Source organism: Streptomyces sp. AM 2-1-1 (assembly GCF_029167645.1).
In the GTDB taxonomy this organism is placed as follows: Bacteria; Actinomycetota; Actinomycetes; order Streptomycetales; family Streptomycetaceae; genus Streptomyces.
The window spans coordinates 4,948,993-5,176,755 of sequence record NZ_CP119147.1; the positions used below are offsets into that span (position 1 = coordinate 4,948,993).

Consider the following 227,763-nt stretch of genomic DNA (forward strand, 5'->3'; position numbering starts at 1 on the left):
TCCTCTTCGACCCGGGCGAGGGCACCCAGCGCCAGATGCTGCGGGCCGGTGTCGCCGCGCACGACATCGACCGGATCTGCGTCACCCACTTCCACGGCGACCACTCGCTTGGGCTGGCCGGAGTGATCCAGCGGATCAACCTCGACCGGGTACCGCACCCCGTCACCGCCCACTACCCGGCGAGCGGGCAGCACTTCTTCGACCGGCTCCGGTACGCCACCGCCTACCGCGAGACCGTCGAGCTGAACGAGGTCCCGGTCGCCGCCGACGGGGTGCTCGCCACCACCGACGCGTACACCCTCGACTCCCGCCGGCTGTCGCACCCCGTCGAGTCCTACGGCTACCGCCTCACCGAGCCAGACTCCCGCCGCATGGTCCCGGCACTCCTCGCCGCCCACGGCATCGCCGGGCCGGACATCGGCCGCATCCAGCGCGAGGGCGTCCTCGGCGGTGTCCCGCTCGACGCCGTCTCCGAGCACCGGGCGGGCCAGCGGTTCGCGTTCGTCATGGACACCCGGCTGTGCGACGGTGTGTACGGGCTCGCCGAGGGATGCGACCTGCTCGTCATCGAGTCGACCTTCCTCGACGAAGACATCGCCCTGGCCACCGACCACGGCCACCTGACCGCCGGCCAGGTGGGCCGGGTGGCCGCCGAAGCGGGCGTACGCCACCTCGTACTCACCCACTTCTCCCAGCGGTACGACGACCCGGAACCCTTCGGGATCCAGGCCCGTGCCGCCGGGTTCGAGGGCGGACTGACCGTCGCCCAGGACCTGACCCGCGTACCGGTGCCGACCCGGCACCACTGACGTACCGGTGCCGGCCCGGCACCGCCGAACCACCTCACCACCCCCACCGTGAGCGAGACACCGTGCACCTCCCCAAGGCAGAGCTCCACCTCCACATCGAAGGCACCCTCGAACCCGAGCTGGCCTTCGAACTGGCCCGGCGCAACGGGGTGACCCTGCCCCACGCCACCACCGAGGAGCTGCGCACCGCGTACCTCTTCGACGACCTGCAGAGCTTCCTCGACCTGTACTACGCGCTGATGGCGGTGCTGCGGACCGAGGAGGACTTCGCCGAACTCGCCGACGCCTACCTCACCCGCGCCGCCGCCCAGGGCGTACGGCACGCGGAGATCTTCTTCGACCCGCAGGCGCACACCGCCCGGGGCGTACCCATCGGCACGGTCATCGAGGGACTCGGCCGCGCGCTCGACCGCAGCGAGGAGAAGCACGGCATCTCCACCCGGCTCATCCTGTGTTTCCTGCGCGACCAGTCGGCCGAGTCGGCCCTGGAGACGCTGGAGGCCGCGACGCCGTACCTGCACCGCATCACCGCCGTCGGCCTCGACTCCGCCGAGGTCGGCCACCCGCCGGCGAAGTTCCGCGAGGTCTACGAGAAGGCCGGCGAGCTCGGCCTGCGCAAGGTCGCCCACGCCGGCGAGGAGGGCCCGCCGGAGTACATCCGCGAGGCCCTGGACATCCTCGGCGTCGAACGGATCGACCACGGGCTGCGCTGCATGGAGGACCCCGAACTGGTCGCCCGGCTCGTCGCCGACCGGATCCCGCTCACCCTCTGCCCGCTCTCCAACGTCCGGCTGCGCGCCATCGACACCCTGGAGGAGCACCCGCTGCCCGCCATGCTGGCGGCCGGGCTCCACTGCACGGTGAACTCCGACGACCCGGCCTACTTCGGCGGTTACGTCGGAGACACCTTCCACGCTGTCCACGAGGCGCTCGCCCTCGACCACGAACAGCTGCGCACCCTGGCCCGCAACTCCTTCGAGGCGGCCTTCCTCGACCACGACGAGGAGCGCAGGGCCCGCTACCTGTCCGAGGTCGAGGCGTACGCGTTCGACTGACCCGGCCCGCCCGCCGGACCGGCCGTCCGGAACGCGCTCCGCCCCAGCCGCCTGCGGCGCAGGGCGGGCACCGCGATCTCCGTGACGGCCTGTTCCGGCGCTCCCAGCTTCGGTACGGCCCCCGGCAGGCCGCCGCCCGTCGTGGCGGCCAGCAGCGCGGCCGGCGCCCCACCGCGGCGCCGCACCGAACCCGGCACCAGCGGCCGCCCGCCGGCCTGCAGCGCCACCGCCGTCATCGGAGCCGCCACCAGCAGGGTCACCGCCCCGAGGACCAGGCCCATCGCGGGGAACCCGGCCCCCTCGGAGAGCACGCTCCCCAGCACTGGCCCGCAGGCCACCCCGACCGACGAGGCGGAACCGGCGAGGACCGCCCAGCGGCCCCGCACGTCGAGCGAGGCGGCCAGCCCGATCAGGTAGGAGAGGACCACCGGGTAGACGGTGTTCCAGAGCACCTCACCGGTCGCGAACGAACCGAGGCCGCGCGCCGAGGCACTGAGCACGATGCTCCCCGCGATGACGACCGTGCCGAGGCCGATCGGGACCGCGCGGCCGAGCCGGGCCCCCAGCGCCCCCGCGCCCACGACCCCGAGCAGCCCGGCGCCCAGCGCGGCGGCGAACACGGCGCCGACGGTGACCTCGGAGAGCCCCACCTGGTCGACGCCGATCCGGCTGCTGACGCCCCAGAGCGCGTTCTGCGCCATCGACCAGACGAGCATGCCGCCCGCCAGCAGGAGACCCGAACGCCGGTGCGGCAGACGGCCGGTGGCGGGGGTCCCGGTGGTGGCGACCGGATCCGGCGGGGTGAGCCGCGAGGTGGCCGGCCAGACCAGCAGGGCGACCAGGGCGATGGCGGCGAAGGGCAGCCGGTGGCCGCCGCCGAGGTGCGGGATCGTCAGGTAGAGGGCGCCGGCGGTCGCGGAGACGCTGAGCAGCCCGAGCGAGGAGGTGCGGTGCGGGTCGCTCCGCGCGGCGATCCCGGAGGCGGCCACCGCGGTGGCCGTGCCGGAGCCGAAACCGCCGACCGCCGCGCCCAGCACCACCAGCGGCACCGAGGTGGTCAGGGCGGCGCAGCCGTACCCGGTGACCGCGAGGACCAGCCCGAGCCGGGCGGGGCCGCGTGAGCCGAACCGCTCGACGCGGCCCGCCAGCGAGAAGCCCGCGGAGGCCGAACTGAGCAGCAGGGCGCTGCCGACGAGGCCCGCCTGAGCGGTCGTCAGGCCCAGATGGGCGCTGAGACGCCCGACGACGGTGGGGAGCAGATAGGCGGCGAGGTAACCGGCGGTGAACACGGCGACCAAGGGCCACGCGGCGTGCGGGCGCGGGGACATGGGCGTTCCTGAAGACATGCCGGAGTACGGCAGGGAGGAGGGGGGAGGGCGGTGCTGGGGTGGAGGAGAGGGTGGGGGAGAACCAGGATGAAGCGAGAAATGGGGGGAGAAAGGCGATTCCCCGGTCTTCGTACCCGATCGTGTCCGCCGGGCAATTTGTATCAAGCACGCACAGCGGATCGAAAGGCAGGATTATGTGATCTGGGGCACATGTGTGTTTGCTCCCGCGAGTCCGGGGTAGCGAGCGATGTTCGCCCAGGTCAGCCACGGCGCCACGAGAGGGCGAGGAGGCTGCGGGGACGTGTGCGGATCGTGCAGACTGGCCGGATTCCGCAAGCCGCTCACCGGCGGTCGACCACCACCGGTCGCGGCATCCGCGGACCACGTCCACCCACCACGTCGGCAGCACGGCACCCCGGGGAGCGCATGGTGAGCAACGACAATCCGGTCATCGACCCGTTGGTGGGGCTGCGGGTCCCCGAGGACCCCGCCTGCGACGTCTTCCTGACGGGCACGGTCTTCCTCGACATCGTCTTCACCGGGCTGGACAGCGCCCCCGTGCGCGGCACCGAGTCCTGGGCCAGGGGCATGGGATCCAGCCCCGGCGGGGTCGCCAACATGGCCACCGCCCTCGCCCGGCTCGGCCTGCGCACCTCGCTCGCCGCCGCCTTCGGCGACGACCACTACGGCGAGTACTGCTGGGACGCGCTCGAACAGGGCGAGGGCATCGACCTCTCCATGTCGCACACCGTCCCCGGCTGGCACTCGCCCGTCACCGTCTCCATGGCGTACGAGGGCGAGCGCACGATGGTCTCGCACGGCCACGAGGCCCCGCCCCCGGCCGCCGCCCCGGGTGCGGAGGGGCGGGCCTTCCCGCACTGCCCGCCGCGCGCCCGTGCGGCCGTCGCCTCGCTCACCCCCGGCCGCAGCGAGCCCTGGGTGGCGACGGCCGCCAAGAACGGCGCCCAGATCTTCGCCGACGTCGGCTGGGACGAGACGGGCCGCTGGGACCTGGACGCCCTGCCCGACCTCGCGCACTGCGCGGCTTTCCTCCCCAACGCCGAGGAGGCCATGCGCTACACCCGCCGGGACACCCCCCGCGCCGCCGCCCACGCGCTCGCCGAACGCGTCCCGCTCGCCGTGGTGACCCTCGGCGCGGACGGCGCCTACGCGGTGGACGCGGCGACCGGCACCACCGCAGAGGTCCCCGCCATCGACGTGGCCGCCCTCGACCCCACCGGAGCGGGAGACGTGTTCGTCGCCGGGTTCGTCACCGGCACCCTCGCCGACTGGCCGCTCGCCGACCGGCTCGCCTTCGCCGGTCTTACCGCCGCACTCTCGGTCCAGGAGTTCGGCGGCTCACTCTCCGCGCCCGGCTGGGCCGAGATCGCCGCCTGGTGGCAGCAGGTGCGCACCTTCGAGGCCCAGGACCCGGTCGCCCTGGAGCGGTACGCGTTCCTGGAACGCCTGCTGCCCGCGGCCCACCGCCCCTGGCCGCTGCGCCGGGCCGTTCCCACCATCGGCTTCCGGGCGCCCTGAGGACGGTCCCGCGCGTTCCCGGCCGGTGCCCGGGAAGGGAGCGCAAAACCTCTCGGCGTTGTCGGCGCGGAGTCGTAGGCTTGAGGCAGAGGTTGTCGATCGGCGACAACCCCTCAACGGGAGGTATGCGCAGGCCCGAGGGCCGGCCCATGACTCAGTCACCCACACGGCCACAGGCGCGTGCCCGCATCAGGATTCCGGCCGCTCACCCCATGGTGATGCTCCTGGGGTCGGGCGACTCCCTGCTGCGCGTGATCGAAACGGCGTTCCCGGCAGCCGATATCCATGTACGGGGCAACGAGATAAGCGCTACGGGCGACCCCGCCGACGTCGCCCTCATCCAGCGCTTGTTCGACGAGATGGTGCTGGTGCTCCGCACCGGGCAGCCGATGACGGAGGACGCAGTGGAACGCTCGATCGCCATGCTCAGGGCGAGCGGCAACGGTGAGGGCGACCCCCAGGGTGAGACCCCCGCCGAGGTGCTCACCCAGAACATCCTCTCCAACCGCGGGCGCACGATCCGCCCCAAGACGCTCAACCAGAAGCGGTACGTCGACGCCATCGACAAGCACACGATCGTCTTCGGCATCGGCCCCGCGGGCACCGGCAAGACCTACCTCGCCATGGCGAAGGCGGTCCAGGCCCTCCAGTCGAAGCAGGTCAGCCGGATCATCCTGACCCGGCCCGCCGTCGAGGCGGGGGAGCGGCTCGGCTTCCTGCCCGGCACGCTCTTCGACAAGATCGACCCGTACCTGCGCCCGCTCTACGACGCGCTGCACGACATGCTCGACCCCGACTCGATCCCGCGCCTGATGGCGGCGGGCACGATCGAGGTGGCGCCGCTGGCCTACATGCGGGGCCGCACCTTGAACGATGCTTTCATCATTTTGGACGAGGCCCAGAACACCAGCGCCGAGCAGATGAAGATGTTCCTGACCCGCCTCGGCTTCGACTCGAAGATCGTCATCACCGGTGACGTCACCCAGGTCGACCTGCCGAACGGCACCAAGAGCGGTCTGCGACAGGTCCAGGAGATCCTGGACGGGGTCGAGGACGTGCACTTCTCCCGGCTCACGTCCCAGGATGTCGTCCGGCACAAGCTCGTCGGCCGTATCGTCGACGCGTACGAGAAGTACGACGACCGAGCCGGTACCAACGGGAAGTAGTTTCAGCGCACCATGTCGATCGACGTCAACAACGAGTCCGGAACCGAGGTCGACGAGCAGGCGATCCTCGACATCGCCCGCTACGCCCTCGCCCGGATGCGGATCCACCCGCTGTCCGAACTCTCGGTGATCGTCGTGGACACCGACGCCATGGAGCAACTGCACATCCAGTGGATGGACCTGCCGGGCCCGACCGATGTCATGTCCTTCCCGATGGACGAACTCCGTCCGCCGTCGAAGGACGAGGAGGAACCCCCGCAGGGACTCCTCGGTGACATCGTGCTCTGCCCGGAGGTCGCGAAGCGGCAGGGCGAAGAGGCCGACACGCGGCACTCCATGGACGAGGAGCTACAACTGCTCACCGTCCACGGGGTGCTGCACCTCCTCGGGTACGACCACGAGGAGCCGGAGGAGAAAGCCGAGATGTTCGGCCTCCAGGCCGCCATCGTCGACGGCTGGCGGGGCGAGCACGGGCTGACCGGTCCCTCTCCGGCTCCCACGGTCTCGTGAGCCTTCCGCTCGTCGCCGGGGCCGTCCTGCTGGTGATCGTCGGGTGGCTCGCCGCCTGTGCCGAGACCGCCATCGCGCGCATGTCCAGCTTCCGGGCCGCCGAGGCGGTCCGGGCCGGACGGCGCGGCAGCGCGAAGCTCGCGCAGGTCGCCTCCGACCCGACCCGCTACCTCAACGTCGCCCTGCTGGTGCGGGTCGCCTGCGAGATGGCGGCCGGCGTCCTCGTCACGTACGCCTGCCTCCAGGAGCTCGACGAGACCTGGGAGGCGCTGGCCGTCGCGATGGGCGTCATGGTCCTCGTCAGCTACGTCGCCATCGGCGTCTCCCCGCGCACCATCGGCCGCCAGCACCCCCTGAACACCGCCACCGCCGCCGCGTACGTGCTGCTGCCGCTGGCCAGGATCATGGGCCCGATCCCGCAACTGCTGATCCTCATCGGCAACGCCCTCACCCCCGGCAAGGGGTTCCGCAAGGGCCCGTTCGCCAGCGAGGCGGAGCTGCGCGCGATGGTCGACCTCGCGGAGGCGGAATCGCTGATCGAGGACGACGAACGCCGCATGGTGCACTCCGTCTTCGAGCTCGGCGACACCCTCGTCCGCGAGGTGATGGTGCCCCGCACCGACCTGGTGGCCATCGAGCGGTACAAGACGATCCGCCAGGCGCTCACCCTCGCCCTGCGCTCCGGTTTCTCCCGGATACCGGTCACCGGCGAGAACGAGGACGACATCGTCGGGATCGTCTACCTCAAGGACCTGGTCCGCAAGACCCACATCAACCGCGACTCCGAGGCCGACCTCGTCTCCACCGCGATGCGGCCCGCCGTGTTCGTCCCCGACACGAAGAACGCCGGCGACCTGCTGCGCGAGATGCAGCAGGACCGCAACCACGTCGCCGTCGTCATCGACGAGTACGGCGGCACGGCCGGCATCGTCACGATCGAGGACATCCTGGAGGAGATCGTCGGTGAGATCACCGACGAGTACGACCGTGAACTGCCGCCCGTCCAGGAGCTGGAGAACGGCTGCTACCGGGTCACCGCACGTTTGGACATCGGCGATCTCGGGGAGCTCTTCGGTTTCGACGAATACGACGACGAGGACGTCGAAACCGTGGGTGGCCTCCTCGCCAAGGCGCTCGGCCGGGTCCCCATCGCCGGCGCCACCGCCGTGGTCGGCCTCCCGGACGGCCGCGAACTACGCCTGACCGCCGAGTCCCCGGCCGGTCGCCGCAACAAGATCGTCACCGTGCTCGTGGAGCCGGAGGAGAAGGAGTCGGAGTGAACGGCGCACAGTTACGGGCCTTCTGCCTGGACTTCAACGAGAGCGTGGAGGAGTTCCCCTTCTCGCCGGAGACCTCGGTCTTCAAAGTGCTGGGCAAGGTGTTCGCGCTCAGCGCCCTGGACGCCCGCCCGCTCACCGTGAACCTCAAGTGCGACCCGGACGAGGCGGTGCGGCTGCGCGAGGAGCACGCCGCGATCGTGCCGGGCTGGCACATGAACAAGCGACACTGGAACACCGTCACCGTCGGCGAACTGCCCGCCAAGATGGTCCGCGAGCTGATCGAGGACTCGTACGACCTGGTGGTGGCGGGCCTGCCCAAGGACGACCGGCTCCGGCTCGACCGTTCGTGAGCGGGTCCCGGGCCCTGAGCCCGGGACGGCCCCCTGCGCCCCCGGTGTCGTACCGGGGGCGCCGCGTCTTCCTGCCGGGCGGACCTCAGCCCAGCGACTTCTCGATGGCCTCGAAGACATCGGCGTCGGTCTCCCGCTGCCAGGCCGGGAGGTCCGGCCAGTCGGCCACGTAGCCGGGCTTGGGCTCCTCGAAGTGGTGGAACATCTGAGCCGTCCAGCACAACGCGACGAAGCGGCTCTTCTGCTCGCGGGAGAGCCGTGCCGTCGAGCCGCCGCTGATCTCCACGAAGTGACGGACCTGCTCGTGGACGGAGCTCGCGGCCTCGCGCTCCCATTGCGGGGTCTCGTCCCACGGCGTGACGTAACCGGCCTTCGGCTCGCCGGGGAAGTGCCGCCGGACTCCCGCGATCCAGGCTTCCCGGAACAATCGTGCGCCCTCGGTCTGCGACATGCCTATTCCTTTCGTCACGGCGTGCTCAGAGCGCCGATCCCGGCCCCCAGCTCCGCTACGCGGGGATCACGGCTCAGAGGGCCGAACTCGTCGTACAGGGCCCGGAGTCTACGGGCGACGTACCCGGAGGCGGAGGCTCGGGCCAGTGAGATGGCTTCCCCGCCGTACGCCACCACCTGCTCGACATCGCGCCGCTTGGCGCCGATGGCGGCCAAGTCGGCGAGGACCGCTCCGCGTCGCCGGTACGACTGCCCGGAGGCCAGTGCTGACTGCTCCAGAGCGTCTCTCAAGACGTGCTCCGCCAAGTCGAGACGGCCGAGCCGTACGTACCGCGATCCGCGTTCCTCGGCCAGTCGCGCACCGTCGAACCGGAGCCATCCACCGTGGTCGCCGGGCACGTCGAGATCGCGAACGTCCTCAGCCAGATCCATCGCGCGCTCGCACGCCATGAGGTCGCCGAGACCCGCGTATGCCTCGGCCTGGACGGAGGCGACCCAATGACGAGTGGCGAGGGCGCTGTCTCCTCGGCCGGCCAGTCGTTCGGCCGCTGCGAGCATCTGAGCCGCCTGGTGAAAGCGCTGCTCGGCCATGTCCACGTAGGCGTGACGGACGAGTGCGCACGCCCACAGGTCGTACGCCCCGGCATCCCTGCTGATCGATGCCGCGAGCGAGTACGACCCCACGGCGTCGGAGTACCGGTTCCCGTCGAACGCCACCTCGCCGGCCAATTGGAAGAGTTCGGAGGCCGCGTGCAGCAGAGGCTGCGGGCTTCCGCGGTGGTTCGCCAGCGCCTCGTTCAACGTCGTCAGTTGGTCACGGATGACGGGATACACGGAGCCCTTGGAGCGGGCCAGTCGGTAGACCTGCCAGAGGTGGCTGTTCATGCGGGCGAAGTCGGCGGGTGCCCCTCGGAGAACGCCCTCGGTGAGGGCCTCGGCCTCCAAGGCCGGCAGGGCGGTCAGAGCTCCGCTGACAGTCAGAATGCGGAGAAATTCGCGGCGAATCATTTCGTCGGGGTCTCCCGCGCTCGGAGGTGCGATGGAGTGACTGCGTCCAGCGGTTTCCTCGACTGTGGCTCGCGAGGGTGGTGCGAGGAGGACGTCCAACTCTTGGAAGCCCGCTTCGAGGACGGTGGCCAACGCCCTTCGCTGCAGCGGTTGAGGAGTGACTTTGCCGCTTTCCCAACGTCCGACAGTGGTGCGGTCGACGCCGAGTAACTCGGCCAGCTTCTCCTGACTGTAGCCCAGGGATCTGCGCCGCTCCGCGAGTCCCATGCCACCCCCTTTCCTGCGGCTCAGCCCCTGCGGTACCCGTGCACGGACGTGCCTCAAGACTGCCGCATGAACGCCGTGGAGACCTCCGACTCATGCCGCTTCCATGGAAGTTGCCCCGGACGAGCAACGGGATTCACAAAGGAGTTCGGTCATGACGACGAAAGACGAAGCCGAGGCACGCGTGCCGGACACGCCGGCACAGCACCGGAGCGTGGAGATGGCGCAGCGAATCCTCATGACCCTCAGAGTCTCCCGCGACTCCGGCCGAACCTGGGGCCGGGTGACGGAGGTGCGGGAAGTCGAGGAGCCGGTGTTCCTCGACAACCCTGGACTCTTTCCGGCGTGCATGTGCCCGCGCTGCACGAATCGTTCCCCGCGTTTCGGAGTCTCCTCGCGGGCGGGGTCGTGATGCGGTGCTCCTACTGGCGCCGGCTGCCCCCGGATCTGAGGCGGGAAGCGCAGGAGAGGTCGGCCGACGTCTGCGTCGACAGCGTCGTGCAGTGCCAGTTGTCCGCACACGAGGACGGGGAGCACTACGGCCTCGTCGGCGATCCGGGTGCGTACGGCACCGCGTTGTGGGTCCGCTGGAAGGTGATGACCGCCGTGGACCTGGTCGCCCTGCGGGACTGCCCGGCAACCGCCCCGGGGCCGGACGGTGACGGCTGCTGCCTGTTCGCCGGTCATGGTGAGCAGCACACCTGGGAGGGCGCGTCGGAGAAGGCTCCCCGTAGCGGTTGACACACGATCCGGCGGGACGGGCGCCCCGGGGCCGGCCGATGCCGGTGACCGGTGCCCCGAACCCGCGGCAGCAGGGGCGTCCCGTCCCGGGGTGCCCCTGCTGCCGCGGAAACCGGTGGTCAGGACCGTTCCGCCGCCCCGTGCCGCCGCAGCCCCACCGCCACCACCACCGCGCCGACGAGGAGGAGCGCCGCGTCCAGGGCGACCACGGTGCGGACGCCCATGAACAGTTCGCCCCGCGTGGTCGCCAGTACGCCCAGCAGCGGGATGCCGAGGGTCAGGCCGACCTGTTGCGTGGTGGTGACCAGGCCGGTCGCCAGACCCTGTTCGTCGTCGGGGACCCCCGAGGTCACCGTCAGGCCGTAACTCACGATCGCGCCCAGGTGGCACATGCTCGCCAGCGAGACGCCGACCGTCGCGACCAGTACACCGGTGTGCTCGCCCAGTGCCAGCAGCAGCGCGACGAAGGCCCCCTGACCGAGGAGCGAGCCCACCAGGGTCCGGCGGGCGCCGAAGCGGCCGATCACCCGGGGGGCGTACGTACCGGCCACCGCCGACAGGAGGCCCTGGACCCCGAAGACCAGCCCCGTGGCGAACGCCGACAGGTCCAGTACGTCCTGGAGGTACAGCGTCAGTACGAAGACGACGGTGGACATCAGCGCGAAGGTCAGCAGACCGCCGAGGTTGCCGAAGGCCACCGTCCGGCGCCGCAGCATCGGCAGTGAGACCAGTGGCTCGGCGGCCCGGGCCTCCACCACCGCGAAGGTCACCAGCAGCGTCACCCCGAGGGCGAGGGAGACCAGGACGTCCACGTGGGCGAAGCCGCGCTGGGCGGCGGTCGACAGCGCGTGGATCAGGGCGAGCAGCCCGCCGGTGACGCTGACCGCACCCGGCACGTCCAGCCGGGGCCGCCGCGGGGTCCGGGACTCCGTCAGCACCCCCGGGGCCAGAGCGAGGACACCCACCGAGGCGAGCGCCAGCAGTCCCATGGTGGAGCGCCAGCCCAGCGTGTCGGTGAGCACCCCACCCGCCACCATGCCCACGGTGAAGCCGAGCGAGAGCAGTGTGCCGCTGATCCCCAGCGCCCGGTCGCGCTCCGGGCCCTCCCGGAACGTGGTGGTCAGCAGCGACATCCCGGTGGGCACGATCGCGGCCGCACCGAGCCCCTGCAGGGCGCGCCCCGCGAGGAAGGGCACCGGGCCCCAGGCGAAGGTCGCCAGCAGCGAGGCCGCGCCGAACACGAGAAGACCCGCGAGGAAGAGCCGGCGCCGCCCGTAGAGGTCGCCGATCCGCCCGAAGAGCAAAAGGAATCCGCCGGAGGGCAGCGCGAACGCGGTGATCGCCCACTGGAGCTGGGAGGTGCTCAGCCCGAGGTCGGCTCCGAGCACCGGCAGGGCCACGTTGAGTACGGAGAAGTCCAGCGCCACCATGAACTGGGCGGCGCAGAGCACGAGGAGGACCAGCCGGGAGCGGCCGGAGAGCCGGACGGGACGGGGCGCTCCGGGAGCCGCCGGCCTTACGGGTGCGGCGGCGCCGGGGATGCCGGGGGCCGCGGGAGGGGTTTCTGTCGCCATGGCCCCACCTTCGGCGGCACGGAACAACGGTGGGGAGACGCTCCTTATCCTGTTGGTGGCACCACCAGTTGGCGGAGGAGCGACGGGAAGGGCGGGCCCGACAGGGCTGTGGGGACCGCCGGGGCCGCCGGAAGCGACGTCCGGCACCATGTGCGCGAACCAGGGGGAGTGAGACGACGTGGCGACACCGGCCCGTTCGACGATCGGCAGTGCCAAGGCCCACCGGCTCGGCGAACTGCGCGAGTTCCTGATGAGCCGCCGGGCCCGGGTCACCCCGGCCCAGGCCGGGCTCCCGGACGGCGGCGCGCGCCGCCGTACCCCGGGGTTGCGCCGTGAGGAGGTCGCCGTCCTCGCGGGCGTCGGGGTCTCCTGGTACCAGTGGCTGGAGCAGGGACGCGACATCACCGTCTCCCCGCAGGTGCTGGACGCGGTGGGCCGGGTCCTGCGGCTGACCAGCGCGGAGCGCCGTCATCTGTACGTGCTCGCCGGGCTCAACCCGCCCGCCCCCGAAACCGATCCGGCCGACGCCGGCATGGACGCCGGGCTGCGCCGGCTCATCGACGCGTGGATGCCGTTCCCGGCGCACATCATGGACCGCTACTGGAACGTCGTGCGCTACAACGACGCCGCGTCCACGGTCCTCGGGCTGCGCCCCGGCATCGTGCAGAATTGCCTGATCTCCTTCTTCACCGACGACGTCTACCGGTCCCGGGCGACGACCTGGGACCTGATCGCGCCGCGGGTCGTCGCCCAGTTCCGCGCCGGCTGCTCGGAGGACCCGGAGGACGAGGGGTTCCAGGCCGTCGTCGCCGAGGCGAAGGAGGCCAGCCCTGCGTTCGCCGCCCTCTGGGAGCAGCGCGACGTCGCGCCCGGTGGCCTGATGCGCAAGGAGCTGGAGCACCCCGTGGCGGGAACCCTGCGGGTGGAGTCCACCCAACTGCGGGTGCCCGCCCGCCCGGACCTGGCTATCGTGCTGCACACCCCGCTGCCGGGGACCGGTACCGAGGAGCGGCTCGTCTGGCTGGCGTCCCCGGCGGGACGGCGCGGCGCGATGTACCCGGTACCGGGATGAGGCGCCCCGCCGCACGGTTCGTATGCTCGGCACATGACTGAGAGCACCGACCTCGGGGCCGAGGACCGCAAGATCGTCACGCTCGCGCGCAGCGCCCGCGCCCGCAACGGGGTTCCGGAGGGCGCGGCCGTCCGGGACGAGACGGGACGCACGTACGTGGCGGGGACGGTGGCGCTGGAGTCGCTGCGGCTCACCGCCCTCCAGACGGCCGTCGCGATGGCCGTGGCCAGTGGGGCGACCTCGCTCGAAGCGGCGGCCGTCGTCTCGGACGCCGAGGCGCCCGCCGACGAGGACCGGGCGGCGGTGCGCGACCTGGGTGGGGCGGACACCCCGGTGTTCCTGGCGGGCCCCGACGGGACCGTACGGGTGCGGGTCACCGCGGGGTGACGTCGCCCACGTGGGCGGGCGGCCCCGGGGCGGCCCGCCCGGCGGTCGGGGCAGCCGGTCACTCCCCCCGGGGCGCGTACATGATGACCGCCATGCCGGCGAGGCAGACCAGCGCGCCGGCGATGTCGTACCGGTCCGGGCGGTAGCCGTCGGCGACCATGCCCCAGGCGATCGAGCCGGCGACGAAGACCCCGCCGTAGGCGGCGAGGATGCGTCCGAAGTCGTCGTCGCTCTGCAGGGTCGCGACCGCCCCGTACACACCGAGGGCGATCACTCCCGCGCCGATCCAGGCCCATCCCCGGTGCTCGCGGATGCCCTGCCAGACGAGCCAGGCACCTCCGATCTCGAAGAGGGCGGCGACGACGAAGAGGGCGGCGGAGCGGGCGACGAACATGGGGGCACGCTATCCCCAGCAGGCTGTCTTCCCCGCGTCCGACCTGCGTCCGACCTGCGTCCGACCTGCGTCCGACCTGCGTCCGGACCGGGGCCCGCCCGCCCCGCGCGGGGGGTTCGCGGACCACTGTTGTGCACCGGGCCGCCGGGATCGGGGACAATGGGCGCCATGAGCGCTCGACCGAACCCCGAAGCCGCCCCGCGGCAGGCCACGGACACCGACCCCCACCGGGCCGGCTTCGCCTGCTTCGTGGGCCGCCCCAACGCGGGCAAGTCCACCCTCACGAACGCTCTGGTCGGGCAGAAGGTGGCGATCACGTCCAACCGCCCCCAGACCACCCGGCACACCGTGCGCGGCATCGTGCACCGTGACGACGCGCAGCTGATCCTGGTCGACACCCCGGGACTCCACAAGCCGCGCACCCTCCTCGGCGAGCGGCTGAACGACGTCGTGCGGACCACCTGGGCCGAGGTCGACGTCATCGGTTTCTGCCTGCCCGCCGACCAGAAGCTCGGCCCCGGCGACAAGTTCATCATCAAGGAACTCGCCGCCATCAGGAAGACCCCGAAGATCGCGGTCATCACCAAGACCGACCTGGTGGACTCCCGGGCCCTCGCCGAACAGCTGCTGGCCGTCTCGCAGCTGAGCCAGGAGCTCGGCTTCGAGTGGGCGGAGATCGTGCCGGTCTCGGCGGTCAAGGACGACCAGGTCGGGCTGCTGGCCGACCTGATCGCCCCGCTGCTTCCGGTCAGCCCGCCCCTCTACCCGGAGGGCGACCTCACCGACGAGCCCGAGATGGTCATGGTCGCGGAGCTGATCCGTGAGGCCGCGCTCGAAGGCGTGCGCGACGAACTGCCGCACTCCATCGCCGTCGTCGTCGAGGAGATGCTGCCGCGCGAGGACCGCCCGGCGGACAAGCCGCTGCTCGACATCCACGCCAACGTCTACATCGAGCGTCCCAGCCAGAAGGGCATCATCATCGGCCCGAAGGGCCAGCGGCTGAAGGACGTCGGCACCAAGTCCCGCAAGCACATCGAGGCACTGCTCGGCACGCCGGTCTTCCTCGACCTGCACGTCAAGGTCGCCAAGGACTGGCAGCGCGACCCCAAGCAGCTCCGCAAGCTCGGTTTCTGAGCCGGCCGGCCGGCGGCCCGCACGCCGCCGCCGGCCTCATGCCCGGTCCTACGCACCCTCGCCGAGGACGCGCGAGACCAGCGTGCGCTGGTCGTCGGTGAGGTGCGGATCCGCGCAGTGCACGGTCCGCCCGTCGACGGTGATGGTGTAGCGGAAGCCGTCCGGCACACCGGCCGGTGGTTCCCCGGCCCCCTCCGCGAGCGCGGAACGGGCCAGGGACTCCCAGGCGGCGGCGTCCGCCCGCCCGGCCGTGTCGATCTCGCCCCGGCGGGAAAGGCCGGCGAATCCGCCGGTCCGCTTCACGTGAATGCGCATGGGATCCATAGTGGCCCGCTCACTCGGTCGGTACGCCCACTTCGGACCACCCCTTGATCACGGCCTCGCGCTCGTCGCCCTCGCCGAAGCGGTCCCGGGCCGCCGCCACGGTGAGCCGGGCGAAGTCCGCGAAGTCCGCCGTCGCCGTCAGTTCACCGCCGGTCAGCACGTCGAACCAGATCTGGCCGGCCCGCTCCCAGGCGTTCCCGCCGAGGGCGGACGCGGCGAGGTAGAACGCGCGGTTGGGGATGCCGGAGTTGAGGTGGACGCCGCCGTTGTCCTCGTCGGTCTCGATGTAGTCCTCCATCGAGGCCGGCTGCGGGTCCTTGCCGAGTACGTCGTCGTCGTACGCGGTGCCCGGCGCCTTCATCGAGCGCAGCGCCTCCCCGGTGACCCGGGGGGCGAGCAGGCCCGCGCCGATCAGCCAGTCCGCCTGTTCGGCGCTCTGCCCCAGGGAGTACTGCTTGACCAGGGAGCCGAAGACGTCCGAGACGGATTCGTTGAGCGCGCCGGCCTGGCCCTCGTAGACGAGGTTGGCGGTGTGCTGGGTGAGGCCGTGCGCCAGTTCGTGGGCGATGACGTCGATGGAGAGGGTGAAGTCGAGGAAGATCTCGCCGTCACCGTCGCCGAAGACCATCTGCTGGCCGTCGAAGAAGGCGTTGTTGTAGTCCCGGTCGTAGTGGACCGAGCCGATGAGCCGCATCCCCTTGCCGTCGAGCGAGCTGCGGCCGTACGCGGAGAGCAGCAGGTCGAAGGTGGCGCCGAAGCCGGCGTACGCGCGGTTGACGCTGGCGTCGCCGGTGGGGTCGTCGCCCTCGCCCCGGACCTTGCGCCCCGGCAGCGCGGTGTGGTGACGGCAGTCGTAGATCGAGCGCCGGGGCTTGCTGGGCACGGCGCCCGCCGTGGCCGGAGCAGGCGCGGTGGCGGCCAGCGACGCCGCTCTGCGCAGGGTGCGGCGCATGCCGTCCGCGTCGAGCGTGCGGCGGGCCGGACCGGCGACCGCCGGGTCGTCGGACTGCGCCAGCTGGTCGAGGAGGTGCGGCGGCACGATGGTGCAGAAGACGGGGTGGAGACCGGAACCGTCATGGGGTCGAGAGATCATGATGACGACTGTGGCACTCCGTCATCACTCTGTCACTGGTTGCGACGGCAATTGACGAAATAGAGTGATGGATCACTGTTTACTCGCCATGTGCGCACAGTCCCGCATACTGATACGGACCGGCGTCCCTCGCACCTCTCGGTTACTCTCGTCGCATCATGCGTTTCGGGCTGCTTCTCCTTAGCTGCCGCGGTGAGGGCCTGTAGTCGTAGGCCGACCCCCTCCCCGCGGAGTCTGGTGCTGCAGCGACACAGTCGGCCGTCCCCCAGCTGGACCCCGAGGAGCCCTACGCCATGACCACCGTGAACCCTTCCGGTAATTCCGTCGGCCGTCCCACGCCGATCACCAACGCGACGCGGCTCCAGAAGAACTCCGGAATGCCGGTCCACAAGTACGGCCGGTACGAAGCGGTGGAGATCCCCGACCGGACCTGGCCCGACCGCCGGATCACGGCGGCGCCGCGCTGGCTCTCCACCGACCTGCGCGACGGCAACCAGGCCCTGATCGACCCCATGTCCCCGGCCCGCAAGCGCGAGATGTTCGACCTGCTCGTGAAGATGGGCTACAAGGAGATCGAGGTCGGCTTCCCGTCCTCCGGCGAGACCGACTTCGCCTTCGTGCGCTCCATCATCGAAGAGGGCGCGATCCCCGAGGACGTGACGATCTCCGTCCTGACCCAGTCCCGCGAGGAGCTGATCGAGCGGACCGTCGAGTCGCTGGTCGGCGCCCACCGGGCCACCGTCCACCTGTACAACGCCACCGCCCCCACCTTCCGCCGCGTGGTCTTCCGCGGTTCGAAGGAGCAGGTCAAGCAGATCGCGGTGGACGGCACCCGGCTGGTCATGGAGTACGCCGAGAAGATCCTGGGCGACGACACGATCTTCGGTTACCAGTACAGCCCCGAGATCTTCACCGACACCGAACTGGACTTCGCCCTGGAGGTCTGCGAGGCCGTCTGCGACGTGTGGCAGCCCGAGGAGGGCCGCGAGATCATCCTCAACCTGCCCGCCACCGTGGAGCGTTCGACGCCGTCCACGCACGCGGACCGGTTCGAGTGGATGTCGCGCCACCTGTCCCGCCGCGAGTTCGTCTGCCTGTCGGTCCACCCGCACAACGACCGCGGCACGGCCGTCGCCGCCGCGGAACTGGCCCTCATGGCCGGCGCCGACCGCATCGAGGGCTGCCTGTTCGGCCAGGGCGAGCGCACCGGCAACGTGGACCTGGTCACCCTGGGCATGAACCTCTTCTCCCAGGGCGTCGACCCGCAGATCGACTTCTCGCAGATCGACGAGATCCGCCGCACCAGCGAGTACTGCAACCAGATGGAGATCCACCCGCGCCACCCCTATGCGGGCGACCTCGTCTACACCTCCTTCTCCGGCTCCCACCAGGACGCCATCAAGAAGGGCTTCGACGCCATGGAGGCCGACGCGGCCGCCCAGGGCAAGAGCGTCGACGCTCTCGAGTGGGCCGTACCGTACCTGCCGATCGACCCGAAGGACGTCGGCCGCAGCTACGAGGCCGTGATCCGGGTCAACTCGCAGTCCGGCAAGGGCGGTATCGCGTACGTCCTGAAGAACGACCACAAGCTGGACCTGCCGCGCCGGATGCAGATCGAGTTCTCCCGGATCATCCAGGCCAAGACGGACGCCGAGGGCGGCGAGGTCACCCCCGCGCAGATCTGGTCGGCCTTCCGGGACGAGTACCTGCCCAACGCCGACGACGTGGCGGCCCGTTGGGGACGGGTCCAGATCCGTTCCGGCCAGACCACCACCGAGCAGGACGGCCGGGACACGCTGACCGTCGAGGCGACCGTGGACGGCGTCGACACCGTGCTGACCGGGACAGGCAACGGCCCGATCTCGGCCTTCTTCGAGGCACTGGCCGGCATCGGCATCGACGCCCGGCTGCTGGACTACACCGAGCACACGATGAGCGAGGGGGCCAGCTCGCAGGCGGCCGCCTACATCGAGTGCGCGATCGACGGCAAGGTCCTGTGGGGCATCGGCATCGACGCCAACACCACCCGGGCCTCGCTCAAGGCGGTCGTCTCCGCGGTCAACCGCGCCGGCCGCTGACACCGGGCCGGAGGCCGCCGCGCGCCCGCCCCGGAGCCCTGCCGGTCCCCTCCCGCACCGTTCGCCGATCCCCGTCCACCCCTTCCGGGTGGGCGGGGATCGGCCATTTCCAGGTCTTGTGACAGTCGAGGTGCTGACGCCGCCTCGTGCATGTGGCTAACATCACGTGCAACCCACGGCAATGTTGCCGGAGCGTTACGGAGGTGTGCGACGTGCGGTCAGCCAAAGGACAACGCGCCCTGAGAACGGGCTTGTACGGCCTCCGCACCGCCTGGGACGTCGTGGGCGACGGCGAGTTCTTCTGCCAGGACTGCGGCGGCGACCGCAACTACCGCCGCCTCACCGGCCGGCACCGCTTCACCGTGCTCGGGGTGCCGCTGGTGCGGCGCGGCGGCACGGCCCCGGTCGTCGAGTGCGCCGACTGCCGTGCCCGCTTCGGCACCGAGGCCCTGGAACACCCCACCACCACCCGGTTCTCCGCGATGCTCCGGGAGGCCGTGCACACGGTCGCGCTGGCCGTCCTCGCCTCGGGGGGCACCCCCCGCACCGCCCTGGAGACCGCGGCGGCCACCATCCGCGAGGCCGGGCTCGACGACTGCTCGCAGGAGCGGCTCCTCACCGTCGTGGAGGTGCTGACCGCAGACATCGGCCAGGAGGACGGCACCGGGGCCGCCGGGGCGTGCGGCGCCGCCCTCGCCATCGAGCTGCACGAGGTGCTCACTCCGCTCGCGGACCACCTGGTCCCGGCGGGCCGCGAGTCGGTCCTGCTCCAGGGTGCCCGGATCGCACTGGCCGACGGCCCGTACGGCGCGGCGGAGCGCGAGGTGCTCACCACCGTGGGCCACGCGCTGCGGATCCGCCCCGAGGACACCGCGCGACTGCTCACCGAGGCCGCCCGCACGCCGTCCTGAGCCCTTCGGACGACCCCGGCGCCCCCGACTGCCCGCGGAGCCCTCCGAGGGCGCGTACCGGGGGCTCCGGGGGCGCCGGACACCGCCCCGTCCGGTGCGCGACAATGGGGCCATGAGCTTGTTCCGGGACGACGGCGTCGTACTGCGTACGCAGAAACTGGGCGAGGCCGACCGGATCATCACCCTGCTGACCCGCGGCCACGGCCGGGTGCGCGCGGTCGCCCGCGGGGTGCGCCGCACCAAGTCGAAGTTCGGCGCCCGCCTCGAACCCTTCTCCCACGTGGACGTGCAGTTCTTCGCGCGGGGCAGTGAGCTGGTCGGCCGGGGGCTGCCGCTCTGCACGCAGAGCGAGACCATCGCCCCGTACGGCGGCCGGATCGTCACCGACTACGCCCGTTACACGGCCGGCACCGCCATGCTGGAGACCGCCGAACGCTTCACCGACCACGAGGGCGAACCTGCCGTCCAGCAGTACCTGCTCCTCGTCGGCGGGCTGCGCACCCTCGCGCGGGGCGAGCACGCGCCCCACCTGATCCTCGACGCGTTCCTGTTGCGCTCCCTCGCCGTGAACGGCTACGCCCCGAGCTTCGAGGACTGCGCCCGGTGCGGAATGCCCGGTCCGAACCGTTTCTTCTCCATCGCCGCGGGTGGAGTGATCTGCGCCGACTGCCGGGTCCCCGGGAGCGTCGTACCCTCCTCGGAGGCCCTCGGCCTGCTGAGCGCGCTGCTCAGTGGTGACTGGGCGACGGCGGACGCGTGCGAGGCGCGTCATGCCAGGGAGGGGAGCGGGCTGGTGTCCGCCTACCTGCACTGGCATCTGGAGCGCGGTCTGCGCTCGCTGCGGTACGTGGAACAGTGATCCTCGCAGCCGTCCGCGGAGAAGCGACACAGGGAGACAGAGAAGCTCATGGCAGTACGCGGGATCCTCGGCGGCCGTAACCGGCGCACGTACAAGACCCCCGAGACGCACCCGTCCGGTGCGACGCCCCCGAAGATCCCCGCCGAGCTGGTGCCCCGGCACGTGGCCGTCGTGATGGACGGCAACGGCCGCTGGGCCAAGGAGCGCGGTCTCCCGCGCACCGAGGGCCACAAGGTCGGCGAGGCCGTCGTCATGGACGTCCTCAAGGGCTGCATCGAGATGGGCGTCAAGAACCTCTCGCTCTACGCCTTCTCCACGGAGAACTGGAAGCGTTCGCCGGACGAGGTGAAGTTCCTGATGAACTTCAACCGCGACGTCATCCGCCGCCGCCGTGACGAGATGGACGAGCTCGGCATCCGCATCCGCTGGGTCGGCCGGATGCCCAAGCTGTGGAAGTCCGTCGTCCAGGAGCTCCAGATCGCCCAGGAGCAGACCAAGGACAACGACAGGATGACGCTGTACTTCTGCGTCAACTACGGCGGCCGGGCGGAGATCGCCGACGCGGCGCAGCGCATCGCGCAGGACGTCGCGGCGGGCAGGCTCGACCCGTCGAAGGTCAACGAGAAGACGTTCGCGAAGTACATCTACTACCCGGACATGCCGGACGTGGACCTCTTCGTGCGCCCCAGCGGCGAGCAGCGCACCTCCAACTACCTGATCTGGCAGAGCGCGTACGCCGAGATGGTCTTCCAGGACGTGCTGTGGCCCGACTTCGACCGCCGCGACCTGTGGCGCGCCTGCCTGGAGTACGCCCAGCGCGACCGCCGCTTCGGCGGGGCGCAGGAGATCGCACCGGCCGCCGGGACCGCGCCGGAGGCGTGACGCCGGGAGAGCGGAACGGCGGAGGGGGAGGACCGGCCACCGGTCCTCCCCCTCCGCCGTTCCGGCTCCACCGCTACCGCGCGCACTCCGCGCAGGTCCCGAAGATCTCCACCGTGTGCGCCACGTTGACGTAGCCGTGCTGGGAGGCGATCGTCTCGGCCCACTGCTCCACGGCCGGGCCCTCCACCTCGACCGCCTTGCCGCAGACCCGGCAGACCAGGTGGTGGTGGTGCTCCCCGGTCGAGCAGCGGCGGTACACGGACTCGCCGTCGGTGGTGCGCAGGACGTCCACCTCGCCCGCGTCGGCGAGGGACTGGAGGGTGCGGTAGACGGTGGTCAGACCCACCGAGTCACCGCGGTGCTTGAGGACGTCGTGCAGGTCCTGCGCACTGCGGAACTCGTCGACCTCGTCGAGGGCGGCCGCGACCGCCGCCCGCTGACGGGTGGAGCGCCCCCGTACCGGAGCCGCGTTCGTGCCACTGATCGGCGCCGCCACAGCTGCCTCCTCGTGTCGCCCGTACGGATGTCGGGCCATTGTGCCAGCCCCACCGGGCGAAACCCTCATACGCGCACGTCGTCCGGGGCGGTGCGGCCGGCCGGTACTTCCAGGGTGCACTCCTGGGGGTCGCTCGCGCGTCCCCGGGCCCTGCGGCGGGCCAGCGGGGCGGCCAGCGCGGTCAGTGCGACGAAGGCGGCGATGGCCAGCAGCACGATCGTGGCGCCCGGCGGGACGTCCTGGTAGTACGAGGTGACGGTGCCCGCCAGCGTGACGGCGGTACCGATCACCACGGAGAGCACGAAGGTCAGCCGGAAGGACTTCGACACCTGCTGGGCGGCCGCGACCGGCACCACCATCAGCGCGCTGACCAGCAGCAGGCCGACGACCCGCATGGCCACGGTGACCGTCACGGCGGCCGTCACCGCGATCAGCAGGTTCAGCAGCCGCACCGGCAGTCCGGTGACCCGGGCGAACTCCTCGTCCTGGCTGACCGCGAAGAGCTGGCGGCGCAGCCCCACGGTCACCAGCACGACGAACGCGGCGAGCAGCGTGATCGCCCACACGTCCTCGGAGGAGACGGTGGAGAGCGAACCGAAGAGGTACGAGGTGAGGTTGGCGTTCGACCCGGTGTCGGAGATGTTGATCAGCATCACCCCGCCCGCCATGCCGCCGTAGAAGAGCATGGCCAGCGCGATGTCGCCGCGGGTGTGCCCGAACCAGCGGATCAGCTCCATGACGACGGCGCCGGCGACCGCGACGGCGGTGGCCATCCAGACGGGACTGGTGGAGAGCAGGAAGCCGAGGCCGACGCCGGTCATCGCGATGTGGCCGATGCCGTCGCCCATGAGGGCCTGGCGGCGCTGGACGAGGTAGATGCCGAGGGCGGGGGCGGTGATGCCGACCAGGACGGCGGCGATCAGCGCGCGCTGCATGAAGGCGGGTTCGAGGAATTCCATCAGGTCAGCAGTCCCGTTCGGACGGGCTCGGAAGCCGCGTGGGGGTGGACGTGGTCGTGGCCGGGGAGCGCGTGCTGCCCGACCGAGCGCGGCGGCGGCCCGTCGTGGGTCACGCAGCCGTCGCGCAGCACGACCGCGCGGTCGATCAGTGGCTCCAGCGGGCCCAGCTCGTGCAGGACCAGCAGCACGGTGGTGCCGGCGGCGACCTGCTCGCGCAGGGTGGTGGCGAGGATCTCCTGGCTGGCGAGGTCGACACCGGCCATCGGCTCGTCCATGATCAGCAGCTCGGGCTCGGACGCCAGCGCGCGGGCGATCAGGACCCGCTGGTGCTGTCCGCCGGAGAGCGCGCTCACCGAGTCCCCGGCGCGGTCGAAGAGGCCGACGAGCGTGATGGCCCGGTCGACGGCGGCACGGTCCGCCCGGCCCGGGATGCGCAGTCCGGTGCGCGAGAGCCGGCCGGAGGAGACGACCTCGCGGACGGTCGCCGGGACCCCCGCGGAGGCGGTGGTGCGCTGCGGTACGTACCCGACGCGGGCCCACTGCCGGAAGCGGCGGAGCGGGGTGCCGAAGAGCTCGGCGGTTCCGCCGCTGAGGGGCACCTGCCCGATGAGGGAGCGTACGGCGGTGGACTTGCCGGAGCCGTTGGCGCCGAGCAGGGCGACCACCTCGCCCGCGTGGACGGTGAGGTCGACCCCGCGCAGCACCGGGCGCGAGCCGAGGGTCGCCGTGGCACCGGTGAGCCGGAGCACGGCGTCACCCGCGGGGGCCGGGGCGCCGGCCGGGGCGCCGGGGGAGGGGGTACGGGGCTCGTCCATGCGCTTCTCCGGTCCGGTCGTCGTCTTCTCGTGCGGTCGCGGCGCCGCTCCGCCGGGGGCGGCTCCGGGTGCGTCGGCGGTCACTTGGCGCCGAGCGCCTTCTGGAGCGCGCCGAGGTTCGACTCCATGACCTGGAGGTAGTCGTCGCCCTTCGACGAGTCGGTGATGCCCTCCAGCGGGTCCAGGACGTCGGTGCGCAGACCGGTGTCCTTCGCGAGGGTCTTCGCCGTCTTGTCGCTGGCGAGCGTCTCGAAGAAGACGGTGGTGGCCCCGTTCTCCTCGGCGATGTGCTGGAGGTCCTTGATGCGGGCCGGGCTCGGCTCCGCCTCGGGGTCGACTCCGGCGATGCCCTCCTGGGTGAGGCCGTAGCGCTCGGCGAGGTAGCCGAAGGCGGAGTGCGTGGTGAGGAAGGTCTTGGTGGTGGTGGACTTCAGCCCGGTCTCGTACGCCGTGTTCAGGGTGTTCAACTTCTCGACCAGCCGGTCGGTGTTCGCCCGGTAGTCGGCCGCGTGGGCGGGGTCGGCCTTCGCCAGGGACGTGCCGACGCCCTCGGCGACCTCGGCGTACTTCACCGGGTCCAGCCAGATGTGCGGGTCCAGCCCGGCTCCGTCGTGCTCCTCGTGCTCCTCGTGCTCCTCGTGCTCGTCGGAGGAGGCGTGGTCGGGGCTGTCGACCTCGGCGCCGTGCGCTTCGAGCGAGGTGAGCTCCGCCGCGTCCACGGTGTTCTTCGCCCCGGACTGGGCGATGGCGTCGTCCACGGCGGGCTGGATGCCCTTGAGGTACAGGATGTAGTCGGCGTCGCCGAGCGAGCCGATCTGGCGGGGGCTGAGCTCCAGGTCGTGCGGCTCGACGCCCGGCTTCGTCAGGGTGGTGACGGAGACGTGCGTCCCGCCTATCTCCTCGGCCAGGAACTCCATCGGGTAGAAGGACGCGACCACGTCCAGTTCGCCGCCGCCCGACCCGTCGGCCGCGTCGGAGCCGGAGCAGCCGGTGAGGGCGGTGAGACCGAGGGCGACCGCGCCGAGGGCGGCGGTGGCGGGTATGAGGCGGCGTACGTTCATGAAACCCATTTTCAACAAAACTGGAAACGATTGTCAACAAGGCTGATGAACCGACTGGTGGGGCCGGCGGCCTGAAGCGCACTCCGGCCCCCGATTTGATCCGGGGGGTGCGCCCGCCGGTAATCTGGGGCATTCGCTCGCCCGTCTCCTGAGCACCACGTTCCAGCGAGGCGCTCAGCGCCGCTTCTGTCCCGTTTCGCCGTCGTAATGAAGAGAGCACCGTGGCCGCCGACAAGATCGACTCCATCGTCAGCCTGAGCAAGCGCCGTGGCTTCGTCTACCCCTGCAGTGAGATCTACGGTGGTCAGAAGGCCGCCTGGGACTACGGCCCGCTCGGCGTGGAGATGAAGGAGAACCTCAAGCGTCAGTGGTGGCGCTACATGGTCACCTCGCGCGAGGACGTGGTCGGTCTCGACTCGTCGGTCATCCTGGCCCCCGAGGTCTGGGTCGCCTCCGGCCACGTCGCCACCTTCAGCGACCCGCTGACCGAGTGCACCTCCTGCCACAAGCGTTACCGCGCCGACCACCTGGAGGAGGCGTACGAGGCGAAGCACGGCAAGCCCCCGGTGGGCGGCCTCGCCGACCTCAACTGCCCCAACTGCGGTAACAAGGGCACCTTCACCGAGCCCAAGCAGTTCTCGGGTCTCCTCTCCACCCACCTCGGCCCGACCCAGGACTCCGGCTCGGTCGCCTACCTGCGCCCCGAGACCGCCCAGGGCATCTTCACCAACTTCGGCCAGGTGCTGCAGACTTCCCGCAAGAAGCCGCCGTTCGGCATCGCGCAGATGGGCAAGTCCTTCCGGAACGAGATCACTCCGGGCAACTTCATCTTCCGCACCCGTGAGTTCGAGCAGATGGAGATGGAGTTCTTCGTCAAGCCGGGTGAGGACGAGGAGTGGCAGGAGTACTGGATGGACCAGCGCTGGAACTGGTACACCGACCTCGGCATGCGCGAGGAGAACATGCGCTGGTTCGAGCACCCGCAGGAGAAGCTCTCCCACTACTCCAAGCGCACCGCCGACATCGAGTACCGCTTCCGCTTCGGCGGCAGCGAGTGGGGCGAGCTGGAGGGCGTCGCCAACCGCACCGACTACGACCTCAAGGCGCACTCCAAGGCGTCCGGCACCGACCTGGTCTACTTCGACCAGGAGGCCAACGAGCGCTGGACCCCGTACGTCATCGAGCCGGCGGCCGGTGTCGGCCGCGCGATGCTCGCCTTCCTCCTGGACGCCTTCGTCGAGGACGAGGCGCCCAACGCCAAGGGCGTCATGGAGAAGCGCACCGTGCTGCGCCTCGACCCGCGCCTCGCGCCGGTCAAGGTCGCGGTCCTGCCGCTCTCCCGCAACGCGCAGCTCTCCCCGAAGGCCAAGGGCCTCGCCACCGACCTGCGCAAGAACTGGAACATCGAGTTCGACGACGCCGGCGCCATCGGCCGCCGCTACCGCCGCCAGGACGAGATCGGTACGCCGTTCTGCGTCACCGTCGACTTCGACACCCTGGACGACAACGCGGTGACCGTCCGCGAGCGCGACACCATGAAGCAGGAGCGCGTCTCGCTGGACCAGATCCAGGCGTACCTCGGCGCCCGCCTGCTGGGCTGCTGACGCCTCACGGCCGCTGACGCCACACGGTCGCCGACAGCCGGGGCATCGCGGCTGCCGGCGACCGGCGCATCACGGTTTCGCTCCGAAGCCCCCGGACCCCGCACGGGTCCGGGGGCTTCGTCGCACACTGGGGCCACCCCTACCCCGGAGGCCGCCATGGTGCCCGCGACCCAGAGCAAGGTCAGCCGCCGGGACCAGCACGGCCGCGAACACGTCGTCCAGGTACGGAAGTCGGGGGTGGCGCGGCTCCTGACCTGCGAGAGCTGCGACTGGCGCAGGAGCGCGCAGTTCCTGCCCTGGCTGAAGGCGCAGGAGCACCTGGCCGAGGCCCACCGGGCGACGGTCGACCCGGGCGCCTGAGCGACGCCGGCCGCACCTCGGCACCGGCGGCCGCCGGAAAAGGCGGTGCGGGGCGCTCCGCGAGCGGGGTACGGTTTTGGCTATGCCGTTCTTCCAGATCTACGAGTGAGCGCGCGGCGGGGACGAGCGGCACCGCCCCTCGAGCCCGCCGCCCCACGGATCGATCCGTGACCACCACGGACCACCCCCTTCTCACCCCACATGGGAGAACACCATGGCCAAGAGCCGCAACAACCTCCTCGGCGTCGGCGGACAGCGCAAGAAGCTGTCCCGGGCCGACCAGCAGGGCGCGGGCACCGTCCGCGACGCCGACCGCAAGGTGGCGGAGGACAAGAAGCAGGAACTGGTGCGCAAGATGCGCGAGCGCGCCACCGGCACCGCCCCGGAGACCGACGCCGCCGCGACGGACGCTTCCGTGACCGGCGCGGACGCCGCCGAGGACCGGAGCTGACGCCCCACCCTCACCGCCCCGCGGGGCCCGTACCGTCCTTCCGGCGGTACGGGCCCCGCGGCCGTCTCCCGGCGGTTCAGCCGACCGCTGCCGCCAGTACCCCCGCCGCTTTCGCGACCAGCGGGTGGTCACCGACCGCCGTCGCCTCCGGTTTGGTGGTCAGCACGGTCACCACCACCGGTTCGCCCGACGCGGTCCAGGCGATCCCCGTGTCGTTGCAGGTGCCGTAGGAGCCACCGCCGGTCTTGTCGGCGATCGTCCACCCGGCGGGCAGCCCGGTGCGGAAACGGGTGCCGCTGGTCCGGCAGTTCAGCAGCCAGCCGGTCAGCCGCTCCCGGTCGTGCGGCGCGAGGACGTCACCGAGGACCAGCCCGGCGTACGTACGGGAGAGCGCGTACGGGGTGGTGGTGTCCCGGCGCAGCCAGGGCTCCGCCGAGTTCAGCTCCGGCTCCCACCGGTCCAGCCGGGTCCGGTGGTCGCCGACCGACCGGCAGAAGCGGGTGACCGCCGCCGGACCGCCCAGCTCCCGCAGCAGCAGGTTGCCCGCGGTGTTGTCGCTGTCGCAGATGGCGGCCTCGCAGAGTTCCGCCACCGTCATCCCGGTGGCCAGATGGGCCCGCGTGACGTCGGAGGCCGTGACCAGGTCCGCCTCCGTATAGCGGATCAGCCGCCCCAGCACCTCGCCGTCGCGGTCCAGGTCGCGCAGGACGGCCGCCGCCGCGAGCGTCTTGAAGGTGGAGCAGAGCGGGAAGCGCTCCCCGGCCCGGTGCGCCACCGTGCGGCCGGTGGCGAGGTTGCGGGCGTACGCGCCGACCCGGGCGCCGTGCTCCCGCTCGAGGGCCGTCAGCGCGGCCCCCGCCGCGTCGGGGGCCCTTCCCGGGAGCGCGGTCGCGCCGGCGGCGTGGGCGGGCCGGGCGGTGAGGAGCGTACCGGCGGTCGCCGCTCCGGCGAGACCCAGCAGGCCCCGGCGGGAGAGGGACGGGGTGGACGGGCGCTGCGGCACGAGGAGGGCCTTTCGTCGTTCCGTACGTAAGGTCATGCCGCCCGACGCTAGCCAGCCGCCGCCGGAACGCCGCGTTCCGCCGGGGCGGGCGTGGCGGGTGTGAGAGGTACGGCGTACGGGGCGCGTGGGGCGCGCGGACCGCCCCGGCGGAGGAGTTGCCGGCGTGCGGGACAATGGGGGGATGACCACGCTCGCCCCCGCGCCCCAGCAGCTCCGTATCGGCCCGCACACCGTGCAGCCGCCGGTGGTCCTCGCGCCCATGGCCGGGATCACCAACGCGCCGTTCCGCACCCTGTGCCGCGAGTTCTCCGGCGGCCACGGGCTGTTCGTCAGCGAGATGATCACGACGCGGGCCCTGGTCGAGCGCAACGAGAAGACCATGCAGCTCATCCACTTCGACGCGAGCGAGACCCCCCGGTCGATCCAGCTCTACGGTGTGGACCCGGTCACGGTCGGCAAGGCCGTCCGGATGATCGTCGACGAGGACCTCGCCGACCACATCGACCTGAACTTCGGCTGCCCGGTCCCCAAGGTCACCCGCAAGGGCGGCGGCTCGGCGCTCCCGTACAAGCGGCCGCTGCTCCGCGCGATCCTGCGCGAGGCCGTCGCGAACGCCGGGGAGCTGCCGGTCACCATCAAGATGCGCAAGGGAATCGACGACGACCACCTCACCTACCTCGACGCCGGCCGGATCGCCGTCGAGGAGGGGGTGGCCGCCGTCGCCCTGCACGGCAGGACCACTGCCCAGCACTACGGCGGCACCGCCGACTGGGAGGCCATCGCCCGCCTCAAGGAGCACGTGCCGGAGATCCCGGTCCTCGGCAACGGCGACATCTGGTCCGCCGGGGACGCCCGCCGGATGATGGCCGAGACCGGCTGCGACGGCGTGGTCGTCGGCCGCGGCTGCCTCGGCCGCCCCTGGCTCTTCGGCGACCTGGTCGGCGCCTTCGACGGGACGGACACCAAGCGCGAGCCCGCCCTGCGCGAGGTCGCCGAGGTGATGGTCCGGCACGCGACCCTGCTCGGCGAGTGGATCGGCGACGAGGCGCGCGGCGTGATCGACTTCCGCAAGCACGTGGCCTGGTACCTCAAGGGCTTCGCGGTGGGCTCGGAGATGCGCCGGAACCTCGCGGTCACCTCGTCCCTGGAGGAGCTGGCCGGCCAGCTGAACGAGCTGGACCTCGACCAGCCCTGGCCGGACGGCGCGGACGGCCCGCGCGGACGCACCTCGGGCAACAACCGGGTCGTCCTCCCGGACGGCTGGCTGAAGGACCCGTACGACTGCTCCGGAGTGAGCGCCGACGCGGAGCTGGACACCTCCGGCGGCTGATCCGGCCGGCCCGGCGGATCCGGGTCCGGCCGACGCCGTGCGAGGAACGCCGGCGGACCGGCGGAGATACGCGAGACGTATCCGGGGAAAACGTCGGAGATGACGACGACACTCGCTGCCTTTGTCCTCGACACCCCGGATCCGCCGGCCCTCGCCGACTTCTACCGTGCCCTGCTGGCTTGGGAGGAGGTCGAGCGGGACAGTGAATGGGTCCGGCTCAGGGACCCGGAACGCGAACGGCCCGGCCTCAGCTTCCAGCGGGAAGCGATCCACGTCACTCCCGTCTGGCCGCCCGAGCCGGGGACCCAGCAGATGCAGGCGCACCTCGATCTCCAGGTCGACGACCTCGACGGGGAGACCGCCCGCGCCTGCGCCCTCGGAGCGACGCTGGAGGAGTACCAGCCGCAGGAGGACGTGCGCGTCCTCCGGGATCCGCACGGCCACCTCTTCTGCCTCTTCCTGCCGGGCGCCTGAGCCGCTGGGACCGCACCGGGAAAGGCACCCAGTGCCCTTCTCCGGTGCGGCTCAGATGAGCGAGGGAAATGCACCTTTTCGTCCCTCAGTACGGCGTCGAGGGCCGGTCCGCGCCGTGCGGGGTCGGCAGGTGTTCTCGACAGGGGTCCCGTCCGGAGGTCGGACGGGACCCCTGTCGAGGACGATGCGTCCGCCGCGTGTCCGCATGGTGGTATCCGAGGGCTCCGGAGGACGTGATCCTTGCCACGCCTGAGGCATGTTTGGCTCAAATGAGCGCTCGACTGATGTCGCAACTTCTCAAATGATGGCACTGCGTGCCAGATGTGCGGACTTTGATCGATCGACGCCATGCTCACCCCCTGTGGCGATCCGGCGCCGGTCCATGAGCGGAGCGTCACCCCGCGTTCGGGAGGTGAACGCATTCGCCGGTGGGGTGGTGAGGCCCCGTCACTTTCGATCTGCTGGCAGACGGGTGGTTGCGGTCGCACGATGGAGAAGTGGACGTCACCGGATGCCTTCGATCTGGGTATGTTCCTGGCCGTCAGGGCAGCCACCGTCGGGGGCACCCACCGCGTCCGCAAGGAGTCGAGACCCGTGTCCGTACACAACGGTCCTCAGAAGTTCGTCTACGACTTCACCGAGGGCAACAAGGATCTGAAGGACCTGCTCGGCGGGAAGGGTGCCAACCTCGCCGAGATGACCAACCTCGGCCTGCCGGTCCCTCCCGGCTTCACCATCACCACCGAGGCGTGCAAGGTCTTCCTCGACAGCGGTGTGGAGCCCGACGAGCTCCGCGACGAGGTGAGCGCCCATCTGGCCGCCCTGGAGGCGCGGATGGGCAAGACCCTCGGCCAGCACGACGACCCGCTCCTGGTCTCCGTACGCTCCGGCGCCAAGTTCTCGATGCCCGGCATGATGGACACCGTCCTCAACATCGGCCTCTCCGACGCCTCCGTCGTCGGTCTCGCCGCGCAGGCGGGGGACGAGCGCTTCGCCTGGGACTCGTACCGCCGCCTCATCCAGATGTTCGGCAAGACCGTGCTCGGCGTCGGCGGCGACCTCTTCGAAGAGGCGCTGGAGGCGGCCAAGCGGGCCAAGAAGGTCAGCGTCGACACGGACCTCGGCGCCGAGGACCTCAAGAAGCTCGTCAAGCAGTTCAAGCGGATCGTGAAGACCGAGGCGGGACGCGACTTCCCGCAGGACCCCCGGGAGCAGATGGACCTGGCCATACACGCGGTCTTCCAGTCGTGGAACACCGACCGGGCCAAGCTCTACCGCCGTCAGGAGCGCATCCCCGGCGACCTCGGCACCGCCGTCAACATCTGCTCCATGGTCTTCGGCAACCTCGGACCCGACTCGGGTACGGGCGTCGCCTTCACCCGCGACCCGGCCAGCGGCCACCAGGGCGTCTACGGCGACTACCTGCAGAACGCGCAGGGCGAGGACGTCGTCGCGGGCATCCGCAACACCGTGCCGCTCGCCGAGCTCGCGACCATCGACCGCACGTCCTACGACCGGCTGATGCGGATCATGGAGACGCTGGAGACCCACTACCGCGACCTCTGCGACATCGAGTTCACCATCGAACGCGGCCAGTTGTGGATGCTCCAGACCCGCGTCGGCAAGCGGACGGCGGGGGCCGCCTTCCGGATCGCCACCCAACTCGTCGACCAGGGGCTCATCGACGAGGCGGAGGCGCTCCAGCGGGTCAACGGCGCCCAGCTCGCCCAGCTGATGTTCCCGCGCTTCGACGACACCACGACGACCCGGCTGCTCGGGCGGGGCATCGCCGCCTCCCCGGGCGCCGCCGTCGGCAAGGCCGTCTTCGACTCGTACACCGCGGTCAAGTGGTCGCGCTCCGGCGAGAAGGTCATCCTGATCCGCCGCGAGACCAACCCCGACGACCTGGACGGCATGATCGCCGCCGAGGGCATCCTCACCTCGCGCGGCGGAAAGACCTCGCACGCCGCCGTCGTGGCGCGCGGCATGGGCAAGACGTGCGTCTGCGGCGCCGAGGAGATCGAGGTCGACACCAAGCGCCGCCGGCTCACCGTCGGCGACACCGTCGTGGAGGAGGGCGACCTCGTCTCGGTCGACGGCTCCACCGGGAAGGTCTACCTCGGCGAGGTCCCCGTCGTACCGTCCCCGGTCGTCGAGTACTTCGAGGGCCGGATGCACGCGGGCGCCGACGACGCCGACGAGCTCGTCGCCGCCGTGCACCGGATCATGGCCTACGCGGACCGGATGCGCCGACTGCGGGTACGGGCCAACGCCGACAACGCCGAGGACGCCCTGCGCGCCCGCCGCTTCGGCGCCCAGGGCATCGGCCTCTGCCGCACCGAGCACATGTTCCTCGGCGAACGCCGCGTCCTCGTGGAGCAGTTGGTCCTCGCCGACACCGACGCCGAGCGGGAAGCCGCCCTCGCCGAGCTGCTGCCGCTCCAGAAGGCCGACTTCATCGAGCTGTTCGAGTCGATGGACGGACTGCCCGTCACCGTACGGCTGCTCGACCCGCCGCTCCACGAGTTCCTGCCCGACATCACCGAACTCTCGGTGCGCGTCGCGCTCGCCGAGTCCCGCAAGGACGCCAACGAGAACGACCTGCGCCTCCTCCAGGCCGTACACCGGCTGCACGAGCAGAACCCGATGCTGGGGCTGCGCGGGGTCCGCCTCGGCCTGGTCATCCCCGGCCTCTTCGCCATGCAGGTCCGCGCCATCGCCGAGGCCGCCGCGCACCGGAAGAACGCCAAGGGGGACCCCCGCCCCGAGATCATGATCCCGCTCGTCGGCACGGTCCAGGAGCTGGAGATCGTCCGCGAGGAGGCCGACCGGGTCATCGCCGAGGTCCAGGCCGCCACCGGTACCGACCTCAAGCTCACCATCGGCACCATGATCGAGCTGCCCCGCGCCGCGCTGACCGCCGGTCAGATCGCCGAGGCCGCGCAGTTCTTCTCCTTCGGCACCAACGACCTCACCCAGACGGTGTGGGGCTTCTCCCGCGACGACGTGGAGGCCTCCTTCTTCACCGCCTACCTGGAGAAGGGCATCTTCGGGGTCTCCCCGTTCGAGACCATCGACCAGGACGGGGTCGGCTCGCTGGTGCGCAGCGCGGTGGAGGCCGGCCGGGCCACCCGCCCCGATCTCAAGCTCGGAGTCTGCGGTGAACACGGCGGTGACCCGGAGTCGGTGCACTTCTTCCACGAGGTGGGCCTCGACTACGTGTCCTGCTCGCCGTTCCGCATCCCCGTCGCCCGGCTGGAGGCCGGACGGGCCGCCGCCGGGCCGAGGGGCGGCGACACCCGCTGACCCCCGTCCGGCCCCTGTTCTCCGGAGCCGCCGCCCGTGCCGCGTCCCACCCCTCGCCCAGGCCCGGCAGCGCCTCCGGAACCGGAGCGGCGGCACCCTGTGCGGGGGTGCCGCCGCTCCACCCCGTCCGGGGGATGTCCCCGGCGGGGTCAGACGGCGGTGAAGAGCAGGGCGGCGTTCTGGCCGCCGAAACCGAAGGAGTTGGAGACGGCGGCAGCCAGAGCGGTGGGGCGGGGCGCGCCGGTGACCACGTCCAGCTCCAGGCCCGGCTCCTGACGGGTGAGGCCTGCGGTCGGCGGGACGAGCTGCTCCTCGAGGGTGAGGACCGTCAGGGCCGCCTCGATGGCACCGGCCGCGCCCAGCGCGTGACCGAGGACGCCCTTGGCGGCGGTCACCGGCGGCGGGGCGCCGTCGAAGAGCCGCAGCAGCGCCCTGGCTTCGGCGGCATCACCCGCGGGGGTGGACGTGCCGTGCGCGTTGACGTGACCGATCTCTCCGGGAGCGCAGCCCGCGTCGGCGAGTGCGGCCCGCAGGGCGTACTCGGCGCCCCGGCCCTCCGGGTGCGGGGCGACGGGGTGGTGGGCGTCGGCGGTCGCACCGAACCCGCGCAGCAGTGCCCGGGTGCGTACGCCCCGGCTCCGCGCGTGGTCCGGGTGTTCGAGGACGAGGACGGCGGCCCCCTCGGAGAGGACGAATCCGTCGCGGTCCGCGTCGAACGGGCGGGACGCCCGCTCCGGCGCACCCCGTGAGAGGGCCCGCATCTGCGTGAAGCAGGTCGCCGTCATCCGGGACCGCGCCGACTCGGCCCCGCCGGCCAGTACCAGGTCACAGGTGCCGGCGGCGATCAGGTCACGGGCGACACCGAGCGCGGTGGCGCCCGAGGCGCAGGCGCTGGCGACGGTGAAGTTGGGACCGCGCAGGCCGAGGTCGAGGGCGATCTCGGCGGCGGCCATGCTGGGCACGCTGCGGGGCAGCGCCAGCGGGGACACCAGATGGGGCTCGTCCCGGCCGAGCCGGGGGAACTCCCGGCCGTACGTCTCCAGGCTGTTGCTGCCGACACCGAGGACGACGCCGATCCGGTCGGCGTTCCAGGTGGCCGGGTCCAGTCCGGCGTCCGCCACGGCCTGGCGGGCGGCCACCAGGGCGAGCTGGCAGAAACGGTCCAGCCGACGGGCCAGACGGCGGCCGTGGACGGCCTCCGGATCGAAGTCGGCCCGGCAGGAGATGTCGACGGGGAGCCCCGCCAGTTCGGGATCGGTCCGGGCGAGACTCCTCCCCGCGCACACCGAGGTCCAGGTCGCGGCGGTGTCCGGACCCGCGGGGGTGATCATGCCGAGGCCGGTGACGGCGGCTTCACCCGGCACGGTGGGCCCCTTCGGCGGTGACGGCCGCCCCGGTGGCCGCGGTCCCCCCGTCGGCGAGGGCGGCGGCGACGGCCGCGGTCCCGGGGTCGAGCGCGGCCATCCGCCGGTACAGGCGGCGGGAGCGCTCGGCCGCCCGCTCCAGGTGTTCCAGATGGGCGCCGATACGGTCCTGCGCCTGCCGCCCGAGAGGTCCGAGGCCGCTCCGGGTGAGGGCGGCGAAGTGGCGCAGCAGCGGATGCAGCACGTGCTCGCGGTGGACGTCGAGGTCGTAGATGCCCGCGGCGGCGATGCGCAGGGCCCGGGTGCGGAAGCCGGGCAGCGTGGTCCCGGGCATCCGGAACCCGCACACCACGTCGGCGAGGGCGTGCAGGGCGGCGTCCGGGGCCTGGGCGAGCGCCTCGCCGAACAGGTCGCGGTAGAAGAGCATGTGGAGGTTCTCGTCGGCGGCGATCCGTGCCATCAGCCGCTCGCCCAGCGGGTCGCCGCAGGCCCGGCCCGCGTTGCGGTGGGCCTGGCGGGTGGCGAGCTCCTGGACGGTGACGTACGCCAGCGCGTGCAGCGAGGTGGGCTGGTCGCTGCGGTAACCGGTACCGACCTGGACCATCCGCCGCTCCTCGAGGTCCACCGGGTCCACGGCGCGGCGGGCGTGCAGATAGGCGCGCAGTACGTCGGCGTGACGCCCCTCCTCCGCCGTCCAGCGGTGCACCCAGGTCCCCCAGGCGCCGTCGCGGCCGAAGCGGGTGGCGATCTCGAAGTGGTAGCTCGGCAGGTTGTCCTCGGTCAGGAGGTTGACGACGAGGGCGTCCCGCACGGCGCGGGGCAGCGCGCACTGGTCCGGGTCCCAGGGGGCGCCGTCGAGCGGCCCGTCGAAGTCGCGGGCCGCGCTCCAGGGGACGTACCGGTGGGGCATCCAGTCGCGGGCGGTGGAGAGGTGACGGTCGAGCAGCCCGGCGACGGCCGGTTCGAGGTCGTGCAGGAGGTGTCCCACGGCGGTGGGACCGAGGCCCGGCGGGGTGGCGGGGGTGAGGGTCATCGGAAGGCTCTCGGGGAGGTGGTGGTGAGGAGGCGGACGTGGCGCGGGAGGGCGATCCCGGTCATCGGCGCCGGGTTCTCGGCCGGGCGGAACAGCGGGTCGCCCGGAGCCGGGTCGTCGGCGAGGCGCAGCGAGGGGAAGCGGCTGAGCAGGGCGGGCAGGAACTCGCCCAGCTGGAGCCGGGCCAGGGCCGCGCCGAGGCAGTAGTGCAGGCCGACGCCGAAGGTCAGATGGGCGGTGGCGGCGGCCCGCGGGTCGCGGTTGGCGGCCGGCACCACGACCATCAGCCGCTGCTGGGCGGCGACGGGCACCCCGGCCAGCCGTCCGGCACGGGTCGCGACCCGGCCCACGACCGCCGCGGCCGGACGCTGCCGCAGCACCTCCTCCACGGCCGCACCCATGTCCCCGGGGCGCCGGCGCAGCGCGGCGGTCAGCTCGGGGCTGGCCAGGACGGCGTGCGCCGCGCTGGTCAGCGAGGACTGGACGGTCATGAAGCCGGTGACGAACAACTGGGCGGTGTGCACCACGATGTCGTCGGTCGCCACACCGTCCGCCCGGGCGGCGGTGACCCAGGCGGAGAGGAAGTCCGACCCCGGGCACCGTTCGCGCTCCTGGACGACCCGCAGGAAGTAGCCGACCAGCGCGGCGTCGGCCTCGTCCGCGTCCTTGAGCTCCGCCTCGGTGGGGAAGAGCTCGGCGGCGGCGCTCCAGCGGTTGGTCCACTCCACGAGCATCGGGGCGTCCTCGTCGGGCAGCGACAGGACCTGGCACATGACGCGGGAGGGCAGCGGCCGGCTGACGTGCTCGGCCAGGTCGGCGACGCCCCCGCGGGCCAGCGCGGCGCCCAGGCCGTTGAGGCCGCTGTGGATCAGACCGGTCACCACCGGCCGCAGCGCGGCGAGCGCGGTGCGGTGGAAGCCCTGGGCCAGGTGGGCCCGGACGACGGTGTGGCGGGGCGCGTTGGTGTTCGGCAGCGAGGTGGCGTTGCTCACGATGCTGCGGTGGTGGCGCCACCCGTCGGTGTGCGCGTCGCGCCAGGCGACGTCCGGAAGGATGTACGCCGGGTCGCGCAGCACGTGGCGGCACTCGTCGTAGCCGGTCACGACGAGCGCGTTCAGCGCCGGTACCGGAACGACCGGGCCGAGCCGGCGCAGTTGGTCGAAGACCGGGTACGGGTCCGCCTCGGTGCGCAGCCGGCGCAGCAGACGCATCACCTGCGTCTGCGGCCCGGGTGGCTCGGAGGCGGTGGCCGGCGACACGGTGGAGGGGGCGGCGGGGGGCGTCTGGGCGGACGGCAGGAGTGTGCTCATCGGATTCGGTGCCTCCAGTGGTTCACGGGGAGCGGCGGGTGCGCGCTCGGTGCTGTCACGGAGTACGGCGGGGGCGCCGTTCCGTGCGGTCCGGGGGGTACGCGGCGGGGACGGGCCGTCCGGAGTGCGGGTGGCCCCGGGGTGGCCGGCGGGGAGCGTCCTGGTGACGGGGCCGCGCGGGTCGCGGGCGGGGCGGTTCGGGGTCAGGAGGCCAGCAGGGCCAGCGCACTGTTCTGGCCGCCCAGCGCGGTGGAGACGCACAGCGCGGTGCGCCGCCCGCCGGCCCGGGGGGCCCGGGTGACGAGGTCGATCCCTCCGGCGAGGGTGGTGTCCGGTTCGGTGTGGTTCGCGGTCGGCGGGATGGTCCGGCGGGAGAGGGTGAGCACGCTCAGGGCGGCTTCGATGCCCCCCGAACCGGCCCCGGCGTGACCGAGGGTGGCCTTGGTGGCGGTGACCGGCGGGCGGTGCGGCAGCACCCGGGCCAGCCAGGACGCCTCGGCCGCGTCGTTGGCCCGCGTCGCCGCGCCGTGCGCGTTCACGTGCTCCACGTCCTCGGGCCGCCAGCGGGCATCGGCGAGCGCGGCGCGCACCGCCCGCTCGGCGCCTCGCCCTTCGGGGTGGACGGCGGCGACGTGGTGGGCGTCGCTCCCCGCCCCGTAACCCGCCGCGTGCGCCAGGACCGGGGCGCGGCGGGCCCGGGCGTACGCGGCGCGCTCCAGCACCAGGATTCCGGCCCCCTCGGCGACCACGAAGCCGTCCCGGTCCCGGCCGAAGGGGCGGGCCGCCTCGCACGGGTCGCCGGGCCGGGTGGACAGGACGCCCAACTGCGCGAAAGCGGTCACGGTGAGGGGGTGGCAGAGCGACTCGGCGCCTCCGGCCACCACGATGTCCAGGGCGCCCGAGCGCAGCAGGTCGCGGGCGACCCCGATCGCGGTGAGCCCGGAGGCACACCCTGCCGAGGTCGCGAAGTTCGGTCCGGCCGCCCCGAGATCGAGGGCGACCTCGGTCGCGCCCGCGCTGGGCAGGCTGCGGGGCAGCGCCATCGGCGGCACACTCTCGGGCCGGCCGGCCGCGAGCCGGTCGCAGATGTCGAGGAGGCCGTCCACGCTGGAGCCGCCCGAACCCATCACGACCCCCACCCGGGCCGGGTCCCAGTCCCCGTCGGTGAGGCCCGCCATGGCGAACGCCTCGCGGGCGGCGACCACGCCGAGCTGCGTGCCCCGGTCCATCCGGCGGGCCAGACGCCGCCCGAGCAGCGCGTCGGCGTCGAACTCCGGCACCCGGCAGGAGATGTCCACCCGCAGTCCGGCCAGCCGCGGGTCCCGGGCGGCCGTGGACACCCCCGCGAGGGCGGCCCGCCAGCCGGCCTCCACACCGATGCCGCCGGGCGTGACCAAGCCCAGGCCCGTCACCACGACACCGGCTCTCACGACTGGGCAGGCGCGACGGACAGGGCCTGGTCGAGCGAGGGGGCGGGGGCCGCGGGCCGGGCGTCGCCGGACGACGGGGAGAGGGACGGTGGGAGGGCCGCGCGGCCTGCCGGGGCCGGGGGAAGGGCCCGGCCGAACGCCTCCGCCATCTGACCGAGCGTGCTGTCGGGGCTCACCTCCACGTCCTCCAGCCGCACCCCGGTGCCCTCGGTGATGATCACCGCCAACTCCGCCAGGGAGAGCGAGTCCAGCTCCAGTTGACGGGCCGTGGCATCGGGACGCACCTGGTCCTCGTCCAGTCCGAACTCCTCGACCAGCAACCTGGTCAGCATCTCGTACATCGCGCCGTCCTCCATGAAGTTGTTTCTTGCGCAAACACAGTCGCCAACGACGCCAGACGCTCCTGGTCACCCCGAAACGCCGATTCGCCAGGGTTGACACACGAGAGTCCCCGCATACGGCCGGGTGGCGGGGGGTGGCGCGACGGGAGGCGGGGTGGCGTGACGGGGAGTGTCCGGGCCGCCCGGGGATTTCCGCCGCTCCGGTACGGGGGCCGGGGGTGGGGCGAGGCCGGGGCGGGGTCCGGGCCGGTGAGTGGCGGGTGGTCCCCGCGTGCCGCCTCTCCGCCGGCCCCGTCCCGCCGCCTCCGCTCGCCCCGCTCCTCCGTCCCGCCTCCCCGCCGGCCCCTCCCGCCCCGTCCCGCACCGCTGCTTCCGGACTGCCGGGCCCGGGCGGATGTCCGGCGACCCCGCGCTCGCGGTCCTCGCGCCGCGCACGGCGGGGGATGTCAGTGGGCGCACGTATGTTCAGTCGTGTTCCGCCACCGCCTCCGTGCGGCGCGGACCCCCTTTCACGTGCGGAGACCCGTTCGGGTCCGTGAAACCCCTCGTAGGCAAAGGAGATGACGTGTCGTCAGCTGGGGAGAGGTCGAGCGTGGTGCGGGTCGTCCCGCCCGCCCGGCCGCGCAAGCTCGCCAAGGTCCCGTTCGTCGAACTGGCCGACGGGCGGCTGCAGGGCGTGGTGTCCAGCGGGTCGGACATCGAACGGGTCTACGTCTCCTCGGTCGAGACCAGGAGCTACGCCTACGCCTGCAGCACCAACAACAACCGCCCCTGCGGCGGCGCGCGGGGCGGCTTCTGCAACCACATCCGCGCCCTGGTCAACGAGTCCGTCCTCCAGTACGGCGCCGAGCGGGTGGCCAGGTACCTCAAGGCCGAGCCCACCGACGGCGAGCCGACCGCCCCGGGCATCACGGCCACCATGACGGCCGCCCGCCCCGGGCCGGCCGGTGGCACGGCCGCCGCACCCGTCTTCAGCAGGTTCCTGCACCACCTCGCCTACCTCGAACTCGCGCCGACCACCCGGCCGTTGCCGGAGATGCAGTGGTTCCCGCCGACCAGGGCGGCCGCGTGATGCGCGCCGACCGGCTCGCCGACGAGATCCCCGGACTCGACGAGGTGCTGACCGCCGTCGACGCTTTCGACCGGGCCCTGGAGACGGGTCTGCTCCGGCCGCGGGCCGCGGAGGCCTCGGCGCTCGCGGAGTTCGCCGCCGCGCTCACCGGCAGCCCGCTCGCCGCCCGGGTCGCCGAGGCGGCCGGCAGAGCGGCCTCCGGGGCGGCCGGCGAGGAGCACTTCACCGCTCTCGCCGCCGGCCGGGCCGCGTTGCTCGGCTCCGCGCACGACGCCCTGATGGCCCGCGTGGAGGAGGCGACCGGCCGCACCTCCGTCGCGGTGGACACGCCCGGTGCCGGGCCCGGGGAGCCGGTGAACCTGATGGTCGCCGCCCGCTCCTGGCTGTCCGACCTGGCGCGCTGCGGCTGGCGGGGCATCGACCACGACGTGGTCTCCGGGGCCGCGCGGATCGTCTCCGCGATGCTCGCCGACCCGGAACTGCGCCGGCTCGCCGCCCTCCTGGACGGTTTCGCCGCCGAACTCGCCGCGTCCTGCCCGGGCGCCGCTCTGGAGCACGTCCCGGTGCGGCGCTGGGCCGACCTCTGGGCGCGGGCGATGCTCCTCACCCTGCCCGGCGCCACCGTCTCCCCGGTGACCGCCCCGGCCACCGGCCGGCTGCTGCCGCTCGGCGTGGACCTGCAGGAGCACGCGACCGCCGTACAGGCGCAGGTGCACGCGGTGTTCGAGCCCGAGAACGGCTCCCCGCAGTTCCTGGTGCGGGCCTCCGTGTCGGCCCCCAAGCCGGACTCCGTCGTCGGCGCCGGCCTCTGGCAGCTGCTCCGCCCGCACCTCTCGCTGCTGGCGGCGGTGGGTGAAGGCCGCGCGATGGAGGTGAGGGGCATGCCCCTCACCCCGGAGGGCGACCTGATCTGGAGCGACGACCACGCCCGCCCGGGCGAACCCGCCGACGCCTTCGCCACCGCCCGGGTCGCCCTGCCCACCGCGACCGGCCGGGCCACCGCCCCGCTCGACCGCCATCCCGCGGCCGTCGCCGTCCCCGTCTTCGTCGACGGATACGCGGCCGCGGCCGACGAGGACGGGACCGTGGTCCTCTCCCTCGCCGGACACACCCTGGCCGTGGACACGGACCGCGTTCCGGCCGCCGGACCGCTGACCCCCGAGGGCGTCCTCGCCTCCGGAGCCTGCATAGGGCTGCTCCGCTGGGACGCCGGGGCGTTCCGGCTCCAGCCGCTCGCCGTCGAGACCACCGTGCGGAAGAAGGCGGTGGCGGTGCACGCCGGGGCGTGGGCCGGAGGCACGAGCGACAAGGCCGGGATCCGGGCCGAGAAGGCCGCCACCGACGCGGCGGCCGTACTGCGCGAACGCGCCGGAAGGCTGCTGCGGAAATGACCGGACGACCGGACGACCTCGAAGAGCGCGCGATCCCGGGGCGCGCCCCCACCGGAACCGCGGACCCCACCGCCGGGCCCGGGGCCCCCACCGGAAACCCGTACCACACCGCCGGGCCCGGGGCCCTCACCGGAAACCCGTACCCCGCGGTCGGGTCCGGGGCCCCCGCCGCACCCCCGCACCCCACCCCGGATCCCGCCGCGGACTCCCAGGACAACCGCCGGCAGGCCCTCTACTGGCGACTCCTCGCCCAGCTCTTCGACCCCGAGGAGCAGGCGTCGCTGGAATCGGCGAGCCTCGCCGTGGTCGAGGACATCGGCCTGCCGGCCGGGCTGCTGGACCGGCGGACCGCGGTCGACTCCCTCGTGCAGCGCCACCCGCACCTGGCCGCCGAGTTCGACGGACTGCTCACCGGCGACCCCGGCGCCGGCGCCGGCGGGGAGAGCGCGGGGGAGACGGAGGCGCGCGACCGGGAGGCCGAGGTGCGCCGCGCCGCCCTCGTGTCGAAGGTGCTGCTCAACGTCTTCGCCACGGGCACCGGCCCGGTCACCGCCGGGCAGCTGTCGCGCTGGCAGTCCGACGCGGGGTGGCTGGAGCGGGCGCTCGGCTGCGAGCCCGGCGCGCTGCGCGGCGGCCGCCGGAGCGGCGGCGCCGGGGTGAGCCCCACCGGATCGGGCGGCGGTACGACCCCCGACCTCGGCCGGCTGATCCCGGCGATCGGGCCCGAACTCGGCGCCCTCGAAGCCGATCTCGTCAGCCGGATGCGGCTGCGCGAGGTGCTCGCCGACCCGGCGCTCGCCGCGCGCCTCACCCCGAGCATGTCGCTGATCGAACAGTTGCTCCGCGACAAGAACAACCTGGACGGCGTCGCCCTGGCCAACGCCAAGGCGCTGATCCGGCGGTTCGTCGACGAGGTCGCCGAGGTGCTGCGCACCCAGGTGGAGAAGGCCACCGTCGGCCCCCTGGACCGCTCGGTGCCGCCCAAGCGGGTCTACCGCAACCTCGACATCGACCGCACGATCTGGAAGAACCTCACCAACTGGAGCCCCGAGGAGGAGCGGCTCTACGTCGACCGCCTCTACTACCGCCACACCGCGCGCAAGACGACGCCGCAGCGGCTGATCGTGGTGGTGGACCAGTCCGGATCGATGGTCGACTCGATGGTCAACTGCACCATCCTCGCCTCGATCTTCGCCGGTCTGCCCAAGGTCGACGTCCACCTCGTCGCGTACGACACCAAGGCCCTCGACCTCACGCCGTGGGTGCACGACCCCTTCGAGACCCTGCTCCGCACCCGGCTCGGCGGCGGCACCGACGGCACGGTCGCCATGGCGCTGGCCCGGCCGAAGATCGCGGAGCCGCGCAACACCGTCGTCGTGTGGATCTCCGACTTCTACGAGTGGCAGCACGAGCCGCTCTTCGCGAGCATGGCCGACCTCCACCGCTCGGGCGTCAAGTTCATCCCGGTCGGCTCGGTGACCAGTGCGGGACGCGGCAGCGTCAACCCGTGGTTCCGCGAGCGCTTCAAGGACCTGGGGACACCGGTCCTCTCCGGCCACATCCGCAAGCTCGTCCACGAGCTGAAGACCTTCCTCACCTGAGCACGCCCCCGCCCAGCACCCTCCCACCCGAGAAAGGCCCTGACATGTCCGACCTGCTGCGCGCCCCCGCCGAGATCAAGTACGCCGAGGAACTCGACTGGCTGGAGTCGGTCGACGACGGCCCCAAGCCGTTCTCCTGGCGCCTGTCGCCGAAGATGGTCCGCCTCTTCATCCTCGGCTCGGAGCGCGCGGACGGCCTCGACCGCGAGATCGGCCAGAAGTGGTTCGGCGACCGCACCTTTGTGGAGCGGTCCATCGTCACCCTCGCCTCCGACCGCGGCCTGCTGCTGATCGGCGACCCGGGCACCGGCAAGAGCTGGCTGGCCGAGCTGCTCTCCGCCGCCATCAGCCGCAACTCCACCCTGGTGGTGCAGGGCACCGCCGGCACCACCGAGGACCACATCAAGTACTCCTGGAACGTCTCCATGGTGATCGCCAAGGGCCAGTCCCGGGAGTCGATGATCCCCTCGCCGATCATGACCGCGATGGAGACCGGCACCATCGGCCGCTTCGAGGAGCTGACCCGCTCCACCAGCGACGTCCAGGACGCGCTGATCTCGATCCTCTCGGAGAAGTACGTCTCCGTCCCCGAGCTGGGCAGCGGGGAGGGCGACGACAACATCGTCTTCGCCCGGCCGGGCTTCTCCGTCATCGCCACGGCCAACAGCCGCGACCGGGGCGTCAACGACCTCTCCTCCGCGCTCAAGCGCCGCTTCAACTTCGTCCGCATCCCGGTGGTGACGAACAAGAAGAGCGAGGCGGAGATCGTCCGCTTCCGCACCGAGGAGCTGCTGCGCCGCCACCACATCGAACTGGACGTCCCGCCCACCCTGCTGGACGTACTCCTGCAGAGCTTCGCCGACCTGCGCGCCTCGGCCGCCGCGGCGGGCAGCGACGACGAGAAGCTGGAGTCCGCGCTCTCCAGCGCCGAGCAGATCGGGGTGCTGGAGGACGCGATCCTGCACAGCAACTTCTTCGGGGAGCGGGAGCTCACCGCCCGTACCCTCGCCTCCTCGCTCGTCGGTTCGCTGGTGCGGCGGGAACCCGAGGACCTGGCCATCCTCAACAAGTACCTGCACGGAGTGGTGGAACCCCGCGGCAAGGAGGAGGGCGGCGCCTGGCCCGAGTTCCTGGAGGGCGGCCGGGACGCGATCGCCACCCTGTCGTGAGCACGGTGCAGTACGGGAGCGGGGTGACCGGCGTGAACGGAGTGAGGGAGAGGAACAGCGTGCCTCGGACGGCGGCCGGACAAGGCGGGAAGACCGGTTTCGACGCACTGCGGGGGCAGCTGAAGGACGCGGCGGCGGCCTTCGCGGACGGGCCGGACGCGCTGGAGGGCCTCCTCCTCGGCCTCGTGGACGACGTGGACCGCGCGGTGCGCGAGCCGCTGGAGATCTTCCCGGTCTGCCACCACTCGCCGGCCTCGGCGACGGCGATGGCGCGACGGCTGCGGGAGAAGCAGCCGAAGGTCGTCTACCTGGAGCTGTGCGAGGACATGGCACCGCTCCTCACCGAACTGCGCAACTGCCGCCTCCCCGTGGCGCTGCAGGCGTTCGCGAGCGACGCCGAGGGGTTCCCCGCCGCGTGGGCCCCGCTCTCGGTCGTCGCGCCGATCACCGAGGCGTCGGCCGAGTACCAGGCCATCGCCTACGCCCTGGAGACCCCCGGAGTCGAGCTGGTCCTCGTCGACCGGTCCTCGGACCACGTCTTCCAGTGGCAGACCCGGGGGGAGGACGCTCGGGACGGGAACGACCGGGGCGAGGACCCCGGCACCCCCTCTCCCGCGGCGGCCGACGAGGAGGCCGCGCTCCACGGCGACGCGGTCGGCGTGGAGATCGGCGACCTGCGCCCGCGCTTCGCCGAGCTGGAGGAGCACCTGCTGCGCCACGGCCGGGTGCGTCACTGGTCGGAGTGGTGGCACCAGTACGTCGAACTGCCCCTCGGCGACAGCGACCACGACACCTACCGGCAGGTCATGCTGCTGATCGGCAGCCTGTTCCGGCGGCTGGCGCCCGACGACGTCCGGCGCACCCGCGTCGACGAGGACCGCGAGCGGTACATGTGGACCCGGATGCGCGAGCACCTGGCCGCGACCGGCACCGACCCCGCCGACTGCCTCTACGTCTGCGGCGCGTTCCACGCCGCCAGCCGGGTGGCCGAGTTCGGGGTGGCGGGCGCCGACGGCTTCGAGATCAGCCCGCCGAGCGGCACCGCCTGGAGCTACGGGCTGATCCCGTCGAGCCACACGGCCATCGAGGCGCAGTTCGGCCTCGCCGCCGGCTCGGTGTCGATCGCCGCGACCCAGTGGGCGAAGAACCTCCGGCGCACCCGGGTGAAGCCCTTCCGGCTGGCGGGGCAGGCACAGGCCGGGAAGAGCGCGCGGACGGCGGTGCGGGCGCCGGCACCCGCCGAGCCGTCCGCCACCGGGGCCGCCGCCCCCGACCGGCTCTCCGGCTTCCTGCGGCGCCCGCCCGTGCTGGACGACCTGGACGAGACCGAACTCCTGGGCTGGTCCGTGGAGATCGTCCGCGCCGCCCGGCGCAACGGCTACCTCGCCTCCACCGCGGACGCCATCGCGGTCTTCGAGACCTCGATCCTGCTGGCCGGGATGCGCGACCGCGCCCGCCCCACCCCGTACGACTTCCAGGACGCGGCCGTCACCTGCATCGAGAAGGACGCCGTGCCCGGCCGACGGGACGTGCGCCGACTCGTCGAGATCATGATGGGCGGCGACCGGAACGGCCGGGTCGGCTACGACGCGCTGCCACCGCTCGCCCGGGACGTCCACGACCGGCTCGCCCCGCTGGGCCTCGACCTCCAGCAGCGCGGAGTGCGCCGGGCGCTGCTCGACATGGCGTCCCACCCGGAGCTGGAGCGCAGCTCGGACGTCCTGTGGATGCTGCGGCGGCTGATGCCCGAGGGCACCGCCCGGCCGATCATGGGGGAGCGGCGCCTCGGCGAGCGCTCCCGCCAGGAGTCCTGGGACCTCGCCCTCGGCACCCACCAACGCGCCCTCATCGAGCTGGGGTACGAGGGCGTCAGCATCGAACAGGTCCTGGAACAGCGGTTGCGCCGGGCCGCGTACGATCCGCGGGCGACGGCCGCGACCGTGCTCGGGGCGGTCGAGGACGCCACGCTCCACCTGCGCGGCGGACGGCTCGCCGCCGAACTCGGCACCCGCGCCCTGGAGGTGCTGACGACCGAGCGCGGGATCGACGGAGCCCCCCAGGTGCTGCGCCGGATACGCCGGCTGCTGGCGTACTACCGCACCAGCGAGCCGGTGCTGCCGCCCTGGATCGAGTCCTTCGTCAAGGCCGGATACGCCCACTACTGCACGCTGCTGCCCACCGCCTTCCATGACGAGGACGCGAGCAGCCGCCAGGTCGCCGCCACGCTGGGCTTCCTCTTCTCCATGGAAGGGCTGGCGCTCTCGCTCGGCTGCGACCGCACCCAGCTGGAGCTGGCCCTCGCCCAGTCGCACCCCGAGGAGCCGTCCCGGGTCGCGCTGCTGTGGGCGGCCCGGACGCACCTCGGGCAGCTTTCCCGCGAAGAGCTGCGCGAGCGCTGCGACGGGCTGCTCGGCAACCCCCTGGTGGTGCCCGCCTATCCGCGCTACCTCAGCGGCTTCCTGCACGCCCTGGAGCCGGTGCCGCACCTCGCCGACTTCGTCGTCGAAGCCGTGTCGAACGCCTTCGCCCGCCTGCCCGACCGGGTGCTGCTGCCCTGGCTCCCGACGCTCATCACCACCCTGCGGGCCGAGGGTGCCGAACTTGCCCCGCTGCTGATCCGGGAGGCCGGGCGGATCTTCCCCGGCCGGCTCGACGCGCTGGACACCTTCGTACCGCCGTGGCGCGAGCAGCCCGCCCCGGTGACGACGGTGCGCCGGACCGGTACCGGAGCGCGTAGGGGCGCCGCACTGCTCGCCGCGCATCCGGCGGCCTGCGACGCGGTGGCCGCGCTGCTGGGCTGCGACGGCGGGTGGGAGACGGCCGGCCCCGCCCCGGCGGGCGCCGCGCTCCTCGCCCGGCATCCGGAGCCGGCCGAGGCACTGGAGGCGCTCCTGACCCGGCGCGGCTGACGGGCGGACCGGAAGGGCGGGGGAGAGGGGCGGGAGGGGCGTGGCCGGCCGGCGCCCGGGAGGCGGGACCGCGAGATCCCGCCCGGGCGACAGGGCCGGGCGGGAGGCGCTCACACGCGGCCGGACACCGGCCCTCCGGCCGCGCGGTGTCTCCTCGTGTCACCGCGTCCCGCCCGGTGTCCCGCTGACGGGCGCCGGCGTCCCCGCACGGGTGCGCCCCGCGCCGGTCCGGCGCCGGGCGACGGTCCCGTGCGCGCGGCCGCGGAACACCCCGGCACCTCAGAAGATCTGAATGGACGCGATGTTCGGTGGCTGGTTGGGGTAGGTCACGATGTTCCAGCGGCTGATCCTGACCGTGGCCCCGTTGGCGTCGTTCATCTGGATGTCGTTGTTCCCCGTGGAGATCTTGTCCACCCAGGCGCCGGATCCGAGTCCCATGGTCCCCGCGTTGGCGGCGCAGAATTCGAAGGGTCCGGAAGGGCCGTAGATCTGCGGACGACTGTAGTGGCCCCATATGTGCAGCAAGTCGCTGGTGGAGCACGATGTCTGGTTCATGGCATGGGCGGGAGCGGTCGGAGTGGCGACGCTGAAGCCCGCAGCCAGTAACGCTACGGCGAACAGGCTCCGGGTGGTCTTCCTGAGGGCGGGCACGATGTTCGTCTCCTTGAGGGTGGGGGCCATGCCGGGTGGGCCGGGGGTGCTTCCGGACGGTGGAGCGGCCGCCCCGTCGGGCGCGGCGTTCGGCCCTTCCGATACTGCTGCAGCGCTGAGCCGGCCAGGAACGGCACGGGCGGTTTGTTTCCCGTCCGTTACACGGCCCCCGTGCCCGCGCGTGCCGCACCGCTGTGGGCGGTGGAGCGGTCGCCCTCGCACACCCCCGGCGCGCAGTCCGTCGCCGAGAGCGCCGCGAGGCGGTCGCGGGTCCCGCCGCCGGGAGCGCGCGACCGAGCCTCCCCTTCCCCTGATCACCGACCGCCCCCGGCGGCCCCCGGATGTCCTGAACAAAGGGGTGTTCCGGACCAACGCCCGTGACATAGTTGTGTGTTCGGTGACCACCCCCCTTGCGGGGCGAGAGTGGCGGGACCTATGGGGTTCATGGGGGCAGGCATGACGGACGAGGCAGGAAAGGGCGCGCCGGAGGAAGGGAAGGACAAGGTCGAGTTACGGATCAGCCTCAGCGGGACGCACACCAGGCGCGACGACCTGGAGGCCCTGCGTACCTGGCTGAAGACCGCGCCGGTCCTCGAGGACGCGCTGGAACGCGGCGAACTCACCCTGCAGCGCAAGGACTCGCTCACACAGACCGAGGCGATGAGCGGGGAGCTGGTCCAGGACATCATCCTCCTCGTCACCGCCGAGGCGGTCCGCCCCGTGTTCGAGAACGCGTGGAGGTCCGTGGGCACCTGGCTGCGCAACCGGCGCCGGTTCGCCGCCCCCGAGGAGGCGCCCCGGGTCACCCTGGACGGCCCGCCTCAGGGGCCGGGTTCCGGTCTGAGCCGTGACACCGACACCTTCCCCGGCTCCGTCGGCACGGACACCGGGCGGACTTCCGGCCCGGACGACGGGCCCCCCGCGTCCGACGGTCGCGACCGGACGCGCGGCGACGAGGCCGGGGAGGTCTAGCAGTCGTGCCGCTGTACGACGCGCGCGGCGAGGAGAACAGGGGCAGACGGCACAGAGCCGTGCTCATCGGGGTGGAGCACTACCAGGGCAGCCGGAACGACCTTCCGGCCGTCGCGACCAACCTCCGCCTCATGCGCGAGGCCCTGACCGCCGAGGGCACCGGGATGCTTCGCCCGGAGGATCTCGTCGTGATCCCCGCAGTCGGCGGCTCGGCGGCCACCGTCGACCAGATCCGGGTGCGCGAGGCGCTGGCCGATGCCCGCAGGGACGTCACCGGGCTGCTGGTGGTCTACTTCGCCGGGCACGGCATCGTGCGCACCGACGGCAGCGACCTCAACCTCATGTTCACCGAGGCGCAGGTGACCCGGGACCGCCGCCACCCTTTCGCGGACACACTGTCCTGGCGCGACGACATCATGCCGGAACTGCGGAAGGCCCGCGCCGACTGGGTCGTCGTCATCCTCGACTGCTGTTTCGCCGGCAACGCGCTCGCGGACTTCAACCCCGTCTCCGGGCAGAACTTCGCCCTGCTCACCGCGGCGGAGCCAGGGGTGGAGATCCCGCCCGGTGATCCCCGTACCGGTACGGAGTTCACGGCAGCCTTCCACCGGCTGCTGACCACGGGGAAGGGCGGGCCGGTGACCTTCACCAGCGTCGTCACCGGCATACGCGAGGCGATGGCTCCGCTCAGGGCCGTCGACGGTCACCCGTGGGTCCCGGACGAGCTGCGGCACGGCGACGACGTGGTGCTCGCCCTCGCGGCGGACACGCCCCGGCCCATCCGGAAGCCCCGCTGGTGGAGGATGCGTCCGAGAGCCCTGAAGCGTACGACCGCACTCGTGGCGGCGGGACTTGTCGCCCTCGTCGGGCTCGGAACGGTGTACGTGCTGCATTCGATCGGTGATGAACCCTGCGCGCTGCCGCTGCAATTGCGGGTGCTCACCGACCCCGATCTGCGGGAGACCGTACAGAGTGCGGCCGACGCCTACTCCGAGCGGGGCGGCGACGGATGCCGGACCGTCGGCATCGACGTGTACGACGCCAAGTCCACCGACGCCGTCGAGGCGTTCCGGTCCTCCTCGCTCTGGCAGGAGCCACCCGCCACCTGCCCGGCCACGGGCGACTGCCTGCGGCCGCAGCGGGACATCGGCGCGCAACCGGACATCTGGATACCGGCCGCCGGCAGCGCGTGGCAGCGGGCGGCGGCCGACGGGGCCGGCGGCGCGTCCACCTCCCCCGCGTCCACCTCCGGCGTGTCGGCGGCAGCCAAGGCAAGGAACGTCGTGGAGCTCGACCGTCTCGGCTCCGTCGCGTACACACCGATGGTTCTGGGGGTGCCGGACACCGTCCCGCTGCCACTCTCCCTCCAGACCGGACAGCCGCTGGACACCCTCGTCTCCGGACTCAAGGGGATCGATGACGTCGAGATCCTGCGCCCCGACCCCGAAGCCACCGAGGGCGCCCTGCTGGCGACCGAAGCGCTCTACCGGGCCCCGCACTCCGGGGGCGCGGGCATGGTCGAACAGAAGATGGCGGAGGTGCTGCGGCCCATGCCCTCCAGCGCTCAGGATCTGATGTGCGCGCTGGCCAAAGAGACACGGGGCACCCTGGAGGACTACGCCGCGGTTTTCGTGCCGGAGCAGACCGTGGCCCGGTTCAACCTGTCGGCGAACGAGCCGGGCCGCCCCGGCTGCGCGACGGAGGCACTGAGGCGCCGGGTGGCTTACTACCCCTCCGACGTGCCGATGCTGGATCTTCCCTTCGTGCGGGTCACCTGGGCGGGAGCCGACCGGGATGCCCATGAGCGCGAAGCGGCGGTCCGGGCCTTCCACGCGTGGCTGACTACGGACCCGCGTGGCCAGGGGTACTTCACCAGGGACGGTTTCCGGGGCGTGGCGCAGGACGGTGCCCCGGCCACACCCGTCGAGGGATCGACCCTGCGGTATGGGGACAACGGGAGGTCCCTCCTGGCACATGTCCCCGAGACCGGTGAGTCCGCCGCCGCCGCGTCGTTGAACGGCGCTCTGCACGACTACCGTGACGCGCTCGGGCCCGGCAAGGTGCTCTATCTCCTCGACAATTCGAGTTCGACGGCGGACAAGCGGGTCTGGGACGGCACCGGAGGCCTCAAGGAACTGGTGGTCCGCTCGATGAGTGCGCTGGGCGCCAGGGATTCGCTCGGGGTCTGGATGGCCGCTGTGGACGATGGGGCGCCGCCCACCCAGCTCGTGAAGTTCGAGCCCGGCGGCGGAGCCCGCGCTCAGGGGGCCGTCGCCGGGGCGAAGACCGCCGATGTCAACGCCCGCATCGCGGACGGCTTGACCAGGGCACTCAAGACCCTGCGCCAGGACGCCGCCGACACGCAGGAGCCGCGTCTCCTCGTGGTGATGACCGACGGCGAGGACTTCGACGCGGTGACGGAGAAGGACCAGGAGGATCTGGTCTCGACGGCGGGCGGGGAGGTCCGCGTGAGGATCGTGACGGTCTCGCTGCGGAACGGCGCCTGCGCACCCGGCTCGCTCGGCGACCGGCTCGCCCGGGCGAGTGCCGGACGCTGCCTGGACCCCGCTGACGACATCGCGGCCGGACTGTCGGCGGAGGTCGCCAAGACCGGTACGGGGGACGCGGAATGAGCCGTGCGGAGAGGGCCGCCGTCCGCCACGGGACCAGGACGGCCGCTGCCCTCGGCTGTCTTCTCGCACTCGTCTCCGCCGCATGCACGGGTGGGCCCGAGGACCGGCAGCAGCCCGGACCGAAGGAGGCGGCGCACGGGCCTCTCGTCATCGCCAGCGGACTCGACGTCACCGGTTCCGGAAGCGTACGGCAGCAGCTCGTGGAGGAATGGAACCGCCGGCACGCCGGGTCCGAGTCCCAGCAGGCCAAGCTCGTCGAGCTGCCCGGGGGCGCGGACCAGCAGCGCAGCCAGCTCCTCGGCGCACTCCAGTCCGGCAGCGCCCACTACGACGTGGTGAACCTGGACATCACCTGGATCCCCGAATTCGCCGAAGCCGGACTCATCAGCCCCATGCCGGTCGCGAAGACCGGATCCCCCGACGACGCCGGCTTCATCGAGCAGGTCCATGCCACCACCGTCTGGAAGGGACGCTCCTACGCCCGGCCGTTCAACACCGACGTGGGGCTCCTCTACTACCGGCCCGGCTCCCTGAAGGGCATCGAACCCCAGAACCGGCCGACAGATGACTGGACGTGGGCGCAGCTCCTCTCGTCGATCGACACCATGGACCTGAACCCGGTGAAGCCGGGTGACCGGGCCGGCTGGACCACCCAGCTGAAGGAGTACGAAGGGCTGACGGTCAACACGATCGAGGCGTTCGCCGACGCCGAGGTCTACCTGACCGACAGCGAGGGGCACTACCTCTCCAACGCCGAGGAGTTGAAACGCGGTCTCGACACCCTCATCGACCGCGTCGGCGACCGCAGGGTGCAACCGGCCGCACTCGACTCCGACGAGACGGCGTCCCTCGCCGACTTCACCGAGGACCGCGCCGTCTTCCTGCGCCACTGGCCGTACGCGTACGGGGCCTTGGCGAGCCTGATGGAGCCGGGTGAGTACAGAGTGCGCAGGCTGCCGGGCAAGGCGGTGCTCGGCGGGCAGAACCTCGCCGTGGCCGCCGACTCGCCCCGCGCGGACGACGCCCGCGCGCTCATCGCCTTCCTGACTTCGCCGGAGAGTGAACGCTGTCTGTTCGACGCGGGCTTCGCCGCCACCCGGACTTCCGTGTACGACGGCGTCTCGAAGCCCTGCTGGCCCCGTGTCGATGCCGCGATCCGGCCTGCCGACGACGCCACGGGGGAGGGCGCACCGAAGAGGCAGTCGGCGCAGGAGCGCACCGTGTACACGGAGACTCTCCGCTCGGCTCTGACGGTGGCGGTGCAGCGCCCGCGCACCCCGTACTACGGCGCGTTCACCCAGGTCCTCCAGTCCCACGTGTACGCGCTGCTGAAGGCGGATCGGCGGCCCGACACCGATGAGGCCGAAGAGCTCGACGCGGCACTCCGGAAGGCATTCGCGGGCAGGCAGGAGGAGCCCGGCAAGCAGGGGGAGGAACCGGACAGGTAGACGGGCCCGGCTCTCTCCGGGCCCGGGCGCACGTCCCGTCCGTCGCCCGCCGTCCCGGCGCCTGACCCGGAGGAGCCACGGACCAGGGCCGGCTCCGGGAAGTCCGGAACCGGCCCTGACGCGTCGCGGGGTCACGGGGGACACCAGGGACCCGCCGCGGAGGAGGTCGTACGGGTCAGTGCACCGGCACGACCGGCGGCTGCTCGCCCTCCTCGGCGAGCCGCTCCAGACCGCTCTTGGTCTTGAGGGGCTTCTCCTTGATGAAGAGCACCGCGACGAGCGCGAAGAGCGCGAAGGGCGCGCCGACGAGGAAGACGGAGCCGGTGGCGACGCCGTACGCGTTCTGCACGATCTCGCGAGCCTGTTCCGGCAGGGTCGTCAGGTCGGGGATGGCCCCGTCGCCCCCGCCGGCCCCGGAGCTGCCGAAGCCCTTCTCCAGCTCGGAGGCGACCCGGTGGCTGAGTACCGCACCGAGCGCGCTCGTGCCCACGGCGCCGCCCAGGCTGCGGAAGAAGGAGAGCGTCGAGGTGGCCGAGCCCAGGTCGGCGGCGGCCACGTCGTTCTGGGCCGCGAGGACCAGGTTCTGCATCAGCATGCCGACGCCGATGCCGAGCACGGCCATGTAGGGCGCGATGACCCAGAACGACGTGCCGGCGCCGATCGTGGAGAGCAGGCACATACCGGCGGTCATGATGACGCCGCCGGCGACCAGGAACGACTTCCACTTGCCGCGCCTGCTGATGAGCTGACCGGCGACGGTCGTCGAGACCATCAGGCCGAGGATCATCGGAAGGCTCATCAGACCCGCCATGGTGGGGGACTTGCCCAGCGAGATCTGGAAGTACTGCGACAGGAAGACCGTGCCGCCGAACATGGCCACACCGACGAGGAAGCTCGCCACGGTGGTCAGCGAGACGGTCCGGTTGCGGAAGATGCTCAGCGGGATCATCGGTTCCTGGACCTTCGACTCGACCAGGACGGCGAGCGCGACCAGGGCGGCGCCGCCGAGGACGAGCGCGGCCGACGGACCGGACACCCAGTCGAACTCCGAGCCGCCGAGCGTGACCCAGAGCAGGAGGGCGCTGACCCCGGCCATGATGAGGAAGGCACCGAGGTAGTCGATCTTCGCCTCGCGGCGGACGACGGGCAGCTTGAGTGTCTTCTGCAGCAGGAAGATCGCGAGCAGGGCGAACGGTACGCCGATGAAGAAGCACCAGCGCCAGCCGAGCCACGAGGTGTCGACGAGCACGCCGCCAATCAGCGGGCCCGCGACGGTGCCGACTGCGAAGACGGCGCCGAAGATGCCGGAGAACTTGCCGAGTTCACGCGGCGGGATGATCGAGGCCATCACGACCTGGGCGAGCGCGGTGAGACCGCCGGCGCCGATGCCCTGGAGCACCCGGCTGATGATGAGCACGGTGACGCTGTGGGAGAAGCCCGCCACGAGCGAACCGACGACGAACATCGACAGGGAGAGCTGGAGCAGCAGCTTCTTGTCGTAGAGGTCGGAGAGCTTGCCCCAGACCGGCACGGTGGCCGTCATCGCCAGCAGCTCCGAGGTGACCACCCAGGTGTAGGAGGACTGGCTGCCGTGCAGGTCGGTGATGATGCGCGGAAGCGCGTTGGCGACGACCGTCGAGGCGAGGATGGCCACGAACATTCCGGCCATGAGCCCGGACATGGCCTGGATTATCTGGCGGTGGTTCATGGAGGAGGACTCCCGGGGTTCGGGCGTCACGGCAGCGGACATCGCTGGTTGTACCTCTTGTCTCTGCTGGTGCGGAAGGTGGAGCGGCGGCCCGGGGCGGGCTGGTGGAGCGGCGGCCCGGGGTGCGGGCCGGTGGGTCGGGCAGATGCTCGACGGGCGCCTCAGTCGCCGAGGCCGGCGGAGAGCTCGTCGAAGGCCTCGTCGTAGAGGGTCAGGAACGCGCGGGTGCGGCCGGTGGCGGTCCAGATCTCCACGGCCGCCCGTACGGCGGCGACGGCGGCGTGCACCAGCAACCGGGAGCGCAGACCCGACGTGGGGTCCTGGCCGAGCCGTTGCGCCACCGCCGAGATCAGCGCCTCCTCGTCGGCGCCGCGCGCGGCGAGGAAGCGGGGGAAGAGCGAGGGGGTGCGGCCCAGCACGGTGCACTGGAGCTCCCACCGTTCCGGCGCGTCCTCGATGTGGGCCATCTCCTCCCCGAGGACCCGGCGCAGGACGGCGAGCGGGCCGAGTTCCGCCGGGGCGGAGAGGACCGCCGCGCGGGTCCGCCCGGCGCTGTCCGGGTCCGGGACGAGAATGGCGTCGTCGAGGTGGGCGAAGTAGTTGAAGAAGGTCCGCACCGAGACGCCGACCGACTCGGTGACCGCCTCCACCGTCACCTGGTCGAGCCCGTGTTCGGCCGCCATGCGCAGGGCGGTGTCCGCCAGCGCTTCACGGGTGGCGCGCTTCTTGCGCTCGCGCAGGCCGGGCGCCGGGGAAGGGGGGGAGGTCACGAAGATGCATGCTATGCAAAAATGCACATCCTGCAAAGTTCATTCTTTTCGGGGCGATCTCCTGCTCCGGGCGATGAGTTCCCGGCGCGCCAGCCGTCTACCCCTTCGAAAGCGCGCGGGAGCGGCCCAGGATGGCCGCAGCGCCCATGCGCGGACCGCCACCGACTCCCGGCGGCGGCGACACGGAGGAGTGGGACCACCATGGACAAGATGATCTTCGTGAACCTCCCGGTGAAGGACCTGGACGTCAGCAAGGCCTTCTTCGAGAAGCTCGGCTACCACTGCAACCCCGGATTCACCGACGAGCACGCCGCCTGCGTGGTCATCAGCGACACGATCTACGTCATGCTGCTCACCGAACCGCGGTTCGGGGACTTCGCCACCAAGGAGATCGCGGACGCGGAGAAGACGACCGAGGTCATGCTCTGTCTGAGCGCGGAGAGCCGCGCCGAGGTGGACGAGACCGTCGACACGGCGCTCGCCGCCGGAGGCTTCCCGGCCGGCGCCACCCAGGACTACGGCACCATGTACGGCCGCTCCTTCCAGGACCCGGACCACCACGTCTGGGAGGTCATGTGGATGGACCCGGCCGCCGTCGCCGAACGCTCCTGACCGCCTCCGGGCGGCCGGCGGGCGCGTCCGCACACCCCCTCAGAGGCCCGGGTACACCACCTTGGTGAGCTGCTGGGACGCCGACCAGAGGCGCTCGCCCGTCACGTCGTCCAGGGTGCGGCGCGCCCGCCAGGAGCGGGCCGGCGCGCCGCGCACCCCGAGCCGTCCCGGGCCCGTGAACGAGTCGGGCCGGACGCCGGGCGCCGTCGCCGCGTGGAGCACGGGCAGCGCCCCCGCCGTGGCGGTCTGGGCGACCAGGCGGTTGCTGAGCGCCATCACCCGCTCGGTGGACCGGCGTCGCTCCAGCCGGGGACCCGCCGTCGTCAGGTTGGTGGAGGCGTACCCGGGGTGCGCGGCGGCGGCCACGACCGGCGAACCGGTCCGCGCCAGCAGCCGGGCGAGCTCGTGGACGAAGAGCAGGTTGGCGGTCTTCGACGCGCCGTAGGCGATCCAGCGACGGTACCTGCGCTCGCTGTTGAGGTCGCCCATGTCGATGTCGGCGAGTGCGTGCAGCATGCTCGACACCGTCACCACCCGCGCCTTCCCGGCCGCGCGCAGGGCGGGCAGCAGCAGCCCGGTGAGGGCGTAGTGCCCGAGGTGGTTGACGCCGAACTGCGTCTCGAAGCCGTCGGCCGTCCGCCCGTACGGCAGCGCCATCACCCCCGCGTTGTTGACCAGCAGGTCGATCCGGTCGGGGGCGTGCGAGGCCGCGAACTCCCGTACGGAGGAGAGGTCCGCCAGGTCCAGCGGGACGAACGCCACGTCCGCGCCGGGGACCGCCCGGCGGATGCGGTCCGCCGCGCCCTCCCCGCGCTCGTCGTCCCGGCAGGCGAGCAGCACCCTGGCCCCGCGGCGGGCCAACTCCCGGGCCGTGACGAGGCCGAGGCCGCTGTTGGCCCCGGTGACCACGGCCGTGCGGCCGCTCTGGTCGGGGATGTCGCGCGTGTTCCAGCCCTGGATCATGGGCACAGCGTACGGCCGGTGGCCACCGCGGTACGGTCCGGCTTCCGCGGGGCGGCAGGCCGGACCGTACGCCGGGCCGCGGGCCCGGCGGGTGACCGGGTCAGCCGCGGAACGGGCCCTTCACCTCGTAGGTGATGCCGCCGGACGAACTCCCGCTGGTGCCGCGCTGCGAGGAGAAGTACAGCCGGGTTCCGTCCGGGGAGAAGGCGGGGCCGGTGATCTCGGAGGAGGACTGGCCGCTGACCCGCAGGAACGGCGAGACGGTGTTCTGCGGGGTGATGAGGCAGATCTCCAGGTTGCCGCCGTCCTCCGCCACGTACAGGTCGCCGGAGGCGGACCGGGTGACGTTGTCCACGCCGGTCAGTGGGGCGGTGCCGGAGGTGACGAGGGAGTCGTCGTAGACCAGCGAGAGCGACGAGGCCGCCGCGTCGTAGGCCCACACCCGGTTGTCGCCCTTGGTGGTGAACCAGCAGGTGCCCGCCGCGTAGAAGCAGCCCTCGCCGCCGTTGAAGACCTTGGCGCCGGCGACCTGGTAGCGGGTCTGGGTGGGGGTGCCGTCGGGGTCGGGGACCGTCGTCCAGGTCACCGGGCCGGAGGTGGCACTGCCCGCGACCAGCACCTGGAGGGTGCCGCTCGCGAGGTTGCCCCAGGTGGTGGGGCGGAAGCGGTAGAAGCGGCCGTCCGTCTCGTCCTCGGTGAGGTAGACGTAACCGTGGTCGGGATCGGCCGCCGCGGCCTCGTGCTTGAAGCGGCCCATCGCCGGGCGCTGCACCGCCGCGTTCACGCCCCACGGGTCGGTCTCGTACACGGCGCCCCGGGTGACCTCCTCGCAGGAGAGCCAGGTGTTCCACGGAGTCCGCCCGCCCGCACAGTTGTTGTTGGTGCCGGACAGGATGCGGTACGCGCCCGTCACCGAACCCGAGGAGTCGAAGCGGACGGCACTCGCGCCCCCACCGCTGCCCGAGGCGACCTCGGAGTTCGACACGTAGATCCAGCCGCTGCCGTCGGCGAAGGTGGCGCCGCCGTCGGGCGCGCTGTGCCAGGCGTACGAGGAGCCGCTCACGGTCTTCCCCGACCGGGCGACGACCCGGCTGGTGAATCCGGCCGGCAGCAGGATGCCGTCGCCGTTGGCCGCTTGGAGGCCCCCGTAGGGACCGGTGGCCGGCTGGGCGGGGGCGGCGGAGGCGGCGCCCCGCCACAGGGTGCCGCCGAAGGCGGCGGCCGAGCTTCCGACCACCGCTGTGCGCAGGAAGTTCCGTCGTTCCACGATCACTCCACTGGTGACGTGCCATCCCGCCGGTCCGGTCGGCCCGGCGGGTCGCGCGTCAGCACAGTAGGAGGAGCCGGTTGACGCAGCGTCAACCCGACATGAACGCAGCGCGACCGCCGTACGGGGATCGCGCTGCGTGCCGGGAAGGGCCTACCGCTCCCGGAGCGTGAACGCCTCCACCGCCACCTCGTCGTCGTCCAGACAGGACCCCGTCGCCAGGTCGAACCGCTGCTTCAGCAGGGGGGAGGCCACGAAGGGCCGGCCGTCCGCCGATCCGATCAGGCCGCGGGAGAGGACGTACGCCCCGGTGAAGGGATCCCGGTTGTCGATCGCGTACACGCGTCCCGCCCGGTCCAGGAAGACCGCCACCTGCCGGCCGTCGGGGAGGAGCGCCGCCACCCCCCGGCCCGGGGTCAGCAGGGAACGCTCGCACAGGGTGAACCACTCGTCCCCGAGGGCCAGCTGCACCGTGGTCGTACCGTGCGCGAGGGGCGCGCGGGCCGTCGTCGTTGCCGTCATCAGGATGCGGTCCCTTCCAGCGTACGGATCGCGAGCACGGGGCCCGCGAGGATGTCCAGGTCGGGCTTGACCTGGTCGCGCTCCGGCACGAACCGCACCGAGGGGTCCGGCGCGTCGGGGGCGTTCACGAAGGTCACGAACCGGCGGAGCCGCTCCGGGTCGTTGAGGGTCTCGGCCCACTCGTCGCGGTAGCCCGCGACGTGGTCGGCCATCATGCGCTCCAGCTCGTCACAGAGCCCGAGGGAGTCGTGGACCACCACGTCCCGCACGTGGTCGAGGCCGCCCTCGATCCGGTCCAGCCAGGTCGAGGTGCGCTCCAGCCGGTCCGCCGTACGGATGTAGAACATCAGGAACCGGTCGATGAGCCGCACGAGTTCCGCGTCCGACAGGTCCTGCGCGAGCAGGTCCGCGTGACGCGGGGTGGCGCCGCCGTTGCCGCCGACGTAGAGGTTCCAGCCGCCGGCGGTGGCGATGATCCCGAAGTCCTTGCCCCGGGCCTCCGCGCACTCGCGGGCACACCCGGAGACCGCCGACTTGAACTTGTGCGGGGAGCGCAGGCCCCGGTAGCGCATCTCCAGATCGATCGCCATCTTCACCGAGTCCTGCACGCCGTACCGGCACCAGGTCTGCCCCACGCAGGACTTGATCGTCCGCAGGGACTTGCCGTAGGCGTGCCCGGACTCGAAACCGGCGTCCACCAACCTGGTCCAGATGAGCGGGAGCTGGTCGACGCGGGCGCCGAAGAGGTCGATCCGCTGTCCGCCGGTGATCTTCGTGTAGAGGCCGAAGTCGCGGGCCACCTCGCCGATGACGATCAGCTTCTCCGGGGTGATCTCGCCGCCCGGGATGCGCGGCACGATCGAGTAGGAGCCGTTCTTCTGGAGGTTGGCGAGGAAGTGGTCGTTGGTGTCCTGGAGGGCCGCCTGCTCGCCGTCGAGGACGTAACCGCTCGCGCCCACCGTGGGGGCGAGCGAGGCGATGATCGATCCGACCGTCGGCTTGCAGACCTCGCAGCCGTCACCGCCGCGCGCCGTCTCCCGGCCGTGCGAGTCGAGCAGCTCGGCGAAGGTGGTGACGCCCAGGGTACGGACGATCTCGTACAGCTCGCTGCGGGTGTGGGCGAAGCAGCCGCACAGGCCCTTGTCCTGGCTCTGCGGCAGCAGCTGTCCGATGACCTTGACGCAACTTCCGCAGCCGGTACCGGCCTTGGTGCACTTCTTCACCTCGGGCAGGGTGGTGTGCTCGCAGATCGCGCCCTTGGTGACGTTGTGGCAGGAGCAGATGACGGCCTCGTCCGGCAGCGAGGACGGACCCAGGGTGACCGGGCCGCCCGCGCCGGCCGGCAGCACCAGCTGCTCCGGCGGCACCGGCAGGACCGTGCCCGTCATCGGCCGCAGCGTGCCGTACTGCTCGGCGTCCCCGACGAGCACCCCGCCGAGCAGGGTGCCGTCCGCGCCGATGACCAGCTTCTTGTAGACCCCGGAGCGGGAGTCCGCGTACACCACGTCGAGGCAGCCCTCGGAGGTGCCGTGCGCGTCCCCGAAGGAGGCCACGTCCACCCCGAGGAGCTTCAGCTTCGTCGACAGGTCCGCGCCGGTGAACGAGGCCTCCTGGCCCGCGATCACCCCGGCGGCGGTCACCGCCATCTCGTACCCCGGTGCCACCAGCCCGTACACCCGGCCGTCCGAGGCGAGCGCGCACTCGCCGATCGCGAACACCGCCGGGTCCGAGGTGCGGCACTCCTCGTCGACGACGATGCCGCCGCGGGGGCCGACCTCCAGACCGCAGTCGCGGGCCAGCTGGTCGCGGGGCCGGATCCCGGCCGAGAAGACCACCAGGTCGGTGGCGAGGTGGGAACCGTCCGAGAGCGCCATCCCGTTCACGGTGCCGTCCGCACCGGTGGTGACCTCCTGGGTGCCGACGCCCGTGTGGACGCTCAGCCCCATGTTCTCGATGGTGCGCAGCAGCGCGGCGCCACCGCCCTCGTCCACCTGGACCGGCATCAGCCGGGGCGCGAACTCCACCACGTGGGTGGCGAGCCCGAGCCCCTTGAGGGCGCCGGCCGCCTCCAGCCCGAGCAGCCCGCCGCCGACCACCGCGCCGGTGGTCGCGTTCTTCGCGTACTCCTCGATGGCGAGCAGGTCCTCGATGGTGCGGTAGACGAAGCAGCCCTCCGCGTCCTTGCCGGGCACCGGCGGGACGAACGGGAAGGAACCGGTGGCCAGCACCAGCGTGTCGTAGCCGAAGGTGAGCCCGGACCGCGAGGTGACCGTGCGGCCCTCGCGGTCGACGCTCTCGGCGGGGTCGCCGACGAGCAGTTCGATGCCGTGGGTCTCCATGAAGCCGGCCTCGACCATGGAGAGCTCGTCCGGCGAGGTGCCGGAGAAGTACGAGGTCAGGTGGACCCGGTCGTAGGCGGGGCGGGGCTCCTCGCAGAGCACCACGACCCGCGGGCCGCCGGCCGCCGGGGTCAGGCCCCGGTCGGCGAGGGACTCAAGGAATCGCTGGCCGACCATGCCGTGGCCGACGACGACGATCGTGTGCGGGGCCGCGGAAGGTGTGGTGGGGATGGGGGACACCGGCATCTCAGAAGCCTCCGTCGTCGGTGAGCAGGTGGAGCAAGGACATGTCGGCGGGGAGCGGTTCGTCTTCCTGCCAGGTGCGGGCGAGCGTGCCGACCGCGGCGAGATCGCCGAGCAGCACCCCGCCCGCGAGCCGGTCGCCGCGCACGACGACCGTCCGGTACGCGCCCCGGGTGGCGTCGGCGAGGCGGACCACGTCGTCACCGGGCAGCGGCCGGGCCTCGCCGAACGCGGCCAGGTCCAGCCCCGGGTCCGCGGCTCCGGTGGAGCCGGGGGAGCGCAGGGTGAGCCGGGTCAGCGCCCGGGTGCCGCGGTAGCGGGCGGGCCGCCCCGCCAGCACCTCGGCGAGCACGTCGGCCTGCTCCAGCGCCGCCCCGGCCAGTCCGTAGACGACCGAGCGGTGCTCGGCGCAGTCGCCGACCGCGTGGATGTACGGGTCCGAGGTGCGCAGCTCGTCGTCGACGACGATCCCCCGCGCCACCTCCAGACCGGCCGCCTTCGCCAGTCCGGTACGCGGCCGCACCCCGCAGGCCAGCACCGTGAGGTCGGCCTCCAGCGCGTAGTGGTCGGCCATCTCGACGGCCCGCACCCGGCCGTCCGTGACCCGCAGCCCGCGCACCCGGCACTCGGTGTGCACCTCGACGCCGAGAGCCTCCAGGTGGTGGCGCAGGAGTGTGGCCGCCTCGGGGTCGAGCTGCCGCTCCATCAGGTGCTCGCCCTGCTGGGCCAGCACCACCTGGGCGCCCCGCTCGGCGAGCGCCCGGGCCGCCGAGACGCCCAGCAGCCCGCCGCCGATCACGACCGCCCGTACCCCGGGACGCACCGCGTCCCGCAGCGCCAGGCAGTCGTCGAGCGTACGGAAGGGGTGGACACCCTCCGGCAGGGTGGCGCCGAGCCCGCGCAGCGGCGGCAGCACCGGGTTGGAGCCGGTGGCCAGGACCAGCCGTTCGTAGCGGGTGACGCTTCCGTCGTCGCCGTGCACCAGCCGGTCCGCCGGGTCGATGCGGACGACCCGCACCCCGCGCCGCGCCTCGGCGGACGGCAGCGAGATCACCTCGGGGGCGTACCGGCCGGCCAGCACCTCGGCGAGCAGCACCCTGTTGTACGGGGCGTGGGTCTCCTCGCCGATGACGGTGACGTCCGGCACCCGGGCGGCGAGCCGCGCGCCCGCCATCCCGGCGCCGATCACCACCACCCGTGCCGTTCGCTCCGGCTCCCTGCGTGTCGTCATGCCCCTGAGACTGGGCGGTGGGTGTTACCCGACCGCATCCCGGCTGTTTCCCGGGAGGAACCTTGCGCTCAGCACGGGCCGGGGGCCCGTGTGAGGGGACGTACATCTCCCGCACCGGGACGGAGAGACGTCCCGGCGGGCGGTTCACGGCCCACCGGGACGGACGACCGGCTCTCCCGGGACCGGCCCGCGGGCGCGGAACCGTGCAGGTCGGGGCGGGTTCCGGGTGCTCCGGGGCGTCGCCTAGTGTCCTGGACATGCCTGACATCGCACTGACCACCGTCGTCCTGCTCTGCCTCGCCGCGTGCGCGGCGGGATGGATCGACGCGGTGGTGGGCGGCGGCGGCCTGCTCCTCCTGCCGGCCCTGCTGCTCGGGCTGCCGCACGTCCCGGCGGCCCAGGTGCTCGGTACCAACAAGGCGGTCGCGATCGTCGGCACGAGCGGGGCGGCGGTGGCCTACGCGCGCCGGGCCCCGGTGCGGGTCGGCACGGCGGTGCGGATCGGACTGATGGCGCTCGCCGGGTCGATGACCGGGGCGTTCTTCGCGGCCGGCATCAGCAGCGAGGTCCTCCGCCCGGTGATCATGGTGGCGCTGCTCGCCGTCGCCGCCTTCGTCCTGCTGCGGCCGTCCTTCGGTACGGCGCCGGTCGACGACGGGACGGACCGGCGGGTGACCCGGGCCCGTACGGTCACCGCGATCGTCCTGGTCGGCGGGGGCATCGGCCTCTACGACGGGCTCTTCGGACCGGGCACCGGCACCTTCCTGGTGCTGGCGCTGACGGCGGTGCTCCACCTCGACCTGGTGACCGCCTCCGCCACCGCCAAGATCGTGAACGTCTGCACCAACGCCGGGGCGCTGGCGATGTTCGCCGTGCAGGGCACCGTGCTCTGGCAGCTCGCCGCGCTGATGGCGGTCTTCAACCTGGCGGGCGGACTGGCCGGGGCCCGGATGGCGCTCAGCCGGGGGAGCGGGTTCGTCCGGGGCGTACTGCTGGTCGTGGTCTTCTCGCTCGTCGCCAAGCTGGGCTTCGACCAGTTCACGGGGTGAGAACCGGGCTCAGCCGGCTTCCCGCACGTCCGTGAGGTGGGCGTAGACCACCACGTTCCCCCGGTAGCCGGTGTCCTTCGAGAAGCCGCCGCCGCAGGTGATCAGCCGCAGCGCGGCGTAGGGCGCCTTCCCGTAGACGCGCGTGCTGGGGAAGTCGTCGTTCTCGTACACCTCGATCGCGTCGATCGAGAAGACGGCGGTGCGCGCGTCCCGCCGCACGACCTCCACCTCGTCCCCGCGGCCGAGCGCTCCCAGTCCGTAGAAGACCGCCGGGCCCTTGGCGTTGTCCACGTGCCCGGCCACGATCGCGGTGCCCCGGGCGCCGGGCGGGACGCCGTCGCCGTACCAGCCGGCCACGTTGCGGTTCTCCTCCGGCGGCACGTCCAGGCTGCCGTCGGTGCGCAGGCCGAGCCGCGTCATCGGCGCGTCCACGTCGATCTCGGGGATGCGGACGCGGACCGGGGCGGACGGGGGCAGCGGCTCGGCGACCGGAGAACCCGGCAACAACTGCGGGCCGGCGGCGAACGCCTCGGCCGTGGACGGCTGCGGCGGCACCACCTGGGTACCGGCGCCGTTCTGGATCAGCCAGACGCCGCCCAGGACGGCGACGCCGATCAGCCAGGCCTTGCCACGGTGTGCCTTCTGGGACACGGTGCCGTCCTCGGGAGTCTCACGGGAGCCGGGGCGGGCTCGCGTCATGGTGTGCGGAGACGGGGAAGGTCGCGCGGGAGGGCGGTGGGCGCGCCGCCGGGTACGGCCGCGCGCCCACCGTCCCGGCGGGTCAACGGGAGCCGGCCGCCCGGCGGCGCGCCATCCACAGCGCACCCGCGCCGGCCGCGCCGAGGACACCGAAGCCGGCCGCGATCTGCGTACCGTCCGGACCCACGCTGCCGCCCACGCCGGTCTCGACGTGGCCCCACGGCTGCCGGTCCTGGTCCTGGCTCTGCCCCTGGTCGTGGCCGCCGGAACCACCGGTCACCAGCAGCTTCCCCGCGGCGTCCTTGCCGTTGTCGCAGGCGACGGCGATGTCGTAGCTGCCGGGACGGGTCTCGCGCGGGACGGTGAAGTGCCCGACCACGGTCCCCTTCTGCGCGCCGGGGTAGAGGTCGAAGTCCCCCGCGTCCAGCGCGTTCGCGTCCCCGACGCCCGCGCCGTTCCTGCCGCAGGCGGTGGTGCTCGCGGTGACCTTGGCGCCCGGAACGGCGGTGGACGGAGTGAGCTCCAGCCGGCCCCGGTCGAGGTCGCCCGCGTGTGCGGACGGGGCGAGGAGGGCGACGCCGAACGTCGTGGTCGCGGCGAGCGCGACAGCGGTACCGGACAGGGAGCGGAGCGGACGGAGCATGGGGGTCCTCCGGGTACGGGCGCGAGCGGGGCGGATCCGAACGGTCCGGGCTCGAGCGGTTCGGGCCCGGGGTGACCGGGCGGGAGCGGACGGGCCCGGGCGGATCCGGGCGGGCCCGGCACCAGCGGGCGGGCCCTGCCTCCGAGATAACGGGCGCCCCGCCCCGCATGCCTGCTGACGCGCCCTCAGAAACCACCCGTACGGACCGGCGCGGCACCCTTGTTCAGGGAGATCAGCGCAGGTCAAGGCGGTGTCGACGTCTCTTTCGGCGCATACGGCGCACCTCCGTGCCGAACGGGTGACGCCTCGGAACGGACTGTGACGCAGGTCACATGCATGGGCCCGAGAGGGGCGGGCACACGGATGGTGTCCCCCCTTGGGGCGGCACCCCCCCGCCGCCCCTTGGCAACCGCCCTTGCCGGCCCCACCCCCCCCCGGGCCCGGCGAGGGCGTTGCCGTGTCCGCCGGAGAAGCGGTCGCGGCCGGCGGGACGAGGAGTACCCGGGCGTCCGGGCCCGGCGCCCGGCGGGGCCCACCTCCCGAAGACGGCCCGCCCGGCGCCGCCCGGCTCAGATCACGTCCGCCGGTGCCGCCCCGTACACGGTCTCCAGCAGCTCCATCAGCTCCGCGTCCACCGGGAAGGTCCGGTCGTCGACGCGGCGGACGGGTGTGATGCGCTGCGAGTTGGTGACGAACGCGGCCCGGAAGGCACCGAGGCGGTCCAGGGTCACCGGCCGTCGGGCCGACGGGGACCCCGAGAGGGCGAGGCCCTCCTCCAGCAGCGCCATGGTGATCCCGACCAGTGCCGGGGCGTCCGGCCAGACGACGGAGGACCCGTCCCAGAAGCCGACGTTGGTGGTCGATCCCTCGGTGACCACGCCGCCGGGCGCGGTCAGCAGCGCCTGGTCGTACCCGCTGCGCACCGCCAGCCTGCCGTAGTACGCCTGGCCGAAGTCGCCGGGCCGCTTGAGGTGCGGCAGCTCGCGCGCGTACGGCACGGAGCGCAGGCTCAGGGCCTCCCTGGCCGGTGCGACGGGAGGCGCCACGGTCACCATCAGCACGGTCGTCGCGGCCCCCGGCGGCAGGTAACCGTGTACGCGCACCGAGGCGTCCCGCACGCCCGCCCCTGCCAGGGCCCCCCGTACCAGCTCCCGCACCTGCCCGGCCTCCAGGTCGAGGCCGAAGAGCTCCTGGTTCGCGGCGCGCAGCCGGTTCAGGTGGAGGTCCCTCCCCCGTACGCGGCCGTCCTCCACCTGGAAGGCCGTGAAGTGGCCGTAGCCGGCGAAGGCCGGAATCCGCAGGTCGTCCGGGGTGGCCGGGCGGCCGTCGAACTCGACGTACGGGGCGGGGGAGAAAGGGATCATGATTCCCACGGTAATCGTGCCGTCCCGCCGCCCGGGCGCGGCCCGGGGCCGGACGGGGGAGGGGGCGACCGGCGCCCGGAGGCCCGACGGGCGGGCAACGGCGGCCTGTCGGCGGCCCGTAGGCGGCCCGTCCGTGGGTGTCGGCTCCCCTTCGGACCGTTCCGCCCCGCGCCGCGCGTCCGGCGCCGTGTGTCCGACGCCACGCGCCGGTCCGTCGCGGAGTTCGTTCTCCGTGGCGGACCGGCGCGGGGGTGCGGCGCCGTCGGGGGCGGCCGCCGCACGGCGGGGACGCCCGCGCACCACCGGTGTGCGGACGCCTTTCGGCGTGCGCCGCATTCGCTACGTTCGCCGCCCGCCGCCGAATGCGCGGAATTCGGGGCGGTCGGCCGTACGGGAAAGCGGCTTGGTGAACGGGTGTCAGACGGCGGTGCAGAAACCGGCCTCGGCGAGAGTCTCCCGGATCAGCTGCCGCAGATATTCCGGGCTGGGCGGGTCGCCGGGATCACCCTTGGGGCCACGAGGACCCCGCGGGCCCACGAGCCCTTCGGGACCCGGATCGCCCCGCGAGCCCTGCGGCCCCCGAGGGCCGGCCGGACCCTCCCGGCCGTCGGTTCCGGGCAGCCCGTGCGCTCCGGGTTTTCCGTCCCTGCCGTCCCGTCCCGGCTGGCCTTCGGAGCCCTTGGCCCCCACGGGGCCTTCGGCACCGGGAGGTCCACCGGCACCCTCGGGACCCGCCGGCCCCTCGATGCCGCGAGGCCCTTGCGCGCCGGCCGGACCTTCCGGTCCGGGAGGTCCCGGAGGTCCGGCCGGACCGGCGGGCCCGGTCGCACCGGCGGGTCCTGCCGGTCCGGCCGGACCGGGGCACCCCGCTCGCCCCGAGGGGCCCTGGGGGCCCGTCGGTCCCTGCGGCCCTGCGGGTCCCTGCTCGCCACCGGGTGGAAAGGGCTCGCAGGCGGGCCCGGGACCGTCGGGACCGGGGAGGCCCGTGCCGTCGTCCTGCTGCGGGAAGTTCGGGGGGTCTATGGGGGTGGGTGTGGACCTGGGCGTCACGGCCATGCCGTCTCCTGGCGCTCTTCGCACCGGCGAGGTGCGTCCGGTGGGCACCGTCCCGCCCGGGGCGGGCGGGACGGCTGGGCAGGACGGAGAACGAGGAATGCCCGCCCTCTCTCCGAGCGGTCCGCATACGACCGGGGGCGGCTCTTCGCTTTCCGTGCTCACCGCTAATATTCCCTTGTTCCACATTTCGATAACCACGCCCAAGAGTGGCGTAAAAGTAGTATTTAGACAATGGAAAGGTTTTCTGGCCGCATTCTCTTTCCGTTGAATGAAAAAATTCCGGGCCTGCGTCGTGATCATGGCGAGAAATGCCTGACGGTGCAGCGGTGCTGAAACGAATATGCGGCCTGAATGCCGGGATCGCCGTATCGGGAGGGACATGTTCCGGCCACCCCGCGCCGCTCTTCCGCCGGTCGGTATCCCCGGCGGACCGGCCGGGCTTCCGGTCCGGCCGCCGGGGACCCGTCCGTCCGGCCGGTCGCCGCGCGCCACCGTCACCCGGCGGAGGGCCGACCCGTATCCGCGTACGGGCGGCAGCCGGGGCGGTGGAGGCCGAGAATCGGTACCGGACCCGCCGGGGCAGCCGCGCCCCGGACGCCGTGCCCCGAGGAGCGATCATGACGACGCCGCCCGCCGCCTGGCTGACCGTGCAGACCACCACCGACAGCGAGGAGAAGGCCATGGCCCTGGCCCGGGGTGCGGTGGAGGCGCGGCTCGCCGCCTGCGCGCAGGTCTCCGCACCCGTCACCTCCGTCTACCACTGGCAGAACGCCGTGGAGACCGCCGAGGAGTGGCAGGTGCTCTTCAAGACGAGGGCCGAGCGCTACGACGAGCTGGAGGACCACCTGCACGCCGCCCACGACTACGACACCCCCGAGATCGTCGCCACCCCGATCGTCCGGGGCAGCGCCCGCTACCTCGCGTGGGTGACCGACCAGACGTCCTCGGCCGCAGCGCTGTGACGGACGTCCTCGGCCGCGGCGCTGTGACGGCCACCGGGGAGGGCGCCGGGCCCTGCCCCGTCCCCGTACCGCCGCCCGGGCTCCCCGGGAGCGCGCTGCCCTTCTTCGTGTACGGCACCCTGCGGCCCGGCGAACACAACCACGACCGGTTCGTCCGCGGCCGTGACGTCCGCGCGCAGCGGGCGTTCCTGCACGGCGGGGCGCTCTACGACGGCCCCGGATACCCGTTCGCCACCGACGGGGACGGCACGGTCCGGGGGACCCTGCTCACCGCCGCGCCCGCGGAGTACCCCGGACTCCTGGTCGCGCTCGACCGGTTGGAGACGTACCTGGGACCCGGTGACCCCCGCAACCTCTACGAACGGGTGGTCCGGCCGGTCGAGGTGCCCGGCTACGGAACCGTCCGCGCCTGGGTCTACCTCGCCGCCCCGGCGGTCACCCGCACCCTGCGCGCGAGTGGCCCCCGCATACCGGGCGGCGACTGGCTCAGTCACCGGCCCCCGCGGACCGACCGTCTCCTGCCTCCACCCGGACCGCGCACACCTTGAACTCCGGCATCCGCGAGACGGGGTCCAGGGCCGGGTTGGTCAGCGAGTTGGCCCGGCCCTCACCGGCCCAGTGGAACGGCATGAACACGGTGTCCTGCCGGATCGAAGCCGTGATCCGGGCCGGCGCCACCGCCCGCCCGCGCCGTGAGGTGACCGCGACCGGCTCGCCCTCCGCCACCCCGATCCGTTCGGCCAGCCGGGGGTGCAGCTCCACGAAGGAGCCGGGGGCCGCCGCGTTCAGCTCCGCCACCCGGCGGGTCTGCGCCCCCGACTGGTAGTGCGCCACCACCCGCCCGGTCGTCAGCACCACCGGGTACGCCTCGTCCGTCTCCTCCGCCGGCGGCCGGTGGGTCACCGCCACGAACCGCGCCCTCCCGTCCTCGGTCGCGAACCGGTCGAGGAAGAGCCGGGGAGTACCGGGGTGCACGGCGCCCGCCGGAGACTGGCCGGCCTCCGCAGTGTCCGGGCCGCACCGCTCCGGGCCGGGGCCGGTCTTCTCCGGCTCGGGGCCGGCCTTCTCCGGGGCGGGGCCGACGGAGCCGGGGACCTCGCCCGGGCACGGCCAGAAGACCCCGTCCTCCGCCGCGATCCGCGCGTACGTGATGCCCGAGTAGTCGGCGGCGCCGCCCGCCGACGCCCGGCGCAGCTCCTCGAAGACCTCCTCCGGGTCGGTGGGGAATCCCTTCCCGTGCCCCAGCAGCGCGGCCAGCCCGTGCATCACCTCCAGATCGCTGCGGACACCCTCCGGAGCGGTGACGGCCTTCCGCCGGAGCAGCACCCGGCCCTCCAGATTGGTCATCGTGCCGGTCTCCTCGGCCCACTGCGTCACCGGCAGCACCACGTCCGCGAGCGCCGCCGTCTCCGAGAGCACCACGTCCGCGACCGCCAGGAAGTCCAGCGACTTCAGCCGCTCCTCCACGTGCCCGGCGCGCGGTGCGGAGACCACGGGGTTGGAGCCCATCACCAGCAGCGCCCGTACGTCCCCGCCCAGCGCGTCCAGCAGTTCGTACGCGCTGCGCCCCGGCCCCGGCAGCGCGTCCGGGTCCACCCCCCACACCCCGGCGACGTGCTGCCGGGCCGCCGGGTCGGTCAGCTTGCGGTAACCGGGCAACTGGTCGGCCTTCTGGCCGTGTTCCCGGCCGCCCTGACCGTTGCCCTGGCCGGTGAGGCAGCCGTAGCCCGAGAGCGGACGCCCCGCCCGGCCGGTCGCCAGACAGAAGTTGATCCACGCGCCGACCGTGTCGGTGCCCTTCGCCTGCTGCTCGGGCCCGCGCGCGGTCAGCACCATGCCGGAGTCCGCGTCGCAGAACATCGCGACCGCTTCCCGGAGCTGGGGTACGGAGACCCCGGTGATCCGCTCCACCTGCTCCGGCCAGTGCGCCATCACCCCGGCCCGTGCGTCCTCCCAGCCGCTGGTGCGGGCGGCCACGAACTCCTCGTCGAGGCGGCCCTGCGCGACCACCAGGTGCAGCATGCCGAGCGCCAGCGCGAGATCCGTGCCGGGGCGCGGCGCCAGGTGCAGGTCCGCCTGCTCGGCGGTGCGCGTGCGGCGCGGGTCGATGACGATCAGTTTGCCGCCGTTGGCACGCAGTTCGGTGAAGTAGCGCAGGGCGGGCGGCATCGTCTCGGCCGGGTTCGACCCGACGAGGATCACGCAACCGGTGCGCGGGATGTCCTCCAGCGGGAACGGCAGCCCCCGGTCGAGTCCGAAGGCCCGCTGGTGGGCGGCGGCGGCCGAGGACATGCAGAAGCGGCCGTTGTAGTCGATCTGCGAGGTGCCGAGCGCCACCCGGGCGAACTTCCCCAGCAGATAGGCCTTTTCGTTGGTGAGGCTGCCCCCGCCGAACACCCCGACCGCGTCGGCGCCGTGCGCCGCCCGGGTGGCCCGCAGTGCGTCCGCGATCCGGCCCAGCGCCTCGTCCCACCCGGCCGGCTCCAGCACGCCGCTCACCGCGTTCCGGACGAGTGGGCCCGTCAGCCGTACCGCCGAGGAGAGCACGGCGGGGGCCGTCCGGCCCTTCCCGCAGAGGGCACCCCGGTTGACGGGGAAGTCGGTCCGCTCCACCACCTCGGCCACCGGCGCGCCGGCGACCGGCCGCAGCGTCATCCCGCATTGCAGCGCGCAGTACGGGCAGTGGGTGGGCGTCTCGGTGTCCATACGCCCAGCGTGGACGCGGGGCATTACGGATGGGCGGGGTATCCGGTTACACCCCGGGTACACACACCTCAGCCCGGCCGCGACCCGGTCGTGAGGTCGGCGGCCGGGGCGGACCGACCTCACGACGGGGTCGCGGCGCGCGACGGCGCACCGCGGCCGCCATGGAGCACTCTTGGGGCTGAGGAGAACACCCGTACGACCGGTGAGAGGTATCCCATGCATCGACTCGTCGCACAGCTCTGGCGACTCATCCGCGGCCCGCTGCAATGGCGTGTGCTGTGGCTCGCCCACGCCACCTTCATGGTGGGCGTCACCGGGGTCGTACGGAACGACGCCGGCCAGGTCCTGCTGCTCAGACACCGGTTGTGGACGCCGCAGCACCCCTGGGGCCTGCCGACCGGCTTCGCCGTCAAGGGCGAGGAGTTCCCGCTCACCGTGGTCCGGGAGGTGAAGGAGGAGACCGGTCTGGACGTCGAGCCCGGCCGGCTGGTGCGCCTGAAGAGCGGCTACCGGCTCCGCCTCGAAGTGGCCTACGAGGCGCGGCTCGTGGGCGGCACCCTGAAGATCGACGACTTCGAGATCCTGGAAGCACGGTGGTTCGACGTGGACGCGCTGCCGGCCGGACTCCAGGAGTCCCACCGGGAACTCGTCCGGGGCGGCCTGCCCCTCTGAGGCGCGGCAGAGGGCCTGCGCCGGGAGAGGCACGGGCGGCCCCTTCCGGTCGCGACGCACGCCTCGTCACGGGCCGGCGCCACACCCCGCTCGACGGGATCCCCGGCCGGCAGTCCGAACGCCCAGCCCCACCGCACCCCGCGGAACGGACGTGGCCGACGGCCGGGCGCATCCTCCTGCTCCTTCCCCCGCGCACCGGCGCTCCCCACCCGTATCCCCCGCCCGCGTCCTCGCACACCGTTTCGGACGTCAGCACGGCATCGTGACGATCACTCATTGCCAACAAAAATGTTCGACAGATCGGTGGGCATATTGTTGACAATCCCGTAGCGTGCCTCCCGCCGCCTCGGTCCTGAGGTGACAGCGACAGCACTTGGTGCTCGACAGAGGGAGACCCCCATGCAGCGGCTCTCGGCGCCCATCGGGCGCGACACGCTCGAACGACACCCCGTGGCGGGTATGCGCGAGGGGCGTCCCGCACCCCGCGGACGCCTCGTGCGGAGCATGGCAATCGCGGGCTCCCTCGCCCTCACCGCCCTCGCGGTGCCGTCCTCCTTCGCGGCGACCGCCGGTGCGGCCCCGTCGTGGAGCCGAGGCCACGCGGCGGACGCCGAGGACGCCGCCCTGGACTTCGACGCCGCCGCCTACACGACGATCACCGTCACCGTCGACGGCCAACCGGTGAACGTGCGCTGGTACAAGGAGGTCTGCTACGTCGCCAAGCCGGTCGCGGCGGCCGCCCAGCAGCCCGGCGGCTTCGGGAACAGCACGATCACCAACACCGCCTGCGGCTACCAGAGCATGAACGTCTTCGTCCCGGAGAGTGCCTTCGGCAACCAGCGCGCTCCCCTCTACTTCGCCGTGAACAACAGCGGCTGGAAAGCCAGTTACGTCAAGGCGAGCGTGACCGGCGGTGCGTCCTACACCAGCGCGACGAGCAACGTCGGCGCCGCGCTCAAGGCCGGGTACGTCTTCGTCGACGTCGCCAACCGCAGCCGCGGGATGCTCGGCGCCGACGGCACGGCCCCCGGCAAGGCACCCGCCGCCGTGGTCGACGCCAAGGCGGCCGTCCGCTACCTGCGCCTCAACGACGCCGCGATGCCCGGCAGCGCCGAACGCATCGTCATCAACGGCACCAGCGGCGGCGGTGCGCTGGTGTCGATCCTCGGCGCCTCCGGGAACAGCGCCGCGTACGACCCCTACCTCGCCGGGATCGGCGCCGCCGGGATCGACGCGAAGGGCCGCAGCACCCTGGGGGACGACGTCTTCGCCGTCGACGCGTACTGCCCGATCACCGACCTCGGCAACGCCGACAAGGCGTACGAGTGGCTGTACTCCGTCCTCGACACCCGCGCCGACACCGGCCAGAACCCCTCACCGGAGGACGCCGCCGCACTCGCCGCGCAGTTCCCGGCGTACGAGAAGAGCCTCGGACTCCGCAACCCGGACGGCTCGAAGCTCACCGCCGCGAACATGATCGACACCATCCGCAAGGAGGTCGTCCGCTCGGCGGAGACCTACCTGAAGGCCGACGCCACCCACACGATCCCGGCCCTCGGCGCCACCTTCGACCTCCAGTCCGGCGGCATGGGGGGTACGCCGACCACCAAGTCGTACGTCAACGACTGGATCGACGCCGACAACGCCACCGACACGGTGCGCTCGGTCGACATGAAGAAGTACCTCGCCTTCGTCGTGGCCCAGGCCGCCCTGAAGACCACCCCCGCCTTCGACGCGGTGGGCGTCAACGGGAACACCACGAGCGGCTCCGAGACCGACCTCTTCGGCCCGGCCGACCAGAAGTACATGAACTACACCCAGTACGGCTGGGACCAGAACGACGTCCCCGGTGACGGCAGCGGGACGGACGACACGGGCCTGACCTGGGACCAGTACACGGCCAAGCGCTCCACCACGGTGGACGACCAGGTCCACCTGATCAACCCGATGGACTTCATCGGCACCGGCGCCGACACGGCCGCCCACTGGTACATCCGCAACGGCACCCGCGACCGGGACACCTCGTTCATCGTCTCCCTCAACCTCGACCGGGCGCTCGAAGCGGACCGGCAGGTCGAGGACGTCGACTACCGGCTCGCCTGGAACCAGCCGCACGCCGGCAACTACGACGTACCCGAGGCGATGGCCTGGATCGCCAAGGTCGTCCGCGCGGCGGGGGACCCGCTCCCCGCCTCCGGACACCGCGGGTAGCGCCGGCCGCCGGGTGAGCGGCACGGGACGGGGGCGTCACCGCGCCTCGCGGCGGGGCCCCCGTCCAAGCCCGAGCCGGGACGCCTCGTCAGCGGTCCGGGTGATGCACGGCAGCGGCACCCTGGCACGCTGCTCCCCATGTCCGCACGCAACCGACGACTCACCCGGGGCCTCGCTTGACATCGACGGGTGCCTCGGCCCCGAGATGCGCCGCGTCAACGATCTGCGGTTCCTCACCGGGTACGACAGCGGGTCCATCGTCCTCGGCGCGGCATGGGTCGCTCCGGAACCCCGCAACTACGGCCGTGGCATCCATCCGGACGCGGTCGGCATCCGTCTGGACGTCCACCCGGTCGATGCCACGGAACGCGCTGCCGTCCGGGCCGCCCTGAGAGCGCACGCGCTCCCGCAACTCCACGCCTGGGTCATGAGGGCGATCGCTGCCGACGAGACGTGGCGGCTGACCCCGCACCAGTACCACTGGCGGTTCGCCGACGGCCACCTCACCCACGGCGACGAGGGGTGAGCTGCCCGGTCGCATGCGACGGCGGTGCGCCTGACCGGTCGGACGGCCCGAAGTCGCCGGCTCCGACGCCGACCAGGAAGGCGGTGAGCGGGGAGGGCGGAGATGTCGGCAACCGGGCCGCCGGTGTCCTTGGAGTCGCGGACGTGCACCAGACGGATGAGCGATGACGAGGTCGGTGGCGACCCGGCGGTGGGAGCCGGTGCTCTCCTCAGGCCGCTGTCGTGGCTTCGTGAGCAGTCTGTCTGCCGTGCGGCACGGCAGACGGCCCCCTCACGCATGAGGGGGCCGTCTGTGGAGGGCGTGGTGCGGGGCGATCCATCAAGCGGCGCTCAGATGACCCGCCTTGATCGCAGATACGAACGACGTGAAGGAGTCGGTGCCGAGGCCGAGCGCGGGGCGGCTGAGGTCCTTGCTGTCACGTACGGGAACGATGCCGTGCCCGGACGCCAGGTTGGTGGCGACCTCAATGCAGTCGCCGCCGTTGTTGCTGTAGGAGGACTTGTGGAACTCAGGGTTTTCGGTCACGGGGTTCCCTCTCGTACCTGCTCGATCATGGCCACGGATGCGGTCTGTGACAACGCCTCGTTCTGGAGCTGATAGTAGGCCGCGAGCACACCCTCCACGAACCGGCCGTCGCGGTCCAAGTGCCCCTGGAACTGCGACTCGGCGTATCCGATCATGCTCCGATCCGGCAGTGTGAGTAGCCGCACGGGCAGGTCGAAGGCGCGTCGCGCACCGACGCTGTACGGCGTCACCTGCAGGGTCGTGTTCGGTAACCGGGCGAACTCCACCAGCCGTCTCAACTGGCTTCCCATGAGCCCAGGTCCGCCGACCTCACGGCGGAGACAGCTCTCGTCCAGCACCACTTGGACGACCGGCGGGGGAGTCCGTGCGATGGCGGCTTGCCGTTCCGTGAGGAAGTCGACGCGTTCGGCCGCCTGTTCCTCTGTGATCACGCCACGGTCGACGGCCGCCTGGGCCAGCTCTGCGGCGTACTCGCGGGTCTGCAGCAGTCCGGGGATGATGCCGCTCTCGAACAGCCGGATCTCCCGTGCGTGTCCCTCGTACCTCACGTACTCGGGAAACCCTTCCAGCATCGTCTGATGCCGTACTTCACGGCAGAGCCGTTCGAACTTCGTTCCCGTTCGAAGTACCTTGTCAGCGGCGCGCGCGAAACGCAAAGTCGGCAATTTTCGACCAGTTTCGACAGCCGAGATATGGGAGTTGGAGTAGGCCAGGAGCAGGGCGAACTGCGTCTGTTTGAACCCTTGCGACTCGCGCGAGCTGCGGAGTTCCACGCCGAAAGACGCGCTTGGGGACTCGTCAGGATCGAGATCGCGGATGTTGACCACGCTTTTCCTCCACCGGGGAAAACTTGAACAGGGCTCAATCCTAGGGGAATCTGGGCGCCCCCGTAACGGAGTCGCTACAGAGAGGAGTCGCCATGCCCGTGCCCGACGCCGATGTTCCCGCTCAGGAAGGCCCACGCCGGCTGATTCCGACCCCAGGAACACTCATGGTGGACACGAGATTCGAAAATCGTGTCGGGGAGTTCCGTGGAGTCGCCGGCCCCTATTGGTCCTTGAGACCTGTTTGTGGCGGGATCGAATGGGAGGCGGCCCCCGAGTTCGTCCGGTCGGCAACGCCGATAGAGCGACTGCGGGCCGAGAACGCGCGGTGCAACGCCCGGAGCCGGGGTGACGTGCTGTGAGTGCATGCCCCGACGACGTACCCGACACCCAAGACGTACCTACCCCCGACGACGCACCCGTCCCCGAGGGCACCATCTCCGACCCGGGGAGCGTCTCCGGCCCCGCTGCCGGTTGTCCTGTCTGCCTGGACTACGACTGGGCGGAGGGGGATGCCGAGCGGATGGGCGACCTGAGCGGCGCCACCGACTGGCGGGTCCTGCGCAGACGCCACCAGGCCGCCGATCATCCGGCATAGCCCCGTACGGGCTCGATCGCACAGCCCGACCGGCGCCGTGGAGCCCGTACCACCCTCGACCTCGTTCACTGAGAAGCGACCAACGAAAGGCCGGTCATGTGGAGTTCGAGCGCACGGGGCACCTCGCCCTCGGGGGAGTGACCGTGTTCCGGTGCACTGCCGTCGCCCTGCTGCCGCCCACGGGCCGTGCGGTCCGGGCGGAAGGGTCCCTCGCGGAGCCTCGGCCCGTCCGCTGTGTCCTGGGGGAGCGACACCGCGACGAACACGCCTGCCCACAGTGGGACGACGACCGGCTCGGCAGCGGGGTATGGGTCCGCTGGGCGGCCGGCGCCATGTACCGGGTCGTACTGCTCCGTTGCACCCACTACGACGAAGTCCACGGCCCCTGCCGCCTCTTCGACGACCACCCCTCCGGGCACTCCGGGGAGGTCGTCGATCCTGCCGGGAACGCCGAGGGCAGCGGCGCTTGATCACGGATACGTACCGGCTCGGGCTCTCCGCCGAGCACTCGCACGCGGCCTCTCACCCGGCGATGAAGGGCGCGTATCCGGCCGGCGCCTCACTCACCCGGAGATCCGAGAAGAGCAGCTTCACGTCGTGCGCGTTGGTCTCCACGTGGACCTCGTGGAAGTCGATCCCGACCGCCTTCGACCAGCGGCGCGTGGCTTCCGACTCGGGCAGGAGATCGGCCTCGTAGAGCTCGTGAAACATGATGCCCCCTACGTAACCGCCGGGCGCCGAGTCGACAGTGGCCTCCGGGTCGAGAAGACGGTCGTCCAGGGAAGCCCGCCCGGTCTCCCAGGGGCAGGAACGTCTCGCAGCGGGCCTCGACAGAGTGGTCAGCGCTCGGAGACCGCCGCCGCCAGCGCGTCCGAGACGCCCTCCTCCTTCTGGCCCAGGAAATGCGGGTCGGGCCGGAAGAAGGCGTCCAGGGCGGCCTTGCCCGCCGCGAAGACCTCGCGGGTGCCGCCGTAGTACCAGGTGACGTCATGCGGCTCGTCGACGCCGACCCCGTACGCGTCGATCCCGGCGGCGCGGCAGAGTGCGACGGCTCGTCGGATGTGGAACCCCTGGCTCACCAGGACCGCGCGGTCCACCCCGAAGATCTTCTTGGCCCGCACGCAGGAGTCCCAGGAGTCGAAGCCCGCGTAATCGCTGACGATCCGGGCGGCGGGCACCCCATGGGTCGTGAGGTAGGCCCGCATCGCGTCCGGCTCGTCGTACTCCGCACGGCTGTTGTCGCCGGTCACCAGGAGGACCTTCACCTTGCCGGCCCGGTACAGCTCGGCGGCCGCGTCCAGGCGGTGCGCGAGGTACGGGGTCGGCCGGCCGTCGCGGAGCCCTGCGCCGAACACCACGGCCACGCCCCGTTCGGGCGCGTCCGCCGTGGTCCGTACGTGTGCCTGGGCCGCCGTGTACATCCAGGTCATCGGGGCCAGCGCCAGCACGCAGGCGACCATCAGGCCCTGCAGCGAACGCCGTTGACCGCGCCGGGTGAGCGGCCACAGGGCCCGCAGGGCCGTCAGCGGTCTCGGTCGTCGTCGCATGGGGAGCCCCTGTCGGTACTGCGGCGCACGGCGCTCGTGCTGCCCTCTCTCCGGAGAGGACGAGTGAGAGTGGCCCGGGGTTCTGCACCGAGCGGGATTCGGCCCGACAGCTCTACGGCTCTACGGCTCCACGGCTCGACGGCTCGACGGCTCGACGGCTCGACGGTGACAGCGGAAGCGTGGGGCGGCCGGTCGCGGTCGACTTCACGCGGTGCTGCGGACGCAGAGCCGAAAGGCCGGTGTCTCTCGGCCGCCGCCCCGCACGGCCGGGCTGTCCTGCGGGTCGCCCGCGTCCTGAACCCTCCGTGTGCCGACGGCCTCCGGGAGCGTCACTTCCCAGGGGTCCACGGGACCGCCGCGGGTTCGGGGCCGTCCAGAGCGTGGCGGATCTTCTCCCTGAAGGACTTGGCCGGGGCGAGCTTCTCCTCCCGCGTGTGGAGGAGGCGGGCGGTGGTCACGCGCAGGTGGCACTCGCGCTGGTGCTGGCGGACGTGGACCAGCCAGGAGCCGTCGGAGGTGAGGTAGGCGTCGCGGGCGGGGGATTCGTCCGGGCGGGCATGGCGGGCCAGGACCGCCGGTACGTGGTGCAGCGCCGCCTCCTCGGCCACGGCGAGCGCCTCCGCCTCGCCGCCCGTGACGGGGTGGCTCGCCACCAATGTCCATCGGTGCAACCTGAGTTCGACGCCGTCGGCCTGGCGGGTCGTCCGGGTGTCCTCCTCGATGAGGACGTACCACTGAGCAGTCATGTCGGGTCCTGAGGGGTCATCGCCCACGGAGCGGCGGTCGGCAGGATGTCGTGCGCGTCCGGTGTCATTATTGTCAGGTGCGGGCCGGGTCTGCTGGGACGCAAGCCGCGGACCTTCGCGGAGTGGTGTGCGCGTCACGCCGACGCGTTCCGCCGGCCGGAGACCGCCTGAGCCGAGCGAAGGATCTCCGGAACGGATGACCGGGGCCACGGCAGCGGCCCGTCCGGGCACCCGCGCACCACGGGCCCAACGACGGGCGACGGTTCGCCGAAGGTCGAGCCAACTTCTGTCGTTCGTAGTCCCGTTGGCCATACCCGTCAGTAGCGTGTGCGCCCGTGACCAGAGAACTCGTTCCCGCGCCCACCCGTCGTACGGTCGTCAAAGCCGCCGCCACGGCGGCCGCGGCCACCGCCGTCGCCGCCCCCGTCCTCCTCGGCGCGACCGCCGCCCGAGCCGCCGTCGGACCGGCCTTCGCGCACGGGGTCGCCTCCGGCGACCCGCTCCCCGACGGCGTCCTCCTGTGGACCCGCGTCACTCCCACCCCCGACGCCGTACCCGGCTCCGGCCTCGGCGCGGACACCCCGGTCGGGTGGGAGGTCGCCGAGGACAAGGCGTTCGCCCGGACCGTCGCCGCCGGTACCACCGTCGCCCGGGCCGGGTCCGACCACACCGTCAAGGTGGACGTCCGGGGGCTGCGCCCGGCCACGGCGTACTGGTTCCGCTTCTCGGCGGCCGACGGGCAGGCCCTCTCGCCCGTCGGCCGCACCCGCACCGCACCCGCCGCCGGCGCGGCGACGCCCGGCGTCCGCTTCGGCGTGGTCTCCTGCGCCAACTGGGAGGCCGGCTGGTTCTCCCCGTACCGGCACCTCGCGGCCCGTGCCGACCTGGACGCCGTACTCCACCTCGGCGACTACGTCTACGAGTACGCGTCCGGCGGCTACGCGCACGGCGACACCGTGGTCCGCCCGCACGCCCCGCTCCACGAGATCCTCACCCTCGCCGACTACCGCCTCCGGCACGCGACCTACAAGACGGACACCGACCTCCAGGCGCTGCACGCGGCCCACCCGGTGATCGCGATCTGGGACGACCACGAGTTCGCCAACGACGCCTGGTCGGGAGGGGCCGAGAACCACACCCCGGGCACCGAGGGAGCATGGGCCGACCGGGTCGCGGCGGCCAAGCGGGCGTACTTCGAGTGGATGCCGGTCCGCGCCTCCACCGAGGGGACCGTCTACCGCCGGCTCTCCTTCGGCAGCCTCGCCGAACTGCACCTGCTCGACCTGCGGAGCTTCCGCTCCGAGCAGGCGTCCCTCGGCAGCGGCACGGTCGACGACCCGGAGCGCTCGATCACCGGCCGGGCCCAACTGGACTGGCTGAAGGCCGGACTGGCCGGGTCGCCGGCCACCTGGAAGCTGGTCGGGACCTCGGTGATGATCTCCCCGGTCGCCTTCGGCTCCGTCCCCGCCGACCTGCTCGCGCCCCTCGCGAAGCTGCTGGGGCTGCCCGGCGAGGGCCTCGCCGTCAACGTCGACCAGTGGGACGGATACACCGACGACCGCAAGGAGCTGATCAGCCACCTGCGGGACCGGTCGGTGACCAACACGGTCTTCCTGACCGGCGACATCCACATGGCCTGGGCCAACGACGTGCCCGTCAAGGCGGCGACGTACCCCCTGTCGGCCTCGGCCGCCACCGAGTTCGTGGTCACGTCGGTGACCTCCGACAACCTGGACGACACCCTGAACGTCCCCCCGCAGACGGTCTCCCTGATCGCCGCCGCCGCGGTGAAGGCAGCCAACCGCCACGTGAAGTGGGTCGACATGGACGGGCACGGGTACGGAGTCCTCGACGTGACTGCCGAACGCTCGCAGATGGACTACTACGTCGTCTCCGACAAGACCCGCAAGGACGCCACGAGCGCCTGGGTCCGCTCGTACCGCACCCTGAACGGCACGCAGCGCGTCGAACGCGCCGAAGCCCCGGTGCGCTGACCGGACAGGTCCCCCTCTGCCGACCGGACGGGCCCCGTGCACCGGCGGGTCGGGCCCGATCCCCCCGGGCGGACCGATCCTCCGGGGCGAGGTACGGACCGCCGCACGCGCGCCCGCCGCACCGCCGGTGGGCCACCTCGTCCCGCCCGGGTCGGGAGGCCGCCCCGCAGGGCGGCCTCCCGACCCGGGGCGCCGGAGTTCGCCCCGTCACGACCCTTGACGGGTACACGCACTCAGGCCAAGAATGATCACGCACTGCGGTATGACAACGTTGTCTACGTCGGAGAGGCGTTCTTTCCATGAGATGGACCCACTGGATACGCGGCGCGGGGACGGCGGCCGCCACGGCCGCGCTCCTCGGCGGAGCCGTCGCCGCACCGGCCGCGGCGGACTCCGGCCGGCACGGTCAGGACCGGCTCACCGATCTCGTCAACCCGTTCATCGGAACCGAGAACGAGGGCAACACCTACCCCGGTGCGGCCGTGCCGTTCGGCATGGTGCAGTTCTCGCCCGACACCGGTCACAACACCGGCTACGACTACTCGGAGAACCACATCCGGGGCTTCTCCACCGTGCACATCTCCGGTGTGGGCTGCGGTCTCGGCGGCGACCTCCCCGTGCTGCCGACGACCGGTGACATCACCTCGACCGACAACGCCGCCTACGCCGCCGAGTTCAGCCACGACGACGAGAAGGCCGCTCCCGGTACCTATGAAGTCGGCCTGAAGACGGGCATCAAGGCGGAGCTGAGCGCCACCGCCCGTACCGGCGTGCAGCGGTACACCTTCCCCGCCACCGACAAGGCCAACGTCCTCATCAACGCGGGTCAGTCGCTGCACAAGACGGTGGGCACCAAGGTCGAGATCCTCGACGACCGGACCGTGCGCACCGCCATCACCGGCAGCGGCTTCTGCCAGGACACCAAGCCCTACACCGTCTACACGATCACCCGCTTCGACCGCCCCTTCACCGTCTCGGGCACCTGGAAGGGCGGCGTCGTCACCGAGGGCTCGAAGTCCTCCACCGCCGCCGGCGAGCGCAACGGCGCCTTCCTGCGGTTCGACACCGCCAAGGACCGCACCGTCGAGGCGACGACCGCGATCTCCTACGTGGACGCCAAGGGCGCGGCCCTCAACCTCCGCTCCGAGGGCGGGCGTTCGTACGACAAGGTCGCGAAGGCCGCGCGGGCCGCGTGGGAGGACCGGCTCGACGACGTGAAGGCGCGGGGCGGCAGCGAGACCGTCCGCCGGACCTTCTACTCGTCGCTCTACCGCTCGTTCCTCGCGCCCAACGTCGGCAGCGACGTGGACGGCCGCTACACCGGCTGGGACCAGAAGATCCACCGGGCCAAGGGCTTCACGTACTACCAGAACTGGTCGCTCTGGGACACCTACCGCACCCAGGCCCAACTCCTGTCGCTGCTCGCCCCCGGCGAGTCCCGTGACATGGCGATCTCCGTCATCAAGATCGACGAGGAGAGCGGCTGGCTCCCCAAGTGGGGTTACGGCACGGTCGAGACGAACATCATGACCGGTGACCCGGTCACCCCGTTCCTCACCAACGCCTACCAGCAGGGCCTCCTCAAGGGGTACGAGGAGCAGGCGTACGCGGCGCTGAAGAAGAACGCGGACGGCGTACCGCCCGCCGACTCCGCCCCGGTGGGCCGCGAGGCCAACGCGGAGTACCTCGCAGACGGCTTTGCCCCGTACATCGCCGGCCGCGCGCACGTGAAGCCCGGCGACTCGGACTACGACCACGGCGCCTCCGCGACCCTGGAGTACGCGCTCTCCGACGCGATGCTCGGTCAGATGGCCAAGGACCTCGGCCACCGGGCCGACGCCGCGCGCTACACCGAGCGGGCGCAGAACTACCGCAAGATCTTCGACGGTTCGACCGGCTTCTTCCGTGCCCGGGACGCCTCCGGCGCCTTCACCGGCCCGACCGACCCGGCCCAGAGCGTCGGCTTCCACGAGGGCACCTCGTGGCAGTACCAGTGGCTGGTCCCCCAGGACCTGCCCGGCATGGTCGACCTGATCGGCGGCACCCAGGCCGCCGACGCCCGCCTCGACTCCTTCTTCGCCTACGACCAGCTGCTCCAGGACCCGGCGAAGACCGCCCGTGAGGTGTGGGTCAACGGCCCGTACGCGTACTACAACGCGGACAAGTACAACCCGCAGAACGAGCCCGACCTGATCGCCCCGTACACCTACCTCTCGACCGGCCGGCCCTGGAAGACGACCGACGTGGTGCACGCCGCGCTGACCCTCTTCACGGACACCCCCACCGGGATGACGGGCAACGACGACCTCGGCACGATGTCCGCCTGGAACGTCCTCTCGTCGATCGGCATCTTCCCGGTCCAGCCGGGCACCGACACCTGGGGCCTCTCCACCCCCGTCTTCGAGCGGGTGGACCTCACCCTGGACCGTCACTACTACCCCCGCGGCAAGCTCACCGTGAAGGCCCCGGGCACCTCGGACTCCGCGCGCTACATCCAGTCCGCGAAGGCCGACGGCCGCTCCTACACCAAGAGCTACCTCACCACGGACGACATCCGTGACACCCGCGAGCTGACCTACCGGGTCGGCACGGCGCCCTCGACGTGGGGCACCTCGGTGGACGCGGCTCCGCCCGCCCTGAAGTGACGCGCTGACCGGCACGCACTCCAGCACCACCGCGCCGGGACCCGCCCCTCACCGGGGGCGGGTCCTGGTGTGTTTCCCGGCTGGTCACGGGCATTAGCATCGTGCGATGAGGTTCCCCCGCCTCGTCGCCACCGACCTCGACGGCACCCTCCTGCGACGCGACGGCACCGTGTCACCCCGGACCCTGCGCGCGCTCGCGGGCGTACGGGACGCCGGAGCCGAGATCGTCGTGGTCACCGCCCGGCCGCCCCGCTACCTCGATCTGCTCGCCGACGAGACCGGGCTGACCGGCACCGCGGTCTGCAGCAACGGCGCCGTCGTCTACGACCTCGCCACCCGCACGGTCACCGCCTCCCGGCCCCTGGCCCTGCCCACCGCCCGACGGGTGGCCGGTCTCCTCGCGGCGGAGCTGCCGGAGGTCTCCTTCGGGATCGAGGCCGCCGGCCACATCCACTTCGAGCCCTCCTTCCTGCTGCGCTTCTCCGGCGACCCGTCGGCCGAGTCCGTCCTCCCCACCCGGGATGCGCTCTGGCAGACCGGGGTCCCGCTCGCCAAGCTGCTCGCCTGGTCGCAGAGGACGGACGCCGACACTCTGCGGGCGGTGGCCGAACGGGTCGCGCCCCAGCTCGCCCAGTACACGCACTCGGGCGGACGCGGGCTGCTGGAGATCAGCGCCCCCGGCGTCACCAAAGCCGGCACCCTGGCACTGCTCTGCGCCGAGCGCTCGCTCACCGCCGCCGACGTCGTCGCCTTCGGCGACATGCCCAACGACCTGGAGGTCCTGCGCTGGGCGGGCGCCGGCTACGCCATGGCCAACGCGCACCCCGACGTCCTCGCAGCCGCCCCGCACCGCACGCTCTCCCACGAGGAGGACGGTGTCGCCGTCGTCCTGGAACGGCTCTTCGGGACCACGGTCCCGGCGGTTCCGGCGGTCCCGGTCGTCCCCGTCACCCGGGCGACCACCGGAGACGACCAGGACGGCGTCACCGTGACCGCCTGACCGCCTGACCGCCTGACCGCCTGACCGTGCGAGGGCTGTGTGGGCGGGTGCCCCGTGACACCCCGTACCGGGGAGCTGACACCGGCCGTCGCCCGTCGGTGAGGCCGGCGAAAACCTCCGTGACCCGGGCGCAACGGAAAGGCAACCTCCCTGCGGCACCCTGGTGACAGGAGGGTGCGGGCGCCCCGCCACGACGACGCCCGCACCGTCCCCCGCCGTCGCCTCCCGGAACGGAACCCGCAGGCCCATGCAGCGCACCCGGTACTCCGCCCGCCCCGTCCGGCCCGCCCACGACACCTCCGGCGGCGCCCCGGCCCTGGTCGCCGTCGCGCACGGCAGCCGCGACCCGCGGGCCCTGCGGACCGTGGGGGCACTCCTGGGGCGGGTGCGGGAGATGCGCCCCGGCCTCGATGTCCGCCTCGGCCACATCGAGCTGAACCAGCCGCTGCTGCCGCAGACCCTCGCCGGGCTCGCGGGCGGCTCCGCCGTCCTCGTACCGCTGCTGCTCGGCCGCGGCCACCACGTCAAGCACGACCTGCCCTCGCTCGCCGCCGCCGCACCCGAGGTCCGTACCCGGATCGCCGCCCCGCTCGGACCCCACCCGCTGCTGGTGGAAGCGTTGTACGGGCGGCTCGTGGAGGCCGGCTGGGCCGACGGCGGGCCGGCCGGGCGCGGGGACGCCGTGGTGCTGGCCTCCGCCGGCTCCCGTGACCCCGAGTCCGCCGCCGACACCCGGCACACCGCCCGCCTGCTCTCCGAGCGGCTCGGCGGCGTCCCGGTGGTGCCCGCGTACGCCTCCGCCGCCACGCCCACCGTGCCCGTCGCCGTCCGCGCGCTCACCGCCCGGGGGTACCACCGCACCGCCGTCGCCTCGTACTTCACCGCCCCCGGCCGGTTCGCGACGGCGGCGGCCGACGCCGCCCCGGGCATCGCGGCGGCGCCGCTCGGCGACCACCCCGCGATGGCACGGCTGCTGCTGCACCGCTACGACCACGCGCGCGCCGGGGCCACACCCGCGGTCGGCGTCCCGCCCCTCCTCGCGAGCGCCTGACCCCGCCCCCGCACCCTCTTCCCCTGTGATCCCGGCCCGTTGTCCGAGACGGTCGTTAAGGTCGGAACCATGGACGGGACATACGGGATCGGTACACGCCAGACACCACGCACCGACGGCACGGCCCGGGCAGCAGCAGCCCCGGCGCTCACCCCCTACTCGCCCGCCGACACCGAACGCTGGGACACCGAGGCCGACAAACGCCCCGGCCGCACCGCCTTCCAGCGCGACCGGGCCCGGGTGCTGCACTCCGCCGCGTTGCGCAGGCTCGCCGGGAAGACCCAGGTCGTCACGCCCGGTACGCGCGGCGACGCCTGGGACGCCAGCCCCCGCACCCGGCTCACCCACTCCCTGGAGTGCGCGCAGGTCGGCCGCGAACTGGGGGCCACCCTGGGCTGCGACCCGGACCTGGTGGAGGCGGCCTGCCTCTCGCACGACATGGGACACCCGCCGTTCGGCCACAACGGCGAGCAGGCGCTCAACGACTTCGCCTCCGACTGCGGCGGTTTCGAGGGGAACGCCCAGTCGCTGCGGCTGCTGACCCGGCTGGAGCCGAAGCGCTTCGTCCGCGACCCGCGCACCGGCGACCAGGCCAGCGTCGGCCTCAACCTCACCCGGGCCGCGCTCGACGCCGCCACCAAGTACCCGTGGCCGCGCGGCGGCCGGGCCGACGACCCGGAGTCGGGCAAGTTCGGCGTGTACGAGGACGACCTGCCGGTCTTCTCCTGGGCCCGTGAGGGCGCCCCGGCGGGCCGCACCTGCTTCGAGGCCCAGGTGATGGACTGGTCCGACGACGTCGCCTACTCCGTCCACGACTTCGAGGACGGCCTGCACGCCGGCCACATCGTCCCCGCCCTGCTGCACGACCCGTGCGAGCGGGAGGCGGTCTGGGGCGCCGCGATCGGCCGGTACGTCCCGGCGGACACCGACCCCGAGGAGCTCGCCGATGCCCTGGACCGGCTCACCGCACAGGAGTGGTGGCCGCACGCGTACGACGGCTCCGCGGTGGCGCAGGCGCGGCTGAAGGACGCCACCAGCCAGCTCATCGGCCGGTTCTGCCAGGCGGCGGAGACCGCGACCCGCGAGGTCCACGGCCCCGGCCGCCTCACTCGCTACGGCGCCGAGCTGGTCGTCCCCCGCGAGGTCCGCGCGGAGTGCGCGGTCCTCAAGGCCGTCGCCGTCCGGTACGTCATGCAGCGCACCGAACAGGAGGTGATCCGCGCCGACCAGCGCGTCGTCATCGCCGAACTCGCCGCCGCGCTCACCGCCCGGGCGCCGGAGGGCCTGGAGCCCCAGTTCCGCGCCCTGTTCGAGACCGCGCCCGACGACCGGGCCCGCAAGCGCGTCCTCGTCGACCAGATCGCCGCCCTCACCGACGCCTCCGCCCGCTCCCTGCACCTCTTCCTCGCCACCAGGCCCGCCTGACGCGCCGTGCTCCGCCCGGCACCGGCCGGGGGCGGATGATGGGCGGACCGCACAGCCGGGACCGCGACCATGGGGCGGGCGCCGAAGAGGCACGCCCCTTCCGCCCTCACCCGGCGTGCGGGAGGCTCGCAGGGTGAGGGCGCCGCGCAGTACGCACTGAGGAGGCAGCAAGTGGTGGACGCACACAGGACGTTCGTCATCGTCGGCGGAGGTCTGGCCGGCGCGAAGGCGGCCGAGGAGCTCCGCACGCAGGGGTTCGACGGCCGGGTGATCCTGATCGGCGACGAACGCGACCACCCCTACGAGCGGCCACCGCTCTCCAAGGGGTACCTCTCCGGCAAGGCCGACCGCGACACCGTGTTCGTGCAGGAGAAGGCGTGGTACGCGGGCGCCGACGTGGAGCTCCACCTCGGTCAGCCGGTCACCTCGCTCGACCGCTATGCCCGTTCCGTACAGCTCGGCGACAACACCGTGATCCACTACGACAAGTTGCTCCTCGCCACCGGAGCCGAACCGCGCCGCCTGCCGGTCCCCGGCACCGACCTGGTCGGCGTCCACCACCTGCGGCGCCTCGCCCACGCCGACCGGCTGCGCGGGGTGCTGTCCGCCCTCGGCCGGGACAACGGCCACCTGGTGATCGCCGGGGCCGGCTGGATCGGTCTGGAGGTCGCGGCGGCGGCCCGCTCCTACGGCGCCGAGGTCACCGTCGTCGAGCCCGAACCGACCCCGCTGCACGGCGTCGTCGGCCCCGAACTGGGCCAGATCTTCACGGACCTGCACGCCGACCACGGTGTCCGCTTCCACTTCGGCGCCCGCCTCACCGAGATCGTCGGCCAGGACGGCGTGGTGCTCGCGGCCCGGACCGACGACGGCGAGGAGCACCCCGCCCACCACGTGCTCGCCGCGATCGGCGCCGCCCCGCGCACCGGTCTCGCCGAGGCCGCCGGGCTGGAGCTCGCCGACCGGGCGCACGGCGGCGGCATCGCCGTGGACGCCTCGCTGCGCACCTCGGACCCGCACATCCACGCGGCCGGGGACGTCGCCTCGGTGGAGCACCCGCTCTTCGGCACCCGGCTGCGCGTCGAGCACTGGGCCAACGCCCTGAACGGCGGTCCGGCCGCCGCCCGCGCCATGCTCGGGCAGGAGGTGACGTACGACCGGGTGCCGTACTTCTTCTCCGACCAGTACGACCTGGGCCTGGAGTACTCGGGGTGGGCTCCGCCCGGCAGTTACGACCAGGTCGTCATCCGGGGCGACGCCCGCAAGCGCGAGTTCCTCGCCTTCTGGCTGCGCGGACGGCGGGTGCTGGCCGCGATGAACGTCAACGTGTGGGACGTCACGGAGACCGTCCAGCAGCTGATCCGCAGCCGCGCCCAGATCGACCCGGACACCCTGGCCGATCCCTCGGTCGCCCTCACGTCGCTGCTCTGACCGGTCCGCGCCGCCCCGGGTGGCCCGTCCCGTGCCCGGAGCCCTCTCCCGTACCCGAAGGCGCACCGGCACCTCCGGGAGCGGGGCATGCCACCGGCAAGCGCCCCGCGCACCTGCGCGCCGTCAGGAGAGGACGGGCAGCCACTCCGCGTCGTCCGGGGCGTGCGGGTCCCGGGCGCACTCCGAGGAGACCGTGACGACGAGGTACGAGTCCTGCGGGGCGCGGAAGGTCACCGTGAGGTGGACGGCGGCACCCTCGGTGGGCCGGCTGTCGCGCTCCGCCGTGGCGGAGGCGGGGAGGACGTCGTCCAGCGCCCCCTCGACCTTCCACCCGGCCGCCGACAGCTTCTCCGCGGCGGCGGCGATGGCCCCGGTCGCCCCGTGGTGCGGCAGGTCCTGGGCCGACCAGCGCGAGGTCAGGCGGTAGGCGCCGGGCACGACCTCGGCGCCGGGCAGGAGCCCGTCCGCGGAGCAGTGGGAGACGGAGATCCCGTCGTCGACGCGCTCGGCCCGCGCCACGGGGCCGAGGGTGGCGAGGTGCGCCGACTCCGCCCTCACCAGGGCCGCCGTGCCGGCGGACGACGCCACCGGGTAACCCGGCCCGCCGCACCGGTTCAGCCCCACCAGGGCCGCCCCCACCGCCACCATCGCGACCGCCCACCGTCCGTACCGCATGTGTGCCCCCACCAACGAATGACGTGATCGCGTCACCCTATGCGGTCGCGGTACCCGGGCCCGCCTCCCGGGCCAGGACAGCGACCCCTCGCGCCCCCGTAGACTTCACCCGTGGCTGGCAGGATCAATGACGACGACGTGAAGGCGGTACGGGACGCGGTCCCGATCGACTCCGTCGTGTCCGAATACCTCCAGCTCAAGAACGCGGGCGGCGGAAACCTCAAGGGCCTCTGCCCCTTCCACGACGAGAAGTCCCCCTCCTTCCAGGTCAGTCCCTCCAAGGGCCTGTTCCACTGCTTCGGCTGCCAGGAGGGCGGCGACACCCTCGCGTTCGTGATGAAGATCGACCACCTCACCTTCTCCGAGACGGTCGAGCGCCTTGCCGCGCAGGCGGGCATCACCCTGCGCTACGAGGAGGGCGGCTACAACCCCTCCCAGCAGCGCGGCGAACGCATCCGGCTGATCGAGGCCCACCAGGCCGCCGCGAAGTTCTACGTCGAGCAGCTCGACGGACCCGAGGCCGAGATCGGCCGGAAGTTCCTCGCGGAGCGCGGCTTCGACCAGGCCGCCGCCGCGCACTTCGGCGTCGGCTACAGCCCCGCCGGCTGGGACCACCTCACCCGCTACCTGCGCGGCAAGGGGTTCAGCGACCGGGAACTCATCACCTCCGGCCTCTCCCAGGACGGCAGGCGCGGCCCGATCGACCGGTTCCGCGGCCGGCTGATGTGGCCCATCAGCGACACCGCCGGGGAGATCGTCGGCTTCGGCGCGCGCAAGCTGCGCGACGACGACAACGGCCCGAAGTACCTGAACACCCCCGAGACCCCGATCTACAAGAAGTCGCAGGTCCTCTACGGCATCGACCTCGCCAAGAAGGACATCGCCAAGGCCAGCCGCGCCGTCGTCGTCGAGGGGTACACCGACGTCATGGCCTGCCACCTGGCCGGCGTCACCACCGCCATCGCCACCTGCGGCACCGCCTTCGGCAACGACCACATCAAGATCCTGCGCCGGCTGCTGATGGACAACGGCAGCGCCCGAGTGATCTTCACCTTCGACGGCGACGCGGCCGGCCAGAAGGCCGCCCTGCGCGCCTTCGAGGACGACCAGAAGTTCGCCGCCGAGACGTACATCGCCATCGCGCCGGACAACATGGACCCCTGTGACCTGCGGCTGGCCAAGGGCGACGACGCCGTCCGCGACCTGGTCGAACCCCGCACCCCGCTCTTCGAGTTCGCGCTCCGCCAGATCGTCGGCCGCTACGACCTGGAAACGCCCGCCGGCCGCGCCGCCGCCCTGGACGAGGCGGCGCCCGTCGTCGCCAAGATCAAGACGGGCAGCATGCAGCGCGAGGTCGCCGTCCAGCTGGCCGGCCTCGTCGGCATCCTCGACCAGGAGTACGTCGTCCACCGCGTCCACCAGCTCGCCCAGTGGGCGCGCGGCCGGGGCGGCGACGGCGGCAACCGGTCCGGCGCCGGGAACAAGCAGGGCCGCGCGGGAGCCCGGCACCAGGACGTGACCCCCGCCTCCCTCGCCCCCGCCGGCCCCGCGCTCAACCTCCGCAGCCCCGCCCACCGCACCGAGCGCGAGCTCCTCAAGCTGGCCCTGCAGAAGCCCGCCCTGGTCTCGCCCGCCTTCGACGCATACGGCTCCGACGAGTTCACCGCCCCGCCCTACGCCGCCGTCCGCGAGTGCATCGCCGAGGCCGGCGGCGCCGAACAGGGCGTCGCCGACCCCCGTGACTACCTCGCCGCCGTGCTGGACGCCACCCCGCGGGACAGCGTCCGCAAACTCGTCACCGAGCTCGCCGTCGAGGTATTCCACGGCAAGACCATCGACGAGACCTACGCGGGCCTCCACCTCGTCAACGTCCGCCTGCGCGCCGTCGACCGCCGCATCGCCGACGTGCAGAGCAGCCTCGCCCGCCTCGGCTCCCAGGTCGCCCCCGACCACCTCGCCGCCGCGCAGAACGAGGTCTGGGTCCTCCAGCAGTACGCCCAGGCGCTCCGCACCCACGGCACCGACGCGCTCTGACGCGCGCCCCGCCCGCACCGGCCCGCCCCGCCCGCACCGGCCCGCCGCGCCCCCACGGGCCCGCCGCCTCGCCCGCTCGCCCGCTCGCCCAGAAAACCACCGCACGCCCCTCGTGGCGGCGATGTGTCGTACGCCACACTGGACGGCGGTGCCTGAGTCACCGGAGCGCGTCGGCCCACCGAGGGCGGACCCCCGTCACCGCGCTCCGGCAGCGATCACCTGGAGGTCGCCCCCGTGCAGACCCGGACCGTGACGAGCAAGCCGGACCACGCCCCCGCGCGCATGCCCGCGTACGCCCCCGCGATTCCCCCGCGGAGCAGGGCCCCGCACCCTGTGGAAAGCCGGGCCGCGCCACTCACGCCCCCCGGCGCCGTGCTGGAGGAACAGGACGACGAGGAGGGGACCGCACCCACCCCGCCACCGTCCCGGACCGATCACTCCGGAGCCGGCGCGGACCTGCTGCGCCAGTACCTCCGCGAGATCGGACGGGTCCCGCTGCTGACCGCCGCCGACGAGGTGGAGCTGGCCCGGCGCGTCGAAGCGGGGCTCTTCGCCGAGGAACGCCTGCGCCGCGCACCCGGCCCCGGCCCCCGGCTCGCCCGCGACCTCGAGCGGATCACCGTCCTCGGCCGCACCGCCAAACGCCGCCTCATCGAGGCCAACCTCCGGCTCGTCGTCTCCGTCGCCAAACGCTACGTCGGACGCGGCCTCACCCTCCTCGACCTGATCCAGGAGGGGAACGTCGGCCTCATCCGTGCCGTCGAGAAGTTCGACTACACCCGGGGCTACAAGTTCTCCACCTACGCGACCTGGTGGATCCGCCAGGCGATGTCCCGCGCCCTCGCCGACCAGGCCCGCACCATCCGCGTCCCGGTCCACGTCGTCGAACAGATCAACCGAGTCGTCCGGGTACGCCGCCGGCTGCTCCAGGAACGCGGTTACGAGCCCGCCGCCGAGGAGGTCGGCGCCGAACTCGACCTCACCGCCGAACGCGTCCGCGAGGTCCTGCGGCTCGCCCAGGAGCCCGTCTCGCTGCACGCCCCCGTCGGAGAGGAGGAGGACGTCTGCTTCGGCGACCTCATCGAGGACGGCGACGCCACCTCACCCGCCGACTCGGCGTCCTTCCTGCTGCTGCGCGAACACCTGGAAGCCGTGCTCTCCACCCTCGGCGAACGGGAACGCCGCGTCGTCCGGCTCCGCTACGGCCTCGACGACGGCCGCCCCCGCACCCTGGAGGAGATCGGCACCCTCTTCGGCGTGACCCGCGAACGCATCCGCCAGATCGAGGCCAAGACCCTCGCCCGGCTGCGCGGCCACGCCTACGCCGGACAGCTCCGCGGCTACCTGGACTGACCCGGCCACCCAGGTGGTGACGGCCGCCCCGGACACGGAGGAGGGCGCCCCCGGACCGGCCGTCACGGCCGACCAGGAGCGCCCTCCTCCGTCCGCGGGCCTCAGTCGACCTCGGCCAGCGCCTCGGCGAACTGCGCCGCGTAGAGCCGCGCGTACGCGCCCTTCGCCGCCAGCAGCACGTCGTGCGAACCCTGCTCCACGATGGAACCGTTCTCCATCACCAGGATCACGTCGGCGTCCCGGATCGTGGAGAGCCGGTGCGCGATCACGAAGCTGGTCCGCCCGTGCGCGAGCCGCGCCATCGCCTTCTGGATCAGCACCTCGGTACGGGTGTCGACCGAGCTGGTCGCCTCGTCCAGCACCAGGATCACCGGGTCGGAGAGGAACGCCCGCGCGATGGTGATCAACTGCTTCTCGCCCGCGCTGACCCCGGAACCCTCGTCGTCGATGACCGTGTCGTACCCCTCGGGGAGCGTACGGACGAACCGGTCCGCGTGCGCCGCCCGGGCGGCCTCCTCGATCTCCTCCCGGGTGACCTCGCGCGCGGCGCCGTACGCGATGTTCTCCGCGATCGAACCGCCGAACAGCCAGGTGTCCTGGAGGACCATCCCTATCCCGGACCGCAGCTCGTCGCGCGACATCCGCGCCACGTCCACCCCGTCCAGGGTGATCCGCCCGCCGGTCACCTCGTAGAACCGCATCAGCAGGTTGACGAGCGTCGTCTTGCCCGCACCCGTCGGCCCCACGATGGCCACCGTCTGCCCCGGGTCCACGCTCAGCGACAGATCCTCGATGAGCGGCTTCTCCGGGTCGTAACGGAACGACACCTTCTCCAGCCGCACCCGGCCCAGCAGCTCGGAGGGGCGCTGGGCGTCGGCCGGGTCCGCCCCCTGCTCCTCGGCGTCCAGCAGCTCGAAGACCCGCTCGGCCGACGCGATACCGGACTGCACCAGGTTCGCCATCGACGCGACCTGCGTCAGCGGCATCGAGAACTGGCGCGAGTACTGGATGAACGCCTGCACGTCACCGATCGACAGCGCGCCCGACGCCACCCGCAGCCCGCCGACCACCGCGATCAGCACGTAGTTCAGGTTCGACACGAACATCATCAGCGGCTGCATGATCCCGCTGTTGAACTGCGCCCTGAACACGGCCTCGTGCAACGCGTCGTTCTGCTCGGCGAACTGCTGCGCCGACTCGTCCTGCCGCCCGAAGACCTTCACCAGGTTGTGGCCGGTGTACATCTCCTCGATGTGGGCGTTGAGTTCGCCGGTGACCTTCCACTGCCGCACGAACTGGGGCTGCGAACGCTTGCCCACCCGCGAGGCCACGACCACCGACAGCGGCACCGTCACCAGCGCCACCAGCGCCAGCAGCGGCGAGATCCAGAACATCATGACCAGCACGCCCACGATGGTCAGCAGCGAGTTGATCAGCTGCCCCATCGTCTGCTGCAGGGTCTGCGCGATGTTGTCGATGTCGTTGGTCGCCCGGCTCAGCACCTCACCGCGCTGCTTCTTGTCGAAGTACGACAGCGGCAGCCGCGACAACTTCGTCTGCAGGTCCTCGCGGAGCTGGAAGACCACCCGGTTGATGACCCGGATCGACAGCCGCGTCGACACCAGCATCAGCAGCCCGGCCCCGATGTAGACCAGCAGCACCGCCAGCAGGACATGCCCCACCGCGGTGAAGTCGATGCCCCGCCCCGGGGTGAAGTCCACCCCGGAGAGCAGATCGGCGAGAGTGCCGTCGCCCTTGTCCCGCAGGCTCTGGATCGCCTGCGCCTTCGTGGTGCCCTCGGGCATGCCCCGCCCGACGACCCCCGCGAAGATCAGGTCCGTCGCCGCACCCAGGATCTTCGGCCCGACCACCGACAGCCCCACGCTCAGCACACCGGCGAGCAGCATCAGGTACAGCGAGGACTTCTCCGCGCTGAACCGCCGCATCAACCGCTTGGCCGACCCCTTGAAGTCCGCGGACTTCCCCACGGGCGCCCCGGCCATCATCCGTCCGCCCGGCCCGGCCATTACGCCGCCTCCGCTTCCGTCAGCTGGGAGAGCACGATCTCCCGGTACGTCCCATTGCCGTCCATCAGCTCGCGATGGGTGCCCGTTCCCACGACCCGCCCCTCGTCCAGGACGAGGATCCGGTCGGCATCGCGGATGGTGGACACCCGCTGCGCGACGATCACCACCGTCGCCCCCGCCGTCTCCCGGCCGAGCGCCGCCCGCAGCGCCGCGTCGGTCGCGTAGTCCAGCGCCGAGAACGAGTCGTCGAAGAGGTAGATCTCCGGCTTGCGCACCAGCGTCCGCGCGATCGCCAGACGCTGCCGCTGGCCGCCGGAGACGTTGGTGCCGCCCTGCGCGATCGGCGCGTTCAGACCGTTCTCCAGCCGCTCCACGAACTCCTTGGCCTGCGCCACCTCCAGCGCGTGCCACAGCTCCTCGTCCGTCGCGTCCGGGTTCCCGTAGCGCAGGTTCGACGCCACCGTCCCGGAGAAGAGGTACGGCTTCTGCGGCACCAGGCTCACCGTCTTCGCCAGCAGCACCGGGTCCAGCGTCCGCACGTCCGTACCGTCGACGAGGACCTCGCCCTCCGTCACGTCGAACAGCCGCGGTACGAGCCCCAGCAGCGTCGACTTCCCGCTGCCCGTCGACCCGATGATCGCGGTCGTCTCGCCGGGCCGCGCCACCAGGTCCACCGAGCGAAGCACCGGCTCCTCGGCACCCGGGTAACGGAACTGGGCGCCGCGCAGCTCCAGATGACCGTGCCGCCGCAGCTCCGTCACCGGGGCCGCGGGCGGCACCACGCTGGAGTCGGTCTCCAGGACCTCGTCGATGCGCTCCGCGCACACCTCCGCGCGCGGCACCATCATGAACATGAAGGTGGCCATCATCACGGACATGACGATCTGCATCAGATAGGAGAGGAACGCGGTCAGCGCGCCGATCTGCATCCCGCCGCTGTCGATCCGGTGCGCACCGAACCAGACCACCGCGACCGAGGACACGTTCACCACGGTCATCACGACCGGGAACATCAGCGCCATCAGCCGGCCCGTGGAGACCGCCACGTCCGTCAGCTCGGTGTTCGCGCCCCGGAACCGCTTCACCTCGTAGCCGTCGCGCACGAAGGCACGGATCACCCGGTTACCGGTGATCTGCTCGCGCAGCACCCGGTTCACCGTGTCGAGCCGCGTCTGCATGGTGCGGAACAGCGGCCGCATCTTCCGGACGATCAGGCTCACCGCGATCCCCAGCAGCGGCACCACGGCCAGCAGCACGGCGGAGAGCGGCACGTCCTGGCCCAATGCCATGACGACGCCGCCGACACACATGATCGGCGCGGACACCATCAGCGTGAACGTCATCAGCACCAGCATCTGGATCTGCTGGACGTCGTTGGTCGTACGGGTGATCAGCGAGGGGGCCCCGAACCGGGCGACCTCGCGGGCCGAGAACGACTGCACCCGGTCGAAGACCGCGGCCCGCAGGTCACGGCCGAGCGCGGACGCCGTCCGCGCCCCGTAGTAGACCGCGCCGATGTTGCAGACGACCTGGAGGACGCTGACGGCGATCATCACACCGCCGTACTCCAGGATGTAACCCGTGTCGCCCTTCACCACACCGTTGTCGATGATGTCGGCGTTGAGGCTGGGCAGATAGAGCGAGGCGCAGGTCTGCAGCAGCTGGAGGACCACCAGCAGCAGGATCGGCCTTCGGTAGGGGCCCAGGAAGGACCTGAGCAGTTTTATGAGCACGCGTGTCTCTCGGGTCGGCATAGGGCAGAGGCCGACCCATTTTGCGGCACGCCCCTCCACGGCGGCGAACGGATTTACCCAAGCCGCGGTCAAGAACCGCCCGCACGCCCCCCGGCACGGTCAGGCGGTGGCCGCCCCCGCTTCGGGGCCGTCGAACCCGAAGACCCCCGGATGGATCTGGTCGCGCGTCGCCTCGTACTGCTGACGCACCGCACGCCCCACGGGCAGCTCCTCGCCCGGCTCCAGCACCTGCGCCGACGCACCCTGCCAGGCCGGGGGAGTGCCCGGGTCGAGCCGCCCCCGCGACACCCCGAGGGCCCACGCCGCCTGCCGGGCCGCGCCCAGCGCCGCGTACTGCGCGGGCTGCGGCACGACGACCTGCGTACCGAAGAGCGCCGGCGCCATCGCGCGTACGGCGGGCAGCTCGGCGGCCGCCCCCAGCAGGAACACCCGTCGCACCGCCACCCCCCGCCGGCGCAGCACGTCGAGGGCGTCGGCCAGCGAGCAGAGCATCCCCTCGAACGAGGCCCGCGCCAGGTGCTCCGGCTTCATCGACTCCCGCCGCAGCCCGCAGAGCGTGCCCGCCGCGTGCGGCAACTGCGGGGTCCGCTCACCTTCCAGGTAGGGCAGCAGCACGAGGCCCGAGGAGCCGGGCGTCGACTTCAGCGCCAGCGCCGACAACTCCTCCAACCCGCCGTCGAGGCCGAGCATGTCGGCGGTCCCGCGCAGGGCCCGTACCGCGTTGGAGGTGTGCACCACCGGCAGGTGCATCCCGGTGGCGTCGGCGAACGACGTGATCATCCCGCGCGGATCGGCCAGCGCCTCGTGGTGCACCGCCATCACGGAACCGGAGGCCCCCAGCGACACCACCGCGTCCCCGGGCCCCACGCCGAGCCCGAAGGCCGCCGCCATCGTCTCGCCGGTCCCGGCGGAGATCAGCAGCCCTTCGGGGGTCGTGCCGGCCGCGGCGGACGGGCCCAGCACCTCGGGCAGCGCCGCCTGATGGCCGAGCGCCAGCTCCACGAGGTCGGGCCGGTAGGAAGAGGTGCGCGCCGACCAGTACCCCGTACCGGAAGCGGCCCCCCGGTCGGTGGTGCGCCGGGCGGGGCGGCCGAGCAACTGCCACACCAGCCAGTCGTGCGGCTGCAGGACGGAGGCCACCCGCTGGGCGTTCTCCGGCTCGGTCCGGGCCAGCCACCGCAGCTTCGCCACCGGCTGTGCGGCCTGGGGCACCGCCCCGACCGCCTCGGCCCAGGGCTGCCGCCCGCCGAGCCCGTCGATCAGATCCGCCGCTGCCACCTGCGCCCGCCGGTCGTTGCCCACCAGCGCGGGACGGACCGGTGTGCCCTGCCGGTCCAGCACCACCAGCCCGTGCTGCTGTGCGGCGACCCCGATCGCCTCGACGTTCTCGAGCAGCCCACCGGCCGCCGCCTCACCGAGCGAGAGGAGCCACGCCTGCGGATCGACCTCCGCGGATTTCGGCTCGACCGGATGTGCGGCGTACCCCTGCCGCAGCACGGCACCCGTCTCCGTGTCGCAGACGACGATGTGCGTGAAGGCGGCGGAACTGTCCAAGCCGGCGACTATGCCCATGTACGGATTCTGCCGCATCGCGCCCCCGTTCCCGAAACCGGCTCCGGCCCCGGCCCCCGCGCGGAGTGCGGGAACCGGGGCCGGAGCCGTCGGGTGGAGGCGCGGGGTGTCCCGCGCCGGGGCGCGGCGGGCGCCTCAGGTGTTGGTGGTGCCCCAGTCGTCCTCGACGCCGTTGTGCCCGGAGCGGTCCCGGAGCGAGCGCACCCGGTCGGTCACCGAAGCGGGCACCCGGTCCCCGACCTTCTCGCTCACCGAGTGGTACGCCTTCTCCGCGTACTCCCGGCCGCTGTGCGCGGCGCTCTCGACGGTGTTGCGCACGGCGGGGTTCTCGGCCACCTGCCGGGCGGACTTCTTCAGCTTCTCGTAGCGCTCCCGGCCGGCCCGCGTGCCGAGCACGTAGCCGAGAGCGAGGCCGGCGATGAACGTGAGCCGGTACCGCATGGCAGTCACCCTTCGTTCTGCGTTCGCTGCATGGGACGTCGCCGCGTGGGACGTCTGCTCCCCGCCTACCCGGAGGAACCCGAGATCACCCCGGGACATACCGATTGGCGAAGCACCCCCCTGCTTGCGCTAATGTATGTGTCGCAGCGAACGCGCGCCGCTCGGCAGTAGCCAGGCAGGTACAATTTCGAGGCAACGCAGCAATCCCCTGTAGCTCAATTGGCAGAGCAGCCGGCTGTTAACCGGCAGGTTACTGGTTCGAGTCCAGTCGGGGGAGCGCGGTCCCCTGTAGCTCAATTGGCAGAGCATTCGGCTGTTAACCGGAGGGTTACTGGTTCGAGTCCAGTCGGGGGAGCCAACGGAAGAGGACCCCTCGGGGTCCTCTTCCGCGTTGCGGGCCCGGCCGCGCTCCGGCTCCCCGGAGCGCCCCTCCCGTGACACGTTCGGGTCGTCCTGCGGCCACCCGGAACCGGGCAGCACGCAGCGCGGTCCTCAAGATCAAGCGATGCCGACCAGCCGCAGCGAGAGATCGTATGACCGGCTATGCTGCGGCAGACGGCGCGCACACTTGTACGCGCCACGCCGAGACGGGGCGGTAGCTCAGCCGGTTAGAGCAGCGGACTCATAATCCGTCGGCCGTGGGTTCGAGTCCCACCCGCCCCACCCAGCGTCCCCGGGCAGAATCGTTCTGGCCTGGGGAAACGCGTTTTTCGGGGGGCGTTTTCCGTGCAGCGTTTGCTGCACGATGGTGCAGCGAACGCGGAGCTGTGCGCATCCAGCGAGAGTCACGTACGGCTGTGAACTGGGCTTTTATGCATCCTCGCCCGTGGGATGGGTGTGGGCTGCTCCCACGGCTCCTGCCCATGGTTCACCAGACGGTTCCTGGTCTCTGTACCTTCGGTGTTTCTCGAGGGCCGCGAGCGCGTCCTGACCGGGCTGAGCCTGGGCATGCCGGTCGGGGGCACTTGGCCGCGCTGGTGACTGTGCTGGCCGCGGCGTGCAAGCAGATTGCGGACCGCATAGCGAGCGCCGGGCAGGACACGAAGGCCTCATCGGGGTTCCGCCGCTTCCGCCTTGCCGCGGAGGGTCGGGCCGCATGCCTACTGTCCTGCCGCCAACACTGCATCACGCCCGTACGTCGAGCACAGGCTCGAGCTCGCTCGTACGCTTGATCACCCTGGGCCAGGCCGACGCCGACGGCCACAGTGCCGCGCGGGCGGCCTAGGGCCTGTCCGGCGGATCACTGGCGGAGCCAGAGTCGGATCGCTGCGGCGGTGACGGTGCCGTGGAAGACGTAGGCCCGTTTGTCGTAACGGGTCGCTACTGCGCGGGAGTTCTTGAGCCGGTTGATGGTCCGCTCGACCTCGTTGCGGCGCCGGTAGTGGTCACGTTCGAAGCCCGTTGGTCTGCCGCCTTCTTTGCCTTTGCGGCGGCGGTTGGCCCGCTGGTCCTTCGGCTCGGGGATCGTGTGCCGGATGTGGCGTCTTCGCAGGTAGCGGCGATTTCGGCGGGAGCTGTACGCCTTGTCGCCGCTGACGTGGTCCGGCCGGGTCCGGGGCCGTCCGCCCAGCGGCCGGGGAACCCGGATCAGGTCCAAGACCTCGACCATCTGCGGGGCGTCGCCCCACTGGCCCGGCGTGAGCAGGAGGGCCATGGGACGGCAGCCGCCTTCGCCGGCGAGGTGGATCTTGCTGGTCAGGCCGCCCCGGGACCGTCCGAGTCCCTCGTCGGGGCGGTGGTGCCGGGGCGTCGTCCTTTTTTCGGGATCCGCGGACGGGCTTTGCGTGCGCCGGCCGCGTGCTGATGGGCCCGGCAGGACGTCGAGTCGACGCCGACCATCGACCAGTCGATCCGCCCTGCCAGGTCGGCGTCGGCCTGGACGGCTTGCAGGATCCGGTCCCAGGTACCGTCCGCCGACCAGCGGCGATGCCGTTCATAGACGGTTTTCCACGAACCATAGCGTTCCGGCAGGTCACGCCACGGGACACCGGTCCGGATCCGGAACAGGATCCCGTTCACCACGATGCGGTGGTCGCTCCACCGGCCACCCCGGCCACCCAGAGGTGGCAGATGCGGCTCCAGTAACGACCACTCGCGGTTCGTCAGATCCCCCCGACCCATGCCCGAACCAACGAGCGACCGGTCAGAAGGTCACATGATCCGCCGGACAGGCCCTAGTGGGAGGAGTACAGCGTCTTCGCCGAACTGAAGGTTCCGGACGCGGAGACTAGGTAGCTGCTCGGATGAGTGCCAGGAAACGGATCCGGCGCGGGTCTTGTCCCTGATCTTGGACACACGAGACGCCTGACCCCGTGGGACATCGCGTGGTCATGAACAACCATCCGCTGGAATTTAAGGCGGACTCGGTCGCGCTGCGCCAGTCCCGGTCTGAGTGACGATCCGGCAGATCGCTGAGGATCTGGGTGAGCCGTGGGCCTTGCGAGGACCAGACAATCGGTGCAGCTGGAGCCGGATATGTCTGGACAAAACAAGTTGATATGCCCGCTTTGGCAAGGTGAATCGTGAACCGTTTCGGTAGGCCCTCGGTTGTGTCGCAGCGGCAGCGGTCCATCGAGGGCCCTCTGGGGCTAGAGGTTGGCGAGCTGTGTCTCTGAGGCCAACGCGCCTGAGAAGTGTACGTTCTCGGCCAAAGTGCCCCAAGTGAGGTTTTCGGGTCAACTGCGCTGTCCAGGCTTCTGCCCGAGCTGGCAGGTGGATGCCCTGCCCGACACAGGGGGGAAGGCCGATGGCAGTTGAGCCGGCGGAGACCGCGTGGCGGATTCAAGCAGCTGTTGCGGATTTGACGGCCAAGGCCGATTCGAAGGCCTCGTTCGCACTGACCATGCAGTCCACAGCCTTGGCTGTCTTGGGCCTGCTGGCGAGTTCCAAACGAGCGGCTGGCGAACTCGACTCGGGTGCATCACGGCTGCTGGTGTGGTGCGGCGTCTTGCTCCTGTTCAGCGGAGCCAGCTGCGCGGCCTGGGCCATCTCGCCCAATCTCCGCAAGGAGCGGCGGGGGCCGGAACGTGACGACGACTTCCTGTACTTCGGGCATGTTCGGAACCTGGAACCGGCGGCGCTCGAAGCCATCCTGCGGGAGAAAGATCCATTGCCGCCGTTGTCCCGGCAACTAGTGGTGATGAGCGAGATCGCCTGGGCCAAGCACCGCCGAGTGCAGTGGTCGCTCATGTTGGCGGTTGGAGGCTGCACCGCCTTCGCTCTTGCGACCGTGGCCGGATGACATACCAGGAAGGCAGGACGCTGATGAACTTCCGGTCCCTGGTATCTCCAGACGTATGGCGCGACCTTGTGGAACGCGGGCGTCGGCGAACGTTCCGACGTGGATCCGTGCTGCTGTGCCAAGGGGAGTCGCCAGACTCCGTTATCGCGCTGATCGACGGCCTGGTGAAGGTGGCGCAGATCAATGAGTGCGGAGTCGAACTGACCCTATCGCTGCGCGGGCCAGGTGAAGTGCTCGGAGAAATGGGCGCTTTGCTCGGACTGCCACGCTCGGCCACTGTCACCGCAGTTCGTCCGTGTACAGGGCTGGTTCTACCGGCTCACGCTTTCCGCGGCTACGTAGAGCGCCACCGCCTGGACACGGTGGTGTACCAGCTGACCGTGGCACGGCTGAACAGCCACGAACGCCTGCGAGCCGACCTCGCGCATCTGCCACGCGTGGCGCGCATGGCCCGAATCGTCAGTCACCTTGCGGACGAAATCGGCCACCCGCACGGCAACGACGGCTTGGTCGTGGAGTTGGGCATGGCTCGGACGGAGCTGGCCACGATGGTGTCGATGAGCCGCTCATCAGCACTTGACGCCCTCAGCCAGCTTCAGGCGGCAAGAATCCTCACACTCGGTCGCCGCTACCTGGTCATTAACGACGTCGCCCGTCTCAGGGCAGCCGCCCGGGACGAAAAACAGCTCCCCGACGGCATCGGCTGCGAGGGGGACGCAACCGTTATGTGACTCGGGCCACGACCGCACCGTCCAATTCTGGACCATCTCCACCCTGCTGCTCCACGAAGGTGGCATTCCGCCGCAATGTCGCGGCACAACACCTGACGAGAGGAACAGCAGATGTTGCCGTCATGGGAGCCGTTGTGGCCCTACCGAGCGGTACTGGCAGTGGACGCCCGCAACTTCAGCGCGCTGGACAGCAAGGGCATGCAACAGGTGAACGCCGACATGCAGCCGTTGCTGTCCGAGGCGCTCAGCGCCAGCAACGTGAGTGCTCACTGGGAGCGGCGGGTGTTCGGCCAGCATGCCGGCGACAGCTACGTCGCAGGCATGGACCCGGAGATCCTGCCCGCGCTGGTGGGGTGTTTCCCTGACGCTCTCCGGCAAACTCTAGCCCGCCGGAGAGCTGCTGCCCCAGCCAGCACGCCTCTGCAACTCAGGGTCAGCATCCACGTAGGGCCGCTACCCCACACCGGACTGGGCGTACCGATGGTGCACATCCACCGGCTTCTGGAGGATGACGCACTTCGCGCTCTGCTGAACCGAGCGAACCCGGAGATCACCAACACTGCAGTGATCATTTCGCAACGCGTCTATGAGGATGTCTTCGAAAGTGGCTGCCTCAACGGCGAAGTCCTGCCCGACCAGTTCATGCAGCACCTGGTGAAGGTGAAGAAGTTCGAGCAGCCGGCCTATGTCCACATTCCCGGCTTTGACTGGCGGCTTGCGGATCCGGACATCTTCGAACCCCTCGGAACCACAGACGCGGCCAATGGGCAGATGGCCCCTGCGCCCGGACCATCGCCTCAGCCGACTTCCCCGACCCCCGGCACGGTGAACTTCAGCCACTCGGGCGAGCACGGCACCCAGGCCTACAACCTCCAAGCCCACAACATCTTCGACACCGGACGGGGGCAGTGATGATCGACCACGAGGCGGGAAGGCAAGACCGCGCGAATCCCGAGTCACCATCGGCGGAGCCCGCGATGCCGCACGAGCCCGCAGGTTTCCCTACACCGCCAGAAGGCAGAGCGCGCAACGGCCAGTCCCACTCCAGTCCGGTGAACTTCACTCATTCCGGCAGGCACGGCATCCAGGCCTTTAACCTGCACCTGAACGGCGATCAGGTGATCCCCGTACCCATCACCGACAGCGACGCCGCCTACAAGGCGAGCCAGGAGGACCGGTTCGTCCCCCCACGTAACCCAGGCCAGTGGGTGGCCGCCTCCGAACTGCTGGAGAAATATGGAATCGTCGTACTCTGCGCAGCCCCAGGCGCCGGTCGACGCACGGCTGCTGTACGCCTGCTGCGTACGGCCACCAATCCTCCCTCTGCCCTCTTCGACCTCGACCCGGAATGGTCCAAGCCCTCGGTCCGCCCGCTGCCGGAAGAGACAGCGACGGGATACATCCTCGACCTCTCCGACCTTCCGGAGCAGCCAGACGACCGGCTCGGCACCGACCTGGTTGGCCATGGGGAGGGCTTGCGCAAGAAGAAATCCTTCATCGTCATCCTCGCCACGCCCACCGACTGGTATGGCCACTGGGCTGAACCCACGCTGCCTTTTACCGTCCGACTGGAGTCTCCCGACGCGAGGGCCCTCGTTGCCGCCGAATTGCGGGCTCATCATCGCGGTGATCGTGTGGCCTGGCTGGAGGAAAAGGCGTTTGCTGACATCTGGAAGGCCAACCCCTCCGCGCGTGCGGCGTGGCGTTTGGCCGACCGCCTCATCCTGGCATCCGGCCCCGAGCGGCTCCAGGCGATCGTCAACGAGTTCGGCGACTGGCACACCGAAATCGAAGACCTCCTCAGCCATGATCGGGCGAAGGTGAGCGACGCGCAGCTGCTGTCCACCCGGGTTACGGTCTGGGCCGGCGCCTTGCTGCACGGAGGCTTGCGCAGGTCCGTAATCAAGGCAGCCGACGGGCTCCTGTCGCAACTCGGCATCGGACGCGACGCTGCCAATGTGCTGGTCGACGCCACCACGTCGAGCCGACTGAGCGCCGCGAAGATTGTGCGCGATGGGGACCGGGCCTTTCATGACAAGAACATGGAAGGTCTCTCCGCAGCCATCCTTCGCCATCTGTGGGACGAGTTCCCCACCCAACGCGAACTTCTGCGCACGTGGGCCATCGGTATCGCCGCCGACCGCGCCATCCCGGAAGAGGACGCCCGCCAGGTCACCTCTGCGCTGCTGAAGCTGGCGGTGCACCGACATGACCGGGCCATCCTCGACGGTCTGGCGAGTGACCTCTGTGGCCCCCGGCGGGCCTTGGCCGTGGAGGTCCTGACCGAAGCAGCCGGGGATGCCGAGTTCGGTCGCTATGTCAGGGACCGCTTGCGCCAGTGGATGGATACCAGGGCCCCTTCGGACAACAAGGTTGACCTCGTCATCGAAATCTGCACAGGCAGCTGGGGCATCAGCCAGCCGGCCCTCGCGCTGACGCGTCTGGGCAAGGCTGCCGGCCATAAGGACTACGGCTCCGAGGCCGTCGTCCAGGCCTTCCAGCAGCTCACCCTGCGACGGCCCGAGCACGTGCGTAAGGCCGTCGACCAATGGCTCAGCGACGCCGAAAGTGAGCAAACCGACGAGGCTGTTCGCCGTCAGACTCTGCGTGCGTTCCTGGCCCTCGTTTCCAGCGACGAAGGAACAGACCTGGTCCTGAACGGTGTAGCCACGCCCGAGACTCGATTGCGCCTCGTTCGCGCGTGGCAAAATCTGCTGTCCACCGATGCCGCTGTAAAGGCGGTCGAAAGGCAACTATCCCGGTGGCAGGAGCGCTTCCAGGACGACCACGAGCGCCGGCAACCGGTCCTGGACTTACTCGCGGACATTTTCGCCCCGCCCAGCCGCCGCTCCGGCCTCGACGGGCTCATGGTGACGGAGGAATCGGCGATCTGTCCGTTCTGGCGGGACGTCTTGGAACGGGCCGCCTACCAATTCTGGACGTCCGAGGAGGCATCGACCTCTTGACGATCGACGGACCCGGCCCGTGGTGGAGCCGTCGTCGCAGCCGAATTCGGACCCAGTGGCCCACACGTCTGCCTGGTATCCGCTTCTGTGCCCGCGGCACACTCACCTACCGGGCACACGCCCCCACGAAGGCCAGCGGCTCAGCCTCCGCCCGACTCGCCCTGGATAAAATCGGCCGCAGCATCACCGAGCGTCACATGCCCGAACAGCTGACCACCGCACAGGAAAGTCTCACGCTCGCTGCGGCGTACTGGCACACGCCCGAGGACACCTCTGGCCTCTGGCTGCAGGCACACATCACCCTGGTGCTCACCGAGCAGGACGCGGATCGTGCCCAGAGATATCAGGACGCCTTACGCGAGGTGACGCTCCAGCTCGACCAGGAACAAGAACGCCGAGAACGGTTCAGACAAGCGGTCTTGGATAAACCGGACGCGACGCGCATCTGGTGGCTCGACCGCCACTTGGAGGATCTCGACTCCCTCGACTGGGACATCTTCAACAAGAAGATCCTCCCGCTGGTCGGCGCAACCGACGACATTCAGTCCAAGGCCGAACGGATCGCCCAAACCGTCCTGTACCTCTGGAAAGAGCTGGGCGACAACCCAGGGCGGCATGCACGCTTCACCGCCACGGTGCGCACCGTCCTGGACCAGATGGGGTGGAGCGACGCGATTGCCTGGCTGACACCGGATGCGTCCTCGACCGCTGATCCGCCCGTAAGCGTCCGCAGTGACGGAGAAGAGCGGCGCCCCGTTGCTGAGGCGGGGACGGACCGATGAAGCTACCCGCCTTGCGCTGGCTGCTCGACCCGGCGACCAGTCTGCTGGCCGTGCGGCTTTGTGCTCAAGAAGGAGGCTGCATGTCCTATGACGCGGCTTGGAGGCTGGCCCGGGTAACGCGCCATCCCGACGATATGGTGTACCGGCACCACGGACACCTCGCTGAGGACACACCCGACGAAATGCAGTAGTCGGGTTTCGGCGTGGGGGCGACTCACCTGTTCGTCCCCCAACGCTGGGAAACTTGCGTGAAGCCATGTGAGCTCTCACAGGTCTTTGACCTGGAGTTTTGGTTAATTTCACTGTGGGTGCGCGGTGGTCGGTCCCGCGCTGCTGGGCTTCGTGGTGCGCAAAGGAGGCGTGCGGTGCTGGCGGGCCCCGGCCCTCCCGGGTCGCAGCCCGGCACCGAGGAGCGCGCCCTCGGCGAGGTGAATGTGAGATCCGCAGCCCGTCCCACTATTACATCAGTGGTGTATGCTGCCAGTGTAATAAAATGCAGATGGGGGCTCGGGTATGGCTTGGAAGATCGTTGTGGTCGAGCCAGCTCTTTCGTGGCTTCACGATCTGCGCAGGACTGACCGCGACACCCTGATCCAGGTCAGCCAGGCCGTCACTGCCCTCCAGGAGGAAGGTCCGGCGCTGGGCCGGCCTCTGGTGGACACGATCAAGGGCTCGGTGCTGTCGAACCTCAAGGAGCTCCGCCCCGGCTCCGCAGGGGCCACGGAAGTGCGGTTGTTGTTCGTGTTCGATCCGGACCGGCAGGCTGTGATCCTGACTGGTGGCGACAAGGCTGGCAACTGGTCCGGCTGGTACCGCCTTGCGGTACCCCAGGCGGAGCAGGCGTACGCGGAACATCTCAAGCGAATCGACGGAGAGGACGGGGCACGATGACTGATCACCTCAAGGACCCGCAGGCCGTCTCCTGGGAGGATCTGGCGGAGGAGTTCTCCTTCACCGACGCGGAGAAGGAGAAGATCCAGAAGGGGGCACAGGCGTTGGTCCTGGCCTCCCGTGTCCACCGTCTCGCCGAATTGCGGAAGCGGCAGCACACCACACAGGTCCAGGTCGCCGAAGTCATGGGTGTCACCCAGGCCCGCGTCTCACGTATCGAGAAGGGCCAACTGGAGCGCAGCGAGGTCGACACCCTGGCTGCCTATGTCAAGGCGCTCGGCGGCAAGCTGAAGATCGTCGCCGACTTCGGTGATGAGACCTACGTCCTCGGCTGACCCGACGTGCAAGTGACCCACAACAGCCCCGGTCGGACCTGGTATCCCACTCATTGGCTCGGCACGTTGGTCGGCGCCGCTCATGGCGGAGTGTGACGGCGGTTGCTGTTGTCTGCCGCCGTGCCCGCCCACTTTCCGGCGGTGCCATGCTGACCGAACGATTGCCGCTTCGGCGAGGTCGGAACGGGGGAGTGCTCGGAGCGGTGAACTCTGCGAGGCGCTGGAAAGGTGGTGCAGCGAACGCTGCACCATCCCCGATGGAGCCGGATCGAGTAGGAAGCAACCGGATCGAAACGGGGGTGTAATTCGGGCGCTTCGGTAAAGCCGCAGGTGAGAGGCGTCACGCTTTTGGGTTCGAGTCCCACCCGCCCCACCCAGCGTCCCCGGGCAGAATCGTCATGGCCTGGGGAAACGCGTTTTCCGGGGCGTTTTTGCGTGCAGCGTTCGCCGCACGTAGGTGCAGCGAACGTGAGGCTTCGGTCCTTCAAGCAGATCTCGCGCGCGGCTGTGAGCTTGCCCGACGGGCAGCAGACGCTGTCCTCATGCCGATGCCAGTTCTCGTGGGCGGTGACCTGCCCACGCGCCAGGTCGAGGCGCTCGAAGCCGCTGGCGTGACCGCCCGTGTACTGCTGGGGGGTGGCAGTGCCCAGCAGCACGGGCTACTCGTCCTCGCTGGCGAAGACCAGGAAGGCTGAGGCGGAGCCGGCCGCCAGGTCCCGGGCTCCGGGGCGGCCCAGGCGTCTCCCGGTCGGTCAGAACGCCTGCATGTACACCCGGGTTGTGTCGCGGTCCAGTTCGAGGACGTGGATCTCGATCCACTGGACTTCGCTCCGGCGGCTGTCCCCCACGCGGGGCGGGCAAACCCCGGCCCAACGGACACCTTTCTCGCTCTGGGGCTCGGCGAGGCCGAGGTGTCCGAAGAGTTCGGTGGGGGCCGGGAGGTCCTGGTTTCTGGTGCGCAAGGGCTTCTCGGGACGCAGGTCCTCCGCTACCCGCACCGCGGTCCTCTCGTCGGTTACGAAAGAGAGCAGGTAGATGTCCTCCTGCGGATTGATCTGCACGGCGCCCTTTACCTCTGTTGCGCTCTCGGGCACCGCCACCTTCATGAACGCTGATGCCTCCGGGGCGCCCATGTCCTTTCCCCAGTGCGAGGCGCGCTCGTCCGTCGTCCGGTGATCATCCTCGCCGGCACTCGAACAGGAGGTGAGCAGCATGGCGGCCACGAGGGCCGCGAGCAGTCGTGGCCGCAGGGCAGATCCGTTGTTCACCGGTTCTCCTCGTCGCCGCGCGAGACGTCCCCGCGGGACCCTTCGCGCCCAGGGTCCGCCGGTGTCACCCCGGGGGCTGAGCCACTGTTCAGATCCTGGGTGCAGGTGCTGCTGCTACCGCGCATGTCGAATTCCTGGGCGAAGCCCACTCTGTGCAGGTGCCCCATGTCGTCGTCGGGAATGGTGACACCACCGGGGAACGTCGTCGATTTTCCGGAGTCCCAGTTGTACCGGTCCCATACGTTGACCTGGTAGTCGAGCGAGACCTGTGGCTTGCCGCCGCCGCCCGGACTGACGGTGACCATGCCCGAGACGTTCTGCTGGTGCGACCCGACCGCGTGGAACCATTCGTCCTCCCCGAAGGTCCGCCCGATTGCCTGGCTTTCCACGGAAACGACGACCGTCCTGTCGCCGCCGGCCTTCTCGAACTCATCGAGGGCCTTCTGACGCCATGCTTCCTGGTTCTCGGTGATGTGAAGCGTGCCGACGTCGGTCCGGAACCCGGAATCGTCGTGCAGGATGCGGTGGGCGGGGCCCCGTCCACCGCAACCGGGCGGGGCGGGCGGTGAGCCGAAGTGGTTGAGGGCATGGCTGCCCGGGGCAGCCATGCCCTCCGTGCGTGCGGTCGGGATCAGTCGGTCAGGTTGCCCATCTTCCACACGGTCATGGACGTGATGACGCTGCCGTCACCGAACAGCCGCAGGCCGAGGGAGTCCTGGCGGAAGGGATAGGCGCGGGTGGTGATGGACTTGTGGGAGTTCGCGTAGGCCTCGATCATCGAGCGGTCGAGGAACACGTCGAGGGTCAGGGTGCCGCCCGAGAGGGTGAGTGGCCCCTTGTGGATGCCGAAGTCGGGCTCGGCGCTGGAGTAGTTCCCTGATCGGGACCGGTCGACCCCCAGCTGTCCCGCGGGGGCGTCGTAGAACAGGCGGGTGCGTTCCTCGTCTCCGGGGCTGCGGAGAACGTCGAGGCCGAAGGTGTCGGCGGTGCCCCGCTCCATGGTCAGCTTGATGTGGAGCATGTTGCCCTTGACGGTCGCCAGGCGGGTGTTGGCGTCGTTGACGGACGTCGGCGCCGTGATGTCAAGGAGCGGTGCGCCGGCGTGGAGGCGGGAGACCTCCTCCACGGGGCGGAAGCCGAGGTCTCCGTCGGGCCGCATGTTCAGTTCGATGGGGAGCCCCGCGTTGTGGGCCCAGCCGGCGTCGTAGTGGGCGCGTTCGGTGCGCCGGTCCTGGGCGATGCTGAAGACGAGGGAGCGTCCCTTGGCGTCGACGGTTCCGCTGGGGCCGGTGAAGTGGTCGCCGTAGTCCATCAGCTTGGGCTGGGTCGTGTCGGGTGTCCATCGGCGGGCGCCGGCGTCCCAGGTGCCCACCCAGTAGTAGACGAACTTGCTGCTGTACTCGCCGGGGCCTGCGGGGAAGGCCGGGTTGACGAGCAGTGCGCGGCGCTGGCGGCCCTGTGCGTCCTTGCCGATGGGCAGGAAGGTGGGGAGTTCCCAGACCTGGCCGGTCTTGGGGTGGGCTGCGACGTCGCCGACCATCAGGGGGCCCGAGTAGGTCCAGTCGGTGAGGTTCTTGGAGGTGTAGAGGAGGGCGGTGCCGCCGATGTCGGTGCCCGAGGTGTTCTGGACGCCGGAGCCCATCAGCTGGAACCAGGTGTCTCCCTCCTTCCAGACGAAGGGGTCACGGAAGTCGCCGTAGCGGACCTTCCGTCCGGCACCCACGGCCAGGTCGGCGGTCTGGCTGGTGACCAGGGTGGGGTGCATCTTCCACTCGACCAGGTCGGGGTCACTGGGGTCGACGGGGCGGGCGAGACCGGTTGCCTGGTTGGGGCGCTGGGCGTCGTTACCGGCCGTGAACAGCAGGACGGGCACCCCGTTCTCGTCGAGGGTCGAGTCGCCGGACCAGACACCGTCGGGTGCCACGCTGTCGGCGGTGGGGACGAGGGCGTCGGGCAGGTCCTTCCAGTGGACCAGGTCCTCGCTGACCGCGTGGCCCCAGCCGATGTTGTGCCAGTAGGGGCCGTGGGAGTTGTGCTGGTAGAAGAGGTGGTACCTGCCGTTGACCTGGATGGGGGCATGGGGCTCGTTCATCCAGTGGTTGGGTGCGGTGAAGTGGTAGCCGGGACGGTAACGGTCACCGTCGTAGCGTGAGCGGTCCATGGCCATGCGGGCTCGGGGAATGCTGCCGCCGCCGAAGGACTGCAGATCCTTGGTGTGGCTCGCCGTGACGGCCGCGGGGGTGAGTGGGTCGGTGTGGACCTTCACTTCGTCGATCAGGCCGTTGAACATGTTCACGGCGAACGTGCCGTTGATGATGGCGGGCTGGTTGTGGCGCCCGATGATCAGGGGGACGTCGGCCTTGGCCAGACGTGCACTGGTGGGAATGGTGGTCCGGGCGACCTGCGTGCCGTTCAGGTACAGCCTGATGGCACCCTCGCCCGGCGCGAACACGGCGGCGAGATGAGCCCACTTGCCGGCGGCCAGAGCAGCAGCCTTGGGCACCTTCGTCTCGTACCAGCTGTCACCGGTCCCGATGCCGAACTCCCACACCCCGTGCCGGCCGACACCGAGGGAGAAGCCGCGCTTCGCGTTCTTGTCCTGCTGGTTGACGATGGCGGAGGGCTTGTCCTCGTCGCCCCATTCGAAGGCGCGGGGGGCGACCCAGCCTTCCACGGTCAGGCCGTCGGTGGGGAGTTGCGTCTGGGACGCGGCGCGGGTGACCCACGTGGAGTAGCCGTCGAACAGGAGGGCGCCGGAGAGGACGCCTTCCTCTTCGCGTCGGGTGCGCCAGAGGGGGGCGCTGTCCGGCTTGTCCACCGCGTCGTTGAAGACGTAGCTGATGGGGTCGGCGGCCTGGCTGACCTGCTCGGTGGTCGTGGTGCCCTTGCCCTCCGCGAAGTCCCAGTAGGCGGCGAGACCTTCCTGCGTGGGGTCGGGTGCCTTGTCGGTGCCGACGCGGACGTCGTCGAGGTTGATGTGGCCCCAGCCCCCGGTGGCCTTGTCGACGAGGGTGATGCGCAGTTGCTCGCCGAGGTGGATGCGTGCGTCCCAGGTGACCCGGCGGTAGGCCTCGTCGTCGGTTCCGGTCGCCTTGTGGAGGACGGTGCCGTCGAGGGTGGTGAGGGCGGCGTACAGGTCGTTGTCGTTGCGGCCGCCGGAGAGCAGGATGCTGACCATCCCGGTGCCGGTGAGGGTGAACGGTTCGGATGTCACCGTCCCGGTGGGGGTGTCGCTGCCGGAGGCGAATCCCCACAGGTGGCGGGTGCCGGCCTGGTTGAAGCAGCAGCCCCAGCCCCAGCCGGCCTTGTCGGTGACCGCACCGTCGAAGGCGGTTCCGGTCGTCGTCCAGCCCTTGAGATCGCCGGACTCGAAGCCCGGATTCGACAGGCCGGCCACGGAGGGCGCGGGGTCGGTGCCGACGCGGACGTCGTCGAGGTTGATGTGGCCCCAGCCTCCGGTGGCCTTGTCGACGAGGGTGATGCGCAGTTGCTCGCCGAGGTGGGTGCGTGCGTCCCAGGTGACGCGGCGGTAGGCCTCGTCGTCGGTTCCGGTCGCCTTGTGGAGGACGGTGCCGTCGAGGGTGGTGAGGGCGGCGTACAGGTCGTTGTCGTTGCGGCCGCCGGAGAGCAGGATGCTGACCATTCCGGTGCCGGTGAGGGTGAACGGTTCGGAGGTCACCGTCCCGGTGGGGGTGTCGCTGCCGGAGGCGAATCCCCACAGGTGGCGGGTGCCGGCCTGGTTGAAGCAGCAGCCCCAGCCCCAGCCGGCCTTGTCGGTGACCGCACCGTCGAAGGCGGTTCCGGTCGTCGTCCAGCCCTTGAGATCGCCGGACTCGAAGCCCGGATTCGACAGGGTGGTTCCGGCCGCGCCGGCGGTGTGCGTCGCCAGGGGTGCCGTCAGGCCGAGGCAGATCGTGAGCGCGAGCAGCAGGCGCAGCAGGGTGCTCCTGCTCGTCCGCGCGGGTTTCGCTGGAGAGCGGGTTCGCATACGAACCTCCGGTGATGTGGGGTGAGGTGCGGGGATTGGGGGATTGGCGGGACGCCGCCCGGGGACGCGCGGGGTCCCGGGGAGACTTGCTCCGGGCCGCCGGTCGGGGGAGGAACGGAGGTGCCGGCATCGGGGCTGGTGGGGCCGTGGTCTCCGACGGTCCGGTCGGCGGTCCTCCTGTGGACCGGTCGCCGACCGGGGCGTCGACGCTGAAGGCGGTGACGGTGAAGGCGGTGAGGGTGGTGGGACGTTCCCACCCTCCGCCGACCGGTCCTTGGGTGACCGACCATCACCTGACGCCGTGTTAATTCGATTTGCCCATCGGTCGGCATGGTTCGCGCGTCGTCTCCGCTAAAGCAAGGGCTAACGCACACGGATTTCGATTCCACACCCCTCCCGGGCCCGCAAAAGGCGCATAAGGGCGCCGTTACGCAGGCGAGATGTCCGGGGTGTTGACAGCGCATGACGGGTGCCGCAATCTCGTCACACCTTGCTAATCCGATTTAGCTTAACGGGGCTGATCCTCTGATGTCCGAGCGCCGCGTGACCATGGCCGACGTCGCCCGCAAGGCGGGCGTCTCGCCGACGACCGCGTCGTTCGCCCTGTCCGGCCGGACCGACATGCGCATCTCCGACGCCTCCCGCGAACGTGTGCTTCGAGCGGCTCGGGAGCTGGGCTACCGCCCGAACGTCACCGCCCGCAGCCTGCGGACGAAGTCCACCCAGACCATCGGGCTCGTGTCGGATCAGATCACCACCACGCCGTTCGCCGGTGACGTGATCCGCGGCGCCATGGAGGCCGCCCGGGAACGGGACCACCTGCTGTTCATCACCGAGGCCGGCGGCGACCGTGCCGCCGAGTCCTCACTCGTCCACGCCCTGCTGGACCGCCAGGTCGACGCGGTGATCTACGCATCCATGTTCACCCGGTACGTGACCCCGCCCAAGGAGCTGTTCGGGCGCCGAGTGGTCCTGCTGAACTGTCTGGCCCCCGGCTTCGACGCGCCTTCCGTGGTCCCCGACGAGTTCGAGGCCGGACGGGACGCGGCCCGGGCCCTGATCGCGGCCGGTCACACCGAGGCCATCTGGGCGATCGGCGGTCATCAGGCCGTGCCGGCCACCCCGGAGGGGATCGTCGCCGGCAACGAGCGTATGCGCGGTCTGGAGGAAGTCCTCCGGGAGGGCGGCGCACGCCTGGACGGTGTCGTCGAGTGCGACTGGGACACGCTCGACGGCTACCGCGAGGTGACCGCCCTGCTGGCGGCGGGCCACAGGCCCCGCGCCCTGGTGTGTCTGGCCGACCGGGTGTCCCTCGGCGCCTACCAGGCCCTCGGTGAGGCAGGTCTCTCCGTGCCCGGTGACGTGTCGGTCATCTCGTTCGACGACCAGGACATCGCCTCCGTCCTGCGTCCGGCGCTCACCACGCTTCGGCTGCCGCACTACCAGCTCGGGCACCTCGCCATGGAGTTGATCCTCCGGACGGGTCCGCTCGAAGCACTCGTGCACCGCGTGCCGATGCCTCTTCAAAGCCGTGCCTCCCTCGCCGCGCCCACCAGCGGCTGATACCGGCACCGAAAGACAGCCGTCCCGCCGCCCGCACCGACGATTTTGGGGCGGGGGACGGGACGGCCACCAAGAACAGCGACCGTCGCAACCGGTCGCCGAGGGCGGGCCCTGCAAGGCCCGTCTCAGTGAGATGGAGGAACCTCATGCTGTTCAGAACACGACGCCTCGCTGCTGCGAGTGTAGCCGTCACGGCGGCGACCGCGCTGGTCGCCGGATGCACGTCCGGGAGCGCGGGCACGTCCGGTGCCAACGGCGACACGCTGACCCTGTGGACGCACAACGCCGGCAACTCGGTGGAACTCGACGTCGTCAAGAAGATCATCAAGGACTTCAACGGCTCTCAGGACACGTACGAGGTCAAGCTCCAGGCGTTCCCGCAGAGCGACTACAACAACTCGGTCGTGGCGGCAGCCTCCGCCCGGAAGCTGCCCTGCCTGCTCGACGTGGACGGCCCGAACGTGGCGAACTGGGCGTGGGGAGGCTACCTGGACCCGATCGACGTCTCCGGCAGCGAGGTGCCCCTGCTCGCCCAGCTGGCCAGCACCGTCGGGAAGTACGAGGACAAGCTCTACGCGTTCGGCTTCTACGACGTCTCGCTGGCCTTCTTCGCCCGCAAGTCGGTGCTGGAGTCCCACGGCATCCGTGTTCCCACCATGGGGAAGCCGTGGCAGAAGGACGAGTTCGACACGGCGCTCGCCAAGCTGAAGAAGAGCGGCGAGTTCGAGTACCCGCTGGAGATGGGCACCGGCGGCACCGGCGAGTGGTGGTCCTACGGCTACTCGCCGCAGCTGCAGAGCTTCGGCGGGGACCTGGTCGACCGCCGCGACTACGAGAAGGCCTCGGGCACCCTCGACGGCGAGAGCGCCGTGCAGTGGGCCACCTGGTTCCAGTCGCTGGTGACCAAGGGCTACATGGCGAAGAAGTCCGGAGCCGACCCCAACAAGGACTTCCTGGCCGGCAAGAGCGCCATCCAGTGGGACGGCAGCTGGAACGCGGCAAAGAACGCCGAGAAGCTCGGTGACGACCTGGCGATCATCCCCCCGGTCGACTTCGGCACCGGGCCCAAGATCGGTGGTGCGTCCTGGCAGTGGGCCATGAGCTCCACCTGCTCCAACAAGGCCGGCGCACAGGAGTGGCTGAAGTTCTCCCGCCAGAACAAGTACTTCGTCGAGTACGCCAGGGCCACCAGCACCATCCCGGCCACCGACGCCGCGGCGCGCGAGATCGAGGACTACCAGCCCGGCGGCACGTTCGACGTCCTGGTCGACTTCGCGCGTGAGTACGCGACGGTGCGGCCCGCCACCCCGGCCTATCCCTACATCTCCACCGAGTTCGAGAAGGCGGCCAAGGACATCCTGGCCGGCGCGGACCCGAAGAAGGCTCTCGGCCAGGCCGCGAAGGACATCGACAGCAACCTGAAGACGAACGACTACTACTCCGACTGACCTGCCCGGTCCGGTTCGGGCGCGACCCGCGGTCCGAGCCGGACCGATCCTCTGGAGACAGATACCGTGCCCACCATGATCGCAGCCCGGGAGCGGCTGCGTCCGGTCCGGCGAACCCGAACGACCAACGCCCGTCGCCGTGAGAGCCTGACCGCCTTCGGCATGGCCACCCCGGCCGTCGTGCTACTGATCGTCTTCCTCGTCGTGCCGGTCGCTCTGGCCTTCACCCTGGCGTTCACCGACGCGAGGCTCGTCTCGCCCACCCCAGCCCGCTTCGTGGGTCTGAGGAACTTCACCCTGCTCTTCCAGGACCCGACGTTCTACAAGTCCCTGCGCAACACGGCGTACTTCGCCGCTGTCGTCGTGCCGCTGCAGGCCGGACTCGCCCTGGTGCTGGCCCTGCTGGTCAACACCAAGGTACGGGGCATCAACTTCTTCCGTACCGTGTACTTCCTGCCGGTCGTCACCTCGATGGTCGTGGTGTCCCTCCTGTGGACCTTCCTCTACCGGGAAGACGGCCTGGTCAACCACGTCATCTCCACGCTCACCCTCGGTCACGCCGAGGGACCCGACTGGCTGGGCGACCCGGCCACCGCGATGCCCGCCATCATCCTGATGTCGGTGTGGCAGGGCGTCGGCTTCCACATGGTCATCTGGCTGGCCGGGCTGCAGACCATCCCCGCCGAGCTGTACGAGGCCGCGGATCTCGACGGAGCCACCCGCTGGGACCGCTTCCGCCACGTGACCTGGCCGGGACTGCGCGCCACTCGCACGTTCGTGCTCGTCACCATCACGATCGCGGCCTTCAGCCTCTTCACCCAGATCAGGGTGATGACGCAGGGCGGCCCCCTCGACTCCACCACCACCGTCGTGTACCAGGCGGTGCACACCGGCTACGACCAGCAGCAGACCGCCTACGCGGCTGCCGTCTCGCTGGTCTTCTTCGTGCTCGTACTGAGCGTCTCCCTCGTCCAGCGCTTCCTGACCCGGGAGAAGGACTGACATGACCACCTTCCTCAAGCACCTCGGCGGTCACACCGGCCGCATCGTCCTGGCCCTGGTCTTCGCGCTCCCGCTCGTCTTCATGCTCGTCTCGTCGTTCAAGCCGGACGACCAGATCTTCGGTGACCTGGACTCCCCGCGCGCCTTCCTGCCGGTCGGCGCCCTGTCGCTGGACAACTACACAGCGGTGTTCGAGCGCGTCCCGGCGGCCCGGTTCCTGCTGAACTCCGTGCTGATCTCCTCGATCACCGTGGTGCTCGGCATCGTCGTCAACAGCCTGGCCGCGTTCGCCCTGTCACGTATGCGGTGGCCCGGCCGGAAGCTCGTCCTGACCGCGGTCATCGCCACCCTCATCGTGCCGTTCGAGACCTTCGCCCTGCCCCTGGTGTGGTGGGTCAACCAGCTTCCGCTGCTGAGCGTCAACGGCTTCCACCTGGAGTGGAACACCGGCTGGATGGACACCTACCAGGTGCAGATCCTGCCGTTCGTCGCCAACGCCTTCTCGGTCTTCTTCTTCCACCAGTACTTCCGGAGCATCCCCAAGGAGCTGGACGAGGCGGCCATCGTGGACGGGGCCGGCTGGTTCACCATCTACCGCCGCATCGTCATGCCGTTGTCCGGGCCGGCCGTCGCCACCGTCGCGATCCTGACCTTCCTCCCGGCCTGGAACTCCTACCTGTGGCCATTGATGGTCGTGCAGAGCGAAGAACTGCGGCCGGTGATGGTGGGCATCTCCTACTTCTTCCAGCTGAACGTGGGCTGGGGCCAGATCATGGCGTACTCCTCCATGATCACCGTGCCGATCCTGGCGCTCTTCGTGGCGTTCCAGCGCTCCTTCGTCAACAGCATCGCCTCCAGCGGCGTCAAGGGCTGACCCGCGGCACCACCGTGCCGCTCGCCCTCCTCCTGGTGACTTCCGTGTGCTTCGTGCACCCCGAGAAAGGCCCTGTGTGTCCGCGCTGCCTGCAGACCCCCACCTCCCCGCCCTCCATCTGCGACCGCCCCGCCACTGGATCAACGACCCCAACGGGCTGGTCTTCCACGACGGGCACTACCACGTGTTCTTCCAGTACAACCCGCACGGCCCGCAGCACTCGAACGTGCACTGGGGCCACTTCCGCAGCCCTGACCTGATCAACTGGGAGCCCCTCCCCGTCGCCCTCACCCCCACCCCCGGCGGCCATGACGCCGACGGCTGCTACTCGGGCAACGCGATCTCCGTCGGTGACCACATGGTGGCCTTCTACTCCGCCCACCGCAACGACCGCTGGTGGCAACCCGTCACCACCGCCGAGTCGTACGACGGCGGCCGCAGCTGGGCCAAGCGCCCGGAACCGCTCATCCCCGAACCGCCCGCCGGCACCACCATGTACCGGGACCCCTACGTCTGGTGGCAGGACGGCCGATGGCGGATGCTGGTCGGATCCGCCCTCGAGGACGGCCGCGCCGCAGCGCTGCTGTACGAGTCCGACGACCTGGAGCACTGGACGTACCTCGGCCCCTTCCACACCAGCGACACCGCGTCCGACGGCGCCCCGATCGGCTGGGAATGCCCCCAGTACGCGACCTTCGGCGACCGGAGCGTCCTGATCGTCAGCGACTGGACCCCGCTGAACGGCCCCAGCCGCACCACCGTCCACACCGGCCACGAAGAGAACGGCCGCTTCGCACCGGCTGCCTCCCCCGTGCCGCTGGACCACGGCCCCGACATCTACGCTCCCGCCTTGCTGAAGGCCCCGGGGGAGGACCGATGGCTGATGTGGGGCTGGGCCTGGGAGGCCCGCGACGACGGCTGGGCGCACGAAGCCGGCTGGGCAGGCGTCCTCACCCTTCCCCGCGAAGTGGGCCTGACGGCTGACGGAACGGTCACCCAACGCCCTGCCCGCGAACTGCTGGCCCTGCGCGGCGCCCGCACGCTGCACCGCACCGGACACGTCACGCGGGCCGAGCCGGCCGAGCTCGGTGAGGTGAGCTCCACCTTCGACCTCACCGCCGCCCTGATACCCGACCCCACGGGTACGAGCGGGCTGCGCCTGGTCACCTCGGCAGATGGTTCCGAGTACCTCGACATCCGTCTCGATCCCGCGGCCGGGCAACTCACCGTCGACCGCAGTCACGCCTCGCTCGACACGCGAGCCCGGGGAGGCTCGTACGCCCTGCCCTTCCCCGCCATGCGACGCCGCGGCAGCGCCGTCGGCCTCCGCGTGATCGTGGACCGCTCGATAGCCGAGATCTACCTGGCCGACGAACAGGTCCTCACACTGCGGTTCTATCCACTGGGGGAAGGGCCGTGGCGGCTCGAAGCCCGTACGACGGGCACCCTGCGCAGTGAGTTCGCGGTCGAGGCCTGGGACCTGACTCGGGCGGATGCCCCGCGGGAGCCGACCCTCACGGGCCGGGGACGGGCGTCGGCCGACTGACTCCCCGCCTGACCGGGTGCGCCTGACCGGACCTGCTCACGGCCGTCTCCGCCGCTCCTCGGCGCCCTGACGCCGCGGCAGCCACGACGAAGGTCGTCGACGTGGCGGGGTCCGGGCGGACAGGCGTGTCGGCACGCACCGTCCTGGTCCTTCCGCACCTACGGAGCGGTGAGTTCTCCCGATCCCCGGACGATCAGCCGGGTGGGGACGGTGATGGTGCGGGCGCGGGAACGGTCGCCGTCCAGGCGTGCCAAGGCGGTGTCCGCTGCCTTCCGGCCGATCTCTTCGGGGTCCTGGGCCACGACGGTCAGGGCGGGTTCGAGAGCTTCGGCGAGTGGTACGTCGTCGAAGGCGACCACGGCGACGTCTTTCCGCCTGATGCGGGCCAGTTCGGCGACCACCCCCAGCGCGACGATGTTGTTGCCGGCGAACAGAGCGGTGGGCGGACTCGCCGACTCCAGGAGCCGGGAGGTGCAGACGGAAGCCGCGCGCTGGTCGTGGGCGTTGACGACCAGCGCGCGGTCGTGGGCGAGGCCGGCCTCGGCCAGGGCCGAACGGTAACCGGCCAGGCGTTCACGGCGGGTGTAGAGGTTGGTGGGGAGGTCGCCGACGAAACCGATGCGTCGGTGGCCGTGGGCGATCAGGTGTGCGACCCCCTCGTGTGCGCCCGCGAGGTTGGAACTGACGACGCTGTCCGTGGTCAGCCCGGCTCCCGGCCGGTCGACGAAGACGACGGGCAGCCCTGTGCTCCGATGGCTCCGCAGGTGGGAGTGGTCGGAGCCGACGGACGGGATCACCATCAGGATGCTGATGCGACGGGCGAGGAACGTGTCGGTCAGTCCCCGTTCGCGCGCGGGTTCGTCCGCGGAGGAGCCCATGAGCAGGGTCAGGCCGCGGGCCCGTACGACATCCTCGATGCCGCCGGCCACCGCCCCGAAGAAGGGGTTCCCGAGGTCGGGCACGACGAGCCCGATCGTCGTGTCGGGGCCTCCGACACGGATGTTGCGGGCCATGAGGTTCGGCTGGAAACCGAGTTTGGCCACGGCGGCGAGGACCTGTTCCCTGGTCCGGGCCGACGCGGGGCCGTCCTCGTTGAGCACCCGCGAAACCGTCTTGGCGCTGACGCCCACTTCTCGGGCGACGTCGGCCAGGGTGGGGCGGCGGTTCGCTGCCATGGAGCGGGGGTCTCCCTGTGCTCGTCGGTTCCGGCCGCGGCCTCGGCCGGAACCTGTGAGGGTTTCGTCGGGTGTCAGGTGGCCTGGACTCCCGCTGCCCTTGCGGCCCCGGAATCCGCTACGACAGTACCTCCGGCCCCGTCCAGGGTCAGCGCGCCGGTCATGATGGCGACGACTTCGGCCATGCTGTGGTCGGAGGGCTTGATCACGGCAGCGCGACGGCCCAGCCGGTGGACATGGATCCGGTCGGCGATCTCGAAGACGTGCGGCATGTTGTGGCTGATCAGGACCACGGGCATGCCCTTGTCGCGGACCCGACGGATGAGGTCGAGTACCTGCCCCGATTCCTTGACGCCGAGGGCCGCGGTGGGCTCGTCCATGACGACCACGCTGCGCGCCCAGGCTACGGAACGCGCGACGGCCACGGCTTGCCGCTGCCCGCCGGAGAGGGTCTCGACCGCCTGCGTGAGCGACCGCAGCCCGATCTTCAGGTCGGCCATGTGCTCCGCGGCCTCCTGGCGCATGCGCTTCTTGTCCAGCATGCGCAGGGCACTGCCGAGGAAGCCCGGCCGGCGCAGTTCACGTCCGAGGAACATGTTCGAGGCGATGTCCATCGAGGCGGCCACCGCCAGGTCCTGGTAGACGGTCTCGATGCCGTGGACGCGCGCGCTCTGCGGCCCCGTGAACCGGATGAGCTCGCCGTTGAGGCGGATCTCGCCCGCGTCCGGTGCCACCGCACCGGTGAGGGCCTTGATCAGGCTGGTCTTGCCGGCTCCGTTGTCGCCGATGACCGCGAGGACCTCCCCGGGCATCAGGTCGAAGTCGGCGCCGTCGATGGCGGTGACCTGCCCGTAGCGCTTGACCAGGCCGCGGGCCTGGAGAACAGGGGTGGGAGTGGTGGTGGTCATCGGGACTTCCTCCGGGACATCTGGTCGACGGTCACCGCGAGGATCACGAGGATCCCGGTGATCAGGGTCTGGTAGATGGAGGCCACACCCATCAGTTGGAGGCCGTTGCGGAAGACACCGACGATGAGGACGCCGATGAAGGTGCCCAGGACCGAACCGCGTCCGCCGAAGAGGCTGGTACCACCGAGGACCACGGCGGTGATGCTGTCGAGGTTCTCGGTCTGTCCCGCCTGCGGGTCTCCCACCCCGGTGCGGGAGATGAGCAGCAGGGCGGCAAGGCCGTACAGCACGCCGGCCACGGTGTAGATGCCGATGGTCAGGCGGGAGGTGCGGATGCCGTTGAGGCGCGCGGCTTCCTGGCTGTTGCCCAGGGCGTAGACGTGCCGTCCCCATCCGGTGCTGCTGAGCGCATAGGCCAGGAGGAGGAAGAGGACGATGGTGAGCAGCGAGCCGTAGGTGATGTCCGTGTTGCCGAGCGGGAAGGTCTCTCCTAGGGCGGTCAGCGGGCCGGGCAGGCTGGTGACGGTCTGCTCTTCGGAGTAGATGTGTGTCAGGGCGAACGCCACGTTGAGCATGCCGAGCGTCACGATGAACGGCGGCAGCGGGATCTTCTGGACCAGAAGCCCGTTGAGAAGCCCGAAGCCGCCGCAGACGACCAGGCCCATGGTGATGGCGGCGAGCGGGGGCAGGGTGCCCTCGGCCGCCATCTTGGCGATGACGATGCTCCCGAAGGCCATCACGGCACCGCACGAGAGGTCGATGCCGGCCGTGAGGATGATCAGGGTCTGGCCGATGGCGAGGGTGCCGACGACCATGACCTGCTGCACGATCAGCGAGAAGTTCCCGCCCGTGAGGAACTGGTCCGTCGACAGGGAGAAGAACACGCAGGCGAGGAGGAGGGCGGCCAGAGGACCGGTGGTCGGCGCGGTGAGGAGTCTGCGGGCCGTGGTCGGCGTTTTGAGCTCGGCGTACGGCGCGGTGGTGGCTGTCATGCGAAGTCCTTGTCGGAAAAGCGGAGGTCCTCGGGGGAGGACGGACGGGGGCGGCCGTCCCCGGTCGCGGGAGGTCCGGCCACCCCGCCAACGGGTTCGGGACGGCGGCTGCTCGGGCGCGGGGCGACTCAGCCCCAGCAGTTGTCCAGGCCGTAGGCGGTGTCCTTGGACGCGGCCCCTGCCTGTGCCTTGTCGGTGATCAGGCTGACGCCGGTGTCGGTGTAACCGGTCGCCTTCTTGCCGTTCTCGGCGAACTTCACGACGGCCCCGACGCCTTCGGCGGCCATCCTCAGCGGGTACTGCTGCGAGGTGGCGGCGATCTTCCCGTCCTTGACCGCCCGGGTCCCGGTGCAGCCGCCGTCGACCGAGACGATCAGGACGTCCTTCTCCCTGCCCTTGGCCCTCAGCGCGGTGTACGCGCCGAGCGCGGCCGGCTCGTTGATGGTGTAGACGACGTTGATGTCGGGCGCCTTCTGCAGGCAGTTCTCCATGGCGGTCTGGCCCTTCGCCTGGTCGCCGCCGGTGTCCTGGGAACAGACGATCGCCGGGTCCTTCTCGCCGATGCCGAAGCCCTTGAGGAAGCCGTCGTGCCGCTGGACGCCGACAGCGACGCCCGGGGCCAGGTCGAGGGTGGCGATCTTGGCCGTCCTGCCCTTCATCGAGGCTTTGGCGTAGGCGCCGATCAGCTCTCCGGCCCGGAGGTTGTCGGTGGCGAACAGGGCGTCGACCGCGCTTCGGGGGTCGGTCGGGGAGTCCAGGGCGATGACCAGAATCCCCTTGGCACGGGCCTTCTCCAGGGCGGGCACGATCGCCTTGGAGTCGCTGGGGGTGATCAGGATTCCCTTCACACCTGCGGCGACCATGTTCTCGATCGCGGTGACCTGGCCGGCGTTGTCCCCGTCGAACTTGCCCGCGGAGGTGATCAGTTGGGCACCGCTGTCCTTGGCGGCCTTCTCCGCACCCTCCTTCATCTTCACGAAGAACGGATTGGTGTCGGTCTTGGTGATCAGACCGACCTTGACGCTGCCCGAGCTGTCGCCCCCGGAATCCGATCCGGAACCGGATCCGCAGGCCGTCAGGGTGAGAGCCGCGATACCCAGGCATGCGGCGGTCCTGATCAGGGAGGGGGTCGGACGAATGGTGCGAGGCATGAACGGCTCCTGCGGGATCGGGTGCGGCTCGGTCGGCATCGAAGCATGCCGTCCCGGATGTCATCGTTGACCTATGTCATCGTTGACACTGCTTGTCGAGGATGATGGACTCCGTCCCCCGGCACGTCAATGCCTTGCCGCTGTGACAAATCGGCAACGCCCTCCGGCCGGCGCTCACCCGTAGTCGCACCGCCCGTGTCACGACGTACTCGCCTCGCCCGTCCGTTCGTCAGAGAAGAGCAGCCCATGAGTCCGCGTCAGATCACCGTCTTGGGCGAATGCGTCGCGGACGCGTTCGTCCGGCCCGCGAGCGCTCCCAACGAGCTCGACCTGCATGTCCTGCCGGGGGGTGGGCCGGCGAACACGGCCGTGGCCCTGGCGCGCCTGGGTACGCCGTCCGGCTTTGTCGCGCGGCTGTCCGGGGATGTGTTCGGTCGTCTGTTCCGGGCGCACCTGGAGGCTTCGGGGGTGGACCTGTCACACGCTGTCGTGGCGTCGGAGCCCAGCACGCTGGCGGTGGCGGAGCTGGACGCCCAAGGGCAGGCCGTATACGCCTTCCATGCGCAGGGAACGGCCGACTGGCAGTGGACGAGCGCCGAACTGGCCGGTGTGGACCTGACCGGCACCGCCTGCCTGCACACGGGTTCGCTCGCCCTGGTCCGGGAGCCCGGGGCGGCGGCGGTGGAGGAGTTCCTGGCGGCGGCCGCGCCCCGGGCCACCATCAGCATCGATCCCAACGTCCGGCCGCTGCTGGTGCGTCCCGAGACCTACCGCGCGAAACTGCGGCGCTGGTGCGATCTCGCGGACATACTGCGGCTGAGCGAGGAGGACCTCGGCCTCCTTCTGCCGGGAACGCCTCTGGAGCAGGCATGCGACGTCTGGCACGCTGCCGGGGCGCGGCTCGTCGTCGTCACACGGGGCGCCGACGGAGCTCTCGTCTCGCTGGACGGCGAGCGGATGCACGTGCCGGCCGTGGCGACGCGGGTCGTCGACACGGTCGGGGCCGGTGACTCCTTCACGGCGGGTCTGCTGCACCATCTGGGTGCGCGGGGGCTCCTCGGGGGGCGACTGTCCGGCCTCCGCCTGGGCGAGGTGGCGGAATCCTGTCTCTTCGCCGCCCATGTCGCGGCTCTGACCTGCTCGGTCGCCGGCCCGAACCCTCCTTGGCGAAGCCGGCTGCCGCAGTTCACCGTGTGACGGGCGCTCCGGTCGGGCCTGGAAATCGTGCGCCGGCCGTTGACGCGTCGGCCGGAATGCGTCCATCATCGGCCCCACCCGATGTGTCATCGATGACATGAGTCAACGATGACACATCGTCGACGTGGTCCCCCCAGCGTCGGCAGGGGCTCCCTTTTCGTTCCGTCCGCGCGCCGGGAAGCACCCGGTTGTGGAAACGGCCGCAGCCCAGGAGACACCATGACCTCACGACGCGTATCCCGGCACGCCCGCGCGCGGACGATCGCCGCGACGGCGACCGTATGCGCTCTGTCCGCCGCCCTGTTGACACCGCAGGCCGTTGCCTCCGGAACCCGTCCGTACACCGAGGCCTACCGGCCCCAGTTCCACTACACCCCCCAGAAGAACTGGATGAACGACCCCAACGGGCTGGTGTACTACAAGGGCGAGTACCACCTCTTCTACCAGTACAACCCCAACGGCAACTCCTGGGGCGACATGTCCTGGGGGCACGCGGTGAGCACCGACCTCATGCACTGGAAGGAACTGCCGCTCGCCCTTTCCCACGACGACGAGGAGATGGTGTTCTCCGGCAGCGCGGTCATCGACTGGAACAACACCACCGGCTTCGGAACGAAGAAGAACCCGCCCATGGTGGCGATCTACACGAGCTACGACAAGAGCACCGGTGTCCAGGCCCAGGCGCTCGCCTACAGCAACGACCGCGGACGTACGTTCACCAAGTACGACGGCAACCCGGTCATCGACATCGGTTCCAAGGAGTTCCGCGACCCCAAGGTCCAGTGGTACGCGCCGACCAGGAGCTGGCTGATGACGGTGTCGCTCTCCACCGAGCACAAGGTGCGGTTCTACTCCTCCAAGAACCTCAAGGACTGGGACCTGCTCAGCGAGTTCGGACCGGCCGGGGCCACGGGCGGCGTGTGGGAATGCCCCGACCTGTTCCCTCTCGCGGTCGACGGCGACAAGAAGAACACCAAGTGGGTCCTGGTCGTCAACATCAACCCCGGCGGCATCGCCGGCGGGTCGGGCGCCCAGTACTTCGTCGGTGATTTCGACGGCACGAAGTTCACCGCCGACGACAAGGGCTCCTACACTCCGCCCACCGGCACCGTCGTACAGGACTTCGAGGACCCGGACTTCGGTACGTGGACGGCTACCGGCACCGCATTCGGCCAAGGGCCGGCGGCCGGCGCGCTGACCGGGCAGGGAGCCGTCAGCGGCTTCGACGGCAAGGGTCTCGCCAACAGCTTCCACGCGGGTGACGCGGGCACCGGCATCCTCTCCTCCCCGGTCTTCACCGTCGACAGCCCGTACCTCAACTTCAAGATCGCCGGCGGACGCCACCCCCACCAGGCGGGCACCGTGCAGGAACGGGGACCGGTGCCGGAGGGGACGGCCCTCGCCGACTTCGAAGGCGGCACCTACGGCGACTGGACGATCACGGGCGACGCCTTCGGAACCGCACCGGCCACCGGCAGCCACGCCGGCCAGCAGGAGGTCACGGGCTTCCTCGGCAGTGGGCTGGCCAACTCGTTCCTGAGTGGTGACGCCGCGACCGGCAGCCTCACCTCGCCGGAATTCACCATCGACAAGAACTACGTCAACTTCCTCATCGGCGGCGGCAACCATCCCGCGAGCCAGGCCGGGCCCACCGCCGTCGAACTCCTCGTCGACGGCAAGGTGGTACGCAGCGCCACCGGACATGACGGCGAAGCCCTCAACTGGGACGCGTGGGACGTCCGCGACCTCATCGGCACGAAGGCGCGGGTCAAGATCGTCGACGAGAACACCGGCGGCTGGGGTCACATCAACCTCGACCACATCGTGCTCTCCGACACCCGGGCCCAGCCCGTCTCGCGCGAGACGGCCGTCAACCTGGTCGTCGACGGCAAGGTCGTCGGCAGCGCAACCGGCTCCGACAGCGAGGCGCTGGACTGGGCCTCCATCGACATGCGCCCCTATGCCGGCAAGAGGGCGCGGATACAGATCGTCGACATGAACACCGGCGGCTGGGGCCAGATCATGGCCGACCGGTTCACCACCGCGGCGACGCCCGCCAGATCCGCCCTGCAGCGTGCCGACTGGGCCGACTACGGCAGGGACTACTACGCGGCCGTGTCCTGGGAGGACGCACCGGGCGACGAGCGGCACATGATCGGCTGGATGAACAACTGGGAGTACAGCGGCTCCCTCCCGACCTCCCCCTGGCGCAGCGCGCAGAGCACCCCCCGCCAGATGGCCCTTCGCACCGTGGACGGCGAGGTCAAGCTGACCAGCGAACCGGTGAAGAGCCTGAACTCCCTGCGCCTGGGGCGCCCGGTGGTCTCGGCCGGCACCACGGTGACCAACGCGTCGCGGCCCCTCGGACACGGCGCCGCCAAGGGCAAGGCCCTCGACATCGAGGCGACCTTCTCCCTCAGGGACGCCGGGCGGTTCGGCATCAAGGTGCGGACCGGCGCCGACGGAGAGGGAACCGTCGTCGGATACGACACGACGACGCAGGAGCTGTACGTCGACCGGACCCGCTCCGGCACCGCGGACTTCAGCGACACCTTCTCCGGCGTCCAGCGCGCGCCCCTGCACCCCGTGAACGGCAAGGTGAAGCTGCGGATCCTGGTCGACTGGTCATCCGTGGAGGTCTTCGGCGGCAGCGGCGAAGCGGTGATCACGGACCAGATCTTCCCCGACCCCTCCCACCAGGGAGTGGACGTCTTCGCCGAGAACGGCTCGGTGAAGCTGGACCACGCCCGCGTCTGGCACCTCGTCTGGCACCTCAAGTCCTCCCGGAAGTGACGCGAGTGATCCCCGACCGCGGAAGGACGGACGTGAAGAGGACCCTGCTCGCCGAGTTCACCGCCTGCGAAGGAGCGGAAGAGGAGGTCGCACACCTGCTGCGGGAGTACGCCCGGACGGTGCGCGAGGAGGCCGGCAACCTGTCCTTCGACGTCTGCACCAAGGCATCCAGTCCTCGTGCCTACCTCATCCTCGAGACGTACCGGGACGAAGCCGCCTTCCAGCGCCACCTCACGGCTCAGTATGCCGGCCCCTTCAACACGGCCCTCGTCCCGCTGATCGAGGAGGGCGCCTCTCGCCTGACCATTCTCGATCCCGAGTCCTGACGACCTGCGACATGTTGTCCCGCGGAGTGCGACGCCCGCCGGTCCTCACGCCTCCAGGGATCGGGATCCGCAGGACGACCGGGCGAGGGCGAGCTCGCTGCTCACCCCGCCGGACGACCCGCTCGCCGGCCGGCGCGGCTCGGAACCGGTGGGGTGGCGGATCACCCGTCGGGCCGGGTGGGGAACACGTGCTTCCACGTCGGCTCCCCGCCGACGTGGGTTTCCCTGGACGCGAAGGCTGAGAAGGCCTCGGCGCGTGCGAGCTGCTTGAACCCGCGTGTCCTGAGCGGAGAGCGGTTCACACGGAAGGCGGCCGCACGGTGAGGGGCATGGCCGAGAGGGGCCCGGTCGGGGACACGGGTGAGGGTGACGCAGTGCCCCGCGAGGTCACCGCGGCGTACCGCTCGCCGTCCAGGGCTCGGTGGGCTGGAGCACGGCTTCGGTGAGAGCGCGGGAGCGCAGACCGGTGATCTCCTGGTACTCGGGATCCGCCACCATGCGGCTGAACGCCGCACGGCTGGGGTAGCGGACGAGCAGCACCGCGTCCCAGGACTGCCCTTGTTCCGCGACGAGAGGGGTGCTGCCGTCGCCGGCGTACAGCAGTTCCCCTCCGTGCCGCGCCAGGAAGACGCCGGCCCGCCGCGAGTACTCGCCGTACAGTGCGCGGCCGTCGACGGCGAAACGCAGCAGGTTGAGCATGACGAAGGGGCCATCGGCGCCGCCCTCTTCAGTGAAGCGTGCAAGATCGGAACCCTGCGGATCGACAGCCATGTGTTCTCCCCGATCGTCGGAAACAGGCGGCTCTCGGACGTGCGGCCGAGACGCGGTCAGGAGCATAGAAGAGAACGGAGCCCCTGCATACCGCCCAGTCGGTCCGCGCCACGACCGCACCACACCGCGCAGGCAGGGGGAGGGGTACGGGCTCGGCGAGCCTCGCACGGAGCACTGGCACCGTGGAGGCTCAGCGACTCAGGCGCACTTGCGGCCTCACCGGGTACGGGGCGATCGCGGCGGGGCAGGCGTTCGACGGCCAGGTCGCAGGAGTCCACGACCGCGTCGGTGACCAGTCTTCCGGTGGTGCCGGGGCCCGCACCGGTCCTGCCCCGGCCGTCCTCGCGGCCCGAGACACCACGACCCGCCCGTGACGGCGGCCGGGCTCCGCTGGTCGGGCGGCGGAACCGGTCGGCCGGTTCGCGGGTCCGCCGGTGCTTTCGCGGGCCCGCCGGTGCTGGGGTCAAACCCAGTCGGGGACGTACCCCTCGGCGTAGCGGGCGCCGAATCCACCGTTCGGGAGGATCTCGCGGATCGCGGCGAGATCGGCCTCGGTGAGGGCGACGTCGGTGGCGCCGGCGTTCTCCTCCATACGGGCTGCGCTCCGGGTGCCCGGGATCGGGACGATCTGGTCGCCCTGAGCGAGCAGCCAGGCCAGGGCGAGCTGGGAGACGGTGATGCCCTTGGCCGTGGCCAGCTTGCCGAGCCGGTCCACGGCTTCGAGGTTCTTCTCGAAGTTGCCGGGCTGCCAGCGCGGGTCGGTGGTGCGCATGTCGGTGGCGTCGTACTGTCCCGCGGGCTTCGCGGTGCCGGTGATGAAGCCGCGGCCGAGGGGCGAATAGGGAACGAAGCCGATGCCGAGTTCCCGGAGGAGGGGGAAGAGCTGCTCGACTTCGCGCTCGAAGAGCGAGTACTCGGTCTGCAGGACCGAGACCGGCTGGACGGCGTGCGCCCGGCGAATCGTCTCCGGGCCGGCCTCGCTCAGGCCGAAGTACTTCACCTTGCCCGCATCGATCAACTCCTTCACCGTCCCCGCGACCTCCTCGATCGGCACGTTCGGGTCGACCCGGTGCTGGTAGAAGACGTCGATCTGGTCGACGCCCAGGTAGCGCAGGCTGTTGTCGGCGACCTCGCGGATGTTGTCCGGGCGACTGTTCAGGCCGAACCCCTGAGACGGGTCGGACAGGTCGAAGCCGAACTTGGTGGCCAGGACCACCTCGTCGCGGAAGCCCCTGACCGCCTTGCCGACCAGGATCTCGTTGGACCCGGTGCCGTAGCCGTAGAGCTCGGCCGTGTCGAAGAAGGTGACGCCCAGATCGTGCGCGCGGTGGATGGCGGCGATGCCCGCCTCCTCGTCACCGGGGCCGTAGGCCATGGTCAGGCCCATCGAGCCGTAACCGATCGCCGAGGCGGTCAGACCCTGGGTGCCGAGTGTCCTGTGCTGCATGAGGATCTCCTGATGTTGAACCAAACCGTTCGGTTTGAAGCTTAGGGCGACCATCGGGGGCAGCCAAACCAAACGGTTTGGTTGGCGGGCGTGCCGGAGGAGCTCAGCTGGGAAGCTGGGAAAGGGGGGGCGGCGTTCTGCCGTTGACGGGGGCGGGCACCCGTACCGCGCTCCCTCCGGCGGTGGTGCCCGGCTCGCGGGGCTGAGGAAGGAGCAGTGCCGAGGCGCGATCGAGTGTGCGGAGTCCGGCGGCCCGGTGCTCAGACCGGGCGGGGGAAAAGGCGCTCGACGGCGGTGACCAGGGCCGCGCGGCGTGCCCCGACGGAGGTGTCCGCGGCCAGCTCGGCCGCGGCGGCGCCGATCTCCGGTTGGCCCGCCCAGGTGGTGGCGATCTGGTTGATCAGGGCCAGCACGTCGACCGGATCCCAGGCGGGATCGATCAGGCCGGCACGCTGCGCGTCGCGGAGCTGTTCCACCTTGCCGGCGATGGTGGTCCGCAGGGGGGCGTTGGTGTCGTTGTCGGCGTCGGCGTCGGCGGCGAGCTCGAGGCGCCCCCAGGTGATGAGCCGGTAGTGGTCCGGGTGGGCCGTGAAGTGGTCGAAGAGGATGCCCGCGTAACCGGGCAGGTCCGCCGGGTCCATGCGCGTGGCTTCGACGAGCGCGGCCGTCTCGCGCCCGGCGATGTGTTGGTAGAGGGCCTCTTTGCTGCTGAAGTAGGCGTAGACGCGTTCCTTGCTGGTCCGCGCCTGCTTGGCGAGGCGGTCCACTCGGGCGCCGGCGATGCCGTACCGGGCGAACTCTTCCTTCGCCGCAGTGAGGATCCGCTGCCGGGTGTCGGAGGTGGAGGAGTTCGAGGTCGTGCAGGAGACGGCGGAACGAGACATGCGCCCACGATAGATGACCGAACCGTCCGGTTCGCCGGCACCGCGGTCGGATCCCCCCGGTCGGGCCCGGCACGGTGGTGCGACGTACGGCCCGGCGAGCTCCGGTGCCGCCGCTGCCTGGACCGCCGCTGCCTGAACCGCCGCTGCCTGAACCGCCGCTGCCTGAACCGCCGCTGCCTGAACCGCCGCTGCTTCCGCCCCGCCGATGGACGACTCGCGCCCAAAAGCGCGGGTCGAGCCAGGGAGCGCGCACGCCGGGCCATCAGGAGCACCACAGGCGTTTCCCGGACCCGGACCGCGGTCGTTCCCGCGCGGCAGCGTGCCTACCATTGCACGGACGGCATCCGGGCGAAGGCCTGCGGACAGCCCGCCCAGAGGATGCCGCCGGGTCGTCCGGCTCCGCGAGGACGCGGAGCCTTCGGGTGCTGGGGAGGCGCGGAGAAACGGAGTGGGGCATGCAGAGGCGGGCGTTGCTGGGGCGCGAGACGGAGCGTCGCGCGCTGACCGCCCTGGTCGAGCAGGGGGCCGCCGGGTCGGGCGGCGCGACGGTGATCACCGGCGCGCCGGGGATCGGCAAGTCGGCGCTGGTGGCGGAGGCCGCGGCTGCGGCAGCGCGCGGCGGAACCCATGTGATCACTGCCGTGGGTGTCCAGTCGGAGGAAAACCTGCCCTGCGCCGGCCTGCACCAGCTGGTTCACCAACTGCGCGACGGAATCGACGACTTGCCGAGTCGCCAGCGCACCGCGCTGCTCGCCGCCGTCGGCCTCCTCGACGAGGCCGTCCCCGACCTGTACCTCGTCGGCCTGGCCGCGCTGACCCTGTTGACGGACGCGGCGGCGAAGGCACCGCTGCTGGTGGTCGTCGAGGACGCCCACTGGATGGACCGTGCCAGCCTCGATGTGCTCGGATTCGTGGCACGGCGCATCGAGTCCGATCCACTCGTCCTGGTCGCGGTCACCCGGCGCCTCGACGACCGTCTCGGCAGCGCCGGCCTGCCGGTGCTGCACCTGGGGCCGCTGACGGACGAGGTGTCGGGTGAGGTGTTGGACGCGGTCGCCCCCGACCTGGGACAGCAGGTCAGACGGCGGCTGCTGGAGGAGTCCGCCGGGAACCCGCTGGCGCTGACCGAGCTGCCGGTCGCGCTGCGGTCGGTCGGCGGGGCGTACGCGCTCAACCCGGGTCCGCTGCCGCTGACCGCACGGTTGGAGCGGACCTTCACGGCGCGGGTCTCCCGCCTTCCGGCCGACACCCGTGCGGTCCTGCTCCTCTCCGCCCTCAACGGTGACGGAACGATGGACGAATGTCTCGCCGCGGCGACCCGGATGCTCGGGACGGCGGTCGACGTCTCCGCCGGTGAGGCAGCGATCGACGCGGGTCTGCTGGAAGCCCGGGGGCTGGCCTTCAGGCACCCGCTCGTCCGCTCGGCGATGTACCACGCCGCCACCGCCGCCGACCGACGGGCCGCACACGCCGCCCTGGCCGCCGCGCTCCAGGGACAGCCCGACCGACAGGCGTGGCACCGTGCCGCCGCCACCGTCGGTCCCGACGAACGAGTGGCACGGGAGCTCGACTCCACCGCCGGCCGGGCCCTGCGGCGAGGAGGTGTCGCCGCAGCCCTTGCCGCGCTGAGACGGGCGACGGAGCTGACGGAGGACCCGTCCGCGCGGGCGGACCGGCTGCTCCGGGCCGCGGAGCTCGCGCTGGAGTCGGGCCAGGGAGACACAGCGGCACATCTGCTGGCCCAGGCGCGCTCACTGGACCTCTCGGTCCGGGACCGGGGCCGCGCGGCCTGGGTCAGCATCGCTCTGGCCGAGGGGACCCGGGGGGAGGGAGCCGCGACGGCCGAGCTGGCCGAGCTGGCGGTCGGGATCGCCGCCGGGGGAGAACCGGCACTGGGGCTGCGCATGCTGTGGGGCGCGGTCCTGCAGTGCTTCTGGGGAGAGCCGAGCCCGGCCTCCCGCGAGCGCGTCGCCGCCGCCGCGGACCGGATGCCCGTGCCTGCCGACAACGCCGACCTGGTCGCTCTGCGGGCGTACTCGGCCCCGGTGGAGCGCGGGGAAACGGTCATGGAAGGCCTGACGGGGCAGGTGGAGCGCGCGTCCGAGAACGCGGAGGGGGACCAGCTCCTGGGGGGCGCCGCCGTGATGGTGGGTGCTCCCGCCCTGGCGAGCCGGTTGACGGTGAGGTCGCTGGACGCCCTGCGCGCGCAAGGCAGGCTGTCGATGCTGGCCCGCGCCCTCTGCGTCCAGGCGGGGAGCGCGGCACGGCTGGGTGACGTGCGCGCGGGTTCCCTCGCCGCGGAGGAGGCCGCATCACTGGCCCGCGAGACGAGTCAGCCTCTCGTGCACGCGATGGTGAACGCCATCCGCGCGCAGCTGGCCGCCGTCAGCGGCGACCCGGCGGCGGAGGCGTGGGCGGCGGAAGCCGAGCGCGCGGCCCTTCCCAGCGGCGGGCGCCCGGTGCTGGCCATCGTGCAGATGGCCCGCGGGCAGGCGGCGCTCTGCCAGGGCCGCTACGGCGACGCGTACGGCCACCTGCACCGCGTCTTCGACCCTGCCGACCCCGCCTTCCACCCCTGGTTGCGCTTCTACGCGGTCGCGGAGCTGGTCGAGGCGGCTGTGCGCGGCGAATCCGAGAAGCCGGCGCGCGACGTCGTGCGGGAGCTGACCCCCCTCGGGGAGACGACTTCGTCGCCCGCCCTGCTCTGCGGATTGCGATTGGGCCGGGCTCTGCTGAGTCCGCAGGACGACGCCGAGCCGCTCTACAGGGCGGCCCTCGACGCCGTCCCCACGGATTGGCCGTTCGAGCGGGCGCGGGCACGTCTCGCCCTGGGCGAGTGGTTGCGGCGGCACCGGCGGCCCGCCGAGTCCCGCGCCGCCCTTCAGGCCGCGCGCGAGATCTTCGTCGCCCTCGGCGCGTCGGCGTGGGCGGAGCGGGCACGGCAGGAGCTGCGCGCCGCGGGCGCGTCGTCCCCCCGCCAGGACCCGGCCGCCGTGGACCGGCTGACCTCCACCGAACTGCATGTCGCTCAGCTCGCCGCGCAGGGTCTGACGAACCGGGAGATCGGCGAGCGGCTGTACGTCTCGCCCAGGACGGTGAGCACCCATCTCCAGCGGATGTTCCCCAAACTGGGTGTGACGTCCCGCGGCGAGCTCGCCGCGGTGCTGGGCGGCGGCATGTGACGTACCCCGACGGCGCGGCGTCACGACGTACGCCATGACGTACCCCCACGGCGCGGCGTCATGACGTACGCAGAAGACGTAGCCCGACGGACGCGGTCCCCCCTGCTCGTTTCCTAGATTCGTGCCATGCCCGGTCCGCACACGGCGGACGGGCGGGAAGGCACACCATGGGAACCATCACCGTCGGAGCCGAGGGCTCGACCGGGATCGAGCTCTACTACGAGGACCACGGGGCGGGGCAGCCCGTCGTCCTGATCCACGGTTACCCGCTGGACGGACAGTCGTGGGAGAAGCAGACCGACGCGCTGGTCAAGGCCGGTTACCGCGTCATCACCTACGACCGTCGTGGTTTCGGCCGGTCGAGCAAGACCATGACGGGCTACGACTACGACACCTTCGCCGCCGACCTGGACACCGTGCTGACGCGGTTGGACCTGCGTGACGTGGTTCTCGTCGGTTTCTCGATGGGCTCGGGCGAGGTCGCCCGCTACCTCGGCGTCCACGGCTCGCAGCGGGTGGCGAAAGCGGCGTTCCTCGGTTCGCTCCAGCCCTTCCTGCTGCAGACGGAGGACAACCCCGCCGGTGTGCCGCAGAGCGTCTTCGACGGCATCGCCGAACAGGCGGAGGCCGACCGCCACGCCTGGTTCGAGAACTTCTTCGTCGACTTCTTCAACACGGACGAGACGCTCGGGTCACGGCTCAGCGAGGCCGCGCTGCGGGCGAACTGGGTCACCGCCGTCGGCTCGGCGCCCATGGCGGCATACGCGTGCGTCCCGGCGTGGCTGACGGACTTCCGAGCCGACGTGGAGCGCATCGACGTGCCGTCGCTGATCCTGCACGGGACCGCCGACCGCATCCTGCCGATCGACGCCACGGCCCGCGAGTTCCGCAGCCGCCTGCCCGAGGCGCGATACGTCGAGATCGACGGCGCTCCGCACGGACTGCTGCTCACCCACGCAGCCGAGGTCAACGCCGCCCTGATCGACTTCCTCGCCACCTGAAAGCCGGCGTCTCTCCCGCGACGGTCCGGAGCGAGCGCGTGAGCTGCTCCCTGCCGGTGCGGGTGGCGCGCCACGGAACACTCGAACAGGATGGGGCGCCTCTCGTGAACGGGCTCATGGAAGCGGGGGCCACAGCTCTCGTTCCGACGTCGTCGCAGGCCCGGGACCTCCCGCCGGACGTGGACTGCGACGCCTTCGTCAAGGACATCTACGACCAGTACGGCCCCCTGCTCGTCCGGTACGCCACGCGGCTGCTGGACGGTGACTGGCACAAGGGGGAGGACATATTCCAGGAGACCGCGGCCCGTGCCTGGAAGCACGCCCGCTTCCTGGGCAGCCGCAACGAACGCCTCAGACCCTGGTTGTTCACCGTGGCCCGCAATCTCGTCATCGACCACCACCGGGCGCGGCAGGTCAGGCCGCTGGAGGTCATGCCCGTCGAGGAGCTGGACACGTCCAGCGACAGCACGGCAGCCACGATCGACACCCACGTGGTGGTGCAGGCCCTGCGGGAACTGAACGAGCAGCAGCAGACCGTCATCCGCCTCATGCACCTCCTGGGATGCAGCGTCGATCAGGCTGCGGAACACCTCGGCATACCGCCCGGCACCGTCAAGAGCCGTACCTTCTACGCCATGCGGGCGCTGCGCAAGGCGCTGGAGAAGCAGGGGATCCTGGGGGCGTGACCGCGGCGCGGCCACGTGCCCGCCGCAGTTCTCCACCCCTTCCGCGCTCCCGCGGGGCCCCGTAGCGCCGACCGCATCGTCCTCGGCGGACCACGTGCCGACGGGCTGAACCCACGGCGGGCTTCCGCCGTTCCTGGCATCGGGCTCATCGAAGCCCCCCGGAAACGAGCTGCGCACGTTTCCGCCCACGGCAGTCGTCGAGGTCCGCCACCAGGACGTGGACGACTCCCCCCTCACGAAAGGACGGCACTCCCATGCCGGTTACCGACCACTCTCTGCCGGAGCGCGACCGCGAGACCGCGGGTGCGGCGCTCCAGGCGACCCTGGCCGATCTTCTCGACCTGTCCCTGGTGGCCAAGCAGGCCCACTGGAACGTGTACGGTCCGCGCTTCCGCTCGGTACACCTGCAGCTCGACGAGGTCGCGACCGTCGCCCGGAACCACGCCGACACGGTGGCCGAGCGCGCGGCCACTCTGGGCGTCAGCCCGGACGGACGGGCCGCGACCATAGCGGGGGCCAGCGGCGTGCCCGCCCTTCCGCCGGGCTGGACCGAAGACAGCGACGCCGTCGAGGCCTTGGTGCGCGCGCTCTCGGCAGTGACCGCACGACTGCGCCGGCGCATTGCCGAGGCGGGCCCGGCGGATGTGGTCACGGAGGATCTCCTCATCGGGCTCACAGCTGATCTGGAGAGACAGAGCTGGATGTTCCAGGCGGAGAACCGGGGCTGATCGGTCCCCGGTTCCCGCGAGGCGCTCCCTGCCCCGTCCACCTCGCGTCGGGCGAGCGCCGCGCTGTGGGCGCAGAGGCGTGTGCACGGATGTCGGCACTGCCGTGACCTGGGGCGATGCGTGAACCGCCGTGACGTCCGGCCCGTTGAGTGATCGAACAGTTGTCGTCAGGAGTGGAGAAGAGCATGGGTGTCGAGGGAACGAGCACCGACCGGTTCGAAGCGGTACGAGCGGCGTTGGCGGCCCACCTCGAAGCCGGCGACGAGTTGGGGGCGTCGATCGCCGTCGATGTGGACGGGGTCATGGAAGTCGATCTGTGGGGCGGCCACACGGACGGGGCGCGGACCGTGCCGTGGCACCGGGACACGTTGGTGAACATGTGGTCGACCACGAAGACCCTCACCAGTCTCGCCGCTCTCGTCCTCGTCGACCGGAGCGCACTGGATCTGCACCGCCCGGTCGCGCACTACTGGCCCGAGTTCGCAGCCCGGGGAAAGGAGCACATCGAGGTGCGGCACGTCCTGGCCCACACCTCGGGACTCTCCGGCTGGGAGCAGCCCTTCTCCATGGAGGATCTCTACGACTGGCCCACCGCGAGTGCCCGGCTGGCCGCGCAGGCGCCCTGGTGGGAGCCGGGCTCCGCTTCGGGCTACCACGTGCAGACACAAGGGCAACTGGTGGGAGAGCTCGTCCGGCGGGTCAGTGGTCGTACTCTCAAGGAGTTCGTCGCCACCGAGATCGCCGGACCGGCGCGGGCGGACGTCCAGATCGGCGCACGCCGGGCCGACTGGCCGCGTATCGCCGATCTGGTGGCCCCCTCACAGCTGGGCGGTATACCCGCGGGACTCGATCCCGAGGGCATCTTCACCAGGACGCTGTTCGGAAGCCCGGCGCGTGACGAGCACGTCGACACCCCGCAGTGGCGCTCCGCCGAACTCGGCGCCGTCAACGGACACGGCAACGCGCGGGGCCTGGCACGAGCGCTCTCCGTCATCTCACGGCGCGGCCAGGTCAACGGTCACCGGCTTCTCTCCGCGGAGACGGTGGACAAGGTGTTCGACGTACAGGCCGACGGAGTCGACCTGTTCCTGGGCGTTCCCGTCCGCTGGGGCGTGGGCTACGCACTCGCGGATCCGAGGACGATGCCGCACATGCCCACCGGGAGGATCTGCTTCTGGGTCGGCCGGGGCGGTTCGATCGTCCTGATGGATCTCGACCGGCGCGTCACCTTCGCGTACACGATGAACCGGGTGGGCGACGGGATTCTCGGCTCGGAGCGTACCCACAGCTACCTCAGGCACGTCTACGAGGCCCTGGAGCGAACCGGCTGAGGTGGACCCGCGGGGGCCCGCCCCCGATCCGCTGCGGTCCGTACCGCCCCGCCGCCACGAGATCGGCAGGGCGACGGCTCCTCAGGTCGCGACGAGTTCCCGCTCACGGTCCGGCGTCGCGACCGGGGGCTTCCTGTTCGGCAGGGAGAGCCGGAAGACCTTGTGCCACGCGGAGAACACCTGCTTGGGCAGTGGCCCGGTGACGTACTCCAACTCGTACTTCTCGAACAGCGCGCGCACCTCCACCGCGACCTCGGCGTACCGGTTGCTCGGCAGGTCCGGAAACAGGTGGTGCTCGATCTGGTGCGACAGGTTGCCGGTCATGAAGTGCAGGGCCTTGCTGCCGCTGATGTTCGCCGAGCCCATCATCTGGCGCAGGTACCACTGGCCGCGCGTCTCGCCCTTGATCGACCGGCGCTCGAAGACCCGCACGCCCTCGGGGAAGTGCCCGCACATGATCACCGAGTGGGTCCAGAGGTTGCGGACCAGGTTCGCGGTGAACGTGGCGGCGAGGGTGGGGAGGAACGAAGGGCCGGACAGCAGCGGGTGGATCACGTAGTCCTTGAGCACCTGCTTGCGGATCTTGCGGCCCACGGCCCTGGCCTGCGCGCGGAACTCCGGTTTCTTGCGGCGGCGTTTGCCCAGGTTCTTGCCGAGCTCCAGGTCGTACGCCGCGATGCCGTACTCGAAGAAGCAGGCGTTGATGAAGTTCCACAGGGGCTGGCCGAGGTGGAACGGGTGCCACCTCTGGTCCTCGTCGACGCGCATGATGCCGTAGCCGAGGTCGTTGTCCTTGCCGATCACGTTGGTGTACGTGTGGTGCAGCTCGTTGTGCGAGTGCTTCCACTGCGCGGACGGCGAGACGTGGTCCCACTCCCAGGTACTGGAGTGGATCTTCGGGTCACGCATCCAGTCCCACTGGCCGTGCAGGATGTTGTGGCCGATCTCCATGTTGTCCATGATCTTCGCCACGGACAGTCCGGCGGTGCCGAGGAGCCACGCGGGCGGGAAGAACGAGAACAGCAGCACGCTCCTGCTGGCCAGTTCGAGCTTGCGCTGCGCCGAGATGACCGCACGGATGTAGGCGGCGTCCTTCTCGCCGCGGCCGGCGATCACCGCGTCGCGGATCGCGTCCAGCTCGCGGCCGAGTTCCTCGATCTGCTCCGGGGTCAGGTGGGCGGTGGGGTCGATGGCGGTCAAGGTGCTTCCCTACCGTTCGATGGTGCAGGGGCCCGCCGCGGCGGACACGCAGGTCTGGATGAGGACGCCCGGCTCGGCCTCGGTGATCTCGCCGGTGCGCAGGTCGCGGACGGCGCCGGCGGCGAGCGGCGTGATGCAGCCGAAGCAGATGCCCATGCGGCACCCGGAGGGCATGAGCACACCGGCCTCCTCGCCGATGTCCAGCAGCGGTGTGGCGCCGTCCGCGCCGACGGTCGTGCCGGTGGTGCTGAAGGTGACCTCGCCACCGTCGCCCGTGACGACGACGGTGGGGCGGAAGCGCTCCGTGTGCAGGCGCTCCGGTACGCCGTGCTCGGCCCAATGCGCGTCGGCGGCGTCGAGGAGGCCCGCGGGTCCGCAGGCCCAGGTCTCGCGCTCGGCCCAGTCGGGCACGAGTTCTCGCAGACGGGCGATGTCGAGCAGGCCGTCCGTGGCGGTGTGCACCTCGGTGAGCCGCAGCTTCCCGCCCGCGACCAGGTCGTGCAGTTCGTCGCGGAAGATCACGTCCTGCGGCCGTGGCGCGCTGTGGACCATGACGACGTCGTCGAACTCGGCGTCGCGCAGCATGCCCATCACGGGCGTGATGCCGCTGCCGGCCGTCAGGTAGAGCACCTTGGAGGGCTTGGGCCGCGGCAGCACGAAGTCACCGGCCGGCTGGTCGAGGTGGATCAGCGTGCCCGGTTTCGCCCTGCGGACCAGGTGGTTGCTGACCTTGCCGTCCGGGATCGCCTTCACGGTGATCGTGATGCGGCCGTCCCGGCGGTTCGTCGGGGAGGTGAGGGAGTAGGCACGCCACAGGCGCACCCCGTCGACGTCGACGCCGATCCGCACGTACTGACCGGCCTCGTGGCCGCGCCAGCCCTTCCCCGGTCTGATCACGACAGTCGCGGCGTCCCCCGTCTCGGGTCGCACGGCCTCGATGCGCCCTCGCAGATCAGCGCCCGTACGCAGCGGGCTGACCAGGTCGAGGTAGTCCGACGGCAGCAGCGGCGTCGTGACCATCTCCAGGAGTCTCCACGCCCTGCTGCGGAGGGCTGTACTCGTCATGACTCCAGCTTGCTGTGCCTCAGAGGGTAAAGTCCTGACCAAAGGACGTAAATCTGGTCGGCAGAATTGTTCGCAGGGAACAGAACGTGAACCATGCAATCCGGAAAGCCGGCGAACTGGCTCTCAACGGGACGACGGTCACCGCACTCCGGGCCGCGCTGAAGACCACCGCCGACGAGGTCGTCCAGGCGATCATCGACGAGGTCCCCTCCTACGCCAACGCCCTCTCGGGCCGTATGGGCGGCACCATCCGCCGAGCCGTCCGTACCGCTCTGGGGCACTATCTGGATCTCGCGAGCGGGAACACCACGGGCGGTGACGCCACCGACGCGGCCTACGAGCTGGGCCGCGGTGAGGCGCGCGACGGCCGTTCGATGGACGCTCTGCTCAGCGCCTACCGCGTCGGCGCCCGCGTGGCCTGGCGCTACCTGGCGGCGGGTGCCGTACCCGCGGGTCTCGCCGCCGCCGAGGTCGCCAAGTTCGCCGAGCTGACCTTCGCCTACATCGACGAGCTGTCCGCCGCGAGCGCGGCCGGCCACGCCGACGAACTGGCCGCCCGGGGCAGGGCCCACGAGCGCCTCCTGGAACACCTGGCCCGCGACCTCCTCGCCGGTGCGAGCCAGGACGTCCTGCTCGCCTCGGTGCAACGGGCCGGGTGGCAGCCTCCGGTCTCGCTGACCGCGGTCCTGCTCCCCACCGACCAGGTCCGGCCGGCCTACCGCGCCCTCGACCCGAGCACCCTCGTCCTCGACGATCTGCCGGACGCCACCGGTGTGCTGCTCGTCCCCGATGCCGACCGATCACATCTCCTGCGGCTGCTGGCCGACCGCACCGCCGTGGTCGGCCCGGCCCGGCCGTGGACCCGGGCGTCCGCCTCGTACGCACGGGCCGTGCGCGCGCGCTCCCTCTCCTGCGATGTCCGCGACACCGAGGACCACCTGCCCGAGCTGGTGCTGAGCGCCGACGTGGACGCGTTCGCGGACCTGCGTGCCCGAGCCCTCGCACCGTTGCGGACCCTGCCCGTCGCGACCGCGCGGCGGCTGGAGGAGACGTTGCGGGCGTGGCTGCTGCACCAGGGCAGGCGGGACGAGGTGGCGGCGGCGCTCTTCGTCCATCCCCAGACGGTCCGGTACCGGATGTCGCAGCTGCGGGCGCTGTATCCGGACCTCGCCTCGCCCCGCCGGGTCCTGGAACTGACACTCGCCATCGGCGTCCGGGCCACCTGACACCCACCCCGCGCGGCGCGTGGTGGAGCGGCGCCGCGATCCGACACGGCCCACCGATATCCGGCACGGGGCAGATATCCGTGCTACGTTGTGAGCAGTTGCAGTTGTGGTACCCATAAACTTGGTTGCACTCGACGGGCTCGATCCGTGAGTGCATTTTTTGTTTCGCCGGTCATCTCCGGATGGGCTCATCGCGGCGACGCGGACTCCGCACAGTGCGGTTTTCGGTTCTGCCCCTGTCTTGAGGAGATACACATGGCTACTGGCATCGTGAAGTGGTTCAACGCGGAAAAGGGTTTCGGCTTCATCGAGCAGGACGGTGGCGGCGCTGACGTCTTCGCCCACTACTCGAACATCGCCGCCCAGGGCTTCCGTGAGCTCCAGGAAGGCCAGAAGGTCTCCTTCGACGTCACGCAGGGCCAGAAGGGCCCGCAGGCGGAGAACATCGTTCCCGCCTAAGCATTTCGCGCACCACAGGGTAGGGCCCGCACCGCAAGGTCGCGGGCCCTACCCGTCGCCCGCACCCCTCGCTCCCCGTACCGGGCCTGCGACCGCGGGCCGTATCGAATCGCCTGTATGGCAGGCGGCAGCTCGCAGCCCTCGAGGCAGCGCACCGCTTTCCGCCCGGACTCCATCGGTCCGGCGTGTCGCCCACCCGTTCGGTGGCGCGATCCTTCGAAGCGCGTTTGACGCGGATGTTGTCCGCCCCGCTTCGCTTCTCTTTTTCTTTCGGTTCGTCTCTGTGATGCCTTCGTGCGGCGTGTTCGCTGCTGGGGCCTTCTGGATGCGTGCCGTCTCCAGGAAGGTTCCCCGTGAACCCCGTCCGTTCCACTCGCTCGTATTCCAGCTCCGGTTCCGCCGGCCGCAGCGGCGCTCCGGGCGTCGGCGGCCACAGCCGTTCGGCCCCGAACCGCTCCGGCGCCCCGAGCCGTTCCGGCGGCAACGCCGGTTCCGGTCGCTCCGGCGGCTACGCGGGCTCCGGCCGGTCCGGCGGATCGAGCCGACGCCCCTCCGTCCAGGGCGAGTTCGCCCTGCCGGTCACCCTCACCCCGGCACTGCCCGCGGTGGAGACCTTCGCCGCTCTGGACATGCCGGCCGCCCTGCTGACCACGCTGGCCCACGAGGGCATGGCGGTGCCGTTCCCGATCCAGGGCGCGACCCTGCCCAACGCCCTGGCCGGCCGCAACGTCCTGGGCCGCGGCCGTACCGGCTCCGGCAAGACCCTGGCCTTCGGCCTGGCCCTGCTGGCCAGGACCGCCGGACAGCGCGCCGAGCCGCTCCAGCCCCTCGCCCTGGTTCTGGTGCCGACCCGCGAGCTCGCCCAGCAGGTCACCGACGCCCTGACCCCCTACGCCCGCTCGCTGCGGCTGCGGATGGCCACCGTCGTCGGCGGCATGTCCATCGGACGGCAGATCAACCTGCTGCGCAGTGGCGCCGAAGTCGTCGTCGCCACCCCGGGCCGGCTCAAGGACCTGATCGACCGGGGCTCCTGCCGGCTGGACCAGGTCGCCGTCACCGTCCTCGACGAGGCCGACCAGATGGCCGACATGGGCTTCATGCCGCAGGTCACCGCCCTGCTGGACCAGGTGCGCCCGGACGGACAGCGCATGCTGTTCTCCGCCACCCTGGACCGCAACGTCGACCTGCTGGTGCGCCGCTACCTGCACGACCCGGTCGTCCACTCCGTCGACCCCTCGGCCGGAGCGGTCACCACGATGGAGCACCATGTGCTGCACGTCCACGGCGCCGACAAGAACACCGTGGCCACGCAGATCGCCGCCCGCGACGGCCGGGTCATCATGTTCCTCGACACCAAGCACGCCGTGGACAAGCTCACCGACCACCTGCTGAACAGCGGCGTACGGGCCGCGGCCCTGCACGGGGGCAAGTCCCAGCCGCAGCGGACCCGCACTCTGGAGCAGTTCAAGACCGGGCACGTCACCGTCCTGGTCGCCACGAACGTCGCCGCGCGCGGCATCCACGTCGACAACCTCGACCTGGTCGTCAACATCGACCCGCCGAGCGACCACAAGGACTACCTGCACCGTGGCGGCCGCACCGCGCGCGCCGGTGAGTCGGGCAGCGTCGCCACGCTGGTCCTGCCCCACCAGCGCCGTGACATGATCCGCCTGATGCGGGACGCGGGCATCACCCCGCAGACCGCCCAGGTCCGCCCCGACGAGGCGGAGTTGACCCGGATCACCGGAGCGCAGGCACCCAGCGGCGTTCCGTGCGTCATCACCGCGCCGGTCGTGGAGCGTGCCAAGCGCAGCTCCTCCGCCACCCGCGGCCGGCGCAGCCGCTTCGCCCAGGCCCGCCGCTCCGCCTCCGGCGAGCGCCCGGCGCCCCGCGCGGCCGTCGCCGCGTAACCCTCACCACCGGCACCGCCGCGAAGCCGCCCCACCCCCGATGCCGATCGGGGGCGGGGCGGCTTTTCGCGTCGGCCCCGCCCGGGACGGGAGCGGACGCAGCCGGTCATCGGTCCGGCTCATGGCGGACACAGGACGAGGACCGCCGCTGAGCGGCCGTCGTCGGGCTGGAGGCGTAGCGCGCTCTCCCACCCGGGTTGCAGCTTCTGCACCCGCGGTGGGACGCGGGAGTCATCACGCAGCGGGAGGATCGTGCCGCCCGCCCGGCCCTAGGCTCGATCACGTCGGGAAGCCGCTGACCGAGGGGTCCCGCACACGTCGGGTGAACCGGTTCGGTCGTCCTCCCGTAGGACAGGACGGAAGACGCTCCGCCCGGGTGACCGGGCGGGGGACGCCGCAGGACCACGTCGGGCCACAGGCCGCCACCCGTTCGACGGGCCGCTGCCGCCGGCCCTTCACCGGTCCGGTCCGCGCCGGTCACGTGGCGCGGAGCGAGGCGGCTCACCGCTGTCACCCGCGAGGCGATCCGGTGCCTCCCCGCTCGCCCGCACCGGTCCACTCCACCCGTACGCCCGTGAGGGCCATCAACCGAACACGAGGGATTTCAGCATGCGCATCAACCGTCCGGCCCGTCCGAGCCGCAGATCCGCGCTGCTCGGTGTCGCGGCGGCCGCAGGGCTGTCCGCCGCCGTCATCACGCTGCCCGGTACCGCCGGCGCGGCGCCCCATCACCCCGTACGTCCGACGATCGTGCTGGAGCACGGGGCGTTCGCCGACGCCGCGAGCTGGGACGGTGTCGTCTCCCAGCTGCAGCGTGCGGGCTACCCGGTGGTGTCCGCCGCCAACCCGCTGCGTGGTCCGGCGACCGATGCCGCGTACCTGCGCAGCGTCCTCGACCACGTCGACGGGCCCGTGGTCCTGGTCGGCCACTCCTACGGCGGCACCGTCATCAGCCAGGCCGCCGCGGGCATCGAGGACAAGGTGAAGGCGCTGGTCTATATCGCGGCGTTCCTGCCCGACACCGGCGAGAGCTCGATCGGGCTGACGAACAAGTTCCCGGGCAGCACCCTCGGCGAGGCCGTCGAGTCCGTCGACTACACGCTGCCCGACGGTGGCCGGGGCGCGGACGTGTACATCAAGCCGGAGTTGTTCCGCGACCAGTTCGCCGCGGACGTGCCGGTGGAGAAGGCCAGGCTCATGGCAGCCGGGCAGCGCCCGATCGCCGCCGCCGCACTGGAGGAGAAGTCCACGCAGGCCGCCTGGAAGACGATCCCCTCCTGGTCGCTGGTCACCACGGAGGACCGCAACATCCCCGTGGCCGCCCAGCGTTACATGTCGGCCCGCGCCAAGGCCCGTACGACGACCATCGACGCGTCGCACGCCGTATCCGTCTCCCACCCCGAGGCCGTCACCCGCATCGTCGAGCAGGCGGCCCGCACGGTCCGATGACCGGCGGCCCCGCCCGTCGCTCGTCACCCCTCGCCGCACAGCCGTGCCCGGCCGGGCACGTCACCCTCAGACCCGCGCACACCGAAAGGCAGCAACCACCATGGCGTTCATCACCGTCGGTCAGGAAAACTCCACCGGCATCGAGCTGTACTACGAGGACCACGGCACGGGGCAGCCGGTCGTGCTGATCCACGGCTACCCCCTCGACGGCCACTCCTGGGAGAAGCAGTCCGCCGCACTCCTGTCGGCCGGCTACCGCGTGATCACGTACGACCGGCGCGGTTTCGGCCGCTCCAGCCGGCCCACCACCGGCTACGACTACGACACCTTCGCAGCCGACCTGAACGTGGTCCTGGAGACCCTCGACCTCGACGACGTCGTCCTCGTGGGCTTCTCCATGGGCACCGGAGAGGTCGGCCGTTACCTGGGCACCTACGGCTCCGCCCGGATCGCCAAGGCCGCCTTCCTCGCCTCCCTCGAACCCTTCCTCCTCAAGACCGACGACAACCCCGGCGGCGTCGACGGCACCCTCTTCAAGGACATCGAAGGCGCGGTCACCGCCGACCGCTACGCCTACTTCACCGCGTTCTACCAGGACTTCTACAACCTCGACGAGAACCTCGGCACACGCATCAGCGAGGAAGCCGTCCGCAACAGCTGGAACGTCGCCGCCGGGGCCTCCGCGTACGCCTCGCTGGCCTGCGTGGCCACCTGGACCACCGACTTCCGTGCCGACCTGCCCAAGATCGACGTCCCGGCACTGATCCTGCACGGCACCGCCGACCGCATCCTGCCCATCGAGGCGACCGGCGAACTCTTCCACCAAGCGCTCCCGCAGGCCGACTACGTCGTCATCGACGGCGCACCCCACGGCCTGCTGTGGACCCACGCCCAGGAGGTCACCGACGCACTCCTGGCGTTCCTCGCCAAGTGACCGACGGCCGACGCCCCACCGGCCGCGAGACGGTACGCGGCCGGTGACGCCGGCGGCCGGAAGCCCGCCCGCACCGCCGCCGCAGCGCGGCAGGACCGTGCACCGCGCGACACATGCGGCGGAGCGGACGGCCGTGATCGGCGCGCCCCACGACGACTGCAGCTCAACCGCCCGAAGGTGCGGCGGAGTTGTCCGGTCAGGCTCACCGGCGGGATACCCGCCCACAGGGTGGGACGGGTATCCCGCCGGTGACGGCGCCGGCCGCGTGCGGGGGCGCCGCGCGTGACGCGCGGTCCGTACGCCGCTGCGGACGCGCACCGGCGAACGAGGCGGACGGGTCGTCACCTCATGAGCCGGCACGGAGGCGGGACGGGCTTCGGCCGGCCCTGCGGAGACCTGACCGCCGCGGAGCGGCACCTCCCCGGCGCAGGCGTGTTCCCTCGCTCGCGCCGCTGCGCGGCACACCGGTCGGGGGGGGGGGGGGGGGGGGGGGGCGGGGGGGGGGGGGGGGGGGGGCGTCGATGGACCGCCGCTGCCGTACGGCCTCCAGCTCCATCACCGCGTCGAGGACGGCGGCCACGACCGCCGTCTCCGCCTCGCCGTCGATACCGGGCGACCCGTCGGACGCTCGTTCGCTGTCGCTGCTGTCGCTGCTGTCGCTGCTGTCGCTGCTGTCGCTGCTGTCGCTGCCGCCGATGCCGACGGCCGAGGCGAGGGCGGTGAGGACGGGTTCCCGCTCCCTCCAGCGGTCTTCGGCCCGGCGGCGTGCGGGTGTGTCCGCCGCTTCCACGCGTTCCGGCCCGAAGGACAGCAGCCCGCCGCGCTTCCGCGTGAGCTCACCGTCCTCTTCCAAGGCGGCCTGGTACGCGGCCGAGAGGTCCCGGCCCCGGCGCCACAGCCAGTCCTCGATCCGCTCGTACGGGGCCTGCGGCGTGAGCGCTTCGGCAGCCTCGTCCAGCAACCGGTCGCCCGGCACCGGCGCCCGGTGCGGCACCATGCGCTCGTCCTCCACCGCCACGGTTCCCGAACCGATGAGATCGATCAGCTCGGCTCCGGCCAGTGCGAGCGACAGGTCACCCTGACCCACGGATTCCGTCGGGCCAGGGCCCATGGCGGTGAGGAACAGATCCCTTGCCGTGCTCACGAACGGCTCCCCTCGGCGACGACGTCGGCTCTCCGCCCAGTATCGCCCCGACCGCGCCCGGAACACACTCCTCCGCCGCCGGACCGCCGCCCGCGCCGATCGCCCCGAACGGGCGCCCGGTCCGGGCGGCTTCCCCGCGCCGGCCGCGTTCGGCGTGCGCCTCGATCACGGGGGCGCGCCGCTCGGCGTCCCTCCGCCCGCCGGACTCCTTGCCCGCCGGACTCCGCATCATCCGGACGTCGGCGGTCGTTCCGCGGCTCCGCACCGGGAAGGACGTCCCGCTGACATTCCGCCGGGGCCGACCGGCCGGCCGATCCCGGAACCCGCTCCGAGCCGCACCGCCGGCCACCCCTCTCCGGGCTCCCGGGCCCCCTTGAGCTCCTCTCGTCCCACCGGTAGTCGCGGCCGGTGTGCCATGGGTCACGTTCGCGCGCGGCGGGGTGTGCCCCCGCTGTGAAGGTCGGGCATCCTCTCCCGGCGGCCGTGCGAAGGGGCGCGGCCCGGTGACCGACCGGGGGAGAGATGTCGCGACAGGCGGGCAGGGAGCAGGAACGGGGAACGGACCGCGGGCGGGGCGTGATCGAGGGGGCGTTCGCGCTCCTGGAGGCGTTGCGCAGGTGCGGCGGGGAGGCCGGGCTCACCGAGATCGCCGCGGCCTGCGCCCTGCCCAAGGGGAGCGCGCACCGGCTGCTGGAGCAGTTGCTGCTGGTGGGCGCGGTGGAACGACGGGGCAGCCGCTACCGCGTCGGCTCGCAGCTCTACCGCCTCGGGCAGGCGTGGGAGCCGCACCCGGGCCTACGGGTGGCGGCCCGCCACCCGCTGCACCGGCTGCGGGCGGCCACCGGGGCGAGCGCCCTGCTGACCGTCCTGCACGACGGCCGGGCCCTCACCGTGGCGTCCGTGCCGGGCGAGGCGGAGCCGCTGGTACCGGTGCGGAACGGGATGAGCTTCCTGCTGGACACGGCGGCCGGCCAGGTGCTGAGCGCTCGGGGCCGGGCCGGCACCGGAGGGCGGCTGCCGGGGGCGGTACTGGAGTGCGCGGAGGTGGTGGACGGTGTGTGCTGCGCGGCGCTGCCGGTGCGGGGGCACGACGACCGGACCGTCGCCGCGATCACCGTCATGACGCTGTCGGCACGAGGACTGCAACGGGCGGCCCAGGAGGCGGCGCGGGCGGGCGCGGCCGTCACCGCGGCGCTCGTGCGGCCCGGCACGTCCTCACCGCGCCTGCCTCCCGTCCTGCACTACTGACACACCGTGGGACGGTCGCTCGGGGTGTGAACGGCCCTTTTCCGCAACCCGGTTCCGCTCAGCGGAACGCGCGTAGAACGGCGGACCGCCCTCCGGCAGTCTGTTCTTCGAGCCGGTCGGGGGACCGGCGAAAACCTGAGACCACGGGGGACAACATGACCGTCCGACGACTGACCACCTTCGCCCTCACGGGCGCGCTGGGCCTCACCTCACTGGTGGGCGCCGCGGGCGCCGCGCAGGCCGATCCGGTCGACTACGTGCAGATCCAGCTCGTCGACCTGTACTGCTCCGACGAGAGCGAGGGCGACCACGACGAGGCCTACCTCAACATCGCGGCGAACGGGGGCAAGGCCGTGAAGCTCTGGCCCGCCAGTGGGTCGTACCAGACCATGGGTACCGGCTACCGCCGCGCCCTGGACGGGAGCAACGGCAACGCGCTGCTGGTCCTCGGCAAGTCCGAGTCCCGCACCCTCTCGCTGTGGGACTACGACAGCACCAGCAGCGACGACCGGCTCGGCTCGGTGACCGTCACGGGCAACGAGTTCGGCGCGGAGACGCAGTACCGGGTGCTGGAAGGCTCCGGTGGCGTCTACACCATCGCCTACCGGGTCGTCGACATCTGATCCGCAGGTCCGGCCGGGCCGACCCGTCCGGCCGGACGGTGACAGGAGCACGGACGCGGTACCGCCCGGCGGGGCACCACACCGCCGGACGCACGGGGGACCACAGGAAGCCCCGCTGAGGGAACGCGCGGGGGAACACGCCGGGCGCCACCGGCCCACGGCCGATGGCGCCCGGTGCCGTGCGGGCGGCGTCCGGAAGGCGGTTCAGGCGAGCCACTCCGTGTACCGGGTGGGGGCGAGGTGCGCGCTCCGGTCGGTGAGGACGTCGCCCCGGACGGCGGCGAACATGCCGGCGGTCGGGTCGGTGACGACGGTACGGCCGTCGGAGGCGTGGGCCACGGTGATCCGGCCCAGTTCGTCCAGGGTGAAGACGTCCGGGCCGGCGATGTCGTACACGCCCCCCAGCGGTGGGCCCGCGGCGACCCCGGCCACCGCCAGCGCCACGTCGGCGGCGGCGATCGGCTGGATCGGCGTGGCGGGGAGCCGGACGGTGTCACCCTCCGTGGTCCAGGAGAGCACCGACTCGACGAACTCCATGAACTGGGTCGCGCGGACGATCGAGTACGGGATCGGTCCGGCAGCGAGGAGTTCCTCCTGGAGCGTCTTGGCGCGGTAGTAGTCCAACTCCGGGACCTTGTCGACCCCGACGATCGAGAGGACGACGAAGTGGCCGACGCCGCTCCGGTCTCCCACCCCCAGGAGGTTCTCCATCGACTTCCGGAAGAAGGCCGGGGACACCTCGTCGAAGGTGGGTGAGTTCGTCAGGTCGACGATGACATCGGCCCCCGCGACCGCCTCCTCCAGTCCTTTGCCGCTGATGACGTCGATTCCGGTGGACCGCGAGTGCGGTACCGCCTCGTGACCTGCGGCGTTCAGATCGTTGACGACCTGCGAGCCGATCAGCCCGGTGCCGCCGATGACCGCGAATCTCATGGGAAGCCCTTCGCTCGGATGGACACCTGAAATATGACATGAGGGCGTGCGGTCGGGGTGGTCCGAGCGCGGCGGTCGGGTGCATCCCGCGGTCGCGGTCGGGTGAGCGGTCGGCCCGGCCTCGCCCGCCCCGGTCGGTTGCGCAGGCGTGGGCGGAGGGCCCGTGCGGCATGCACCCGTCAGGGGGCCGTCGTGGCCGACGCCGGCTGTTCGCCGGAGCCGGCCACCCCTCCCCGTTCCCCGCCGGCGCGCGCCGGGCAGGGGGCCACGTCCCCGCCCACGATCCCACCGGTCCCGGCGTCGAAGAAGCGAGCGGCCCTGTCGAGCGCGGCGCCGTCCTCCAGGACCTGGCCCGGCCGCGTGCCGTTGGCGAGCAGTACACCGCCCCAGCCCATGCGGAAGAAGTCGGCGGTGTTGCGCAGCGTACCGACCAGCGGGTCGGCGAGTGCCACGTCGGCCGAGGCGTACGCGGTGACGCCCCACAGGGTCTTCTCCCGCATCTCCTCCGTGAACCTCGGACCGGGAACGCGCAGCCATCCCGACCAGTGGTCCAGGTAGAGCTTCGCGTCCGCCGAAAGGCTGTACCAGTACAGCGGACTGACGATCACGAGGTCCGTGGCCTCGCGGGTCGCCTGCCGCAGCATTCCGACGTTCCCGTCCGGCTCCTCGTACAGCCCCGTGCCGGTGTGCCGTACGTCCTCGAAGGGTGGCAGGGGGACATCGCGCAGCCGTATCCACCGCTGGGTGACCGACACCGGAAGGGCTGCTGCGGCATGGCGCGCCAGTGCCTCGGAGTTGCCGTCCCGGCGGGAACTGCCCAGGACGAAGAGGAAGGACCGGGGTGAGTGCATTTGCGCCACTTTCGTGAGAGGGAGAAGAGCCGGGGGGAGGGAAGTGCGGGAGCAGAGGGGATGGATCATCTCGTACCGCGGAGGCCGGACCGCGACCGCTCCACCGCCGCGCGTACCGTCCTCGCGGCAGAGGTCCCGGCCGACCCGGCCCCCGAGCGGTTCGGCGCTCCCGGCGGGAGCAGTCAACCCCCGAGGTGTCCTGCCGTGCCTGCCCGATACGCTGGCGGTTCATGGCAACGACTACCTCGCTGTGGACCTTCGCCCTCGTCGTAGGGCTCCTCACCCTCACTCCTGGCCTCGACACCGCGCTGATCCTGCGTACCTCGGCGCTCGGCCGGCGCAGACGGGCGTGGGGCGTCGTCCTCGGTATCCAGACCGGCACCCTGATCTGGGGCGCACTCACCTCCCTGGGCGTCACCGCGCTCCTCACCGCCTCCCACCTCGCCTACGAGACGCTCCGCTGGGCCGGAGCGGCCTACCTGGTGTGGATGGGCGCGCGGATGCTCCACGACACCTTCCGGGGCCGGACACCGTCGGCGGACGAGGTGCCGGAGGGCCCGCCGCCCGCCGGGGCGGACTCGATGGGCGGCGGCTGGCGTCAAGGAGCGCTGACCAATCTCCTCAACCCGAAGATGGGCGCGTTCTACATCGCCGTCCTGCCCCAGTTCATCCCGCCCGGCGCCGACCACTTCACCGCCGGACTCCTGCTGACGAGCGTGCACATCCTCCTCGGGCTGGCGTGGTCGGCGGTACTGATCGGCTGTGCCCGGCTCCTCAACGGCTGGCTCCGCAAACCCCGCGCGCGCCGCCTGCTCGACCGGGTCACCGGCACGGTCGTGGCCGGATTCGGCATACGTCTGGCGTTCGGGGAGTGACGGGGCCCGAGACCGCAGCTCAGGCGGGCGCGTAGAACGAGGCGACGGCGGGCTGCCCGGTGTAGTTGGGCCCGGCTCCCGGGTCGGCGCCGAGGTAGCGGAACGGCAGCGTCACCGTGCGCCCGCCCCGCAGGACGAGGCGGTGGTGGCGGGGAGCGTAGGCGTACCCGGCGGCCCGCAGCGCCCGGACGGCCACGCGCCCGGCCGGCGCACCGTCGGCCCAGCGGATCGAGTCGGGGTCGACGTGCGCCACCAGCAGACCGTCGTCCGCCACCCATGACGCGGCCCGGGCGAGCAGCCCCAGCTGGTCGCCGACGTAGTGCAGGCCGTGGACGCAGGTCACCAGGTCGTACGTCCGCTCCGGCGTCCAGCGCGCGACGGAGGCGACGACCCGTTCCAGTGCGGGCGGCGCCGGCACGGGCACCAGCGCTCCCACCAGGTCGACGCCGGTGACCACCGCGTCCGCCGGGAGGACGGAGGCGGCCTCGTGCAGGGCGCGGCCCTCCCCACTGCACAGATCCAGCCAGGACGGCGCGGCGGGGCGGGCCAGGAGGAGGGCGAGGGGTTCGACGCCGAGCTCGCGGGCGTAACTGTTCACCCCCGAGAGCCCGCGCCCGCGGTTCATCGTGTTGTTGGCGACGACCGAGGAGCGCTCCAGATCCTCCCCGGTGAGCAGGCGCCCGGAGGGGGACACGGCGGGCGAGCGGGAGGGCACCGCCGACGCGGGCGAGCGGGAGGGCGAGGGGGCGTACGAGGGCGGGCCGGAGGGCGGCTGCTCGGCTGTCACCCGCCCATTCTGCAGTCCTCCGGGCTCCGCGTCCCAGCGATTCCGGGATGCGTTCGCCTCCTGTCCGAGGGGTGCTTTCCAGCAGGTCGGGGGAGGGCCGCTACCATCCGGCGTGACCCAAAAGAGCAAACCGGATGTACACCGCACGAGCATATTCGCCGACCTGACCCCGCTGCGCGTCTCGCCGGACTACCGGCGTCTGTGGTTCGGCAACACCGTGTCCTGGATCGGGCAGGGGATGACCTCGCTGGCGGTCTCGCTCCAGGTGTACGACCTCACCGGGTCCGCCTTCTCCGTGGGGCTCATCGGCTTCTGCTCGCTCGTACCGCTGGTCGTCTTCGGCCTGTACGGCGGCGCCGTCGCCGACACCATGGACCGGCGCAAGCTCGGCCTCGGCAGCGCCACCGGATCGTTCCTGCTCTCCCTGCTCCTGCTCGCCACCTCCGTGGCCGGGGTGGAACAGGTGGGGCTGCTGTACGCGATCGTCGCCCTCCAGGCCGTCTGCTTCGCGCTCAACTCCCCGGCCCGCAGCTCGATGATCCCCCGGCTGCTCCCTCCCGAGCAGCTGCCCGCGGCCAACGCGCTCGGCTCCCTCACCAGCACCACCGGGACCCTCGTCGGTCCGATGCTGGGCGGCGTGATCGTCGGCTGGTGGGGGTACCGCGCCGCGTACACCGTGGACGCCGTCACCTTCACCGCCTCCCTGTACGCCATGTGGCGGCTGCCCGCGATGCTCCCGGACCGGAGCCACGGGTCCACGGCGGGCGGAACCGCGCCCGGTACCGGGCCCGGCGTGGAACGGCGGCCCGAGCGGGCCTCCGTGCTGGAAGGGCTGCGCTTCCTCGGCACCCGCCCCAACCTGCGCATGACGTTCTTCAGCGACCTCTGCGCGATGGTGCTCGCCAGCCCCAAGGCGCTCTTCCCCGTCGTCGCCGTCGTCTGGTACGGCGGGGACGCGAGGACCACCGGACTCCTCGTCGCCGCCCCCGCCTTCGGCGCCCTCCTCGGCGGGGTCTGCTCGGGATGGCTGGGCCGGGTCCGGCGGCACGGGCTCGCGGTCGTCTGCGCCGTCGCGTGCTGGGGCGCGGCCATCGCCGCCTTCGGCCTCACCCGCCAACTCTGGCTCGGCATCGTCTTCCTGGCGCTGGCGGGCTGCGCCGACACCTTCTCCATGGTCTTCCGCGGCACCATGCTCCAGGCCGCCGTACCGGACCGCATGCGCGGGCGGCTCCAGGGTGTCTTCATCGTCGTGGTCGCCGGCGGCCCCCGTCTCGGTGACTTCCTCGCCGGGTCCGTCGCCGACCTGGCCTCCCCGGGGGGCGCCGTCACCGGCGGAGGTATCGCCTGCGTGGTCGCGGTGCTGCTTCTGGCGGCGAAATGGCGCGGCTTCCTCCACTACGACGCGCGCCGTCCGCAGCCCTGACGGAGGACCGTCCCGGCACGTCCGGGATGCGGCGGTGAGCTGTCCGGGATGCGGGACGTGGTTGTCGGGCGGACGGCGGGCGGATCAGGATGCCCCCATGGCCCCTGCCCCGCTCCCGCGACGCCCCGTGGTCGTGCCGCGCGTCCCGACCGCGAGCCGCCCGACCGCGAGCCGCCGGGCTACGGGTCGCCGGGCTACGGGTCGCCGGGCCGAGAGCTGTCGGACCGCACGCTGTCGCAGGTCCTGCTGACGCACGTCCTGCTGACACACGTCGAGTACGGCGCCCGTCGCGGGCCCGCGTCACCGCCACGCGTGGTGCGCCCCGCACCCCTCGCTCCCCCCGCACACCCACCGCTGCCGATCGGGGTCCGCCATGTCCGAGAGCTCCCTCCTGCTGCACTGGTTCCTGCCCACCGGCGGTGACGGCCGCGACCCCGGCGGGGTCACCGCCGTGCAGGGCCGGACCGGCTCCGCCACCCGCCGCCGCGCCGACGTCGGCTACCTCGCGCAGGTGGCCCGCGCCGCCGAGACCGCCGGGTTCCACTCGCTGCTGACGCCGGTCGGGCTCGGCTGCGTCGATCCGTGGATCCTCAGCGCCGCGCTCACCCAGCACACCGAGCGGATCGGCTTCCTCGTCGCGTTCCGCGCCGGATTCACCAGCCCCACCCTGCTCGCCCAACAGGCGGACGCCTTCCGCCGTTTCGCGGGAGGGCGTCTCTCCCTCAACGTGGTCACCGGGGGCGATCCGGCCGAACAGCGCGCCTACGGAGACGCGTTGCCGCACGACCAGCGGTACGCCCGTACCGACGAGGTGATGTCGGTACTGCGCGACCTCCTCGACGGCAAGGAGGTCGACCACGCCGGCGAACACCTGCGGATCGAGGGCGCGAAGCTCACCGACCCGGCCGTCCAGCACCGGGTGCCCCTGTACTTCGGCGGGGCGTCTCCCGCCGCCGAGGCCGTCGCCGCCCGACGGGCCGATGTCCAACTCCTGTGGGGCGAGCCGCCCGCCGCCGTCGCCGGCCGCATCACCCGGCTGCGCGCGGTGGCCCCGGCCCTGCGGTACGGCATCCGGCTGCACGTCATCAGCCGGGACACCTCCGCCGAGGCGTGGGCCGAGGCCGACCGGATCCTCGCGGGCATCGACCCGGAGGCGGTCCGGGCCAGCCAGGAACGGTTCGCGCGGATGGACTCCGTGGGGCAGGCCCGGATGACCGCCCTGCACGGCGGCAGCGCCGACGCCGCGACGCTGGAGACCTCACCGAACCTCTGGGCCGGCATCGGTCTGGTGCGCGAAGGGGCCGGTACCGCGCTCGTCGGCTCGCACGACGAGGTGGCCGCGCGGCTCGACGAGTACCGGCGGCTCGGCGTCGACGAGTTCGTCCTCTCCGGCTACCCCCACCTCGAGGAGGCGTTCCGGGTCGGCGAAGAGGTCGCCCCCCGGCTCCGCGCCCTCGCGGCGGGGGCCTGAGCGTCTGCCCGTGCCGCGCCTGCGGGCTCACTTGCTCTCGATGCGTCCGGCCGGCTCGGGGTCGGACGCGAGCGCCTCGCACGCCGTCCGCCAGGCGTGGTCCGCGGGGTCGAGCAGGCTGCGGAGGTAGGCCGAGGTGAGCAGTCCGACGGCGGCGACACGGTCGGGGCTCTCGTCGGTGGTCTCGGCGACGTCGTATCCGGGGATGCCGCCGAGGGCGTGCCCCGCGCCGAACAGCGTGAGCAGCGCCTTGGGTCCGGGGGCCAGCGTGTAGGGGTCGGCGTGCCAGGCGGGCCCCATGTCGGTGAAGTGCCGCGAGTCGTCCTCGTCGCCGGCGACGACCAGGGCGGGTGTGGTCATCGTGGAGAAGTCGATGGTCGCGAAGACCGGCAGGGCGTCACCCATGGGCCCGTTGACGACGTCGCCCCTGCCCGGTGCGGCGAGCAGCACGCCTGCCTTGATCCTGGGCTCGGTGAGGTCCACCGCTTCCCCGGTGCCGGGGTCGGTGAGCCCGGCACCGAGCAGGGTGCTGGAGGTGAAGCCGCCGAAGGAGTGTCCGGCGACGGCGACCCTGGAGCGGTCGATCCGTCCGGCCAGCAGCGGCACGGCCTTCTCGATCTCGTCGAGCCGGTCGAGGACGTGGGTCATGTCCTCGGCGCGGGAACGCCAGAAGAAGGGTGCTCCGGGCGCGTCGGCGACCCGGTGGGCCAGGGTCCGGGAGGTGAGGTGGGTGGGCTGGATGACGACGAAGCCGTGGGACGCCCAGAAATTGACGAGCGGGGCATAGCCGTTCAGCGAGGAGAGGTTGTTCGAAGGGCCATGGCCGTGGGACAGGAGGATGACGGGGAGCGCCGAACCCGTCCCGGGCGCGGAGACGCGCACCTCGAGGTCCACGGGGCGTCCGGGTACGGACAGCACCACCGGACTGTAGGACAGCACCGGGACGGACGGGCCGAGTATGTCGGCGGTGGAGGTGGAGGTGGAGGTGTTCATGATGTGGCGGTCGCCCTTCTGTGGGCCCTGCCTCCCGGGGGTCTGTCTCCCCCGGCGCACGACAGAGCGGTCAACGGCGCTCCGCTTCGGCCGACATGAAGCGGAACGCTGCTCCGTTTAATATCCGGAACAGCGCTCCGTTTTGTCAAGCGCGGGGGTTCGCCCAGGGTGCGGGCCCGGCGGGCTCCCCGCTCCGTCACGCGTGCCGTCGGCCGTGCGGGACGGAGCGGGGCGCCCGCACGTCACGGACCGTCCGGCTCCTCGCCCACGACCCCTCGGGCGATGCCCAGCGCCACCAGATCCTGCGGGCGCAGCCCCAGCCGGTCCGCCGTCTCGTCGGCCTCGGCCGGCGGTCGCTTGAGGATCGCCGCCGCCGACTCCGGCGCGATGACCGAGAAGTAGCTGTCCGCCGTGACGTAGGTGCGGCCGGGGGAGGCCAGCGCGAGGGCGCCGCCCGAACCGCCCTCGCCGATCACCAGCGTGGTCACCGGCACCCGTGCCCCGGCGACCGCCGCGAAGGTGTCGGCGATCGCCGCGCCCGCCCCGGCCCGCTCGGCCGCCGCGTCGTTGGCGGCGCCCGGCGTGTCGATCAGGGTGAGTACGGGGATGCCCAGCCGGTCCGCGAGCCGGAGCACCCGGGCGGCGGTCCGGTAGCCGGCCGGCCGGGTGGCGGTGCCGCACTGGGCGACGTACGCCACCGGCTGCTCGCCGTGCAGCCCGAACCCGCAGAGCGTCCCCGGGTCGGTGCCGCCCGACCGGTCGCCGTTCAACGGGAGCCGGTGGGTGAAGTACGCGTCCAGGTACGCCTGTGCGCGCGGTCGTCGCGGGGCGCGTGCCCGGGCCACCGCCTCCCGTCCGGTCGCCGGGAGCCGGGTCGTGGAGAGCGCCTGCGGCACCGGAGCGGGCAGGACGCCGGATGCGGGCGCCCCGGCCTCCGCGCCGCCCTTCAGCACCCCCAGCCACCGGCCCAGGGTGCTCGCCAGCCCCTCCTCTTCCACCACCGCGTCGACCTGGCCGGCCGCCGACTGCCCCTCGGCCGTGTACGCGTACGGATCCGCGTCGGCCGGACGCACCCGCGAACCGGCGAACCCGACCTGCGCGCCCGGCAGCGCCAGCACCACGTCGGCGCCCGCGCCCACGGTGGCCCAGCCGCCGCCCGTCGTCGGGTCGCGCACTACCGCGAGGTGCGCAAGCCCCGCCGCCCGCAGCTCCGCCGCGGCGCGGGCCACCCGCTGGAGCTGGGTGAGTGCGACCATGCCCTCCTGCATACGGCTGCCACCCGTGGCGACGAGCGAGACCAGCGGCAGCCGCAGCTCCCGCGCGAGCGTGTAGGCCGCTGTCAGCCGGTCGCCGGTGTGCCGGCCCAACGAGCCTCCCAGGAAGCCGAATTCGAAGGCGAGCAGCACACAGGGGCGACCGTCGAGGGAGGCCGTGCCGTGCACGACGGACTCCGTCTCGCCGGTCCGCCGGGCCGCCTCGGCCCGCGCCGCGCCGTAGCCGGGCCAGCCGAGCGGGCCGTCCGGCGCCGGCGGGCCGCCCGGATGGTGCCCGTCCCCCGGGGGCGGCCGTTCGTCGAAGGTGTCCGCGACGGCGGCGATCATCTCGCGCGCGGTCCGGCGCACCGGCCGCTCAGTCACCGCGGACCTGCCGCGCCCCGGCCGTCAGGGCCCGTTTCATGATCTTGCCCAGGTCGTTGCGGGGCAGCGCGTCGAGGTAGTGGACGGTCCGGGGCCGCTTGTGCGGGGAGAGCAGCTCCGCCACGTGGTCGGCCAACTCGGCTTCGCCGGGCGGGCTGTCGGGGTGGGAGGGGACCACCCAGGCGACGACCCGCTCCCCGAGATCCGCGTCCGGCTCGCCGGTGACGGCGGCCTCGCGGACGCCGGGGTGGTCGAGCAGGGCGTTCTCGATCTCGCCCGCCCCGATCTTGTAACCGCCGCTCTTGATCAGGTCGGTGGCCTTGCGCCCGACGATCGTCACGTACCCGTCGGGGGCCACCGTGGCCACGTCGCCCGTACGGAACCAGCCGTCCTCGGTGTAGGCGGCGGCCGTGGCGTCCGGCCGGCCCAGGTAGCCGCTGAAGAGGTTCGGGCCGCGCACCTGGATCTCGCCGATCGCCCCGGGGGCGGTCGCCGGCGAGCCGTCCTCCTCCACCAGGCGGAGCTCGACCCCCGCGAGCGGCGGCCCCACCGTGCCGGGCCGGGGGAGACCGTCCGCCCGGACACCGGTGTTCATCAGGGTCTCCGTCATGCCGTAGCGCTCGATCACCCGGCGCCCGGTGGCCGCGTGGATCCGCTCGTGGTCGTGGACCGGCAGTGCGGCCGAACCCGAGACCAGCAGCCGGGCGCCCGCCAGGGCCCCGGCGAGCGCGACCCCGGCGTCCCCGGCCTCCTGGAGGGCCTCCGCCAGCCGGTGGTACATGGTGGGGACGCCGAACAACATCGTCCCGCCGGAAGCGAGTTCACGGGTCACACCCTCGGGGGAGAACCGTCCCAGGTGGCGTACCGACCCGCCCCGGCGCAGCGGCCCGAGCACTCCGAGGACCAGCCCGTGCACATGGAAGAGCGGCAGCGCGTGGACGAGGACGTCGTCGCCGGTCCACCCCCAGGCGTCCTCCAGGGCGTCCAGTGAGGCCGCGACCGCCCGACGGGGGAGGATCGCGCCCTTGGGCGGCCCGGTCGTGCCGGAGGTGTAGACGATCAGCGCGGCCGTCTCCGGACCGGGCTCGCCGCAGACGTCCGCGGCCGTGGGGCCGGCGTCGCCGTCGACGAGGACGTCGATGCGGGGCACCGCCGCGAGGGCCGGCGGCAGGGTGTCGTCCGGTCCGGCCAGCACGGCGGCCGGGGCGCTGTCGCCGACGATGTGCGCGAGTTCGCGTGCGCCCGTCTTCGGGTTGAGGGGCACGGCGGGTACGCCCGCGAGGAGGGCGGCCACCACGGCCACGACCGTCTCGGCGGAGGGCGTCGCCCAGACGGCGATCCGGCCGCCGGCCCCGGCGATCCGGGGTCCCAGCGAGCCGGCGAGAGCCGCCAACCGGGCGTAGGAGAGGGAGAGTTCGCCGAAGCGGACGGCCTCCCGGCCGTCCGCGCCGGCGAGTGGACTCTGGAGCGCGGGGAGAAGTGGCGTCACGCCGGGCAGCATAAGGGCCGACGGGTGGCCCGGGGTGGCTCAGCCCGGGTCCCGCTGGATGGTCCGCATCCGCCCGTAGGCGTACACACAGCCGGCCAGCGCGAGATCGGACAACAGCATGAAGCCGATCGAGTACGAACCCTTCGCGCTGTAGATCGCCCCCATCACCAGCGGCGGCACGAACCCGCCGAGACCGCCCATCGCGCCGACGATGCCGGTCACGCTGCCCACCTTCGGCTGCGGGGTGACCTGGGAGACCAGGGCGAAGACACTGCCGCTCGCGGTGCCGAGCCCGGCCGCCATGGCGAGCAGGGCGATCGTGCCGAGCGGGTCGAGCGCCGGGTCGAAGGCCTGGACGATCGCCATCAGCGCGGCCAGCAGCAGCGCCCCCGCGGTGACCAGCGCCGGGTGCAGACGGTCCGAGAGGTAGCCGCCCACCGGCCGGAAGACGACGGTGACCAGCGCGAAACCGGCGGCCTTCGTGCCCGCCTCGGTGGGGGACATGTCGTACCACGTCTTGAGGTAGGTCGGCAGGTAGACCCCGAACGCCACGATGCCGCCGAAGCCGATCGCGTAGAGCGCCGACAGCTCCCAGGTCACCCGCAGCCGGCCCGCGGCGGAGAGCCGGTGGACGAGGGTGTCGGCCGGCACGGGCCGGTCGGGGCGGTCGGTGACGAGGACGGCGGCGAGCAGCGCGTACACCAGCAGCGCGCCCGCCACCACCAGGAACGGCAGGTTGTCGCCGTGCTCGGCGATGCGCGGGGTGAAGTACCCGGAGAGCGCCACACCGCCCATGCCCATGCCGAAGACACCGAGCGCGAGCCCCCGGTCGGAGGGCGGGAACCAGGAGTTGACCAGCGGAATGCCGATGGCGAACGTGGTGCCGCCGAGCCCCAGCAGGAACCCGACCGCGAGCATCGCCCCGTAGGAGTCCTTCGCCGGGACGAGCAGCAGTACGGGCACGACGGTCAGCGCCGAGACGGCGGGGAACATCAGCCGGGCCCCGTACCTGTCGGTCAGCGCGCCCACCGGGATGCGGCCCAGTGAGCCCACGATCACCGGCACGGCGACCAGGAAGGACTGCTGGAACGAACTGAGCCCCAGCCGGTCCTTGAACTCGCCCGAGAGCGGCGAGACCAGGTTCCAGGCCCAGAAGGTCAGCGCGAAGCCGACCGTCGCCACGACGAGGTTGCGGTAGGCGGCTGCGGAGGGCTTCGCCGCCGGGGCGGCGGGCTGCTGGCGGGCTGCGGTGTCCACGGCCCCAGTCAAGACCGCGCGCCCGCCGGGAGCCCGTCCGACTGCTCCGAACGGGTCATCCGGACGGACCCGCCGGGCAGCCCGCCGGGCCACGGATTCCCGGTGCGCTCCCGTGCGCCCGCCGTCCTCCCCGCAGTCGGTTTCGCCCGAATGCTGCGACAATCGCCGTATGGACCGGCTGGACAGAGAAATACTCGCCATCCTCCAGGAGGATGCCCGGATCTCCTACCGCGACCTGGGCGTACGCGTCGGACTCAGCGCCAACGCCGCCGGCGACCGGGTGCGCCGGATGCGCCGCGACGGGATCATCCGCGGCTTCACGGTGATCGTCGACCCGGCCGCCGACACCCGCTCCGGGCTCGTCGTCTTCATCGACGTCTCGCTCCGCCTGGACACCACCAACGAGGAGTTCGAACGCTCCGTACTGATGCTGCCGGGCATCACCGAGGTGGTGCACCTGACCGGCGGCCACGACTACCTCGTACGGGCCACGGCGGCCGACCCCGGCGCACTCGACACCCTGCTGCGGAGGCTCAAGCGGGAGGCGGGCGTCGCCCACTCCCTCACCCGGGTCGCCCTCCGGGCGGCCCCCTCCCGCTGAGACCCGCCCCCCTTCCATCGAGACGGACGGCCCGCGCCCCCACCCGCCGACCGGCCGGACCGGCTCGGCCGCACCGGTCCGGGGCGCCGGTCCCCCGGCGTCCGGGGCGTCCGGGGCGTCCGGGGCGTCCGAGGAGTGAGTCCGGGGTGTCCGAGCCGTCAGAGCGGTGCCTGCCAGGTGAGGGGTCGCGGCCGTTCACCGTCCTCGTCCCGCCCGTCCCCCTCGACCCGCAGCTTTACCGCGCCCCGGCCGTCCGGCAGCCGGGCCGTCGCGTCCACCTCGACCTCGATCGCCGAGACGCCCTCCCTGCGGTGGGCGGCGGCCAGCGCGCTCCGCAGGACCGCCAGCAGCTCGGTCGCGGCCGGCTCGCCCACCAGCGCGTCCACCGGCCCCGTGAAACGTACCGACGGCTGGAAACCGAGCAGGGCCGAGGCGCCCGCCGTCTCCCGCAGCACCCGGCCGCGAAAAGTCGTCGGGGCGTCCGCGGGCGGCTGCTGGAGGGCGAAGATCGTCGTCCGCACCTCCTGGATCGTGGAGTCCAGTTCGTCCACGGCCCGCACCAGCAGACCGTCCGCCTTCTCCGCGTTCCCGGTGTCCCCGGTCCACTCCGGCGCCTTCGTCGCCGCCACCGCCCGGCGGCGGGCCGACTCCAGCGTCATCTCCGTCGCGAAGAGCCGCTGGACCACGAGATCGTGCAGGTCACGGGCGATCCGGTCGCGGTCCTCGTAGACCGCGAGCTGCTCCCGGTCGTGCTGGGCGTCGGCCAGCACCAGGGCGAGCGCCGCCTGGGAGGCGAACTGTGTCGCCAGCAGCCGGTCCGCCGCAGTGTAGGGCCGGCCGCCGCGCAGCCGGGGCAGGGCGAGGGTGCCGATCAGCCGGCCACCGCTCTCCAGCGGCAGCATCATGCTGGGCCCGAACCGGTGCCGTACCGGCGTCGTCATCAGCGGGTCGGTCGCCGCGTCGTCCATGAACACCGGCTCCCCGCCCAGCAGATGGACGAGTACGGGGGAGCCGGGTGCGATCGTGGCACCCAGCAGGCCCGCCGGGTCCTCCAGGGTCGACACGGTGACGATCTCCATGCCGCCGTCCGCACGGGACTGCAGGATCACGCCCGCCGCCGCCTCCGCGAGCACCCGGGCCCCCTCGGCGACGGTCTGGAGCGCCTGTGCCCGGCTCGTCCCGGTGAGCAGCGCCGTGGTGACGGCCGCCGACCCCTGGAGCCAGCGCTCCCGCTGGAGGGCCGACTCGTAGAGCCGGGAGTTGCTGATCGCGATGCCCGCCTGGGAGCCCAGCACCCGCAACAGCGCGTCGTCGGCGTCGGTGAACGGCCGTCCGCCGCTCTTCTCGGCGAGGTAGAGGTTGCCGAACACCTCGGTGTCCACCCGGACGGGCGTGCCGAGGAAGGTGTGCATCACCGGATGGCCCGGCGGTACCCCGACCGAGCGCGGGTCGCGGGTCAGATCGTCGGAGCGCAGCGGCCGGGGGTCCTGGATCAGCGCTCCCAGCACGCCGATGCGGCCGTCCGGGAGGGCACCGATGCGCCGCCGCTCCTCGTCGCCCAGCCCCGCGGTGTACAGCTCGGTGATCCGGCCGGACTCGGGGTCCAGCACCCCGAGGGCGCCGTAGCGCGCGTCGGTCAGCAGGGAGGCGGTGTCCACGATCTGCTGGAGCGTGGTGCCCAGGCCCAGATCGGTGCCGACGCTGAGCACCGCCTCCAGCAGCTGGGGCAGCCGGGGCGCGTACGCGTGCCGGTCGCCCCCGGACTCCCCGGGCCCGTCCGCCGTACCGCGCGCCGGCTCCGGCCGGTCCGGTGCGTCGTCCGGACCGGACGACGCACCGGCGTCGTGCTCCCGCGCCACTGCCTCGCCCCGGCCGCGGTGCGCTCAGCCGGCGAGCGGGTTGAGGACCATCGGCTCGACCGTGCCGTCCAGCATCGCGCCCAGGCCGAGGATCGAGCAGGTGTCGGGCCGTTCGGCGATGGCCACCGGCATCCCGGTGGCGGTGCGCAGCAGCTGGTCGAAGCCCGGCAGCAGCGCGCTGCCGCCGACCATCATGATGCCCCGGTCGGCGAGGTCGGCCACCAGGTCGGGAGGGCAGTCCCGCAGCACCTTGCCGAGTCCGTCCAGCACCGCCGTGAGCGGGGTGTGGATCGCCTGGCGCACGGCGGCGGTGTCCACCTGCACCGAGCGGGCCAGCCCGGTCGCCACATCACGGCCGTGGATCTCGGTCACGGCGGGCCCCTGCGCCGTCAGCCCGTTGCCGCTGAGGGCCAGTTGCAGGGGGCGCACGGACTGGCTCGGCAGCATCAGCTGGTGGTGCTGGCGCAGGTGCTGGATCACCGCGTTGTCGATGGTGTTGCCGCCGATCGGGATGCGGACGGCGGTGACGATGGAGCCGAGCGAGAGCACCGCGATCTGGGTGGTGGCCGCCCCGCACACCATGATCATGGTGGCGGTCGGCTGCGCGACCGGGAGCCCGCAGCCGACGGCCGCCGCGATCAGGGTGTCCACCAGCTCCACCCTGCGGGCGCCGAGCCCGACCAGGGTCTCCACCGTCGCGCGCTGGGCCAGCGGATCGGCCTCGTGCGGCGTGCAGGCGGCGGCCCGCAGCCGGGGCTTGCGGCGCAGCTGGCGGCGGAGCTTGTCGCCGATGAGGTGGCGCAGCATGCGCTGGGCCATCTCGATGTCCACGACGGTGCCGCCCGACACCGGCCGGGCCACCCGGATGTACCCGGGGGTGCGGCCGGTCATCTGCTCGGCGAGCGTGCCCACCGCGATGAGCGATCCGGTGCGGGTGTTGACGGCCGCGACGCTCGGTTCGTCGACGACGAGCCCGAGCCCCTTCACGTACACCCGGGTCCTCGCGGCCCCCAGGTCGACGGCGATGTGGCAACGGCGCAACTGCTCAAGGCTGACGGTCACGGCAGGTTCTCCCGAGAGCTGGTGGGGTCCCGGCGGCAGCCGGCTCTCCTTCGCATCGTGGGCGGCCCGGGGGCCGGGCGCGCGCTGGGGTACGCCGCTGGGGGTGCGGTGCGGTGGACCGGAGCCGCCGGTACCGGAAGCGGCCCTCGGCCCGGCAGCAGCCGCCGGTACCGGAATCGGCCCTCGGCCCGGCAGCAGCCGCCGGTACCGGAAGCGGCCCTCAGCCCGGCAGCAACCGCTGGAACAGGCCCCAGGTGAACTCGGCGACGTACGGGGCGCCCGTCGCCGGGTCCGTGAAGGCGAGAGCCCAGCGGGTCGGCGCGCTGCCCTCCGCGGGGCGGGCCGGTGCGAAGGCCCGGGCCACCTCGTCCACCGTGCAGGACCACGGCGTGAGGTCGGCCGCGCCGCGCAGTTCCGGGCCCGGGGCGCCGGGCGCGCGGACCAGCCAGGCGTTCCAGACGGCCCCGCCGGGGCCCGCCATCACCTCGAACCGCAGATCCGGCCAGAGCGGCAGCGTCCAGGAGAGCGCGTCGCACTCCAGATCGCCGACCGTGCGGCGGACGGAGCGTTCGGGCTCGCCGAGCACCGCGCGGTAGCGCCGCAGGGCACCCCGGCCGCCCGGGCCGCGCACCATGGCCTGCCAGCGGCGGTTCGCCTCGCGCATCTCGGCGGGGCTCGCGCTCAGCTCGTGCCGGGCGTCCTCGGCGAGGCCCGGCTGGTGGTCGGCCATCCGGCGGAGCAGGACGAGCTGGAACTGGAGCGGTCCGAAGGGGGCGGCGGTCATGCCGTCCATCCTGCCCCGCCCGGCGCCCCCGGCGCTCAGGCTTCGGTGGCGGGGTCCCCGGCGGTCCCGGCGGTCCCGGCGCCCCCGGAGGTCCCGACCGCGGCGTCCGTCCCCTCGGCGCCCAGCATCCGGAGCAGCAGGTCACGCAGTACCCCGCGCTCCGCGTCGGAGAGCCCGGCCAGCGGCTCGCGGGCGAAGTGCAGGGCCTCGCGCAGCCGCAGCGCGGTCCGGCGCCCCTTCTCGGTCGGGGCGGCGAGCTTCACCCGCCGGTCGTGCGGGTCCGGACGGCGCTCGACCAGCTCGCGCAGCTCCAGCCGGTCGACGATGCCGGTCACGTTCGACGGCTCGCACTTCAGCTTCTGGGCGATCTTGCGCATGGGCATCGGTTCCAGGGACAGCAGACCGAGGACGCGGGCCTGTGCCCCGGTGAGCGAGAAGGACGCGGCGGCCCGGTCGTACTCCTCGTAGTAGCGCGCCACGACGGTGCCGATCAGCTCGACGACTTCGAGGGTCAGAGGATCCGTGCGCGGGGTGGTCATGACACACAGGATACCCAGTTACTTGACAAGGTGAAATATTCAGGAGCATGGTTGTTTCATGTGGTGAAGCATTTCCCTCCCGTACGCCCCGCCTTCACCCCGTACGGTCCCCCCGCACACGAGAACGAGGAGAACCCGAGCCCATGTCTGCAGCACTTCCCACGTCCAGCCGTGAATGGCACCTCGTCGCCCGTCCGCACGGCTGGCCGAAGGCCGAGGACTTCGCGCTGCGTGAGACGCCGGTGGCGGCTCCGGCCGAGGGCCACGTCCTCGTCCGCAACCTGTACTTCTCGGTCGACCCCTACATGCGCGGCCGGATGAACGACGTGAAGTCCTACACCCCGCCCTTCCAGCTCGACCAGCCGATGGACGGCGGAGCGGTCGGCGAGGTCGTCGCCTCGAACGCCGAGGGAATCGCCGTCGGAGACCACGTCCTGCACGGACTCGGCTGGCGCGAGTACGCCGAGGTCCCCGGGGAGCGCGTGGCGAAGGTCGACCCGGACGTCGCCCCGCTCTCCGCCTACCTCGGCGTGCTCGGCATGACCGGCCTCACGGCCTACGCCGGCCTCCTGGAGGTCGCTTCCCTCAAGGAGGGCGACGTCGTCTTCGTCTCCGGCGCCGCCGGTGCCGTCGGCAGCCAGGTCGGCCAGATCGCCAGGCTCAAGGGCGCCTCCCGCGTCATCGGCTCGGCCGGCTCCGACGAGAAGGTCAAGCTCCTCGTCGAGGAGTACGGCTTCGACGCCGCGTTCAACTACAAGAACGGCCCGGTCCGCGACCAGCTCCGCGAGGCCGCCCCCGACGGCATCGACGTCTACTTCGACAACGTCGGCGGCGAGCACCTGGAAGCCGCGATCTCGTCGTTCAACGTGCACGGCCGCGCCGCCATCTGCGGCATGATCGCCCAGTACAACAGCACCGAGCCGACCCCGGCCCCGCGCAACCTCGCCCTGGTCATCGGCAAGCGGCTGCGCCTGGAAGGCCTGCTCGTCGGCGACCACACCGCGCTCCGGCCGAAGTTCGTCGAGGAGGCGGCCGGCTGGCTCGCCTCGGGCGAACTCAAGTACCGCGAGACCACCGTCGAGGGCATCGAGAACGGCTTCGACGCCTTCGACGGCCTGATGCGCGGCGAGAACACCGGAAAGATGATCGTCTCCCTCGTCTGATCCAGGACGGTCCCCGGACCGCCCGCCCCCACCGGCAGAAGGAATCACCGCATGAGCATCCCGAACATCACCGTCGCGTACACCGCCGTCGCCACCGCCGAGAACGGCCGTGACGGGCGGGTCCACTCCGACGACGGGAACCTCGACGTCGTCGTCAACCCGCCGAAGGCGATGGGCGGCAGCGGCAACGGCACCAACCCCGAGCAGCTCTTCGCGGCCGGGTTCAGCGCCTGCTTCCAGAGCGCCCTCGGTGTCGTCGCCCGGCAGAAGAAGATCAGCATCGCCGGTTCGACCGTGACCGCCTCGGTCGGCATCGGTCAGGCCGACACGGGCGGCTTCGGCCTGGAGGTCGCGCTCACCGTCTCCCTGCCGGAGCTGGACAAGGCCACCGCGCAGGAGCTCGTCGAGCAGGCCCACCAGGTCTGCCCCTACTCCAACGCCACGCGCGGCAACATCAAGGTCGACCTGATCGTCGCCTGATCCGGTCCGGTCACGCCCCGCGGGGCCGCGCCCCCGGGAACCCCGGGGGCGCGGCCCCGCGGGGCGTCGCCCTCGACGGGCCCCCGTCCGCTCCCCGCGGACCCGCAAGTACCCTGACCCCATGAGTGATCTCGGGGCCGGATTCGGCTACTTGATGAAGGGCCAGCGCTGGGTCGGCCGGCACGGCCGCTGGTTCGGCTTCGGGTTGCTGCCCGGACTGATCACGCTCGTCCTGTACGCCGGGGCGCTCGTCGGACTCGCCTACGGCGCCGACGACTTCGCCGACTGGTCCACCCCGTTCGCGGACGACTGGTCCTCGCCCTGGCTCGGTCTGCTCCGCAACACGCTGACCGTTCTGGTCTTCGCCTTCGGGCTGTTCCTGGCGGTCATCACCTTCACCGCCGTGACGCTCCTGGTCGGCCAGCCGTTCTACGAGTCGCTCTCCGAGGAGGTCGACCGCAGCGAAGGCGGCGAGGTCCCCGAATCGGGTATGCCGCTCTGGCGCGAACTCTGGATCTCCGCCCGGGACTCCGTACGGATCCTGGTGCGGGTCTCCCTCTACGGCATCGCGCTCTTCGCCCTCGGGTTCATCCCGGTGGCCGGGCAGACGGTCGTCCCCGTCCTCGGGTTCTGCGTCTCCGGCTACTTCCTCGCCGAGGAACTCACCTCCGTCGCCCTCCAGCGCCGGGGCCGCGACCTGCGCTCCCGCCTCGCCCTGCTGCGCCGCCGGCGGATGCTGGTCCTCGGCTTCGGCGTCCCGCTGACGCTCGCCTTCCTCGTCCCGGTCGTCGCGGTGTTCCTGATGCCCGGCGCGGTGGCCGGCGCCACCCTCCTCGTCCGCGACCTCGTCGACGCGGACGACGCCGCCGCACGCCCCGCGCCGGTCGCCTCGCTCGTGAAGGAGGAGTAGGGACCGCCGCCCCGGCGGATCCCCCCACGCCCCGGCTCCCCGCGCCCCGAGCCGCACGCGGCCGCACGACGCGTGCCCCTCCGCCGTCGGGCCCGCAGGTGACGTGCCCGTCCTGCCCCCGCCTCCCGCGGACGCCGGAGCGTGTTCTCCTCCCGTACCCCACCCGGGCGTTCCGGGGGCCGGTAGCGGCTCAGCCCCCGACGTAGGCCGCCAAGTGCTCCCCGGTCAGCGTCGACCGGGCTGCGACCAGCTCGGCCGGGGTGCCCTCGAAGACGACCCGTCCACCGTCGTGGCCCGCGCCGGGACCGAGGTCGACGATCCAGTCGGCGTGCGCCATGACCGCCTGGTGGTGCTCCACGACGATCACCGACGTGCCCGCGTCGACGAGCCGGTCGAGCAGACCGAGCAACTGCTCGACGTCGGCGAGGTGCAGACCCGTGGTCGGCTCGTCGAGCAGCAGGACCCCGCCCTTGACGCCCATGTGCGTCGCCAGCTTGAGGCGCTGGCGCTCACCGCCGGAGAGCGTCGTCAACGGCTGCCCCAGGGTGAGGTATCCGAGTCCGACGTCGACGAGCCGGTCGAGGATCCGCTGCGCCGCCGGTGTGGCCGCCTCACCCCCGGAGAAGAACTCCCGCGCCTCGGCGGCCGACATGGACAGCACCTCGCTGATGTCCCGCCCACCGAGCCGGAATTCGAGCACCGCGGCCTGGTAGCGGCGGCCTTCGCACTCCTCGCAGACCGAGGAGACCCCCGCCATCATCGCCAGATCGGTGAAGACGACCCCGATGCCGTTGCAACCGGGGCACGCCCCCTCGGAGTTGGCGCTGAAGAGCGCCGGCTTCACGCCGTTGGCCTTCGCGAACGCCTTGCGGACCGGGTCCAGCAGCCCGGTGTACGTCGCCGGGTTGCTGCGCCGGGAACCCCGGATGGGGCTCTGGTCCACCGAGACGACGTCCTCGCCCCCCGCCTGCCGGGGCAGCGAACCGTGCACCAGCGAGCTCTTGCCCGAACCGGCCACCCCGGTGACGACGGTGAGCACCCCGAGCGGGATGTCCACGTCCACGTCGCGCAGGTTGTGGGCCGACGCCCCGCGGATCTTCAGCGCCCCGGTGGACGCGCGCACCTCCTCCTTGAGCGCGGCCCGGTCGTCGAAGTGGCGGCCGGTGACCGTACCGCTCTTCCGCAGCCCTTCCACGGTCCCCTCGAAGCAGACCGTGCCACCCGCCGAACCGGCGCCCGGGCCCAGGTCCACCACGTGGTCGGCGACGGAGATCGTCTCCGGCTTGTGCTCCACCACGAGCACGGTGTTGCCCTTGTCCCGCAGCCTCAGCAGCAGGCCGTTCATCCGCTGGATGTCGTGCGGGTGCAGCCCGATGGTGGGCTCGTCGAAGACGTACGTGACATCGGTCAGCGAGGAACCGAGGTGGCGGATCATCTTCACGCGCTGCGCCTCCCCGCCGGAGAGGGTGCCGGCCGGGCGGTCGAGCGAGAGGTAGCCGAGCCCGATCTCGACGAACGAGTCGAGCGTCGACCCCAGCGCGGCCAGCAGCGGTGCCACCGACGGCTCGTCCAGCGAGCCCACCCAGACGGCGAGATCGCTGATCTGCATCGCGCAGGCGTCGGCGATGGAGACGCGCGCGATCTTCGAGGACCGCGCACCCTCGCTGAGCCGGGTGCCCGCGCACTCGGGGCAGGTGGTGAAGGTGACCGCGCGCTCCACGAACGCCCTCACGTGCGGCTGGAGCGCCTCCTTGTCCTTGGACAGGAAGGATTTCTGGATCTTGGGGATCAGCCCCTCGTAGGTGAGGTTGACCCCTTCCACCTTCACCTTGGTCGGCTCCCGGTGCAGGAAGTCCCGCATCTCCTTCTCCGTAAAGTCGCGGATCGGCTTGTCCGGGTCGAGGAAGCCCGACTCGGCGTAGACCCGCACGGTCCAGAAGCTGTCGGACTTCCAGCCGGGGATGGTGAACGCGCCCTCGGCGAGCGACTTGGAGTCGTCGTAGAGCTGGGTCAGGTCGATGTCCGAGACGGAGCCCCGGCCCTCGCACCGCGGGCACATGCCGCCGGTCGGGTCGAAGGTCGCCTTCACGGTCTTCCTGGCGCCGCGCTCGACGGTGATCGCACCGCTCGCACGCACCGAGGGGACGTTGAACGCGTAGGCGCTGGGCGGACCGATGTGCGGCTCGCCGAGGCGGCTGAAGAGGATGCGCAGCATCGCGTGGGTGTCGGTGACGGTGCCGACCGTGGAGCGGGGGTCCGCGCCGAGCCGCTGCTGGTCGACGAGGATCGCCGTGGTCAGGCCGTCGAGCACGTCCACCTCGGGACGGGACAGCGTCGGCATGAAGCCCTGCACGAAAGCGCTGTACGTCTCGTTGATCAGCCGCTGCGACTCGGCCGCGACGGTGCCGAAGACCAGCGAGCTCTTGCCCGACCCGGAGACCCCGGTGAACACCGTCAGCCGCCGCTTGGGGATCTCGACGCTGACGTCCTTGAGGTTGTTCACGCGCGCGCCGTGCACCCGGATCAGATCGTGGCCGTCCGCGCCGCGCTCCCCGGCCGTCCGTCGATCCGTTCCCTGGGCCCTGCTCATGCTCTCTCCTCCTGCGGGTGTGGTGTGGTGTGGTGCGTCGCGGTGTCCGCGTGTCCGCGGACGACCGGGGCGGTGGGCGGGTGCGTCACTTCCCGCGGGACCGGGCGAAACGCAGCATGTTGCCGGAGGGGTCGCGGAAGGCGCAGTCACGCACGCCGTACGGCTGGTCGATCGGCTCCTGGAGCACCTCGCCGCCCGCCGCGCGGATGCGCTCGAAGGTGGCGTCGACGTCGTCGGTCGTGAAGATGACCCCGCGCAGCAGGCCCTTCGCGAGCAGTTCCGCCACGGCCTGCCGGTCGGTGGCCGAGGCGGAGGGGTCGGCCAGCGGAGGCTCCAGCACGATGTCCACGCCGGGCTGCGCGGGGGAGCCGACGGTCACCCATCGCATCCCCTCGAACCCGACGTCGTTGCGGACTTCGAGGCCGAGCACGTCGCGGTAGAAGGGGAGCGCCTTGTCGTGGTCGTCGACGGCGATGAAGCACTGGGAGAGGTTGATGTCCATGCGTTTCACGCTACGGGCGGGGTCATCGTTTCGCTTCTCCATTCCTGACCGGTCTCGTGTGGATCTTCGCGACGCAGGCGGGGACGGCGGCGCCCTCCTCGTGGGACCGCGCCCGGTAGGCGCTCGGGCTCTCGCCGACCAGCTCGGTGAAGCGGGAGCTGAACGAGCCCAGCGAGGTGCAGCCGACCTCGAAGCAGACGTCCGTGACCGACAGATCACCCCGCCGCAGCAGCGCCTTCGCCCGCTCGATCCGGCGCGTCATGAGGTAGCTGTACGGAGTCTCCCCGAAGGCGGCCCTGAAGCTCCGGGAGAAGTGGCCGGCGGACATCAGGGCGGTCCGCGCCAGCGCGGGCACGTCGAGCGGCCGGGCGTACTCGCGGTCCATCCGGTCCCTGGCCCGGCGCAGCCCGCGGAGGTCCTCCAACGACGTCATCCGGCCACCTTCGCACAGGGCCCGCGGGCCGCGCCCGGCCCTTCGCGCGATCCACGACCCCGGCCCCCCGCGCCGGACACGACCCGGAGGGATGACCGGGCCCGAACCGGGGTAGGTACCGGGCTCGGGACGGTCCACGCACGGAGGAGCCCCGCGGCGGACCTGACACCGCCGCGGGGCTCCTCCCTCGCCTTCCCGGAGCCCTCTCAGCGCACCGAGAAGCCGTACTCCGTCGTCGAGACGTACTCCTCGCCCGGCCGCAGCACGGTGCTCGGGAACTCCGGCCGGTTCGGCGAGTCCGGGAAGTGCTGGGTCTCCAGCGCGATGCCGGCGGACGGCACGTACGGGGTGCCGTCCAGGTGGTCGGCGGTGTAGAGCTGGATGCCCGGTTCGGTGGTACGGACCGTCAGCACCCGCCCCGAACCCGCGTCGTACAGCTCGGCCGCCGCCGCGCCGCCCCCGTCCGGGGAACCCGGGGCGTCCAGCACGTAGTTGTGGTCGTACCCGGGGCCCACCGGCTTGGGGCCGCGGAAGTCGAACCGGGTGCCGTCCACCGGGGCGAGTTCGCCCGTCGGCAGCGAGGCGGAGTCCACCGGGGTGATCCGCCCGGCCGCGATCCGCAGCTCGTGCCCGAGCGCGCTGCCGCTGCCGGCGCCCGCGAGGTTCCAGTACGTGTGGTTGGTCAGGTTCACGACGGTCGGCGCGTCGGTCGTCGCCCGGTAGCCGATCCGCAGCGCCCCGCCCGGCTCCAGGGTGTACGTCACCGTGACCGCGAGCCGCCCCGGGAACCCCTCTTCGCCGTCCTCGGACACGAGGCGCAGCTCCACGCCGCCGGCCGCCTCACGGGCCGTCCAGACACGCTTGTCGAAGCCGCGCGCCCCGCCGTGCAGCTGGTTGGGGCCCTCGTTGGCGGTCAGCCGGTGGGTGCGGCCGTCGAGGGTGAAGGCGGCCCCGCCGATGCGGTTCGCGTACCGGCCGCACACCGCGCCGAAGAAGGGCGACGCGTGGGTGACGTAACCGTCCAGGTCCGGCAGGCCGAGGACGACCTCGCCGGCCGCCCCGTCCCGCCCGGGCACCTCCACCGACTGCACGATCGCGCCGTACGTCAGCACGCGTACCCGGACCCCGTCGCGCTCCAGGGTCCAGCGCTCCACGGACGTGCCGTCCGCGAGGGTGCCGAATGCGTCGCTGCTGATCGTCGTCACCGTACTCATGATCGGACTTTACGCTGGTGGGGCCGGTGCCGTGACATTGCGGTAGGCGATCTCCGCCAGCCGGGCCTGCCCGTCGCGCCCCGGGTGGAACCAGTCCCACGGGCTGAGCTGGGCGCCGGTGAACGCGTAGTCGAAGACCGCGTCGCCGTCGTACCGGCAGAGGTCGTCCTTCGCGCACACCTCGCGCAGCACCCTGTTGTACGCGACGACGCGCTCGCGCACCGCGGCCCGCCGGGCGGTCGCCGCGATGCCCAGGTCGTCGGCGTCGGCCAGCATCGACTTGCAGATCCCGAGCTTCCACACCTGCTTGCCCAACGGGTTGCGGCGGCCGGTGGACCAGAGCCGCCACAGGTCCGGCACGCTGGCCACGTACACCTGCGCACCGGGGACGGCGGCCCGCAGCTGCCGCAGCGACAGGTCGAAGGAGAACCGGAAGTCCTCCACGGGGGTCATCGACTCCACCGAGCCCCGGCAGGCGTCGTTGGCGCCGATCATCACCGTCACCAGCTCCGGACGTTCCCGCGCGGCCTCGGCCATCTGCTCCGGCAACTGGGCGATCCGGGCTCCCGACACGGCGTGGTTCCAGCTGTGCGCCGCCACCTCGGACGGGCCCAGGAGGCGGGCCGCGAGGCTGCGCACCGCGCCGTCCGTGCCGGTGGCCCAGGAGACCTCGGGACAGTCGGCCAGCACCGAGCAGGCGTCGAAACCCCGGGTCATCGAATCGCCGACCGCCGCGACCGAACCGGGGTGGCGGTCCCACACCGGACCGGCGGGCGCGGCGGCCGGGGTGTGCCCCTCGCCCCGGGGCGTGCTCTTCGCGCCCCCGTCCGATCCGGCGGAACAGCCCGTCAGCGCGAGTGCGCCGGCGCACGCCCATACCGCCCATCCGGTGACGGCGGAACGGGTGCGGCGAGACGGCCGTGTGCGTTCCGGCATCCTCTACCTCCGGTCGTTGCTGGCCCATGCCCGTGGTCGTGGCCCCTGGTCGTCGCCCCCGGCACACCCGCACCCGCAGGCGTGCGCCGGGCGCGCCCCGCCGGGTGGAAGCAGGCGATCGAGGGGCCCCGGACCGACCGTACGTCACACGTCCGCCCCCGGCGCACGGTAGCTTTTTCCCGTCGGACCAGCGACAGCGGCCGCCCGCGCCCGCGCGGGAGGTCCGGTAAGTTACCTCACGTCACATACTGTCCGTTTTCTGGAGATTATCTCCCGATGCTGTTTACTGATGACAACCTCGGGAACCGGCCGGGAACAGGCGGTACGGGCGCGAGGCCGCTGGAAAAGGCGTACCTCGTCCCACACGGGAGGTTCCGGTGACGACACGTGGAGTCCTGTACGTACACTCCGCACCGCGCGCGCTCTGCCCGCACATCGAATGGGCGGTCGCGGGCGTACTCGGAGTGCGGGTCCAGTTGGACTGGATCAGACAGCCGGCCGCGCCCGGCACCTGGAGGTCCGAGTTCTCCTGGCGGGGCCGCGCCGGCACCGCGTCGGAACTGGCCTCCGCCCTGCGCGGCTGGGACCTCATCCGCTTCGAGGTGACCGCCGAGCCGTGCTCCACGGCCGAGGGCGAGCGCTACAGCTCCACCCCCACGCTCGGCATCTTCCACGCCGTCACCGGCATGAACGGCGACATCCTCGTCCCCGAGGACCGGCTGCGGGCCGCCCTGATGCGCTCCCTGCGCGAGGAGAGCGACCTGGAGGCGGAGGTCGCCGGGCTCATCGGCAAGCCCTGGGACGACGAGCTGGAGTCCTTCCGGCACGCCGGAGAGGGCGCCCCGGTCCGCTGGCTCCACCAGGTGGTCTGACGCCCGGAGCCGTCGGGTGGAGCCGGCGCAGCGGACCGCATGGTGAACAACCGGGGGACCGCGCGCCGCCGCCTGGGTACGCTGCGCGCCCATGACCTTCATGAAGGTGCGAGGCGCCACCCTCCGGCACGACGACTCCGGACCCTCCGGCGGAATCCCCGTCCTCCTCATCCACGGCCACCCGTTCGACCGAACGCTCTGGGCCCCGCAGGTCCGGGCGCTGACCGCCGCCGGGTACCGGGTGATCACCCCCGACCTGCGCGGCTACGGTGCGAGCGAGGTGACGGAGGGAACGGTCCGCCTCGGCGACTTCGCCGACGACCTCGCCGCCCTCCTCGACCACCTCGGCCTCGCCGACGCGGTGGCCGGCGGGGTCTCGATGGGCGGTCAGATCGCCCTGGAGCTGCGCCGCCTCCACCCGGAACGGGTACGCGCCCTGGTGCTCTCCGACACCTCGGCACCGCCCGAGACCGAGGAGGGCAAGGCGTACCGCAACGCGCTCGCCGACCGGCTCCTCGCCGAGGGCATGGCCGGGTACGCCGCCGAGGTCATCGACAAGATGCTCGCCGACTACAACGTCACCGCCCAGCCCGAGGTCGCCCGGAAGGTGCTGGCCATGATGGGGTCCACCGACCCGCGCGGGGCGGCCGCCGCACTCCGCGGCCGGGCCGAGCGCGCCGACCTCCGGCCCGTGCTGGCCGCCGCCGACATCCCCGTACTCATCGTCGTCGGCGCCGACGACGTGTACACCCCGCTCTCCGACGCGCAGGAGCTGCACCGCCACGCCCCGCACGCCCGGCTCGACGTCATCGAGGGCGCGGGCCACCTGCCGGGAGCCGAGCAGCCCGAACGCTTCAACGCCGTCCTGCTCGACTTCCTCGCCACGCGGGTGAAGGGGGCGTGAGCGGCCCCCATCCGCTGCTGGACCTCTTCCTGGCGGCCGCCGGGGGACGCTTCCCGCCCGTCGACGGCGGGGTGACGGTGGTGGAACCCCTGCCCGGCGGGCTGGAGTGCTCCGTCGCCTTCACCGGCCACGCCGTCGTCGCCACCGCGCTCCCCGCCGACGAGGTCCGCGCGGCCGGACCCGACGGCTACGGCGCCTCGCTCGCACCGGACTTCCTGCGGCTGCTCGCGGGGCCGCACGGCACCGTCGGCGTCACCGACGCGACCCTCACCGCCCCCGGCGCCGGCGGGCCACCCCGCCTCGGCCCCCTGGACGCCCACGACGGCCACCCACGCGTGCTGTTCGCCCGCCGGATCCGCAGGAACGTCACGGTGCACGGGGACGAGCGGGGCCTGATCACCCTCGCCGAAGGGCTCGCCGGCCGGTTGGAGATCAGCCTCGAACTCCACCACCCGGACGCCCCAGCCGCCGGCGGTCCGCGCCGGGGCCGCGGTCTGCTGGCCGACGCCCTCACGCTCGTCCCGAGGGGCCGGCCCGTCTTCGCGGCCGTCGCCCCGGGCAACGCCCGCTCCCTGCGCGCCTTCCTCGCCGCCGGGTTCGTCCCGGTCGGCAGCGAGGTGATCATCGCCCCCGGGCGCGGGTGAGGGGAGCCCGGACACGGCGAAGCCCGCCTCCCCGGAGACCGGAGGAGGCGGGCTTCGCCGTACGGGAGCGAGCGTCCCGCGAGGGACGGCCGGAGGAACGGATCAGACGCTGCGGAAGGCCAGCACCACGTTGTGGCCGCCGAAGCCGAACGAGTTGTTGATCGCGGCGATCGGACCCTCGGGCAGCGGCTGCGGCTTGTCGCGGACGATGTTCGCCGTCACGTCGTCGTCGAGGTTCTCGATGTTGATCGTCGGCGGGGCCGTCCGGTGGTGCAGCGCGAGGACCGTGGCCACGGTCTCGATGCCGCCCGCGCCACCGAGCAGGTGACCCGTCATCGACTTGGTCGCGGAGATCGCGACGTGGTCGAGGTCGTCGCCCAGCACCGCGCTCAGCGCCTTCAGCTCGGCCACGTCGCCCTGCGGCGTGGACGTGGCGTGCGCGTTGAGGTGGACGATCTCCGACGGCTTGAGGTCCGTCGTGTCCAGCAGGTTGCGCATCGCGGCCGCGATGCCCCGGCCGGTCGGCTCGGGCTGCGCGATGTGGTGCGCGTCGGCCGACAGGCCCTGGCCCAGCACCTCGCAGTAGACCTTGGCGCCGCGGGCGGCGGCGTGCTCGGCCGACTCCAGGACGACGACGCCGGCGCCCTCGCCGAGGACGAAGCCGTCACGGCCGGTGTCGTACGGACGCGAGGCCTTCTCGGGCTCGTCGTTGCTCTTGGACATCGCCATCATGTTGGCGAACGCCGCGATCGGCAGCGGATGGATCGCCGCCTCGGTACCACCGGCGACGACCACGTCGGCACGGCCGGTACGGATCATCTCGACGGCGTACCCGATGGCCTCGGCGCCCGACGCACACGCAGAGACCGGAGTGTGCACACCGGCCTGGGCGTTGACCTCCAGGCCGACGTTGGCCGCCGGGCCGTTCGGCATGAGCATGGGGACGGTGTGCGGGGAGACGCGGCGTACGCCCTTCTCCTTCAGCACGTCGTACTGGTCGAGCAGCGTGATCACACCACCGATGCCGGAGGCGATGACCGTGCCCAGCCGCTCGGGCTGGATCTTCTCGTCCTCACCGGCCTTGCCGGTGAAGCCGGCGTCCGCCCACGCCTCGCGGGCCGCGATCAGCGCGAACTGCGCCGAGCGGTCCAGCTTGCGGGCGAGCGGGCGGGGCAGTACCTCGCCCGGATCCACCGCAGCCAACGCGGCGATCCGGACGGGCAGTTCGGCGAAGCGCTCACCTTCGAGGGGCTTGACGCCGGAGCGACCGGCCATGAGCCCTTCCCAGGTGGATGCGGAGTCGCCACCCAGCGGAGTGGTTGCGCCGATACCGGTGACGACCACGGTGCGATTGGTCGAGTTCACTGGAAAATCTTCTCCACGTGTAGAGGGTCGTGAATCAGCGGCGCCACCGCCGGGTGGCGACACACGAACCGGCCTGGGATCAGGCCTGGTTCTTCAGGATGTAGGCGGCGGCGTCGCCGACCGTCTTGAGGTTCTTGACGTCCTCGTCGGGGATCTTGACGTCGAAGCGCTCTTCGGCGGCGACGACGACCTCGACCATGGACAGCGAGTCGACGTCCAGGTCGTCGGTGAAGGACTTGTCCAGCTGGACGTCCTCGACCGGGATACCGGCGATCTCGTTGACGATCTCGGCGAGACCGGTGACGATCTCTTCCTGGGTGGCGGCCATGTGGGCGCTCCTTCGTGGGTTGTCTGCTGGGGTTCTGGCGTCCGGACGGGAAGTTCCGGTGTGGCCGGTTCTTCTCGGTCGGACCGGGCGAAAAGCCTTAGGGGAGAGTAACGACCGTCGCGGCGAAGACGAGACCCGCCCCGAAGCCGATGACGAGCGCGGTGTCGCCGCTCTTCGCCTGCCCGGTCGCCAGGAGCCGCTCCATCGCGAGCGGGATCGAGGCGGCGGAGGTGTTGCCGGTCGTCTCGATGTCGCGGGCGACGGTGACGTGCTCCGGCAGTTTGAGGGTCTTCACCATCGAGTCGATGATCCGCATGTTGGCCTGGTGCGGAATGAAGACGTCCAGGTCTTCCGGGGAGACCCCGGCGGCCTCCAGCGCCTGCTGGGCCACCTTGGCCATCTCGTAGACGGCCCAGCGGAAGACCGCCTGGCCCTCCTGCGTGATGGCCGGGAACTTCTCCGGGCGCTCGGCGTGGAACTCGTCCCACGCCACGGTCTGCTTGATGGTGTCCGACTTGTCGCCCTCGGAACCCCACACGGTCGGCCCCATGGCCGGCACCCGCGAGGGACCGACGACCACGGCGCCCGCACCGTCGCCGAAGAGGAAGGCCGTGGCCCGGTCCGTCAGGTCGGTGAGGTCGCTGAGCCGCTCCACGCCGATGACGAGGACGTACTCCGCGGAACCGTCGACGACCATGCCCTTGGCGAGGGCCAGGCCGTAGCCGAAGCCCGCGCAGCCGGCCGAGATGTCGAAGGCGGCGGGCTTGCCCGCGCCGATCTTGTACGCGATCTCGGTGGCGACGGCCGGGGTCTGCTTGAAGTGCGAGACGGTGGAGACGATCACTCCGCCGATCTGCTCGGGGGTGATCCCCGCGTCGGCGATGGCCTTGCCGGCGGCCTCCACGGACATGGCGGACACGGTCTCCTCGTCGGAGGCCCAGTGCCGGGTGGCGATGCCGGAGCGGGAGCGGATCCACTCGTCGGACGAGTCGATCGTTTCGAGGATCACCTCGTTCGGCACCACACGGGTCGGGCGGTAACCGCCGACCCCCATGATGCGTGCGTACGGGGCGCCCTGGCTGGGCTTGATCTTCGACATGCTCGTGCTCCTTAGGCTGACGCGTGCTCGGAGATGAGCGCCCGGGCCGCGTCGAGGTCGTCGGGTGTCTTGAGCGCGAGGGTCTGTACGCCGGGCATCGCGCGCTTCGCGAGCCCCGTGAGGGTGCCACCGGGGCACACCTCGACGAGCGCGGTCACCCCGAGCCCCAGGAACGTCTCCATGCACAGGTCCCAGCGGACCGGGTTCGCGACCTGACCGACCAGGCGCTCGACGACCTCGGCGCCGGTGGCGACCGGCCTGCCGTCCGCGTTCGACACGTACGTCACGGTGGGATCGGCGACCTTCAGGCCCTGCGCCGCTTCGCGCAGCCGCTCCACCGCCGGCGCCATGTGGTGCGTGTGGAACGCCCCGGCGACCTTGAGCGGCACCACGCGGCGCACACCCTCCGGCTTGTTCTCGGTCAGCTCGGCGATCTGCGCGGCCGTGCCCGCGGCGACGATCTGGCCGCCGCCGTTCACGTTGGCCGGCGTCAGCCCGAGGCCCTCCAGGTGCGGGACCGTGACCTCCGGGTCGCCGCCGAGCAGCGCCGCCATGCCGGTCTCGGTGATCGCGGCGGCATCGGCCATCGCGAGCCCCCGCGTACGGACCAGGCGCAGCGCCGCCCCGTCGTCGAGCACACCGGCGAAGGCGGCGGCGGTGATCTCGCCGACGCTGTGCCCGGCCACGACGGCGGGCGAGGCGTTCAGCGCGGCGGCGGAGAGGAGACCCGCGGCCACCAGCAGGGGCTGGGCCACCGCGGTGTCACGGATTTCGTCGGCGTCGCCCTTCGTACCGTAGTGGGCGAGGTCGAGCCCGATGGCGTCGGACCACGCGGCGATGCGGTCACGGGCACCGGGCAGTTCGAGCCAGGGGGTCAGGAAGCCGGGCGTCTGAGCGCCTTGGCCGGGAGCGACGAGTACGAGCACCCTCACACTCTCTCTTGTGGACGGTCCCGAACGCCCGTGGGGACAGGGACGAAGAACCGTCAGGGGAATTGTTGAAGTCCGACAAAAGTCTAGGACTGGCCGTCCCTGGCGGCCAAGCGCCCCAGGATCAGTGCGACCCGGAGCGTGAAGGCGGAGCGCACATCCGACGGCGACCAGCCGGTGACGTCCGTCACACGTCGCAGCCGGTAGCGCACGGTGTTGGGGTGCACGAACAGCATCCGGGCGGCCCCTTCCAGGCTGCTCGCCTGCTCCAGGTAGACACTCAGCGTCTCCAGGAGCGCGGAGCCGGCCTCCTCCAGGGGGCTGTAGATCTCCTCCACCAACTGGTCCCGCGCGGCGGGGTCTCCGGCCATCGCCCGCTCCGGCAGGAGATCGTCGGCGAGGACCGGCCGCGGGGCGTCCTGCCACGCGACGCAGGCCTTCAGCCCGGCCGCCGCCGCCTGCGCGGACCGGGTCGCCGCCAGCAGGTCCGGGACGACCGGGCCGGCGACGACGGGACCGGCCGCGTACGGGCCGATGAGCCCTTTGGCGACCTGGAGCGGGTTGTCGCTGCCGCCGGCGATGACCACGAGGCGGTTGCCGAGCACCCCGGTCAGCACCTGCACCTTGGAGCCCCGCGCCGACCGCCGGATGGCCTCGACCGTCAGCTCGCTGTCCCCGTCGGGGGCGGTGCCGAGGATCACACAGACGTGCTCGGGGGAGTTCCAGCCGAGTGCGGCGGCCCGGGAGACCGCGCCCTCGTCGGCCTCACCGGAGAGCACGGCGTTGACCACGAGCGACTCGAGCCGCGCGTCCCACGCACCCCGCGCCTCGGCCGCCTGCGCGTACACCTGGGCGGTCGCGAAGGCGATCTCCCGGGCGTAGACGAGCAGCGCCTCCCGCAGCACGGACTCGTCGCCCGGCGCCGCGACCTCCTCGATCGCCGTCTCCATGACCTCGATCGTCGTACGCACCATCTCCACGGTCTGCCGCAGGGTGATCGCCCGGGTCAGCTCGCGCGGGGCGGTGCCGAAGACATCGGTGGAGATCGCCTGCGGGGTCTCCGGGTGGCGGAACCACTCGGTGAAAGCGGCGATGCCCGCCTGCGCCACCAGACCGATCCAGGACCGGTTCTCCGGGGGCATCGCCCGGTACCACGGGAGCGTCTCGTCCATGCGGGCGATGGCATTCGCCGACAGCCTGCCGGAGGACTGCTCGAGCCGTTTCAGGGTCGCGGCATGGAGATGGGCGTCTTGGGCGGCGCGCTGCGCGGGATCGGGTCGGGGCACGAAGACAAGACTGCCTTATCCGGGCAGAGGGGCGGAGGGGCGGGGCGCACGCCGGACGCGGGGGCACGGACGCGCGGCCGGTTTCCGGTCGTCCGGCCGGTTTCCGGTCGTTCCGGGGAGGGACGGCTCCCGGGAGCCCGGCTACGGTGGGGGCGTGATGTCCGTACACCGAGCGCAGAGCCGTTACGAGGGCGGGGACCGGGCGGCGGGGATCGAGTCCCGGCACGCCTTCTCCTTCGGTTCCTCCTACGACCCCGACAACCTCCGCTTCGGTGCGATCCTCGCCTGCAACGAGGAGCGGCTCGCCCCCGGCTCGGGCTTCGACGAACACCCGCACAGCCACACCGAGATCGTCACGTGGGTGGTGGAGGGCGAGCTCACCCACCAGGATTCGGCGGGCCACACCCGGGTGGTGCGCGCCGGTGACGTACAGCACCTCAGCGCGGCCGCCGGGGTCCGTCACGTCGAACGCAACGACGGCACAACCCCCCTGACGTTCCTTCAGATGTGGCTGGCGCCGCTGGAGGCCGGGGGCGAGCCCGCGTACACCGTCGTGCACGGCATCGCGGACTCCACCCCCTACGCCCTGCCCGCCGCCGGGGCGATACTGCACGTCCGCCGGCTCGCGGCCGGTGAGCGGGCGGCGGTCCCGGACGCGGCGCGGGCGTACGTCCACGTGGTGGCCGGAGAGGTGGCCCTCGGCGGCGAACACCTCGGGCCGGGCGACTCGGCCCGCGTCACCGGGGCCGAAGGGCTGGAGCTGTGCGCGGGGAGCGCCGCGCAGGTGCTGATCTGGGAACTGGCGGACTGACCGGCGGGACCGGCCGAGGGCCCCGGGGGGATCACCCGGCCGGCGTGGCGGTGGCGAAGTAGTGCCCCAGGTCGAGGTCGTCCAGGAGGCCGGGTCCGGTCGGCTGCCACCCCAGCAGCGCGCGGGTGCGCGCGGCGGAGGCCGGCCCGTCGAGGGCGAGGAATGCGCCGAGCCAGGTGAAGTGGGCCGCCGCGTCGGCCGCGTCGACGGACGCCACGGGCAGGCCGAGGTGCCGGCCGATCACCTCCGCGACCGTACGGATGGGCACGCCCTCGTCCGCGACGGCGTGCAGGACGGAGCCGGCCGGGGCGCCTTCCAGGGCGAGGCGGAAGAGGCGCGCGGCATCGTCGCGGTGCACGGCGGGCCACCGGTTGGCGCCGTCGCCGAGGTAACCGGAGACGCCCTTCGCGCGGGCGACGGCCACGATCGTGGCGAGGAAGCCCTGGTCGCCGTCCCCGTGCACGGTCGGCGGGAGCCGCACGACCGAGGCGCGGACGCCCCGGTCGGCGAGGGCGAGGACGGCCCGCGCGTTCTCCATCCGCTTCGACGGGCCCGTGGGCGGGGTGGTCACGGCGGACCGGTCGGGGGACCGGCCGTCCTCCTCGGTCGCGAGCCGGCCGGGTGCGAGGCCGAGCGTGCCCGCAGCGATGAGCAGAGGGCGGCCGGAGCCGGCGAGGGCTTCGCCGAAGGTGTCGATCGCGCGGCGGTCCGCGTCGGCAGCGGCGTCGAAGTTGCCGCTGAACGCGAGTTCGTGGCGGAAGGCGAGGTGGATCACGCCGTCCGACGCGGCGGCGGCGTCGCGCAGGACGCCGAGGTCGTCGAGGGAGCCGTGCCGCACCTCGGCCCCGGCCTCGCCGAGCGCGGCGGCGGCGGTGTCCGAGCGGGCCAGCCCGACCACCTGGTGACCTGCGGCGATCAGCTCCGGAACGAGCGCCGAGCCGATCCAGCCGGACGCGCCGGTGACGAATACACGCATGGGAGAACCTCCACGGAGGGGTGGCGGCCGTCCTGGCCGCGGGCGGCGCGGCTCGGGGAACCGGCTGCGGAGCACGGCGGACGCACCGATGATGTCAGTGACTGTCGTCGTTGCTCCACCGTACACCTGATGTCAGAGACTGTCATCACGTAGGATCGGGCCATGAGCCGATGGGAGCCGAACGCACGCGGACGTCTGGAACAGGCGGCCCTGGAGCTCTACGGCGAACACGGATACGAGCAGACCGCCGCCGCACAGATCGCCGCCCGCGCCGGAGTCACCGAGCGCACGTTCTTCCGGCACTTCGCCGACAAGCGCGAGGTGCTCTTCGGCGGGGCGCAGCAGCTGGAACAGGCCTTCGTGGACGCCCTCGCGGCCACTCCCGCCACGGCCGCCCCCATCGATGCGATGGCCTCGGCGCTGGAGAGCGTCGCCGCCCTCTTCGCCGACCGCCACGCCTTCGCCCGGCAACGCCAGGCCGTCATCGCCGCCAGCGGTGAACTGCGCGAACGCGAACTCCACAAACTCGCCGCGCTGGTCGCCGCGTCGACGGTGACGCTCCGCGAGCGCGGAGTTCCGGAACCTGCCGCGAGCCTCACCGCCGAGGCCGGCCTCGCCGTCTTCAGGGTCGGCTTCGAACGCTGGGTGGCCGGGGACGCGGACCGCCCGCTCGCGGACCACCTGCGGGAGTCCCTCGCCGCACTCAAGGCGGCCCTGGCGGGGGAGTGATCCGGCCCGCCGGAGGGCCCTCGGGCGGCGGACGCGAGGTCAGCACCCGTGCGCCCCAGCGCCTCTCGGCGCCGTCGGCCCCCACCCCGGCCCACCCGCACTCCCCGGCCGTTCCGGGCGGCCTGGGCGGCCTGGCCTTCCTGGGCGGACTGGGTGGCCTCGCGGAAGCGGCCCCGATCCGCCTGCCCGGCGCTTCTGGAAGGCGACATCACCGGTGATCCGGGCCGGTGGGTGAGGCAGCCTCCCGGCGCCCGCTCCCCGCTATGCTCCGCGACCATGAACCGAAGACGGTCCAAGAAGCTGTCCGGAAAGCTGGTCGCAGCGGTCCTGACCCGTGACACGGCATCGGTCCGCACCCTGCTGCGCGCCGGAGCCGACCCGGAGGCGGCCGACGCGCACGGCAACACCCCGCTCTACATCGCCGCGGTTCAGGGGGACGCGGACGTCGCGGAGATCCTCCTGCGGGCCGGCGCGCGGGCCGACACCGAGAGCGGTGGCTGGGGCAGCGAGGGAACACCCCTGTGCGCTGCCGCGTGTTGGGGCTCCACGGAGGTCGTTCGCGTACTCCTGGCAGCGGGCGCGGACCCCCGCCTGCGCGAGGACCACGGCACCGGCAGGACGCCCCTCGAATGGGCGAGGGCGGCGCCCTGGCCGGAGACGGTCGTGCTGCTGGAGTCCGCGGGTGCCGGGCGGTCGGACGAGGCGCCCCGTAGCGAGGAGTGAGGCCTCACCCTCCCGGTCGCGCCAGGGGCACGCTCCTCCTGCCCCGGGACTCATCCGTCTGCCTGTCTGCCTGCCTGCCGGCCGTCCGCTGCCGCCCCGCTGCGGTGCGAGGAGACGGGCGCACGTCCGCACGATCGCCGGGGCGGTGGGACCGGTATCCAGCGGCTGTCCGGCAGGCCGACCCCAACTCCACCCTGCCTGTCCTCACTTGGCTGACTATGCTTGCAGGCTGCAGCGATGAGGACTCCGAAAGGACGTTGTCCATGCCCAAGACCACGCAACTTCGCACCTACACCGTGCGGGAAGGACTGCTTGACGAGTGGGTGCGGCGCTGGGAATCGGACATCGTGCCGCTGCGCCTGGAGTTGGGCTTCGAGATCAGCGGCGCTTGGGTCGATCGGGAGCGTGACCAATTCGTCTGGCTCATCTCCTACGACGGCCCGGAGACGTTCGAGGAGCGCAATGCCCGGTACTGGTCGTCACCTGCCCGCAAAGCCATGGACCTCGATCCGGACGACTATCTGGTGAGCACGGACGACCGGACGGTGGAGCAGCGCTACTGAGCGGCTGCCCCTACGTCGTCATCAGTGGCAGTAGGTGACGACGACGTTCGTCCTGGGTGAGAGTCCGGAACACGCGGAGCCGCGCATGGGCTTCCAACTGGTCGTAGTCGGGGAGAACCGGCCACATGCGTGCCGTCCCGTCGAATGAAGCGGTCAACAGGCGTGCGCCGTCACGCGACCACGCGACGGAAGCCACCTTGTCCTGATGGACGCCGACGACCGCGATCTCCTCGAAGGTGGAGGCCGCCCAGACCCGAACGGTCCGGTCGTCCGAACCCGTGGCGATGTACCGGCCGTCGGGAGACCAGGCCGTTGCCCGGACCCTGCCCTCGTGGCCCTTCAACACCCCGATGCGTCGTCCGGTTGCCACGTCCCATACCGCTGCCGTCCAGTCTCCGGACGCAGTGACCACCTGGTGTTCGTCCGGCGCCCACGACACATCATCGACGTAGCTCTCATGACCGCGCAGAACGGTGAGTTGTCTGCTTTCCGCGACGTCCCACAGGTGGCACGTGCGGTCGTCGGACGCGCTGGCCAGGTAGCGGCCGCTGACAGACCATGCGATACGCCCCACCCAGTCCTGGTGGCCTGTCAGTACGGTCAGCTCTGCCCCGGTGTCCGCGTCCCGCACGCGTACGGCGCCGTCGTGTCCGCCCGTCGCGATGCGGTCTCCCTGCGGTGACCAGACACAAGCCTCCACCACCTCGCCTCGCGATTCGACAAGTGTGAGCCCGGTTGCGTCAGCGATCCGAAAGGTGCCGTCGTTGGTGCTGAAGGCGAGCTTGTCGTGTTGCGGCGACCAGGCGACGCTCCACACCCGATCTTCGAGCACTGCTTCCACGCCCGTCGGGGACCCGTCAGCGGAATGCCACACCTTGACGGTGCCGTCGTCGGACGCGGTGGCGAAGCGGCGTTCGTCGGCGGACCAGACTGCCTGGTTCACCGGCCCTCCGTGGCCGTGGGCGGCCACGATCTCAGCACCTCGGGGGTGGAGATCCCATACCCTCGCCGTCCCGTCGGTCGAGCTTGTGGCGAGCTGCGCTCCGGACGGCGACCACGCCACGCCCCATACCGTGTCGGAATGGCCGCGAAGCACGGCGAGCGTCTTGGCGTCGTCGGCGCGGACGAGACGCACCGTTTGGTCGGAAGAGGCAGAAGCGAGTATCCGGCTGTCCTGTGACCAAGCGAGATTCCATACGTAGTCGGTGTGACCGCGAACCAGCAATTTGGGCGCTCCGGTCCGGGCGTCCCAGATGCGTGCGGTGTGATCACCGGAGCCCGTGGCAATGGACTCCCCGTCCGGCGACCAGGCGATGCCTTCGACGAAGTCCGAGTGGCCGACCAGAGTGGCTACGGAGGCTCCCGACGCCACGTCCCACACGATGGCCGTCTGATCGTGGGAAGCGGTGGCAATCCGTGTGCTGTCCGGTGACCAAGTGACGCCCCACGATGACCACGCATCTCCTGCTGGACCGTGCCGGTGGCGGCGCTCCATACACGGACGATGCGGTCCTTCGAGGTGGCCGCGATGAAGTTGCCGTCGGGCGACCACGCCACCTGCCGGGCGATGTCGGTGGCCCCGGTCAGAAGTCTGACGAGTTCTCCTGAGACGGCATCCCATACGCGAACGGCTCTTTCCCGGCCGGCTGTCACGATCAGGGACGAGTCCGGGGACCAGGCAACGGACTCGACCATGGCTCCGCCGCAGGGCAGGAGGAGAAGGGGTCGGCCCGTGCCCGCGTCGAAGACGCGAGCGCTGCAGTCCCGCGACGCGGTGGCCAGATACCGACCGTCGGGGGACCAGGCGATGTGGCGGACCGTGTCCGTGTGCCCGTCAAGACGGATCCGGTGGTGGCTCGCAGCCAGTGCTGCCATGAGGCCGCGGCGGGCCGGGGGAGTGGGCGTGCACTCGCCGAGCGCTGCAAGAGAGAGAAGTATGGCGCGCTCGGGATGGCTCTCCGCGCTCCCGAGTGCGTATTGGCCGATGCTCTCGGAGAGTCTGCCGAGATAGGCGAGATCGCGCTGCTGTGAGTGCTCGACCAGGATTCGCACGGGCTGAGAAGCCTGACCCATCTCGTCGAGAGCCGCGAGCCGACGCTGTGCGAGCGTCAGCCGTTCACCCGTGAGGAGGTAGTCATCGCTCCGGCCGGCCCGCTCCCAGTCCTCAGCCCAACGCTCGAGCTCGGCGCGTTCCCGCAGCTGCTCGATGCGAGACTCGACCTCTTGTCTCAGAGGAGCCCACTGGCGGAACAGCGCCTCATGCGTCACCTGGGCGTAGGGAAGTTGACCGGAAACCGCGTCGCCGTGAGCGGCGGAGACCAGTAGGCGTGCATCGATGAACGCGTCGACCACGCGCCTCTCGCGGGTGGTGAGGTCTGACAGAACGACCCTTTCGCGGGCCACGTCCTGACCTTGCACCGTGACGAACCGCAGAAGGACCTGGAGAACGAAGTCGACACCGTCGTCCGGTCCGAGATCGGCCACTGTCTGGTCCGCCTGCCGCGCGAGAGCACCGGCGACCCCACCGAGACCGCGATAGAGCTCCGGTGTGACTGTCCGGCCGGGACCGGAGGCGAAGTACAGCTCCTGGAGCAGGTAGGCGAGAAGGGGCAACGCGTCGTCGGTCGCGGCTTCTTCCACGATGCTGTCCACCACACCCGGAGCGAACGAGAGGCCCACCAGTGCTCCAGGGCGCTCCACCACCTGAGCGAATTGGTTCCGGGCCAATGCTCCTAGTGCGATCGGATGTTGGAAGAGATCCGCATGTCCTGTGGTGAGGATCCGGCCGAGGAAGTCGACTCGGACCGTGACCAGCACATGGAGCGCGGAATCCTGATCCAGACAGGCGTGGAGCAGGTCGAGGAACTGGATGTGTTCTCGCTCGCCGGCAAGGGTGAGCACCTCCTCGTACTGGTCGATCACCAGAAGGACGCGCCGGAACCGTCCGTTGCGCAGCCGGGCCAATTCGGCTCGCAGCGCTTCCGGCCCCTGACGCAGCCGCCTCAGGATCACCGCCGCATTTTCTTGGTGGCCGTTCGCGGCCGCCAAAGCAGACGCAAGTGCTCCGAGCGGATTGGGGCCGGGGGAGAAAGTGGGTACGAGCGTCCACCGCCGCCCGTGCAATCGCGGAATCACTCCGGCTCTGACCAACGACGATTTTCCGCTGCCGGAGGCGCCGACCAGGGTCAGGAAGCGGTCGGTCGGCCGCTCCGACGAAGAATGCAGTTTGCGTGCCAGGTCGGCAGCCAAGGCCTCCCGCCCGAAGAACACGGCAGCCTCGTCCTCGACGAAGGCGTCCAGTCCCGGATAGGGCACCCGGTCGGGCGGCCAGTCGACCGACGGGGGAGGAGGGTTCTCCAGTCGGTACACGACGACCTGACCGACGACCATGGCAAGGAGCAGGACGCCGATGGCGGGCACAGAGGCGTGCTGAATCACCTCCAGCAGCCATGGGGTGTCATCGGCATTGGTGGCGTAGTTGGTGACGATCCCGAACAGGCTCGCCACCAGAACCAACACGATCTGCAGCGCGAGCTGCAGGCGGTGCCTCATGCCGAACGGTCCGATAAGCGGTCGGATTCCCTCGTCATCGCCAGTCTCCCCACTTCCCGGCAGCAACCGACATCATCAGGCACCATCGAGCTGGGAACAACGCGGCATGCCGAATCAAGCCAACCGGCCTTCACCTTGCTGGCCACCAGCGAAAACCCTCGGCCTGCAAGGTCCGGGGACACTCGCCCTCAGGGGTAGCCGAGCGTAGCCGTGAGTTGTGCATCGAGGGGCGGGATCGCACAGATGCTCCGTGGTCCGGATCCCGGCACCTCCGGTCGGCGCCTCCGGTCGGCGCCGGAGGACACTCTCGCCCCGCGGACTTGGCCATGAGTGAGCACAACACGCCGCACGACGCCGGTCGCTGACAGACCTTGATCCACATGACGATGATGAGCAGGAGTGCTCCGGCGATGACCTGGAGAGCCAAACCCCCGCCTACGGTCAACTCGCCCCCGGCCCACCCGCGTCACCGCACCCCGGCGGCGCCGTCCCGCTCCCTCGGGGGGTCACTCCGGTTTCCACCCCCATGCCGTGAGCATCCCGGCCGAGAGTGCGGCGCACTCGTCGGAGACCAGGTAGCGGATCGCCGCGTCGACGGCCGCGTCGTCCACCAGTCCGGTGGCGAGCATCGCCGGTCTGCTGCGCTCCCAGGTGTCCGCCCAGAAGCGGCTGATGGGGCTTCCCGGCTGGAGCGGCGGCACATGGATCTCCGCTGCGACGGGCCGCAGTCCTGCCGCGCGGAGCAGATGGGGGTACGACCGCACCCAGGAGACATCGGTACCGATCGAGGCCCGGAGCCCTTGCCACATCGCCGCCATCGCCGTGGTGTACGGCGTGCGGGGCGTACGGTCGTTCGTCAGGTCCACCGCGTCGCTGAGGACCAACACCCCACCGGGTGCGACGAGTTCGGTGAGTGTCGTGATCAGGCTCTCGTGCTCGGCCAGGTGCATCAGGACGAAGCGCGCGTGGACGAGGTCGTACCGGCCGGAGACGAAACCCGGGGCGGTGATGTCGGCCTCCAGGAGGTCGAGGCCGGGTACCGGCCGCTCGCCGAGGAACCGTACGTCGCGGTCGACGGCGAGCACGCTCTGCACTCCGGCCTCGCCGAGGAGCCGCCGGGAGACCGTGCCCGTGCCGGCGCCCACGTCGAGGCAGCGCCACCCCGGGCCGGCGCCGAGGGCCCGCAGGCGCGCCACCGTGATGTCGTCGTAGGCGAGGGCTCCGAAGTCGATGCGTTCGCCCTCGCCCGCCTGCTCGGGGCGGAAGAACGCCTCGCCGTAGCGGCCGCCCTCGGAGGCGCCCCCGCCCGGAACGGCGTTCACGCCGCGACCCGTACGGGGCCCGCGGTGCGGTGGCCGCGTGGTGCCTCCGGCCGGTCGTCACCGGAGGGGGAAAACGGTGGGGCGTCGTCGGCAAGGGGCATGACCGGGCCTTTCCACGCGGCGGGGGCGGTGCCGGCCGGCCCGTCGTGAGGGCTGCCGTCCCCCCGCATCCTGCACGGGCGTCCGCCCGCCGGACCGAGGCGCGCCGCGCCCGAGAGCCTGACGGGTGACCCCCGGAGAGCCCGCTCTACTCGCGCGGGGGCCGTGCACCCGGTCCGCGGTCGGCGGGCAGTGCGCAGGCGGGGGATCCGCCGGGCAGGCGGTCCCGGTTGGCCGCGACGAGACGGTAGACACCGAACGCGATCCACCGCAGGGGCGGCAGCGTGAGCGACCCACCCAGCCAGGCCCAGAGCCCTCCGGCACTCAGCAGCAGCTTGGCCACGGCCTGCGCTCCGCCGTACACCGCGCCGACCGGTGAGACCCACAGCACCTCGTGCTGGGCCCGTTGTCGCGTGACACCCAGGCCATCCAGGTCCGCGAACTGCCAGGGCGTCACCGTGCAGTTCGGCCGCAGTCTCCGCACCAGGAAGGCGACCGAGGTCGTGCAGAAGGCACAGTCACCGTCGTAGACGAGCACGGAGCGAGGGGGCATGCCCCCATCCTGCCCGAGCGGCCCGTCCCGCTCCCGCAGGCGGATCCACGCCGTCGATCGTGTTCCTCCTCGGGCCCTGCGTCCGGGCCGGCTCAGCGGCCGGCCTCCGCCAGCACCGCGTCGGTGAACGGCGGCCACACCTCGGCGGCCCACGGGCCGAAGGCGCGGTCGGTCAGGGCGACGCAGGCCAGGCCCGCGACCGGGTCGATCCAGAGGAAGGTGCCTGACTGGCCGAAGTGGCCGAAAGTCGCGGGAGAGGAGCCGGCGCCCGTCCAGTGCGGGGATTTGGAGTCGCGGATCTCGAAGCCGAGGCCCCAGTCGTTGGGGTTCTGGTGGCCGAATCCGGGCAGCACGCCCTTGAGCCCGGGGCGCACGACGGTCTGCGCCGCCAGCACCGTGCGCGGGTCGAGCAGCCGGGGGGCCTGGACCTCGGCGACGAAGCGGACGAGGTCGTCCACGGTCGAGACGCCGTCCTTGGCGGGGGAGCCGTCGATGGTGGTGGAGGCCATTCCCAGCGGTGCGAAGACGGCCTCGCGGGCGTAGTCGGCGAACGGGATGCCGGACGCCTTCGCCAGGTGCTCGCCGAGGACCTCGAAGCCCGCGTTGGAGTAGAGCCGCCGGGTGCCCGCCGGGGCCGTCACCCGGTGCTCGTCGAAGGCGAGGCCGCTGGTGTGCGCGAGCAGGTGGCGGACGGTCGAGCCCTCGGGGCCGGCCGGCTCGTCGAGCTCCACGGCCCCCTCCTCGTACGCCACGAGCGCCGCGTACGCCGCCAGCGGCTTCGTCACCGAGGCGAGGGGGAAGCGGTGCGCCGTGTCGCCGTGCGTACCGAGGACGGTGCCGTCCGCGCGTACGACGGCGGCCGCCGCGGTGGGAACGGGCCAGTTCTCGATCATCGCCAGGCTCTGCATGGTTACGAGGGTAGAGGCAGCGGGCACCCGCACCGAAGGGGGTCCGGGGCGCCTGGCCCGGCCGTCTTCGTGAGACGGCGGCCGGTTCCGCTTGCTTCGAGTGCACTCCAGGGTTCTAACGTGGAGGGCATGACGGTGACGCAGAGCACGTCCGTACCGCCGGTGCCGCAGCAGGCCGCCCCGCCGGGCCGGACGGTCCGGTACACGATCAGCGAGGTGGCCGCCCGCACCGGGCTCACCGCCCACACCCTGCGCTGGTACGAGCGGATCGGCCTGATGCCGCACGTCGACCGCTCGCAGACCGGGCAGCGGCGGTTCACCGACAAGGACCTCGACTGGCTGGCCTTCGTCGGCAAGCTCCGGCTGACCGGAATGCCGGTGGCCGACATGGTCCGGTACGCGGAGCTGCTGCGCGAGGGCGAGCACACCTTCGACGAGAGGCAGGAGCTGTTGGAGGCGACCCGCCGCGACGTACGGGCGCGGATCGCGGAGCTCCACGACACGCTCACCGTCCTCGACTACAAGATCGACTTCTATGCGAGCGCCCGACGGGCGCCGGAAAGGCCGTGTGGCTGATGACGGAGTACACCCTTCCCACCGTGCAGCTCGGGGCGGACGGACCGCAGGTCGGCGTGCAGGGACTCGGCTGCATGGGCATGAGCGAGTTCTACGGCGAGACCGACGAGATGGCCGCCCACGACACCCTGCACACGGCGCTGGACGCGGGGGTCACCCTCTTCGACACCGCCGACATCTACGGTCGCGGCGCCAACGAGGAGTTCCTCGCCTCGTTCGTCGGGACCAACCGCGACCGGATCACGCTGGCCACCAAGTTCGCCATCGAGCGGACCGACGACCCCACGTACCGGGCCGTACGCAACGACCCCGCCTACATCAAGCAGGCGGTGGAGGCGAGCCTGCGCCGTCTCGGCACCGACGTGATCGACCTCTACTACATGCACCGCCACGACCCGCGGGTGCCGTTCGCCGAGTCGGTCGGCGCGATGGCGGAGCTGGTCGAGGAGGGCAAGGTCAAGCAGCTCGGACTGAGCGAGGTGACCGGGCCCGAACTGCGCGAGGCGCACGCGGTGCACCCGATCGCCGCCCTCCAGTCGGAGTGGTCGCTCTTCAGCCGTGACCTGGAGCGCAGCGCGGTGCCGGTGGCGGCCGAACTGGGCGTCACACTGGTGCCGTACTCGCCGCTCGGCCGGGGCTTCCTGACCGGCGCGTTCGCGGACGCCGGGAAGGACCTCGGCAAGGACGACTTCCGGCAGTACCAGCCCCGCTTCACCGGCGACAACGCCAGGACCAACGCGGCCCTGCTGGAGCCGGTCCGCCGGATCGCCGAGGCCCACGGGGCGACCCCCGCGCAGGTGGCGCTCGCCTGGGTGCACCAGCGGGCCCAGGTGCACGGGCTCACCGTCGTACCGATCCCCGGCACCCGCAAGCCGGCCCGGCTGCTGGAGAACGTCGGCGCGGTCCGGATCGTCCTCTCCGCCGAGGAACTGGCCGAGCTGGAGCCGATCGCCGGCAAGGTGGCGGGCGACCGCTACCCGGACATGAGCAGCACGGCTGCGGCGCGGGAGAAGTAACCCCCGCCCCTCACGGCGCCCGTACGGGAGAGGTACGGGCGCCGTGGCGCGCTCCCTCACGCCAGCCCCAGCGCGAACACCGCGAACCCCGCCGCGAGCACCCCCACCACCGCGTTCCGGGCCTTCGCGGTGCGGGTGCCCCGGTGCCACGGGGCCTCGAAGCGGCGGGTGCGGCGGGCGATCAGCACCAGCAGCCCGGCGCACACCGGCAGCCAGAGCACCCGCGCCACGATCCAGCCGAGGCTGTCGGGAGCCGTGGTCAGGCCCGGTACCGCACCGGATCCCACGAGGGACGCCGGTACGGCGGCGGCCAGCAGCGCCGTCTGGTGCCAGCACAGGATCGTCATCGCCGACAGGTTGACGATGACCACCGGCGCCCACAGCGCGGGGCGGCGCAGCAGCCGGCCGATCCGCTCGCGCAGCAGGACGGCCGCACCGCTCTGCGCGGCGGCCAGCGCCACCACCAGCAGGGACGGCGGATGCGAGTTGGTGCGCGCCTCGCCCGGGACGCCGACCATCGACGCCGGATAGTGCAGCACCAGCAGCAGCACGGCGAACAGGACGGCGCCGCCCAGCAGCAGGAACCGCGCACCACGCCGCCCGATCCGGCCCACGGCCCAGCTCGCGCCGAGCTGGTAGGCGAAGAGCCACCCCGGCAGGATGTTCAGCAGGCTGAGCCAGGACGGTACGGAGTCCGCGTACGGCCCGTACCGCAGGAAGTCCACCGTCGCGACCGCCCCGAGCAGCGGCGCGGCGGCCCACCCGCCCAGCCGTTCCGCGAGCCGCACGCAGACCGGGGTCAGCGCGGTGACCACCAGGTAGACCCCGACGAACCAGAGCGGCTGGACCACCAGCGTCGCCCCGGTCCGCAGGGTGTCCCCGGGCACTCCCAGCAGGTACGCCACCGGAGCGAGCACCGCCCAGGCGGCGGTCACCCCGAGGACGGGTCGGCCGAGCCGGGCGAGCCGGCCGCCCAGCCAGACGCGGGCGGAGCCCGCACGGCGCCGGTAGGAGAGGGCGGAGACGTACCCGCCGACCAGGAAGAACACCCCGAGCATCTGGAGCACCCAGCTCACCGGAGCGAGCCCCGCGAACGTGGAGAGCGGGCTCGCGTTGTGCAGGGCTCCGTCGCCGCTGCGGGTGAACCCGCCGAGCAGCCAGTGGCCGGCCGGTACGGCGAGCAGCGCGAGGGCGCGCAGCCCGTCGACCGCCCGGTCGCGGTGGGCCGGGGTGCGGGACTCGATCCGGGCGGCGAGGGCGGCGAGGCTCATCGGACCGCCCCCGCTCCCGCGCTCTGCCCCGTCGGAGCGGTGATGCCGGTGGCGCCGTCCACGAGGACGGTGCCGGCGGTCCCCTCCGCGATGGCGGCGAAGGCGCGGAGCGAGTCGGTGCCGGGGGCGAAGTAACCGGTGTGGCCGACGGCTCGGCGGGCGGGGACCCGGCGGGCGCCGAAGTCGGGATCGGCCGGATCGGCGCCGTGGCCCATCCCGGCGAACTCCACGTTGGGTACGTCGCCGATCCAGTCGGTCGGGTCCTTCGCCGCCCACACCCGCGCGGTGGTGCGGAGCGCCAGGACACTGCCGGCCCGCATCCCGGGGGAGCCGAGCACCACCAGGTCGTCGACGTGCAGCCGGTGCGCCGCGAGTCCGCAGACCACCGAGCCGTAGCTGTGACAGAAGACGGTGGGCACCACGAGACCGTCCGCCGCCAGCCCGTCCGTGAACCGGGCCAGCCGGTCCGCGCCCACCTCCGCCAGCTCCCCGGTGGCGGCGTCCCATCCGACCCCGACCGGAGTGGTGTAGCCGGCCCAGGCGATCACGGCGGTGTCCGGACCCGTCGCGTCCCGGAGCGACCGGGACATCCCGGCCGGAGTGCCGTACGGATCGCTGTCCCGGTCGAACGACCCCGCGTCGATGTCCGCACCGGGGACCACGACCGCCACGTGCCGGGCCGCCCGCAGATCGCCGAACACCTCGGCCACCAGCCCACGGCCGCGCGGGTCGAACGCCAGGATCCGGCGCCCGGGCCGCGCCAGCGACCGGTAACGGGGATCCGTACTCGCCTTCAGAGCAGTGGAGTTGGCGCGGTACCGCAACTCCAGCGGTACGCCGTCGAGGTTGCCGACGACCGAAGGGTGCCGTCGCACGAGCTCGTTCTGCTGCGAAGGGCTCAACCCGGCGAAGAAAGAGGCCACGTGGGCGGGGGTGGCGCTCGCGGGGTCGGGCAGCTCCCGCCCCCGTACCTCGTCCGCGCGCCAGGACGCGCTCCCCGGCGGCGGCCCGCTCACGGCCCGCTGCGTGCTCCCCGACGCCCAACCGGCCGTCCCCGCCGCCACGGTGGTGGCCAGCGCGACCGCCACCAGGGTCCTCGCGTACCGACGCATCCGCGCCTCCTTCCGTCCTGTCGCCCCGGACGGTGCGACAGGACGGAAGGTAGGAAGAGGACACCCCGGCGGGCGTCATACCGGAGAGCCGACCGCGGAGTGGTACCGGGGTAGGGGGTGTACGGGATCAGGGCCGCTCGACGGGGGCGGCTCCGGTGCGCGCGGGCTCCCTCACGCGGGCTCCGTGCGGACGCGCTCCGGGCGCGCCCTCTCCGTACGGGCCGGCCGGGTGCGGGCGGCGATGGTCCGCGCGCACTCCAGCGACTCGGTACGCGTGGTGTCCACCTCCAGGTCGTACGCCACGCCACGGTGGACGGATTCCGCCTGGGCGGCCGCCATGCCCCACGCCCGGTCGCCCCGCGCGATCTCCCGCCCCGAGGCGGTCGAGCCGTCGCACCGGACCCCGACCCAGAGCACCTCCAGCCCCACGAGGGACTTCTGCCACCGCCCCTGGGACTCCGCACCGCCGAGGAAGACGTCGTCCACGATCACCCGGGCGCCCGCACGGGCCATCGCGGCGACCCCCTCACGCCAGGCCGCTTCCAGCCTCTCGAACTCCGGTCCGAGGGTGACTCCGCCGTCCGGGGCGAACACGATCCCTGCGTCGGACGACCGCAGGGACGGCGGCAGCGCATCGACCAGCGTGTCGATCGCGGCAGCCACCCAGGGCTCGGGCAGCACCGCCTGGAGGCAGCGGACGATCCCGGACTTGCCGGAGCTGGACCCGCCGTTCAACACGATCACCTGAGTCGTCATCCGGTCACGGTAGAGCGGATCGTGCGGGGGCCACAGCGATTTCCGCCGGGGCGTCGACGGACCGGACACCTGTGCGCTGCGCCCAGCGGACGGCGGGCGGGACGGCCAGGCCCGTCAGCGTGAAGAGGGCGCCCACGACGTACCAGCCCGGACGCCCCCAGCTGATGCAGAGCCAGATGAGCAGGCCCGGACCCAGGGCCTCGGCGAGCCCGCCACCCAGGCCGAACACCCCGAGGTACTGACCGGTGGCATGGTGCGGGGCGAGCGCGTAGGACACCTCGAAACCGGCTGCCGCGTGCCAGAGTTCGCCGATCGTGTGGATCACCATCGCGACGACGAGGAGGGTGACGGCGGCCCACGTGGGCGTTCCGGCCGACAGGGAGATCAGGGAGCAGGAGACGAGGAAGGCCACTCCGGCCCGGCGGTACGCGGCGCCGCCGGCCGCCGGGGAGGCGACGTTGCGGCCGGCCCGGACCTGGAAGAGCACGATGGTCACCGTGTTGAGCAGGATCACCCCCGAGATCAGGGAGTGCGGCGCGGAGGTGGCGCTGACCAGCCAGAGCGGGAGGGCCACCGTGAGCACCCTGAACTGAATGGTCATGACCCCGTCGAGTGCGGTGAGCGTGAGGTACGGGCCGTCCCGCAGTGCGGCCCAGCGGGGGCCGGCGGGGGCGGGCGAGGGTTTCACCGGAGGCAGCGGGACGAGGAGCAGGGCGGAGGCCGCGAAAGCGACCGCGTTGCCGACGACCATGAGCCGGTACGCGGGGGCCGTGCCCACCTGGACCGCCCATCCGGCACCGAGGGCGCCGAGGGAGATGCCCACATTGGTCACCGCGCGGAGGTAGGCGCGGAAGGCCTGCGGCCGGTCGCCTCCGTAGTGCCGGATCAGTGGACTGCGGGCGGCCTGTCCGGCCGCCTTGCCACCGCCGGCCACGCCCACCGCGAGGACGAACAGCCAGAAGCTGTCCGCCCACAGGAAGCCCGCCGTGGCCAGCGCCTGCACTGCCAGGGTGCTCGCGTAGACGCCGCGCGCTCCGCGCCGGTCCGCGAGGTGCCCGACCGCGATGCCCACGGCCAGGGCTGCGGTCCCGGCCGCTCCGAGACCGAGCCCCACCCGGCCGGCCGGGAGGTGGACGGCCTGGGTGAAGTAGAGGACACCGGCGGTCAGATAGAGGCCGTTGCCGAGCGAGTAGACGAAGTTCGAAGCGGCGAGCACGCGTTGGGGGCCGGAAGCAGGCAGCAGTCCGGGCATGGGCAGGCTCCCCTGATCGGTAGTAAGAGCCGGATAAGCTTGGCGCTTCTTACTTCCCGGGGCAAGGCCGTCTCACGGAGAGTGTCCTGCGACGCGTGGGGAAGGTGGGCCGACACCCCCGTAAATCCGCTGTCGCCACGGGCTTGGGGGTGTTCCGGCGCGGGCATCGTCCGCACGTGAGTTTCAACGGTGGGTTCATCCTCGTGATGTCGGTCATGCTGGTGTGGATACCGGCGGCCGTGTTCATGGTGGGAAGGTGCTGGGCCGGCAGGACCGCGGGGGGCGTCGTGCTCCGCGCCGTTACGGCGCTCGTCGTCCTCTGCGCGCTGGCCGTCGGGTTGTGGGGTCTGGCCCTCCTGGTGCCGGTCAGCCCCTGCGACCACAGCACGGCGCCGGAATGCGAACTGCACACCCCCTGAAGGCGCGGCCCCGTGTTCGTCACCGGGCCTCGTCACCGGGCCCTTCCGCCGTCCTCCACGCCGGTACGGCCGTCGGCACCCGGCACGGGTTCACGCGCCCGCGGTCTCCCGCTCCCGGTGTCCGGCACGGGCCGCGGGACGGGTACGGCGCTCCGGCCGCCAGGTGGCCACCAGCGCGCCCGCCAGCAGGAGTTCGGCGATGTCGCCCCCGTAGTACATGATCTCCGCGCCCCGCTGGACCTGGTCGACGGGCGCGGGGACGTCGACGAAGAAGCCGCCGTACAGCGCCTGCGAGATCAGCGCGTGGCTAGCGACCGCGATACCGAGGTAGACCAGACGGGTCCGCACACCGGGCCGGGACGGCGCCGGGTCGGGGCCGGCGACCGCGTGCGCGAACAGGTACCCGGAGGCCAGGAAGTGCGTGAGCATGAGCCAGTGCCCCGCCGGGTGGGCCATGGCGGCGCCGTACAGCGGCGTGAAGTACAGGAACGCCAGAGTGCCGGTGCTCAGCAGCAGCGCGACCGCCGGATGGGTCACCACCTCGGCGGGCCAGGTGTGCAGCACCGCCGTGACCCGCCGTCCCGCGGCGGGCGGCACGGTGCGCAGCAGCAGGGTGACCGGCGCGGCCAGGACCAGGGCGGCGGGGGCGTACATCCCGACGAGCATGTGCTGCGCCATGTGACCGCTGAAGTCGTGGTGCGCGGCCGGTCCCAGCGGGGGCAGCAGCGCGACGGCGAGGAGGGCCAGCCCGGCGAGGAACGAAGCCGAACGCCAGGGACTCCAGCCCCGGGCCGGGTTGCGGCGCCGGGTCCGGCGCACCGCCAGCAGGTAACCGGTCGCCAGGGCGAGAAGGACCAGCAGGGCCAGAGCGACCGGTACGGCTCCCGAGAGCGCACCCGGCGGACCGTCCGTGTCGCCCGGATGGTGCATGCCCTCCATCAGCCACGCCCTCCGGCCCGCCCGGCACCGCGGGGAGCGGCCGGGTCGAAGGGGCGGCCACCGCGCTGGAGCAGGTATCCGCCGAGCATCAGCAGGCCGCCCAGGACGAGGAAGCCCGCGTCCCACCACGCTTGGTGCGGACCTCCGTGGACATGGTGGATGCCGAGGATCTGATGGTCCAGGAGCCCTTCGACCAGGTTGAACGCGCCCCAGCCCGCGATGACCCAGCCCCACAGGACCCGCGAGGTCCACACCGCCCGCCGGTTGTGCGTGACGCGGGAGTACAGGATCGCCAGCCCCAGCAGGACGGCGACCCAGCACACGGCGTGGAAGACGCCGTCCCACACGGTGTTCATCTCCAGGCCGGAGACCGTCCGCGGGTCGTAGTACTTGACGCCGATGCGGTCGTGGTTGGTGCTGGTGAGCATGTGGTGCCACTGGAGCAACTGGTGCAGCCCGATGCCGTCCACGAAGCCGCCGAGCCCCACGCCCAGCACCATGCCCGGCAGACGGAGACTGCTCGGCGCCGTGGTCGCCGCCGCGTCCGCCCCGCCGGCTGCGCCTGTCGTCGTGGTCATGACCTGTTCTCCGTCTCCTCGGCGGTGCGCTCGGACCCTTCCCGGAACGGTTGCCCGCTCGGGCGGTCTTCACCGCCCACTGAAGCGGCGGCTCCGCCGGACCGCCACCGCTGCCGGAGCCATTCGGACCCTTCGCCCCCGGGGCGCCGACCCTCCGTCCCCGGGGCGCCGCACGGCCGGGACAGGTGCCCCGGGCTCCCCGGCCCCGCCCCCGCCCGGCCCCGCCCCCGCGCGGTCACGCCTCGCGGGGAGCCGCGCCTCAACTCCCCGGTGTGACCAGCCCCGACTCGTAAGCGAAGATCACGGCCTGCGCCCGGTCCCGCAGGTCCAGCTTGGCGAGTACGCGTCCGATGTGGGTCTTCACCGTCTGCTCGGCCAGCACCAGACGGCCCGCGATCTCCTGGTTGGAGAGCCCGCGCGCGATCAGCTCCAGCACCTCGGTCTCCCGGGGCGTCAGCCCGTTCAGCCGCAGTGCCTGTCCGCTGCGGGCCGCGCCGGACGGCCGCTGGGCGGCGAAGTCCGCGATCAGCCGCCGGGTCACGGACGGGGCGAGCAGCGCGTCGCCCGCCGCCACCACGCGTACCGCCGCGATCAGATCCGCCGGTGGCGCGTCCTTCAGGAGGAAGCCGGACGCCCCGGCGCGCAGCGCCTCGTACACGTAGTCGTCCACGTCGAACGTCGTGAGCATCAGTACCTTCGGGCGGTGCACCACCCCGACCGGCGGGTCCAACAGGGCGCGGGCCGCGGCGAGTCCGTCCATCTCGGGCATCCGGACGTCCATCAGGACCACGTCCGGACGGTGCCGGCGGCTGACCTCGATGCCCTGCCGGCCGTCCGGAGCCTCGCCGACCACGTCGATGTCGCTCTGCGCGGAGAGCAGGGCGGCGAAGCCGGCCCGCACCATGGCCTGGTCGTCGACGATGATCACGCGAATGGTCACGGGGAGTCCTCCGGGGCAGGGGGCGGGGTCGGTGGGGAGTGTTCGGGGCGCACGACGAGCGGGCCGGCGCCGGGGACCGGCCCGAGCGGCAGCCGGGCCGCGACCCGGAAGCCACCGTCCGGCAGCGGACCGGTGTCCAGGGTCCCGCCGGTCAGCCGCACGCGTTCCCGCATGCCGACCAGCCCGTGGCCGGTCCCGGACGTCTCCAGCGGCGGACCGGGGCGCGGCGGTGCCGAGTTGACCACGAGGACGGTCAGATGACTGCCGTCGGCCCGCACCGACACCCGAGTCGCCGCACCCGGGGCGTGCCGCACCACATTGGCCAGCGCCTCCTGCACGATCCGGTACGCGGAGAGGTCCACGGCCGACGGCACCTCACCGAGGTCCGCCGCGAGCGCCGCCTCCACCGGCAGGCCGGTGCGCACGGTGGACTCCACCAACTGCTGCAAGCGGTCGAGGCCCGGCTGCGGGGCCCGCTCGCCCGCCGTGCCGTCACCGCGCAGCACGGTGAGGAGCCGGCGCATCTCCGCCAGCGACTCCCGGGCACTCGCCGCGATCGAGGCGAACTCCGCACGCGTCTCCTCGGAGAGCCCGGCGACCCGGTACGGGGCGGAGTCCGCCTGCACGGTGATGACGGACATGTGGTGCGCGACCACGTCGTGCAACTCCCGCGCGATGCGGGACCGCTCCTCCAGGAGCGTGCGGCCGGCCCGCTCCTGGGCGCTGATGGTCTCCTGCTCGACGAGACGCCGCTGCGCCACGCCCCGTTCCCGCACGGCGGCGCCGATCACCAGCACCACCGCGCCCAGGACGAAGAGCAGCACCGCACTGGCGTTCCCGCGCTCCGGCGCGAGCGCGTGGAGCGCGAACCCCACTCCGCCCGTCGCGAGCCACACGGCCGCCAGCGTCCGGCGGGGCTCCCGAAGCCCCAGGGCGAGGAGGACGAAGAGCTGGCCGACGATGACGGTCGGCGGCCAGGGCCAGACCGTGTACGGGTCCGGTGGCGCGAACAGCAGCGCCAGCGCCCCGGCGACCGCAGCGGGGAAGGTGATCCACCAGACCTCCAAGGGCCGGTGGGCCAGCAGGAGCAGGGGCAGCGTCTGGGCCACCGCGAGGGCCGCCGCCAGCGCGCCCGGCACGCCGCGGTCGTGGGAGAGCACGTGGAGGGTGACCGGGAGGAGCGCCGCGGTCAGGGCGACCACGACCGCGTAGGGGACCATCCGCTGCCAGCGCTTCGGCGCCCCGGCCAGCAGCGGAGCGGCCGGGTGCGAGAGGCGTGACGGCAGAGTGACGCGTGCGCGCACGGAGCGGCGGGCCGAGGGCTTCCCCGCGGACGGGGAGCCGGTGGGCCGAGGAGTTTCGGGGGTGTCGGACATGGCCGGGCCAGCGTAGGCAGCCGGACCTTCCCCAGGCGTCATACCGGGGTGCCGGCCCGCGACCGGCATGTCGTACCAGGGTAGGGGTGTGGGGGTAGGGAGCAGGGGGCCGGAGGCCACCGTGCGAACCGGCCGAGGTCCGCCCCGTCTTCCCCTGCCCGGGCCGCGCCGTGCGAGTCGGCGAGCGCGCAGCCCGCCGACCCGCGCCGAAGCGCCTACAGCTCTGCCAGCAGCTCCGCCTTCTTGACGCCGAACTCCCCGTCCGTCACCAGCCCCGCCCGATGGAGCTCGCCGAGGTGGCGGATGCGTTCCGCGATGTCCGCCGGATCGCGCCGCGCCGCCCCCACCGGCACCAGCGAGGCCGGCGCCGGCACGGAGGGCGTGCGGCGCGCGGACTCCAGTACCGCCGCCGCGAAGGGCAGCGACTCGTGCACCGGGCCGTACCCCAGGCCGAAGAGCACGGCCGCCGGATCCTGGTCGGCCCGAGCGGGACGCTCCGCTGCGCCGGCGCCGTGCGGTTCCCCCGGGGAGCGGACACCCGGCTGCGCGGGCAGGGGCACCGCCGGGTCGGACGGATGGGTCAGCAGCCGCAGGTACCCCTCGGCGGTCTCCGGCGAACGCCACTCCACCCCGGCCACCTGCGTCACCGGGAACGTCTGGTCGCCCGCCCGCCACTTGGCGGTGGACGCGCCCGTCCACGACCAGCGGAAGGAGACCCGCTCCCCGTCGAAGCCGGCGCGCCCGTCGTACGCCTTGAAGTGCATCGGCCCCTGGGGCGCCGCGACGAGGAAGCGGTCCGCGGGCTGCCCGGCGTCCGGACCGAGCACGCTCCGCAAAGCGTCGCCGTACTGCTCCGCGAGGCTCTCCCGCCCGGCCGGGACGACCAGCCGGTACGGATCGCAGCCCTCCTTCAGCTGCCCGGCGGCCGCCTCCATCAGCGGGTCGGCGCCGGGTCTCGGCGAGGCATGCAGAACCACCGTGCCCCGCTTGCCCGGAGACAGACCGACCGCCGACAGCGCCGCATAAGGAATGCGTCGCTCCCGCAGGCTCTGGAAGAGCTTCGGCGTGCGGATGCCCCGTTCGAAGCGGATGAGCACGGAGTCGCTGTCGAACTCCCAGGTGGCATGAATTCCAGCCAGCACATCACCCATGTGCGTCATCGTATGCGGCGCGTGCCCGTACGTCGCCCCTCCGCGTCAGCCCTGATTCACCGGACTTCCGCGTGATCTACGCGCGTCGGCCACCCGTTCCGCCGGAGAGGCCGCTGCGGCACGTGCGGTCCACCCGCGCGCACCCCACCGACGCGTACGCGCCCACACCGATCGCCGCGAAGTTGCGCAGGCTCTCCGTGCCGGGCTCGAAGTACCCGCTGTGGCCCACCGCTTCCCCCGCCGAGACGATCCGCGCCCCGAAATCCGGATCCACCGGATCGGCACCGTGCCCCAGCCCGGCGAACTCCAGGTTCGGTACGTCCGCGATCCAGTCGTCCCGGTCGCGCATCGCCCACACCCGGGCCTCCGTGCCCAGCGCCGCGGCGCTCCCGGCCCGCATGCCGGGGCTGCCGGCCACCGCGATGTCGGTGACCCGGGAGGGCAGCCGGTGCGCCGCGACCCCGCACACCACGGATCCGTAGCTGTGGCAGACCAGCGAGACGGTGGCCTTCCCCGGCAGAGCCCCCACCAGCGCGTTCAGCCGCAGCGCACCCTGGGTGGCGAGTCCGCCCAGGACGGCGTCCATACCGATCCCGGCCGGGGCGGTGTAGTCGGCCCACGCGATGACCGCGGTACGCGCGGTGGGCCGGGCGACCCGCTCGGCGGCGTACAACGACTTCGCCATGCCGACGGGCGCGCTGTTCGGCCGGTTCTCGCGCTCCAGCGTGAGCAGTTGGGTGTCGACGCCCGGGACGACGACGGAGACCCGATCGGCCCGGTCCAGATCGCCGAAGACCTCGGCCGCGCGGCCCCGGCCCGACGGATCGAAGGACAGGATCTGCCGGTCGTCGGCGAGCATCGCGCGGTAGCGCTCCAGCCGCAGACCCGCCTCGGTCCGGCCGTCGTAGGAGAGTCCGGGATCGCGCGTCCGGCCCTCCTCCACCGCCTGCGCCTCCCGCAGCGCGTGCCGGTTCGCGTGGTAACGCAGCGCGACCGGGACGCCGTTGAGATTCCCGACCACCAGCCCGTGGTGATCGGCCAGGGAGAGCTGTTGCCCCGCGGTCAGCGAGGCGAAGAAGCGGGCGACCGCGGCGGCCGGCGCTCCCACGTCCGGGACCTGACGGCCCCCCGCCCGGGCGTGCGCCCACGCGGCCAGAGCCCGAGCGCGTGGCTCGTCGGAGGGCTGGTGACGTACGGCGGTCCACCCGGTGGTCGCCAGCATCACGAACACGACGGCTATGGCGAGCAGCGCGCGCCAAGCGGTCAGTGTGGGGGAGGTGTCGAAGGAGGGATTCACTGCCGCACACCCTAGGAGACCGGTGACGGGCCGTGGCGCTCGGGTGACGTACCTCACTCGGCGGAGAGGTTTGTGGACCGATTTTCTTACGTTCCGTAGTCGCGGCGGGCACATCTCGTGGACGTGCGCGCCGGGGTCGTGCGCCGACGGGGGTGCGCGGAGGGCAGTGCGCGCCGGGGTCCGGAGGAAGAGCGGGGGAGTACCGGCGGACGCGCGTCGGTGGCGTGGGGTGCGAGGAGAGCACGGGGACGCGGTGGTGGTGCGCCGTGTGCGGTGGTGCACGTGGCGCGGCGGTGGTGCGCGGCACGGTGGCGGCCGGGAGCGCCCGCCCCGGCACCGCTACGGGGTCCTCGGTACGGCTCCGGACGCTCCCGGGGCACCCGCCGCAAGGACCCGCCAATCGGCGAAGAGCGCCGGGCCGAGCATGTCCAGATGGTTTTCGGCCAGAGTGCGCAGCGAGGCGAGAGTGCCGTCGCCGGTCCGTCCCCAGAGTTGTCCGGTGACCCGCATCGCCCCCGAGAACGCCGCGACCGCCACCCGGGGGCGCGGGTCCATGTCCCTGTCCAGGCCCTCCCGCCCCGCGATCACCGAGGCGACCTCCTCCTCCATGGCGAGGCAGCGGCGCATGTGCGCGGCCAGCAGCGCGGGCTGGGACTCGATCATCCGGAACGTCCGGAGGTGCAGCTCCACCGTGGCCGAGGACGGATCGGAGCGCTCCAGCGCGTCCCAGGAGCGGAAGGCTGCCTGCCGCAACGCTTCGAGCGGCGGCTCGTCCGCGGGGCGCTGCCGCAGCTCCGCGAGGAACCGTGCCTCCACCATGTCCTGGGTGGCGAAGACGACCTCCTCCTTGCTCGCGAAGTACCGGAAGAAGGTGCGCTGGGAGACGTCGACCGCCTCCACGATCCCGTCCACCGTGGTCCGTTCGTACCCGCGGGTGGCGAAGAGCTCGAGCGCGGCGTGCAGCAACGCGTCCCGGGTGCGCTGCTTCTTGCGCTCGCGCAGTCCGACCGCGCACTCCGGGCGCCGGAACAACCCCGGGGTCCGCGTGCGCTGTTCGCGCGCGGCCGTCCCGGGCTGCGCGCTCTCGCGTGCGCCGCCCCGCCGGCGCGCTGCCGGACCTTCCGTCACGTGCGCTTTCCTTCCGTCATTCGCCGACCGCCGACGTGCCTGTGAGCCACCCGACACCCGCAGTCGGTGAATTGGTTGGGCAACTGTCAGTCGCTGTCACTATTGTGCCGGGCATGACTAGTCAGACCACCGTCGACAAGGCTTCCCGGGAGCCGGAAGACATCGCAGCTCCCGTTCGGGGCAAGGGACTTCGCGGCCACCCATGGCTGACGCTGTTCTCCGTGGCCATCGGCGTGATGATGGTCGCGCTCGACGGCACGATCGTCGCCATCGCCAACCCGGCCATCCAGCAGGACCTCCACGCTTCCCTCGCGGACGTCCAGTGGATCACGAACGGCTACATGCTGGCGCTCGCGGTCTCGCTGATCACCGCGGGCAAGCTCGGTGACCGGTTCGGCCACCGCCAGACGTTCCTGATAGGCGTCGTCGGCTTCGCCGCGGCGTCCGGGGCCATCGGCCTCTCCTCCAGCGTCACCCTGGTGATCGTCTTCCGCGTGCTGCAGGGGCTGTTCGGGGCCCTGCTGATGCCCGCCGCGCTCGGCCTGCTGCGCGCCACCTTCCCGGCCGAGAAGCTCAACATGGCCATCGGCATCTGGGGCATGGTCATCGGCGCCTCCACCGCCGGCGGCCCGATCCTCGGGGGCGTCCTCGTCGAGCACGTCAGCTGGCAGTCCGTCTTCTTCATCAACGTGCCGGTCGGCATCATCGCGCTGGTGCTGGGCGTGGTGATCCTCAAGGACCACCGCGCCGAGAACGCACCCCGCTCCTTCGACATCGGCGGCATCGTCCTGCTCTCGCTGGCGATGTTCTGTCTCATCTGGGCGCTCATCAAGGGCGCCGAGTGGGGCTGGGGCGACGTGAAGACGGTCGGCTTCCTCGTGGCGGCGGTCGTCCTCTTCGCCGCCTTCGCGCTCGTCCAGACGCGCGTCCGCGAGCCGCTGATCCCGCTGGCGATGTTCAAGTCGATCCCGCTGTCGGCGGGCGCCATTCTGATGGTGCTGATGGCCTTCGCCTTCATGGGCGGCCTGTTCTTCGTGACGTTCTACCTGCAGAACGTGCACGGGATGAGCCCGGTCGACAGTGGTCTGCACCTGCTCCCGCTGACCGCCATGATGATCGTCGCCTCGCCGCTGGCCGGCTTCCTCATCACCAAGTTCGGCCCCCGTGTCCCGCTCGTCGGCGGCATGGTGTGCACCGCGGTCGCCTGCTTCGGCATGTCGCAGCTGACCATCAGCACGGGCACCCTGACCATGTCGATCTGGTTCGCCCTCCTCGGCCTCGGACTCGCCCCCGTCATGGTCGGCGCGACCGAGGTCATCGTCGGCAACGCCCCCATGGAGCTGTCCGGTGTCGCCGGCGGCCTCCAGCAGGCGGGCATGCAGGTCGGCGGCAGCCTCGGCACGGCCGTCCTGGGCGCGGTGATGGCGGCCCGGGTCGACTCCCTGCTGCCCGGCAACTGGGCGGACGCGGGTCTTCCCCAGTCCTCCGAGGAGCAGCTCTCGCAGGCGTCCTCCGCCATCGAGGTCGGCATGCCGCCCCTCGCGCCGGACACTCCGCCGGAGATCGCCGCGAAGATCACCTCGGTCGCGCACGACACGTTCGTGTCCGGCATGAGCACCGCGTTCATGGTGGCCGGCAGTGTCGCCGTGCTCGCCGCGGTGGTCGCGCTCTTCACCAAGCGCGGTGACAACGCCGAGGCCGGTGCCGGAGTCGGCCACATCTGACCCCTCCCGCCTCCGGCGCATCCGCGTCAACACCACGCCCCGCACAGCCCCGTCGGTCCAAACCGGCGGGGCTGTCGCCTATCCGGGTGATCCCGCTCCGTACCCCTTCCCCGGGCACATCGCGGCAGGTCAGGGTGTGGCCAAGAGCCGCGCCAGAGCGGTTCGCACCACAGCGGTCCGCATGCAAGCGGTGCGCATCGCAGTGGTTCGCAGCACAGCGGTTCGCAGCCCGGCGGTCGCACCGAGCGACCCGCGGCCCACGATCCGCGCCACAACGACTCGCACGACCACGGGGATTGATCCACCATGCGCAAGACCGTCATCGCGGCCGTCCTGGCCGCCACCGCTCTCGTTCCCGCAGCCTCGGCCGTCGCTCCGGCCGCGACGCCCGCCGCACCCGGGGGCATCCGTACCACCGTGACCACCACCGGCGCGCCCGCCCGCGCCCCGGGGGTGCGTCTGGGGGAGTGCGCGGCCGGAGCGCTCTGTCTCTGGAAGAAGCCGGACTTCACCGGCGCCCGTCAGATCCGGGACCTCTCCGGCGTCGACGTCGAGAGCTGCGTCCCCCTGCCGGCCGGGAGCGACGCGCAGGCCTTCGCCAACCGCACCGGCCGCAACGTCACCCTGTACCAGTCCGCCGAGTGCGGTGAGACCGGTGAGTTCGAGACGTACCCCGGCGCGGGGACATGGGTCCCGCGCTCGCCGTACCAGGTACGGGCCTTCAAGATGTGGGAGAACTGAGCCCTGCGGGCGCCGGAGCCCGCAGGGCCGACCACCCGGTGCGGCGGCCGTCGCGCCCGCCGTACCGCGTGGTCGCCGTCGGCGCCCCTCCGAGACCCGGCGGACTCCCCTCACGCTCTTCGACACGCCTCCCGTACCACGGCGTGTCCGGGGCTCACCTGACGTACAGTCACGAGCGCGGCGAACGGCCCCGGATGGCGCGACCCGCGCCGCGAACGCCCGTCGCTCTGCGAAGTTGTTCCGTCCGATGCGTTGACGAGATCTTCGCGGTACATCTAGCTTCATCGCGTCGTACTTCGTACGTCATATATGAGACGCGATACGCGAGATGCGAGAGCCCTTCATGACGTTTGCGCCCACCCCGATCCCGTCCAGGACGCAGTTCGTGCTGGAAGCGGTCAAGCACGCCATCCTGACGGGTCAGTTGCTGCCGGGGCAGGCGCTGGTGGAGACGGAACTCGCGGCACGGTTCGGGGTGTCGAAGACGCCGGTGCGCGAGGCGCTCAAGACCCTCGCGGGCACCGGGCTGGTGGTCATGAGCCAGTACAAGGGCGCCGCCGTCCGGCTGGTGGACGCGGAGATGGCGCGCGAGGTCTACGACGTGCGCCTGCTGCTGGAGCCGGAGGCGCTGCGCCGCACGATCACCTGCGGGGCCTCCCTGGACGCGGCGCGGGAGGCGCTGGAGCGGGCGGACTCGTCCACCGACAAGGCCGACCGCTCGCTCGCCAACCGGGACTTCCACCGGGCCCTTTACCTGCCCTGCGGGAACCCGCTGCTGGGCCGGATGCTCGACGAGGTCCGCGACCAGGCGGCTCTCGTCTCCACCGTGGCCTGGGCGGCCGACCCGTCCTGGGAACGGGAGGCCGCCGAGCACCGGGAGATCCTGCGGCTCGCACTCGCCCCGGACCCGGCCGGCGCGGCGGCGGCCCTCCACGACCACATCGCGTCCTTCCTCCGCCGCGCCTTTCCCGACGCCCCCTGATCCCGCCGCGCACAGCACAGCACCCCCGGCCGCGTGCCCGTGTCCCGGTGAGGGGAGCCGGGGAAAGACGTCCTGAGGACACGGACCGACAGACCCCCCGGCCCCGCGGGCCCGGCCCCGCGAGGACCGACGGCCGGCCCCGGGCGTACCCGGGACCGGCCGACAGGTGTGCGAGCCGGGCGCCGCCCGGCCGTGCCGTACGCGTCAGGCGTCGCCGCCGGCCGCACCCGGGTCGGCCGCCGCCACGTCCAGCAGTTCGTACCGGTCGACCGCCGTCTTCAGCGCCGAACGGTCGATCCGGCCCTCCTTCGCCAGCTCGGTGAGGACCGCCAGCACGATCGACTGCGCGTCGATGTGGAAGAACCGGCGGGCCGCGCCGCGGGTGTCCGCGAAACCGAACCCGTCCGCGCCCAGCGACTGGTACGCGCCCGGCACCCAGCGGGCGATCTGGTCCGGAACCGCGCGCATCCAGTCCGACACCGCCACGAACGGCCCCTCGGACCCGGAGAGCTTGCGGGTCACGTACGGGACGCGCTGCTCCTCCTCCGGGTGGAGCAGGTTGTACCGCTCCGTCTCCACCGCCTCGCGGCGCAGCTCGTTCCAGCTGGTCGCCGACCAGACGTCGGCCCGGACGTTCCACTCCTCGGCCAGGATCCGCTGCGCCTCCAGCGCCCACGGAACCGCCACCCCGGACGCCATGATCTGCGCCGGGATCTGGCCCTGCTCACCGCGCCGGAAGCGGTGGACACCCGCGAGGATGCCCTCCACGTCCACGTCGGCGGGCTCGGCGGGGTGCTGGATCGGCTCGTTGTAGACGGTGAGGTAGTAGAAGACGTCCTCACTCTTCTCGCCGTACATCCGGCGCAGGCCGTCCTTGACGATGTGCGCGATCTCGAACCCGTACGCCGGGTCGTAGGCGACGCACGCCGGGTTGGTCGAGGCGAGCAGCTGCGAGTGCCCGTCCGCGTGCTGGAGCCCTTCGCCGGTCAGGGTCGTACGGCCGGCGGTCGCACCCAGCACGAAACCGCGCGCGAGCTGGTCGGCCATCTGCCAGAACTGGTCACCGGTCCGCTGGAACCCGAACATCGAGTAGAAGACGTACACCGGGATCAGCGGTTCGCCGTGGGTGGCGTAGGCCGAGCCGGCCGCGATCAGCGAGGCCGTGCACCCCGCCTCGGAGATGCCGTCGTGCAGCATCTGCCCGGTCGGCGACTCCTTGTAGGCGAGCAGGAGTTCACGGTCCACCGCCTCGTACTGCTGCCCCAGCGGGTTGTAGATCTTGGCGCTCGGAAAGAAGGCGTCCATGCCGAAGGTGCGGTACTCGTCGGGCGCGATCAGCACGAAGCGCTTGCCGATCTCCTTGTCCCGCATGAGGTCCTTCAGGATGCGGACGAACGCCATCGTGGTGGCGATCGACTGCTGTCCCGACCCCTTCTTCGCGGCCGCGTAGGTCTTCTCCTCCGGCAGCGCGAGCGGCTTGGCGCGCACCACGCGGGTCGGCACGTAACCGCCCAGGCCCTGGCGCCGGTCGTGCATGTACTGGATCTCTTCGGAGTCCCGGCCCGGGTGGTAGTAGGGCGGGTACCCCTCGTCCAGCTGCTTGTCCGTGATGGGGATGTGCAGCCGGTCCCGGAACCGCTTCAGGTCCTCGGTGGTGAGCTTCTTCATCTGGTGGGTCGCGTTGCGGCCCTCGAAGTTCGGCCCCAGTGTCCAGCCCTTGACCGTCTGCGCCAGGATCACCGTCGGCTGGCCCTTGTGGGCCTTGGCCGCCGCGTACGCCGCGTAGACCTTCCTGTGGTCGTGGCCGCCGCGCCCGAGGTGCAGGATCTGCTCGTCGGACATGTCCTTGACCATGTCCCGCAGCCGCTGGTCCTCGCCGAAGAAGTGCTCGCGGATGTACGCGCCGGTCTCGGTGGCGTACGTCTGGAACTGGCCGTCCGGCGTGGTGTTCAACTTGTTGACCAGGATGCCCGTGCGGTCCTGTGCGAGCAGCGGGTCCCAGGAACGGTCCCAGACCAGCTTGATGACGTTCCAGCCGGCGCCCCGGAACTGCGACTCCAGCTCCTGGATGATCTTCCCGTTGCCGCGCACCGGGCCGTCGAGCCGCTGGAGGTTGCAGTTGACGACGAAGGTGAGGTTGTCCAGACCCTCACGGGCGGCGATGGAGAGCTGGCCGAGGGACTCCGGCTCGTCCATCTCGCCGTCGCCGAGGTAGGCCCAGACGTGCGACTTCGAGGTGTCGGCGATGCCGCGCGCCTCCATGTAGCGGTTCATCCGCGCCTGGTAGATCGCGCCGAGCGGGCCGAGACCCATCGACACCGTGGGGAACTCCCAGAAGTCCGGCATGAGCCGCGGGTGCGGGTAGCTGGAAAGCCCGTTCGGCGCCTTCGACTTCTCCTGGCGGAAGGCGTCGAGCTGCGCCTCACTCAGCCGGTCCAGCAGGAACGCGCGGGCGTAGATGCCCGGCGAGGCGTGTCCCTGGAAGAAGATCTGGTCGCCGCCGTCGCCCTCGTCCTTGCCCCGGAAGAAGTGGTTGAAGCCCACGTCGTAGAGCGAGGCGGAGGAGGCGAACGTGGCGATGTGACCGCCGACGCCGATCCCGGGGCGCTGCGCCCGCGAGACCATCACGGCCGCGTTCCAGCGGGTCGCGTTGAGGACCTTGCGCTCGATCTCCTCGTCGCCCGGGAAGAAGGGCTCGTCCTTCGTGGCGATCGTGTTGACGTAGTCGGTGCTGCGCATCTCCGGCACGGCGACGCGCTTCTCGCGCGCCCGCTCGATGAGGCGGAGCATCAGATAGCGGGCCCGCTCACGGCCGCGCTCGTCGACGGCGGCGTCGAGTGAGTCCAGCCACTCCTGGGTCTCCTCGGGATCGAAATCCGGGACCTGGCTGGGAAGGCCGCCAATGATGATCGGGTTGCGATCGGATCCGGAAGCCACACTGTTCCTTCGCTGTTCGGTGCTGCTACGAGGACTGCTTCGGGGACTGCTGCGAGGAGTGTTCCGAGGACCGCTGCGGGGCCGGAACCGCGGGGGCGCGGTACCTCGCGGCGTCGCAGGCGACCGCGGACACGCCACCTTCCATCGTGTACCGCGAGGGCCCGTACGTCACCTCTACCGCACGGTAACCGACGGGTTACCGGACACCCGTCCGGGGCAGTAGCCGTACGGCGGGATCGGGTCTCCGGGCCAAATCGCAACCATACGCCCAACCCGTTCATGCGTTCCCAAACGCTGTTCGGCGGCGAATGCGGGAGCGAAACGGCATAAGCTGAGGAAGGACGTATACGGGCAGGTGCTCTCCGCACCCCGGCGCGGACCGGCCGGAAGTTGCGGCGACGTGGCAGGGAACGTCACCGTTTAGGCGGTCTGAGGGGCCGGGTACTTGCGCGATTCGCCGAGCCCGTGTGGACTACGGCCAGCGCCGCGCGTACGCGCGTGGCTGAAGCATTTTCCGAAACATGATCAGGAGGCAACCCGTGAGCGCGACCGCGGACCACGCGGAGGAGCGGACCAATCTGGCCGAACGGCTGGGGTTCGAGCCCAATCAGGTGGTCCAGGAGATCGGCTACGACGACGACGTCGAGCTGGAGCTCCGCGAAGGTATTGAAGCCACCATCGGTGGGGAACTCGTCGACGAGGAGTACGACGACGTCGCCGACGCCGTCGTGTTGTGGTTCCGCGACGAGGACGGCGACCTTACGGACGCGCTGGTGGATGCCATCGGCCTGATCGAGGACGGCGGTACGGTCTGGCTGATGACGCCGAAGACCGGCCGTGACGGATACGTCGAACCCAGCGACGTCAGCGACGCCGCCCAGACCGCCGGTCTCTCCCAGACCAAGAGCATCAGCGTGGGCAAGGACTGGACGGGAACCCGTCTCGTCACGCCCAAGACGGCCCGCGCCAAGCGCTGAGTCTCGCCCGCAGCACCCCGTAGTACCGAAGTACCGAGAAGGCCCCCGGACCGCAGCACGTCGTCCGGGGGCCTTCGTACGTCCGGCGGGGCGCGCTGCGTAGGGTGGGCCACGGCTCCCCGGCGGACCGGCCCGGGGGCGGTGACGGCAAGCGAAAGGGACACCCCCATGGCGATCGAGGTCGGCTCCGAGGCACCCGCGTTCGAGCTCAAGGACAACCACGGCCGGACGGTCGCGCTGTCCGCGTTCCGCGGGGAGAAGAACGTCGTGCTGCTCTTCTACCCCTTCGCCTTCACCGGCGTCTGTACCGGTGAGCTCTGCGCGCTCCGCGACGAGCTGCCCCGCTTCGAGAACGCCGACACCCAGCTCCTCGCCGTCTCCAACGACTCCATCCACACCCTGCGGGTCTTCGCCGAGCAGGAAGGGCTGGAGTACCCCCTGCTCTCCGACTTCTGGCCGCACGGCGAGGTCTCGCGCGCGTACGGCGTCTTCGACGAGGAGAAGGGCTGCGCGGTGCGCGGCACCTTCATCATCGACAAGGAGGGCGTGGTGCGCTGGAGCGTCGTCAACGGTCTGCCGGACGCGCGGGACCTGAAGGAGTACATCGAGGCGCTCGCGGCGCTCTGAGCCCCGGCGGGACGGGGCGCGTGGTCCGCCGGGCCTCCTCCGCGGCACCGCGGCGGGCCGCCGGTGCGGTTTCCGCTCGCGGAGAACACCTGCCCCGACCGCGCTAAAGCCTGCTCCGACCGGGAACCGGTCACTAGGATCCATTCGTTGATCCGATACCACGCACGACGGGGACGCTGGTGTCTGCCGGCCCCTACATACCTATGGGAGGACTCGTGGGAGTCAGCCTCAGCAAGGGCGGCAACGTCTCGCTGACCAAGGCCGCGCCCAACCTGACCGCTGTCATCGTCGGTCTGGGCTGGGACGCCCGGACGACCACCGGCGGCGACTTCGACCTGGACGCCAGCGCACTGCTGGCGAACGCCGAGGGCAAGGTCGGCAGCGACGGCAATTTCGTCTTCTTCAACAACCTCAAGAGCCCCGACGGGTCCGTCGAGCACACCGGTGACAACCTCACCGGTGAAGGCGAGGGCGACGACGAGGTCATCAAGGTCAACCTCGCCGCCGTCCCGGCCGACGTCGACAAGATCGTCTTCCCGGTCTCGATCTACGAGGCCGAGAGCCGTCAGCAGAGTTTCGGCCAGGTCCGCAACGCGTACATCCGCGTGGTCAACCAGGCCGACAACTCCGAGCTGGCCCGTTATGACCTCAGCGAGGACGCCTCCACCGAGACCGCCATGGTCTTCGGAGAGCTCTACCGCAACGCCGGCGAGTGGAAGTTCCGCGCCATCGGCCAGGGGTACGCCTCCGGCCTTCGGGGCATCGCGCAGGACTTCGGCGTCAACGTCTGACGCGTCGACGTCCGACCCACGGCCCCAGGGCCGAGGTTCCCGCAGAAGCGCCCGGCGCCGCACCTCGCGTGCGGCGCCGGGCGTGCTTCGCGTCCCGGTGCGGCACGACCCGTGCGGTCCGTGCACGGCTGGTGCGGCGCTCCGCAGGGAATGAAGCGAAGAGAAGACCGCACACACGACTCGGGGAGGACACATCATGGGCGTCACGCTCGCCAAGGGAGGCAACGTCTCCCTTTCCAAGGCCGCACCCAACCTCACCCAGGTGCTCATCGGCCTCGGCTGGGACGCACGGTCCACCACCGGCGCCGACTTCGACCTGGATGCCAGCGCGTTGCTGTGCCAGTCGGGCCGGGTGCTCGGGGACGAGTGGTTCGTGTTCTACAACAACCTCACCAGCCCCGACGGCTCCGTCGAACACACCGGGGACAACCTCACCGGCATGGGTGACGGCGACGACGAGTCCGTCATCGTCCACCTCGATCAGGTGCCCCCGCACTGCGACAAGATTGTTTTTCCCGTCTCGATCCATGAAGCGGACAGCCGCGGGCAGACTTTCGGCCAGGTCAGCAACGCGTTCATCAGGGTCGTGAACCAGGCCGACGGCCAGGAGCTCGCCCGTTACGACCTCACCGAGGACGCCTCGTCCGAGACCGCGATGATCTTCGGCGAGCTCTACCGGTACAACGGCGAATGGAAGTTCCGTGCTGTGGGACAGGGGTACGCGTCAGGACTCCGGGGCATCGCTCTAGACTTCGGGGTCAACGTTTCGTAAAGCCGCGCACGGCGCGGGGGGAGCCCCGAACCGCGGGGGAGACCCGTTACTTACACGATGGGGTAGCCAGTGCTTCTGAAAACCTTCGGCTGGTCGGTCGCGATTACCGCGCTCGGTCTGGTCGCAGCGGCGTTCTACGGGGGGTGGCAGGCTTTCGGCGTCGTCGCGATCCTGGCAGTCCTGGAGATCTCGCTGTCCTTCGACAACGCGGTGATCAACGCCGGGATCCTGAAGAAGATGAGTGCCTTCTGGCAGAAGATCTTCCTCACCATCGGCGTGCTCATCGCGGTCTTCGGCATGCGACTGGTCTTCCCCGTCGTGATCGTGGCGATCAGCGCCAAACTCGGTCCCATCGAGGCCATCGACCTCTCGTTCAACGACCCGGACCGGTACAAGCAGCTGGTCACCGACGCGCACCCGTCGATCGCGGCCTTCGGTGGCATGTTCCTGCTCATGATCTTCCTCGACTTCATCTTCGAGGACCGGGACATCCAGTGGCTCCGGTGGATCGAGCGCCCGCTCGCCAAGCTCGGCAAGGTCGACATGCTGTCGGTCTGCGTCGCGCTGATCGTCCTGCTCGTCTCGGCCCTGACCGTCGCGACCCACGCCCACCAGCACGGCGGCGCACACGCGGACAAGACCGCCACGGTGCTGCTCGCGGGCGTCGCCGGCCTGATCACCTACCTCGTCGTCGGCGGACTCTCGGGGTTCTTCGAGAACAAGCTCGAGGAAGAGGAGGAGCGTGAGCACGAGGCGGAGGAAGAGGCCAAGAAGTCCGGCAGGTCCGCCGCTCCGGTCGTGCTGGCCGGCAAGGCCGCGTTCTTCATGTTCCTCTACCTGGAGGTCCTGGACGCGTCCTTCTCGTTCGACGGTGTCATCGGCGCCTTCGCCATCACCAACGAGATCGTGCTGATGGCCCTCGGCCTCGGCATCGGCGCCATGTACGTCCGGTCGCTCACCGTCTACCTGGTCCGCCAGGGCACCCTGGACGACTACGTCTACCTGGAGCACGGCGCCCACTACGCGATCGGCGCCCTCTCCGTCATCCTTCTCGTCACCATCCGGTACGAGATCAACGAGATCATCACCGGCCTGGTCGGCGTCGTGCTGATCGCCTGGTCCTTCTGGTCCTCGGTCCGGCGCAACAAGGCGCTCGCCGAGGCCGGCGACGGCGGCAGCACCCTGGTCGACGCGGGCGACGGCGGAGTTCGCTGAAGTTCTGGCCAGAAGTCTCCTCCTCCCGGTGTGTGACCCGGTGAGGAAAGAGGGAACGCTCTCTGCGGGGCGGTCCGCGCGGTACGGCTCCGGGAAGACCCGGGGCGGTCCGCCGGCCGCCCCGCAGTGACGTGCGGGACGCGCGAAGGCGGGCCGGAACACCGGCCGGCGAGGACGCGCAGACAGTGAGGCGGGGGTGGGGATGGGCTTCTTCGACGGCCTGTGGCCGGCGCGTACGGCACAGTTCGAGTCGGGCAACGCGGCAACGAACTCGATTCAGCTCTCACGGCGCAACGCCACGGTCTCGCTGACCAAACAGGGCGCGCTCACCGGGAACCTGCGGGTCAACCTCTCGTGGCGGATGCGGACCTCCGACATCGAGGGCCGCTCTCCCCGGGGCACCCGGCTGCGCAACCCGTTGAAGCTCTTCCAGCCCGAGGTCGTGCAGGCCCACACCCAGGGCATGGTCAACGTCGACCTCGACCTGGGATGCATGTACGAGCTCATGGACGGCAGCAAGGGCGTGGTGCAGCCCCTCGGCAATCTCATCGGAGACCTGAACGAACCGCCGTACATCCGGCTCAGCGGGGACGACCGCTTCGGCGCCCCCTCGGGGGAGACGGTCTACGTCAACATGGACCACCGCGACAAGATCAAGCGCCTGCTCTTCTTCGTCTACATCTACGACCAGACGCCGGCGTTCGACCGTACCCACGCGATGGTCACCCTCTACCCGGGCAACGGGCCGCGGATCGAGATCGAACTGGACGAACGCGCGCCGCAGGCGCGCTCCTGCGCCGTGTTCACCGTGGAGAACATCAAGGAGGAGCTGATCGTGCGCCGAGAGGTGAAGTTCGTCTACGGGTTCCAGTCAGAACTCGACCGGCTCTACGGCTTCGGCATGCAGTGGGGCCGCGGGCACAAATCGCGTGCCTGACCGCTCAGGACCGGATGAACTGCGGGCCCTGCGGAGGCAGGGCGAAGTGCGGGTCGGGCGCGGGTGCGGCGGCCGCGGCGGGCTGCGGGTATCCGTACGCGGGCGCACTCGTCGAGGGCTGCGGATAGCCGTACCCGGCGGAAGCGGGCTGCGGGTAGCCGTAGGCCGGGGCGGTGGCGGGCTGCGGGAAGCCGTAGCCGCCCTCCGGCACCGACGGGGCGGCGGTCGGCTGCGGGTAGCCGTACCCGGGCTGCGGGTGCGGGACGGTGAGGTCCGATCCGGCGTCCGGCTCGGGGCGTGCGGGGGTCGCCGCGGCCTCCGGCTCCGGGGCCTCCTCGGACGGTCCGGCCTGCTCCCCGTCGTCCACCGAGATGCCGAAGGCCGTGGCCAGCCCGATCAGGCCGGTCGGATAGCCCTGGCCGACCGCACGGAACTTCCAGCCGTCGCCGCGCCGGTAGAGCTCGCCGCAGATGATGGCGGTCTCCGAGCCCGTCTCGGGCCGGACCTCGAACACGGCCAGCGGGGCGCCCTCGGCGGCCGTGGCGTCGTACAACGATATCCGCAGGTCGCGGACGGTCTCGAAGGTCGCGCCGTCCGAGGAGGCGGCGATCACCACCTGCTCCACCGAGGAGTCGAGCGCGCCCAGGTCGGCCTCGATCGTGTCCGTCAGCCCTTCGGCGACACTGCGCTTCGGCAGTCGTCGCACCAGGCCGGAGGGATGCCGGGGCTGGTTGTAGAAGACGAAGTCCTCGTCGAACCGCACCCGTCCCGAGGCACCGAGCAGCAGGGCGGAGGCGTCCACGTCCGGAACCCCGGGCCCCGGAGTCCAGCGCAGCACGGCCCGTACGGCCGTGGCATCGAGGGGGACGTTCGAACCCTTCAGCATCCCTTGCGTCATGCCCGTCATCCTGCCTGTTGGCGGCTCCCGGGGACAATGCGGGGGCCGAAAGCGGGTATCCGGCGATAGAGCTGAGCTGCAGCACCTTACCGTGTCGGAGTCCTCCGACACGGGCGAGTTACCCGAAGTTCACATATGCGGGGAACTGCGGACACCTGTCCATACGTACTATTACCGGCCATGCGTTGTTCGAACGATCAGGCGGTATGGGGGAAATTCATGCGGCATTTCGGGCACATCTCGCCTGCTGCCCGGCAGGCACTGTTCTTCCAGGAGCCGTGCGCGTTCGACGCGGACGCTCCTGCCCGTGTGCTCTCGGCCGCACTGGGCGCCACGCTCTACGCGCCGGCCACCCGGCCCCGGCTCGCGGACGACGTCGTCAAACAGGCCGCCCGCGGCGTGGTCTCGATGGTCCTCTGCCTGGAGGACTCGATCGCCGACACCGAGGTGGAAGCCGCCGAGGAGAACCTGGTCGGACACTTCGCGGACCTCGCCGACCGGGACGCGGAGCTGCCCCTCCTCTTCGTCCGGGTGCGCGAGCCCGAGCAGATCACCGACCTGGTGCACCGTCTCGGCACCGCGGTGCGGTTGCTCTCCGGCTTCGTCCTGCCGAAGTTCACCGAATCCCGCGGAGAACTCTTCCTGGCGGCCCTGGCCCGCGCGGAAGCGGCGTCCGGACACCGGCTCTTCGCCATGCCCGTTCTCGAATCGCCGGAACTCCTCCATCTGGAGACCCGCACCGAAACGCTCCGGGGAATCGCCCGGGTCGTGGAGGCCCACCGCGAGCGCGTTCTCGCGCTGCGGCTCGGCGTCACCGACTTCTGCTCCGCGTACGGACTGCGCAGGTCCGCCGACATGACGGCGTACGACGTCCAGATCGTCAGCGCCGTCATCGCCGACGTCGTCAACGTCCTCGGCCGCGCGGACGGCACCGGGTTCACGATCACCGGTCCCGTCTGGGAGTACTTCCGCAACCAGGAGCGCATGTTCAAGCCGCAACTGCGCCGCAGCCCCTTCCAGGAGGGCCGGGCGGAGAAGCTGCGCACCGCCCTCATCGAGCACGACCTCGACGGACTGCTCCGCGAGATCGAGCTGGACCGGGCCAACGGCCTGCTCGGCAAGACCTGCATCCACCCCTCGCACGTCGACCCCGTGCACGCTCTGTCCGTCGTCAGCCACGAGGAGTACACCGACGCACAGGACATCCTGCGCCCCGAGCGCGGAGCCGGCGGAGTGCTGCGCTCCGCGTATACGAACAAGATGAATGAAGTGAAACCGCACCGGGCGTGGGCCGAGCGCACCCTCCTGCGCGCCGAGGTCTTCGGCGTCGCACGCGAGGAGGTCGGCTTCGTGGACCTGCTGGCCGCGGCCGGCGCGGAGTGAGCACGTACCGATGAGCGGGCGTGCGACGGGAGAGAAGACGGTGGACGTGGTGTGGTCGGGCGACTGGGTGGCCGAGCGACTGGGAGTCGCTCTCCGCGGCGACCAGGAGATCAGGGAGATGCTGGGGCTCGCCCTGCGGCGTAACCCCCGACGGGCCCATCTGCTGGTCTCCCACATCCTCGGGAAGCACGTCCCGCAGTTCCCGTCCCTCGTCCACGGGGCGGGGGTCGACCTCGGCCGCCGGGTGCGCGAGCTGCTCGGGCCCGAGGCCGACCGGGCGATCGTCCTCGGATACGCCGAGACCGCCACGGGACTCGGCCACTCCGTCGCCGACGGCATCGGCTCCGCGCCCTACCTCCACTCCACCCGCCGCCCCGTCCCCGGCGTGGTCCGCGCCGGAGGCTTCGAGGAGTCCCACTCGCACGCCACCTCCCACCTGCTGCTCCCGGAGGACCCGGCGCTGCTCGCCGGCCCCGGGACGCTGGTACTCGTCGACGACGAGTTCTCCACCGGCAACACCGTCCTCAACACCATCCGCGCGCTGCACGACCTCTATCCCCGTGAGCGCTACGTCATCGTGGCCCTGGCCGACATGCGCTCGGCCGGGGACCGGGGCCGGCTCGCCGAGTTCGCCGACGAGATCGGCGCCCGCCTCGACCTGGTGGCCCGCAGCTCCGGCACGGTCGAGCTGCCCGAAGGGGTGCTGGAGCGGGGACAGGCCCTCGTCGCCGAACAGGAAGCGGCGCAGGAGCCCGTGCGGGAAGCCGGGCGGACCCCGCAGACCCCGCAGACCACAGGGCAGACCACGCAGGAGGCCGACCAGGAGGCCGGGAGCGCCGGGAGCGCCGGAGCCGTCGCGCCCGGCGTCATGGCCGGTGCTCCCGTCGTCCGGGTCGATCTCGGCTGGCCGGAAGGGCTGCCGGACGGCGGCCGCCACGGCTTCACCCCGGCCCACCGCGCCACCCTGGAGAAGGCCCTCCCGGAGATGGCCGCCCGGATCGCGGCGGCCCTCCACGACCGGCCCGCCGCGGACGGAGCCGGTGAACCCGGCGGCCCCCGCCGCGACCGCGTTCTCGTCCTCGGTTTCGAGGAACTCATGTACGCGCCGCTGCGCCTCGGCACCGAGCTGGAACGGCTCACCGACGCCGAGGTCCGCTACTCCACCACCACCCGCTCACCCGTCCTCGCCGTCGACGACCCCGGCTACGCGATACGCAGCCGACTGGTCTTCCCGGCCCACGACGCCCCGGCGGACGGCCCCGGCGACCGGTACGCGTACAACATCGCGGGAGCCGGCTTCGACGCCGTCGTCGCGGTCGTCGACTCGCACGCCGACACACCCGAACTCCACGGACCCGACGGCCTGTTGGCCCGCCTCGCCGCTCACACCGGCCGGGTGCTCCTCGCGGTCGTCCCCTCGTACACCCCCGAACGGCAGGAATTCACGATGCTGCCCGAGCCCCTCAGAGGCCCCACTTTCTCCTCGTACGCCGCCGAGGACGTCGGCTGGCTGCTCCAGGACCTCTCGGACACCGAGCTGGAGGCCCCCACCGAGGAGCGCGAGGAGGCGATACAGAGCGGTGGCGCGCACTACGCCGAGTCGCTCCCCGTGGAGTACCAGCCCAGCCCCGCCTACCAGGCGCTCTTCCAGGACGCCCTGGAGGGTTCCGCCGCGCGCATCGCCCGCGCGGTCGGCACCGTCACCGAGACGGTCCTCGCCGAACGCGGCCCCCGCCCCGTGCTGGTCTCGCTCGCCCGCGCCGGCACCCCCGTCGGCGTCCTGATGCGCCGCTGGGCCCAGCACCGCCACGGACTCGACCTGCCGCACTACGCCGTCTCCATCGTGCGCGGCCGGGGCATCGACGCCAACTCCCTGCGCTGGCTCGCCGCCCACCACGACCCCGCCGACGTCGTCTTCGTGGACGGCTGGACCGGCAAGGGCGCCATCACCCGCGAACTCGCGGCGGCCCTCGAAGGATTCGAAGGATTCAACCCGGAGATCGCGGTCCTCGCCGACCCCGGTGGCTGCGTCCGTACCTACGGCACCCGCGAGGACTTCCTCATCCCCTCCGCCTGCCTGAACTCCACCGTCTCCGGTCTGATCTCCCGCACCGTCCTCCGCGCCGACCTGGTCGGCCCGGACGACTTCCACGGCGCCAAGTTCTACCGCGAGCTGGCCGGCTCGGACGTCTCCCTCGACTTCCTGGAGACCGTCGCCGCCCGCTTCGACGAGGTCGCCGACGAGGTGGACGAGGAGGCGAAGGCCCTCCTCGCCGCCGACCGCGCCCCCACCTGGGAAGGCTGGGCGGCCGTCGAACGCATCAGTGAGGAGTACGGCATCCACGACGTCAACCTGGTCAAGCCCGGAGTCGGTGAGACCACGCGCGTCCTGCTCCGCCGCGTGCCCTGGAAGATCCTCGCCGACCGGCGGGCCGGCGCCGACCTCGACCACGTACGACTCCTCGCGGAACAGCGCGGTGTGCCCGTCGAGGCGGTCGACGGACTTCCGTACAGCTGTGTCGGGCTGATCCACCCCCGGTACACACGGGGCGCGACCGGCGCCGACGGCAAGGCGGTGACGGAACAGTGACCACGTCGGGGACAGCCCCCGTGGCGATGGTCGCCAGCGATCTCGACCGCACCCTCATCTACTCGACGGGCGCCCTCCAGCTCACCATGCCGGACGCCGACGCGCCCCGGCTGCTCTGCGTGGAGGTGTACGACAACAAGCCGCTCTCCTACGTCACCGAGACCGCTGCCGGACTCCTGAAGGAGCTGGGCCGCACCACGGTCTTCGTACCGACCACGACCCGCACCCGTGAGCAGTACCACCGCATCAGTCTCCCCGGCCCGTCGCCCGCCTACGCCGTCGTCGCCAACGGCGGTCACCTCCTCGTCGACGGGGAGTCCGACCCCGACTGGCACGCCGGGGTCCTGGAACGGATCGCCGGCGAATGCGCCCCGCTCGCCGAGGTCCGCGCCCATCTCGCGGCCGCCGCCGACCCCGCCTGGCTGCTGAAGGACCGCGTCGCCGAGGACCTGTTCGCCTACCTCGTCGTCGAACGCTCCCTGCTCCCCGAGGGCTGGGTGAAGGAGCTCGTCGACTGGGCCGGTCCGCGCGGCTGGACCGTCTCCCTCCAGGGCCGCAAGATCTACGCGGTCCCCCGGCCGCTCACCAAGAGCGCGGCGGTCCGCGAGGTCGCCCGGCGAGCCGGAGCCGACCTCACCCTCTCCGCCGGCGACTCGCTCCTCGACGCCGACCTGCTGCTCAGCACCGACCTCGCCTGGCGCCCCGGCCACGGCGAGCTGGCCGACACCGGGTGGAACACCAGCGGCGTCGTAGCCCTGCGGGAGCAGGGCGTCCTCGCCGGGGAGGAGATCCTGCGCAGGTTCCTGGCAGCGGCCCGCGGCTGAGCCCGGTCGCTCGAAACCGCTGCGTCCGCGGGTCCCGTTGGGCAAGCTGGGGTCCGACCGGCAGGACCCCGTGACCTCGGCCCCAGGAGCTGCGCACGATGACCAAGGGCAACGAAACCCGCATGACCGACGAGCTGTACGCCTACGTACTGGCGCACAACCCACCGCTGGACCCCGTCCAGCGGGAGCTCGTCGCGACCACGTACGCCGAACTGCCGGAGAGCGCCGGCATGCAGTCGGCCGAGGAACAGGGCCCGCTCCTCGCCTTCCTGACCGGGCTGACCAACGCCCGGCTCGCCGTGGAGGTCGGCACCTACACCGGTTTCGGCGCCCTGTCGATCGCCCGGGCGCTGGCGCCGGGCGGGCGGCTCATCGCCTGCGACGTGTCGGAGGAGTGGACGGCGTACGGCAGGGCCGCCTGGGAGAAGGCCGGGGTCGCGGACCGCATCGACCTGCGCATCGCCCCCGCGCTCGACACCCTGCGCGCTCTGCCCGCGGAGCCGCGGATCGACTTCGCCTACCTGGACGCGGACAAGGAGAACTACGTCGCGTACTGGGAGGAGCTGGTGCCCCGGATGCGCCCGGGCGGCTTGATCGCGGCCGACAACACCCTTTTCCACGGCAGTGTCGTGGACCCGCACGCGACGGGGGCGACGGCGGCCATCCAGGCGTTCAACGAGCACGTGCTCGCCGACCGCCGGATGGACAGCGTCCTGCTCACGGTCGCGGACGGGCTGACGCTGTCGCGGAAGCTCTGAGCCCCGGGCTCGGGCCGCGCCACCACGCCCACGGGTCCCCCCGCGGCCACGGCCGCGAGGGGGCCGGCGGATCAAGGACGGGCCGGGCGTCGCGACCCTCCTGCCGTGAGCCGTCGGACACCCCCGGGGGACCGGACCCGTCCTGCGTCAGCCGCAGCAGCCTCCGCCGCAGCAGCCGCCCCCTCCGCCACCGGCCGCCGGGGCGGGCGCCGGGCCGGACGAGGCGGAGGAACCGCCCACGGCGACGGCGGAGAGGAGCTTGACGGTGTCGTCGTGCCCGGCGGGGCACGCGGCGGGATCGGAGGACTCGGCCATCGGACGGCTGAGCTCGAAGGTGTCTCCGCAGGTGCGGCAGCGGTACTCGTAACGAGGCATGGACCAAGAGTAGGGCGGCGGGCCCGTCACCGGGACCCGTCCTCGGGCGTGCTGCCCTACGCGTGCTGCCCTACGCGTGCGGTTGGGGCCGCGTGCTGCCCGGCATCAACCGGGGCCGGTCGGAGCGGGCGCGGTCCTCGCGCGCGGCCTCCTCGGGGTGGCGGGCCCGCCAGTACGGGTTGTCGTGCGGAAGCCCGCCGCTGACCCGCCCGTACATCCCGAAGAACATCAGCATCAGCCCGACGATGAAGCTGAACAGCACGTTCGGCATCTCGAAGGCGAGGAAGTTGAGACCGGTGTCCAGCAGGGCCAGGTTCACGAAGCCGCTGGCGATGAAGAGGACGCCGATCGTCATGTTCAGGGTGGACGCCTTGTTGCCGCCCACCAGCATCCCGCCGAAGAGCAGCAGTCCCACACAAATGGAGAGGATGCTGAGCGCGCCGTTGGTGTTGAGGCCGGCGACCGTGTCGCCACCGGTGTCGAAGATGCCGATCCTGTCGATCAGACCGAAGATGCCGAAGGCGAGGAGCACGAGCCCCATCAGCCCGGCGCCGATCCGGTAGACCCGGCTCAGACGGTGGTCGACGGGCAGCTCCTCGTTGAGACGGGCGTGCAGAGGCGTGGGCTTCATGGGCCTCTCGGGCTTGATGGGCCCCTCGGGCTTCACGGACGTCATGGCGGCCTCCTCGGAGGTACGCACCGGTGCCCGCTCGGGCTCAGGGAGACTTCGCGCGGGTGCCACGGCTTCGTGCGGCTCCCACGGCCCTCGCGGCCGGAGGGCCGGGCGGCCCCCTGGTTCGCACCGGCGTACGGATCAGTACCAGCATCTGCCCGTGGACGGATCGGGACAAGTCGTGACGGGCGGGGCGAAGCGCCGAGAGGGCCGGAAGGCGTCCGGTCAGCGGCGGCCGGCGGTCAGGACGACGAGGAACTGGCCGCCGCCCGCCTGGATGCCGGCGGTCACCGGCAGCCCCGGTACCAGCCGGGAGAACCGGTCCTCCAGCCAGTCCGCCGCCTCCTGGGCGTCCCGCTCGCTCGGGCAGCGGCCCACCATCTCGCGGCCGCCCTTGCGCTCCAGCCGTTCGGCGACAGCGATCAACGGCGCGGGATCGGCCACGTACAGGTGGTCCGGCCAGGCGATGACCACCTTGACCGCACCCTTGCGGGTGTTGCAGCCGCGGTGCGCGAGCCGCTCGGCCACCTTCGCCTTCCGGTCGGCGGTCCGGCTGTCCACGCTTGGGCCCCGCGCGTCGTTCACCGACATGCCGGGGTCGACCGGTTCGTCGCACACCCAGCAACGCCAGCCGTCGCGCTCTGCCACATCATCAAGGAGACTCACCCGAGCAAAGTAGCCTGCCCGGCCACCGGCCCGTGCACCAGGTCGGCGGGCCCGGCTGCTCGACGGCCCGCCCACCGACGGCCCCCGCTCCCTGGCACCCCGGCTTCTCGGCGCTCAGACTCCCTGGCACTCCCGCTTCTTGGCGCCCCGGCTTCTTGGCACCCGGGCCTCTTGATACTCCCGTTTCTTGGCGCCCCGGCTTCTAGGTGGAACGCACGGTCCGCCCACCGTCAGGCGCCGGAGCCGAGTCCTTCGCGGATGTCCGACACGACCCTGGCCGCCGACTGCCGGACGGCTTCCGTCTCGGTCAGAAAGTGCCAGTAATCGGGGTGACGGGCCTCCAGGGCGGCGATCGCACGGTCCAGCCGGGCCACCGCGCTGTCCAGGGGTCCGGCATGACGCGGATCGGGGGTGCTGCGCCCGGTCATGGCGAGGCGCTGGGCGTCCCGGACGGCGAACCGGGTCCGCTCGATCTCCTTCTTCGGGTCCTTCGCCACGGCGTCCAGCAGCCGCAACCGCTCACCGGCCGCCGACACCGCCTCATCCGCGTGGTTGAGCAGTGCGCGGACCGTGCCGAGCCGTGCGGTGGCATCGGGCCAGCTCTGCTCCCGCCGGGCCGTGACGGCCTCCGCCAGCTTCTCCTCCGCCTGGCGGACATCCCGCGCGGCCTGCTCGGGCACGTGCTGGAGGTCCTGCCAGCACTCCGCCGAGAATCGACGCCGCAGCTCGCTGAGTATCGGCTCCACCCCACTGGTCCGCGTGGTCAGGGCCTGGGCGCGGGTACGCAACGACACCAGCCTGCGGTCGATCTCGGCAGCCCGCTCCGGCAGCCGCTCGGCCTCCGTGCGTATCGCCTCGGCCTCGCGGACCACCTGGTCGGCGCGTTGCAACGTCTCGGCCACACCGTGCCGGCCCGCGCCCTGGTTGAGCTTGGTCAGCTCGGGGGCGAGGGCGGCGAGCCGCGCCGCGAGGTCGTCGGCCTTCAACCCGGAGGCCCGTACCCCGTCCAGGGCACCGGTGGCCCCCAGCAGCGCCTGGCGCGCCCGCTCCACGGCCGGCGCCAGCCGGGCGAGCTGGGTCTCGGCGCTGCCGAGGAGGGGGCCGAGTCCCCGCGCGTACCGGTCGAGCTCGCCCTTGACCCGTACGAGATCGTCCTTGGCCCTGGTCAGCTCGGTGGTGGCACGGTCAGCGACGGACGGCTCCAGACCGTCCCGGTCCAGATCGTGGGCGTCGACGGCGGTGATGTAGGCGTGACTGACCTCGTCGATGCGGCGCCCCAGGGCCGCGAAGTCCTCGACGGCCTGACGGGCACGCGGGGAACTGTCCACGGCCGTGATGGTCTCGACCGAGATCTCGAGATCGCGCTGGGCGCTGTCCAGCTCGTAGAAGGCCTCGGCGGCGGCGTCTTTCGCGGCCTGGGCGTCCGCCCTCCGGCTCTCGTCCCGTCCGCCGAACCAGCGGCGCGTACCGCCCCCGGCGAATGCGCCGGGCAATGCGGCGGCGAGCAGGGGCAGAGGCAGCAACATCAGCGCGACGGCGTCCCGAAGCGTGGCGGCGGTCCGGCCTCCGGTGGCCTTCCCCTTCGTGCTCGGACGCGCGTCTGTCGCCGTCACATGCCTCTCCCGTGCCGTTCGCCTCTGCCCGGTCCATTCTCCCACCAGTCATGACGAATACCCGGGCCGCTTAGTTCGCGGTTCGGAGGCTGACTTCCCCGTTGTCGCTGCGGACCTTCACCACGTGCGGGCTGGCGTCGCTGCGCGGCACGTCGACGGAGACGTGCCCGTTGTCCGCCTTCGCGTCCACCGCGTACGCGGTCCCGCTTCCGGGCAGCTCGATGCGGGCGCCCCCGTTGTCCGTGGTCACGTCCAGCAGATCCGGCGCCGCGTCGAACCGGAGCCGGACCGACCCGTTGTCCGAGCCGACCACCACGGACGGGCCCGAGATCCCGTCGGCGTCGATGGAACCGTTGTCGCTCGACAACTTCAGCTCGCCCCCGGCGTCCCGCACCGCCACCCCACCGTTGTCGGAGGACAACTCCAGCCTGGTGTCGAATCCCGACGCGGTCACCTTCCCGTTGTCTCCCGACGCCTTCACCGCCACCCCGCGCGGCACCCGCACCGTGTGCCGGCCCGTGCAGTCGCTGATCACCCCGGTGCACTTCACGGCGAGCGTGAGAGTGCCGTCCTCCATCTTCCAGACCGGATCGGGCCCGGTCCCGAACATCACCCACCCGTCCGTCTGCCGCTCCACCTCCACCCGGTCCACATCGGCCGGCACGAGCTCCAGCGAAGTGTTCGACGCGTCGATCGTCAGCGTCTTCCCCCCGAGGGCGAAGGACTTGTGCTCCACCGGCGCCCCCTCCACGTCCGCGCCCCCACCGCAACCGCTGACCGTCACGGCGACGACGAGCGCGCCGGCGGCAGCGAGGAAGGCAGCGCGCCGACGAGTGGCGCGTCGGTGGCCGGTGCCCCGTGGGGTGCGCGGGAGAGCGGCGCGTCGGTGTGCGTACGGCGTGCCGGTGGTGTGGTCCACGGGTTCGGTCCCCCAGAGGTGCGCGGTGCGGTGACGTGCTCACCGGGGCGGCTCCCCCGGCCACCCTCACGTTATGCAGCCCCGCCGTCACCCACGATGAGGCCGCCCACCGGTTCCGGGGTAGGGCTAACCCCCGTATCCGGCCCCGCGTGCGAGCCCGGAGAGGGCGCTGTGCGGCGTCGCACCCCGCTCCACACCGGGGACCTGCGGCGGCGGGGAATCGGTGTACGAACCGGACCCGGACGCCATGTACGCTGTTCCTTCGTCCACGGGTGCGTAGCTCAGGGGTAGAGCGCTGCTCTTACAAAGCAGATGTCGGCGGTTCGAAACCGTCCGCGCCCACCGAGGACAAGAGCCAGGTGAGAGCCTGGTTTTTAGCCCTCAGCCGTACTCGGCTGGGGGCTTTCTCGCGCCCGGAGTCCACTAAGAGTCCACATCGCTGAATGATCACGGCTTCTCGTCGCCCGTAGAGTGCTGCGCACGGCACGGGCAGGTCCGCCTCCCCACGCGCGCCTGAGCCGCGCCCCCCAGAAGATGTGGGGTCCCGGCGGGGAGGCTCGGCCCACGGGCGCAGCCCCGCCGCACGGTCGGTGGGGCCTTCTGCTGCTCACGGTAAACCGCCCCGCACTCGGACGATTGCAGGGCGGAGCGCCCGCTCCCCATCGCCGACGCTTTCCGCGTCCCCCTCGCCACCCCGGCGCGAGAGAGCTAACGCCCTCGTCTTGGCTGCGGTGCCGGTGCCTCGTCGAGCGCTTGGTGGAGGATCGACGGTGCGGCCTGCCTGGCGGTGCACTCCGGGTCGCCCATCGGATGGGCGTACGAGTCCTCGCGGGCGCCGGACGCGGAGTGCCCTTCGACGGCGATGATCGCGTTGCCGAGGATCGTGTGGTCGCAGTACACGCAGTACCTGGGGAAGCTCACCGGGCAGCTCTCCATGCCCGGCCGAGCGCCACTGCGGTGGGGCAGGCCCGCCCGGCCCGGCAGGTCGCGCATCGCTCGGTGTGGAATATCCATGCGCGGTATGCCCGGTCTCCGGGGGTCAACGTCTCGGTGGTCA

203 protein-coding genes, 4 tRNA genes and 1 pseudogene (2 of these 208 cut by a window edge) are annotated in these 227,763 nt (G+C 71.8%); 108 read left to right on the forward strand and 100 right to left on the reverse strand.

Annotated features, from left to right (window positions below; translation table 11 throughout):
* Together PZB77_RS21585 and PZB77_RS21590 are read left to right on the forward strand one after the other, a co-directional pair.
* Nucleotides 1-809: the 3' portion of a ribonuclease Z gene (locus PZB77_RS21585; RefSeq protein ID WP_275494258.1), read on the forward strand. It extends 100 nt beyond the left edge of the window; only the last 809 of its 909 coding nucleotides appear in the window; the start codon falls outside the window, past its left edge; it ends in the stop codon at nt 807-809.
* Between the two features lie 62 nt (nt 810-871).
* On the forward strand, nt 872-1,864 hold the full coding sequence (locus PZB77_RS21590; protein WP_275494259.1) for an adenosine deaminase: 993 nt from the start codon (nt 872-874) through the stop codon (nt 1,862-1,864).
* Here PZB77_RS21590 and PZB77_RS21595 read toward each other — a convergent pair.
* A complete protein-coding gene (locus tag PZB77_RS21595) occupies nt 1,828-3,192 on the reverse strand; it encodes an MFS transporter (RefSeq protein WP_275494260.1) in 1,365 nt (454 codons plus the stop codon). The genes PZB77_RS21590 and PZB77_RS21595 overlap by 37 nt on opposite strands.
* A 429-nt stretch (nt 3,193-3,621) precedes the next feature.
* Here PZB77_RS21595 and PZB77_RS21600 point away from each other — a divergent pair, with 429 nt between their 5' ends.
* The 5 genes from PZB77_RS21600 to PZB77_RS21620 all read left to right on the forward strand — a co-directional run bounded on the left by PZB77_RS21600 (nt 3,622) and on the right by PZB77_RS21620 (nt 8,037).
* A complete protein-coding gene (locus tag PZB77_RS21600; protein ID WP_275496158.1) occupies nt 3,622-4,731 on the forward strand; it encodes a PfkB family carbohydrate kinase in 1,110 nt (369 codons plus the stop codon).
* Between the two features lie 149 nt (nt 4,732-4,880).
* Nucleotides 4,881-5,897, forward strand: a complete 1,017-nt coding sequence (locus tag PZB77_RS21605) for a PhoH family protein (RefSeq protein WP_275494261.1) — start codon at nt 4,881-4,883, stop codon at nt 5,895-5,897.
* Between the two features lie 12 nt (nt 5,898-5,909).
* On the forward strand, nt 5,910-6,407 hold the full coding sequence (ybeY, locus tag PZB77_RS21610) for an rRNA maturation RNase YbeY (protein ID WP_275494262.1): 498 nt from the start codon (nt 5,910-5,912) through the stop codon (nt 6,405-6,407).
* Entirely contained in the window at nt 6,404-7,687 is a 1,284-nt protein-coding gene (locus PZB77_RS21615; RefSeq protein ID WP_275494263.1) for a hemolysin family protein, read from the forward strand. Before ybeY ends, PZB77_RS21615 begins: the two co-directional genes overlap by 4 nt.
* Nucleotides 7,684-8,037, forward strand: coding sequence for an MmcQ/YjbR family DNA-binding protein (locus tag PZB77_RS21620; protein ID WP_275494264.1), 354 nt, complete (start codon nt 7,684-7,686; stop codon nt 8,035-8,037). Before PZB77_RS21615 ends, PZB77_RS21620 begins: the two co-directional genes overlap by 4 nt.
* Before the next feature lie 85 nt (nt 8,038-8,122).
* Here the strand turns inward: PZB77_RS21620 and PZB77_RS21625 are convergent, their stop codons facing one another.
* Entirely contained in the window at nt 8,123-8,488 is a 366-nt protein-coding gene (locus tag PZB77_RS21625; RefSeq protein ID WP_275494265.1) for a hypothetical protein, read from the reverse strand.
* Nucleotides 8,489-8,502: 14 nt separating this feature from the next.
* Nucleotides 8,503-9,762 (reverse strand): helix-turn-helix transcriptional regulator, encoded by a 1,260-nt coding sequence (locus tag PZB77_RS21630; protein ID WP_275494266.1) that lies wholly within the window; start codon nt 9,760-9,762, stop codon nt 8,503-8,505.
* Nucleotides 9,763-10,104: 342 nt separating this feature from the next.
* Between PZB77_RS21630 and PZB77_RS21635 the strand changes: the two genes are divergently transcribed.
* Nucleotides 10,105-10,500, forward strand: coding sequence for a hypothetical protein (locus PZB77_RS21635; RefSeq protein WP_327269554.1), 396 nt, complete (start codon nt 10,105-10,107; stop codon nt 10,498-10,500).
* Nucleotides 10,501-10,619: 119 nt separating this feature from the next.
* Here the strand turns inward: PZB77_RS21635 and PZB77_RS21640 are convergent, their stop codons facing one another.
* Complete coding sequence (locus PZB77_RS21640) at nt 10,620-12,074, reverse strand: MFS transporter (protein WP_275494267.1); 1,455 nt, start codon at nt 12,072-12,074, stop codon at nt 10,620-10,622.
* A 178-nt stretch (nt 12,075-12,252) separates the two neighbouring features.
* Here PZB77_RS21640 and PZB77_RS21645 point away from each other — a divergent pair, with 178 nt between their 5' ends.
* Nucleotides 12,253-13,146, forward strand: a complete 894-nt coding sequence (locus PZB77_RS21645; RefSeq protein WP_275494268.1) for a helix-turn-helix transcriptional regulator — start codon at nt 12,253-12,255, stop codon at nt 13,144-13,146.
* Nucleotides 13,147-13,179: 33 nt separating this feature from the next.
* The gene (locus tag PZB77_RS21650; RefSeq protein ID WP_275494269.1) at nt 13,180-13,533 is read left to right on the forward strand and encodes a cytidine deaminase; all 354 of its coding nucleotides are present in this window, start codon (nt 13,180-13,182) and stop codon (nt 13,531-13,533) included.
* Between the two features lie 58 nt (nt 13,534-13,591).
* On the opposite strand, the gene PZB77_RS21655 is transcribed toward PZB77_RS21650, so the two are convergent.
* A complete protein-coding gene (locus tag PZB77_RS21655; RefSeq protein WP_275494270.1) occupies nt 13,592-13,927 on the reverse strand; it encodes a YnfA family protein in 336 nt (111 codons plus the stop codon).
* Nucleotides 13,928-14,095: 168 nt separating this feature from the next.
* Between PZB77_RS21655 and era the strand changes: the two genes are divergently transcribed.
* On the forward strand, nt 14,096-15,061 hold the full coding sequence (gene era / locus PZB77_RS21660; RefSeq protein ID WP_275494271.1) for a GTPase Era: 966 nt from the start codon (nt 14,096-14,098) through the stop codon (nt 15,059-15,061).
* Between the two features lie 48 nt (nt 15,062-15,109).
* On the opposite strand, the gene PZB77_RS21665 is transcribed toward era, so the two are convergent.
* Nucleotides 15,110-15,376 (reverse strand): protealysin inhibitor emfourin, encoded by a 267-nt coding sequence (locus PZB77_RS21665; protein ID WP_275494272.1) that lies wholly within the window; start codon nt 15,374-15,376, stop codon nt 15,110-15,112.
* A gap of 19 nt (nt 15,377-15,395) precedes the next feature.
* A complete protein-coding gene (locus tag PZB77_RS21670; RefSeq protein ID WP_275494273.1) occupies nt 15,396-16,478 on the reverse strand; it encodes a M4 family metallopeptidase in 1,083 nt (360 codons plus the stop codon).
* A 293-nt stretch (nt 16,479-16,771) separates the two neighbouring features.
* Here PZB77_RS21670 and leuA point away from each other — a divergent pair, with 293 nt between their 5' ends.
* The 4 genes from leuA to PZB77_RS21690 all read left to right on the forward strand — a co-directional run bounded on the left by leuA (nt 16,772) and on the right by PZB77_RS21690 (nt 21,208).
* Entirely contained in the window at nt 16,772-18,556 is a 1,785-nt protein-coding gene (leuA, locus tag PZB77_RS21675) for a 2-isopropylmalate synthase (protein ID WP_275494274.1), read from the forward strand.
* 212 nt (nt 18,557-18,768) lie between these two features.
* A complete protein-coding gene (locus PZB77_RS21680) occupies nt 18,769-19,467 on the forward strand; it encodes a TerB family tellurite resistance protein (protein ID WP_275494275.1) in 699 nt (232 codons plus the stop codon).
* A 112-nt stretch (nt 19,468-19,579) separates the two neighbouring features.
* Nucleotides 19,580-20,326: a DNA repair protein RecO gene (gene recO, locus PZB77_RS21685; RefSeq protein ID WP_275494276.1), complete on the forward strand. Its 747-nt coding sequence runs from the start codon at nt 19,580-19,582 to the stop codon at nt 20,324-20,326.
* 48 nt (nt 20,327-20,374) lie between these two features.
* A complete protein-coding gene (locus tag PZB77_RS21690) occupies nt 20,375-21,208 on the forward strand; it encodes an isoprenyl transferase (protein WP_275494277.1) in 834 nt (277 codons plus the stop codon).
* 73 nt (nt 21,209-21,281) lie between these two features.
* On the opposite strand, the gene PZB77_RS21695 is transcribed toward PZB77_RS21690, so the two are convergent.
* The 4 genes from PZB77_RS21695 to PZB77_RS21710 all read right to left on the reverse strand — a co-directional run bounded on the left by PZB77_RS21695 (nt 21,282) and on the right by PZB77_RS21710 (nt 24,539).
* Entirely contained in the window at nt 21,282-21,704 is a 423-nt protein-coding gene (locus tag PZB77_RS21695) for a transcriptional repressor (RefSeq protein WP_275494278.1), read from the reverse strand.
* Between the two features lie 65 nt (nt 21,705-21,769).
* Nucleotides 21,770-22,663, reverse strand: coding sequence for a metal ABC transporter permease (locus tag PZB77_RS21700; protein ID WP_275494279.1), 894 nt, complete (start codon nt 22,661-22,663; stop codon nt 21,770-21,772).
* Nucleotides 22,663-23,478: a metal ABC transporter ATP-binding protein gene (locus PZB77_RS21705; protein WP_275496160.1), complete on the reverse strand. Its 816-nt coding sequence runs from the start codon at nt 23,476-23,478 to the stop codon at nt 22,663-22,665. The genes PZB77_RS21700 and PZB77_RS21705 overlap by 1 nt, the downstream gene beginning before the upstream one ends.
* A gap of 80 nt (nt 23,479-23,558) precedes the next feature.
* The gene (locus PZB77_RS21710; RefSeq protein WP_275494280.1) at nt 23,559-24,539 is read right to left on the reverse strand and encodes a metal ABC transporter substrate-binding protein; all 981 of its coding nucleotides are present in this window, start codon (nt 24,537-24,539) and stop codon (nt 23,559-23,561) included.
* Nucleotides 24,540-24,760: 221 nt separating this feature from the next.
* Here PZB77_RS21710 and PZB77_RS21715 point away from each other — a divergent pair, with 221 nt between their 5' ends.
* From PZB77_RS21715 to PZB77_RS21725, 3 genes are all read left to right on the forward strand, one after another.
* Nucleotides 24,761-26,143, forward strand: coding sequence for a glycine--tRNA ligase (locus tag PZB77_RS21715; RefSeq protein ID WP_275494281.1), 1,383 nt, complete (start codon nt 24,761-24,763; stop codon nt 26,141-26,143).
* A 156-nt stretch (nt 26,144-26,299) separates the two neighbouring features.
* A complete protein-coding gene (locus PZB77_RS21720) occupies nt 26,300-26,503 on the forward strand; it encodes a hypothetical protein (protein ID WP_275494282.1) in 204 nt (67 codons plus the stop codon).
* A 214-nt stretch (nt 26,504-26,717) separates the two neighbouring features.
* Nucleotides 26,718-26,954, forward strand: a complete 237-nt coding sequence (locus PZB77_RS21725) for a DUF6243 family protein (RefSeq protein ID WP_275494283.1) — start codon at nt 26,718-26,720, stop codon at nt 26,952-26,954.
* Nucleotides 26,955-27,030: 76 nt separating this feature from the next.
* Here the strand turns inward: PZB77_RS21725 and bla are convergent, their stop codons facing one another.
* Nucleotides 27,031-27,993: a class A beta-lactamase gene (bla, locus tag PZB77_RS21730; protein WP_275494284.1), complete on the reverse strand. Its 963-nt coding sequence runs from the start codon at nt 27,991-27,993 to the stop codon at nt 27,031-27,033.
* 145 nt (nt 27,994-28,138) lie between these two features.
* Between bla and dusB the strand changes: the two genes are divergently transcribed.
* The 3 genes from dusB (at nt 28,139) to ppdK (ending at nt 33,067) form a co-directional block, all read left to right on the forward strand.
* The gene (gene dusB, locus PZB77_RS21735; RefSeq protein WP_275494285.1) at nt 28,139-29,287 is read left to right on the forward strand and encodes a tRNA dihydrouridine synthase DusB; all 1,149 of its coding nucleotides are present in this window, start codon (nt 28,139-28,141) and stop codon (nt 29,285-29,287) included.
* A 99-nt stretch (nt 29,288-29,386) separates the two neighbouring features.
* Nucleotides 29,387-29,761, forward strand: a complete 375-nt coding sequence (locus PZB77_RS21740; RefSeq protein ID WP_275494286.1) for a VOC family protein — start codon at nt 29,387-29,389, stop codon at nt 29,759-29,761.
* Between the two features lie 594 nt (nt 29,762-30,355).
* Nucleotides 30,356-33,067, forward strand: a complete 2,712-nt coding sequence (gene ppdK, locus PZB77_RS21745) for a pyruvate, phosphate dikinase (protein ID WP_275494287.1) — start codon at nt 30,356-30,358, stop codon at nt 33,065-33,067.
* Nucleotides 33,068-33,216: 149 nt separating this feature from the next.
* On the opposite strand, the gene PZB77_RS21750 is transcribed toward ppdK, so the two are convergent.
* The 5 genes from PZB77_RS21750 to PZB77_RS21770 all read right to left on the reverse strand — a co-directional run bounded on the left by PZB77_RS21750 (nt 33,217) and on the right by PZB77_RS21770 (nt 38,560).
* Nucleotides 33,217-34,431 carry a beta-ketoacyl-[acyl-carrier-protein] synthase family protein gene (locus PZB77_RS21750; protein ID WP_275494288.1) on the reverse strand — a complete coding sequence of 405 codons (1,215 nt, stop codon included), beginning with the start codon at nt 34,429-34,431 and terminating at the stop codon, nt 33,217-33,219.
* Nucleotides 34,421-35,464 (reverse strand): acyl-ACP desaturase, encoded by a 1,044-nt coding sequence (locus PZB77_RS21755; protein ID WP_275494289.1) that lies wholly within the window; start codon nt 35,462-35,464, stop codon nt 34,421-34,423. Before PZB77_RS21755 ends, PZB77_RS21750 begins: the two co-directional genes overlap by 11 nt.
* Complete coding sequence (locus PZB77_RS21760; protein ID WP_275494290.1) at nt 35,461-36,774, reverse strand: hypothetical protein; 1,314 nt, start codon at nt 36,772-36,774, stop codon at nt 35,461-35,463. Before PZB77_RS21760 ends, PZB77_RS21755 begins: the two co-directional genes overlap by 4 nt.
* Before the next feature lie 203 nt (nt 36,775-36,977).
* The gene (locus tag PZB77_RS21765; protein ID WP_275494291.1) at nt 36,978-38,189 is read right to left on the reverse strand and encodes a beta-ketoacyl-[acyl-carrier-protein] synthase family protein; all 1,212 of its coding nucleotides are present in this window, start codon (nt 38,187-38,189) and stop codon (nt 36,978-36,980) included.
* Nucleotides 38,190-38,200: 11 nt separating this feature from the next.
* Nucleotides 38,201-38,560, reverse strand: coding sequence for a phosphopantetheine-binding protein (locus PZB77_RS21770; protein ID WP_275494292.1), 360 nt, complete (start codon nt 38,558-38,560; stop codon nt 38,201-38,203).
* A 550-nt stretch (nt 38,561-39,110) separates the two neighbouring features.
* Here PZB77_RS21770 and PZB77_RS21775 point away from each other — a divergent pair.
* From PZB77_RS21775 to PZB77_RS21795, 5 genes are read left to right on the forward strand one after another with little or no spacing between them, the layout of a single operon-like run.
* Nucleotides 39,111-39,617, forward strand: coding sequence for a hypothetical protein (locus PZB77_RS21775; protein ID WP_275494293.1), 507 nt, complete (start codon nt 39,111-39,113; stop codon nt 39,615-39,617).
* Complete coding sequence (locus tag PZB77_RS21780) at nt 39,587-41,008, forward strand: hypothetical protein (protein ID WP_275494294.1); 1,422 nt, start codon at nt 39,587-39,589, stop codon at nt 41,006-41,008. Before PZB77_RS21775 ends, PZB77_RS21780 begins: the two co-directional genes overlap by 31 nt.
* Complete coding sequence (locus PZB77_RS21785) at nt 41,005-42,609, forward strand: VWA domain-containing protein (RefSeq protein ID WP_275494295.1); 1,605 nt, start codon at nt 41,005-41,007, stop codon at nt 42,607-42,609. Before PZB77_RS21780 ends, PZB77_RS21785 begins: the two co-directional genes overlap by 4 nt.
* A gap of 44 nt (nt 42,610-42,653) precedes the next feature.
* Nucleotides 42,654-43,778: an AAA family ATPase gene (locus PZB77_RS21790; protein WP_275494296.1), complete on the forward strand. Its 1,125-nt coding sequence runs from the start codon at nt 42,654-42,656 to the stop codon at nt 43,776-43,778.
* A gap of 59 nt (nt 43,779-43,837) precedes the next feature.
* Nucleotides 43,838-46,687, forward strand: a complete 2,850-nt coding sequence (locus tag PZB77_RS21795; RefSeq protein ID WP_275494297.1) for a DUF5682 family protein — start codon at nt 43,838-43,840, stop codon at nt 46,685-46,687.
* A 279-nt stretch (nt 46,688-46,966) separates the two neighbouring features.
* On the opposite strand, the gene PZB77_RS21800 is transcribed toward PZB77_RS21795, so the two are convergent.
* Complete coding sequence (locus tag PZB77_RS21800) at nt 46,967-47,242, reverse strand: beta/gamma crystallin domain-containing protein (protein ID WP_275494298.1); 276 nt, start codon at nt 47,240-47,242, stop codon at nt 46,967-46,969.
* A gap of 552 nt (nt 47,243-47,794) precedes the next feature.
* Between PZB77_RS21800 and PZB77_RS21805 the strand changes: the two genes are divergently transcribed.
* From PZB77_RS21805 to PZB77_RS21815, 3 genes are read left to right on the forward strand one after another with little or no spacing between them, the layout of a single operon-like run.
* A complete protein-coding gene (locus PZB77_RS21805) occupies nt 47,795-48,310 on the forward strand; it encodes a hypothetical protein (RefSeq protein WP_275494299.1) in 516 nt (171 codons plus the stop codon).
* 5 nt (nt 48,311-48,315) lie between these two features.
* The gene (locus PZB77_RS21810; protein WP_275494300.1) at nt 48,316-50,943 is read left to right on the forward strand and encodes a substrate-binding domain-containing protein; all 2,628 of its coding nucleotides are present in this window, start codon (nt 48,316-48,318) and stop codon (nt 50,941-50,943) included.
* On the forward strand, nt 50,940-52,391 hold the full coding sequence (locus PZB77_RS21815) for an extracellular solute-binding protein (protein WP_275494301.1): 1,452 nt from the start codon (nt 50,940-50,942) through the stop codon (nt 52,389-52,391). The genes PZB77_RS21810 and PZB77_RS21815 overlap by 4 nt, the downstream gene beginning before the upstream one ends.
* 175 nt (nt 52,392-52,566) lie before the next feature.
* Here the strand turns inward: PZB77_RS21815 and PZB77_RS21820 are convergent, their stop codons facing one another.
* Both PZB77_RS21820 and PZB77_RS21825 read right to left on the reverse strand, forming a co-directional pair.
* Nucleotides 52,567-54,141: an MDR family MFS transporter gene (locus PZB77_RS21820; protein WP_275494302.1), complete on the reverse strand. Its 1,575-nt coding sequence runs from the start codon at nt 54,139-54,141 to the stop codon at nt 52,567-52,569.
* A gap of 119 nt (nt 54,142-54,260) precedes the next feature.
* Nucleotides 54,261-54,869, reverse strand: a complete 609-nt coding sequence (locus PZB77_RS21825) for a TetR/AcrR family transcriptional regulator (RefSeq protein WP_275494303.1) — start codon at nt 54,867-54,869, stop codon at nt 54,261-54,263.
* Between the two features lie 201 nt (nt 54,870-55,070).
* On the opposite strand from PZB77_RS21825, the gene PZB77_RS21830 reads away from it, so the two are divergent.
* The gene (locus PZB77_RS21830) at nt 55,071-55,481 is read left to right on the forward strand and encodes a VOC family protein (protein ID WP_275494304.1); all 411 of its coding nucleotides are present in this window, start codon (nt 55,071-55,073) and stop codon (nt 55,479-55,481) included.
* Nucleotides 55,482-55,520: 39 nt separating this feature from the next.
* On the opposite strand, the gene PZB77_RS21835 is transcribed toward PZB77_RS21830, so the two are convergent.
* From PZB77_RS21835 to PZB77_RS21855, 5 genes are all read right to left on the reverse strand, one after another.
* Nucleotides 55,521-56,444 (reverse strand): oxidoreductase, encoded by a 924-nt coding sequence (locus PZB77_RS21835; RefSeq protein ID WP_275494305.1) that lies wholly within the window; start codon nt 56,442-56,444, stop codon nt 55,521-55,523.
* 100 nt (nt 56,445-56,544) lie between these two features.
* A complete protein-coding gene (locus PZB77_RS21840) occupies nt 56,545-57,711 on the reverse strand; it encodes an alkaline phosphatase PhoX (protein WP_275494306.1) in 1,167 nt (388 codons plus the stop codon).
* A gap of 153 nt (nt 57,712-57,864) precedes the next feature.
* Nucleotides 57,865-58,233, reverse strand: a complete 369-nt coding sequence (nirD, locus tag PZB77_RS21845; RefSeq protein WP_275494307.1) for a nitrite reductase small subunit NirD — start codon at nt 58,231-58,233, stop codon at nt 57,865-57,867.
* Nucleotides 58,233-60,818 carry a nitrite reductase large subunit NirB gene (gene nirB, locus PZB77_RS21850; protein WP_275494308.1) on the reverse strand — a complete coding sequence of 862 codons (2,586 nt, stop codon included), beginning with the start codon at nt 60,816-60,818 and terminating at the stop codon, nt 58,233-58,235. Before nirB ends, nirD begins: the two co-directional genes overlap by 1 nt.
* 1 nt (nt 60,819) lies before the next feature.
* The gene (locus tag PZB77_RS21855; RefSeq protein ID WP_275494309.1) at nt 60,820-62,046 is read right to left on the reverse strand and encodes an FAD-dependent oxidoreductase; all 1,227 of its coding nucleotides are present in this window, start codon (nt 62,044-62,046) and stop codon (nt 60,820-60,822) included.
* A 257-nt stretch (nt 62,047-62,303) separates the two neighbouring features.
* Here PZB77_RS21855 and PZB77_RS21860 point away from each other — a divergent pair, with 257 nt between their 5' ends.
* On the forward strand, nt 62,304-63,095 hold the full coding sequence (locus PZB77_RS21860; protein WP_275494310.1) for a TSUP family transporter: 792 nt from the start codon (nt 62,304-62,306) through the stop codon (nt 63,093-63,095).
* 9 nt (nt 63,096-63,104) lie between these two features.
* Here the strand turns inward: PZB77_RS21860 and PZB77_RS21865 are convergent, their stop codons facing one another.
* From PZB77_RS21865 to PZB77_RS21875, 3 genes are all read right to left on the reverse strand, one after another.
* Nucleotides 63,105-63,746: a class F sortase gene (locus tag PZB77_RS21865; protein WP_275494311.1), complete on the reverse strand. Its 642-nt coding sequence runs from the start codon at nt 63,744-63,746 to the stop codon at nt 63,105-63,107.
* A gap of 130 nt (nt 63,747-63,876) precedes the next feature.
* Nucleotides 63,877-64,437 carry a hypothetical protein gene (locus PZB77_RS21870; RefSeq protein WP_275494312.1) on the reverse strand — a complete coding sequence of 187 codons (561 nt, stop codon included), beginning with the start codon at nt 64,435-64,437 and terminating at the stop codon, nt 63,877-63,879.
* A 569-nt stretch (nt 64,438-65,006) separates the two neighbouring features.
* Nucleotides 65,007-65,801, reverse strand: coding sequence for an aminotransferase class IV (locus tag PZB77_RS21875; RefSeq protein WP_275494313.1), 795 nt, complete (start codon nt 65,799-65,801; stop codon nt 65,007-65,009).
* Nucleotides 65,802-67,474: 1,673 nt separating this feature from the next.
* On the opposite strand from PZB77_RS21875, the gene cutA reads away from it, so the two are divergent.
* Nucleotides 67,475-67,819, forward strand: coding sequence for a divalent-cation tolerance protein CutA (cutA, locus tag PZB77_RS21880; RefSeq protein WP_275494314.1), 345 nt, complete (start codon nt 67,475-67,477; stop codon nt 67,817-67,819).
* Between the two features lie 95 nt (nt 67,820-67,914).
* The gene (locus PZB77_RS21885; protein ID WP_275496162.1) at nt 67,915-68,367 is read left to right on the forward strand and encodes a gamma-glutamylcyclotransferase family protein; all 453 of its coding nucleotides are present in this window, start codon (nt 67,915-67,917) and stop codon (nt 68,365-68,367) included.
* Here PZB77_RS21885 and PZB77_RS21890 read toward each other — a convergent pair.
* On the reverse strand, nt 68,306-70,525 hold the full coding sequence (locus PZB77_RS21890) for a molybdopterin oxidoreductase family protein (RefSeq protein WP_275494315.1): 2,220 nt from the start codon (nt 70,523-70,525) through the stop codon (nt 68,306-68,308). The two genes, PZB77_RS21885 and PZB77_RS21890, sit on opposite strands and share 62 nt — an antisense overlap.
* A 216-nt stretch (nt 70,526-70,741) precedes the next feature.
* Here PZB77_RS21890 and PZB77_RS21895 point away from each other — a divergent pair, with 216 nt between their 5' ends.
* From PZB77_RS21895 to PZB77_RS21905, 3 genes are all read left to right on the forward strand, one after another.
* Nucleotides 70,742-71,197 carry an NUDIX domain-containing protein gene (locus PZB77_RS21895; protein WP_275494316.1) on the forward strand — a complete coding sequence of 152 codons (456 nt, stop codon included), beginning with the start codon at nt 70,742-70,744 and terminating at the stop codon, nt 71,195-71,197.
* Nucleotides 71,198-71,701: 504 nt separating this feature from the next.
* Nucleotides 71,702-73,408 carry a subtype B tannase gene (locus PZB77_RS21900; RefSeq protein WP_275494317.1) on the forward strand — a complete coding sequence of 569 codons (1,707 nt, stop codon included), beginning with the start codon at nt 71,702-71,704 and terminating at the stop codon, nt 73,406-73,408.
* Nucleotides 73,409-73,613: 205 nt separating this feature from the next.
* Nucleotides 73,614-73,934 carry a hypothetical protein gene (locus PZB77_RS21905; protein ID WP_275494318.1) on the forward strand — a complete coding sequence of 107 codons (321 nt, stop codon included), beginning with the start codon at nt 73,614-73,616 and terminating at the stop codon, nt 73,932-73,934.
* A 318-nt stretch (nt 73,935-74,252) separates the two neighbouring features.
* On the opposite strand, the gene PZB77_RS21910 is transcribed toward PZB77_RS21905, so the two are convergent.
* Complete coding sequence (locus PZB77_RS21910; RefSeq protein WP_275494319.1) at nt 74,253-74,459, reverse strand: DUF397 domain-containing protein; 207 nt, start codon at nt 74,457-74,459, stop codon at nt 74,253-74,255.
* A complete protein-coding gene (locus PZB77_RS21915; RefSeq protein WP_275494320.1) occupies nt 74,456-75,286 on the reverse strand; it encodes a helix-turn-helix transcriptional regulator in 831 nt (276 codons plus the stop codon). Before PZB77_RS21915 ends, PZB77_RS21910 begins: the two co-directional genes overlap by 4 nt.
* A gap of 92 nt (nt 75,287-75,378) precedes the next feature.
* Here PZB77_RS21915 and PZB77_RS21920 point away from each other — a divergent pair, with 92 nt between their 5' ends.
* The 3 genes from PZB77_RS21920 (at nt 75,379) to PZB77_RS21930 (ending at nt 76,351) form a co-directional block, all read left to right on the forward strand.
* A complete protein-coding gene (locus PZB77_RS21920) occupies nt 75,379-75,645 on the forward strand; it encodes a hypothetical protein (RefSeq protein WP_275494321.1) in 267 nt (88 codons plus the stop codon).
* Nucleotides 75,642-75,881, forward strand: coding sequence for a hypothetical protein (locus tag PZB77_RS21925; RefSeq protein WP_275494322.1), 240 nt, complete (start codon nt 75,642-75,644; stop codon nt 75,879-75,881). The genes PZB77_RS21920 and PZB77_RS21925 overlap by 4 nt, the downstream gene beginning before the upstream one ends.
* Before the next feature lie 143 nt (nt 75,882-76,024).
* Nucleotides 76,025-76,351 (forward strand): hypothetical protein, encoded by a 327-nt coding sequence (locus PZB77_RS21930; protein WP_275494323.1) that lies wholly within the window; start codon nt 76,025-76,027, stop codon nt 76,349-76,351.
* Between the two features lie 52 nt (nt 76,352-76,403).
* Here the strand turns inward: PZB77_RS21930 and PZB77_RS21935 are convergent, their stop codons facing one another.
* From PZB77_RS21935 to PZB77_RS21945, 3 genes are all read right to left on the reverse strand, one after another.
* Nucleotides 76,404-76,592 (reverse strand): hypothetical protein, encoded by a 189-nt coding sequence (locus PZB77_RS21935; RefSeq protein WP_275494324.1) that lies wholly within the window; start codon nt 76,590-76,592, stop codon nt 76,404-76,406.
* A gap of 128 nt (nt 76,593-76,720) precedes the next feature.
* Nucleotides 76,721-77,428: an ElyC/SanA/YdcF family protein gene (locus tag PZB77_RS21940; RefSeq protein ID WP_275494325.1), complete on the reverse strand. Its 708-nt coding sequence runs from the start codon at nt 77,426-77,428 to the stop codon at nt 76,721-76,723.
* A 329-nt stretch (nt 77,429-77,757) separates the two neighbouring features.
* Complete coding sequence (locus tag PZB77_RS21945; protein WP_275494326.1) at nt 77,758-78,174, reverse strand: hypothetical protein; 417 nt, start codon at nt 78,172-78,174, stop codon at nt 77,758-77,760.
* Nucleotides 78,175-78,509: 335 nt separating this feature from the next.
* Here PZB77_RS21945 and PZB77_RS21950 point away from each other — a divergent pair, with 335 nt between their 5' ends.
* The 6 genes from PZB77_RS21950 to PZB77_RS21975 all read left to right on the forward strand — a co-directional run bounded on the left by PZB77_RS21950 (nt 78,510) and on the right by PZB77_RS21975 (nt 87,720).
* Nucleotides 78,510-80,168 (forward strand): alkaline phosphatase D family protein, encoded by a 1,659-nt coding sequence (locus PZB77_RS21950; RefSeq protein WP_275494327.1) that lies wholly within the window; start codon nt 78,510-78,512, stop codon nt 80,166-80,168.
* Nucleotides 80,169-80,467: 299 nt separating this feature from the next.
* A complete protein-coding gene (locus PZB77_RS21955; RefSeq protein ID WP_275494328.1) occupies nt 80,468-82,813 on the forward strand; it encodes a GH92 family glycosyl hydrolase in 2,346 nt (781 codons plus the stop codon).
* Nucleotides 82,814-82,919: 106 nt separating this feature from the next.
* Nucleotides 82,920-83,813, forward strand: coding sequence for an HAD hydrolase family protein (locus PZB77_RS21960; protein ID WP_275494329.1), 894 nt, complete (start codon nt 82,920-82,922; stop codon nt 83,811-83,813).
* Between the two features lie 247 nt (nt 83,814-84,060).
* Nucleotides 84,061-84,864, forward strand: a complete 804-nt coding sequence (locus tag PZB77_RS21965) for a sirohydrochlorin chelatase (protein WP_275494330.1) — start codon at nt 84,061-84,063, stop codon at nt 84,862-84,864.
* A 69-nt stretch (nt 84,865-84,933) separates the two neighbouring features.
* A complete protein-coding gene (locus tag PZB77_RS21970; RefSeq protein ID WP_275494331.1) occupies nt 84,934-86,289 on the forward strand; it encodes a deoxyguanosinetriphosphate triphosphohydrolase in 1,356 nt (451 codons plus the stop codon).
* 171 nt (nt 86,290-86,460) lie between these two features.
* On the forward strand, nt 86,461-87,720 hold the full coding sequence (locus tag PZB77_RS21975) for an FAD-dependent oxidoreductase (protein ID WP_275494332.1): 1,260 nt from the start codon (nt 86,461-86,463) through the stop codon (nt 87,718-87,720).
* 123 nt (nt 87,721-87,843) lie between these two features.
* On the opposite strand, the gene PZB77_RS21980 is transcribed toward PZB77_RS21975, so the two are convergent.
* Nucleotides 87,844-88,395, reverse strand: a complete 552-nt coding sequence (locus PZB77_RS21980; RefSeq protein WP_275494333.1) for a hypothetical protein — start codon at nt 88,393-88,395, stop codon at nt 87,844-87,846.
* A gap of 111 nt (nt 88,396-88,506) precedes the next feature.
* Between PZB77_RS21980 and dnaG the strand changes: the two genes are divergently transcribed.
* Nucleotides 88,507-90,429 carry a DNA primase gene (gene dnaG / locus PZB77_RS21985; protein ID WP_275494334.1) on the forward strand — a complete coding sequence of 641 codons (1,923 nt, stop codon included), beginning with the start codon at nt 88,507-88,509 and terminating at the stop codon, nt 90,427-90,429.
* A gap of 282 nt (nt 90,430-90,711) precedes the next feature.
* Entirely contained in the window at nt 90,712-91,782 is a 1,071-nt protein-coding gene (locus tag PZB77_RS21990; protein WP_275496163.1) for an RNA polymerase sigma factor, read from the forward strand.
* A gap of 101 nt (nt 91,783-91,883) precedes the next feature.
* Here the strand turns inward: PZB77_RS21990 and PZB77_RS21995 are convergent, their stop codons facing one another.
* From PZB77_RS21995 to PZB77_RS22010, 4 genes are all read right to left on the reverse strand, one after another.
* The gene (locus PZB77_RS21995; protein WP_275494335.1) at nt 91,884-93,809 is read right to left on the reverse strand and encodes an ABC transporter ATP-binding protein; all 1,926 of its coding nucleotides are present in this window, start codon (nt 93,807-93,809) and stop codon (nt 91,884-91,886) included.
* Nucleotides 93,809-95,542, reverse strand: a complete 1,734-nt coding sequence (locus PZB77_RS22000; RefSeq protein WP_275494336.1) for an ABC transporter ATP-binding protein — start codon at nt 95,540-95,542, stop codon at nt 93,809-93,811. Before PZB77_RS22000 ends, PZB77_RS21995 begins: the two co-directional genes overlap by 1 nt.
* A 120-nt stretch (nt 95,543-95,662) precedes the next feature.
* Entirely contained in the window at nt 95,663-97,135 is a 1,473-nt protein-coding gene (locus PZB77_RS22005; RefSeq protein ID WP_275494337.1) for an FGGY family carbohydrate kinase, read from the reverse strand.
* A gap of 135 nt (nt 97,136-97,270) precedes the next feature.
* Nucleotides 97,271-97,576, reverse strand: a complete 306-nt coding sequence (locus tag PZB77_RS22010; RefSeq protein WP_275494338.1) for a YtxH domain-containing protein — start codon at nt 97,574-97,576, stop codon at nt 97,271-97,273.
* A 204-nt stretch (nt 97,577-97,780) separates the two neighbouring features.
* Between PZB77_RS22010 and PZB77_RS22015 the strand changes: the two genes are divergently transcribed.
* The 3 genes from PZB77_RS22015 to PZB77_RS22025 all read left to right on the forward strand — a co-directional run bounded on the left by PZB77_RS22015 (nt 97,781) and on the right by PZB77_RS22025 (nt 98,239).
* Nucleotides 97,781-97,853 (forward strand) — tRNA-Asn (locus PZB77_RS22015).
* Nucleotides 97,854-97,858: 5 nt separating this feature from the next.
* A tRNA-Asn gene (locus PZB77_RS22020) sits at nt 97,859-97,934 on the forward strand.
* Between the two features lie 231 nt (nt 97,935-98,165).
* Nucleotides 98,166-98,239, forward strand: a tRNA-Ile gene (locus tag PZB77_RS22025).
* 577 nt (nt 98,240-98,816) lie between these two features.
* Here PZB77_RS22025 and PZB77_RS22030 read toward each other — a convergent pair.
* Nucleotides 98,817-99,697 (reverse strand): IS5 family transposase gene (locus PZB77_RS22030; RefSeq protein WP_275490743.1). Its coding sequence is split into 2 segments (ribosomal slippage): nt 98,817-99,337 and nt 99,337-99,697, totalling 882 coding nucleotides; the frame shifts between segments, so codons are not numbered across the junction.
* A gap of 625 nt (nt 99,698-100,322) precedes the next feature.
* Here PZB77_RS22030 and PZB77_RS22035 point away from each other — a divergent pair.
* From PZB77_RS22035 to PZB77_RS22065, 7 genes are all read left to right on the forward strand, one after another.
* Complete coding sequence (locus tag PZB77_RS22035; RefSeq protein WP_275494339.1) at nt 100,323-100,817, forward strand: Pycsar system effector family protein; 495 nt, start codon at nt 100,323-100,325, stop codon at nt 100,815-100,817.
* Nucleotides 100,814-101,548: a Crp/Fnr family transcriptional regulator gene (locus tag PZB77_RS22040; protein WP_275494340.1), complete on the forward strand. Its 735-nt coding sequence runs from the start codon at nt 100,814-100,816 to the stop codon at nt 101,546-101,548. Before PZB77_RS22035 ends, PZB77_RS22040 begins: the two co-directional genes overlap by 4 nt.
* 159 nt (nt 101,549-101,707) lie before the next feature.
* On the forward strand, nt 101,708-102,460 hold the full coding sequence (locus PZB77_RS22045) for a hypothetical protein (protein ID WP_275494341.1): 753 nt from the start codon (nt 101,708-101,710) through the stop codon (nt 102,458-102,460).
* 140 nt (nt 102,461-102,600) lie between these two features.
* On the forward strand, nt 102,601-104,514 hold the full coding sequence (locus PZB77_RS22050) for a hypothetical protein (protein ID WP_275494342.1): 1,914 nt from the start codon (nt 102,601-102,603) through the stop codon (nt 104,512-104,514).
* Nucleotides 104,515-104,711: 197 nt separating this feature from the next.
* A complete protein-coding gene (locus tag PZB77_RS22055; RefSeq protein ID WP_275494343.1) occupies nt 104,712-105,296 on the forward strand; it encodes a hypothetical protein in 585 nt (194 codons plus the stop codon).
* Nucleotides 105,297-105,809: 513 nt separating this feature from the next.
* Nucleotides 105,810-106,187: a type II toxin-antitoxin system RelE/ParE family toxin gene (locus PZB77_RS22060; protein ID WP_275494344.1), complete on the forward strand. Its 378-nt coding sequence runs from the start codon at nt 105,810-105,812 to the stop codon at nt 106,185-106,187.
* Nucleotides 106,184-106,522 (forward strand): XRE family transcriptional regulator, encoded by a 339-nt coding sequence (locus PZB77_RS22065; RefSeq protein ID WP_275494345.1) that lies wholly within the window; start codon nt 106,184-106,186, stop codon nt 106,520-106,522. The genes PZB77_RS22060 and PZB77_RS22065 overlap by 4 nt, the downstream gene beginning before the upstream one ends.
* Nucleotides 106,523-107,274: 752 nt before the next feature.
* Here the strand turns inward: PZB77_RS22065 and PZB77_RS22070 are convergent.
* The 3 genes from PZB77_RS22070 to PZB77_RS22080 are packed head-to-tail and all read right to left on the reverse strand — an operon-like array spanning nt 107,275 to nt 111,778.
* On the reverse strand, nt 107,275-107,790 hold the full coding sequence (locus tag PZB77_RS22070; protein ID WP_275494346.1) for a hypothetical protein: 516 nt from the start codon (nt 107,788-107,790) through the stop codon (nt 107,275-107,277).
* Nucleotides 107,787-108,398, reverse strand: a complete 612-nt coding sequence (locus tag PZB77_RS22075) for a hypothetical protein (protein ID WP_275494347.1) — start codon at nt 108,396-108,398, stop codon at nt 107,787-107,789. The genes PZB77_RS22070 and PZB77_RS22075 overlap by 4 nt, the downstream gene beginning before the upstream one ends.
* 23 nt (nt 108,399-108,421) lie before the next feature.
* Entirely contained in the window at nt 108,422-111,778 is a 3,357-nt protein-coding gene (locus tag PZB77_RS22080) for a GH32 C-terminal domain-containing protein (RefSeq protein WP_275494348.1), read from the reverse strand.
* Between the two features lie 528 nt (nt 111,779-112,306).
* On the opposite strand from PZB77_RS22080, the gene PZB77_RS22085 reads away from it, so the two are divergent.
* The 5 genes from PZB77_RS22085 to PZB77_RS22105 all read left to right on the forward strand — a co-directional run bounded on the left by PZB77_RS22085 (nt 112,307) and on the right by PZB77_RS22105 (nt 118,211).
* Nucleotides 112,307-113,341 (forward strand): LacI family DNA-binding transcriptional regulator, encoded by a 1,035-nt coding sequence (locus PZB77_RS22085; RefSeq protein WP_275494349.1) that lies wholly within the window; start codon nt 112,307-112,309, stop codon nt 113,339-113,341.
* A 146-nt stretch (nt 113,342-113,487) separates the two neighbouring features.
* Nucleotides 113,488-114,789, forward strand: coding sequence for an extracellular solute-binding protein (locus PZB77_RS22090; RefSeq protein WP_275494350.1), 1,302 nt, complete (start codon nt 113,488-113,490; stop codon nt 114,787-114,789).
* A 75-nt stretch (nt 114,790-114,864) separates the two neighbouring features.
* On the forward strand, nt 114,865-115,791 hold the full coding sequence (locus tag PZB77_RS22095) for a sugar ABC transporter permease (RefSeq protein ID WP_275494351.1): 927 nt from the start codon (nt 114,865-114,867) through the stop codon (nt 115,789-115,791).
* A 1-nt stretch (nt 115,792) separates the two neighbouring features.
* Complete coding sequence (locus PZB77_RS22100; RefSeq protein WP_275494352.1) at nt 115,793-116,665, forward strand: carbohydrate ABC transporter permease; 873 nt, start codon at nt 115,793-115,795, stop codon at nt 116,663-116,665.
* Nucleotides 116,666-116,741: 76 nt separating this feature from the next.
* The gene (locus tag PZB77_RS22105; protein ID WP_275494353.1) at nt 116,742-118,211 is read left to right on the forward strand and encodes a glycoside hydrolase family 32 protein; all 1,470 of its coding nucleotides are present in this window, start codon (nt 116,742-116,744) and stop codon (nt 118,209-118,211) included.
* A 158-nt stretch (nt 118,212-118,369) separates the two neighbouring features.
* Here PZB77_RS22105 and PZB77_RS22110 read toward each other — a convergent pair whose 3' ends face one another.
* The 4 genes from PZB77_RS22110 to PZB77_RS22125 all read right to left on the reverse strand — a co-directional run bounded on the left by PZB77_RS22110 (nt 118,370) and on the right by PZB77_RS22125 (nt 122,437).
* Nucleotides 118,370-119,386 carry a LacI family DNA-binding transcriptional regulator gene (locus PZB77_RS22110; protein WP_275494354.1) on the reverse strand — a complete coding sequence of 339 codons (1,017 nt, stop codon included), beginning with the start codon at nt 119,384-119,386 and terminating at the stop codon, nt 118,370-118,372.
* Nucleotides 119,387-119,460: 74 nt separating this feature from the next.
* The gene (locus PZB77_RS22115; RefSeq protein WP_275494355.1) at nt 119,461-120,294 is read right to left on the reverse strand and encodes an ATP-binding cassette domain-containing protein; all 834 of its coding nucleotides are present in this window, start codon (nt 120,292-120,294) and stop codon (nt 119,461-119,463) included.
* Complete coding sequence (locus PZB77_RS22120) at nt 120,291-121,286, reverse strand: ABC transporter permease (protein WP_275494356.1); 996 nt, start codon at nt 121,284-121,286, stop codon at nt 120,291-120,293. Before PZB77_RS22120 ends, PZB77_RS22115 begins: the two co-directional genes overlap by 4 nt.
* A 128-nt stretch (nt 121,287-121,414) precedes the next feature.
* Nucleotides 121,415-122,437, reverse strand: coding sequence for a sugar ABC transporter substrate-binding protein (locus PZB77_RS22125; protein ID WP_275494357.1), 1,023 nt, complete (start codon nt 122,435-122,437; stop codon nt 121,415-121,417).
* Between the two features lie 246 nt (nt 122,438-122,683).
* On the opposite strand from PZB77_RS22125, the gene PZB77_RS22130 reads away from it, so the two are divergent.
* The 3 genes from PZB77_RS22130 (at nt 122,684) to PZB77_RS22140 (ending at nt 126,753) form a co-directional block, all read left to right on the forward strand.
* Nucleotides 122,684-123,634 carry a carbohydrate kinase gene (locus PZB77_RS22130; RefSeq protein WP_275494358.1) on the forward strand — a complete coding sequence of 317 codons (951 nt, stop codon included), beginning with the start codon at nt 122,684-122,686 and terminating at the stop codon, nt 123,632-123,634.
* Nucleotides 123,635-123,853: 219 nt separating this feature from the next.
* On the forward strand, nt 123,854-126,427 hold the full coding sequence (locus PZB77_RS22135) for a GH32 C-terminal domain-containing protein (RefSeq protein WP_275494359.1): 2,574 nt from the start codon (nt 123,854-123,856) through the stop codon (nt 126,425-126,427).
* A 32-nt stretch (nt 126,428-126,459) separates the two neighbouring features.
* The gene (locus tag PZB77_RS22140; RefSeq protein ID WP_275494360.1) at nt 126,460-126,753 is read left to right on the forward strand and encodes an antibiotic biosynthesis monooxygenase family protein; all 294 of its coding nucleotides are present in this window, start codon (nt 126,460-126,462) and stop codon (nt 126,751-126,753) included.
* Between the two features lie 387 nt (nt 126,754-127,140).
* On the opposite strand, the gene PZB77_RS22145 is transcribed toward PZB77_RS22140, so the two are convergent.
* From PZB77_RS22145 to PZB77_RS22155, 3 genes are all read right to left on the reverse strand, one after another.
* Nucleotides 127,141-127,524, reverse strand: a complete 384-nt coding sequence (locus PZB77_RS22145) for a DUF1330 domain-containing protein (protein WP_275494361.1) — start codon at nt 127,522-127,524, stop codon at nt 127,141-127,143.
* A 463-nt stretch (nt 127,525-127,987) separates the two neighbouring features.
* On the reverse strand, nt 127,988-128,971 hold the full coding sequence (locus tag PZB77_RS22150) for an aldo/keto reductase (protein WP_275494362.1): 984 nt from the start codon (nt 128,969-128,971) through the stop codon (nt 127,988-127,990).
* Between the two features lie 260 nt (nt 128,972-129,231).
* Nucleotides 129,232-129,855: a TetR family transcriptional regulator gene (locus PZB77_RS22155; RefSeq protein WP_275494363.1), complete on the reverse strand. Its 624-nt coding sequence runs from the start codon at nt 129,853-129,855 to the stop codon at nt 129,232-129,234.
* A gap of 455 nt (nt 129,856-130,310) precedes the next feature.
* Between PZB77_RS22155 and PZB77_RS22160 the strand changes: the two genes are divergently transcribed.
* The 5 genes from PZB77_RS22160 (at nt 130,311) to PZB77_RS22180 (ending at nt 136,783) form a co-directional block, all read left to right on the forward strand.
* A complete protein-coding gene (locus PZB77_RS22160; protein ID WP_275494364.1) occupies nt 130,311-133,037 on the forward strand; it encodes a LuxR family transcriptional regulator in 2,727 nt (908 codons plus the stop codon).
* Nucleotides 133,038-133,204: 167 nt separating this feature from the next.
* Nucleotides 133,205-134,038, forward strand: a complete 834-nt coding sequence (locus PZB77_RS22165; RefSeq protein WP_275494365.1) for an alpha/beta hydrolase — start codon at nt 133,205-133,207, stop codon at nt 134,036-134,038.
* A 104-nt stretch (nt 134,039-134,142) separates the two neighbouring features.
* Complete coding sequence (locus PZB77_RS22170; RefSeq protein ID WP_275494366.1) at nt 134,143-134,724, forward strand: sigma-70 family RNA polymerase sigma factor; 582 nt, start codon at nt 134,143-134,145, stop codon at nt 134,722-134,724.
* A 254-nt stretch (nt 134,725-134,978) separates the two neighbouring features.
* Nucleotides 134,979-135,452 (forward strand): DNA starvation/stationary phase protection protein, encoded by a 474-nt coding sequence (locus PZB77_RS22175; protein ID WP_275494367.1) that lies wholly within the window; start codon nt 134,979-134,981, stop codon nt 135,450-135,452.
* A 185-nt stretch (nt 135,453-135,637) separates the two neighbouring features.
* Complete coding sequence (locus PZB77_RS22180) at nt 135,638-136,783, forward strand: serine hydrolase domain-containing protein (protein WP_275494368.1); 1,146 nt, start codon at nt 135,638-135,640, stop codon at nt 136,781-136,783.
* Between the two features lie 81 nt (nt 136,784-136,864).
* Here PZB77_RS22180 and PZB77_RS22185 read toward each other — a convergent pair whose 3' ends face one another.
* Both PZB77_RS22185 and PZB77_RS22190 read right to left on the reverse strand, forming a co-directional pair.
* On the reverse strand, nt 136,865-137,983 hold the full coding sequence (locus PZB77_RS22185) for an acyl-CoA desaturase (RefSeq protein ID WP_275494369.1): 1,119 nt from the start codon (nt 137,981-137,983) through the stop codon (nt 136,865-136,867).
* A 9-nt stretch (nt 137,984-137,992) separates the two neighbouring features.
* Nucleotides 137,993-139,003, reverse strand: coding sequence for a ferredoxin reductase (locus PZB77_RS22190; protein WP_275496164.1), 1,011 nt, complete (start codon nt 139,001-139,003; stop codon nt 137,993-137,995).
* A 131-nt stretch (nt 139,004-139,134) separates the two neighbouring features.
* On the opposite strand from PZB77_RS22190, the gene PZB77_RS22195 reads away from it, so the two are divergent.
* The 5 genes from PZB77_RS22195 to PZB77_RS22215 all read left to right on the forward strand — a co-directional run bounded on the left by PZB77_RS22195 (nt 139,135) and on the right by PZB77_RS22215 (nt 145,026).
* Complete coding sequence (locus tag PZB77_RS22195; RefSeq protein ID WP_275494370.1) at nt 139,135-140,274, forward strand: PucR family transcriptional regulator; 1,140 nt, start codon at nt 139,135-139,137, stop codon at nt 140,272-140,274.
* A 255-nt stretch (nt 140,275-140,529) separates the two neighbouring features.
* On the forward strand, nt 140,530-140,733 hold the full coding sequence (locus tag PZB77_RS22200; protein WP_145801666.1) for a cold-shock protein: 204 nt from the start codon (nt 140,530-140,532) through the stop codon (nt 140,731-140,733).
* Between the two features lie 353 nt (nt 140,734-141,086).
* Nucleotides 141,087-142,643 carry a DEAD/DEAH box helicase gene (locus tag PZB77_RS22205; RefSeq protein ID WP_275494371.1) on the forward strand — a complete coding sequence of 519 codons (1,557 nt, stop codon included), beginning with the start codon at nt 141,087-141,089 and terminating at the stop codon, nt 142,641-142,643.
* 609 nt (nt 142,644-143,252) lie between these two features.
* On the forward strand, nt 143,253-144,092 hold the full coding sequence (locus tag PZB77_RS22210) for an alpha/beta hydrolase (protein WP_275494372.1): 840 nt from the start codon (nt 143,253-143,255) through the stop codon (nt 144,090-144,092).
* Between the two features lie 100 nt (nt 144,093-144,192).
* Nucleotides 144,193-145,026 (forward strand): alpha/beta hydrolase, encoded by an 834-nt coding sequence (locus PZB77_RS22215; RefSeq protein WP_275494373.1) that lies wholly within the window; start codon nt 144,193-144,195, stop codon nt 145,024-145,026.
* 517 nt (nt 145,027-145,543) lie between these two features.
* On the opposite strand, the pseudogene PZB77_RS22220 reads toward PZB77_RS22215, so the two are convergent.
* Nucleotides 145,544-146,170: pseudogene (locus PZB77_RS22220) on the reverse strand (GPP34 family phosphoprotein); the annotation flags it as partial.
* A 522-nt stretch (nt 146,171-146,692) separates the two neighbouring features.
* On the opposite strand from PZB77_RS22220, the gene PZB77_RS22225 reads away from it, so the two are divergent.
* A complete protein-coding gene (locus PZB77_RS22225; RefSeq protein WP_275494374.1) occupies nt 146,693-147,418 on the forward strand; it encodes a helix-turn-helix domain-containing protein in 726 nt (241 codons plus the stop codon).
* A gap of 155 nt (nt 147,419-147,573) precedes the next feature.
* Entirely contained in the window at nt 147,574-148,041 is a 468-nt protein-coding gene (locus tag PZB77_RS22230) for a hypothetical protein (protein ID WP_275494375.1), read from the forward strand.
* Nucleotides 148,042-148,245: 204 nt separating this feature from the next.
* Here the strand turns inward: PZB77_RS22230 and PZB77_RS22235 are convergent, their stop codons facing one another.
* Both PZB77_RS22235 and PZB77_RS22240 read right to left on the reverse strand, forming a co-directional pair.
* Nucleotides 148,246-148,974, reverse strand: coding sequence for an NAD(P)H-binding protein (locus PZB77_RS22235; RefSeq protein ID WP_275494376.1), 729 nt, complete (start codon nt 148,972-148,974; stop codon nt 148,246-148,248).
* A gap of 179 nt (nt 148,975-149,153) precedes the next feature.
* Complete coding sequence (locus tag PZB77_RS22240; protein ID WP_275494377.1) at nt 149,154-149,825, reverse strand: NAD(P)H-dependent oxidoreductase; 672 nt, start codon at nt 149,823-149,825, stop codon at nt 149,154-149,156.
* A 230-nt stretch (nt 149,826-150,055) separates the two neighbouring features.
* On the opposite strand from PZB77_RS22240, the gene PZB77_RS22245 reads away from it, so the two are divergent.
* A complete protein-coding gene (locus tag PZB77_RS22245; protein WP_275494378.1) occupies nt 150,056-150,700 on the forward strand; it encodes a LysE family translocator in 645 nt (214 codons plus the stop codon).
* A 19-nt stretch (nt 150,701-150,719) separates the two neighbouring features.
* On the opposite strand, the gene PZB77_RS22250 is transcribed toward PZB77_RS22245, so the two are convergent.
* On the reverse strand, nt 150,720-151,487 hold the full coding sequence (locus PZB77_RS22250; RefSeq protein ID WP_275494379.1) for a methyltransferase domain-containing protein: 768 nt from the start codon (nt 151,485-151,487) through the stop codon (nt 150,720-150,722).
* A gap of 112 nt (nt 151,488-151,599) precedes the next feature.
* On the opposite strand from PZB77_RS22250, the gene PZB77_RS22255 reads away from it, so the two are divergent.
* Together PZB77_RS22255 and PZB77_RS22260 are read left to right on the forward strand one after the other, a co-directional pair.
* Nucleotides 151,600-152,910, forward strand: coding sequence for an MFS transporter (locus tag PZB77_RS22255; protein WP_275494380.1), 1,311 nt, complete (start codon nt 151,600-151,602; stop codon nt 152,908-152,910).
* Nucleotides 152,911-153,283: 373 nt separating this feature from the next.
* Nucleotides 153,284-154,381, forward strand: a complete 1,098-nt coding sequence (locus PZB77_RS22260) for an LLM class flavin-dependent oxidoreductase (protein WP_275494381.1) — start codon at nt 153,284-153,286, stop codon at nt 154,379-154,381.
* 27 nt (nt 154,382-154,408) lie between these two features.
* On the opposite strand, the gene PZB77_RS22265 is transcribed toward PZB77_RS22260, so the two are convergent.
* The 4 genes from PZB77_RS22265 to PZB77_RS22280 all read right to left on the reverse strand — a co-directional run bounded on the left by PZB77_RS22265 (nt 154,409) and on the right by PZB77_RS22280 (nt 159,757).
* A complete protein-coding gene (locus PZB77_RS22265; protein ID WP_275494382.1) occupies nt 154,409-155,374 on the reverse strand; it encodes a chlorophyllase in 966 nt (321 codons plus the stop codon).
* A 242-nt stretch (nt 155,375-155,616) separates the two neighbouring features.
* Entirely contained in the window at nt 155,617-156,975 is a 1,359-nt protein-coding gene (locus PZB77_RS22270) for a carboxyl transferase domain-containing protein (protein WP_275496165.1), read from the reverse strand.
* A gap of 28 nt (nt 156,976-157,003) precedes the next feature.
* Entirely contained in the window at nt 157,004-158,500 is a 1,497-nt protein-coding gene (locus tag PZB77_RS22275; RefSeq protein WP_275494383.1) for an acyl-CoA synthetase, read from the reverse strand.
* Nucleotides 158,501-158,539: 39 nt separating this feature from the next.
* Nucleotides 158,540-159,757, reverse strand: a complete 1,218-nt coding sequence (locus tag PZB77_RS22280; protein WP_275494384.1) for an MFS transporter — start codon at nt 159,755-159,757, stop codon at nt 158,540-158,542.
* 169 nt (nt 159,758-159,926) lie between these two features.
* Here PZB77_RS22280 and PZB77_RS22285 point away from each other — a divergent pair, with 169 nt between their 5' ends.
* Nucleotides 159,927-160,358, forward strand: a complete 432-nt coding sequence (locus tag PZB77_RS22285; RefSeq protein ID WP_275494385.1) for an Lrp/AsnC family transcriptional regulator — start codon at nt 159,927-159,929, stop codon at nt 160,356-160,358.
* 158 nt (nt 160,359-160,516) lie between these two features.
* Here the strand turns inward: PZB77_RS22285 and PZB77_RS22290 are convergent, their stop codons facing one another.
* The 4 genes from PZB77_RS22290 to PZB77_RS22305 form a co-directional block, all read right to left on the reverse strand.
* Nucleotides 160,517-162,088 carry a GAF domain-containing protein gene (locus PZB77_RS22290; RefSeq protein WP_275496166.1) on the reverse strand — a complete coding sequence of 524 codons (1,572 nt, stop codon included), beginning with the start codon at nt 162,086-162,088 and terminating at the stop codon, nt 160,517-160,519.
* Between the two features lie 153 nt (nt 162,089-162,241).
* On the reverse strand, nt 162,242-163,279 hold the full coding sequence (locus PZB77_RS22295) for a rod shape-determining protein (RefSeq protein WP_275494386.1): 1,038 nt from the start codon (nt 163,277-163,279) through the stop codon (nt 162,242-162,244).
* A 220-nt stretch (nt 163,280-163,499) separates the two neighbouring features.
* Entirely contained in the window at nt 163,500-164,072 is a 573-nt protein-coding gene (locus PZB77_RS22300) for a hypothetical protein (protein WP_275494387.1), read from the reverse strand.
* A 26-nt stretch (nt 164,073-164,098) separates the two neighbouring features.
* Nucleotides 164,099-164,602 carry a MarR family transcriptional regulator gene (locus PZB77_RS22305; RefSeq protein ID WP_275494388.1) on the reverse strand — a complete coding sequence of 168 codons (504 nt, stop codon included), beginning with the start codon at nt 164,600-164,602 and terminating at the stop codon, nt 164,099-164,101.
* 143 nt (nt 164,603-164,745) lie between these two features.
* On the opposite strand from PZB77_RS22305, the gene PZB77_RS22310 reads away from it, so the two are divergent.
* From PZB77_RS22310 to PZB77_RS22320, 3 genes are all read left to right on the forward strand, one after another.
* Nucleotides 164,746-165,765 carry an NADP-dependent oxidoreductase gene (locus tag PZB77_RS22310; protein WP_275494389.1) on the forward strand — a complete coding sequence of 340 codons (1,020 nt, stop codon included), beginning with the start codon at nt 164,746-164,748 and terminating at the stop codon, nt 165,763-165,765.
* A 51-nt stretch (nt 165,766-165,816) separates the two neighbouring features.
* Nucleotides 165,817-166,245 carry an organic hydroperoxide resistance protein gene (locus PZB77_RS22315; protein WP_275494390.1) on the forward strand — a complete coding sequence of 143 codons (429 nt, stop codon included), beginning with the start codon at nt 165,817-165,819 and terminating at the stop codon, nt 166,243-166,245.
* Nucleotides 166,246-166,366: 121 nt separating this feature from the next.
* Nucleotides 166,367-167,155 (forward strand): EI24 domain-containing protein, encoded by a 789-nt coding sequence (locus PZB77_RS22320; RefSeq protein WP_275494391.1) that lies wholly within the window; start codon nt 166,367-166,369, stop codon nt 167,153-167,155.
* Nucleotides 167,156-167,345: 190 nt separating this feature from the next.
* On the opposite strand, the gene PZB77_RS22325 is transcribed toward PZB77_RS22320, so the two are convergent.
* The 5 genes from PZB77_RS22325 to PZB77_RS22345 all read right to left on the reverse strand — a co-directional run bounded on the left by PZB77_RS22325 (nt 167,346) and on the right by PZB77_RS22345 (nt 172,830).
* On the reverse strand, nt 167,346-169,745 hold the full coding sequence (locus PZB77_RS22325; RefSeq protein WP_275494392.1) for an excinuclease ABC subunit UvrA: 2,400 nt from the start codon (nt 169,743-169,745) through the stop codon (nt 167,346-167,348).
* Between the two features lie 85 nt (nt 169,746-169,830).
* The gene (locus tag PZB77_RS22330) at nt 169,831-170,247 is read right to left on the reverse strand and encodes a VOC family protein (RefSeq protein ID WP_275494393.1); all 417 of its coding nucleotides are present in this window, start codon (nt 170,245-170,247) and stop codon (nt 169,831-169,833) included.
* Between the two features lie 22 nt (nt 170,248-170,269).
* Complete coding sequence (locus PZB77_RS22335; RefSeq protein ID WP_275494394.1) at nt 170,270-170,680, reverse strand: helix-turn-helix transcriptional regulator; 411 nt, start codon at nt 170,678-170,680, stop codon at nt 170,270-170,272.
* 206 nt (nt 170,681-170,886) lie between these two features.
* Nucleotides 170,887-171,894 carry an aldose epimerase family protein gene (locus PZB77_RS22340; RefSeq protein WP_275494395.1) on the reverse strand — a complete coding sequence of 336 codons (1,008 nt, stop codon included), beginning with the start codon at nt 171,892-171,894 and terminating at the stop codon, nt 170,887-170,889.
* 9 nt (nt 171,895-171,903) lie between these two features.
* On the reverse strand, nt 171,904-172,830 hold the full coding sequence (locus PZB77_RS22345; protein ID WP_275494396.1) for an SGNH/GDSL hydrolase family protein: 927 nt from the start codon (nt 172,828-172,830) through the stop codon (nt 171,904-171,906).
* A 377-nt stretch (nt 172,831-173,207) separates the two neighbouring features.
* Here PZB77_RS22345 and PZB77_RS22350 point away from each other — a divergent pair, with 377 nt between their 5' ends.
* The 3 genes from PZB77_RS22350 to PZB77_RS22360 all read left to right on the forward strand — a co-directional run bounded on the left by PZB77_RS22350 (nt 173,208) and on the right by PZB77_RS22360 (nt 175,250).
* Nucleotides 173,208-173,702, forward strand: coding sequence for a DUF3145 domain-containing protein (locus tag PZB77_RS22350; RefSeq protein ID WP_275494397.1), 495 nt, complete (start codon nt 173,208-173,210; stop codon nt 173,700-173,702).
* 91 nt (nt 173,703-173,793) lie between these two features.
* The gene (locus PZB77_RS22355; protein ID WP_275494398.1) at nt 173,794-174,606 is read left to right on the forward strand and encodes an alpha/beta fold hydrolase; all 813 of its coding nucleotides are present in this window, start codon (nt 173,794-173,796) and stop codon (nt 174,604-174,606) included.
* Nucleotides 174,603-175,250 carry a hypothetical protein gene (locus tag PZB77_RS22360; protein WP_275494399.1) on the forward strand — a complete coding sequence of 216 codons (648 nt, stop codon included), beginning with the start codon at nt 174,603-174,605 and terminating at the stop codon, nt 175,248-175,250. The genes PZB77_RS22355 and PZB77_RS22360 overlap by 4 nt, the downstream gene beginning before the upstream one ends.
* A 102-nt stretch (nt 175,251-175,352) precedes the next feature.
* Here PZB77_RS22360 and fabF read toward each other — a convergent pair whose 3' ends face one another.
* From fabF to PZB77_RS22385, 5 genes are all read right to left on the reverse strand, one after another.
* The gene (gene fabF / locus PZB77_RS22365) at nt 175,353-176,615 is read right to left on the reverse strand and encodes a beta-ketoacyl-ACP synthase II (RefSeq protein WP_275494400.1); all 1,263 of its coding nucleotides are present in this window, start codon (nt 176,613-176,615) and stop codon (nt 175,353-175,355) included.
* Between the two features lie 79 nt (nt 176,616-176,694).
* Nucleotides 176,695-176,943, reverse strand: a complete 249-nt coding sequence (locus tag PZB77_RS22370; RefSeq protein ID WP_275494401.1) for an acyl carrier protein — start codon at nt 176,941-176,943, stop codon at nt 176,695-176,697.
* A gap of 97 nt (nt 176,944-177,040) precedes the next feature.
* Nucleotides 177,041-178,042, reverse strand: a complete 1,002-nt coding sequence (locus PZB77_RS22375) for a ketoacyl-ACP synthase III (protein WP_275494402.1) — start codon at nt 178,040-178,042, stop codon at nt 177,041-177,043.
* A gap of 11 nt (nt 178,043-178,053) precedes the next feature.
* Nucleotides 178,054-178,968, reverse strand: a complete 915-nt coding sequence (locus tag PZB77_RS22380) for an ACP S-malonyltransferase (RefSeq protein ID WP_275494403.1) — start codon at nt 178,966-178,968, stop codon at nt 178,054-178,056.
* An 89-nt stretch (nt 178,969-179,057) separates the two neighbouring features.
* A complete protein-coding gene (locus tag PZB77_RS22385; RefSeq protein WP_275494404.1) occupies nt 179,058-180,257 on the reverse strand; it encodes a helix-turn-helix domain-containing protein in 1,200 nt (399 codons plus the stop codon).
* Between the two features lie 154 nt (nt 180,258-180,411).
* Between PZB77_RS22385 and PZB77_RS22390 the strand changes: the two genes are divergently transcribed.
* Nucleotides 180,412-181,068 carry a pirin family protein gene (locus tag PZB77_RS22390; protein WP_275494405.1) on the forward strand — a complete coding sequence of 219 codons (657 nt, stop codon included), beginning with the start codon at nt 180,412-180,414 and terminating at the stop codon, nt 181,066-181,068.
* A 31-nt stretch (nt 181,069-181,099) separates the two neighbouring features.
* Here PZB77_RS22390 and PZB77_RS22395 read toward each other — a convergent pair whose 3' ends face one another.
* A complete protein-coding gene (locus PZB77_RS22395; RefSeq protein WP_275494406.1) occupies nt 181,100-182,044 on the reverse strand; it encodes an SDR family oxidoreductase in 945 nt (314 codons plus the stop codon).
* 162 nt (nt 182,045-182,206) lie between these two features.
* Between PZB77_RS22395 and PZB77_RS22400 the strand changes: the two genes are divergently transcribed.
* The 3 genes from PZB77_RS22400 (at nt 182,207) to PZB77_RS22410 (ending at nt 184,059) form a co-directional block, all read left to right on the forward strand.
* Nucleotides 182,207-182,773, forward strand: a complete 567-nt coding sequence (locus tag PZB77_RS22400; protein WP_275494407.1) for a TetR family transcriptional regulator — start codon at nt 182,207-182,209, stop codon at nt 182,771-182,773.
* Nucleotides 182,774-183,049: 276 nt separating this feature from the next.
* A complete protein-coding gene (locus tag PZB77_RS22405) occupies nt 183,050-183,496 on the forward strand; it encodes an ankyrin repeat domain-containing protein (RefSeq protein ID WP_275494408.1) in 447 nt (148 codons plus the stop codon).
* A 263-nt stretch (nt 183,497-183,759) separates the two neighbouring features.
* Nucleotides 183,760-184,059, forward strand: coding sequence for an NIPSNAP family protein (locus PZB77_RS22410; protein WP_275494409.1), 300 nt, complete (start codon nt 183,760-183,762; stop codon nt 184,057-184,059).
* Between the two features lie 10 nt (nt 184,060-184,069).
* On the opposite strand, the gene PZB77_RS22415 is transcribed toward PZB77_RS22410, so the two are convergent.
* From PZB77_RS22415 to PZB77_RS22435, 5 genes are all read right to left on the reverse strand, one after another.
* Nucleotides 184,070-185,431, reverse strand: a complete 1,362-nt coding sequence (locus tag PZB77_RS22415; protein WP_275494410.1) for a hypothetical protein — start codon at nt 185,429-185,431, stop codon at nt 184,070-184,072.
* Nucleotides 185,410-187,611: an AAA family ATPase gene (locus PZB77_RS22420; protein WP_275494411.1), complete on the reverse strand. Its 2,202-nt coding sequence runs from the start codon at nt 187,609-187,611 to the stop codon at nt 185,410-185,412. Before PZB77_RS22420 ends, PZB77_RS22415 begins: the two co-directional genes overlap by 22 nt.
* 506 nt (nt 187,612-188,117) lie before the next feature.
* On the reverse strand, nt 188,118-188,933 hold the full coding sequence (locus PZB77_RS22425; protein ID WP_275494412.1) for a class I SAM-dependent methyltransferase: 816 nt from the start codon (nt 188,931-188,933) through the stop codon (nt 188,118-188,120).
* A gap of 247 nt (nt 188,934-189,180) precedes the next feature.
* Nucleotides 189,181-189,585 carry a DUF393 domain-containing protein gene (locus PZB77_RS22430; RefSeq protein ID WP_275494413.1) on the reverse strand — a complete coding sequence of 135 codons (405 nt, stop codon included), beginning with the start codon at nt 189,583-189,585 and terminating at the stop codon, nt 189,181-189,183.
* Between the two features lie 92 nt (nt 189,586-189,677).
* On the reverse strand, nt 189,678-190,493 hold the full coding sequence (locus PZB77_RS22435; RefSeq protein WP_275494414.1) for a serine hydrolase domain-containing protein: 816 nt from the start codon (nt 190,491-190,493) through the stop codon (nt 189,678-189,680).
* Nucleotides 190,494-190,622: 129 nt separating this feature from the next.
* Between PZB77_RS22435 and PZB77_RS22440 the strand changes: the two genes are divergently transcribed.
* Together PZB77_RS22440 and PZB77_RS22445 are read left to right on the forward strand one after the other, a co-directional pair.
* Complete coding sequence (locus PZB77_RS22440) at nt 190,623-191,069, forward strand: MerR family transcriptional regulator (protein WP_275494415.1); 447 nt, start codon at nt 190,623-190,625, stop codon at nt 191,067-191,069.
* Nucleotides 191,069-192,085: an aldo/keto reductase gene (locus tag PZB77_RS22445; protein WP_275494416.1), complete on the forward strand. Its 1,017-nt coding sequence runs from the start codon at nt 191,069-191,071 to the stop codon at nt 192,083-192,085. Before PZB77_RS22440 ends, PZB77_RS22445 begins: the two co-directional genes overlap by 1 nt.
* A 56-nt stretch (nt 192,086-192,141) precedes the next feature.
* Here PZB77_RS22445 and PZB77_RS22450 read toward each other — a convergent pair whose 3' ends face one another.
* The 4 genes from PZB77_RS22450 to PZB77_RS22465 form a co-directional block, all read right to left on the reverse strand.
* On the reverse strand, nt 192,142-193,356 hold the full coding sequence (locus PZB77_RS22450; RefSeq protein ID WP_275494417.1) for an acyltransferase: 1,215 nt from the start codon (nt 193,354-193,356) through the stop codon (nt 192,142-192,144).
* Nucleotides 193,353-194,468 carry an alpha/beta hydrolase gene (locus PZB77_RS22455; RefSeq protein ID WP_275494418.1) on the reverse strand — a complete coding sequence of 372 codons (1,116 nt, stop codon included), beginning with the start codon at nt 194,466-194,468 and terminating at the stop codon, nt 193,353-193,355. The genes PZB77_RS22450 and PZB77_RS22455 overlap by 4 nt, the downstream gene beginning before the upstream one ends.
* Nucleotides 194,469-194,639: 171 nt before the next feature.
* Complete coding sequence (cpt, locus tag PZB77_RS22460) at nt 194,640-195,224, reverse strand: chloramphenicol phosphotransferase CPT (protein WP_275494419.1); 585 nt, start codon at nt 195,222-195,224, stop codon at nt 194,640-194,642.
* A gap of 4 nt (nt 195,225-195,228) precedes the next feature.
* Complete coding sequence (locus PZB77_RS22465) at nt 195,229-196,476, reverse strand: MFS transporter (protein WP_275494420.1); 1,248 nt, start codon at nt 196,474-196,476, stop codon at nt 195,229-195,231.
* Nucleotides 196,477-196,652: 176 nt separating this feature from the next.
* On the opposite strand from PZB77_RS22465, the gene PZB77_RS22470 reads away from it, so the two are divergent.
* Nucleotides 196,653-196,895, forward strand: coding sequence for a hypothetical protein (locus tag PZB77_RS22470; protein WP_275494421.1), 243 nt, complete (start codon nt 196,653-196,655; stop codon nt 196,893-196,895).
* 90 nt (nt 196,896-196,985) lie between these two features.
* Here the strand turns inward: PZB77_RS22470 and PZB77_RS22475 are convergent, their stop codons facing one another.
* The 7 genes from PZB77_RS22475 to PZB77_RS22505 form a co-directional block, all read right to left on the reverse strand.
* Nucleotides 196,986-197,834: a cytochrome c oxidase assembly protein gene (locus tag PZB77_RS22475; RefSeq protein ID WP_275494422.1), complete on the reverse strand. Its 849-nt coding sequence runs from the start codon at nt 197,832-197,834 to the stop codon at nt 196,986-196,988.
* Entirely contained in the window at nt 197,834-198,412 is a 579-nt protein-coding gene (locus PZB77_RS22480; RefSeq protein ID WP_275494423.1) for a DUF2243 domain-containing protein, read from the reverse strand. The genes PZB77_RS22475 and PZB77_RS22480 overlap by 1 nt, the downstream gene beginning before the upstream one ends.
* A gap of 259 nt (nt 198,413-198,671) precedes the next feature.
* The gene (locus PZB77_RS22485) at nt 198,672-199,352 is read right to left on the reverse strand and encodes a response regulator transcription factor (protein WP_275494424.1); all 681 of its coding nucleotides are present in this window, start codon (nt 199,350-199,352) and stop codon (nt 198,672-198,674) included.
* Nucleotides 199,349-200,728 carry a sensor histidine kinase gene (locus tag PZB77_RS22490; protein WP_275494425.1) on the reverse strand — a complete coding sequence of 460 codons (1,380 nt, stop codon included), beginning with the start codon at nt 200,726-200,728 and terminating at the stop codon, nt 199,349-199,351. Before PZB77_RS22490 ends, PZB77_RS22485 begins: the two co-directional genes overlap by 4 nt.
* A gap of 215 nt (nt 200,729-200,943) precedes the next feature.
* Nucleotides 200,944-201,879: a DUF4429 domain-containing protein gene (locus PZB77_RS22495; RefSeq protein ID WP_275494426.1), complete on the reverse strand. Its 936-nt coding sequence runs from the start codon at nt 201,877-201,879 to the stop codon at nt 200,944-200,946.
* A gap of 76 nt (nt 201,880-201,955) precedes the next feature.
* Nucleotides 201,956-203,176: an alpha/beta hydrolase gene (locus tag PZB77_RS22500; protein WP_275494427.1), complete on the reverse strand. Its 1,221-nt coding sequence runs from the start codon at nt 203,174-203,176 to the stop codon at nt 201,956-201,958.
* Between the two features lie 339 nt (nt 203,177-203,515).
* Nucleotides 203,516-204,208, reverse strand: a complete 693-nt coding sequence (locus PZB77_RS22505; RefSeq protein WP_275496167.1) for a TetR family transcriptional regulator — start codon at nt 204,206-204,208, stop codon at nt 203,516-203,518.
* Between the two features lie 209 nt (nt 204,209-204,417).
* Here PZB77_RS22505 and PZB77_RS22510 point away from each other — a divergent pair, with 209 nt between their 5' ends.
* The 3 genes from PZB77_RS22510 (at nt 204,418) to PZB77_RS22520 (ending at nt 207,751) form a co-directional block, all read left to right on the forward strand.
* Nucleotides 204,418-206,028 carry an MFS transporter gene (locus PZB77_RS22510; protein WP_275494428.1) on the forward strand — a complete coding sequence of 537 codons (1,611 nt, stop codon included), beginning with the start codon at nt 204,418-204,420 and terminating at the stop codon, nt 206,026-206,028.
* A gap of 306 nt (nt 206,029-206,334) precedes the next feature.
* Nucleotides 206,335-206,769: a peptidase inhibitor family I36 protein gene (locus PZB77_RS22515; RefSeq protein ID WP_275494429.1), complete on the forward strand. Its 435-nt coding sequence runs from the start codon at nt 206,335-206,337 to the stop codon at nt 206,767-206,769.
* A gap of 343 nt (nt 206,770-207,112) precedes the next feature.
* Nucleotides 207,113-207,751: a GntR family transcriptional regulator gene (locus PZB77_RS22520; protein WP_275494430.1), complete on the forward strand. Its 639-nt coding sequence runs from the start codon at nt 207,113-207,115 to the stop codon at nt 207,749-207,751.
* 204 nt (nt 207,752-207,955) lie between these two features.
* On the opposite strand, the gene aceE is transcribed toward PZB77_RS22520, so the two are convergent.
* A complete protein-coding gene (gene aceE, locus PZB77_RS22525) occupies nt 207,956-210,688 on the reverse strand; it encodes a pyruvate dehydrogenase (acetyl-transferring), homodimeric type (RefSeq protein WP_275494431.1) in 2,733 nt (910 codons plus the stop codon).
* Between the two features lie 539 nt (nt 210,689-211,227).
* Between aceE and PZB77_RS22530 the strand changes: the two genes are divergently transcribed.
* From PZB77_RS22530 to PZB77_RS22555, 6 genes are all read left to right on the forward strand, one after another.
* On the forward strand, nt 211,228-211,665 hold the full coding sequence (locus PZB77_RS22530) for a DUF3052 domain-containing protein (protein WP_275494432.1): 438 nt from the start codon (nt 211,228-211,230) through the stop codon (nt 211,663-211,665).
* Nucleotides 211,666-211,833: 168 nt separating this feature from the next.
* A complete protein-coding gene (locus tag PZB77_RS22535; RefSeq protein ID WP_275494433.1) occupies nt 211,834-212,292 on the forward strand; it encodes a peroxiredoxin in 459 nt (152 codons plus the stop codon).
* Between the two features lie 215 nt (nt 212,293-212,507).
* Nucleotides 212,508-213,083, forward strand: coding sequence for a TerD family protein (locus PZB77_RS22540; protein WP_275494434.1), 576 nt, complete (start codon nt 212,508-212,510; stop codon nt 213,081-213,083).
* A gap of 196 nt (nt 213,084-213,279) precedes the next feature.
* Nucleotides 213,280-213,855 carry a TerD family protein gene (locus PZB77_RS22545; RefSeq protein WP_275494435.1) on the forward strand — a complete coding sequence of 192 codons (576 nt, stop codon included), beginning with the start codon at nt 213,280-213,282 and terminating at the stop codon, nt 213,853-213,855.
* Between the two features lie 69 nt (nt 213,856-213,924).
* Complete coding sequence (locus PZB77_RS22550; RefSeq protein WP_275494436.1) at nt 213,925-215,070, forward strand: DUF475 domain-containing protein; 1,146 nt, start codon at nt 213,925-213,927, stop codon at nt 215,068-215,070.
* A 202-nt stretch (nt 215,071-215,272) separates the two neighbouring features.
* Nucleotides 215,273-216,007, forward strand: coding sequence for a Tellurium resistance (locus PZB77_RS22555; protein ID WP_275494437.1), 735 nt, complete (start codon nt 215,273-215,275; stop codon nt 216,005-216,007).
* 4 nt (nt 216,008-216,011) lie between these two features.
* Here PZB77_RS22555 and PZB77_RS22560 read toward each other — a convergent pair whose 3' ends face one another.
* Complete coding sequence (locus tag PZB77_RS22560) at nt 216,012-216,914, reverse strand: TerD family protein (RefSeq protein ID WP_275494438.1); 903 nt, start codon at nt 216,912-216,914, stop codon at nt 216,012-216,014.
* Nucleotides 216,915-217,124: 210 nt separating this feature from the next.
* On the opposite strand from PZB77_RS22560, the gene PZB77_RS22565 reads away from it, so the two are divergent.
* From PZB77_RS22565 to PZB77_RS22580, 4 genes are all read left to right on the forward strand, one after another.
* The gene (locus tag PZB77_RS22565) at nt 217,125-218,288 is read left to right on the forward strand and encodes an HpcH/HpaI aldolase/citrate lyase family protein (RefSeq protein ID WP_275494439.1); all 1,164 of its coding nucleotides are present in this window, start codon (nt 217,125-217,127) and stop codon (nt 218,286-218,288) included.
* 10 nt (nt 218,289-218,298) lie between these two features.
* Nucleotides 218,299-220,878: a phosphoribosyltransferase gene (locus PZB77_RS22570; protein ID WP_275494440.1), complete on the forward strand. Its 2,580-nt coding sequence runs from the start codon at nt 218,299-218,301 to the stop codon at nt 220,876-220,878.
* 26 nt (nt 220,879-220,904) lie between these two features.
* On the forward strand, nt 220,905-221,702 hold the full coding sequence (locus tag PZB77_RS22575; RefSeq protein WP_275496168.1) for an HAD family hydrolase: 798 nt from the start codon (nt 220,905-220,907) through the stop codon (nt 221,700-221,702).
* A gap of 98 nt (nt 221,703-221,800) precedes the next feature.
* Nucleotides 221,801-222,460 carry a class I SAM-dependent methyltransferase gene (locus PZB77_RS22580; RefSeq protein ID WP_275494441.1) on the forward strand — a complete coding sequence of 220 codons (660 nt, stop codon included), beginning with the start codon at nt 221,801-221,803 and terminating at the stop codon, nt 222,458-222,460.
* Between the two features lie 147 nt (nt 222,461-222,607).
* On the opposite strand, the gene PZB77_RS22585 is transcribed toward PZB77_RS22580, so the two are convergent.
* The 5 genes from PZB77_RS22585 to PZB77_RS22605 form a co-directional block, all read right to left on the reverse strand.
* A complete protein-coding gene (locus PZB77_RS22585) occupies nt 222,608-222,835 on the reverse strand; it encodes a zinc ribbon domain-containing protein (RefSeq protein WP_275494442.1) in 228 nt (75 codons plus the stop codon).
* Nucleotides 222,836-222,905: 70 nt separating this feature from the next.
* Nucleotides 222,906-223,466 carry a DUF4383 domain-containing protein gene (locus tag PZB77_RS22590; RefSeq protein ID WP_275496169.1) on the reverse strand — a complete coding sequence of 187 codons (561 nt, stop codon included), beginning with the start codon at nt 223,464-223,466 and terminating at the stop codon, nt 222,906-222,908.
* 267 nt (nt 223,467-223,733) lie between these two features.
* Entirely contained in the window at nt 223,734-224,174 is a 441-nt protein-coding gene (locus PZB77_RS22595; RefSeq protein ID WP_275494443.1) for a hypothetical protein, read from the reverse strand.
* 230 nt (nt 224,175-224,404) lie between these two features.
* Nucleotides 224,405-225,787 carry a hypothetical protein gene (locus PZB77_RS22600; RefSeq protein WP_275494444.1) on the reverse strand — a complete coding sequence of 461 codons (1,383 nt, stop codon included), beginning with the start codon at nt 225,785-225,787 and terminating at the stop codon, nt 224,405-224,407.
* Between the two features lie 70 nt (nt 225,788-225,857).
* A complete protein-coding gene (locus PZB77_RS22605; protein ID WP_275496170.1) occupies nt 225,858-226,571 on the reverse strand; it encodes a DUF4097 family beta strand repeat-containing protein in 714 nt (237 codons plus the stop codon).
* Between the two features lie 405 nt (nt 226,572-226,976).
* On the opposite strand from PZB77_RS22605, the gene PZB77_RS22610 reads away from it, so the two are divergent.
* A tRNA-Val gene (locus PZB77_RS22610) sits at nt 226,977-227,048 on the forward strand.
* Nucleotides 227,049-227,414: 366 nt separating this feature from the next.
* Here the strand turns inward: PZB77_RS22610 and PZB77_RS22615 are convergent.
* Both PZB77_RS22615 and PZB77_RS22620 read right to left on the reverse strand, forming a co-directional pair.
* Nucleotides 227,415-227,627 carry a hypothetical protein gene (locus PZB77_RS22615; RefSeq protein WP_275494445.1) on the reverse strand — a complete coding sequence of 71 codons (213 nt, stop codon included), beginning with the start codon at nt 227,625-227,627 and terminating at the stop codon, nt 227,415-227,417.
* Nucleotides 227,628-227,760: 133 nt separating this feature from the next.
* On the reverse strand, nt 227,761-227,763 hold the final stretch of the coding sequence (locus PZB77_RS22620; protein WP_275494446.1) for a hypothetical protein. The gene runs 198 nt beyond the window's last position; only the last 3 of its 201 coding nucleotides appear in the window; its start codon lies off the right edge, out of view — the gene reads right to left on this strand; its stop codon occupies nt 227,761-227,763.

What these genes read in the sequence shown, in the direction of transcription:
- PZB77_RS22570 (WP_275494440.1), top strand. Translation starts at nt 218,299, where the DNA reads ATGAGCGGGCGTGCGACGGGAGAGAAGACGGTGGACGTGGTGTGGTCG.
- PZB77_RS22285 (WP_275494385.1), top strand. Translation starts at nt 159,927, where the DNA reads ATGGACCGGCTGGACAGAGAAATACTCGCCATCCTCCAGGAGGATGCC.
- PZB77_RS22545 (WP_275494435.1), top strand. Translation starts at nt 213,280, where the DNA reads ATGGGCGTCACGCTCGCCAAGGGAGGCAACGTCTCCCTTTCCAAGGCC.
- PZB77_RS21815 (WP_275494301.1), top strand. Translation starts at nt 50,940, where the DNA reads ATGAGCCGTGCGGAGAGGGCCGCCGTCCGCCACGGGACCAGGACGGCC.
- PZB77_RS22080 (WP_275494348.1), bottom strand. Translation starts at nt 111,778, where the DNA reads ATGCGAACCCGCTCTCCAGCGAAACCCGCGCGGACGAGCAGGAGCACC.
- PZB77_RS22075 (WP_275494347.1), bottom strand. Translation starts at nt 108,398, where the DNA reads ATGGCTGCCCCGGGCAGCCATGCCCTCAACCACTTCGGCTCACCGCCC.
- PZB77_RS22235 (WP_275494376.1), bottom strand. Translation starts at nt 148,974, where the DNA reads ATGAGATTCGCGGTCATCGGCGGCACCGGGCTGATCGGCTCGCAGGTC.
- PZB77_RS22110 (WP_275494354.1), bottom strand. Translation starts at nt 119,386, where the DNA reads ATGGCAGCGAACCGCCGCCCCACCCTGGCCGACGTCGCCCGAGAAGTG.
- PZB77_RS21895 (WP_275494316.1), top strand. Translation starts at nt 70,742, where the DNA reads ATGCATCGACTCGTCGCACAGCTCTGGCGACTCATCCGCGGCCCGCTG.
- ybeY (WP_275494262.1), top strand. Translation starts at nt 5,910, where the DNA reads ATGTCGATCGACGTCAACAACGAGTCCGGAACCGAGGTCGACGAGCAG.
- PZB77_RS22010 (WP_275494338.1), bottom strand. Translation starts at nt 97,576, where the DNA reads ATGCGGTACCGGCTCACGTTCATCGCCGGCCTCGCTCTCGGCTACGTG.
- PZB77_RS21805 (WP_275494299.1), top strand. Translation starts at nt 47,795, where the DNA reads ATGACGGACGAGGCAGGAAAGGGCGCGCCGGAGGAAGGGAAGGACAAG.
- PZB77_RS22445 (WP_275494416.1), top strand. Translation starts at nt 191,069, where the DNA reads ATGACGGAGTACACCCTTCCCACCGTGCAGCTCGGGGCGGACGGACCG.
- nirD (WP_275494307.1), bottom strand. Translation starts at nt 58,233, where the DNA reads ATGACGGCAACGACGACGGCCCGCGCGCCCCTCGCGCACGGTACGACC.
- PZB77_RS22430 (WP_275494413.1), bottom strand. Translation starts at nt 189,585, where the DNA reads ATGCCCCCTCGCTCCGTGCTCGTCTACGACGGTGACTGTGCCTTCTGC.
- PZB77_RS22210 (WP_275494372.1), top strand. Translation starts at nt 143,253, where the DNA reads ATGCGCATCAACCGTCCGGCCCGTCCGAGCCGCAGATCCGCGCTGCTC.
- PZB77_RS22225 (WP_275494374.1), top strand. Translation starts at nt 146,693, where the DNA reads ATGTCGCGACAGGCGGGCAGGGAGCAGGAACGGGGAACGGACCGCGGG.
- PZB77_RS22410 (WP_275494409.1), top strand. Translation starts at nt 183,760, where the DNA reads ATGCCCAAGACCACGCAACTTCGCACCTACACCGTGCGGGAAGGACTG.
- PZB77_RS22340 (WP_275494395.1), bottom strand. Translation starts at nt 171,894, where the DNA reads ATGAGTACGGTGACGACGATCAGCAGCGACGCATTCGGCACCCTCGCG.
- PZB77_RS21665 (WP_275494272.1), bottom strand. Translation starts at nt 15,376, where the DNA reads ATGCGCATTCACGTGAAGCGGACCGGCGGATTCGCCGGCCTTTCCCGC.
- PZB77_RS22400 (WP_275494407.1), top strand. Translation starts at nt 182,207, where the DNA reads ATGAGCCGATGGGAGCCGAACGCACGCGGACGTCTGGAACAGGCGGCC.
- PZB77_RS22100 (WP_275494352.1), top strand. Translation starts at nt 115,793, where the DNA reads ATGACCACCTTCCTCAAGCACCTCGGCGGTCACACCGGCCGCATCGTC.
- PZB77_RS22480 (WP_275494423.1), bottom strand. Translation starts at nt 198,412, where the DNA reads ATGACCACGACGACAGGCGCAGCCGGCGGGGCGGACGCGGCGGCGACC.
- PZB77_RS21875 (WP_275494313.1), bottom strand. Translation starts at nt 65,801, where the DNA reads ATGATCCCTTTCTCCCCCGCCCCGTACGTCGAGTTCGACGGCCGCCCG.
- PZB77_RS22345 (WP_275494396.1), bottom strand. Translation starts at nt 172,830, where the DNA reads ATGCCGGAACGCACACGGCCGTCTCGCCGCACCCGTTCCGCCGTCACC.
- PZB77_RS22590 (WP_275496169.1), bottom strand. Translation starts at nt 223,466, where the DNA reads ATGAAGCCCACGCCTCTGCACGCCCGTCTCAACGAGGAGCTGCCCGTC.
- PZB77_RS22325 (WP_275494392.1), bottom strand. Translation starts at nt 169,745, where the DNA reads ATGAGCAGGGCCCAGGGAACGGATCGACGGACGGCCGGGGAGCGCGGC.
- PZB77_RS21820 (WP_275494302.1), bottom strand. Translation starts at nt 54,141, where the DNA reads ATGTCCGCTGCCGTGACGCCCGAACCCCGGGAGTCCTCCTCCATGAAC.
- PZB77_RS22035 (WP_275494339.1), top strand. Translation starts at nt 100,323, where the DNA reads ATGGCAGTTGAGCCGGCGGAGACCGCGTGGCGGATTCAAGCAGCTGTT.
- PZB77_RS22165 (WP_275494365.1), top strand. Translation starts at nt 133,205, where the DNA reads ATGGGAACCATCACCGTCGGAGCCGAGGGCTCGACCGGGATCGAGCTC.
- cutA (WP_275494314.1), top strand. Translation starts at nt 67,475, where the DNA reads ATGACGACGCCGCCCGCCGCCTGGCTGACCGTGCAGACCACCACCGAC.
- PZB77_RS21670 (WP_275494273.1), bottom strand. Translation starts at nt 16,478, where the DNA reads ATGATCTCTCGACCCCATGACGGTTCCGGTCTCCACCCCGTCTTCTGC.
- PZB77_RS22375 (WP_275494402.1), bottom strand. Translation starts at nt 178,042, where the DNA reads ATGTCGAAGATCAAGCCCAGCCAGGGCGCCCCGTACGCACGCATCATG.
- PZB77_RS21990 (WP_275496163.1), top strand. Translation starts at nt 90,712, where the DNA reads ATGCCCGCGTACGCCCCCGCGATTCCCCCGCGGAGCAGGGCCCCGCAC.
- PZB77_RS22085 (WP_275494349.1), top strand. Translation starts at nt 112,307, where the DNA reads ATGTCCGAGCGCCGCGTGACCATGGCCGACGTCGCCCGCAAGGCGGGC.
- PZB77_RS21890 (WP_275494315.1), bottom strand. Translation starts at nt 70,525, where the DNA reads ATGGACACCGAGACGCCCACCCACTGCCCGTACTGCGCGCTGCAATGC.
- PZB77_RS22240 (WP_275494377.1), bottom strand. Translation starts at nt 149,825, where the DNA reads ATGCACTCACCCCGGTCCTTCCTCTTCGTCCTGGGCAGTTCCCGCCGG.
- PZB77_RS22440 (WP_275494415.1), top strand. Translation starts at nt 190,623, where the DNA reads ATGACGGTGACGCAGAGCACGTCCGTACCGCCGGTGCCGCAGCAGGCC.
- PZB77_RS21655 (WP_275494270.1), bottom strand. Translation starts at nt 13,927, where the DNA reads ATGTTCGTCGCCCGCTCCGCCGCCCTCTTCGTCGTCGCCGCCCTCTTC.
- PZB77_RS22230 (WP_275494375.1), top strand. Translation starts at nt 147,574, where the DNA reads ATGACCGTCCGACGACTGACCACCTTCGCCCTCACGGGCGCGCTGGGC.
- PZB77_RS22455 (WP_275494418.1), bottom strand. Translation starts at nt 194,468, where the DNA reads ATGCGTCGGTACGCGAGGACCCTGGTGGCGGTCGCGCTGGCCACCACC.
- PZB77_RS22420 (WP_275494411.1), bottom strand. Translation starts at nt 187,611, where the DNA reads ATGAGGCACCGCCTGCAGCTCGCGCTGCAGATCGTGTTGGTTCTGGTG.
- PZB77_RS21710 (WP_275494280.1), bottom strand. Translation starts at nt 24,539, where the DNA reads ATGAACGTACGCCGCCTCATACCCGCCACCGCCGCCCTCGGCGCGGTC.
- PZB77_RS21970 (WP_275494331.1), top strand. Translation starts at nt 84,934, where the DNA reads ATGGACGGGACATACGGGATCGGTACACGCCAGACACCACGCACCGAC.
- PZB77_RS21945 (WP_275494326.1), bottom strand. Translation starts at nt 78,174, where the DNA reads ATGACTGCTCAGTGGTACGTCCTCATCGAGGAGGACACCCGGACGACC.
- PZB77_RS21965 (WP_275494330.1), top strand. Translation starts at nt 84,061, where the DNA reads ATGCAGCGCACCCGGTACTCCGCCCGCCCCGTCCGGCCCGCCCACGAC.
- PZB77_RS21720 (WP_275494282.1), top strand. Translation starts at nt 26,300, where the DNA reads ATGGTGCCCGCGACCCAGAGCAAGGTCAGCCGCCGGGACCAGCACGGC.
- PZB77_RS22435 (WP_275494414.1), bottom strand. Translation starts at nt 190,493, where the DNA reads ATGCAGAGCCTGGCGATGATCGAGAACTGGCCCGTTCCCACCGCGGCG.
- PZB77_RS22040 (WP_275494340.1), top strand. Translation starts at nt 100,814, where the DNA reads ATGACATACCAGGAAGGCAGGACGCTGATGAACTTCCGGTCCCTGGTA.
- PZB77_RS22150 (WP_275494362.1), bottom strand. Translation starts at nt 128,971, where the DNA reads ATGCAGCACAGGACACTCGGCACCCAGGGTCTGACCGCCTCGGCGATC.
- recO (WP_275494276.1), top strand. Translation starts at nt 19,580, where the DNA reads ATGAGCTTGTTCCGGGACGACGGCGTCGTACTGCGTACGCAGAAACTG.
- PZB77_RS22355 (WP_275494398.1), top strand. Translation starts at nt 173,794, where the DNA reads ATGACCTTCATGAAGGTGCGAGGCGCCACCCTCCGGCACGACGACTCC.
- PZB77_RS22270 (WP_275496165.1), bottom strand. Translation starts at nt 156,975, where the DNA reads ATGATCGCCGCCGTCGCGGACACCTTCGACGAACGGCCGCCCCCGGGG.
- PZB77_RS21870 (WP_275494312.1), bottom strand. Translation starts at nt 64,437, where the DNA reads ATGCTCCGTCCGCTCCGCTCCCTGTCCGGTACCGCTGTCGCGCTCGCC.
- era (WP_275494271.1), top strand. Translation starts at nt 14,096, where the DNA reads ATGAGCGCTCGACCGAACCCCGAAGCCGCCCCGCGGCAGGCCACGGAC.
- PZB77_RS21625 (WP_275494265.1), bottom strand. Translation starts at nt 8,488, where the DNA reads ATGTCGCAGACCGAGGGCGCACGATTGTTCCGGGAAGCCTGGATCGCG.
- leuA (WP_275494274.1), top strand. Translation starts at nt 16,772, where the DNA reads ATGACCACCGTGAACCCTTCCGGTAATTCCGTCGGCCGTCCCACGCCG.
- PZB77_RS22305 (WP_275494388.1), bottom strand. Translation starts at nt 164,602, where the DNA reads ATGACCACCCCGCGCACGGATCCTCTGACCCTCGAAGTCGTCGAGCTG.
- PZB77_RS21690 (WP_275494277.1), top strand. Translation starts at nt 20,375, where the DNA reads ATGGCAGTACGCGGGATCCTCGGCGGCCGTAACCGGCGCACGTACAAG.
- PZB77_RS21920 (WP_275494321.1), top strand. Translation starts at nt 75,379, where the DNA reads ATGCCCGTGCCCGACGCCGATGTTCCCGCTCAGGAAGGCCCACGCCGG.
- PZB77_RS22300 (WP_275494387.1), bottom strand. Translation starts at nt 164,072, where the DNA reads ATGGACGGCATGACCGCCGCCCCCTTCGGACCGCTCCAGTTCCAGCTC.
- PZB77_RS22160 (WP_275494364.1), top strand. Translation starts at nt 130,311, where the DNA reads ATGCAGAGGCGGGCGTTGCTGGGGCGCGAGACGGAGCGTCGCGCGCTG.
- PZB77_RS21630 (WP_275494266.1), bottom strand. Translation starts at nt 9,762, where the DNA reads ATGGGACTCGCGGAGCGGCGCAGATCCCTGGGCTACAGTCAGGAGAAG.
- PZB77_RS22330 (WP_275494393.1), bottom strand. Translation starts at nt 170,247, where the DNA reads ATGGACATCAACCTCTCCCAGTGCTTCATCGCCGTCGACGACCACGAC.
- PZB77_RS21785 (WP_275494295.1), top strand. Translation starts at nt 41,005, where the DNA reads ATGACCGGACGACCGGACGACCTCGAAGAGCGCGCGATCCCGGGGCGC.
- PZB77_RS22060 (WP_275494344.1), top strand. Translation starts at nt 105,810, where the DNA reads ATGGCTTGGAAGATCGTTGTGGTCGAGCCAGCTCTTTCGTGGCTTCAC.
- PZB77_RS21980 (WP_275494333.1), bottom strand. Translation starts at nt 88,395, where the DNA reads ATGCGGTACGGACGGTGGGCGGTCGCGATGGTGGCGGTGGGGGCGGCC.
- PZB77_RS21900 (WP_275494317.1), top strand. Translation starts at nt 71,702, where the DNA reads ATGGCAATCGCGGGCTCCCTCGCCCTCACCGCCCTCGCGGTGCCGTCC.
- PZB77_RS21905 (WP_275494318.1), top strand. Translation starts at nt 73,614, where the DNA reads ATGCGCCGCGTCAACGATCTGCGGTTCCTCACCGGGTACGACAGCGGG.
- PZB77_RS22565 (WP_275494439.1), top strand. Translation starts at nt 217,125, where the DNA reads ATGCGGCATTTCGGGCACATCTCGCCTGCTGCCCGGCAGGCACTGTTC.
- dusB (WP_275494285.1), top strand. Translation starts at nt 28,139, where the DNA reads ATGACCACGCTCGCCCCCGCGCCCCAGCAGCTCCGTATCGGCCCGCAC.
- PZB77_RS22575 (WP_275496168.1), top strand. Translation starts at nt 220,905, where the DNA reads ATGGTCGCCAGCGATCTCGACCGCACCCTCATCTACTCGACGGGCGCC.
- PZB77_RS21800 (WP_275494298.1), bottom strand. Translation starts at nt 47,242, where the DNA reads ATGAACCAGACATCGTGCTCCACCAGCGACTTGCTGCACATATGGGGC.
- PZB77_RS22370 (WP_275494401.1), bottom strand. Translation starts at nt 176,943, where the DNA reads ATGGCCGCCACCCAGGAAGAGATCGTCACCGGTCTCGCCGAGATCGTC.
- PZB77_RS21760 (WP_275494290.1), bottom strand. Translation starts at nt 36,774, where the DNA reads ATGAGCACACTCCTGCCGTCCGCCCAGACGCCCCCCGCCGCCCCCTCC.
- PZB77_RS22265 (WP_275494382.1), bottom strand. Translation starts at nt 155,374, where the DNA reads ATGAACACCTCCACCTCCACCTCCACCGCCGACATACTCGGCCCGTCC.
- PZB77_RS22200 (WP_145801666.1), top strand. Translation starts at nt 140,530, where the DNA reads ATGGCTACTGGCATCGTGAAGTGGTTCAACGCGGAAAAGGGTTTCGGC.
- PZB77_RS22155 (WP_275494363.1), bottom strand. Translation starts at nt 129,855, where the DNA reads ATGTCTCGTTCCGCCGTCTCCTGCACGACCTCGAACTCCTCCACCTCC.
- PZB77_RS21995 (WP_275494335.1), bottom strand. Translation starts at nt 93,809, where the DNA reads ATGGCCGGGCCGGGCGGACGGATGATGGCCGGGGCGCCCGTGGGGAAG.
- PZB77_RS21755 (WP_275494289.1), bottom strand. Translation starts at nt 35,464, where the DNA reads ATGACCCTCACCCCCGCCACCCCGCCGGGCCTCGGTCCCACCGCCGTG.
- PZB77_RS22115 (WP_275494355.1), bottom strand. Translation starts at nt 120,294, where the DNA reads ATGACCACCACCACTCCCACCCCTGTTCTCCAGGCCCGCGGCCTGGTC.
- PZB77_RS21705 (WP_275496160.1), bottom strand. Translation starts at nt 23,478, where the DNA reads ATGGACGAGCCCCGTACCCCCTCCCCCGGCGCCCCGGCCGGCGCCCCG.
- PZB77_RS22510 (WP_275494428.1), top strand. Translation starts at nt 204,418, where the DNA reads ATGACTAGTCAGACCACCGTCGACAAGGCTTCCCGGGAGCCGGAAGAC.
- bla (WP_275494284.1), bottom strand. Translation starts at nt 27,993, where the DNA reads ATGACCTTACGTACGGAACGACGAAAGGCCCTCCTCGTGCCGCAGCGC.
- cpt (WP_275494419.1), bottom strand. Translation starts at nt 195,224, where the DNA reads ATGACGACTCAGGTGATCGTGTTGAACGGCGGGTCCAGCTCCGGCAAG.
- PZB77_RS22520 (WP_275494430.1), top strand. Translation starts at nt 207,113, where the DNA reads ATGACGTTTGCGCCCACCCCGATCCCGTCCAGGACGCAGTTCGTGCTG.
- PZB77_RS22120 (WP_275494356.1), bottom strand. Translation starts at nt 121,286, where the DNA reads ATGACAGCCACCACCGCGCCGTACGCCGAGCTCAAAACGCCGACCACG.
- PZB77_RS21940 (WP_275494325.1), bottom strand. Translation starts at nt 77,428, where the DNA reads ATGCGACGACGACCGAGACCGCTGACGGCCCTGCGGGCCCTGTGGCCG.
- PZB77_RS21595 (WP_275494260.1), bottom strand. Translation starts at nt 3,192, where the DNA reads ATGTCCCCGCGCCCGCACGCCGCGTGGCCCTTGGTCGCCGTGTTCACC.
- PZB77_RS21725 (WP_275494283.1), top strand. Translation starts at nt 26,718, where the DNA reads ATGGCCAAGAGCCGCAACAACCTCCTCGGCGTCGGCGGACAGCGCAAG.
- PZB77_RS21700 (WP_275494279.1), bottom strand. Translation starts at nt 22,663, where the DNA reads ATGGAATTCCTCGAACCCGCCTTCATGCAGCGCGCGCTGATCGCCGCC.
- PZB77_RS22175 (WP_275494367.1), top strand. Translation starts at nt 134,979, where the DNA reads ATGCCGGTTACCGACCACTCTCTGCCGGAGCGCGACCGCGAGACCGCG.
- PZB77_RS21830 (WP_275494304.1), top strand. Translation starts at nt 55,071, where the DNA reads ATGGACAAGATGATCTTCGTGAACCTCCCGGTGAAGGACCTGGACGTC.
- PZB77_RS22180 (WP_275494368.1), top strand. Translation starts at nt 135,638, where the DNA reads ATGGGTGTCGAGGGAACGAGCACCGACCGGTTCGAAGCGGTACGAGCG.
- PZB77_RS22560 (WP_275494438.1), bottom strand. Translation starts at nt 216,914, where the DNA reads ATGACGGGCATGACGCAAGGGATGCTGAAGGGTTCGAACGTCCCCCTC.
- PZB77_RS22465 (WP_275494420.1), bottom strand. Translation starts at nt 196,476, where the DNA reads ATGCCCGGACTGCTGCCTGCTTCCGGCCCCCAACGCGTGCTCGCCGCT.
- PZB77_RS22125 (WP_275494357.1), bottom strand. Translation starts at nt 122,437, where the DNA reads ATGCCTCGCACCATTCGTCCGACCCCCTCCCTGATCAGGACCGCCGCA.
- PZB77_RS22005 (WP_275494337.1), bottom strand. Translation starts at nt 97,135, where the DNA reads ATGGGCATAGTCGCCGGCTTGGACAGTTCCGCCGCCTTCACGCACATC.
- PZB77_RS21860 (WP_275494310.1), top strand. Translation starts at nt 62,304, where the DNA reads ATGCCTGACATCGCACTGACCACCGTCGTCCTGCTCTGCCTCGCCGCG.
- PZB77_RS22260 (WP_275494381.1), top strand. Translation starts at nt 153,284, where the DNA reads ATGTCCGAGAGCTCCCTCCTGCTGCACTGGTTCCTGCCCACCGGCGGT.
- PZB77_RS22320 (WP_275494391.1), top strand. Translation starts at nt 166,367, where the DNA reads ATGAGTGATCTCGGGGCCGGATTCGGCTACTTGATGAAGGGCCAGCGC.
- PZB77_RS22130 (WP_275494358.1), top strand. Translation starts at nt 122,684, where the DNA reads ATGAGTCCGCGTCAGATCACCGTCTTGGGCGAATGCGTCGCGGACGCG.
- PZB77_RS21855 (WP_275494309.1), bottom strand. Translation starts at nt 62,046, where the DNA reads ATGACGACACGCAGGGAGCCGGAGCGAACGGCACGGGTGGTGGTGATC.
- PZB77_RS22065 (WP_275494345.1), top strand. Translation starts at nt 106,184, where the DNA reads ATGACTGATCACCTCAAGGACCCGCAGGCCGTCTCCTGGGAGGATCTG.
- PZB77_RS22515 (WP_275494429.1), top strand. Translation starts at nt 206,335, where the DNA reads ATGCGCAAGACCGTCATCGCGGCCGTCCTGGCCGCCACCGCTCTCGTT.
- PZB77_RS21835 (WP_275494305.1), bottom strand. Translation starts at nt 56,444, where the DNA reads ATGATCCAGGGCTGGAACACGCGCGACATCCCCGACCAGAGCGGCCGC.
- PZB77_RS21790 (WP_275494296.1), top strand. Translation starts at nt 42,654, where the DNA reads ATGTCCGACCTGCTGCGCGCCCCCGCCGAGATCAAGTACGCCGAGGAA.
- PZB77_RS22535 (WP_275494433.1), top strand. Translation starts at nt 211,834, where the DNA reads ATGGCGATCGAGGTCGGCTCCGAGGCACCCGCGTTCGAGCTCAAGGAC.
- PZB77_RS22450 (WP_275494417.1), bottom strand. Translation starts at nt 193,356, where the DNA reads ATGAGCCTCGCCGCCCTCGCCGCCCGGATCGAGTCCCGCACCCCGGCC.
- PZB77_RS21640 (WP_275494267.1), bottom strand. Translation starts at nt 12,074, where the DNA reads ATGGCGACAGAAACCCCTCCCGCGGCCCCCGGCATCCCCGGCGCCGCC.
- PZB77_RS22135 (WP_275494359.1), top strand. Translation starts at nt 123,854, where the DNA reads ATGACCTCACGACGCGTATCCCGGCACGCCCGCGCGCGGACGATCGCC.
- PZB77_RS22055 (WP_275494343.1), top strand. Translation starts at nt 104,712, where the DNA reads ATGCCCGAACAGCTGACCACCGCACAGGAAAGTCTCACGCTCGCTGCG.
- PZB77_RS22310 (WP_275494389.1), top strand. Translation starts at nt 164,746, where the DNA reads ATGTCTGCAGCACTTCCCACGTCCAGCCGTGAATGGCACCTCGTCGCC.
- PZB77_RS21740 (WP_275494286.1), top strand. Translation starts at nt 29,387, where the DNA reads ATGACGACGACACTCGCTGCCTTTGTCCTCGACACCCCGGATCCGCCG.
- PZB77_RS22555 (WP_275494437.1), top strand. Translation starts at nt 215,273, where the DNA reads ATGGGCTTCTTCGACGGCCTGTGGCCGGCGCGTACGGCACAGTTCGAG.
- PZB77_RS22095 (WP_275494351.1), top strand. Translation starts at nt 114,865, where the DNA reads ATGATCGCAGCCCGGGAGCGGCTGCGTCCGGTCCGGCGAACCCGAACG.
- PZB77_RS22585 (WP_275494442.1), bottom strand. Translation starts at nt 222,835, where the DNA reads ATGCCTCGTTACGAGTACCGCTGCCGCACCTGCGGAGACACCTTCGAG.
- PZB77_RS22405 (WP_275494408.1), top strand. Translation starts at nt 183,050, where the DNA reads ATGAACCGAAGACGGTCCAAGAAGCTGTCCGGAAAGCTGGTCGCAGCG.
- PZB77_RS22335 (WP_275494394.1), bottom strand. Translation starts at nt 170,680, where the DNA reads ATGACGTCGTTGGAGGACCTCCGCGGGCTGCGCCGGGCCAGGGACCGG.
- PZB77_RS22145 (WP_275494361.1), bottom strand. Translation starts at nt 127,524, where the DNA reads ATGGCTGTCGATCCGCAGGGTTCCGATCTTGCACGCTTCACTGAAGAG.
- PZB77_RS21935 (WP_275494324.1), bottom strand. Translation starts at nt 76,592, where the DNA reads ATGTTTCACGAGCTCTACGAGGCCGATCTCCTGCCCGAGTCGGAAGCC.
- PZB77_RS22475 (WP_275494422.1), bottom strand. Translation starts at nt 197,834, where the DNA reads ATGGAGGGCATGCACCATCCGGGCGACACGGACGGTCCGCCGGGTGCG.
- PZB77_RS22490 (WP_275494425.1), bottom strand. Translation starts at nt 200,728, where the DNA reads ATGTCCGACACCCCCGAAACTCCTCGGCCCACCGGCTCCCCGTCCGCG.
- PZB77_RS21955 (WP_275494328.1), top strand. Translation starts at nt 80,468, where the DNA reads ATGAGATGGACCCACTGGATACGCGGCGCGGGGACGGCGGCCGCCACG.
- PZB77_RS21650 (WP_275494269.1), top strand. Translation starts at nt 13,180, where the DNA reads ATGACTGAGAGCACCGACCTCGGGGCCGAGGACCGCAAGATCGTCACG.
- nirB (WP_275494308.1), bottom strand. Translation starts at nt 60,818, where the DNA reads ATGCCGGTGTCCCCCATCCCCACCACACCTTCCGCGGCCCCGCACACG.
- PZB77_RS22245 (WP_275494378.1), top strand. Translation starts at nt 150,056, where the DNA reads ATGGCAACGACTACCTCGCTGTGGACCTTCGCCCTCGTCGTAGGGCTC.
- PZB77_RS22580 (WP_275494441.1), top strand. Translation starts at nt 221,801, where the DNA reads ATGACCAAGGGCAACGAAACCCGCATGACCGACGAGCTGTACGCCTAC.
- PZB77_RS22215 (WP_275494373.1), top strand. Translation starts at nt 144,193, where the DNA reads ATGGCGTTCATCACCGTCGGTCAGGAAAACTCCACCGGCATCGAGCTG.
- PZB77_RS22315 (WP_275494390.1), top strand. Translation starts at nt 165,817, where the DNA reads ATGAGCATCCCGAACATCACCGTCGCGTACACCGCCGTCGCCACCGCC.
- PZB77_RS22395 (WP_275494406.1), bottom strand. Translation starts at nt 182,044, where the DNA reads ATGCGTGTATTCGTCACCGGCGCGTCCGGCTGGATCGGCTCGGCGCTC.
- PZB77_RS22190 (WP_275496164.1), bottom strand. Translation starts at nt 139,003, where the DNA reads ATGGTCACGACGCCGCTGCTGCCGTCGGACTACCTCGACCTGGTCAGC.
- PZB77_RS22495 (WP_275494426.1), bottom strand. Translation starts at nt 201,879, where the DNA reads ATGGGTGATGTGCTGGCTGGAATTCATGCCACCTGGGAGTTCGACAGC.
- PZB77_RS21605 (WP_275494261.1), top strand. Translation starts at nt 4,881, where the DNA reads ATGACTCAGTCACCCACACGGCCACAGGCGCGTGCCCGCATCAGGATT.
- PZB77_RS21770 (WP_275494292.1), bottom strand. Translation starts at nt 38,560, where the DNA reads ATGGAGGACGGCGCGATGTACGAGATGCTGACCAGGTTGCTGGTCGAG.
- PZB77_RS22090 (WP_275494350.1), top strand. Translation starts at nt 113,488, where the DNA reads ATGCTGTTCAGAACACGACGCCTCGCTGCTGCGAGTGTAGCCGTCACG.
- PZB77_RS21960 (WP_275494329.1), top strand. Translation starts at nt 82,920, where the DNA reads ATGAGGTTCCCCCGCCTCGTCGCCACCGACCTCGACGGCACCCTCCTG.